Source organism: Rhodobacter sp. 4.3.4, assembly GCF_058724655.1.
The window spans coordinates 506333-731052 of the sequence record NZ_CM178967.1; the positions used below are offsets into that span (position 1 = coordinate 506333).

Sequence of the window (224720 nt, forward strand, 5' to 3'; positions counted from 1 at the left end):
CTGACAAACAGGTTGTAGCCGATGATCCCCCCCGCCACGATGACAAGGGCGACAATGGCGATGAGCAGACGTTTGGTCATGGGCGGCTCCGCAGTCGGGACGTGAACAGGCGCGACAGAAAGCCACGCTTCCCCGCTCGGACAGGTTCGGAGCGAGGGATTTCTGCGCGCAACATGTGGTGCGAAAAGCTGAAAGACAAGCGGCAGGATTCCTGCAATTCCGCACAGTGGCCCCGCGGCCCCGGTTTCGCCCGCCAAAGCGGCACAGCGCCCCGGCGCGGCGGCGCAGGCGCTGCCCCAACGGGTCATCTTAACGTCTGATTAACCAGGATGTGACAGGCTCGGGCCAAGCCATCCAGGGGGCGCCATGCTGTCCGACCCGATTGCCCGCCGTCTTCCCGCTCTTTCGCCGCTCTGCCTCGTGCCGGCGCTGGCGATTCTGCTGTCGGCCTGCGGCGCCTCGCCCGCGCCGCCGTTCTTTGGCGCTACCCGGCACGATGTGACGCTGCAGGGCATTCGTTTCGCGGTTCTGGTCAAGGGCGAGAACGCCGAGGTGATCCGGCTTGGTTTCCTGACGCGGGCCCAGCGCGAGGCGGTGCCCGGGCTGATGACCGCGGCGGCCGAGCAGGCCTCGGGCTGCAGGGTCACAGGACCTGCCGCCGGGATCTACCGCTCGCCCTCGCTGCCCGGCGATACCGGCGAGGCGCGGTTCCAGCTCGACTGCTCTTGAGGCAATGGTCACATCTGCGGCGTTTCGCCGCGTCCGGGCGTGACCCAGATCAAGGCGGGATCATCTGCAAACATATCTTCCTTTGCATGAAACGCGCTGCACCGGAGGAACCCATGACCCGCCTTTTCGGCATCATCTATGCGCTTGTCGGCCCGACCGTGGCCGGTGTCCTCATCGTCGTGGCGCTGACGATGAACATGTATGACATGAAAACGATGATCTATGCCGCCGTTCTCGGCTTTGTCGCGGCGCTGCCCGTCGCCTGGATCGTCGCGGGCAAGATCAACGACGCCTGACCCCGGGACATCGGGCGCGGCGTCGGGAAGGCACCGCGCCTGCGCTGATCTATCCGCTTGCGGGGCGGGAGGGGCTGTGCAAGCCTTTCCTGCCCCGTTTCATTTCCGGAAACCCGCCAGGAGGTCCCCATGCCCGTTTCCCAAGGCTATACCCGCGCCCAGATCCTGCTGCACTGGGCGGTTGCCGTTCTGATCATTCCGCAATTCCTGCTGGGCGAGAACATCGCCGAGGCCTTCGGCAAATGGATGTCGAGCGAGCCCACCCCCTTCAACCCGGCCGTGGTCTTTCACGTGATGACCGGCCTGACGATCTGTGCGCTGGTGATCTGGCGTCTGGTGCTGCGCCTGCGCCACGGCGCGCCCGCGGCGCTCGATTCGGGCAGCCCGGTGATGAACAAGGTTGCCTCGGGCGTGCAGCACACGATGTATCTGGTGCTGATCCTGATGGTGGTCAGCGGCGGCACCGCCTGGTTCGGCCTGATCGGTCCGGCGGCGGGCGTGCACAATGTGCTGAAACTCGTGCTGCTGCTGTTGATCCTGATCCATGTCGCCGGTGCGGTGAAGGGTCAGTTCGTGCTGAAGAACGGCATCATCCGCCGGATGATGAAGGCCGAATAAGGCTACCGGCTCAGGAAGGCTTCCACGGCCGTTTCCACCTCGCGCGGGCGTTCGGCATGCAGCCAATGGCCCGCGCCTGTCACAGATTGCAGATCCGCGTGCGGGAACAGCGCGCGGATTTTTTCATTGCTTTCCGGGCGGACATAGCTCGATGCCGCGCCATAAAGAAACAGCGCCGGGCCGGGGAAGGGCTTGGCCCCCGCGGGCAGCGGCTCGGGCCAGTCAAGGATCGCCGAAAGGTTCGCCGCCAGCGCCGAAAGGTTGAATTTCCAGCGCACCGGCCCCCCGCGCAGCTCCAGCGATTGCAGCAAAAAGGCCCGGGTGCCCGGGTCTTGCACCGTCTCGGCCAGCCGCCGGTCGGCCTCGGCGCGCGTCGTCAGATCCTCGAGCTTCATCGCCTGCATCGCCGCGATCAGCCCGCCATGCGCCGCGGCGTGGCCGTAAGCCACCGGGGCCATGTCGGCCACCACCAGCCGTTCGACCAGACCCGGCCGGGTCAGCGCAAGCATCATCGCCGCCTTGCCGCCCATCGAATGCCCCATCACGTCGCAGGCGCGGCCCTGCGCCTCGATCACCGCGGCCAGATCGGCGGCCAGATCGGGGTAGCTGTGGCTGTCGTCCCAGAAACTGTCGCCATGATTGCGCAGATCCAGCGCCAGCACGCGCCGCCCGGCCGACAGCCGCTTGGCGATCACGCCCCAGTTCCGGCCCGAGCCGAACAGACCCGGGGCAATCAGGAGCGGCGGCAGGGCGGTGTCGGGGCCATGGGCGGTGAAGTTCAGCATGGTCCGGATCTAGCGCGCAGGCGGCGCCCGGACAATGCAAAAGGCCCCCGAAACCGGGGGCCTTTCCGATCTGGTGATCCGCTCAGAGCGCCGGATAAAGCGGGAAGCGCGCGCAAAGCGCCGAGACTTCCGCGCGGACTTCCGCCTCGACGGCCTCGTTGCCCTCTTCGCCATTGGCGGCCAGCCCGTCGACGACCTTGATGATCATCCGCGCGATCTGACGGAACTCTTCTTCCTTGAAGCCGCGGGTGGTGCCCGCGGGCGTGCCCAGACGGATGCCCGAGGTCACCGTGGGCTTTTCCGGGTCGAACGGAATGCCGTTCTTGTTGCAGGTGATGTGCGCGCGGCCCAAGGCCTTGTCGGTGGCATTGCCCTTCACCCCTTTCGGGCGCAGGTCCACCAGCATCACATGCGTATCGGTGCCGCCGGTGACGATATCCAGACCGCCCTTCATCAGCTCGTCGGCCAGCGCCTGCGCGTTGGAGATGACTTGCTTGGCATAGACCTTGAACTCGGGGCGCAGCGCCTCGCCGAAGGCCACGGCCTTGGCGGCGATCACATGCATCAGCGGCCCGCCCTGAATCCCCGGGAAGATCGCCGAATTGACCTTTTTCGCGATTTCTTCGTTGTTGGTCAGGATCATGCCGCCGCGCGGACCGCGCAGCGTCTTGTGCGTGGTGGTGGTGGCGATATCGGCATGCGGGAAGGGCGAGGGATGCGCGCCCCCGGCCACCAGACCGGCAAAATGCGCCATGTCCACCATCAGATAGGCGCCGACGCTGTCGGCGATCTCGCGGAATTTCGCGAAATCGATCTGCCGCGGAATCGCCGAGCCGCCGGCGATGATCAGCTTCGGATTATGCTCTTTCGCCAGACGGGCGACCTCGTCATAGTCGATCCGGCAATCCTGCTGACGCACGCCATATTGCACGGCGTTGAACCATTTGCCCGACTGGTTCGGCGCCGCGCCATGGGTCAGGTGCCCGCCCGAGGCGAGGTTCATACCAAGAATGGTGTCACCCGGCTTCAGCAGCGCGGTGAACACGCCTTGGTTCGCCTGGCTGCCCGAATTCGGCTGCACGTTGGCGAAAGAACAGCCGAACAGCTCGCAGGCCCGCGCGATCGCCAGCTCTTCGGCCACATCGACGAACTGGCAGCCGCCGTAGTAGCGCTTGCCCGGATAGCCCTCGGCATATTTGTTCGTCATCACCGAACCCTGCGCTTCCATCACCGCGGCAGAGACGATGTTTTCCGAAGCGATCAGCTCGATCTCGTCGCGCTGGCGGCCAAGTTCGCCACGGATGGCGGCGAAAAGCGCGGGGTCACGGCTGGAAAGGGTCTCGGTAAAGAACCCGGCGTCGCGTTGATCGGTCATGGGCAACTCCAAAGGCAAATGTCGTGGTCCGTTTATCGCAGAATTCCCGGCCCCGAAAGCGCCCAAAGCGACAAACGGGCATTTTGGCGCGTCACCCGCGGCCTGCGCAAACCCGGGGGGGCCGGAAACGGGCTTGTCATTCCGGTCCCGGCTTGTCACACCAAGGGGAACCGGAGGCAGGCCGTGAACCGACCCAGCAAGATCCATTTCGCGGCCTCGCAGGCCGACAGCGCCCAGGAGGCGCTAGCAGATCTTTCCGCCCGCTACGGTCAGGCGCCGCTGGTCGAGGCCGATGTGATCGTGGCGCTGGGCGGTGACGGCATGATGCTGCACTGCCTGCATGCCGGATCGGGGCTGCCGGTTTACGGGATGAACCGCGGCTCGGTCGGCTTCCTGATGAATGATTACCGCGTCTTTGACCTGCCCGAGCGGCTTGCCGCGGCGGAAGAGGCGCTGATCAACCCGCTTGCCATGCGGGCGAAGACGGCTGACGGGGTGATCCGCGAGGAGCTGGCGATCAACGAGGTCTCGCTTTTGCGCGCCGGTCCGCAGGCGGCGAAGCTGCGGATCTCGGTCAATGGCCGGGTGCGGATGGAGGAGCTGATCTCGGATGGCGCCATCGTCGCGACGCCTGCGGGATCGACCGCCTACAATTATTCCGCGCATGGGCCGATCCTGCCCATCGGTTCGGACGTGCTGGCGCTGACGGCGATTGCGCCGTTCCGGCCGCGGCGCTGGCAGGGCGCGATCCTGCCCAGCTCGGCCACGGTGCGCTTTGACATTCTGGAGGCCGAGAAGCGCCCGGTGATGGCCGATGCCGACAGCCGCTCGTTCAAGCCGGTGCTCTGGGTCGAGATCCGCTCGGAGCCGACGATCACGCATCGCATCCTGTTCGATCCCGGCCACGGGCTGGAGGAACGGCTGATGCGCGAGCAATTCGCCTAATCGCTGCGCCAGCTTTCCAGTTTGCGATAAAGCGTCGAGGGCGCGACGCCCAGATCGGCGGCGGCCTTTTGCACGGCGCCGTCATTGCGCGCCAGCGCCGCCTCGATCGCGGCGCGTTCGACCTCGGCCAAGGTCAGCCCGGAGAGGTCGGGCAGGCTTGTTCCGCCCGCCCCCGGATGCGACCGGGCCGGACCGGCCAGCTCGGGGGGCAGCATCGCGGCGGTCAGCTCCTCGCCCTCGTGCAGCACCGTCACCGCGCGCAGCACATTCGACAATTCCCGCACGTTGCCGGGCCAGGAATGGCTGCGCAGCAGGCTCATCGCCTCGGGCGAGATCCGGGTGAAGCTGCGCCCCTCGATCGCGGCGAAGCGGGCCAGGAAGGTTTCGGCCAGCGGCACGATATCCTCGCCACGGCGGCGCAGCGGCGGCATCTGCAGCCCCACCACCTGCAGCCGGTAGAACAGATCCTCGCGCAGCTGCCCCCGCGTCACCGCCTCTGTCAGCGGCAGGGTCGAGGCCGAGAGGATGCGCAAATTCACCCGCCGCGCCGCCTCGGCGCCCGGGGGATGCACCTGCCCGGTCTGCAGGAAGCGCAGCAGACGCGGCTGCAAGGTCGGGTGCAGCTCGCCCACGCCGTCCAGAAACAGCGTGCCGCCATCGGCCAGTTCCGCCGCGCCGAGCCGGTCCGAGAGCGCGCCGACAAAGGCGCCGCGACGGTGGCCGAACAGTTCGGATTCCAGCCGGTCGGGCGGGATCGCGCCGCAATCCAGGGTGACGAAGGGCCCCTGCGCCCGCGCCGAGAGCCGGTGGATCGCCCGCGCCGCCAGCTCCTTGCCGGTGCCGCTTTCGCCGCAGATGCAGACTGGCGCCATCGAGCGGGCGGCGGCGCGGATCCCGTCATAGACCTCGTGCATGGCGGCGGACTGGCCGATGAAATCGGGCAGCGGCGCCCGGGCGGCGGCGGAATGCGGCGGATGCGCGAGGCTTGCCGCCCGCCGCGCCGCCTCGACCGCCTCCATCAACCGCGATTCCGTCACCGGCTTGACCAGATAATCCAGGGCGCCGCGCCGGATCGCCGTCACCGTCCGGTCGATCGAGCGCTCGGCCGCGACCACGACGACCGAGGCTTCGGGCCGCATCTGCAGCAGATCGACGAGCAGGTCGAGCCCGTCGCGGTCGGGCAGCATCAGATCGAGCAGCACCACCGAGATCGGATGCACCCGGAACATCTCCAGCCCCTCGGCGGCCGTGCCCGCCGAGACCGTGCGATAGCCCGCACGGCGCAGATGCAATTCATAGATCGTCCGCATCGAGGCGGTGTCCTCGACCAGCAGGATGTCGGGCCCCTCGGGCAACGGCAGCGACATGTTCATGCTCCGCCCCTTTCGAACTGGCGCTGGCGGCGCCCGGCATAGGCGATCAGCCGGTCGATCTGCGTCAGCACCGAGCGCCCGATCAGCTGCATCGCCACGCTGTCCTCGCGGCGGGCGGCGGCGCAAAGTTCCCGGGCCAGCTCCTGCAGTCGCCCCGCGCCCACCGCGCCCGCCACCGACAGAAGCACATGGCTTTCGGTCTGCACGGCGGCGAAGGTGGGCGCCGATAGCCCCGCCACCAGCCCGCGTTCGACCCGGCTCAGATCGGCGATCATCCGGCTCAGCAATTCCTGCGCCGCCTCCGGACCGGCAAGGCCCAGAAGCGCTTCGAACACCGCCGCGTCGACGACCGGCGGGCAGGGTCGGTGGCCCTCGCCATCACGCCGTTCCAGCGCCCGGGTGATCGCCTCGGCCAGCGGTTCGATCGCCGTCATCGGCTTCGAAACGATCGCATCCGCCCCGGCGGCGACGATCGCCTCGCGGTTGGTGCGCAGCACATAGGCGGTGCAGACCACGACCGGAATCGCGCTGTGCCGCCCGCCGCTGGCGCGCAGCGAACGGATCAGATCAAGCCCGGACAGCCGCGGCATCTCGGCGTCGATCACCGCCAGATCGTAGCTGCCGTTGTCGAGCATCTCGAGCGCCTCGATCCCGTCGGCGGCACTGTCGCAATGCGCCCCCATCGCCGAGAGCATGTGCCCCAGAACCGCCTGATTGAGCGCGCTGTCCTCGGCCACCAGAACCCGCATCCGGCGCAGATCGGGCAGGGGGGTGTCGATCGCCATCTCGGGCGGTATCAGCCCGGCAAGCGGCAGGGACAGCGCCACGCAGGCGCCGCCCGTGTCCCGGTTCGAGACCTCGATCCGGCCCTGAAGCCGTCGCGCCATGTCGCGCGAGATGAACAGACCGAGCCCGTGGCCCGCCTTGCCCGGAACCTCGCCCCGCGCGCCTTGCCGGAACAGCCGCCCGCGCAGATCCGGATCGAACCCCGGCCCGTCATCAAGCACGGAAAACAGCAGGCGGCTCTCGGCCTCGACCGTCAGCGCCAGCCGCACCGCGCCCTGATCGGTGTATTTCACCGCATTCGAGAGCATGTTCGACAGAACCCGTTCCAGCGCGATCCGGTCAAGCCGCACCAGCACCGGCACGTCGGGGGCCATGGCGACGTGAAAGCCGAGCCCCTTTTCCTGCGCCCGCCCGGTCCAGCGCATTTCCAGATCATAAAGCAGCCGCGCCAGCTGCACGGTCTGGCGCAAAGGCCCGACGGCCTGATCGGTGACGATCTCGAAGCCTTCCTCGATCAGCCGGGCCATGTCTTCGCCCGCCGCCCGCATCCGTTCGAATTGCAGCCGCATGCCGGGGCTCAGATCCTCGTCGGCCAGAAGATGCAGCCCGCCAAGAATGTCGGAAACAGCGGCGCGAAGATCATGCCCAAGCAGCATGATGCGCGCAATCTGAGCCCTGTTGTCCGAGGCGTCGCGGCGCGCGCCATCGGAGGGAAGACCAAGTTCATTCATAACGATACCCCGACAGGCCCATCTTCCCGTCCGGCTGTCGCAAATCAAGCCCCGAGACTGCGGGGCGCGCCAAAGAATCCTGAAAACACACGTCTTGCAAGAATTTCGGCGGGGCCCCGCACGCTGGGGGCCCCGCCGGGCGGATATCAGGCCGCCTTTTCGGGATAGCCGATCGCCTGCAGCGCCGCGGTGATCTCGTCGAGAATCGCCGGATCGTCGATCGTGGCGGGCATCTTGTAGTCGAGCCCGTCGGCGATCTTCGCCATCGTGGCGCGCAGGATCTTGCCCGAGCGCGTCTTCGGCAGACGGTCGACGACCACCGCCAGCTTGAAGGCCGCAACCGGGCCGATCTGGTCGCGCACCAGCCGCACGCATTCCTTGATCACCTCGGCATGCGGGCGGGTGCAGCCCTTGGTCAGGCACAAAAAGCCCATCGGCAGCTGACCCTTGAGCGCGTCGGCCACGCCGATCACGGCGCATTCGGCGACATCCTTGTGCGCGGCCAGAACCTCTTCCATCGCCCCGGTCGAAAGCCGGTGCCCGGCGACGTTGATCACGTCATCGGTCCGCGCCATGATGTAGACATAGCCGTCTTCGTCGATATAGCCGGCGTCGCCGGTTTCATAATAGCCGGGGAAATGCGACAGGTAGCTCTTCTTGAAGCGGTCGTCGGCATTCCACAGCGTCGGCAGCGTGCCGGGCGGCAGGGGCAGCTTGATCGCCAGCGCGCCCAGCGTGCCCGGGGCCACCGGATGGCCGCCCTCGTCCAGCACCTGCACGTCATAGCCCGGCATCGGCTTCGTCGGCGAACCGGCCTTGACCGGCAAAAGCTCGATGCCCAGCGGGTTGCCCGCGATCGCCCAGCCGGTTTCGGTCTGCCACCAGTGGTCGATCACCGGCACGCCCAGATGTTCCTGCGCCCATTTCACCGTTTCCGGGTCGGCGCGTTCGCCCGCCAGGAACAGCGCCTGCATCTCGTGCAGCTTGTAGCGCTTGATGTATTCGCCGTTCGGATCCTCGCGGCGGATGGCGCGCAGCGCCGTCGGTGCGGTGAAGAAGCTCTTGATGCGGTGGTTCTGGATGATCCGCCAGAACACGCCCGGATGCGGCGTGCCCACGGGCTTGCCCTCGAAGACGACGGTGGTCGCCCCCGCCAGCAGCGGCGCGTAGCAGATATAGCTGTGGCCGACGACCCAACCCACGTCCGAGGCGGCCCAGAACCGGTCCCCGGCCTCGATGTTGTAGATCGCCTTCATCGACCAGTTCAGCGCCACCAGATGGCCCGCGGTCGGCCGCACGACGCCCTTGGGCGCCCCGGTGGTGCCCGAGGTGTAAAGGATATAGGCCGGGTGGTTGCCCTCGACCGGCACGCATTCGGCCGGTTTCACGCCATACTGGAAGCCGTGCCAGCTGAAGTCGCGGCCCTCGACCAGCTTTGCAACCTCTTGTTCGCGCTGGAAGATGACGCAGAATTCGGGCTTGTGCGTGGCTTGATCGATGGCGGCATCAAGCAGCGGCTTGTAATGCACGACGCGACCGGGTTCGAGACCGCAAGACGCCGCGATGATCGCTTTCGGCGTGCAGTCGTCGATCCGCACCGCCAGCTCGTTTGCCGCGAAGCCGCCGAAGACGACCGAGTGGATGGCGCCCAGACGGGCACAGGCCAGCATCGCTTCCAGCGCTTCGGGGATCATCGGCATGTAGATGATGACGCGGTCGCCCTTTTCCACGCCGCGCATCCGCAGCGCGCCCGCCAGGCTCGAGACCCGGGCCTGCAGTTCCTTGTAGGTGATCCCCTTGGTCGCATGGGTGATCGGGCTTTCGTGCATGATCGCGATCTGATCGCCGCGACCGGCCAGAACGTGACGGTCCACCGCGTTGAAGCAGGTGTTCACCATCGCATCGGCGAACCATTCCCCGGCCGGACCCTGCTCGAAATAGGCCTTGGAGGGGCTTTGCACCCAGTCGATGCCCTTGGCCGCATCCATCCAGAACCCTTCCGGGTCCGCCTGCCACGCGGAATAGACTTCATTGTATCCCATGGTATTCCTCCTCCAGACTTGCAAGCTTGTTACGCAGGCGGAAAGGTTTGTGCAAGAATGTTACCGCTGCAGCTGCGCGCTTGGCCCGAAAATTTGCAGAATGCGGCGGGAATCCCGCCGCAAACTTTTGCAAATGGCTTGCGTTTTTGAAGGAGGCGGGGAAAGCGAAGCGCGTTTTGCAAACTCGCTTCACTTTGCAGCTTCAGCCGTAGGCGGCCACCGGGGTTCCGGCCAGCACGGCCACGTTCAAAAGGCCCCGCGTGGTGATCGAGGGGGTCACGATATGCGCCCGGTTCCCCATCCCCATCAGAATCGGCCCCACCTCCAGCCCGTTCGCCTTGGCTTTCAGGATGTTGCGCACCCCCGAGGCGGCATCGGTATTGGCAAAGACCAGCACATTCGCCGCGCCGTCGAGCCGCGATTCGGGCAGCAGCCGGGCGCGAATCTGCGGCTCGAGCGCGGCGTCGATATGCATTTCGCCCTCGTAGACGAAATCCGGTTCGCGGGCATCGAGCCGTTCCAGCGCCGCGCGCATCCGCCGCCCCGAGTCGGTGTCAAGGTTGCCGAACTGGCTGTGCGAACACAAAGCCACCTTCGGCGCGAGGCCAAAGCGGCGCACATGCCGCGCCGCCGCCATCACCGTTGCGGTGATCTCCTCGGGCGTCGGTTCGTGATGCACATGGGTATCGGCGATGAACAGCGGCCCGTCTTCGAGGATCATCAGGCTGAGCGCGCCGACAGGGTGCAGCCCGCCCCGCGCCAGCACCTGCCGGACATAGTTCAGGTGCCACAGATATTGCCCGAAGGTGCCGCAGATCAGGCTGTCGGCATCGCCCTGATGCACCATGATCGCGCCGATGGCGGTGGTGTTGGTGCGCAAGATCGCCCGCGCCAGATCGGGCGTCACGCCGCGCCGCGCCATCAGCCCGTAGTAGGTCTCCCAATAGCTGCGATAGCGCGGGTCGTGTTCGGGGTTCACCACCTCGAAATCGCGCCCGGGCACCAGCGACAGCCCCGCCCGTTCCGCCCGCCGCTCGATCACCTCGGGGCGACCGATCAGGATCGGCTTCACCGTGGTTTCCTCGATCATCGCCTGGGCCGCGCGCAACACCCGCTCATCCTCGCCCTCGGCAAAGACGACGCGACGGGCGGCGGTGGCGGCGGCCTCGAAGACCGGCCGCATCAAGAGCGACGAGCGCACGACCGAGGCTTCGAGATTGCGCCGGTAGCCGTCGAGATCCGCAAGCGGCCGGGTGGCGACGCCGGTTTCCATCGCCGCCTTGGCGACGGCGGTCGAGACGGTGGCGATCAGGCGCGGATCGAAGGGTTTCGGGATCAGATAGTCGGGACCGAAGGTCAGCTTCTCGCCGCGATAGGCGGCGGCGGCCTCGGCGGCGGTGGTGGCGCGGGCCAAGGCCGCGATCCCCTCGATGCAGGCGATCTGCATCTCGTCATTGATCGTCGTGGCCCCCACATCCAGCGCGCCGCGGAAGATGAAGGGGAAACACAGGACGTTGTTGACCTGATTGGGAAAATCGCTGCGGCCAGTGGCGATGATCGCCTCGGGCGCCACCGAGCGCACGGCATCGGGCAGGATTTCCGGCGTCGGATTGGCCAGCGCGAAGACGATCGGCCGGGCCGCCATCCGTGCCACATGATCGGGGGTCAGCACGCCCGGACCGGAGAGGCCCAGGAACATGTCCGCCCCCTCGATCACTTCCTCCAGCGTCCGCTTCGTCGTCGGCTGCGCGTAAGCGGCCTTGAGCGGGTTCATGTCGATCTCGCGGCCCTGATAAACGAGGCCGTGAATGTCGCACAGCCAGATGTTTTCGCGCCGCACCCCCAGTTTCACCAGCATGTTCAGACAGGCGATCCCCGCCGCGCCGCCGCCGGTCGAGACGATCTTGATCTCGTCAAACCGTTTGCCCGCGATGCGCAAAGCATTGGTTGCCGCCGCCCCGACGACAATGGCGGTGCCGTGCTGGTCGTCGTGAAAGACCGGGATCTTCATCCGCTCGCGGCAGATCCGCTCGACGATGAAACAATCGGGGGCCTTGATATCCTCAAGGTTGATGGCGCCGAAGCTGGGTTCCAGCGCGCAGACCAGATCGGCCAGTTTCTCCGGGTCGGGCTGGTTCACCTCGATGTCGAAAGCGTCGATATTGGCGAATTTCTTGAACAGGACCGCCTTGCCCTCCATCACCGGCTTGGCGGCGAGCGGTCCGATATTGCCCAGCCCCAGCACGGCGGTGCCGTTCGTCACCACCGCGACCAGATTGCCCCGCGCGGTGTAGCGCGCCGCGGTGCTGGCATCGGCCTTGATTTCAAGGCAGGCTTCGGCGACGCCCGGCGAATAGGCGCGGCTCAGGTCAAGCCCGTTCGCCAGGGGCTTGGTGGCGCGGATTTCGAGCTTTCCGGGCTTCGGATATTCGTGATAATCCAGCGCCGGGTGGCGCGCGGGCGGGTGACGTTCGTCGGTCATGAGCCTCTCCCTGAAGATGGTTCAGCCTTAAACCAATTCCAGATCGCCGGAAAGCGTTGATAGCGCAAGCAGCCCACCCCCTTGCGCTGCCGCCCGGCGCGGCGCAGGATCGGGCGGAAACCCATGCCGGAGGCGGACATGTCCCTGCTCGATGCCGCGCGCGAGGTGCGCGAGAATGCCTATGCGCCCTATTCGAAATTCAAGGTGGGGGCGGCGGTGCGCGGGGCATCGGGCACGATTTACCGCGGCGTGAACGTGGAAAACGTGGCTTACCCCGAGGGCACCTGTGCCGAGGCGGGGGCGATTGCCGCGATGGTGGCGGCGGGCGAGACCGAGCTGATCGAGGTCGCGGTGATCGCCGACAGCCCCGCGCCGGTGCCGCCCTGCGGTGGCTGTCGGCAGAAACTGGCCGAATTCGGGCGGGCGGAGGTGCCGGTGACGCTGGCCACCACGGCGGGGGCGCGGCTGGACACCACGATCGGCGATCTGCTGCCCGGTCGGTTCGATGCGCATCACATGGACAATGTCTGATGGATGCCCGCTCAATCATCATGGCGGTGCGCGACGGCGCCGGGCTTTCGCCCGAGGCTGCGGGATGGTTTGCGCGCGGCCTCGCCGATGGCACGGTGTCCGATGCGCAGGCCGGGGCTTTCGCGATGGCGGTCCTGTGCCGCGGCATCGGACCCGGCGGTCGGGTGGCGCTGACGCGGGCGATGCGGGATTCGGGGCAGGTCATCACCTGGGATCTGCCCGGCCCGGTCGTCGACAAGCATTCCACCGGCGGCATCGGCGATTCCGTGTCCTTGCTGCTGGCCCCGGCCTTGGCTTCCTGTGGCGTTTATGTGCCGATGATCTCGGGGCGGGGGCTGGGCCATACCGGCGGCACGCTGGACAAGATGGAGGCGATCCCGGGCTACAAGGCGCTGCCCGGCGTCGAGATGCTGCGCAAGGTCGTGGCCGAGGTCGGCTGCGCCATCGTCGGCGCGACCGGAGAAATCGCCCCCGCCGACAAGCGGCTTTACGGCATCCGCGACATCTCGGGCACCGTGGAAAGCATCGATCTGATCACCGCCTCGATCCTGTCGAAGAAGCTCGCCGTCGGGCTTGATGCGCTGGTGCTGGATGTGAAAGTCGGCTCGGGCGCCTTCATGGCGACGGTGGAAGACGCCCGCGCGCTCGCCGAAAGCCTGGTGAAGACGGCGAATGAGGCGGGGGTCCGAACCTCGGCCTTGATGACGGACATGAACCAGAGCCTGGGGCAATCGGCGGGCAATGCGCTGGAAGTCCTTGAAGTGATGGAGACTTTGACCGGCTCCTCGGTGAACGAGGCGCTGTGGGACGTGACGGCGGCGCTGGGCGGCGAGGTGCTGATGCTGGCGGGCAAGGCGGAAAGTCTGGATGATGGCGCGGCGCTGATCGATGCCGCGATCGAAAGCGGCCGGGCGGCCGAGACCTTCGGGCGGATGGTGGCGGCCTTGGGCGGGCCGGTCGATTTCGTCGAACGCTACCCCGACCGGCTTCCGGCGGCGCCGCTGATCGTGCCGGTGCCCGCGCCGCGGCCGGGTTTTGTCGCCCGGGTGAATGGCCGGGCTTTGGGCGAGGCGGTGGTGCGGCTGGGCGGCGGGCGGCTGCTTGGCACGGACCGGATCAACCCTTCGGTCGGGCTGACCGGGCTTGCGATGATCGGCGAAGAAATGGCCCGCGGCGAGGCCCTGGCACTGGTCCATGCCCCCGATCAGGCCCGCGCCGATCAGGCAGTGGCGGCGGTTCTGGCAGCCTATCAGATCGCGGATGATCCGCCCGAGGAACCGCCGCTGATCCATTGCCGGATCGGACCGGAGGATCTGGGATGACCCGCGCCTTTTTGATCGTGATGGATTCCGTCGGCATCGGCGGCGCCCCGGATGCGGGGTCGTTTTTCAACGAGGGGCGCCCGGACACCGGGGCGAACACGCTGGCCCATATCGCCGAGGCCTGCGCCGCGGGCCGGGCCGAGGCGGGGCGCTCCGGTCCGCTCCAGCTGCCGCATCTGGATGCGATGGGCCTTTCGGCGGCGGTGGAACTGGCCAGCGGCACGCGCCCGACCGGGCTTGGGGCGGCGCCGCAGGGGCTTTGGGGCGCTGCGACAGAGGTCTCGCGCGGCAAGGATACGCCTTCGGGGCACTGGGAACTGGCCGGCGTGCCGGTGCCCTGGGACTGGCATTATTTCCTTGAAACGAAAGACAGTTTTCCCCCCGATCTGGTGGAATTTGTCGCCAAGGCCGCGGGCACCGAAGGCATTCTGGGCAATTGCCATGCCCCCGGCACGGCGATCATCGAGGCGCTTGGGGCAGAGCATCTGCGCAGCGGCTGGCCGATCTGCTACACCTCGGCCGATTCCGTGTTCCAGATCGCCGCGCATGAAGAAAGCTTCGGGCTGGACCGGCTGTTGCAGCTGTGCCGCGATGTGGCGCCAAGGCTGCATGCGATGAAGGTGGGCCGCGTCATCGCGCGGCCCTTCACCGGCCCGCCCGGCGCCTTTCTTCGCACGCCGAACCGGCGCGATTTCGCCATTGCCCCGCCCGCGCCCACGCTGCTCGATTGGGTCGCGGGGGCGGGGCGCACCACCCATGCCATCGGCAAGATCGGCGACATCTTTTCCCATCGCGGCATCACCCATCTGCACAAGGGCAAGAATGACGCCGATCTGATGGAGCATCTGATCCGCCTTGGCGATCAGGCCGAGGAGGGCAGCCTGACCTTCGCCAATTTCGTCGAATTCGACAGTCTCTGGGGGCATCGGCGCGATGTTGCGGGCTATGCGCGGGCGCTGGAATGGTTCGACACCTGTCTGGGCCGCTTCCTGCCGACCCTGCGTCCGGGCGATCTGGCGATCTTCACCGCCGATCACGGCAATGACCCCAGCTGGTCGGGCACCGATCACACCCGCGAACGGGTGCCGGTGCTCGGTCACGGGCTTGGCTTGCGTCCGGTGGGGCAGCTCGCCTATGCCGACATCGGCGCGTCGGTCGCGACGCATCTGGGCGTGGCCCCGCAAGGGCCCGGCCGCAGTTTTCTTTGAAAGGACAGACCATGGATCAACAGGTCACCGTCGTCGATCACCCGCTGGTGCAGCACAAACTGACGCTGATGCGGGAAAAGGACACCTCCACCGCCTCTTTCCGTCAGCTTCTGCGCGAGATCAGCCTGCTTCTGGCCTATGAGGTCACCCGCGGCCTGGACCTGACGACGAAGCGGATCGACACGCCGCTGTGCGAGATGGAGGCGCCGATCCTCGAGGGCAAGAAACTGGCGCTGATCTCGATCCTGCGGGCGGGGAACGGGCTTCTCGATGGCATCCTTGAACTGGTTCCGGCGGCGCGGGTCGGTTTTGTCGGGCTTTACCGCGACCCGGACACGCTGCAGCCGGTGCAATATTACTGCAAGGTGCCCGCCGAACTGGAAGACCGGATGGTGATCGTTGTCGATCCGATGCTGGCGACGGGCAACAGCTCGGCCGCGGCGGTGCAGCTGATGAAGGACAAGGGCGCGAAGAACATCCGCTTCCTGTGCTTGCTGGCGGCACCCGAAGGGGTGGCGCGGATGCGCGCAGCGCACCCGGATGTGCCGATCGTCACCGCCTCCATCGACAGCCATCTGGACGATCACGGCTATATCGTGCCGGGTCTGGGGGATGCGGGCGACCGCATGTTCGGCACCAAATAGCGGCAGCGGAAACGGCGGATTTTCCTTTACTCTGCAACAATTGTGCTGCAGTTTTTCCGAAAGATCATCGGGGGATGATATGCGGCGGTATGGTTGGTGGGTGGCGGCGACGGCGGTCGCGGCCGCGGTGGGTGGTTCGGCCGCCCTGGCAGAGATGGAGATCAACGGTCCGGCCGATGTGCCGCCCCCCTCCTACAAGGGGCGGCAATATGTCGACAGCGCGGGCTGTGTTTTCGTGCGCGCGGGCTATGGCGGCACGGTGACCTGGGTGCCGCGGGTCGACCGGTCGAAAAAGCAGCTTTGCGGCTACCAGCCCAGCCTGCCGCAAGGCGCGGCGGCGGCAAAGGTCGCGACGGCCCCGGTCAAATCCGCGCCGCCGGTGGCGGTGGCCGCCACGCCTGCTCCGGCGCCTGCCACTCGGCCCGCCAGATCGCCCTTTGCGCCGACGCCCTTCGTCGGCAAGCCGATGGAGACCATCGCCACCACCGCGACGCCGCCGCGCATCGGTCTTGGCGCTGCCGCCCCGATGCAGCCCGTGCCCGCAGCGCCGGTCCGGGGGGCCGCCGCGCCGCAAAGCCCGGTGCTGCCGCCCGTCGCGGCCGCGGTGCCCGCGCGGTCGGATTATGTCTCGCCCTATGCGCTCAGCGGCGGCACGGCGGCTCCGGGCGGGGGCAGCCTGCGCTATCACAACACCCTGCCGGTTCCGGTGCGGATCACCGGCACCGAGACGGTGGCGGCGGCTGCAACCGCCTGCCCGGCGGGCATGGCCGCGGCGCAGCGCTACCTGCTGTCGGATGGCCGCTCTGTCGTGCGCTGCGGGGGCGCCGCGCAAAACCCGGTCGATTTCATCAATGCCGCCGCCGTGCCCGGTCTGGTCGTGACCCCCTCGGCGCCGATGCCGGGCGCCACCCCGCAACAGGTCTATGCCGCGGCAAGCCCCTATGCGCTGGGCGGCGGCGTCGCGCCGATGACCGCGCGGCCGGGGTCCGGCGGGCCCTCGGTCGGGCCGGTGCTGGTGCGCGCGCCCTCGGGGCACATCACGCTGGCGCCGATCACGGTGGAGACCTCGGTCGGGCCGACCGGCTATGCCCCTGCTTTCGACGACGGGCGGCTCAATCCCTTCCGCGGTCCGCGCACGGCGCAGGGCGATGCCGAACAGGGCGTGATGTGGACGAACCAGGTGCCGTCGCGGCGAGTGACCGAGCGCACCCCGGAGCGCCGGCGCATCGTTCCGGCCGAGCCGGTTCACGTTTCCGCCCCCGCGCTTTCGCCCGGGGCGAGCACCCCGATGCGGGTGTCGTCGAAATCCGCGCCCGAGGCCGCAGCCCCCGCCGCGCCGCGCTATGTGCAGGTGGGCAGCTTTGCCGTCGCCGGAAATGCCGCCGCCGCCAAAGCGCGTCTGGCCGCGGCCGGGTTGCCGGTGTCCTCGGCGCAGACCCGGCGCGGTCTGACCGTGGTTCTGGCCGGTCCCTTCGCCGATGCGCGCGCGGCGCTGGCCACGGTCCGAAATGCGGGCTTTGCCGAGGGCATCCTGCGCTGAGCCGGTCCCGCGCAGGCTTTGGGGGCGGTCCGCCGGGCCGCCCCTTTGCGTGTCAGGAACAGATATCCTTCAGCGCCAGCCATTGATCATCGGCCAGCACCGGCTCGGGCGCGGGGGCGCCGCGGAACGGATCCGCCTCGATCAGGCCGAGCGCCGCCTCTCCGGTCGGGTCGATCGCATAGGCATAGGGCGTCGAGGACACGCCCGTCGCCCGGAACGCCTCCAGCAGGGTCTCCGTCTGCGCCTCGCCATGGGCGATTGCGGGCGGATGCGACAGCACCACCTCGCCATAGCCGCGCAGCCGCTCTGCGGGCAGATCGCCGGTGGTCAGCAGCGTCAGCGCCGCGCCGCTGCCCGCCCAGGCAAGCGCCGCATGCAGCGGGTTTTCCGCCGCCTGCGCCTGCTGCGCCGACAGGATCGCCCCCGCCGCCACCTCGGGCGTGTCGGGGCCGGTCAGCGTGTCGGTGCCCAGCGCAACGACCCCGCCGGGCAGGATCCGTGCCCCGGTCAGCCCGCGCGGCAGCACGGCGATTTCGGAGATGCCCTGCAGCCGCGCCGCCAGCGCCTCCAGCGCGGCATCGCCCTCGGTCGAATGGCAGGCGACGCCGGTCGTGCGTTCCATGTCGCGCAGCACGATCCGGCCGATGTCGGTGCGCTTGGCAGTCGGCACCACCCGCGCCGCCTGATCGACCAGCGCGCCCGGCAGCCAGAAAAGCCCACCCAGCGCCAGCGCCACCAGCGACAGGCTCCAGCCGATCCGCCGCAGCCGCCCCGGATGCGGACGCCGGGAGTCGATCACCGCCTGCACCTTCTCGATCGCCTCGATCATCAGCTCGTCGCCGATTTCAAGCTCTTCGCCCGGTTCCTCCGAGGCGCCGTAAACCGCAGGCATCGCCCCCGGATTGCGTCGCACCAACGCCGCGAGCGACCAATGCGCCACTGCCCGGTCGGAAAGATTGTCGCGGATCACCAGCGTCGCATCGCCCAGCGACAGCAGCACCAGCCGCCGCTGCGCCTGCGGGGTGTCCCGCCACAGGCCCTGCGCGGTCAGCATCTCATATTGCGGCAGCGCGGTCATCTTCGCTTCGACTATGGCTGGGGGCCTTCGGACCCGGTTCCGCAAAGAATAGCGAAAGGGGAACCGGGGTCAATTGCGTGATTCGCACCCCGCGGCGATCTGCGCGGTCGTTTTCACGCCGAATGTCGTCCGCGATGTCGGGATTGGACGCGCCAGGCCGGAACCGCCCCGGCACACAGGGGCAGGGACAGGGAGCAGCCGCAATGACGGACAAGAACCACACCGCGCAGGCCGCGGCGGCGATATCGGCCTATGCGCTGATCATCGGTTTCACCGACAATTACGTGCGCGTCATCGCCGCGGATATCGGGCTGTGGCAGTTCCATCTGACGCGCTCGCTGATGGTGGCGGGGCTGTTGGCTTTGGCGGTGCCGCTGTTCCGGCTGGATCTGCGGCCGCGCAATTTTCCCGCCGTCGCCGCGCGCTCGGCGGTGCATGGGGTGGCGATGCTGTGCTATTTCGGCAGCCTTGGCTTTCTGCCGGTGCCGCAGGTGGCGGCGGGGCTGTTCACCGCGCCGATCTTCGTTTTGCTGATCACCCGCTTCGTCTATGGCGAGCGCATCGGTCTGGTCCGCATCCTGGCCGTCGCCGTGGGTTTTGCGGGCATCCTGCTGGTCCTTGGCCCCGAGGCGGCGCGGATCGGCCCGGCCGCGGCGATCCCGGTGCTGGGCGGCGCGCTTTACGCGCTGGGCAATATCGCCACCCAGCGCTGGTGCCCGGGCGAGGGGGCGGTGACGCTGACCGCCGGGTTCTTTGCCATGCTGGGGTTGCTGGGCGGGGCCGGGCTTTTGCTGCTCGCTCTGTTTCCGATGGCGGGCGAGGGGCCCCTCGCTTTCATCCTGCGCGGGCCCGCGCTGCCCTCGGGCACGGTGCTGTTCTGGGTCTTTGCCCAGGCTTTCGGCTCGCTTGTGGCGGTCAGCCTGATGGTGCGGGGCTATCAGCTGACCGATGCCACCCGCGCCGCCGTCTTCGAATATGTCGTGCTGCCCGCCGCGGCGCTTTGGGGCTTTCTGCTCTGGGGCGAGGTGCCTGGTCTGCGCGAATGGGCGGGGATGGGGCTGATCTGGCTGGCGGGACTCGCGATTGTGGCGCGCGGGCGCTAATCTCTCCGCATGATCGTTTCCCCGGGCCGCCGCTTCATCTTTGTCCATATCCCGAAGACCGGGGGCACGGCCCTGGCGCTGGCGCTGGAGGCCCGCGCCAGGGCCGATGACATTCTGGTGGGCGACACGCCGAAGGCGCGGCGGCGCAGGGCGCGGCTTGCAGGCGTGACGACGGCGGGGCGGCTTTGGAAACATGCGACGCTGGCGGACGGGATCGGGCTTTACACCGAAGCCCAGGCGCGGGAGTGGTTCACCTTTACCCTCGTGCGCAACCCCTGGGACCGGATGGTCAGCTATTACCACTGGCTGCGCGGGCAAAGCTTTGCCCATCCGGCGGTAAGCTTGGCGCAAGGGCTGGATTTCGCAGGCTTCGTGCGCCATCCGCAGACCGCCGCCTCGATCGCGGCGACGCCCTATGGCAGCTATCTGCGGCTCGCCGACGGGATCGAGGCCGCGACCGCCTTTTTGCGGCTGGAACATCTGGAAGAAGACGGCGCCGCGCTGGAAGCGCATCTGGGCTTTCGGCTGTTTCCGCTCGCCCGTGCCAATGCCTCGGACCGGCGGGCGGATTGGCGCTTTTATTACGACGACGACACCGCCGAGGCGGTGGCACGGATCGCCGCCGCCGATATCGCCCGCTTCGGCTATGCGTTCTGAAACGCTTAGTCGCGTCAGGTTCAGTCGCGTTCGGGGGCGCCGCGCTGCCGCAGATGCGCTTCAAGCTTGCGCAGCAGCAGCGACAGGGTGACGGTCATCGCCAGATAGATAAGCGCGACGACGTTATAGGTCTCGAAATAGCGGAAATTCCCCGCCGCGGTGACCTTGCCCAGCTGGGTGATATCGGCCACCCCCAGCACTGACACCAGCGAGCTGTCCTTCACCATCGCCACGAAATCATTGCCCAAAGGCGGCAGCACGGTGCGGAAGGCCTGCGGAAAGACGATCAGCCGGAACCGCAGCCAGCCGCCCAGACCCAGCGCCTTGGCCGCCTCGATCTGGCCGCGCTCGACCGAGAGCAGCCCGGCGCGGAACACCTCGGCCAGAAAGGCGGCATAGGCGAGGATCAGCGCCAGCACCGCCCGCGCCAAAAGCGGGAAATCCCGCACCGAGAGTTCCGGCAGCCCAAGCGCATTCCAGCCCGCGACCAGCGCGGGCACCAGCGCGAAGGCGACGTAAAGCAAAAGCACGATGATCGGCACGCCGCGGATCACCTCGGTGTAAAGCCGTGCCAGCTGCCGCCAGATCAGATGGCGCGAGAGCGAGGCGACGGCGAGCAACAACCCCAGCACCAGCGCGCCCGCAAAGGCCACCAGCGTCACGAAAACCGTGATGCCGATGCCCTTCGACAGGGTGGCGAAGATCTTCGCATGCAACGGATCGGCGGCGACCGCCCCGCCCACCCCAAGCGCGGCGACGCCCAGCGCCACCAGCCACCAGGGGAAATCGCGGTCAGGATGGGACCTCATTCCCCCATCTTGTAATCAAGGAACCATTTTCTGTTCAGCGCCGCGATCGTGCCATCGGCCTTCATCTCGGCAATCGCCGCATTGATCGGCGCCACGAGGTCGGAACCCTTGGGGAAGATGAAGCCGAAATCCTCGGCCCCCAGTTTCTCGCCGACAATCTTCAAGGCGCCGTCCGAGGCCTTGGCATAGCCCTCGCCCGCGGTGGAATCGGTCAGCACAAGATCGACATCGCCGCCGCGCAGCGCCTCGACCCCGGCGCCGAAGGTCTCGAACATCTTGATGCGGGGATTGGCCTCGTTGCCGTCCAGCAGCTCATAGACGCCGACATAGAACGGCGTCGTGCCAGGCTGCGCCGCCATCAGCAGATCGGGATTGGCGGCGAAACTCTTGCCATCGCTGAACCGGGTCTCGTCGCCGCGCACCAGCATGATCATTTCGGAGCGCATGTAGGGATCGGAGAAATCCACCGCGGTCTTGCGGTCGTCGCGGATGGTGATGCCGGTCATGCCGATGTCATATTGCCCGGCGGAAACCCCCGGGATCATCGCATCCCAGCTCGAATGCTCATAGCTCACCGTCATGTTGAGCCGCTTTGCCATCTCGGCCATGGCGTCATATTCCCAGCCGACATGGGCGCCCGTGGCATCGACGAATTGCAGCGGCGGATAGGCATCCTCGGTCACCACGGTGATGGCGCGGCCCGCCAGATCGGGCAATTGCGCAAGGGCAGGCGAGGCGGCCAGCAGGGCGGCGGCAACAAGGGGCAGTTTCATCGGAAGGCTCCGGTTGAGGGGTCGGCCAAAGCTATTCCCGGGGGCGGGGGCTGTCCAGTCTCAGCCGCCGCAGACCGGGCAGGCGGGATCGCGGCAAACCGCGATGGTGCGGTTTTCGCCATGCAGCGCGTCGATCAGCTGCAGCTTGCCGCGCAGGCTGGTGCCTGTCCCGGTGATCTCCTTGATCGCCTCGGCCGCCATCATCGTGCCAAGGATGCCGGGCAGGGCCGCCATCACACCGCCCTCGGCGCAGCTGGGCGCAAGGCCGGGGGCGGGGGCATGGGGGAAGAGGCAGGCCAGACAGGGGCCGCCGCTGGCGGGGTGATAGAGGCTGATCTGCCCCTCCCATTGCGAGATCGCGGCGGAAATCAGCGGCTTGGCGGCGGCGACACAGGCGCGGTTGACCAGCTGCCGGGTCTCGAAATCGTCGCAGCCATCCAGCACCAGATCATAGTCCGCGATCAGAGCCGCGGCGATATCTTCGGTCAGGCGGCGGTGATAGGGTTTGACGGTGAGGAAGGGGTTCAGCGCTTTCAGCGCCGCTTCGGCGGCGAAGACTTTCGGCGTGCCGATGTCATCGTCGCGAAACAGCACCTGCCGCTGCAGGTTCGAATTGGAGACCGTGTCAGGATCGATCACGCCCAGCGTGCCGACGCCCGCAGCACTCAGGTAAAGCAGCGCGGGCGATCCAAGCCCGCCCGCCCCCAGGATGAGCACCCGCGCCGATTTCAGCTGCCGCTGCCCGGTGCCGCCGATCTCGCGCAAAAGCAGATGGCGGGAATAGCGGTCCAGTTCGGCTTTTGAAAACGGCCCTTCGGCGGGGGCTTCGGGCACCACCGCCCGGGCGCGCAGCCGCGCCAGCGCCCCGCGATAGGCCTGCACCAGCGCGGCCACGACGCCAAGCCCGATCCAGCCGGGCAGGCTGCCGCCGATCAGCGCCGGAAGCGGATGGCCGGGATCGGGAAAGAGCCCATGCACCAGCACGAAGGCGCCCCAAAGCAGCGCCAGCGTGCCCCAGACCAGCCCGGCGGGGGCGCGCAGCTTCCAGCCCAGCGCCGCGATCACCGCCAGCAGGATCAGCCCGGTCATCGCTCAGCCCTTGCCGGTCGAGCCGAAACCGCCCGCGCCGCGCGCCGTCTCGCCCAGATCCGCGGCGACCTCGTAGCGCGCCTGCACAACGGGGGCGATGATCGCCTGCGCCACCCGCTCGCCGTGGCGGATCGTGTAAGCCTCGGCGCCGAAGTTGATCATCAACACGCCCAAAGGCCCGCGATAATCGCTGTCGATGGTGCCGGGCCCGTTCGGCATGCCCAGCCCGTGCTTGAAGGCCAGCCCGGACCGCGGCCGGATCTGCATCTCGAACCCCTCGGGGATGGCGACGCGCAGCCCGGTCGGCACGATCACCCGCCCCATCGGCGCCAGCACCAGCCCGGTTTCGCGGATCCCGGGCGGCAGGTTGGCGCGAATATCCGCCCCGGCGGCGCCATGGGTTTCATAAGCGGGCAGCGCCACCTCCGGATCGGCCCAGTCCTCGCGCAGCACCTTGATGATCGGCGTCATGCCTGCCCCTTCCGTTTTCTTTCGCGTATTTGGACCAAGAAAAAGACGGCTTGCTTTTTCTTGGCGCAAATACGCCCTTTCGCCCTGTCAGCTTGCGCCAAGCGCGGTGGCAATGCGTGCCGCCAGCCTGCGGGCGACCGCGTCCTTGCCCATCCGTGCCCAGGTCTCGGCGCCGCTTTCATCGAGGATCGTCACCGCGTTCTCGCTGCCGCCCATGATGCCGGTGGCCGGGCTGACATCATTCGCCACGATCCAGTCGCAGCCCTTGCGGGCGCGTTTCGCCGTGGCATGGGCCGTCACATTCTCGGTCTCTGCGGCAAAGCCCACGACCAGTTTCGGCCGCCCCGGCCCCATCTGGGCGACGGTCGCCAGAATATCCGGGTTCTCGGCAAAACTCAGCGCGGGCGCCTGACCCGTGCCGTCCTTCTTCATCTTCTGCAGGCTGGCATTCGCCACCCGCCAATCGGCGACGGCGGCGGCAAAGATCGCCGCCTCGGCGGGCAGGGCGGTCTGCACGGCCAAAAGCATCTCGCGCGCGGTTTCGACCCTGACCACCTTCACGCCTTCGGGCGGCGGCACGGTCGCAGGGCCGGTCACAAAGGTCACATCGGCGCCCAGATCGCGCAAGGCCGCCGCCAGCGCCGTGCCCTGCGCCCCCGAGGAGCGGTTGGCGATGTAGCGTACCGGGTCGATCGGCTCATGCGTCGGCCCCGAGGTCACCAGCACATGCCGCCCCTTGAGCGGCCCCTCCGCCAGAGCGGAGTGAATCGCGGCCAGAATTTCCGCCGGTTCCGCCATCCGGCCCATCCCGTATTCGCCGCAGGCCATGTCGCCTGCGTTCGGGCCGACGGTCAGCACGCCATCGGCTTGCAATTGCCGCAAGTTGCGCTGCGTCGCCGGGTGCTGCCACATCCGCACATTCATCGAGGGTGCGATCAGCACCCGCTTGTCCGTCGCCAGCAGCAGCGTCGAGGCCAGATCCCCCGCAAGACCCGCCGCCATCTTCGCCATCAGATCGGCGGTCGCAGGCGCCACCACCACCAGATCGGCGGCGCGGCTGAGCTGGATATGACCGATTTCGGCTTCCTGCGTCAGATCGAAAAGCGCGCTATGCGCGGCCTCGCCGGCGAGCGAAGAGACCGAGAGCGGCGTGACGAATTCCGCCCCGGCTTTCGTCAGAACCGGGGTCACGGCAAAGCCCGCGCCGCGCAGAAGCCGGATCAACTCCGGCGCTTTCACCGCCGCGATGCCGCCGCCGATGATCAGCAGAATCCGTTTTGTCATGCGCCCCTCCGGTTTTGCCAAGCTGTAGGGCGGCGGCGGGGCTCGCGCAAGTTATTGGAAGGCCTTGCAGGGGTCTTCGCGGGGCGCGGGATCGGTGACGATCCACAGATCGAAGGGCTGATCGCCCCCGGCCGGGCGTTCCAGCTGGCCAAGCGAGAGCAGTTTCACCCCCGGCGCGGCATGGGCAACCAGCGCAGGCACGGCGCGGTCCTTGCGGGCGTGTCCCGAGCCGGTGATTACCGCCACCGGGCCGCCGGTTTCCGAGAGCGCCCGCAGCGTCACCTGCGCAAAGGCGCCATCGCGCAACCGCTGCGCCGCCACCATCCCGGGCAGCAGCTCGGGCGGCAGGGCGTTGCAGTGATCGGCCTGGGTTTGGGCTTCGAGCTGCGCTTGCAGCGCGGCGGGATAGGGGCTGTCGATGCCGAACCGCGCCGCCTCGGGGAAGACCTGCGCCAGCGGCTCCTTCATCGCGCGGCGCACCTGGTCGCGGGGCAGCGCCGCACCATAGACCCGCGCCGTGGAGGCGGCGGCAAAGATCGGCGCATAGAGCGCGAAATCCGGCCAGCCCGCGGCTTCCCAGCCCAGAACCTCGGCCAGCGCGTCAGGCTTGCCGATCAGATCGGGTGTCACCATCGCCGCCTGCGCCTGGTCGAGCATCTCGAAGACCAGCGCTTTGGGTTTTAGCGCCGCCACCGCCGCGGCCTGCGCCAGGTGGTGATCGGCATTGTCATGCACCTCGCCCAGCACCGCAACCTGCGGTGCGGCGGCGATGATCCGGGCGGGCAGATCGGCGGCCGAAATCTCCTCGGCCGCGACCGGAGCCGCCAGCGACAGGGCAACAAGAACGCCAGCAATCCTCATGCGAAGAAGCCTATCACCTCTTCGCTGCGGCTTTCCAGCGACTTGCGCATTTTGCTGAAAGCCTGCGCCTCGAGCTGCCGGATCCGCTCTTTCGACAGGCCCAGTTCCTCGCCCAGGCTTTCCAGCGTCCGCGGCTCGTCGATCAGCCGACGCTGCGCCACGATATAGCGTTCGCGCGCCGACAGCTGCCCCATCGCCTGACCCAGCCAGTCGCGCATCTTCGCGCCGTCATGCGCCTCGGTCACCCGGGTCTCTGGGCTGCCGCCCTCGTCCTCCAGCGTGTCGACCCATTCGCGGCCGTCCTCGTCATTCGACTGCGGCGCGTTCAGCGACAGATCGGAGCCCGAGAGCCGCCCCTCCATCATCTCGACATCGGCCATCGAAACGCCAATCGAGATCGCCACCTTTTCGCGCAGCTGCGCGCTGTCCAGCACCACCCCCTCGGCCTCGGCCTCGCGCTGGATCTGCGCCTGCACGCGCTTGAGGTTGAAGAACAGCGCCTTTTGCGACGAGGTGGACCCGGTGCGCACCATCGACCAGTTGCGCATCACGAATTCCTGGATCGAAGCCTTGATCCACCAGACCGCATAGGTTGAAAACCGCACGCCGCGATCGGGGTCGAACTTGTCGGCGGCCTTCATCAGGCCGAGCGACGCCTCCTGGATCAGGTCGTTCATCGGCGCCCCGTAGCGGCGGAATTTCGAGGCCATCGAAATCGCCAGCCGCATATAGGCGCTGACAAGGCGGTGCAGGGCCGCCTCGTCGCGGTGATCGCGCCAGGCGCGGGCCAGCCGTGCCTCGGTCTCGGCGTCCAGATATTCCGCCCGCATAGCTTGCCGCGGAAGCGTGTCGTCGGTCATTCCATCGAGTGCCATGTCAGTCTCCCCGGGTCTCCCAACCCGCTGTTAGGCGTGCTCACTGCACCTACACTGACAGAAACGATCTGGAATGTCTCCAAGTTGCAGTGTGCATCACAAAAAAATCACTGTGCAGGATTAACCTTTGCACAGGGGCGGCCGCGGACTAGCATTCCGGCGAAAAAGGGAGGTCGGAATGGGGTATGAACTGGCGATCGGGGATCGGTCCTATTCCAGCTGGTCGTTGCGCGGCTGGCTGGTATTCGCGAAAGCAGGCGTGCCGGTGAAGACCGTCTCGGGGCGGCTTTACAGCGATGATTTCAAACGGCTTCTGGCGGAATTCGCGCCCGCGGTTCTGGCGCCTGCGCTGCGGCTGCCCTCGGGTCAGGTGATCGGCGAGACGCTGGCGATTGCCGAGACGATCGCCGAGCGCCACCCCGGGGCCGGGCTTTGGCCCGAGGATGCCGATGCCCGCGCGATGGCGCGCTGGCTCGCTTCGGAAATGCATGCGGGCTTTGGCGCGTTGCGCAGCCACTGTCCGATGAACCTGCGCGTCAGTTACGAGACCTGCGAGCCGACCGAAGCGGTTCTGGCCGATCTGGCGCGGATCGAGTCGCTCTGGTCGATGGCGCGGGCGGCTCACGGCGCCGGGGGGCCGTGGCTGTTCGGGCGCTGGTCGCTGGCCGATGCCTTCTTCGCACCGGTGGCGGCGCGGATCGCGGGCTACAACCTGCCCGTCGGCCCCGAGGCCGCGGCTTATGTGGCGACCTGGCTTGCCGATGCCGATTTCCGCGCCTGGCGCGCCGAGGGTCTGGCCGAAGGCCCCGATCAGCCGTTTTACCAGCGCGACTGGCCGACCCGGCCCTGGCCCGGGCCGCAATGACGGGCTCAATGATCCGTTAACCCATCCCGCCCGGTTCTGCGCTAGGCTGCAACCGGGCGGAGAGCGGGCATGGTGGCACGAACCTATACGGTGGCTTTCGAAGGCGTCGAAGCGCGGATCGTCGAGGTGCAATGCGCCCTTGCCGCCGGGATGCCGGCGTTTTCCATCGTCGGCCTGCCCGACAAGGCGGTCTCCGAGGCCCGCGACCGGGTGCGGGCGGCGCTGGCGGCGCTGTCGATCGCGCTGCCGATGCGGCGGATCACCGTCAATCTCTCGCCTGCCGATCTGCCCAAGGAGGGCTCGCATTTCGACCTGCCGATCGCGATTGCGCTTCTGGCCGCGATCGAGATCGTGCCGAAAGAAGAGGTGGAAACCCTTGTCTCGATCGGCGAACTGGCGCTGGATGGCCGGATTGTGTCGGTGGTCGGCGCGCTGCCCGCGGCGATGGCGGCGGCGGCCGAGGATTGCGCGCTGATGTGTCCCAAACCCTGCGGTGCCGAGGCCGCTTGGGTGGGGGCGACGCAGGTTTTCGCGCCTGCGACCCTGACCGAGGCTTTGCGGCATCTGACCGGGCAGCAGCCGCTCGCCCCCGCGCGTCCGGGCGAGGTGGAAACGCCGCCCGCCGCCCGCGATCTGCGCGACGTGAAGGGGCAGGAACGGGCGAAACGGGCGCTCGAGATCGCCGCCGCCGGGCGGCATCACCTGTTCATGGCGGGTCCGCCCGGCTCGGGCAAGTCGATGCTGGCGGCGCGGCTGCCGGGCATCCTGCCGCCCTTGTCGGCGCTGGAAGCCCTTGAAACCTCGATGGTGCATTCGCTCTCGGGGCTTCTCTCCGAAGGCGGGATTTCGCGCAACCGGCCGTTTCGCGAACCGCATCACACCGCCTCGATGGCGGCGATGATCGGCGGCGGGCGCGGCGCAAGGCCCGGAGAGGTCAGCCTTGCGCATAACGGCGTGCTGTTTCTGGACGAGTTTCCCGAATTCCCCCGCCCGGTGCTGGAAACCCTGCGCCAGCCGATCGAGACCGGCGAGGTCGTCGTGGCCCGCGCCAATGCGCATGTCCGCTACCCCTGCCGGTTCCTGTTGGTGGCGGCGGCGAACCCCTGTCGCTGCGGCTATCTGGGCGATCCGGCGCGCGCCTGTGCCCGGGTGCCGCAATGCGGCGAGGACTATCTGGGCCGGATTTCCGGGCCGCTGATGGACCGCTTCGATCTGCGCATCGAGGTGCCCGCCGTCGATTGGCGCGAGCTGGATCTGCCTGCGGCGGGGGACAGCTCCGCCACGGTGGCGGCGCGGGTGGCGGCGGCGCGCGAGATTCAAAGCCGCCGTTTCGCCGATCATCCGCAGATCCGGGTCAATGCCGAGGCCGAAGGCGTGGTGCTCGACGAGATCGCCGCCCCCGACGCCGAGGGGCGGGAGCTTCTGGGCAAGGTCGCGGCCCGTTTCGGTCTGACCGCGCGGGGCTATCATCGCGTCTTGCGCACGGCGCGGACGATTGCCGATCTGGACGGATCGGACCCGGTCCGCGCGCCGCATCTGGCCGAGGCGGTCAGTTACCGTCTGACCTTTGCGGCGGCACGGTAAGAACGCGGGTGACGAAACGGGCGGCATCGCGCAGGGCCTCGCGCGATTCGGGGAGCAGCCCATCCATCATCTGCCAGGCATGCGGCACCCCGGGCCAAAGTTGCAGCAGCACCTCGGCCCCGGCCCGGCGCAGTTTTTCTTCCATCCGCAGCGCATCATCGCTCAGGATCTCGGTCTCGGCGGTCTGCAGCAGCACCGGCGGACAGCCGGGGAAGTCGGCAAAGATTGGCGAAGCCTCGGGGTCGTCGGCGGGATGGCCCTGCAGGTAGAATTGCGCCGCTTCCGGCAGACGATGCCCGGCCAGCATCGGGTCGGAGGCGGCATTCGCCTGCACCGAGGGCGAGGCCCCCGTCAGATCGAACCAGGGCGAAAAGGCAAAGGCCCCCGCGGGCGGCGTGCCCCGCGCGCAGAGCCTGGACAGCAGCGCAAAGGCCAGCGCCGCCCCCGCGCTGTCGCCCGAAAGCACAATATTTTCAGACCTGTAGCCCTTTGCGATCAGTGCCTCCCAGACGGCTTCGGCATCCCGCAGCGCAGCCGGAAACGGGTGTTCCGGGGCAAGGCGGTAGCTGGGCGCAATCACCGTGACCTGCGCCAGTTTCGCCAGCCGCGACAGCATCGGCAGATGCGTCTGCGGGCTGCCTGCGATGAACACGCCGCCATGGAAATGCAGCACGGCCAGGCCCTCGCGCGGGCGGCCCGCGCGGATCGAGAGCGCCGACCGCCCGGCAAGATCGAGCGGCATCGCCACGCTGCCCGGCGCAGGACGCAGCGCGATCCGGGTGAAGCGCTCCATCGCTTCGCGCAACTCGGCCGGATCGGTCATCTTCGCCAGCCGCGGCTTGGTGAACAGCCGCAGCCCAAGGGTCACAATCCGCGCGCGCAGGCTCATCACCGACCCCGTTTCGCCTCGATCACCTGCCAGATCCGCGCGGCGACATTGGTGCCGTCGAACCGTTCCAGCTCCTGGATGCCGGTGGGCGAGGTCACGTTGATCTCGGTCAGCCAGTCGCCGATCACGTCGATGCCGACGAAGATCTGCCCCTTCTCGCGCAAGGTCGGGCCGATGGCGGCACAGATGTCCCGTTCGCGGTCCGTCAGCTGCGTCGGCTCGGGGCGGCCGCCCACATGCATGTTCGACCGCGTCTCGCCCGCGGCTGGCACGCGGTTGATCGCCCCCACGGGCTCGCCATCGACCAGAATGATGCGCTTGTCACCCTTGACCACGGCCGGAACGTATTTCTGCACGATCATCGGCTCGCGGTTGATCGAGGTGAACAGCTCGTGCAGCGAAGCCAGGTTGCGGTCGTTCGGATCGAGCCGGAACACCCCCGCGCCGCCATTGCCGTAAAGCGGTTTCAGGATGACATCGCCATGCTCGGCCTTGAAATCGCGAATCATCGCCAGATCGCGGGCAATCAGCGTCGGCGGCGTGAGGTCGGGGAAATCGAGGACGAGCAGCTTCTCGGGGCAGTTGCGCACCCAGAACGGATCGTTGACGACCAGCGTTTTCGGATGGATGCGGTCCAGCAGATGGGTGGTGGTAATATAGCCCATGTCAAAGGGCGGATCCTGCCGCAGCCAGACCACATCCATCTCGGCCAGATCGACCTCGGTCTCGGCGCCCAGGCTGAAATGGTTGCCCTGTTCGCGCCGCACGGTGAGCGGCCAGCCGCGGGCCAGCACCCGCCCCTGCCGATAGATCAGCCGGTCGGGCGTGTAATAGAACAACGCGTGGCCACGCGCCTGCGCTTCAAGCGCAATGCGAAACGTGCTGTCGCCGTCGATGTTGATGGCCGCAATCGGGTCCATCTGGAATGCAACTCTCAAGGCCATGACGCCCCCTTTCGTTGCCTCCTTGATGCCTTGCGGACCGCCGCGATGCAATCTCGCTAGTTGAACATGTAGGCGTTTTGCAGGATTTCGATCCGCCCGGCCGCATCGACCAAGGCAACGTCGAAACGCATGTCGAGATTGGCGCAATCAGCCCGGGTTGCAACAAATTCTTCGGCTGAAAGACAGATCCGCTCCAGCTGCTTGCGGCTGATGCGCTCGACCGCCCGGGCATGGGTGTCGGCTTTCTTCACCTCGATGAAGATGACCTTGTCCCTTTCGCGGGCGATCAGGTCGATCTCGCCACCATAGCGGCCACGCCAGCGCTGCGCCGCGATCCGGCCGCCGCCGCGTTGATAGTGGGCTGCCACCTGATGTTCGGCCGCAAGTCCCGCATGATAGGCCAATGCCCCGCCCATCAGTCCCTCTCCATCGCCAACGCGCGCTGATAGACCTCGCGCCGGGGCAGACCCAGCATCTCGGCCACTTCCGCCGCCGCGTCCTTCACGCTCAGGCGCTGCAGACGATCCCGCAGCGCGGCTTCGACATCTTCGGGGCCAAATCGCGGCGCCCGGGAGCGATCAACAAGAACGACGATCTCGCCCTTGATCGGCGTATCGGCGCAGCTTGCCGCCAGATCCGACAGGGTTCCGCGCCGGATCTCCTCGAATCGCTTGGTCAGTTCGCGGCACAGCACCGCCTCCCGATCAGCCCCCAATTCTGAGGCCAGATCGGTTAACATTTCCCTAACGCGCTTGGGCAATTCGTAAAAAACCAGCGTTGCGGGCACCTGTGCGAATTCCGACAGCCATTTCCGCCGCGCCTGGGCGGTATTGGGCGGGAACCCCGCGAACAGGAACCGATCCGACGGCAGGCCGGAAACGGTCAGTGCGGCCAGCACCGCCGAAGGTCCGGGGGCGGCAAAAACGCGATGACCCGCGGCGATCGCGGCGCGGCCGAGCTGAAAGCCCGGATCCGCCACCAGCGGCGTCCCGGCTTCGGAAGCGTAGGCCACCGCCTTGCCCTCGGCCAGCGCGGCGAGCAGACGGGGCCGCACCGCTTCGCCGTTGTGATCGTGATAGGCGACGAGCGGCCGACCGCCCAGCGGGATGCCGTGAATATCCATCAGATGACGCAGGGTCCGCGTGTCTTCGGCCGCCAGCACCTCGGCCTCGCGCAGGATGTCGAGCCCGCGCAGGGTGATGTCCCGCGCCGCGCCGATCGGGGTCGAGACGAAATGCAGCCCCGGCGCGGGCTTGCGGCCTGCGGGCCCGTATTCCTCGAGCGGTGTCACCGGCGGGCCGAAGTCGTCGTCAGGCTCTGTCATCGATCCGCCTACCGTTTCCGAGTCAAGTTTACTTCACGCGGCGAAACGCTTACGGTTCGCCCAATTTCCCCCGCCGCAACGGAGGCCGCTGTCATGTTCGCTGCTTTGCGCACCCCCCGCAACCCCCTGCTGATCTGCGTCACCCTGGTCGCGGCCCTGCTTGTCGCGGCCTGCCAGCCGGGTCCCGGCACCGGCAGCGGACCCGGCGTCGAGACCGGGACCGCCGTTCCGGTGGCGCTTCTGGTGCCTGCGGGCTCTGGCAATACCGGCGACGAGACCCTTGCCGCCTCGCTCAAGCAGGCGGCGCAGCTGGCGATTTCCGATCTCAATGGCGTGAAGATCGACCTGCGCGTCTACAACACCGGCGCCGGACCCGAGCAGGCGGCGGCGATGGCGACGAAGGCCGTCGACGAGGGCGCGAAGATCATCCTTGGTCCGGTCTTTGCCGAATCCGCCAATGCCGCGGGTCTGGCCGTCGCCAGCCGTGGCGTCAGCGTGCTTTCGTTCTCCAACAACACCGATATCGCGGGCGGCAACGTCTTCGTGCTCGGGCCGACCTTCCCCAATACCGCGAACCGGCTGGCGCAATTCGCCAGCGCCCAGGGCAAGCGCAACATCCTGATCGTGCATGACCAGACCCCGGCGGGCACGATCGGCGCGGGCGCGGTGCAATCGGCCGTCGCGCGCTCGGGCGCGGCGGTGGCGGGTATCGCCTCCTATCCGTTCTCGCAGCAGGGCATCATCGAGGCGATGCCGACGATCTCGGGCCGGGTCAAATCGGGCGGCGTCGATGCGATCTTCCTGACCGCCGATACCGCGGGCGCGCTGCCGCTGCTGGCGCAGATGCTGCCCGAAAACGGCGTCAACCCCGGTCAGGTCAAGTTCATCGGCCTGACGCGCTGGGACATTCCCTCGGCGACGCTGGCGCTGCCCGGGCTGCAGGGCGGCTGGTTCGCGATGCCCGATCCGAACCTGAACAGCCGCTTCAAGGAACGCTACGAGACCGCCTTCGGCACCGCGCCGCATCCGATCGCCGGGCTTGCCTATGACGGCATCGCCGCGATCGGTGCGCTGGTGAAATCGGGCCGTCCCGATGCGCTGGGCCGCGCCGCGCTGACCCAGCCCTCGGGCTTTGTCGGCGTCAACGGCATCTTCCGGCTGCGCCCCGATGGCAGCAACGAGCGCGGCCTTGCCGTCGCCGAAATCCGCAACGGCCAGGCCGTGGTGATCGACGCCGCGCCCCGCTCCTTCGGCATGGCCGGGTTCTGATCCCGGCCGTTCCCCGTCGCCGACACCCGCCGCCGAAAGGCCCCAAGGACCATGAGCCCGCCGTGACCGACCGTGCCGATCCCGCAGCGGCCCCCGCCGGGGCGCCGCTGCTTTTCGATCTCCCCGCCCTGACCGCGCGGCTCGATGCCAGCCTGCGCGACGCCGATGCCCGCAACATCCGCGCCGAGACGGTCCGCTTCCTTCTGGCCGAGCGCGAGGCCGCCCTGCCGCGCATCATCGCCGATTTCGGCACCCATCCGCGCAAGGCCGGAGAGACCGTCGCCGCCTATGCCGCGATGACCGACGGTCTGGTCCGGGCGGTCTTTCACGTCGCCACCACCCGGCTGCATCCGCTGCAGGCGCCGACCGCCGCCGAGGGGCTCTCGGTTCTTGCCGTCGGCGGCTATGGCCGCGCCGAGATGGCGCCCTTTTCCGATGTCGACCTGCTGTTCCTGACGCCCTGGAAGATCACCCCCTGGGCGGAAAGCGTGATCGAGAGCATGCTTTACATGCTGTGGGATCTGAAGCTGAAGGTCGGCCATTCCTCGCGCACGGTCGAGGACTGCATCCGCCTTGGCCGCGAAGACATCACCATCCGCACCGCGCTTTTGGAAAACCGCTATCTTGACGGCGATGCGGCGCTGGCCGAGCGGCTGAACCAGACCCTGCGCAACGATCTGTTCAAGGGCACCGGCCCTGAATTCATCGAGGCGAAACTGGCCGAGCGGTCGGAACGTCACCGCCGTCAGGGCGGGCAGCGCTATGTGCTGGAACCGAACGTCAAGGAGGGCAAGGGCGGCCTGCGCGATCTGCAGACGCTCTACTGGATCGCGAAATATCTGCACGGGGTCAATGACACCGCCGATCTGGTCGGGCTGGGGGTCTTCACCGCCGAGGAATATGCGGTCTTTCAGGAGGCCGAGGATTTCCTCTGGGCGGTGCGCTGCCATCTGCATCTGATCGCCAAACGCGCCTCGGATCAGCTGTCTTTCGACGCGCAGGTCGAGGTGGCGCGGCGCATGGGCTTTGCCGATGCCGCGGGCCGTCGCGGCGTCGAGGTCTTCATGCAGCATTATTTCCGCCATGCGACCCGGGTGGGCGAGCTGACGCGGATCTTCCTCACCGTGCTCGAGGCGCAGCATGCGAAACCGGCGCCGGTGCTCAAGCGGCTGTTCCGGCGCAAGAAACCGCTGAAAGCGCCGTTCTTCGACGATATTTCCCGCGTCAACGTCGCCGACACCCGGGCCTTTCTGGCCGATCCGCTGAACTTCCTGCGCATCTTCGAGGAAGCCCTGCGCACCAACATGCTGCTGCATCCCGATGCGATGCGGCTCATTGCGGCCAATCTGGACCGGATCGACGACCAGCTGCGCGAGAGCCGCGAGGCCGCGCATATCTTCCTCGACCTGCTGCTCAAGCATGGCAACCCGGAACGGGTGCTGCGGCGGATGAACGAGCTGGGTCTGCTGGCCGCCTATATCCCCGAATTCGAGCCGATCGTGGCGATGATGCAGTTCAACATGTATCACAGCTACACGGTGGACGAGCATACGATCCAGTGCATCTCGACGCTCGCGCAGATCGAGCGGCGCGAGTTGAACGAGGAATTGCCGCTGTCGTCGCATATCCTCGACGAGGGGGTGAACCGGCGCGTGCTTTATGTGGCGCTGCTTTTGCATGACATCGGCAAGGGCCGACCCGAGGATCACTCGATCCTCGGCGCGCAGATCGCCCGCAAGGTGGCGCCGCGGCTGGGGCTTTCGCCCGAGGATTGCGAGACGGTCGAATGGCTGATCCGCCACCATCTGCTGATGTCGGATGTGGCGCAGAAACGCGACCTGTCCGACCCGCGCACGATCCGCGATTTCGCCAAACAGGTGAAGACCTGCAGGCGGCTGGATCTTTTGACCGTGCTGACCGTCTGCGACATCCGCGGCGTCGGCCCGAATGTCTGGAACAACTGGAAGGCGACGTTGCTGCGCCGGCTTTATTCCGACACCACCCGGGCGCTGGAACACGGGCTGGAGGCGGTGAACCGCGAGCAGCGCTCGGATGCGGCGAAAAAGGCACTGCGCGAGGCGCTTTCGGGCTGGGACCCGCGCGAGATCCGCGCCGAACTGGCCCGGCATTACGACCCCTATTGGCAGGGGCTGACCACCGGCACCCATGCGATCTTCGCCGAGATGCTGCGCGGCCTTGGCGATGACGAGATCCGCATCGATCTTGACCCCGATCTGGATCACGATGCCACCCGGGCGGCCTTTGCGCTGTCCGATCACCCGGGGATCTTTTCGCGACTGGCGGGGGCGCTGGCGCTGGTGGGCGCGAATGTCGTCGATGCCCGCACCTATACCTCGAAGGACGGCTATGCGACCGCCGTCTTCTGGGTCCAGGACAGCGAGGGCCATCCCTACGAGGCCGCGAAACTGCCGCGTCTGCGCGGCATGATCGAAAAGACGCTGAAGGGCGAGGTGGTGGCCCGTGACGCGCTGAAGGATCGCGACAAGATCAAGAAACGCGAACGCGAATTCCGCTTCCCGACCCATATCACCTTCGACAACGAGGGCTCCGACATCTACACGATCGTCGAGGTCGACACCCGCGACCGGCCCGGGCTGCTTTACGATCTGACCCGCGCGCTGGCCTCGTCGAACATCTATATCGCCAGCGCGGTGATCGCGACCTATGGGGCGCAGGTGGTCGACACCTTCTATGTCAAGGACATGTTCGGGCTGAAGCTGCATTCGGGGCAGCGGCAGGAATCGCTGGAAAAACGGCTGCGCGATGCGATCATCCGCGGCGCGGAACGGGCAGGGCAGGCATGAAACCCATTCGACTGGTCCGCGGATTTCTGACCGTGGGCGGCTGGACCTTCGGGTCGCGGCTGCTGGGCTTTGTCCGCGACATGATGATGGCGGCCTATCTCGGCTCCGGCCCGGTGGCCGAGGCCTTTCTGGTCGCCTTTTCCCTGCCCAACATGTTCCGCCGCTTCTTTGCCGAGGGCGCCTTCAACATGGCCTTCGTGCCGATGTTCGCGAAAAAGCTGGAGGGCGGCGAGGATGCTTTGGGCTTCGCGAAGGACGCCTTCAAGGGGCTGACGGCGGTTTTGCTGCTCTTCACCCTTCTTGGCACGCTGGCGATGCCCTGGCTGGTCTGGGCGATGGCCTCGGGCTTTGCGGGCGATGCGCGCTTCGATCTGGCGGTGCTTTATGGCCAGATCGGCTTTTCCTACATCCTCTTCATCTCGCTGGTGGCGCTTATGTCGGGCGTTCTCAACGCCTTCGGCCGCTTCACCGAGGCCTCGCTGGTGCCGGTGCTGATGAACCTCATCTTCATCCTGGCGATGGCTTTGGCGGATTATGCGGGCTGGGACATGGGGCTGACGCTGGCCTGGACGGTGCCGATCACCGGCGTCGCGCAATTCGCCCTCACCTGGATCTCGGCGCATCGGCTGGGCTACACGCTGCTGCCGGGCATCCCGCGGTTTTCGCCCGATCTGAAACGGCTTCTGATCATCGCGGGCCCCGCGGTTCTGGCGGGCGGCGTGGTGCAGGTGAACCTGATCGTCGGGCGGCAGGTCGCGTCCTTCACCGAGGGCGCGGTGGCCTGGCTCTCCTATGCCGACCGGCTTTATCAGCTGCCCTTGGGGGTCGTCGGCATCGCCATCGGCACGGTGCTTCTGCCGGTGCTCTCGCGCCATCTGCGCGCGGGGGAACATGATCAGGCCCGCAACAGCTTTTCCCGCGGCGCCGAATTCGCGATCTTCCTGACCCTGCCCGCGGCGGTGGCGCTGGTGGTGATTTCCACCCCGCTCATTTCGGTGCTGTATGACCGCGGCGCCTGGGCCCCCGAGGACACCACGGCGACGGCCCTTGCGCTGGCCGCCTATGGCCTTGGCCTGCCCGCCTTCGTGCTGCACAAGGTCTTGCAACCGCTTTACTATGCGCGCGAGGACAGCCGCAGCCCGTTCCGTTTCGCGCTCGTCTCGATGGGGGTGAACGCGGCTTTCGCCATCGGCATGATGCCGGTGATGGGCTTTGTCGCCGCCGCTCTGGCCACCACGGTTTCGGGCTGGGTGATGGTCGGCCAGCTCTGGTGGGGGGCGCGCAAGATGGGCGATGCCGCCCGCCCGGATGCAAGGTTCTGGCGCAGGCTGTGGCGGATCGCGCTGATTTCGGGCGTGATGGGCGTGCAGCTTTGGGTCACCGCCGACTGGCTCGCCCCGCAGCTGGCACAGCCGGGCGGGGCGCGCTGGGGGGCGCTGGGCCTTCTCTGCGGTTCGGGCATCGCGCTTTACTTCGCGCTGGGCGCGGCGATCGGCGCCTATGGTTTTGGCGAGTTGAAGGGGATGCTGCGCCGCCGCCGCGGCTGATCAGCGCTTGCGCAGCTTGTGCAGCAGATGCCGCCAGCCGCCCGGGGCGACGAAGAAGCTGATCAGGAACCCGGCGCCGAAGCCGGAAAATTCCGCGATCCAGTCCGGCCCGATGCCGAACAGCGCCCCAAAGAGGAGCTGAATCCCCGCCAGCATCCCGATCAGCGAAAACGCCCGCATCCGCACCGGGTTGCCGGGGCCAAGCCGCATCCACAGGACCCAGGTGAAGGCGCCGATCAGCCCGTAGGCGCCCGGATAGCCGCCAATCAGCATCATCTGGGTGAAGGGCATCAGCGCATAGACCAGCGCGCCGGTCACGGTCGATCCCAGAAACACCGCCGCGACGGCCCAGCCAGGAAACACCTCGCCGACGAATTTGCCGATCGCCAGAATGAAGACCACCACCATCGCGGCATGGGTCAGGCTCAGATGGACAAAGGCATAGCTGACGAGCCGCGCCAGATCCGGCACCGACCAGAGCCCGATCTCGGCCATCTGGCGAAAGCCTGCGGGATCGAAGCCCAGCTGGCCCAGGATCGCCAGCCGCCAGCCCATCGCCTGCGGCCCCAAAGCTCCGGTGCCCCCCAGCGCGAACAGGATTTCGGTCACGATGATCGGCGCCGCCAACAGCCAGACCACGGTGGGAAGCGGGTTCAGCGGTTGCTCGTCATGGCCGTGGTGCATTGTCCCTCCTTTGGGGGTGTCATTGACGCCCCGCGCCCTTTAGCGATAAGCGCAAGGCATCCGAATTTCCAGCCCGGAGCGCCCGAGATGTCCGAACAGTCGCAACCTACCCCCGAAGAGATCAACGCCAAGTTCACGCCGCGGATCTTTTCCGGCATCCAGCCCTCGGGCAACCTGACGCTGGGCAATTATCTGGGCGCGCTCAAGCGCTTTGCCGAAAAGCAGAATGAGGGCATCGAGACGATCTATTGCCTGGTCGATCTGCATGCGATCACCGTCTGGCAAGACCCCGAGGCGCTGAAGAAACAGACCCGCGAGGCGGCGGCGGCCTTCATCGCCTCGGGCATCGACCCGGCGCGCTCGGTGCTGTTCAACCAAAGCCAGGTCTCGGGCCATGCGGAACTGGGCTGGCTTCTGAACTGTGTCGCGCGGATGGGCTGGATGAACCGCATGACGCAGTGGAAGGACAAGGCAGGCAAGAACGCCGAAAAGCAGTCGCTGGGGCTGTTCGCCTATCCGTCGCTGATGGCGGCCGACATCCTGCTTTATCACGCGACGATGGTGCCGGTGGGCGAGGATCAAAAGCAGCATGTGGAGCTGACCCGGGACATCGCGGCCAAGTTCAACCATGATTACGGCGTTGACTTCTTCCCGGCGCCCTTGCCGCTGATCGAGGGTGTGGCGACCCGGGTGATGAGCCTGCGCGACGGGTCGAAGAAGATGTCGAAATCCGACCCGTCCGATGCCAGCCGGATCAACCTGACCGACGACGCCGACACGATCGCGAAGAAGTTCCGCAAGGCGGTGACCGATCCCGAGCCGCTGCCCGAGAGCCTTGAAGGTCTTGAGGGCCGGGCCGAGGCGCGCAACCTGGTGAACATCTATGCCGCGCTGGCCGACAAGACCCCGGCCGAGGTGGTGGCCGAATATGCCGGGCAGGGCTTTGGGGTGTTCAAACCGGCGCTCGCCGATCTGGCGGTGTCGAAGCTCGAACCGATCTCGACCGAGATGAGCCGGCTGATGAACGACCCGGCCGAGATCGACCGGATCCTGGGGCAAGGCGCGGAAAAGGCCGATGCGATCGCCCAGCCGATCCTGCAAAAGACGCTCGAGATCATGGGGATGATCCGCTCGCGATAAGCGGCCAAGGCGGGGGCTCTGCCCCCGCACCCCCGGGATATTTGGGGCAAGATGAAAGGGCTGTGTTTCATCTTGCCCCAAATATCCCGGGGGGTGAATGAGCGCAGCTCAGAGGGGGGCAGCGCCCCCCTGCGCCGGTGCGGCTTTTGCCTCAGCCCGGGGGTAAAGCCGCGCCATGGTCACGCCGCGGGAAAGGTTCAGCACCATCAGTGCCGCCCAGAGCCCGTGATTGCCGAAGGCCGGGATCAGGACACAAAGCGCGGCGATGTAGAGGATGACCGAGACGAGCATCGCGTTGCGCATCTCGCGCGTCAGGGTCGCGCCGATGAAGATGCCGTCGAACATCCAGGCGGCAATGCCCAGAAGCGGCGCCAGCCCGATCCAGGGCAGATAGGCGCGGGCGGTGTCGCGCACCTCGGGGGCGGTGGTCATCATGTCGATGATCGCGCCGCCGAAGCTCAGGAACGCGATGGACAGCAGCGCCGCGCCGGCCAGACCCCAGTGCGACGCGACCACGGCAGCGCGGCGCAGGCTGCGGGGGGCGCGGGCGCCGACCGCCTGTCCGACCAGAGTTTCCGCGGCAAAGGCGAAACCGTCGAGCGCGTAAGCGGTGATTTGCAGAAACTGCAGCAGCACCTGATTGGCGGCGAGCTTCACATCGCCCTGCGCCGCGCCCAGAAACAGGAAGGCAGTGAAGCTGCCCTGCAGGATCACCGAGCGGATCATGATGTCGGTATTGACCCGCGCCATCTGTTTCAGGGGCGCGGCGGCGAGGATCACCGCCCGGCTCAGCCCCGGCACCAGCGCAGCGCGGGCCAGCCAGAGCGCCAGCACCAGCCCCGAGAGTTCCGCGATCAATGTAGCCGCCGCCACCCCCTTCACCCCCCAGCCAAGGCCAAGCACGAACCACAGATCCAGCCCGACATTCAGCCCGTTCATCACGAGTTGCAGCACCATCACGGCCCGGGTGCGTTCCAGCGCGATCAGCCAGCCGGTGAAGGCATAAAGCGAGATCGTTGCAGGCGCCCCCCAGATCCGGATCGCCAGATAGTCCTGCGCCAAAGTCTCGACTTCGGCCGAGGCGGGGGCGATCTGGAAGGCGGCCCAAAGCAACGGTGCCTGCAGCGCGATCAGGCAAAGCCCCGCGGCCAGCCCGATCCCGGCGGCGCGGATCAGCCCGGCCGAGACCTCGAGGCGGTCGCCCTCGCCCTTCGCCTGGGCGACAAGGCCGGTGGTGCCCATGCGCAGGAAGCCGAAGATCCAGTAGACCGAGGCCAGCACCACCGCGCCAAGGCCGACGGCGCCGATCGGCGCGGCCTGGCCGATCTGGCCCACCACCGCCGTATCGACCGCGCCCAGAAGCGGCACGGTCGCATTCGAAATCACGATCGGGGCGGCGATGCGCAGCACCCGGCCGTGGGTGACCTGGGTCATTCCTCCCGGTCCGGCATCAGGAAATGCCCGGTTGCCTGGGCGAAGAGCTTCGTGCGGTTGTCTTGCCAGGCCTCGACATGCACGCTGGCATAGCGCCGCCCGGAGCGGTTCACCCGCGCCCGCGCATAGGCGTCGCGCGGCAGGCCGGAGCGCAGGTAATCCACGGTAAAGTCGATTGTTTTCGGCAGTCGTGGCAGGGCCGGATCGGGGGCGGCAAGATCGATCCGCCCCGCCTCCATGTCTTCCCAAAGCAGCGTCCAGGACAGTTCCATGATCGCCGACACCTCAAGAAAGGCCGCCGTCACCCCGCCGTGAAGGGCCGGAATGAACGGGTTGCCGATCAGCTTGTCGGCATAGGGCAGGACCGCCGTCAGCTCGTCGCCGCGGCGGTCGAATTCGATGCCGAGAAAGCGGATATAGGGCACGCCCGAGACGAGCGCGCGCAGGGCGGCATCGCGGCGGCCCTTGACCAGATGCACGGGTTCGGGTTTCGGACGGCTCATTGCGCGCCCCCTTTCGGACGTTCGACGGTAAAGGCGCCGGTGGCCGAGGCGACGGGCAGGCCCGCTTCCTCGTCATGCGCCGTCGCGCGCAAGAACGCCACGGTGCGGGTGATGTGATAGACCTCGGCCCGGGCGGTGATGCGCTGGCGCGGCGTCGCGGCGCGCATGTAATCGATGCGCAGATCGATGGTGGCGGTGCCTGCGGGCGCCTCGGGGTGGCTCATCACCGCGGCGCCGCAGCAGGTGTCGAGCAGTGCCGAAACCGCGCCGCCGTGAATGACCCCGGTGCGCGGATCGCCCACCAGATCCTCGCGCCAGTCCATCGAGAGTTCCGCCGCGCCGCCGCCGATCGCGTCAAGCCGCATCCCCAGGGCGTGGGCATGCGGGATCGCCTCGATGAATTGCCGCGCCTGTTTCAGCTTTGCCTCGTCCATGTGCCCTCCGGTTTTTTTCCACGATGCCGTGACGTTGCGATCAAGGCAAGTCACAGGCCGCGCAAGAGAGGTTGATGCTGCGTCAACCGCGCGTTAGCTTCGCCGCGGAGGGGGAGCAAGACATGGCAGACGTGCTGAGCTTCAAGGAAATGTGCGCGCGTTTCGATGTCACGCCGCGGACGTTGCGCTATTACGAGTATATCGAACTGCTTTCGCCACAAAAGGAGGGGCGGGCGCGCTATTACGGCCCGCGCGAAGTGGCGCGGATGACGCTGATCCTGCGCGGGCGGCGGTTCGGCTTCAGCCTGGAAGAACTCCGGCAGTGGCTTCTGATCTATGACCATCAGGGCACCGAGGCGCAGAACCGCGCCTGGATCGCGCTGGCCGACCGGCAGCTGGGCGTGCTGGGCAAGCAGCTGGAGGAGCTGCAGGCCGCGGTCACCGACCTGCGGGCGCTGCGCGACGATGTGGCCCGCATCCTGACCGACTGAGCCTCGAATCGGCCCCCGCGCGGGGCCTTTTTCATCCGTGTGCGCGCTTTTCCCGCCCTTGGCGGGGACCGGGTTTTGCATTTTTCCGGGCTGTTCGGTCTGACATTACGTCAACGTAACCGTGACGCGACGTTACAGTGACGCAAGCGTCAAGCAAACTTGTAATGTGGTGGTGCAAGCTCGATCTGCCGCCTTACGTTACGCAAAGGGACAAAGGGGGCGGCAGGATGAGTGACGACATGATGACGATCCGCGAGATGTGCGATGCGTTCGAGGTGACGCCCCGCACCTTGCGGTTCTACGAGGCGAAGGAGCTGCTGTTTCCGCTGCGCGAGGGGCAGAAGCGGCTGTTCACCCGGCGCGACCGGGCGCGGCTGAAACTGATCCTGCGCGGCAAGCGCTTCGGCTTCAGCCTGGAGGATATTCGTCAGCTGCTGGACCTTTATGACATGGGGGACCAGCAGAAGACGCAGATGGCCGAGACGCTGAAACTGGCGCGTCAAAGGCTGCGGGAGATGGAGCGTCAGCGCGACGAACTGGATCTGGCGATCGGGGAGTTGGCGGCGCAGATCGCCTGGGGCGAGGAGAGGTTTGCCGGCATGGCCGAGTGATCCCCGCCCCCGGCCAAACCGACAAGGGAGAGGACCATGCCGACTTATACCGCAAACACCCGCGACATGCAGTTCGTGCTGCACGAGCTTCTGAAGATCTCCGGGCAGGATGTGCCCGGCTATGCCGAGCTGGAACGCGATTTCACCGAGGCCGTGCTGGATGCGGCGGGCAAGGTCGCTTCCGAGGTGCTGGCGCCGCTGAATGCGGTGGGCGACACTCAGGGCTGTCGGCTCGAAAACGGCGCCGTGCGCACGCCTGCGGGCTTTGACAAGGCGTTCGCCGCGATGAAGGAGGGCGGCTGGACCGCGCTTGATTGCAACCCCGAGTACGGCGGGCAGGGCATGCCCTATGTGATCAACTGCGCCGTGGGCGAGATGTTCGTCTCCGCCAACATGGCCTTCAACATGTATCAGGGCCTGACGCATGGCGCGGTCTCGGCGATCGAGGCGCATGGCACCGAGGCGCAGAAGGCGACCTATCTGCCGAAGATGGTGGCCTGCGACTGGACCGGCACGATGAACCTGACCGAGCCGCATTGCGGCACCGATCTGGGTTTGCTGCGCACCAGGGCCGAGCCGCAGCCGGACGGCAGCTACAAGATCACCGGCACGAAGATCTTCATCTCGGCGGGCGATCACGATCTGGCCGAGAACATCATCCATCTGGTGCTGGCGAAAGCGCCCGGCGGCGGCGAAGGGACGAAGGGGATTTCGCTCTTCATCGTGCCGAAATTCCTGGTGAATGCCGATGGGTCTTTGGGTGCGCGCAATGCGGTGAGCGTCGGCAAGGTCGAGCACAAGATGGGCATTCACGGCTCGTCGACCTGCGTGATGAATTATGACGGTGCCACGGGCTATCTCTTGGGCGATCTGCACAAGGGCATGCGCGCGATGTTCACGATGATGAACGAGGCGCGGCTGGGCGTGGGTCTGCAGGGCTATGCGGTGGCTGAAGCCGCCTATCAGGCGGCGCTCGCCTATGCTAAGGACCGGCTGCAGGGCCGGGCCGTGACCGGGGTGGCCAATCCTGCCGGTCCGGCCGATCCGCTGATCGTGCATCCCGACATCCGCCGCGCGCTGATGGATCAGAAAAGCTTCCTCGAGGGGGCGCGGGCTTTCACTTTCTGGGGGGCGACGCTGATCGACCGCGCGCATGGGTTGCAGGACCGCGAGGCCGAGGGGCTGATCTCGCTGATGACGCCGGTGATCAAGGGCTTCCTGACCGACAAGGGCTTCGAGTCCTGCGTTCAGGCGCAGCAGGTCTGGGGCGGGCATGGCTATATCGAGGAACAGGGCATGAGCCAGTTCGTCCGCGATGCCCGGATCGCGATGATCTACGAGGGCGCGAATGGCGTGCAGGCGCTGGACCTTGTCGGGCGCAAGCTGGCGGCCGAAGGCGGCAAGCCGCTGATGGGCTTCTTCGAGATGGTCAAGGCCGAGTGCAAGGCGCATGACGGTGACGTGCGGATGAAGCCTTTCACCGATGCGCTGAAGGTGGCGTCGAAACAGATGCAGGCGGCGGGGATGTTCTTCATGCAAAACGCCGCGAAGAACCCGGATGCGGCGCTCTCGGGCAGCTATGACTTCATGCATCTGATGGGGCATGTCTGTCTGGGCCTGATGTGGACGCGGATGGCGGCGGCGGCGCATGCGGCGCTGGACGGCGGGGCTTCCGACCGGGCCTTCTACGAGGCGAAGATCACCACCGGGCGCTATTACATGGCGCGGCAGCTGCCCGCCTGCGGGGTGCATCTGGCGCGGATCGAAAGCGGGTCCGAAGTGGTGATGGGGCTCCCGGCCGATCAGTTCTGAGCGGCGCAGGATTTCGCCCCGGGCTTGCGCCCGGGGCGACCCGCCGGGGGCTCCGCCCCCGGACCCCCGGGATATTTGCGGCAAGATGAAACACGCGCGGTTGCCGATTCAGGATTGAAAAAGGGCCCGTCCGTCGCCGGAGGGGCCCTTGGTTTTTCGCGTCGGAGCGATCAGCGGCGCGGATCGTGGCTGTCGTCTTCGTCCTCGTCGTCGTCGCCATGCGGCAGGTTGAAGAAGCTGTCGGCATCCGAGAAGTCTTTCGGATCCTCCGCCTCTTCCGTTTGCGCATCGAGGCCGAAGCCCTCGATGCCGCTGCCCGGCAGGCGCGGTTCGGTGGTCATGCCGAGGCTCTGCTCGGTCGAGACCAGTTTGCGGCGCTCGTCATCGCTCATCACGCCCTCGGCGGCGCGTTTCTTCGCAGCCTTCTGCACTTCGCTGTCGAGTTCCGACTGACGGCACAGGCCCAGCGCCACCGGGTCAATGGCGGTCATCGAGCCGATGTTCCAATGCGTGCGCTCGCGGATCGAGGCGATCGTCGGTTTCGTCGTGCCGACCAGACGGGCGATCTGCGCATCGGCGAGTTCCGGGTGGAACTTGACCAGCCAGAGGATCGCATTCGGCCGGTCCTGGCGTTTCGAGAGCGGCGTGTAGCGCGGGCCGCGACGCTTGTCCTCGCCCACGGCGGCAGCGTTGAATTTCAGCCGCAGCTTGTAAAGCGGGTCTTTCTCGCCCTTCTCGATCTCGCGCGGGTCAAGCTGGTTCGAGCCGACCGGATCGAAGCCCTTGACGCCAACCGCCACATCGCCATCGGCAATCCCCTGCACCTCAAGTTCATGCATGCCGCAGAAATCGGCGATCTGTTTGAAGGTCAGGGTCGTATTGTCCACGAGCCAAACGGCGGTGGCCTTCGCCATCAGGGGCTTGTTCGTCATCGGAGCGATCCTCTACACATATCTCTCCCGGGCCGAGAAACCGGCTGCGGCCCGGTTCCCCCCGGCCGCGGTCCATTTCTGGTGGGGAATTGCTGGTTTATATAGGGCCGAATGGCTGCGGAGGAAAGAGAAAATGAGGCTTTTCGCGATTTGTGCCGCAGTTCTGCTTGCGTCGGGCGCCTTTGCCGAAGACGAGCGGGCGGGGCGGTTCGACTATTACCTCCTGGCGCTGAGCTGGTCGCCCGGCTGGTGCGCAACCGAGGGCCGGGACCGGGACGCCCACCAATGCGATCCGGGCAGCGGTGCCAGTTTCGTTCTGCACGGGCTTTGGCCGCAGTTCGAGGCGGGCTGGCCGAGCTATTGTCGCAGCGCTTCGCGCGATCCTTCGCGGGCGCAAACGGCGGCGATGGCGGACATCATGGGCTCGGATGGCGCGGCCTGGCATCAATGGAAGAAACACGGCCGCTGTTCCGGCCTTGCCGCGGCGCAGTATTTCGCGACGGCGCGGCAGGCCTATGAGAGCATCGCCATTCCCGTTCCGTTTCAGGAGCTTGCACAAGATATGCGGCTGTCGGGCGCCGCTGTGGAGACGGCGTTTCTTGCGGCCAATCCTGGGCTTTCGCGCGAGATGGTGACGGTGACCTGCGCGGGCGAGCGGATCGACGAAGTGCGGATCTGTCTGACGAAGGATCTGCGGCCGCGGCCCTGCGGGGCGGATGTGCTGCGCGATTGCCGCAAGCCCGATGCGCTGATGGAGCGCGTGCGATAAGCGGGCGAAAGGGCGTATTTGAACCAGGAAAAGCCACAGGGTTTTCTTGGTGCAAATACGCCCTTTCAGGGGGCGTTCTCAGGACAGGCGCAGCACGATCTTGCCGATATGGGCGCTCGATTCCATCCGCGCATGGGCGCTTGCGGCCTCCTCCAGCGCGAAGCTGCTGTCATGCACCACCTGCAGCTTTCCCGTCTCGACCATCGGCCAGACATGGGCGCGCAGCTGCCTTGCGATCTCGGCCTTGGCGGTGTCAGACTGCGGGCGCAGCGTCGCCCCGGTGAGGGTCAGGCGGCGCAGCATCACCTGGGCGAAGTTGATCTCGGCTTTCGGGCCTTCAAGGAAGGCGATGAAGACCAGCCGCCCATCATCGGCCAGCGCCTTGATATTGCGGGCGATATAGCTGCCCCCCACCATGTCGAGGATGAGGTCCGCCCCGCCTTCGGCGCGCAGGATCTCGGCGAAATCGGCCTCGCGGTAGTTGATCGCGGTGGCGCCAAGGCTTTCGCAGGCGGCGCATTTTTCGGCGCTGCCCGCAGTCGCCCAGACCCGGGCGCCAAGCGCGCGGGCGATCTGGATCGCCGTCGTGCCGATGCCGGAGGAGCCGCCATGCACAAGGAAGCGCTCGCCCGCGGTCAGGCCGCCACGCATCACCACGGTCGACCAGACGGTGAAACAGGTCTCGGGCAGGCAGGCGGCGTCGCGCAGGCTGATCCCCGCGGGGACGGGCAGGGCATGGGCGGCGGGGCAGGTGGCATAATCGGCATAGCCGCCGCCCGGCAGCAGCGCGCAGACCGGATCGCCGACCGCCCAGCCCGAGACCCCGGGGCCAAGCGCCGCGACATGGCCCGCACATTCAAGCCCGGGCAGATCCGAGGCGCCCGGAGGGGCCTTGTAGGCGCCCGCGCGTTGCAGCGCATCGGGGCGGTTCACCCCGGCAAAGGCGATCTCGATCAGGATCTCGCCCGGACCCGGCACCGGCACGGCGCGGCTGGCCAGTTTCAGCATCTCGGGGCCGCCGGGGGCGGTGATCTCGATGCAGCGCATCGACTGCGGCAGGGCTTTCAAAGCATCTCTCCCCGGGCCGACAGGCTGCCCGGCGCAATCCTCGGCTCGGGCGCGCGAATCGTATCCAGGACACCGCGCAGACCGGGCAGGCGCAAAAGCCCGCCCTTGAGCTTTTCGAACTGCATCACGTTCTCGATCCGGTGATCGAGGAAGGCCCAGGTATCGGCCTGCCCGGGGCTTTCGTCGCCGATCCAGAACAGCACCGTCGCCGAGAACACGCCCGAAAGCGTCAGGCGCTTGGAATACCAGTTGTAATCGCGGCTTTCGTCGCCCAGGCCAAGCCAGATCGTATCGGCGGTTTCCCAGACAAGCCGTCCGCCCAGTGCCATGTTCTGCGGCAGGGCGAAGGCGGCGCTGGCGCGGCGGACAAGCTCGGCATCGACCAGACCGATGCGCAGCTTCACCGCGGCCGCCACCTTGTCGCGGAACCGCAAGCCCTGAAACTCCTGGGATTTCAGCGCCTCGGCCAAAGCCCGGTCGGCAGCGCGGTGATAGTCGGCGGCCAGATCGATGGCGCCGCGCGGGCAGACCAGACGCGCCAGCGTCGGATCGGCGCCGATATCGGTCAGTGCCGCGGCAAAGGCCGGATCGGACCAGCCGTCGAAAGGCACATGCGGGGTGATCGCCTCGAGCAGCTCGGCCCGCAGGCGCGATGCCTCCAAATGATCGTTTTTCATTGCTTTTCCCTTGCGCGGCAGCGGTGGACAAATGTCCGGACCTTTGCTATATGGCCGCTTCCTGCAAACTGATGCAACTCAAACTTAGGAAGGTGGTGACACCACATGCAGGTCAGCGTTCGCGACAACAACGTCGAACAAGCGCTTCGTGCCCTGAAGAAAAAACTTCAGCGCGAGGGGGTTTTTCGCGAAATGAAGCTCAAGCAGCATTTCGAAAAGCCGTCCGTGAAGAAAGCGCGCGAGAAAGCTGAAGCCGTTCGCCGTGCCCGTAAACTGGCGCGGAAGAAAGCTCAGCGCGAAGGCGCACTTTAAGAGGCGTTTGATAACGCTGGCGGGCTTGCCCGCACCGCGAACCCCCGTGGCCCAGCCAACGGGGGTTTCTGGTTTTTGGGGGGTGGCTCAGGCCGCCCGGTGCTGCGGCGCCGCCATCGCGTCGGTGCGAAACAGCACCATCGCCTCGCGCAGCTGCGCCGACATGCCCGAAAGCACCCGGCTTGCCGCCGTCGTCTCCTCGAACATCGCCACGTTCTGCTGCGTCACCGCGTCCAGCTGCTCGACCGAGCCGTTGATCTCGGTCAGCGCGCGCGCCTGTTCCTCGGCCGAGCGGGCGATTTCGGCCACCCGGGCCGAGATGTTTTCCACCGCCGACACGATGCTGTCGAGCGTGGTCACCATCTGATTGACCAGATCCACCCCGGTCTTCACCTGCCGTTCCGACGACTGGATCAGCGTCGAAATCTCGCGCGCCGAGGCCGAAGAGCGCTGCGCAAGGTCGCGCACCTCCGAGGCGACGACGGCAAAACCGCGCCCTGCCTCGCCCGCCCGCGCGGCCTCCACCCCGGCGTTCAGCGCCAGCAGATTGGTCTGGAAGGCGATGTCGTCGATGACCGAGGTGATCGAGGCGATCTGATGCGAGCTTTGTTCGATCTCGCCCATCGCCTGGATCGAAGCGTTGACGACATGGGTGCTGTCGCGCGCCATCTTTTCCGCCGCCTGCGCCGCCTGCGCGGCCGCAGTCGCCATTTGCGCGGCCGAGCCGACCGAACTGGACAATTCGTTCATCGCCGAAGCGGTCGTGGCCAGGGCATGCGCCTGCCGTTCGGTGCGGGAGGACAGGTTTTCCGACGCCGAGGTGATATCGGCAATCTGCGCGGTGATCTCTTCGGAACAGGAGAGCGCCACCCCGATCGCCTGCGCCAGCTGGGTCACGGCGGCGTTGAAATCTTCGCTGAGCGAGCCGTAATCGCCGCCCTCGATCCGCGCCAGCCGCACCGTCAGATCGCCGTTCGACAAGGCCCGCAGCACGTCGCGCAGGCGGGCGACGACCGCCTCCTGCCGCGCGGCATAAGCGGTGCGTTCGTCGGTCAGACGGGCCGAAGCCTCCATCGCGCGGGCATTGGCCTCGGCGGCGGCGCGGGCGGTTTCCTCGGCCTCGGCACGCAGCGCCTCGGCGTGTCGGGCGACCTTTTCCGACTCGCCGCGGCGGGTTTCGGCCTGCGCGGCGGCGTCTTCGGCGCGGCGTTGCGCGGCTTCGGCGCTGAGCGACATCTGCTGCAGGCTGTCGAGCTGCGCGGAGATCGAGGCCTCCATCTTCTGGCGATAGAGCACGCTGGCGATCAGAACCGCGGTTTCCGCCACCACCACCGCGCCGTGGAACAGGGTGCGCAGGATGTTTGGCCAAAGCTCCGTGCTGGGATAGACGAGGCCCGGCAGCAGCACGCTGAGCGCCAGGTGATGCAGCGCGATCGTCGCGGCCGAGATCAGCAGCACCCGCACATCGACCATTGCCGCCAGTCCGGCGAGCACGGCGAAAAAGATCATATGGCTGTCGAGCTGCCAGGGGTGCCCGGAGAGCGCGGCGGTAAAGGCGATCGCCTGCCCCACAAGCCCCTGCGCGACCAGGGCGCGGCCGCTGGCGGTGTCACCGCGCAAAGCGCCAAGCCCTGCCACCGCCACGAAAATCCAGGCGATCAGCGGGGCTGCGACGGTGGCAGTGCCGACCAGAACGGCGACGCCGGTGACGAGCACGGCAAAGGCAAGTGTCGCGATCAGAAACAGTCGCATCGGGATTCTCTTCTGCGCGGTCGTGGGGATCGACATGTCAGTAGGCTCCACAAAATTGCGCCACGGCGGTGGCATCGACGACGGCCCATGCCCCCGCCTCTGTCAGGCGCCGTGCGGCGCCCGGGTCCGTTGCGGCGACCATATGTCCGAGAGGCGCCTCTGTCGGGCCGATCAGGCGGGCGCCCGCCTGCGCCGCGACCAGATCGGCGCTGCGCCAGGGCGGCACGACCATGACCCAGGGGCCGACGCCCGATGCCTTGGCATCGAAGATCGCAGCTGTCGGGACGATCGAGATCGAGAGAGCCAGAACCAGAAATTCGAGTCGCATCGGAACCTCCGCCGCAAACCTTAGGCGGAAGCCCTTAACAACCGATGTTCGGGTTCAGATCGGCAGCGCCGTCGTCTTGAAGACGGTACGCAGCGCGAAGGAGCTTTGCATCCCCTGCACCCCGGGCAGCCGCGCCAGTTTCGAGCGGTGGATGCGGGCGAAATCCTCGGTATCCTCGGCCACGACCTTGAGCAGGTAATCGGCCGAGCCCGCCATCAGATGGCATTCGAGCACGTCGGGGATCTTTTTCACCTCGCGCTCGAAGGCTTCCAGCACTTCGTCGGCCTGACCCGAAAGCGTGATCTCGACGAAGACGGTGGTCGGACGGTCGAGGCGGCGGGCATCGAGCAGCGCGACATAGTCGCGGATGTAGCCCTCGTCCTCAAGCCGCTGCACCCGGCGGTGACAGGCCGAGGCCGAGAGGTTGACCCGCTCGGACAGTTCCGCATTCGAAATGCGGCCCTGTTTTTGCAACACGGTCAGGATGCGGCGATCTGTGGCGTCAAGGGTCATGGGCGCGCAAGTTTCTTCGAAGGTTTCGCGGAACGGTGGAAGATATGCGCGCGGAAACGGGGGTTTTGCAAGCATATTTGAACGCATTTTTCATCCCGGCAAGCGCAGAGTGGAGGCACAAATGGCAGGGAGGAACGCCATGAAGATCGGATGCGTGAAAGAAATCAAGGCGCAGGAATTCCGGGTCGGCATGACCCCGGCGGCGGCGCAGGAGGCGGTGGCGCAGGGACATGCGGTGTTGATCGAGACCGGGGCGGGGCTGGGCGCGGGCTTTTCCGATGCCGATTATGTCGCCGCCGGGGCGGAGATCGTGGCACAGGCCGCAGTGGTCTGGGCCGAGGCCGAGATGGTGGTGAAGGTGAAGGAGCCGCAGGCCGCCGAGCGGGCGCAGCTGCGCCCCGGCCAGGTGCTGTTCACCTATCTGCATTTGGCGCCCGATCCCGAGCAGACCGCGGATCTGCTGCGGTCCGGGGCCACCTGCATCGCCTATGAGACGGTGACCGACCGCATGGGCGGGCTGCCGCTTCTGGCGCCGATGTCCGAGGTGGCCGGGCGGCTGGCGCCGCAGGTCGGCGCGTGGGCGCTGCAAAAGGCCAATGGCGGGCGCGGTGTGCTGATGGGGGGCGTTCCCGGGGTGCGCCCGGCCAATGTGGTGATCATCGGCGGCGGCGTCGTTGGCACGGCCGCCGCGCGGGTGGCGACCGGGATGGGGGCGCATGTGACGGTGCTCGACCGCTCGATCCCGCGGCTGAGCTATCTGGACGATGTCTTCATGGGGCGGCTGACGACGCAATATTCCGACCGCGCCGCCACGGAGGAGCTGATCCGGGATGCCGACATGGTGATTGGCGCGGTGCTGGTGCCGGGGGCGGCGGCGCCGAAGCTGGTCAGCCGGGCGATGCTGAAGACGATGAAACCGGGCGCGGTGCTGGTCGATGTGGCGATCGATCAGGGCGGCTGTTTCGAGACCTCGCATGCCACGACGCATCAGGACCCGATCTACGAAGTCGATGGCATCCTTCACTATTGCGTCGCGAACATGCCCGGCGCCGTGGCCCGGACCTCGACGCTGGCGCTGGGCAATGCCACGCTGCCCTTCCTGCTCGCGCTGGCGAACAAGGGCTGGCGGCAGGCCTGCGGTGATGATCCGCATCTGCTGGCCGGGCTGAATGTCCATGCGGGGCAGATCACCTGTGCCCCGCTCGGTGCGGCGCAAGGGCTGACCGCGATCGACCCGGTGACGGCGCTGACGCTGTAAGATCGTCCCTGTTCCGGCCGCGTGTCGGAACAGGGGCTGTGCGTGGCGGCCCTTGCGCGCGGGCGGATTTCGGGCAGTCTGATCGGCAGGAGGCCCCCATGACCGATCTTTCGCTTTACCCGATCACCCGGCGCTGGCCCGCCACCCGTCCCGAGGTGATCCAGCTTTATTCCCTGCCCACGCCGAATGGCGTCAAGGTCTCGATCCTGCTCGAGGAGACCGGGCTGGCCTACGAGCCGCATCTGGTCAGCTTCGACAGCCAGGATCAGATGACGCCCGAGTTCCTCTCGCTCAACCCCAACAACAAGATCCCGGCGATCCTCGATCCGAACGGCCCGGGGGGCAAGCCGCTCGCGCTGTTCGAAAGCGGGGCGATCCTGACCTATCTGGCGGAAAAGGCGGGGCAATTCCTGCCCGAGGCGCAGCGCTACGAGGTGCTGCAATGGCTGATGTTCCAGATCGGCGGTGTCGGGCCGATGTTCGGGCAGCTGGGCTATTTCCACGCCTATGCCGGCAAGGAGATCGAGGATCCCCGCCCGAAAGAGCGCTACCGGGCCGAGGTGGCGCGGCTGCTTCGGGTGCTTGACGGTGTGATGGCGGGGCGCGACTGGATCGCGGGCGACTATTCCATCGCCGATATCGCGATCTGCCCCTGGTTGCGCGGGCTGAGCGTGCATTACAAGGTCACCGATCTGGTCGGCTGGGAGGATCTGCGCCACGTGCCCGCCTGGCTTGAGCGCTTCCTCGACCGCCCCGCCGTGCAGCGCGGTCTGCTGGTGCCCGCGCGCCCTCAGCCCTGAGTCGGGCTGTCCGTCATGCCGCGGCCAACCCGTTCGGCGATCCTTGCGGCAAGCCAGGCCATCCAGCCTTCGGGCTGGGTGAAATGGAAGGGCGAGCCCTCGGGCATCGGGATCGGGGCGCCGGACTGGCGAGCCTCGGCCTCGCGCCGGGCGGCGGCGATGATCTGTGCCGGGCTGCGTTCCAGCGCGGCCATGGCCAGTTCGACCGCCTCGTCGCGGGTCAGGGCCGGGTCGAACAGGTCGGGCTGCATCCCGGCGGCCTCGACAAAGCTGCGCAGCCGCGACTGCGCCGCTTTGATCCGCGCCACGGCATGGTCGCGCTGATCGGCGCGGAAGGCGCGTTCGAGCGGCAGGGTTTCCTCGAAGGACGACAGTTCCGCGCCCAGACCCTCGATTGCCGCAGCCAGTTCCAGCGCCACTTTCGGATCCTGGTTGCGGGTGATTTCGGCCCGGCAGGCCTCGATCATGTCGCGCAGCACGGTGATCCGGTGCAGCGCGATCACATCGGCGGTCTCGGCAAAGGCGATGTCACGGGCGGCGCGGCCAAGATCGTCCATCGCCGATTCGAGCGGGTAAAGCGCCCGGGCAGGGCGGGCGGCGCCGAAAATATCCTCGGCAAGTGTCCAGGCAGCATCGTGGAGCATGGTACATCCCCTTCTGGTGATGCAAGCACCCTGTCACAACGAGGTGAACAAGCGGTGAACGCGCAGCGCCATGTTCGCTTTGCGTTCCCGCTTCGGCCTGCTCAGTGCCCGTCGCGGATGATCTTGCACAGCGGCTCGAACAGCTCGCCGTTCGCCGCGATCACCGTGCCGCTTTCGAAAATGCCGCGGTCGGCGCGCACCGGGCCGACGAAGCCGCCCGCCTCTTTCACCAGGATCAGACCGGCGGCCATGTCCCAGGCGTTGATGCCGCGTTCCCAATAGCCGTCATAGCGGCCCGAGGCGACATAGGCGAGATCCAGCGCCGCCGAGCCGAAGCGGCGCACGCCTGCGCAGACCGGCATCAACCGGGCCAGATCCTGCAGCGTCGCGGGCAGGGTGGAGCGGCCGCCGAACGGCACGCCGGTCGCAAACAGCGCCTCGATCATGTGGCGCCGCCCCGACACGCGCAGCCGGCTTTCGTTCATGAAGGCGCCAAGGCCTTTTTCCGCATAGTAAAGTTCGTCCTTGGCGGCGTCGAAGACAACGCCCGCGACAACCTCGCCCTTGTGTTCCAGCGCGATCGACACCGCCCAATGCGGCAGGCCGTGCAGGAAGTTGGTGGTGCCATCGAGCGGATCGACGATCCAGCGCCGGGTCGGGTCTTCGCCCGCTTCCTCGCCGGTTTCCTCGCCCAGCCAGCCATAAGTCGGACGCGCGCCGCGCAGCTCTTCCTTGATGATCCGTTCGGCCTCGCGGTCGGCTTTCGACACGAAGTCCCCCGGCCCCTTGGCCGAGACCTGCAGGTTCTCGACCTCGCGGAAGTCCTTCACCAGAGCCCGCCCCGCCTTGCGCGCGGCCTTGATCATCAGGTTGAGGTTGGCACTGCCTTGCATCGGGGACTCCTTCGGTCACAAACGCCTGCCTTACACGGCAGAGGTGAAGATTCCAAGAGGTCAGCCGCGCATCAATTCGGCGCGTCTGGGCAGGAACAGGGTCAGCACGCCCATCACCGGCAGGGCGGAGCAGATCAGATAGACGGTGCGAATGCCCCAATGGTCGGCCATCAGCCCCAGACCCGCCGCGGCAATGCCGCCCATGCCGAAGCTCAGCCCGAAAAAGATCCCGGCGACCATGCCGACACGGCCGGGCAAAAGCTCTTGTGCCAGAACGACGATGGCGGAAAAGGCCGAGGCGAGGATCAGCCCGATGCAGACCGTCAGCACGCCAGAAGCGACAAGCCCCACATGCGGCAGCGCGAGGGTGAAGGGCAGCACGCCAAGGATCGAGATCCAGATCACCACCATCGGCCCGAAACGGTCGGCGACCGGCCCGCCCAGCACGGTTCCGGCGGCGACCGAGCCGAGGAACAGGAACAGCATCAGCTGCGCGGTGCGGGTGTCGACGCCGAAGCTCTCGATCAGGTAGAAGGTGTAATAGGAATGCAGAGACGCCATATAGGCGTTCTTCGAAAAGGTCAGGATCACCAGAACCGAGATCGCGGCGATGGTGCGGCCCTTCGACAGCGGCAGGGTCTTGTCCACCGCCCGTTTCGCCCGCGCGGCCAGATGGCCGGCATACCAGCGGCTGACCTGCACCAGCACGATCCCGGACAGCACGGCCAGCGCGGCAAAGATCGCGACCGAGGGGCGGCCAAAGGGCAGCACAACAAAAGCCGCCAAGAGCGGGCCGATCGAAGTGCCGAAATTGCCGCCGACCTGAAACACCGATTGCGCGAGGCCGAACCGCCCGCCCGAGGCGACGCGGGCGACGCGGCTCGATTCGGGGTGAAAGATCGCCGAGCCAAGTCCCACCAGCATCGCCGCCGCGATCAGCGCCGGATAGCTGGGCGCAAAGGCCAGCCCCATCACGCCCAGAAAGGTGCAGCAGGACGCCAGCGGCAGCGACCAGGGCTGCGGCTTCGCGTCGGTGTAAATCCCGATCGCCGGTTGCAACAGCGAGGCCGTGCCCTGAAACGCCAGCGTCAAAAGCCCGATCTGCCAATATTGCAGCGCGAAATCCGCCTTCAGGATCGGATAGATCGACGACAGCATCGACTGCATCACATCATTGAGCATGTGACAGGCGGATACGGCCAGAAGGATCGGGAACACGGTCGCTTGCGCGGCGCGCGGTTGGGGAATGGCGGTCATGGATGGTCCTCGGGCTGAGGCCGCGATCTAATCCCGGCCCCGATCCCGCGTCACGCGCAACTTTGTGACGGTTACATCACCCTTGCGTGACGGGGTTACGCCCGTTGCAGCTTCACCGGCTCGGTCCGCGCCAGCCGCAGGAAATGCGCCATATAGGGGGCGGTCACGTCTTCCTCGCGCGTGGCCGCATAAAGCCGCTTCGTCAGGCCCGCTTCCGTCACCCGCTTCGTCACGTAATCAGGCTGATATTTCACCTCGCGCAGCACCCAGTCGGGCAGCACCGCAACCCCGCGCCCCGAGGCGACCAGCATCAGGATGACGGTCGTCAGCTCCACCTGCCGATGCGCTTTCGGCTCCACCTTGGCAGGCGTCAGCAGCAGCGAGAACACATCCGACCGCGCCCGGTCAATCGGATAGGTCAAAAGCGTCTGATCGGCGAAATCCCTTGCCTCGACAAAGGGTTTGGCGGCCAGCGGGCTGTTGGCCGGTGCGATGAAGGTGGGCGAATAGTCGAAAAGCGGGTTGAAGGTGATGCCCTCGATCCGCTCGGGGTCGGAGGAGATCACCAGATCGACATCCTCGCGCGCCAGCGCCTGCAGCGCGGTGAAGGCGAGGCCGGGGCGAATGTCGATGTCGATATCTGGCCAGACGCGGCGAAAAGCTTCCAGAACCGGAAACAGCCATTCGAAACAGGCGTGGCATTCGATGGCAATATGCAGCCGCCCGGCGCGGCCCTGCCGGATCGCGGCGAATTCCGCCTCGGTCGCGTCGATCTCGGGCAGGATGCGCTCGGCCAGACGCAACAGCTTCAGCCCCGCCGCGGACAGGCGCAAGGGCTTGGAGCGACGTGCAAAAAGCTCAACGCCCGCCTGATCCTCCAGCCCCTTGACCTGATGCGACAGTGCCGATTGCGTGATGTGCAGGATCTCGGCCGCCTTCGCGAGGCCGCCTGCATCGTGAATCGCCTTGATCGTGCGCAGGTGCCGAAACTCGATGTGCATTATGAGACGGCCTCATCACCTTCTTGAAGATTATGAATTTGTCTCACATCGCGGAATCGGCGACAAGGGGACAACCAAAAAGGACGCCCCCGATGACCACGCCGCATGTCAGCTTTGAATTCTTCCCGCCGCAGACGCTTGATGCCTCGTTCCGGCTGTGGGAGACGGCGCAGGTTCTGGCGCCGCTGAAACCTGGTTTCGTCTCCGTGACCTATGGCGCGGGCGGCACCACCCGCAAGCTGACCCATGAAGCCGTGTCGGCGATCCACAAGAATTACGGCCTGAACGTCGCCGCGCATCTGACCTGCGTCGATGCGACGAAAGCCGAAACGCTAGAGATCATCGATGCCTATGCCGAGGCCGGCGTGACCGAGATCGTCGCGCTGCGCGGCGATCCGCCGAAAGGTGCAGCCCGCTTCACGGCCCACCCCGAGGGCTTTGCTTCCTCGGTCGATCTGATCGAATGGCTGGCCAGGGACGGCCGCTTCACGCTGCGCTGCGGCGCCTACCCCGAGCCGCATCCGGAAGCCGCCGACACGCTGGCCGATGTGCGCTGGCTGAAACGCAAATGCGCGGCGGGTGCCACCTCGGCGATCACGCAATTCTTCTTTGAAGCCGAGACCTTCTTCCGCTTCCGCGACGCCTGCGTGAAGGAAGGGATCACCGCGAAGATCATCCCGGGCATTCTGCCGATCCAGTCCTGGAAAGGCGCCAAGGGCTTCGCGCAGCGCTGCGGCACCTCGATCCCGGCCTGGGTCGAAGAGGCCTTCGAACATGCGATCCGCGACGACCGCGAGCAACTGCTGGCCACCGCGCTGTGCACGGAACTGTGCGACAATCTGATCGCGGGCGGGGTGGAGGATCTGCATTTCTACACGCTGAACCGGCCGCAGATGACCCGCGATGTCTGCCATGCGCTGGGCGTGACCCCGGACGTGGTGCTGGAAAACGTCGCCTGATCTGATCGGCGGATCTGACGCAACGGAACTTTTGCGGGGGGCTTCGGCCCCCTTTTCCGTTTCCTTCCCCTGCGTCACGCTGGCGCAAAGGGAGAGCGTGATGACCGAACCGAAATATGCCGCGGGGCCTGCGGATTTCCTGTCGCTGGCCGAGGTGCAGGCGATGACCGGCCTTGAGTATATGCGGGCGATGCTGGCAGGGCAGGTGCCGACGACGACCTTTGCGCGCGGCTGCAATTATCGCTTCACCCGGGTCGAGCCCGGGCTGGTCGAGGTGACGGGCACGCCGGGGCATGACCACACCAACGCCTTTGGCGGTGTGCATGGCGGCTGGTATGGGGTGCTTCTGGATACGGCGCTGACCTGCGCGGTGATCACCGGGCTGAAGCGCGGCCAGTATCAGACCACGACCGAATACAAGGTCAACATGCTGCGGGCGAGCCCCCCGGGGACCGAGGTCCGCGCCATCGGCCGGGTCGAGCATGTCGGGCGGTCAACGGGTGTCGCGCGGGGCGAGATTGTCGGCACCGCCGATGGCAAGACTTATGCCCTTGGCACCGCGACCTGTCTGATCATGGGGGCCTCGGGCTGAAACGGCGCCAGCGCCAGTTCGGGCCTCGTGCCGCGGCGCTTCAGCCCGGTGCCGATGCGGATCCACCATTCCAGCTTGCGCTTGCGCACCGACTCGTGCAGCCGCTCGGACCCGTCGACACCGACCCGGCGCGGCTGGCGCATGATGTAAAGCTTGCCCCAGCCGCCCCAGCTGCCGACCGAGGGCGCGGCGGGATCGCAGGGAAATTCCGCGCGCCAGCCCGCGGGCAGCGCCAGACCCAGGCTCTCGGCCTGTTCCAGCATCCAGACCAGCGGAATGTTCGACAAGGGCCGGGCCGCGTCATACTCGGCCAGCTGCCCGCCCACATCGGCATGGCAGCCGCGGAACCAGACCTGCTCGATCCGCGTGGCCCCGGTGCCGTCGCTGTGCCACAGCAGCGGCGAGAGGACAGGCCGCGTCTCATGCAGCGCCAGCGCCTGAAACCCGTGCCGGACCGAGGGGCCCAGCCGGTGATCGTGAAACCGCACCCGGTCCGCGCTGAGCGTCCAGAACAGCGGCAGCCGCAGCCCCAGCGCCGCCACCGTGTCAAAGACCCCCACCATCTCGATCGGCGCCGAGGGGTGGCAGAGCGCATCGCGAAAGGCCTTGGGCGAGACTTCGGCCCGGTAATGCCGCCAGGCCTGTCCGACATTGCGTTCGGTCGCGGCCTCCTTGCGCAACAGCCCGACCCGGTCGATCAGCCCGGCGAGCGAGCGCGCCGCAAAGGCCCCGCGCGAATAGCCGATCAGGAAGATCCGGTCGCCGGGGCGATAGCGCATCGCCAGCCAGCCATAGGCGCGCAGGATCTGCGCCTCGACCCCCCAGCCCAGCCAGATGTCCTTGAGATCGCGCCATTCCCGATATTGCAGGCCCTTGCCGTAATAGACCGAGGCCCGTGGCGAGGACCGGCGCAAAAAGCGGTAGATCATCCCGATCGAGGTCAGATGCGCCTGCGACAGCGAGCCGAGCGTGCCGTCGAGCAGCACCACATGGTCGACAGATCCGCGGGCGGGCCGCGGCGGCGGGCTTGGTTCAACGCGCGCCGAACTGGCCTTGCGTTGCCGCCAGATCCCGATCACGCGATGAAACAGCCTGACCATGACGTGCCCCCACCGTCTGCGGCCTGAATGTCAACGGCCTCGCCCGAGAGTAGGGCAAGGCCGTTAATCCTCAATTACACGCGCGCCAAAGTGTCGCGGATGTCGGCAACTGTTGCTTTCCGGTCAGCCTTTCAGCGCCAGCGCGGTGACGATTTCCATCTGCCCGAAGCCGTTGAAGCGGGTGTTGGTGGCCGAGGAATAGGCGCCCATGCCGTGAAACACCACATAATCCCCTTCGGCCAGTTCGCCGGGCAGGGCGACATCGCCCGGCAGGCGGTCGACCGAATCGCAGGTCGGGCCGAAGACGATACGCTCGACCATGTCGCCGCCGCGCTCGACGCCCTCGGGCGACCAGACCTCGATCCGCTCGATATTGCCCACCAGCGGCAGTTCCGTCAGACCGCCATAGACACCGTCGTTCAGGAACACATGCGTGTCGTCGCGCAGCGCCTTGACCTTGGTGATATGGGTGAAGGCATCGCCCACCAGACCGCGGCCCGGTTCGCAGACAAGGATCGGACGGTCAGAGCCGAAAGCTTCGGTGGTGGCGCGGTCGATCAGCGCGAAGATGTCTTCGAGCACCGGGGCCGGACCCATCTTGCGATGGTTCGGGAAGCCGCCGCCGACATTCAGCCGATGCGCCCGCACCCCCGCGGTGGCGCAGATTTCCGAGGCGACCAGGATATAGGCTTCCCAGGCGGCCGGATCGGTGCATTGCGTGCCCGGATGGAAGGTGAGCGAGGGGATGAACCCCGCTTCCGCGGCGCGGCGCAAAAGCTCTGCCGCCAGATCCGCGGTGGCGCCGAATTTGGCGCCGAAGTTGTAGGCCGCACCCTGCACCGGCAGTTTGAAGCGCACCGAGATTTCGCAGCCCTCGGCGGGCACCATCTCGATCAGCTTGTCCAGCTCCGACCGCGAATCGACCGACCAGGTCTTCACGCCTGCCCGCACCGCATGGGCGATTTCCTCGCGCCCACGGACCGGGTTGTGGTAGTGCAGCGCGGCCCCGGGGGCGAGACGACGGATGAGGTCGATCTCGAAGGGCGAGGCGACATCGAACCCCTTGATGCCCGCGGCGACAAGGTTCTGGATCACCATTTCATCCGGGTTCGACTTCACCGCATAGGTGACGACGCCCGGAAAGCCCTTCAGGAACCGCCGCGCGGTCGCTTGCAACACGGTGGGCGAGAACACCAGCACCGGATGATCGGGTTGTTTCGTACGGATGATTTCGGACGGTTGAGTCCAAATAGTTTTGGAAAGTCCCATCGGCTTCTCCTCGCCAATAGAACGCAGCCACCTCTTGCCCCGGCTATGTTACGGGTGGGGAGACGCTTACGACGCGTTTCGACCTAACCCAGGCCAGGTGCGTATGAGCCGCCCTTTTCCTGCTCTCTCATATTGCGCGATATGAGGCACATTTTCACCGATCAAAAGAGTAGAAATGCGGCGATCTATCGTTATAATGACGAAAGCATCGGTCAATCTGCAAGTGTTGCGTCATGGACGAACTGGATACGGCAATCGTCGGGTTTTTGTCGGGCGACGCCCGGATTTCGGTGGCGACGCTCTCGCGCCGGTTGAAGGTGGCGCGCTCGACGATTCAGGCGCGGCTGGAGCGGCTGGAGACCTCGGGCGTGATTGCGGGCTACACGGTCAAGCTGGGCGAAGCGGCCCGGGCGGGGCGGCTGCGGGCCACCGTTTTGCTGATGGTGGAACCCCGCGCGCAGGCGGGCATTCTGACCCGGTTGAAGTCGATCCCCGAGGTCGAGCGGATCTCGACCACCTCCGGCCGGATCGACCTTTTGCTGCAGGTGGCGGCGAATTCGACGGCGCAGCTGGATGTGGTTCTCGACCAGATCGGCGAGATGCAGGGGGTGCGCAGCTCCGAAAGCCTCATTCACCTCAGCACGAAGCTTGACCGGGCGGTGTGAGCGGCGGGCCGAAGAACCGGGGTTTCTTCCACCCCTCGTTCGGCGGGACAGCCGTGCACCGGAAGGCTTTTCGATCCCGTCTCACCCGCGCGGGATCTTTGCGCCAGGGTGAAAGCAGGACGCAGGGATGTCATGCGAATCGTGCTAGATTGCGGCTTCCCTTCAGAAGGAGGCTTCCATGTCCTTTCACGGTGTTCCCTGCTGGTTCGAACTTTCCGTAGCCGATCCCGAGGCCGCGCAGGACTTCTATGCCAGGGTTTTCGGTTGGGAATGGTGTGGCGCCGGGATGGAGGGCTTCGATTACCGCCTGGCCCGGTCGGGCGCCGACATGGTGGCCGGGCTGATGGCGCTGAAAGACTGCCCCGAGGGGACGCCGCCGAACTGGTTGCTCTATCTCGCCGCCAAGGACTGCGATGCGACCGTGGCGCAGGTGCGCGATCTGGGCGGGCGGGTCTGGAAGGACCCGACCGACATTCCCGGCACCGGGCGCTTTGCCGTGCTGGCCGATCCGCAGGGTGCCTGCTTTGGCATCCTCACGCCCCTGCCGATGGACCCGCCGTCGCCGGGCGGGGCGTGGAACCAGCGTGCGGTGGGGCATGGCAGCTGGATCGAGCTGATGACGCCCGATCCGAAGGCGGCGTTGGAGATCTATCGCAAGCTCTTCGACTGGCGGCCCGACATGTATTTCGACATGGGCCCGGTCGGGGGCTATCACGTCTTTGCCCATCGCGGCACGCAGATCGGCGGCATGATGGGCCTTGGCGCCGCCCCATGCCCGAACTGGCTGCCCTATTTCGGCGTCGCCGCGGTCTCGAAAACGCTGGAGGTCATCCTCAGCGCGGGCGGCGCGGTACTGCATGGCCCCACCGAAGTCCCCGGCCCGGCCTTTGTCGCCGCCTGCCGCGATCCGCAGGGCGCGCATTTCGCCGTGGTCGGCCCCAATCGCTAGGCCAGACCCGCGTCAAAGGCTTTTCCTTGCAAGGGCTGCGCGCTAAAGAGCGTCAAGCCCTGAAAGGACAGAACCGATGAGCATGGAAAAGACCTTCGACGCGCGCGAAGCCGAGCCGCGGCTTTATGCGAAATGGGAACAGGCGGGCGCCTTCAAGGCCGGGGCCAATGCCTCGCGCCCCGAGACCTTCTGCATCATGATCCCGCCGCCGAATGTCACCGGGGCGCTGCACGTCGGCCATGCCTTCAACAACACGGTGCAGGATATCCTGATCCGCTGGCACCGGATGCGCGGTTTCGACACGCTCTGGCAGCCGGGGCAGGATCATGCGGGCATCGCCACCCAGCTGATGGTGGAAAAGGAACTGGCGAAGACCGGCCAGCCCTCGCGCGCGGACCTCGGCCGCGACGAGTTTCTGAAAAAGGTCTGGGAGTGGAAGGGCAAATACGGCTCGACCATCATCAACCAGCTGAAACGGCTGGGCTCGAGCTGCGACTGGTCGCGCAATGCCTTCACCATGTCGGGGGCGCCGAATGCACCGGCGGGCGAGGAAGGCAACTTCCATGACGCGGTGATCAAGGTCTTTGTCGATCTTTACAACAAGGGCCTGATCTATCGCGGCAAGCGGCTGGTGAACTGGGACCCCCATTTCGAGACCGCGATTTCCGATCTGGAAGTCGAGAATATCGAAGTCGCCGGGCATATGTGGCACTTCAAATACCCGCTCGCGGGCGGGGAAACCTATGAATATGTGGAAAAGGACGCCGAGGGGAATGTGACCCTGCGCGAGACGCGCGATTACATTTCCATCGCCACGACGCGGCCGGAAACCATGCTGGGCGATGGCGCGGTGGCGGTGCACCCCAGTGACGAACGCTATGCGGCCATCGTCGGCAAGCTGTGCGAAATTCCGGTCGGGCCGAAGGAGCATCGTCGCCTCATTCCGATCATCACCGACGAATATCCCGATCCGAGCTTCGGCTCGGGCGCGGTGAAAATCACCGGCGCGCATGATTTCAACGACTATCAGGTGGCGAAACGCGCGGGCCTGCCGATGTATCGGCTGATGGACACCCGCGCGAAGATGCGCGCCGACGGGGCGGATTACGAAACCTGCGCCCGCCGGGCGATGGAGATTTCGCGCGGCGCCGCCTTCACCGAGGCCGAGGTCGACACGCTGAACCTGATCCCCGAGAACCTGCGCGGCCTGGATCGGCTGGAGGCCCGCAAGATCGTGGTCGAGGAGATCAACGCCGAGGGTCTGGCGGTGATGATCGCCAACCCGAAGGCGGGCGAGGAAGGCCAGCCCGATCTGCTCCCCTATGTCGAAGCCAAGCCGATCATGCAGCCCTTTGGCGACCGCTCGAAAGTGGTGATCGAGCCGATGCTGACCGATCAATGGTATGTGGATGCCGAAAAGGTCGTTGGCCCGGCGCTGGAAGCGGTGCGGACCGGCAAGACCAAGATCATGCCCGAGGCGGGCGAGAAGACCTATTACCACTGGCTGGAAAACATCGAGCCCTGGTGCATCTCGCGCCAGCTCTGGTGGGGGCATCAGATTCCGGTGTGGTATGGGCCTGCCAAGGCGAATGGTGTCAAGGATGCTTCTGGCTCTCTTCGTATAGAACAGTCTTTCCTGAATTCGGAGGATGTTCCTTTCTGTGCTGCCACCGAGGCGGAAGCACTCGAAATGGCCGAGAAGCATTATGGTCTGCCTGTGAAAATCGCTGGAACGGGTGGAAGCACTGACGCGGATGCCGTTTGGCTTTATCGCGACCCCGACGTGCTCGACACTTGGTTCTCCTCGGGTCTCTGGCCGATCGGGACGCTGGGCTGGCCGGAAGACACCGAGGAAATGCGCAAGTATTTCCCCACCGATGTTCTGGTGACGGGCTTTGACATCCTGTTCTTCTGGGTCGCCCGGATGATGATGATGCAACTGGCAGTGACCGGGGACATCCCCTTCCACACCGTCTACCTGCACCAGCTCGTCCGCGACGAGAAGGGCAAGAAAATGTCGAAGACCGCGGGCAACGTCATCGACCCGCTGGAAATCATCGACGAATTCGGCGCCGATGCGCTTCGCTTCACCAATGCCTCGATGGCCGCCCTCGGCGGGGTGCTGAAACTGTCGAAAGACCGCATCGCGGGCTATCGCAACTTCGGCACGAAACTGTGGAACGCCACCCGCTTTGCGGAAATGAACGGGGTGTTCGAGGCCGAGGTCGCGGGCATCCCTCAGCCCAGCCAGACCGTGAACCGCTGGATCATCGGCGAAACCGCCAAGGTCCGGGCCGAGGTCGATGCGGCCTTTGAAAGCTACCGCTTCAACGACGCCGCCAACGCGCTTTACGGCTTTGTCTGGGGCAAGGTCTGCGACTGGTATGTGGAATTCTCGAAACCGCTGTTCGATGGCGAACATGCCGCCGAAACGCGGGCGACGATGCGCTGGGTGCTCGATCAGTGCTACATCCTGCTGCATCCGATCATGCCCTTCATCACCGAGGAGCTTTGGGGCCTGACCGGTACCCGCGCGAAGATGCTGGTGCATGCCGACTGGCCGGGCTACGGCGCCGAGCTGATCGACGCCGAGGCGGATCGGGAAATGAACTGGGTGATCGCCCTGATCGAGGAAATCCGCTCCTCGCGGGCGCAGATGGGCGTTCCGGTTGCGCTGAAACTGCCGATGGTTCTGGCCGAAGCCGATGATCAGGCCCGCGCGGCGCTGGCGCGCAACGAGGCGCTGATCCTGCGCATGGCGCGGCTTGAAGCGATCACCGAAGGCACGGTCGCCAAGGGCTCGATCTCGATCCCGGCGGCGGGGGCGCTCTTTGGCCTGCCGCTCGAAGGGGTGATCGATGTGGCTGCCGAAAAGGCCCGGCTCGAAAAGGCGCTGGCCAAGGTCGAAAAGGAAGCGGCGGGGCTGAAAGCGCGGTTCGCGAACCCGAAATTCGTTGCGAATGCCGCCGAAGAGGTGATCGAGGAAGCCCGCGAAAACCTGACCGCGCGCGAGGAAGAGGCGGCGAAGATCGGCGCCGCGCTGAAACGTCTGGCCGAACTGGGATAAAAGAAGAAGGGGGGCTCTGCCCCCCTCTTGCCTTCGGCAATTCACCCCCCGGGATATTTGCCGCAAGGTGAAAGGGCAAAAGGCTCTGCTTTTTCTTGGGGCAAATACGCCACGGGGGTGCGGGGGTGTGAAACCCCCGCCGCTGCGGCCGGTTCAGCCGCCCATCCCGAACCATTGCGCCCACAGGCCCGCCGCCCAGAACATCAGGCTCAGCATCATCATCAGGATGCCGAGCCCGAACTTGTCGCGCAGCGCGAAGACGATCGGGTCGTAATCCTGCTTGCCGAACCAGCCAAGCGCCACCATGCGCACCAGCCATCCTCCCATCGGCAGCATGGCGAGCCACAAAAGCCAGGTGTCGGGGTAAAGCATCCGCCCCTGCTCCGAGACCGAATAGAGAAAGAAGATCACCAGCGCGCCGACGACGCCGATCGCCGCGACATTGAGCAGATCGCCGCGGTCCGGGCGGGCGTAGCCGCGGCCGGGCAGGGGCTCGTCTGCACTGGCAAGTGTCAGTTCCGTCAGCCGCTTCACGCAGCCGAGGCTGAGGAAAATCGGGAAGATGAAGATCAGCATGTAGATCGAGACATCGACCGCCCCCGCCGCGGCGCCGGCGACGACGCGCAGCGTGTAAAGCGTCGCCAGCGTGGTGATGTCGATCCAGCGCATCCGTTTGAGCTTCAGCGAATAGGCAAGCGATAGCCCCATATACAGCACCAGGATGCCGAGGAAGGCTGCGTTCAGCGCCGCCGCAAGGCCAAGGGCGGTCAGCATCAGAGCGGTGCAGGCGATCATCCCCACCTTGATCGGCACCGCGCCGCAGGCGAAGGGGCGGCGGCATTTCACCGGATGCAGCCGGTCGGCCTCGAGGTCGAGCAGGTCATTGATGATGTAGATCGCCGAGGCGGCCAGCGAAAACGCCACCATCCCGAGCAGGATCGGCAGCAGCGTGGCGGCGTCGAAACGATGCGCCGCGATCATCGGCAACAGCAGCAGCAGGTTCTTCACCCATTGATGCGGCCGCAGCGCCTTGAACAGCGCCGCCGCGCTCCAGCCGCCGGGCAGCGTTACCACGCCGATGCCGCGCGCGGGCAGGGCGGCGGTCTCGGGCACCCGGCCCACCACCACCGCGGTTTCCGCATGTTCCCAGACCGCCATGTCGGTGGCCTCGTTGCCCGCATAGACGAAGCCGCGCGGCCCGAAACTCCGCACCAGCGCCCCGGCCTTGGCCGCGCCCTGCAGATTGAGCTGCCCGTCCGAGGCGAAGATCCGCTCGGACAGACCATGATCGGCCGCCAGCTGCGCCACCAGCCGCTGATCCGAGGCCGAGGCCAGACAGACCTCGCGGCCCTCGTTCAGCGCGCCGATCACCACCTCGGCCACGGCGGGGGCGACGGGCATCAGATCGGTGCGCAAAGGCCCCAGCGCGGCCAGCTCCGCCTTCAGCCGGGCGCGGTCGCGAAACCGCGTCGCCGCGATCCGCAGCGTGTGCAGCGGCGCGCGGCCAAGACCGGCCCAGAAGCTTTCATAAAGCAGATCGGTGCGCAGAAAGGTGCCGTCAACATCCAGCACCAGAGGTTTGTCCTTGCTCATCGTCATCCCTTCGAGGCGAAGACGCAGCCGTCGGTGACCAGTTCGGGCGGGCTGAGGCAAAGCCCCCGCGCCACCTGCCAGGCCGCCAGCACCTTGGGCACATAATCGCGCGTTTCGGCATAGGGCGGCACGCCGCCATTCCCCTTCACCGCGTTTTCCCCGGCATTGTAGGCGGCAATCACCATCAGCGGATCGCGGTCGAATTCCTGCATCAGCCAGTTCAGATAGGCGACGCCGCCCTTGATGTTCTGGCTGGGGTCGCGGCTGTCGGAGACGGCAAAGCGGGTTGCCGTCGCGGGGATCAGCTGCATCAGCCCGACCGCCCCCGAGCGCGAGACGGCATCGGCCTGCCCGCCCGACTCCGTCGAGATCACGGCGAGCACCAGCGCGGGCGAGACCTCGGTGCCGATCGTCGCGGCAAGGATGTCGCGGCCATGCGTCTGCGCGATCGCCTGCAGGCTGGCCAGCCGCGGCGCCCGCACCGCCTGCCCGCCCGGACCCATGCTCAGCGCGTCGATCGCCTGCTGGAACCGCCCCGCCCGGTCGGCCAGCGTCGGCGAGACGACGTTCCAGAACCAGGCATAGGAGGCCGCGCCGCCATCCGCCGGACGACCCGTTCCTGCCCCGGGAGTGGGGGGCGGGGTCGCGGTCAGCGGTGCGAAGGGTTTGGCCGCCTGGGCGGCAAGGGCGGCTGCCTGTTCCTCGGGGTTGATCTGGATCGTCAGGAACCGCGTCTGCCCGGCTTTCGGCGGCAGCACGCGGCGGGGTTCGAAGTGATGCACGGTCGGCGATTTCGGGCCGATTTCGGCGCGGACGGGCACGACCGAAACGGTCGCGCTCAGGGCGAGACTGACGACGATTATCCGGCGCATATGCGCGATCCTGCTCTGGTGATCCGGTTTTGGACCTTTTGTCCGGCGGGGCCGTTTGCGGTCACTATTCCCGAAACCGCGCCGAAAACCAAGACAAACGCGAAAACCGCGCCGGGCCGGGGCAAGATTCCCCCGAGCTGTTGCACGAAGGCTTGCCAGGCGGGTGGTGCGGTCGCCAAAGCCCCCGCCGCCAAACCTGCGCTACCGGGTGTCGATTCGCCCTTTGTGCCGGGAAAAGCGGTCTTGATGCGGCGAAAATAGTTAAGATTGCATTTAAATCCGAGACTTTTCGGCTCTGCCGCGAAGAAATACCGACTCTGCCCCAATCAAGCCACGATTCACCGCCACAAAAAGCCCATACCGCGAGGCTGGATGCAACGAAGCCCGGAAGCTGCGCGGCGCAACCTGAACCGAAGGAGAAACCCGATGAAATTCTTCAAACTCGCCCGCAAGATCCGCACCGAAGAAGATGGCGCCGTGACCGTTGACTGGGTCGTGCTGACCGCCGCCGTCGTCGGCCTCGGCGCTGCCGCCCTGGCCGCGGTGAAAACCAGCACGAGTGGCGTGACCACGAAGATCGGCAACTACATGGGTAGCATCACGGTCGAGGCGCCGAAGACCTAATCCAGCATTGCTGGCAAGGATTTGGGGCTGCCTTCGGGCGGCCCTTTGTCCGTTAAGGGGGGGCGGCCTGCGCCGATGTGCTGTCCGGGCCGGTGCGGTTTGTCCAAAAAATGCGTCGATCCGCCCCAATTGCGCCGCCTTGCGCCCATAGTCTGGTTGGCAGGAACCCGAAGCGGGAGGAATCATCAAGATGGGCGAAAGACTGTTGCCGCTCCTTCGGAGCCGGATCCGTCAGGACGAGGACGGGGCCGTCACCGTCGACTGGGTGGTGCTGACGGCATTTCTGGTTTCGATGGGCGTGGTCGCGGGCGCGCTCGTCTGGAGCAAGTCCATCGACATCACGCAAAAGATCGCGGAATTTCTGGATGCCCGATCGGTGAACTAGATACCCGATCGGTGGCACCCCTGTTATGATCCCGGATCGGCGGGGGAGACGATCGCTTCCGGTGATGGTGCGGCAGCTGGCCGAGGGTTCGGTCTGGAAAGGATAAGGGGGCGCGCATGCGTATGGTTGTCGCTTTGGTGCTGGTGCTGGGTGTCGCCCTTGCCGGTCTTGCGGTCTACATGGCGCAGCAGCAGATTGCGCAGTTCCAGGTCGAGCGGGATTTCCTTGTGGCCGAGCGGCTCAATGCGCCGCAGCTGGTCGATGTGGTGGTGCTGCGCCGCCCGCTGGCCTATGGCGAACGCTTCACCGCCGCCGATCTGGGCGTGATCAAGATGCAGGAGGGCCATCTGCCCGCGGGCATCTTCCACAGCATCGCAACGCCCCAGGACGCCCCCGAGGAGGCGCAGGCCGTCTCGGTCTTCCCCGGTGGCGAGACCCGTCCGCGCGCGGCGCTGCGGGCCTATGACGCCTACGAGGCGGTCCTGGCGAACAAGATCACCGCCCCCGGCGTCGATGCCGGGATCACCGCCAGCCTGTCGCCGAACATGCGCGCCTTCACCATTTCGGTCGACACCATCACCGGGGTTTCGGGCTTCCTGCGGCCGGGCGACCGGGTCGATGTCTACTGGTCGGGCGAGGTGAACGGCGAACGGGTGACGAAGCTGATCGACACCAATCTGCGGCTGATCGCCATTGACCAGAGCGCCGATGCCGACCGCGTTCAGGAAACCCAGCTTGCCACCACCGTCACCGCCGAGGTGACGCCCGAACAGGTCGCCGCGCTGACGCTGGCGCAGGGCACCGGACAGCTGACGCTGTCGCTGGTGGGGATGCAGAACACCGCCGATCCGGGCGCGATCGAGGTCGACCGCAACAAGCTTCTGGGCATTCAGGCGCAGGAGGCCGTCAAGGTCGAGGCCGAGCGGGTCTGCACCGTCAAGATGCGCAAGGGCACCGAACTGGTCGAGGTGCCGATCCCCTGCAAGGACTGACGGCCCCGCCGCGGGCCCGGACGGGGGCGGGAGGCCGGAAAAGCGCCGCCAAACCGGTTGATTCTTGCAAAAAAATCAACACTCGGGCATTGTCTGCGCCAGACAGGTGAAAATCACCGCATACCGGGCGCAGATCCGGCGGCAGCAGCGTGATCGGAGAGGCAGGATCACCATGAAAATGAAGAGTTTCTTCGGGGCTTGCGCGCTGGGTGTCGCGTTGGCGACGGTCGTGTCCCTGCCGGTTGCCGCGGAGACGCTGCGCATCGTCTCGGGGACGGGCAGCACGCCGCTGGCGGTGCCGATGAACCGTGCCGTGGTGGTGGAAAGCGACCAGCCGTTCTCGGAACTGTCGATCGCCAATCCCGGCATCGCCGATGTCACCACGCTGTCCGACAAGACGATCTATGTTCTGGGCAAGGTGCCCGGCCGCACGACAATGACGATCCTTGGCGCTGATGGCTCGCTTTTGTCGAATGTCGAAGTGCAGGTCACCCCCGACATCGCGGAATTCAAGGAAAGGCTGCGGCAGATCCTGCCCGGCGAGAACATCGAGGTCCGCACCGCCAATGACGGCATCGTGCTGTCGGGTACGGTGTCGTCTTCGACGAAACTGGACCGCGCGCTGGATCTGGCGCGGCGCTATGCGGGCGAGCGTGTGTCGAACCTGATGAATGTCGGCGGCACGCAGCAGGTGATGCTGAAGGTCCGCTTCGCCGAGATGCAGCGCTCGGTGTCGAAAAACCTCGCCTCGTCGCTGGCGATGCGCGGCACGGTGGGCGGCGGCAGCGCCCAGACCGGGGTGATCACCGGCACCGGCAATTTCACCGCCACCGGCGCGGTGGGCAATGCTTTCGACAAGGGCACGATGCCGATTTCCTCCAAGACCCAGGGCGCGCTGGGCCTTGGTTTCACCGTCGGCAACATGGAATTCGGCGTGCTGCTGGAGGCGCTGGAAAGCAAGGGGATGGTGCGCACCCTGGCCGAGCCGAACCTGACCGCGCTCTCGGGTCAGCAGGCGAAGTTCCTGGCGGGCGGCGAATATCCGATTCCGGTGGTGGACGATGACGGGATCACCATCGAATACAAGCCCTTCGGCGTCGAGATGTCGTTCATCCCCCGCGTCGTCGAGGGCGATCTGATCAACCTTGAAATCGCCGCCGCGGTCTCGGCCATCGACACGTCGGTGACGATGACAAACAACGGTACCACGGTGAACGCCTTCAAACGCCGCGAGACCTCGACCACGGTCGAGATGCGCGACGGCGAAAGCTTTGCCATCGCCGGGCTGCTGCAGGACGATTTCAACGATCTGAACCGGCAGATCCCGTGGCTGGGCGATGTGCCGGTGCTGGGCTCGCTGTTCCGCTCGACCGCTTTCGAACGCAAGCAATCCGAGCTTGTCATCATCATCACGCCGCATCTGGTCACGCCGACGCATGGCGAGGCGCTGGCGCTGCCGACCGATCGCGTCAGGCTGCCCAGCGAATCCGAGCTGTTCCTGCGCGGCAAGACCGAGGGCGGCGCCGCGGGCGAAGTGGCGCGGCAGGATTTTTCCGGCTCCTACGGCTATGTGATGGAGTGACGCGATGCAGCTTGGGGGCCAGGGCATGCGCTATTGGGTGATTGTTGCGGGCGCGCTGGCGCTGGCCGGGTGCAGCGGCGCCGAAGTGGGCAGCCAGTATGTGACCGGCGGCTTTGGCAATGCCACGATGAACAACACGCTGATGATGACCGGCCAGCGCGATTTCGCCATCAGCCTGACGCGCAAATTCGCCCAGGACGTGCCCAACACGGTCAATTTCGCCTTCAACTCGGATCGGCTTGACGGTGCGGCGCAGGCGGCGCTGGCACAGCAGGCGAACTGGATCCGGCAATTCCCCGAGGTGAAATTCCGCGTCTATGGTCACACCGATCTTGTCGGCTCGGATGCCTACAACAAGGCGCTGGGCCTGCGCCGCGCCCGCGCCGTCGTCGCCTTCCTGACCGGGCAGGGGATCTCCCGCTCCCGGCTCGAAGCGGTCGTGTCCTATGGCAAGACCCAGCCGCTGGTCTATGACCCCGGTCCGAATGCGCAAAACCGTCGTACGGTCACCGAGGTTTCGGGGCTGGCCAAACGCAAGCCGCAATATCTGGATGGCAAATATGCGGAACTGGTGTTCCGCGAATATGTCACCTCGGCCTTGCCGGAGAGCACGGTCACGCTCTCGAGCAGCAAGAGCGACGGCGGCGGCAGTGGTGGCGCCGGCGGCGGCATGCCGCAGTAAGATCTGCAGATCGCCGATCCGGGCGGGTTTTGGCAACAGGGCCCGCCAGTTTCCCGGATCGTCGCTAAATACCCCACAATTGGAACAATGCGGCCCAAATGTTGCCCAGATTGGCCGCGACTCTTGGTAAGCAGGAAATGGCGCGTCCCCGAGTCGTGCCCCTTTCGTGGCTGTGCCGGGCGCAGATTTCCCCGGTCAGGTTGCGAAATGCGTAACAAAGGACCGAGGCAATGAGTGCAGCAGCAAGTCTTTCTCCGGAACCGGCGCCGATCCTGGCCTGCACGGTCTCGCGGGACGTGTCGAATTTCGACCTGCTGATCGAGGATATGGAAGCCGAGCTGGGCGAAGGCTGGGGCGATCTGACCTTCGATGAGGCGGTGGTCTTCCTCACCCAGCCGGAGTCCGACTTGCTCGAATTCATCGCCATCGCGGTGGACAATGAAGATGAAAGCAACCTAGCGCGGATCTCCGGCATTATCTGCACCGCCAAGGAAAAGGGCATCCGCGTCATCCTGATCGCCGAGGAAGTCAGCCCGATCGCCCTGCACCAGCTGTTGCGTCTGGGCGCCGATGATTTCGTGCCCTATCCGCTGCCCGAAGGCGCCCTGCACGAGGCGATCGAGCGGCTGGGCCAGTCCGATCTGCCGCCCGATCTGCCCGCCAGCGCCGCGCCGCCCGCCTTCAAGGCCTCGGGCGGGCGCGACGGGGTGGTGCTGCCGGTGCATGGCCTCTCCGGCGGGGTGGGGGCGACGACCTTTGCCGTCAATCTGGCCTGGGAACTCGCCACGCCCGAAACCTCGAAAAAGGCGCCGGTGCCGCCGCCGCGGGTCTGCCTGCTCGATTTCGACCTGCAATTCGGCTCGGCTTCGACCTATCTCGATCTGCCGCGCCGCGATCTGGTGTTCGAGATGCTGCAAGACACCGCCCATATGGATGACGAAAGCTTCAATCAGGCGCTTTTGACCTTCAACGACCGGCTGCATGTGCTGACCGCGCCCGCGGAAATGCTGCCGCTCGACATCGTCACCGCCGAGGATATTGCCCGCATCATCGAGGTGGCGCGGTCGAATTTCGATTTCGTGGTCATCGACATGCCGACCACCGTCGTCAGCTGGACCGAAACCGTGCTGAGCCGGGCGCATCTGTATTTCGCGCTGATGGAACTCGACATGCGTTCGGCGCAGAACACGCTGCGGATGATCCGGGCGCTGAAGGCGGAAAACCTGCCGCTTCAGAAGCTGCGCTTCGTGCTGAACCGGGCGCCGAAATTCACCGATCTGTCGGGCAAGTCGCGGGTGAAGCGGCTGGCCGAAAGCCTGGATATCAGCATCGAGCTTCTGCTCTCCGATTGCGGCCGGATCGTCACCCAGGCCAATGACCACGGTCTGCCACTGGCGCTGTCGGCGGCCAAGGCGCCGCTGCGCAAGGAAATCCAGAAACTCGCCCAGTCCATCGCCGAGTTGAACCGCGCCGCCGAAGCCGCCACGGCGTAAGCGGAGCCCGGAGATCGCCATGTTCTCGCGTTACAAGAAATCCGCCCCTGCCGCGCCCGGCGGACCCGCCCGGCCCGCCGCGCCGGTGCCGCCGGTGCCGATCGCTGCCCCGCCCGAGATTCCGAAACCCGGTGTGCAGCGCCGGGCGATGCCCGGTGCGCCGGTGCCGCCGCAGGTGGCGGCCGCCGACAAGGACCGCAAGCGCAAGGAACGGATGGGCGAGCTCAAGGTCGAGCTGCACAAGCGTCTGCTGGAAAACCTCAACCTCGCCGCGCTGGAACATGCCTCGGAAGCGGAGCTGAAAGCCGAGATCGCGGCGATTTCGGGCGAGGCGATGACCGAGATGTCGGTGGTGCTGAACGCCGCCGAACGGCAGAGCCTGCATCAGGAACTTTACGACGAGGTGATGGGCCTTGGCCCGCTCGAGCCGCTGCTGCAAGACGAGACCGTCTCCGACATCCTGGTGAACGGGCCCAATCAGATCTTTGTCGAACGCTTCGGCAAGCTGCAGCTGTCGGATGTCACCTTCAAGGATGAAAAGCACCTGCTGCGGATCATCGACAAGATCGTCTCGGCGGTCGGTCGGCGCGTCGATGAAAGCAACCCCTATGTCGACGCCCGTCTGGCCGATGGCTCGCGCTTCAACGCGATGGTGCCGCCGGTCGCGGTCGATGGCTCGCTGGTGTCGATCCGCAAATTCAAGAAGGACAAGCTGGGGATCGACGATCTGGTCCGCTTTGGCGCCTTCACCGAGGAGATGGCGGCCTATCTGCAGGCTGCGGTGGCGACGCGGCTCAATGTGATCGTGTCCGGGGGGACGGGCTCGGGGAAGACCACGACGCTGAATGCGCTCTCAAGCTTCATCGACAACTCCGAACGCATCCTGACGATCGAGGACACGGCCGAATTGCAGCTGCAGCAGACCCATGTCGGCCGGATGGAAAGCCGCCCGCCCAACGTCGAGGGCAAGGGCGCGGTGACCCAGCGCGACTGTCTGCGCAACGCTTTGCGGATGCGCCCCGACCGGATCATCGTCGGCGAAACCCGCGGCGAGGAAGTGATCGACATGCTGCAGGCGATGAACACCGGTCACGACGGCTCGATGACCACGATCCACGCCAACTCGGCGCGCGACGGCATCTCGCGGCTGGAAAACATGGTCGCCATGGCCGGCATCGAAATGCCGATCAAGGCCGTGCGCAGCCAGATCGCCAGCGCCGTCAACCTGATCGTGCAGGCCTCGCGCCTGCAGGACGGCTCGCGGCGGATGGTCTCGATCACCGAAATCACCGGGATGGAGGGCGACGTGATCTCGATGCAGGAAATCTTCCGCTACGAACGGCTGGGTCTTGCGCCCGATGGCAGGATCATCGGCCGCTTCACCGCAACCGGCGTGCGCAGCCATTATTCGGAGCGCTTCCGGCAATGGGGCTACGATCTGCCCGCGGTGATTTACGAACCGGTTCAGGACTGACGGAGGCCGAAGCCCATGATCATTTCCGCCACGCCGATCATCTATGGCCTGATCTTCGTTGCCGTGCTGCTTCTGGTCGAGGGCATCTATCTGCTGGTCTTCGGCAAGTCGATCTCGCTCAACAACCGGGTGAACCGGCGGCTGGAGATGCTCGAGAAGGGGCAGCGGCGCGAACAGGTGCTTGAACTGCTGCGCAAGGAGACGACGCAGCATGCGAAGGCACAGGGCATTCCGCTTTATTCCCTGCTCGCCTCCAAGGCGCAAAGGGCCAATATCGCCTTTTCGCCGATGGCGCTGATCGGTGTGATGGCGCTGGTCAGCTTCGTGGCCTTTCTGGGCCTGACGTTGGGCACCCAGGCCTCGACCCCGGTGCGGGCGGTGCTGGCGGTTCTGATGGGCGTCGGCGGGGTCTATTTCTGGGTCCATGGCAAGGCCGCCAAGCGGCTGAAACTGGCCGAGGATCAGCTGCCCGATGCGGTCGAGCTGATGGTGCGCAGCCTGCGCGTCGGCCATCCCCTCGCCTCGGCGATCCAGGCGGTGGCAAAGGAAATCCCCGATCCGCTCGGCACCGAATTCGGCATCATCGCCGACGAGGCCGCCTATGGCCGCAATGTGGTGGACAGCCTGCGCGATCTGGCCGAGCGGCTCGACATGCAGGATCTGCGCTTCCTCGCCGTCGCCGTCTCGATCCAGCAGACCTCGGGGGGCAACCTGGCCGAGGTGCTCGACGGGCTGTCCAAGGTGATCCGCTCGCGGTTCCGGCTGTTCCGCCGCGTCCGCGCCATCACCGCCGAGCCGAAATGGTCCGGCATTTTCCTGTCGGGCTTTCCGATCGCCGTGCTGGTGGTGATCCAGGTGGTGGCGCCCAATTTCTATGACAACGTCAAGGACGAGCCCGCCTTCGTTCCGACCGCTCTGCTCGTCTTCGCGCTTCTGGGGGCGAACATGCTGTTCATGAAGATCATGACCACGATCAAGGTCTGAGGAGACAGGGATGCCCGCAGGAGCGATCACCGAGATGCTGACTGCCTGGCTGGGTCCGATGGGCCCGGTCATCGCCCTGGCGGGGCTGGGCGCCGGTCTGGTGCTCGCGGCGCTGCCCGCGCTTGTGTCGCGCCGCGAAGACCCGTTCGAGAAGCTGCGCAAGAGCATCGCAGCCAGTGGCGGCACCGCCGGAGCGGCGCAGGAGGCGACGAAAAAGGCGCAAAGACTGCGCAACAGCGGCGGTCCCGACAAGCTGCAGAAATTCGCGGGCTTTCTGGAGCCGCAAAACAAGGAAGAAATGTCCGAAAGCCGGAAATGGCTGCACAAGGCGGGCTATCGCGGCCCGCATGCGGTGCGTCATTTCCATGCCGTGCAATTCGCCTTGGCGATTTCGTTGCTTGGCCTCGGCGTGCTTTACGTGCTGTCCTACAATGCCGGACATGAAATCCCGCTCGACTCGACCAATGCGATCCTGGCGATCCTTGGCCCGGCGGTCGGCGGCTATTACGCGCCGCGCCGCTGGGTGAACCAGCGCGTCGCCGCCCGCACCCAGGAAATCCAGGACGGCTTTCCCGATGCGCTCGACATGCTTCTGGTCTGTGTCGAGGCGGGGCAATCGCTCGATCAGGGCATCATCCGGGTGGCGAAGGAACTGGCCAATGCCTACCCCGCGCTGGCCGAGGAATTCGAAACCGTCGCCCATGAGATCAAGGCCGGTCTGGACAAGCCCACAGTGCTGCGCGCCTTTGCCGAACGCTCGGGCGTGCCCGATGTCGCCTCTTTCGTCACCGTGATGATCCAGAGCCAGCAATTCGGCACCTCGATCGCCGAGGCGCTTCGGCTTTATGCCGCCGACATGCGCGACAAGCGGATCATGCGCGCCGAGGAAGCGGCGAACAAGATCCCGACCAAGATGACGCTGGGCACGATGGTGTTCACCGTGCCACCGCTGCTCATCATCCTTGTCGGCCCCTCGGTGCATGATATGATGGCGAACTTCGCCGCCATCGGTGGCGGCCCCTGAGATCTGATCGATGCGCCTGACCCGTTTCGCGCCGCTTGCCGCGCTGTCGCTGTGCCTTCTGGCCGCCTGCATGCCGGGCGGCCTTGGCGCGTCGAAGGGCAGCCCCTTTGCCCCCGGCGCGGCCGAGGGCGAGGGTGTCGACGGGCTGATCGTCGGTCACCGGCTGATGGCGGCGGGCGAATACGAGCTGGCGCTGAAGGCCTATTACCGCGCCGCGGGCGAGCAGGGGGCGACCGTTGACGTGCTCTCGGCGATCGGCTCGGCCGATCTGAAGCTGGGCCGTCTGGGCCAGGCCGAACAGATCCTGCGCCGCGCCACCGAAAAGGACGAACGTTTCGTGCCCGCCTGGAACAATCTGGGCGTGGTGCTGATGGAGCAGGGCAAGGCCGCCGAGGCGGCGCGGGTGTTCCAGATCGCCTATGGGCTCGACAGTGGCGAATCCGACGCGATCCGGCAAAACCTGCGCCTGGCCCTCGCAAAGAAAGAGAAACCCGCCTATGATCCGCCGACGGACCGACCGTTCAAGCTGGTGCGGCGGGGGGTTGGAGAATACCTGCTGCTGACCGAGCAGTGAGGCACGAGCAAGAGGACGCAGCACCATGCGCCACCCGATCATCCTTGTGCTCCTTGCGGGCTGTTCCCTGGCGCTTTCCGGCTGCATGGGCCGCGACAAGGCCGAGGTCGACAAGGCGCTCGACTCGGTCAATGCGGTCGATGCGACGAACCTGTCGGATATCATGCTGACGGTAGGCGACCCGCGCGAGGCGGTGGCCTATTTCACCCGCGCGACGAACGAACACCCCGAGCGGATCGACCTGCAGCGCGGCCTGGGCAAGTCGATGGTGCGGGCCGGTCAGGCGGAAGCCGCGATCGGCGTCTGGACCCGGGTCATCGCCATGCCCGAAGGCGGCAATGACGACAGGGTGGCGCTCGCGGATGCGCAGATCCGGGCGGGCAAATGGGAAGCCGCCAAGGCGACGCTGAATGCCATTCCGCCGACGCACGAGACTTTTGAGCGCTACAAGCTCGAAGCGATGGTCGCCGACAGCGAGAAGAACTGGAAGAAGGCCGACAGTTTTTATGAAACCGCCGCGGGGCTGACCACCCGGCCCTCGGGGGTGTTGAACAACTGGGGCTTTTCCAAGCTGACGCGCGGCGATGCCAAGGGCGCCGAAACGCTGTTCGCCGAGGCGCTGAGCTATGATTCCACCTCGTTCACCACCAAGAACAATCTGGTGATGGCGCGGGCGGCGCAGCACAAATACGACCTGCCGGTGGTCGACATGACCCAGACCGAGCGGGCGAAGCTGCTGTATACGGCGGCGCTGTCGGCGATCAAGCAGGGCGATGTGACGATCGGCAAGGGCCTGTTGCAGGATGCGGTCGACACCTCGCCGGTCTATTTCGAGGAAGCGGCACGGGCGCTTGAAGCGCTGGATGCCGGCGGCAAGCGGGGCTGAGATGCTGGGACTGAGCGTGTCGCAATCGGCCTTGGCGCTGTTCGTCGCGGTGCTGCCGATCTGCGCCTGGGTCAGCTATACCGATCTGAAATACATGAAGATCCGCAATGCCGCGGTGCTTTCGCTGATCGCGGTCTTTGCCGTCGTCGGCTTTCTGGTGCTGCCGCCCGAGGTCTGGGCCTGGCGCTGGCTGCATCTGCCGGTGGTTCTGGTCATCGGCCTTGTGCTGAACATCGCGCTGGGCGTCGGCATGGGCGACGTGAAATTCGCCGCCGCGAGCGCGCCGTTCTTTTCCGCCGATCCGGGCCGGGTGATGCTGGCGCTGGTGCTTTTGCAGGCCTGCCTGATCCTGGCCTTCGCCCTGCATCGCATCGCCCGCGCCATTCCGGCCGTGCGCGCGGCGACGCCCGACTGGGCCAGCTGGGGGCATCGGAAATTCCCCTTCGGCCTGGTGCTGGTGAGCACGCTTCTTTGCTATCTCGGGCTGATCGCCGCGCTCACCTGAGCTGCGGCGCGGCTTTCTGCGCCTGATCGCCCAGCGCGCCATGCGCGCTCCACCAGCCCGGATGGCTTGCGGCAAGGGCCGCCTGCGCCGCTGCGGCCTCGGCATCGGAGCCGAACAGGCCGAAACAGGTCGCCCCCGATCCCGACATCCGCGCCAGTTGGCAGCCGGGCAGGGCGGCCAGCACCGCCAGCACCTCGGCGATCACCGGGGCCTGCGCCACCGCCGGGGCCTGCAGATCGTTGCGCTGGCTGGCCAGCCAGGCGATGCAGGCGCCCGCATCCGCAAAGGCCGGGATCTCGGGCAGGGGCGGATTGTCCTTGCAGCGCAGCGCCTTGAAGACCGAGGGCGTGGGCACTTCGACGCGCGGATTGACCAGAACCGCGGGCAGGGCGGGCAGGGTGACCGGGGTCAGATCCTCGCCGATGCCGCGGGTGCGGGCCGGGCGCGGGTCCAGACACATCGGCACATCGGCGCCCAGTTTGAGCACCGCGCCCGCCTCGGGCAGGGGCTGCCCGGTCAGCGCCGCCATGCCGCGCAGGGCCGCCGCCGCATCCGAGGAGCCGCCGCCGATCCCCGAAGCCGCGGGCAGGCATTTTTCCAGCACCACCGCCGCGCCCACGCCAAACAGCGCCGCTGCCTTCAGCACCAGGTTCTCCGGGCCCTCGGGCACGGCGGCGCCCTCGGGGCCGCCAACCTTCAGCCCCAGCGCCGCGGCCGGGGAAAGCGTCAGCCCGTCGCCCACCGGCGAAAAGGCGACCAGACTGTCAAGCAGATGATAGCCATCGGCGCGCTGGCCGGTGACATGCAGGGCCAGGTTGACCTTGGCCGGGGCGAAAACGTCAATTCTGCGCATGGTCCGGGTGCAGCGGCGCGGCACCTTCCTCCTTCAGCACGGCATCCAGCCCGACTTCAAGCTTGCGGCGGACGCGGTTGGGGTCGAGATCGGGCGAGGGCCCCAGATTGAGCGCCCGACGCCACTGGAATTCCGCCTCGCGCTGGCGCCCGACGGCCCAGTAGACATCGCCCAGATGGTCGTTGAGCAGCGGATCGGCGGGGGTCAGCTCGACCGCCTTTTCCATCTGCACCACCGCCTCGTCATAGCGGCCCAGCCGGTAATAGGCCCAGCCCAGACTGTCGGTGACATAGCCGTCATCAGGCCGCCCGGCGACGGCCTTTTTGATCATCTCGAGCGCTTCCTTCAGGTTCTGCCGCTTTTCGACATAGGAATAGCCCAGATAATTCAGCACCATCGGCTGATCGGGCGCAAGTTTCAGCGCCTGACGGAAGCCCTTTTCCGCCTTCTCCCACTGGCCCGAGCGCTCCTGCGCGATGGCGCGCGAATACCACAGCGGCCAATCCGCCGGACGCGGCTTGCCGGTCAGCGCGATCGCCTTGTCATAGGCCGTGGCGGCCTCGGCGTAGCGTTCCTCGCGGCGCAACGTGTCGCCCAGCGAGGACCAGGCATTGGGCAGGTCGGGATGGCTGCGGGAGAGGGCTTCGAGCACGCCGATCGCCGCGTCGGATTGCCCGGCCGAGACCATCGCCTGCGCCCGGCCCAGTTCGGCGGCATAGAAGGTGGGATTGTCCGGGCCGATCTCGGCATAGGCGGCGATCGCCAGATCATATTGTTCCTGCGATTCCAGGATGTCGGCGATCAGCAGCGCGGCATCGACATCATCGGGGCGCAGCCACAGCGCAAGCCGGGCATGGACCAGCGCGAAACCGGGCAGCGAATCCGCGCTCAAAGCCAGCGCGACCGACTGGAACACCTCCGCCACGCCATCGCGGGCCGAGCCGATCCGGGTGAAGGGCAGGGTCTCCCCCGCCGCCAGCTGCTTGCGGATCGCGGCGATCTCGGGGGGGGCGGCATCGCCATAGGCCTGATCGATCAGCGCCACCGCGTCACCATCGCGTTCCAGCTGCGAGAGCACCTGGGCATGGGCCAGAATCCCGCGCCGGGTGCCATTGAAGTAATCGGCATATTTGCCCGAAAAGATCTTCTCGGCGCCCTCGTGGTCGCCGACCAGCGCCGCGGCCAGCGCGCGGTGATAGGCGGCAAAGCCCTCGAGCCCGTCGATCTTGCCCAGCGCGGCAAAGCTCGCCATCGCCTCGGACATCTTGCCTTCGCCCGCCAAGGCCCAGGCCTTGTAAAGCCCGCCCACCAGCTGACCGGCGTCGCCGCCGCGGTCCAGAAGCGCCTGCCCGGCGGCGAAATCGCCCGAGCGCGCCGCCTCGGCCAGCATCACCAGCACCGCCACCTGCGAGGGCTGCTTGGCGGTGACCATTTGCGCCGCCAGATCGCGGGCCGCGGCCATGTCGCCCAGCGAGATCAGGCTGACCAGCAGCCCCTCCTGCACCCGCTCATCGCCGGGATCATCGGCCAGAAGGCGCTGATAATAGGTTGCCGCCGCGGCGTAATTGTTGTCCGTCGCCGCCGCCTGCGCGGCCAGATAGGCGCCCGCATCCTCGGACCGGACCGCGGTGGCGGGAAGCGCCAGACCAAGGGCCGCGGCGAGGCAGAGAGCAGGCGAAAGTCGGGAGAGGAAGGGCACGGAGGGGTCCTTTTGATCGGGCTTCCCAAAGGGTAGCGAGGCCCATCGCGCAAAGCAATCGGGGGCGGCACAAGCCCCCCCCGCAACACGCCGATGTGACGCGCAAGACTCACATGTTGGGGTAGTTCGGCCCGTCACCGCCCTGCGGCGTGGTCCAGGTGATGTTCTGCGACGGGTCCTTGATATCGCAGGTCTTGCAATGCACGCAGTTCTGGAAGTTGATCTGGAACTTCGCCTGATCGCCCTCGCCCAGCACTTCATAGACCCCCGCCGGGCAATAGCGCTGCGCCGGTTCGGCATAGTCGCGCAGGTTGACCGCGATCGGCACCGAGGGATCATTCAGCCGCAGGTGGCAGGGCTGGCTTTCCTCGTGGTTGGTGAAGGCGAAGCTGACATTGGTCAGCCGGTCGAAGCTGATCTTGCCATCGGGTTTCGGATAGTCGATCGGCGCGAAATCCTTGGCCAGCCCGGTATGGGCGGCATCGGTCTTCTGATGCTTGAGCGTGCCGAAGAAGGAGAAGCCCAGCAGCGAATTCGTCCACATGTCGAGCCCGCCCAGGAACATCGAGGCCCAGATCCCCCAGCGCGACCACATCGGCTTGACGTTGCGCACCGGGATCAGATCCTTGGCGATCACGCCCGTGCGGACATCGGCCTCGTATTCCACCAGCTCGTCGCCCGCGCGCCCGGCCTTGATCGCCCGTGCCGCGGCCTCGGCGGCGGCAATGCCCGAGAGCATCGCATTGTGGTTGCCCTTGATCCGCGGCACGTTGACGAAGCCTGCCGAGCAGCCCAGAAGCGCCGCCCCCGGCACGGTCAGTTTCGGGATCGACTGCCAGCCGCCCTCGGAAATCGCCCGCGCGCCGTAAGCCACGCGCTTGCCGCCCTCCAGCAGCTGCGCCACCATCGGGTGATGCTTGAAGCGCTGGAATTCCATATAGGGGTAAAGATGCGGGTTCTGGTAGTTCAGATGCACCACAAGCCCGATATACACCTGATTGTTTTCAATGTGATAGATGAACGAGCCGCCGCCCGCGTTATGGTCGAGCGGCCAGCCCATCGTATGGCTCACCGTGCCTTCGCGGTGCTTCTTGGGATCGATCTCCCAGATTTCCTTCATCCCGATGCCGAATTTCTGCGGGCATTTGCCATCGGAGAGGTTGTAGCGCTCGATCAGCTGCTTGGAGAGCGAGCCGCGCACCCCTTCGGCAAGGAAGACATATTTGCCGCGCAGCTCCATCCCGGGTTCGTAATTCGGGCCGGGCGTGCCATCGGACAAAAGCCCCATCTCCCCGGCGACGACCCCGGCGACGCGGGGGGTGCCCTGCGCGTCCTTGTCCCAGACCAGCTCGGAACAGGCCATGCCCGGGAAGATTTCGACCCCCAGCGCCTCGGCCTGTTCGGCCATCCAGCGGCAGACATTGGCCATCGACACGATGTAGTTGCCGTGATTCGACATCAGCTTCGGCATCGGCCAGTTCGGGATGCGGCTGTGCCCGGTGGCCGAGAGCAGGAAGAAATTGTCTTCCTTGACCGGGGTCTTGATCGGCGCGCCCTTTTCCTTCCAGTCCGGGATGAGAATGTTGAGCCCGCGCGGGTCCAGCACCGCGCCCGAAAGGATATGTGCGCCGACCTCGGAGCCCTTTTCCAGCACGACCACGTTCAGATCGGGATCGATCTGCTTGAGCCGGATCGCCGCAGACAACCCCGAAGGACCGGCCCCCACGATCACCACATCGTATTCCATCGACTCGCGTTCGATCTCGGCCATCTTGGGGCTCCTTCGTTCAGGCAGCAGCAGCGCGTTCCGGCGTCGTGGTAACGCGAATGGGAACATGAAGCAATTGTTACGCAGCGCCGCGACGCAACAATCTTTCGCATCTGCAGAGAAGACACGCCTGTCCGGATGCGGCACAGGGTCGGCGGAAAACGCCCCGCCACCCTTGACACCGGACCCGCTTGGCGGATTTACCTCACAGGGCTAAGAAGAAGAATTGGCAGCCAGCACAGGTCAAGACCGCCATGGAAAAGATACCGATGACGCGCGCCGGCTACGACGTGCTCGACGAGGAACTGAAAACGCTGAAGTCCGTCGAACGGCCCGCCGTGATCAAGGCGATTGCCGAGGCGCGCGAACATGGCGATCTGTCGGAAAACGCCGAGTATCACGCCGCCCGCGAAAAACAGAGTTTCGTCGAGGGCCGGATCAAGGAACTCGAATCGATCCTGGGCCGCGCCGAGGTGATCGACACGGTGAAGCTGTCGGGCTCGATCAAATTCGGGGCCACGGTGACGCTGGTCGACGAGGATACCGAGGAAGAGCGCACCTATCAGATCGTCGGCGAGCACGAGGCCGATCTGGAACGCGGTCTTCTGAACATCAAGTCGCCGCTGGCCCGCGCGCTGATCGGCAAGGACGAGGGCGACAGCGTCGAGGTCCGCACCCCGGGCGGGCAGCGCAGTTATGAAATCCTGTCGGTCCGTTTCCTGTAAGCGGGCCCCCGACCAAGGATGACGAGATGGGCGAGCCCCAGTCCGAGCGCAAGACCTCCGAAGGCGGTGCGGTGCCATGGTCGCCCGTGCCGGAACCGGACATGCCGTCGCGCCGCACCGAATGGGTGGCGGGCGGGCTGACCGCGCTTTGGCTGGCGCTGGTCGGTGCCGTCTGGCTGTTCCTGCCCGCGGACGGGGCGACGGGGCCGAATGCCGCCTCGCTGGTGATGGCGGTGGTGGGCGTCGTGCTGCCGGTGGTGATGATCTGGATCGCCGCCGTCACCGCCCGCACCGCGCAGGAGATGCGCGCCGAGGCGCAGGCGCTGAAGGTCGCGCTGGAGGCGATGCGCTCGGCCTGGATGAACCAGAGCCAGATCCGCGGCGGTCAGGCGCTGGAGAAAAAGCTCGACGAGGTGGCGATCGCGGCGCGGCAGGCGGAATCGGCGCTGGCGACCTTTTCGACCCGGCGCGACCATGCGGGGGCGCAGCCCCCGGCCGACCGCAAGGCGGCTCTGGCGGTGCCGAAAGCCGCGGCCCCGGTCGATGATCAGCCCCGGCTGGCGCTTGGCACGCCCGCCGAGGATCTCAAGCCGCCGGTCTCGGTGGCCGATTTCATCCGCGCCATGCAGTTCCCCGACAATGCCGAGGACAAGGAGGGCTTCCGCGCCCTGCGCCGGGCGCTGGAAGACCGGACGATGGCGAAATTGCTGCGCGCGGCGCAGGATGTGCTGAACCTGCTGGCGCAGGACGGCATCTACATGGACGATCTGAAACCCGACCGGGCGCGGCCCGAGTTGTGGCGCCGCTTCGCCAAGGGCGAGCGCGGCCGCGAGATCGCGGCTTTGGGTGGGGTGCGGGATCGCTCGTCCCTGGCGCTGACCGCGGGGCGGATGCGCGCCGACACGATCTTTCGCGACGCGGCGCATCATTTCCTGCGCCAGTTCGACCGCACCTTCACCGAATTCGAGCAAAACGCCAGCGATGAGGAAGTGGCGGAACTGGCCGAAACCCGCACCGCCCGCGCCTTCATGCTGCTGGGCCGCGTCACCGGCACCTTTGATTGAGGATCGGGGCCCGCAGGCCCCGACCGTTTTCGTCTGCGATTACAGGCTGTCGCCGAAATCGGCGCGGAACTTCGCCGCCAGTTTCTGCTGCCAGTCGCCCACCGGGTCCAGCCGCCCGTAGAAGAAGCGCAGGATTTCCGGTTCCTCGACAAAGACCAGCCCGCCGACCAGATCGCGGTTCTGATAGAGCCAGTCGATCCGGTCGATGGCATATTTGACCTGAGACAGCGTGAAGACGCGGCGCGGCATCGCGAGGCGCAACAGCTCCATGTTCGAATAGACTTCGGTGCCGTCGGGGTTGCGCTGTTCCGACAGCGAGCCGCGCTCCATGCCCCGGATGCCTGACGCGATGAACAGCGCCGAGGCCAGCGCCCCGGCCGGATATTGCGCCTGCGGGACATGCGGCAGGAAGCGCATCACGTCGATATGGCAGCCCAGCCCCCCGGGCGGGGTGATGACGGGCACGCCGCGGCGGTCGAGTTCTCGCACCATGTAGTCGATGAAGAGCGGCCCTTGCGAAATCATGTCCACGTCCATGGTTTCTTCAAGCCCGACGGTCAGCGCCTCGATTTCCCGCACCGACATGCCGCCATAGGTCAGGAAACCCTCGTAAAGCGGCACCAGCACCCGCATCTTGCGGTAAAGCGCCTCGGAGCGGATGCAGATGGCGCCGCCCCGCGCACAGCCCAGCTTGCGCGCCGAGAAATAGATCACGTCGCACAGATCGGCGATCTGGCGGGTGATCTCGGCGATGCTCAGATCCTTGCAGCTCTCCTCGCGGGTCTTGTTGAACCACAGGTTGTCGGCCAGAAGCGAGGCATCCAGAACGAAGGTCATCCCGTGCCTGTCGCAGGCGGCGCGGATCTCGCGCAGGTTGGCAAGCGAGATCGGCTGCCCGCCGATCAGGTTCGTGCCCGCCTCCATCCGCACGAAGGCGATCTTGTCGGCGCCATGGGTGGCGACGAGGGCCTCGAGCTTGGCAATATCCATGTCGCCCTTGAACGGATGGGTCGAGGTGACCTCAAGGCCGCGGTCATGGGGGATTTCTTCGACCGTGCCGCCGTTGAGCACGATATGCGCCTTGGTGGTGGTGAAATGGTAGTTCATCGGCACGATCGTGCCGGGCTTCACCAGCACCTGGGACAGGATGTTTTCGCAGGCGCGGCCCTGATGGGTGGGCAGGATGAATTCCATCCCGAACAGCTCGATGAGCTTCGCCGCGAATTTCTCGTAGGTGGCCGAACCCGCATAGCTGTCGTCGGCGACCATCATCGCCGCCATCTGCCGGTCGGACATCGCGTTGACGCCGCTGTCGGTCAGCATGTCCATGAAGATATCGCGGTTTTGCAACAGGAAGGTGTTGTTGCCCGCCGCGGTGATCGCCGCCAAGCGGTCTTCGATCGGCGCAAGGGTGAGCTTTTGCACCACCCGCACCTTGTGCATTTCCAGCGGCACGGTCTCGCCGCCAAAGAATTTCACGACCATCTCTTCCTCCCCGGGCCGGTGGCCCTGTTTCCCGCGGCGATTGAGCGCCAGGGCGCGGCTGCGATCAATCCGCGGCAGCTGCGGCACAAGATCACGGCTGCCATGGCCGGGCTCTGGCTTTCGGGGCGGCCTCGGCTTAGGTTGCGGGGGCAAGAAGGACCCGCCCATGCCCAAACGCCTGCGCCTGACGCGCCGCTTTCCGGTCTCGCTGACGAATGACGCCTATCGCGTGCTGCACCGCTTCGCCGCGGAAGCCGGGCTGAGCCCGGACGAGGCTTTGTGCTTTCTCTTCGAGCATTTCAACTCGGTGACGCATCCCGAAAATCTTGCGGTGCGGCTGCGGCTGTTCAAGGCGGAGCTTGAAGATCGCAAGGCCTGAGGGCGCGCTGGGGGCCGGTGTCGGCAAGGGCGTATTTGGACCGGGAAAAAGCCAGCGCGTAAGGTTTTGTTAGCCACGGCGCGGCAGTCTGGTTGCACGGTACAGGCTGGCGAGCCGATGACCGTCCAAGGAAAAGCCGCCCCGGCGCGGGGAATGATCTTCCCGAGAGGCTTGAGTGACCTCCGTCAGCCGGGGCGCACCTTGGCTTGGGCTTTTCCTGGCACAAATACGCCCTTTTCGCCGGTCGTGCCGTCGCTCCCTCGTGACGTTGCGCCACTTTGTCGCCAGGCTACTTACGCGCACGTCAATTCGTTGCAATATGTTTGCCGAAGCGGGGATCCCGCGACGGGAGCAGGCCCGGCCTCGTCCGGGCAGAGGAGGAACGATGACCGAAGCCTATATCTATGACGCCTGCCGCACGCCGCGGGGCAAGGGGCGCGCTGACGGCAGCCTGCATGAAGTCACCTCGGTCGCGCTGTCGGCGCGGCTTCTGGATGCGGTGGCCGAACGCAACGGCCTGACGGGGCATGCGGTCGAGGATGTGATCTGGGGCAATGTCACCCAGGTGGGCGAGCAGGGTGGCTGCCTTGCGCGGTCTGCCGTGCTGCTCTCGGGGCTGGATCAATCGATCCCCGGTTTGTCCATCAACCGCTTTTGCGCCAGCGGCATGGAGGCGGTGAACCTGGCCGCCAATCAGGTCAAGGCGGGGGCGGGCGCAGCCTATATCGCGGGCGGGGTCGAGATGATGAGCCGCGTTGCCATGGGCTCGGACGGGGCGGCGATCGCCGTTGATCCGTCCTTGGCGATGAAGACCTATTTCGTGCCGCAGGGGATTTCCGCCGATATCATCGCCACCGAATATGGGTTCAGCCGTGGCATGGCCGATGCGCTGGCGGTTGAAAGCCAGCGCCGCGCCGCCGAGGCCTGGGCCGAGAACCGTTTCGCAAAATCGATCGTTCCAGTGCGCGATCAGAACGGGCTGGTGATCCTGGAGCGGGACGAATATCTGCGCCCCGGCACGACGATGGAGGATCTGGCCAAGCTCAAGCCCGCCTTCAAGGACATGGGCGAGGTGATGCCGGGCTTCGACAAGGTGGCGATGCTGAAATATCCGCATCTGGAGCGGATCGAACATATCCACCATGCGGGCAACTCCAGCGGCATCGTCGATGGCGCGGCGGCCGTGCTGATCGGCTCGAAGGAGTTCGGGCAGGCGCATGGGCTGAAACCGCGCGCCCGCATTCGCGCCACTGCGAAGATCGGCACCGATCCGACGATCATGCTGACCGGCCCGGTGCCCGTCACCGAAAAGATCCTGCGCGACAGCGGCATGAGCATTGCCGACATCGACCTGTTCGAGGTGAACGAGGCCTTTGCCGCCGTCGTTTTGCGCTTCATGCAGGCCTTTGACGTGGGTCAGGATCGGGTCAACGTGAACGGCGGCGCGATGGCTTTGGGCCACCCGCTTGGCGCGACCGGCGCCATCATCATCGGCACGCTGCTCGATGAGCTGGAACGGCGTGACCTGTCCACCGGCCTTGCGACGCTCTGCATCGCCTCCGGTATGGGCGCGGCCACCATCATCGAACGGGTCTGAGGGAGGAAACCATGACCGATTTCACCTGTGATCTGGGCGCCGATGGCGTTGCCGTCATCACCTGGGACGTGCCCCACAAGTCGATGAACGTGATGAGCCTTGAGGGCTTTGCCCAGCTCAGCGCGCTGGTCGATGGCTGTCTGGCCGATCCGGCCTGCAAGGGCATCGTGCTGACCAGCGGCAAGAAGGATTTCGCCGGCGGCATGGATCTGAACGTCATCGCGAAAATGCGCGAAGGCGGAGCGGAGGCGATCTTTGCGGGCGTGATGCAGATGCATGCCGTGCTGCGCAAGATCGAGCGCGCGGGCATGGACCCGAAAACGCTGAAAGGGGGCAAGCCGATCGCCTGCGTGCTGCCGGGCACTGCGCTTGGCATCGGGCTCGAGCTGCCGCTGTCGTGCCACCGCATCTTTGCTGCCGAGAACCCGAAGGCGAAGATCGGCCTGCCGGAAATCATGGTCGGCATCTTCCCCGGCGCGGGCGGCACGACGCGGCTGGTGCGCAAGATGGGCGCGATGATGGCGGCGCCGTTCCTGCTGGAAGGCAAGCTGTCCGATCCCAAGGCCGCCAAGGCCGCGGGGATCATCGACGAGGTTTGCGCCGATCCGATGGCCGCCGCGCGGGAATGGGTGCTGAAAGCGACCGAGGCCGATCTGGTCAAGCCCTGGGATGCCAAGGGCTACAAGATGCCCGGCGGCGCCCCCTATCACCCGGCAGGCTTCATGACCTATGTCGGCGCCAGTGCCATGGTGCATGGCAAGACCATGGGGGTCTATCCGGCCGCCAAGGCACTGCTGAGCGCGGTCTATGAAGGGGCGCTGGTGCCCTTTGATCAGGCGCTCCGCATCGAGGCGCGCTGGTTCACCAAGGTGCTGATGAACCCGTCTTCGACGGCGATGATCCGCTCGCTTTTCATCAACAAGGAGGCGCTGGAAAAAGGCGCGAACCGGCCCAAGGTCGCCGATCAGTCGGTGAAGAAACTGGGCGTGCTGGGGGCGGGCATGATGGGGGCGGGTATCGCCTATGTCGCCGCCAATGCGGGCATCGAAGTGGTGCTGATCGACGCCAGCCAGGAGGCCGCCGAGCGTGGCAAGGCCTATTCGACCGGCATCCTCGACAAGGGCATCCAACGCCGCAAGGTGACGGAAGAGAAGAAGGCCGAGGTTCTGGGCCGCATCACCGCCACCACCGATTATGCGGCGCTGGCGGGCTGCGATCTGGTCGTGGAGGCGGTGTTTGAAGACCCCGCCGTCAAGGCCGAGGTGACGGCAAAAGCCGAAGCGGTGATCCCCGAGACGGCGATCTTTGCCACCAACACCTCGACCCTGCCGATCTCGGGCCTGGCCAAGGCCTCGAAACGACCGGAAAACTTCATCGGCATCCATTTCTTCAGCCCGGTCGACAAGATGATGCTGGTCGAGATCATCAAGGGCAAGGACACCGGCGAAGTGGCCGTGGCGAAGGCGCTCGATTTCGTGCGCGCCATCCGCAAGACGCCGATCGTCGTCAATGACGCCCGCTTCTTCTACGCCAACCGCTGCATCATCCCCTATATCAACGAGGGCATCCGCATGGTGGCCGAGGGGGTGAACCCGGTGCTGATCGAGAATGCCGCGAAGCTGGTCGGCATGCCGCTGGGGCCGCTGCAACTGGTCGATGAAACCTCGATCGATCTGGGGGTGAAGATCGCCAAGGCGACGAAGGCCGCGATGGGCGCGGCCTATCCCGACAGCGCGGTTGATGAGGTCGTGTTCTGGATGGCGGAGCAGGGGCGGCTGGGCAAGAAAGCCAATGCGGGTTTCTACAGCTACGATGCGGGCAAGCGCGGCGGCATCTGGGAGGGGCTTTCGGCGCAATATCCCCGCGCCGCGGCGCAACCCGAGCTGACCCATGTGCAGCACCGTCTGCTAATGGTGCAGGTGCTGGAGGCCGTGCGCGCCTTTGAGCAGGGCGTCCTGACCGATATCCGCGAAGGCGATGTCGGCGCGATCCTGGGCTGGGGCTTTGCGCCCTGGTCGGGCGGCCCCTTCGCCTGGCTTGACATCCTGGGCGCGGCGCGCGCGGTCGAGATCTGCGACGGGCTTTCGGCGCAGTATGGCGCCCGTTTCGAGACCCCGGCGCTTCTGCGCGACATCGCTTCCAAGGGCGACAGTTTCTACGCCCGTTTCGGTGCGGGCATGGCGGCGAAAGCCGCCTGAGCGCCCTGGTCACGCGAAAGGGGGCGGTGCCGCGGCATCGCCCCTTTTCCTTTGCGCGCGCGCAGCCTAGCTTTGGCGCAAAGGAGTGACCCCATGACCAACCCGCTTCTGGCCGAGGGCCTTGGCCCCTTCGCGCTGCCCGATTTCGCCGCGATCACCGACGCCGATTTCGGCCCCGCCTTCGATCAGGCCCTGACCGAGGCGCGCGCGAATATTTCCGCCATCGCAGCCAACCCGGAACCGCCGGGTTTTGCCAACACCATCGAGGCGCTGGAACTGGCCGAAGCCCTGCTCGACCGGGTGTCGGGGGTGTTCTACAATCTGGCGGGCGCTGACAGCACCCCGGCGCGCGAGGCGCTGATGCGCGATCTGGCGCCGAAGATGGCGGGCTTTGCCTCGGAAGTGACGATGAACCGGCCCTTGTTCGCGCGCATCGAGCAGCTGTGGCAGACGCGCGACACTCTGGATCTGACCCCGGAACAGGCCCGGGTGCTGGAGCTTTATCACCAGATGTTCGTGCGGTCTGGCGCGGCGCTTGCGGGCGCCGATGCCGAGCGGATGACCGAGATCAAGGAACGGCTGGCGGTGCTCTCGACCGCCTTTTCGCAAAACCTGCTGGCGGATGAACGCGACTGGTTCCGGCCGCTTTCCGAGGACGAGCTTGACGGCCTGCCCGATTTCGTCATCGCCGCGGCCAAGGCGGCGGGAGAGGAGCGCGGGCAGGCGGGGCCGGTGCTGACGCTCAACCGCTCGCTGATCGTGCCGTTTTTGCAGTTTTCCCCCCGCCGCGATCTGCGCGAATTGGCCTGTGAGGCCTGGGGGGCGCGCGGGGCCAATGGCGGGGCGACCGACAACCGGCTGATTGCGGCGGAAATCCTGAACCTGCGCGAGGAACGGGCGAAGCTTCTGGGCTATGACAGTTTCGCCGCCTATAAGCTTGATCCCGAAATGGCGAAGACGCCGGAAACTGTCCGCGATCTCCTGATGCGGGTCTGGGCGCCCGCCAAGGCCGCCGCCGAGGCCGATGCCGCGAAACTGACGGCGATGATGCATGAAGATGGCCTCAATGGCGATCTGGAGGCCTGGGACTGGCGCTATTATTCCGAAAAACGCCGCGTCGCCGAGCATGATTTCGACGAGGCGGCGCTGAAACCCTATCTCTCGCTCGAGGCCATGCTGGGCGCGATGTTCGACACCGCGCACCGGCTCTTCGGGCTCGATTTCCGCCCGATCGAGGGGCCGTTCTATCACCCGGACGTGCGCGGCTGGGAAGTGAGCCGCAAGGGCCGCCATATCGCGGTATTTCTGGGGGATTATTTCGCGCGGCCCTCGAAACGCTCGGGTGCCTGGTGTTCGGCGATGCGGTCGCAAAAGAAGCTGGGCGGCGAGACCCGGCCGATCGTGGTCAATGTCTGCAACTTCGCCAAGGGCGATCCCTGCCTGCTGTCCTATGACGACGCGCGCACGCTGTTTCACGAATTCGGCCATGCGCTGCATCAGATGCTCTCCGACGTGACCTATCAATTCGTCTCGGGCACCTCGGTCGCGCGGGATTTCGTGGAATTGCCAAGCCAGCTTTACGAACATTGGCTGGAAGTGCCCGAGGTGCTGGAGCGGCACGCCCGCCATTGGCAAACGGGCGAAGCGATGCCGAAGGCGCTGCGCGACAAGCTTCTGGCCGCCGCGACCTATGATCAGGGCTTCCTGACGGTGGAATTCGTCGCCTCGGCGCTGGTCGATCTTGCCTTCCACGAGGGCGCGGCGCCCGCCGATCCGATGGCGCTGCAGGCGCAGGTTCTGGCCGGGATCGGCATGCCCAAGGCGATCCGCATGCGCCATGCGACGCCGCATTTCGGCCATGTCTTCAGCGGCGACGGCTATTCGGCGGGCTATTACAGCTACATGTGGTCCGAGGTGATGGATGCCGACGCCTTCGCCGCCTTCGAGGAAACCGGCGACGCTTTCGACCCGGCGACAGCCGAGCGGCTGGAACGCTGCATCCTGTCGGTGGGCGGATCGGTGCCCGCCGATGCCGCCTGGCTGGCCTTCCGCGGCAAGACCCCGGGGGTCGAGGCGCTGCTGAAGGGCCGTGGCCTGGTGGAGGCCTGAGAAAAGGGCGTATTTGAACCAGGAAAAAACCCTGTGCTTTTTCTTGGGAAAAATACGCCGGGGGGCGCCTCCGCAGGAGGCCGGGGGGCAGCGCCCCCCGCCTTGGCTGCCGCCGCCGTCTCTAGCCTTGCCAGACATCCATGTGGATGATCACATCGGTCTGCGGATAGGCCTCGCGGATGGCGCGTTTCAGGCTGCGGGCGATCGCATGGGCGGCGTCGAGCGACTGTTCGCCATCCAGTTCGATATGCAGCTGCACGAAGATGCGCGCGCCCGCGGTGCGGGTGCGCAGGTCGTGAAAGCCGCGCACCCCGGGCCAGAGCGCCGCAATCTCGGCGATGCCCTGCACCACATCGGCGGGGGCGGCGCGGTCCATCAGCGCATGCCAGCTGGCAAGGCCGATCTGCAGCGCGCCGCGCAGCATCAGAAGCGCCGCAAGAATCGCGATCACGCTGTCGGCCTGTGACCAGCCGAACCGGGCCGAAAGACCCAGCGCCAGAATCGCCCCCAAAGTCGGCAGCAGGTCGCCCACGTAATGCAGCATGTCCGCCGCCACGACCTTGTTGCCGGTCAGCCGCGCCACGCGGCGCTGCCACAGCACCAGCGCCGCCGTCAGCCCGGCCGAAACCGCCATCACCGCGATCCCCGCCCCCTCGGCGGCCAGCGGCACCGCCGGCGCCATCAGACGCTCGACCGAGACCCAGAGGATCAGCCCGCCCGAGGCCGCGACAAAGATCGCCTGTCCGAGCGAGACCAGATCCTCGATCGAACTGTGCCCGAAGGTGTGATCGTCATCGGCGGGCCGCGCCGCATAGATGATCGCCGCCAGACCCGCGGCCGAGACGAAAAGATCCATCGCCGAATCAGCCAGCGAGGCAGCGATCGACAAGGCCCCGGTCGCCCAAAGCGCCCAGAGCTTCAGTGCAACCAGCACCGCGGCGACGCCGACCGAGGCGAAGCCCGCCGAGAGATTCAGTTTCTGCGAAGGGGCATCATAGGGCATGAACGACTCGGGGCTTTGTTGCGGGCCCTGTCCCTAGCCGATCTGCCCGCCTCAGTCACGGATTTCATCCGCGTCCACGCCCCAGATCGCCGATTTCGGCACCCAGCCGTCGGCCTCCTCGGCGCTGATCTCGCACCAGTCCGGGGTGCAGCTTTCCAGCTGCGCCACCGCCCCCATCTCGGCCAGCGCCACCACCGCCGATTTCGCATCGGCGCGGGCATGCAGTTCGGTCATGTCATCCTCGACGATCACCGTGCGCACGCCCGACAAAAGCGCGTAATGCACCCAGCCGCCCGCGCCGTCGCGGTCTTCGACCCGGCGCCAATGGCCGAATTCCGCGGTGACCCGCAAGGGCATGCCGGGATGGGTGAAGACCCAGTCGATGCGGTGCGACAGCGAGGGGCCGCGCCGCGCATTACCCTCGGAGCCCTTGAGCGAGACATAGCGCGGCAGGGGCAGGTTCGTCACCGGCCCGCGGCCGTTTTGTGCGGCCAGCGCCTGCGCCACCGCCTCGTCCGTGGGGGGCGGGCTGTCATCCAGCTCCTGCGCGGGCGCAGCCAAGGGGGCAAATCCCAGCACTGCGGCCAGGATCAGCCCCGCCAGCCGGTGCGACGGGCGTCTTCCGCGATCGCGCGCGCAACAAAATTTCGCCAAAACGCCAAAAGTCGTCATTTCTGCTCTCTCCGGGCTTGTAACTTGCCCCTTTGACGGTCAATTTGCATGCAAGCAGACATGTTTGGAAGAGAGGAGAGACAACCATGCCCGCACCGCGACTGAGTGTTGTCGTGACGCGACGGTTGCCCGAGGTGGTCGAGACGCGGATGAAGGAGCTCTTCGATGTCACCCTGCGGGAGACGGACGAGAAGATGACCCGCGAGGAGTTGGTGGCGGCGATGCAGCGGGCCGATGTGCTGGTGCCGACGCTGACCGACCACATCGATGCCAACATGCTGGCCGGGGCGGGGAACCGCTTGCGCCTGATCGCGAATTTCGGCGCCGGGGTGGATCACATCGACGTTGCCTCGGCGCGGTCGCGCAACGTGCTGGTGGCCAATACCCCCGGCGTGGTGACCGAGGATACCGCCGACATGGTGATGTCGCTGATCCTGGCCGTCACCCGGCGCATCCCCGAGGGGCTGGCCGGGATGGCGCGCGGCGACTGGCAGGGCTTTGCGCCGATGGCGAATCTGGGCGGGCGGATCGGCGGCAGGCGGCTGGGCATCATCGGCATGGGCCGGATCGGTCAGGCGGTCGCGCGCCGCGCCGCCGCCTTCGGGATGGAGATCCATTACCACAACCGGCGTCAGCTGCGCCCCGAGACCGAGGCCGATCTGAAGGCGACCTACTGGGACAGCCTGGATCAGATGGTGGCGCGGATGGACGTGATTTCGGTGAACTGTCCGCACACGCCCTCGACCTTCCATCTGCTCAATGCGCGGCGGCTGAAGCTGATGAAACCTTCGGTCGTCATCGTGAACACCTCGCGCGGGGAGGTGATCGACGAGAACGCGCTGGTGCGGGCGCTGAAGGCGGGCGAAGTGGCCGGGGCGGGGCTGGATGTCTATGAGCACCGCGCCAACATCAACCCGGCGCTGCGCGAGCTGCCCAATGTGGTGGCGCTGCCGCATATGGGCTCGGCCACGCGCGAGGGCCGGATCGAGATGGGCGAAAAGGTGATCCTGAACATCAAGACCTTTGCCGATGGCCATCGGCCGCCGGACCTGGTCGTGCCGGGGATGCTGTAAGCGAAAGGGCGGCCCGGGCCGCCCTTGTCACATCACGCGAGGGTCAGATTGCACCAGAGGCGCGCTCACATCGTCAGACGGACGGTGCGGCCATGCTGCCGGTCGGGGCTGACGGCGGTCAGCGACATCGTCGAATAGGCGCCCTCGCGGGCCTGCGCGGCCTTCTGCTGGCTTTGCATCTGTTCCTGCGCCGAGGGCTTGTCGGTCAGGCTGGTGCCGCGGCGGGCGCGTCCCTCGGCCAGCGCCTGCTCGCTCATCTGCCGCAGGGCGTCATCCTGCTTGCTGAGATCGGTGCGGGTCTGCGACAGATCGACCTTTTGCATCAGCGGCGAGGTCTGTTCGATCAGTGCGTTCAGCTCTTCGACATTGCCGCCGGGCTTGCCGCCCGCCTGTTGGTCCTTGAGCACCTCGACCGGGGTCGGCTCGCGGTCCTTCATTTCTCTGGCCGCTTCCGCCGCGATCTTTTTGACGGAATAAACCGCCCCCGCGGGCTGGGTCTCCGTGCTGGCGATTTCGCGCTTCATCCGGTCGGAGGCGGGGTTTTCGGGCATCTGCCGCGCCTCTTTCGACACATCGCGCAGCCCGCTTTGCGGCGTCGTGTCCTGGCTTTTCGCCCGTGTCAGCGGCCCGGCCAGCGAGGCCTCGATGACCTGGCCCATCAGCTTGCGGGACGGGGCGCTGCCGGGGCCGGTGGCTGCTGCCGCGCTGACGCCGCTGCTGCTGGCGGCAGGTTGCGCCGTGGCCGCGCGCGAGGACCCGCCCGAGACGGCAGTGACAGGAGAGACGGCAGAGACGGAAGCAACAAGCGACATGACAGCCTCGGACGACGGATTCCATGATATATTACACCCGCAGGTGTCGCGGATCATCGGAAAGCTCACCAAATGGTAAACTGGCGGCGGCGTGACCGGGGGATGTCGTTTTTCGCCCCTGAATGTCGGCGGCGCTGGCCCGAAGCTTCGCCAACCTGCGACAACGGGGGAAACGCTTCAGGAGTGCCCGATGAAGACCCATGTCAAAGCCCTTGTCGTCGGCGGCGGTGCCGTTGGCTGTTCGATCGCCTATCACCTGGCCAAGGCGGGTTGGGAGACGATGCTTGTCGAGCGCGACGAGCTGACCTCTGGCTCGACCTGGCATGCCGCCGGTCTCTTGCCGCTGTTCAACATGAGCTATGCGACCACCCATATCCACAAATACTCGGTCGATCTTTACAAGCAGCTGGAGGCCGAAACGGGTCTGAACGCGGGCTTTTCGGTCTGCGGCAACCTGCGCATGGCGCAGACGCAGGAGCGGATGGACGAATACATGCTCTATTCGAGCGTGGCGGAAACCGCGGGCGTCTATCACGAATTCCTGACGCCTGCGCAGATCAAGGAACGCTGGCCGCTGGTGCGCACCGATGACCTGAAAGGCGCGCTGTTCCACCCGCAGGACGGCTACATCAACCCCGCCGATGTGACCCAGGCGATGGCAAAGGGCGCCCGGCAGCGCGGCGTGGAGATCGTGCGCAAGCTGCAGGTGAACGGCTACAAATGGACTGGCGCCGAATGGATCGTGACGCTGGAAAAGATGGTCGAGAAGGGCGGCAACCTGGTGGGCTCGGGCGAGCTGATCGATGTGCATGCCGAACATGTGGTGACGGCAACGGGCAACCACGCGCAGCGCACGGCGCGGCTTCTGGGCATCAAGATCCCGGCGATTCCGGTAGAACATCAGTTCATCGTCACCGAGCCCGATCCGATGCTGCAAGAATGGCGCAAGTCGAACCCGGAACACCCGGTTCTGCGCGATGCCGATGCGAAATGGTATGTGCGCGAGGAACGCGGCGGCTGGATCCTTGGGCCCTATGAAAAGGGCGCCCCGGCCCGGTTCCTTTATGATGTGCCGGAAACCTTCCGCGCCGATCTTTTCCCGCTTGATCTGGAACGGATCGAGGCGGAATACATGTCGATGATTTACCGGCTTCCCTCCTCGGAAACCGTTGGTCTGAAAGACGATTTCAACGGCCCGATCTGCTACACGCCGGATGGCAACCCGCTGGTCGGCCCGGCGCCGGGGCTGCGCAACATGTGGCTGGCCGAGGGCTTCAGCTTCGGCATCACCGCCGCGGGCGGCACCGGCTATTACCTCGCGCAGATGATGGTCGAGGGCGAGGCCGAGATCGACATGGCCAGCCTTGATCCGAAGCGCTACGGCAACTGGATGACCACCGAATATGCCGCGCGCAAGAACGAGGAATGCTACGACCACGTCTTCATCCTGCACCACCCGGACGAAGAACGCGAAGCCTGCCGTCCGCTGCGCACCGCCCCCGCCTATGACCGGCAACTGGCCTTGGGCGCGCAGATGGGGCAGGTGAACGGCTGGGAGCGGCCGAACTACTACGGGCCCCTCGATGCGGCCCCCGATTTCGACCACAACAGCCGCAGCTTCCGCCGTGGCGCCTGGTGGCCCTATGCGGTGGAAGAGGCGAAGGCGATCCGCGACACGGCGGGGATTATCGATGCCTCGGCCTTCACCAAGCACCTCGTGCGCGGCCCCGGGGCCACGGCCTTCCTCGACCACTTCACCTGCAACAAGCTGCCCGCCGTGGGGCGGATCAACCTGACCTATGCGCTGACCGATGCGGGCACGACGCGGACGGAATACACCATCGTCCGTCTGGCCGAGAACGAATACTACCTGATCTCGGCCGGGGCATGGACGGCCTATGACTATGATTTCCTGCAGAAATCGGCCGATGATTTCATTGCTTCGGGCGGCGGCCACCTCGATATCCACGATGTCACCACGCAATGGGGCGTCTATGCGCTGGCAGGCCCCAATGCCCGCGCGATCCTCAATGAGATCGTCAAGGATGCCGCGCCCGAGACGGTTCTGGGCAACAAGCGCTTCCCCTGGCTCAGCTGCCGCACCATCGAACTGGGCATGTGCCCGGTGCGCGCGATCCGCGTGGCCTACACCGGGGAACTGGGCTGGGAGCTGCACTATCCGATCGAATTCGGCCGCTACCTCTGGGATCTGATCTGGTCGGTCGGGCCGAAACACGGGCTGAAGCCGGTCGGCGCCCGGGCGCAGAACTGGCTGCGGCAGGAGAAGAGCTATCGCGCTTTCGGCAGCGAGCTGGGCCGGGATGCGACGCCGATGGAGGCGGGGCTCGACCGCTTCATCGACCTGTCCAAGGACTTCCGCGGCAAGCAGGCGATGCTTTCGACCGGCATTCGCGCGAAATGCGTGACGCTGCTCATCGACGGGCCGTCGGACACAGATCCCTGGGGCAAGGAAGCGCTGATCCACAACGGCGAAAAGGTCGGGCGTCTGACCTCGGGCGGCTGGTCGGTGGCCTTCGGCAAGCAGATCGGCATGGGCTATGTCCGCCCCGATCTGGCCGAGGTCGGCACGAAGCTGAAGGTGAAGATCCAGCTGCAGGAATGGGATGCGGTTGTCACCGAAGACAGCCCGCATGATCCGACGAACGCGCGCATCCGCAAGGATGGCTGAGGCACGACGGGCCGGGGAAAACCTCGGCCCGTTCGCTTTCGGGCTGCGGTCGCGAGGGCGTATTTGGACCAAGAAAAAGCTGGCGTGTTTTTTTCTTGGTGAAAATACGCCGGGGGGTGAATTGGCCGCAGGCCAAGAGGGGGGCAGCGCCCCCCTTTTTTCCGTCTCAGCGCTGTGCGCGGGTGGCGAGCCAGGTGTCCCAGGCCCCGCGCGAGCCCGCAAAGGCGTTGATGTCGACGATGCCGCCGACCCCGGGCACGACGCCGGTGCCGGTATATTGCCAGAAGGTCCAGCGCTCGCCCGGGTAGCGCTCGGAGGGATGCGCCGTCACCGCGCGCAGCCAGAAATCGACGCCCGACAGGCTGCCCAGATCGTTGTCCTTGTAGAAATCCGGCGTGGTGTAGACGACGGGTTGCGTGCCGTAATGGCGCTCGAGCAGGCTCAGGAAGCTCCGCATTTCCGATCGCACCTTGGCGGCATCGGGGCGCGCCTTGCAGCTGGGCGAATCGGGGTTCCATTCGATGTCGAGCACCGGCGGCAAGTCGCCCGCCACTTTCGGCACGTTGCGAATGAACCAGGCCGCCTGTTCCGAGGCCGGACGGCAGAAATAGAAGAAGTGGTAGCCGCCGACCGGCACCCCCGCCGCCCGCGCCGCGGCCGCGTTCAGATCGAAGCCCGGATCGACGCGGTCGCCGCCCTCGGTCGCCTTGAGCCAGGCAAAGGACACCCCCGCCCGCCGCGCCGCGGCCCAGTCGATCGCGCCCTGATAACGCGCGGCGTCGATCCCGTGCACCGCATACTGCGCAGGTGTGATGCCCTGCCATTCATGCGGATCGGTGTCCCCGAAGGTCCGCGGCAGGCCCGGGGCGCGGTGATCGGCGGGATCAAGCCTGCCGGGTGTCTCGAGCCGCCCCTTCACCGGGCCGGAATCCGGTCGGCCGCCACAGCCAAGAACCAGCGCGCAAAGCGCCGTGGTGAAAAGGATCGTGGAAATCCGCATGCCTGCCTCTGCCCGTGCTGGTCTGATTGCGCCAAGGGTGACGCAAAACGCCCCCGCTGTCACGGGGGCGTCGCCGGGCTGGCGGAAATTTGCGCGGCTCAGGCGGTGGCGGCGCCCGCCTGCTCGGCGGCGAGTTCGTCCCAGCAGGCCAGCGCATGCGCCGCATACATCATCGCCGGGCCGCCGCCCATCTGGATCGCCACGGCGCAGATATCGGCCAGCTCTTCGCGCGTGCCACCTGCGCGCATCATCGCGCCGATGTGAAAGCCGATGCAGGGTTCGCAGCGCTGCGCGATGCCCATGGCCAGCGCGATCCATTCCTTTTGCCGCTTGTCCATCACCCCGTTCTCGGTGATGGCCTTTTCCATCTCGCCAAAGCCGCGCATCGCCTCGGGGATGATCTTGCGCATCACCCGCAGCTCGCCGCGCATCGTCTCGATCTTCGTCTTGTAGCTCATCTGGGCCTCCTTATTTGAGACCTAGATATATTCATAATTTGGAATGTCAACCGAAACGCGACGGAGCGAGGGCGGAGAGAAGCGCGCGGTCCAGCGCGGGGGCACGGCCCGCGATCAGATCGGCCACAAGGCCCGCCGCCGCAGGCGCCAGCTGGAAGCCATAGCCGCCCTGACCGGCCAACCAGAAGAACCCGGGGGCCGTGGCGTCAAAGCCGATCACCGGGCTGCGGTCGGGCGCAAAGGTGCGCAGCCCCGCCCAATTCGCCAGAAGCCGGGTCACCGGGGCGGTCACCGCCGCTTCATAGCGCGCCAGACCCTCGGCCAGAACCATGTCATCGGCCCAGGCGTCCTGCGGCGCCATCGGCTCCTCGTCGGCGGGCGAGACGATCAGCGCCCCGGCATCGGGCTTCATGTACCAGTCCTCGGACCCGCCGATCACCATCGGCCAGCGGCGGACATCCATTCCCTCGGGGGCGGGGATCCGCGCCATCGAGCGCCGCAGCGGCGTAAAGCCAAGCGGCCTCACCCCGGCGAGCGCGGCGAGCTGATCCACCCAGGCGCCCGCAGCATTGATCACGATCTTCGCGGTGAAGACGGCGCCCCCGGCCTCGACCTCCCAGCCCGCGGGCAGGCGGGTGATCCGGGTGACGCGGGACCGGGTGCGGATCGTCGCGCCTGCCGCCTTGGCCGCGCGGCTGTAGCGGGCCAAAAGCGCGTCGGTGTCGATATCCTGTGCCCGGTCGGCATAGCCGGCAAAGGCGACAGTTTCGGGGTTCAGGATCGGCCAGAGCGCCTGCGCCTCGGGGATTGTCAGCGCATCCAGTTGAAAATGCGCGAGATGGTCGCGAAACCGGGCCTCGTGCGTGGCGTCGTCGACCACCATCACCCCGCGCGGGGTCAGCAGCCCGGAGCTTTCGTAGAAATCCTGCGAGGCAAGCGAGAGCGCCACCACGACTGGATTGCCATAGTAGGGCTCATAAAGCGCGGCCGAGCGGCCGGAGGCGTGATAGGCCAGATCGGCCTCGGCTTCGAGCAGGGTCAGGCTGCCGAGGGGCGCAAGATGGGCGGCCGCGGAAAGCCCCGCGATACCGCCGCCAAGAATGAGGAAATCGGTTTGCATGGCGGCAGGTTAGTGGCGCGCGGGCCGGTTGAAAAGGGTGATTGCATCGCGGCTTGCCCCGGGCCTAGGCTGGGGCAATTCAAGGAGGGCGCGATGAAACAGGTACTGATTCTCGGACTTCTGCTGGCTCTGGCGGCCTGTGGCGACAGCGTGCCGCTGGTGCCGTTCCTGTAAAAGGAACGCCGCCGGGGGAGGCGAAGCCCCGAAGGGCTTCGCGGGTCTGCTTACGCCTGCAGCGGACGGACCGAGATTTCGCCCTCGGCGCGGCTCTTCATCGCGGCGACGGCGGCGATGGAGGCGGCGGCGGTGGTGAAATAGGGGATCTTGTCGTAAAGCGCGACGGCGCGGATCTCGCGGCTGTCCGACACCGACTGGTTGCCGTCGGTGGTGTTGAACACCAGCGCGATATCGCCGTTTTTCAGCCGGTCGACGATGTTCGGACGGCCCTCGTAGACCTTGTTCACCGCCTCGGCCTCGACGCCCTTTTCCTTCAGCCACGCCCCCGTGCCGCGGGTGGCGACGAGCGTGAAGCCCATCGCGATCAGATCGCGCGCGGCCGCGGCCAGGTCGTCCGACTTGTCGGCATCCTTGATCGAGAGGAACACCCGGCCGGTTTCCGGCAGATGCGTGCCCGCGCCCATCTGCGCCTTGAGGAAGGCGCGCGGGAAGTTGCGGTCCCAGCCCATCACTTCGCCGGTCGAGCGCATTTCCGGCCCCAGAAGCGTATCGACACCCGGGAAACGGGCGAAGGGCAGCACCGCTTCCTTGACCGAGAACCACGGCGTGTTCGGATCGGCCAAGGTCAGCGGATCGGCGAAGGGCAGGGGGGTCTCCGGGCCGACGCTTTCGGGATAGGCGGCGCGCAGCGGGAAATTCGCCATCGGCTCGCCCGCCATCAGCCGCGCCGCGATCGAGGCAATGGCCGAATCGGTCGCCTTCGCCACGAAAGGCACGGTGCGGCTGGCGCGCGGGTTCACCTCCAGCACATAGATCACCCCGTCCTTGATCGCGAATTGCACGTTCATCAGTCCGACGACGCCCAGCGCCAGCGCCATCTTTTCGGTCTGGGCCTTCAGCTCCGCCACGGTCTCGCGCGAGAGCGAATAGGGCGGCAGCGAACAGGCGCTGTCGCCCGAATGGACGCCCGCTTCCTCGATATGCTGCATGATCCCGGCGACATGGACGGTCTTGCCGTCCGACAGCGCGTCCACATCCACCTCGATCGCGCCGGACAGATAGCTGTCCAGAAGCACCGGGCTATCGCCCGAAACAGTGACGGCGGTGGTGATGTAGCGCTTCAGATGCTCGGTGTCGCGCACGATCTCCATGGCGCGCCCGCCCAGAACATAAGACGGGCGAATGACCAGCGGATAGCCGACACGGCCCGAAATTTCAAAGGCTTGCGCCTCGGTCGACGCAATGCCGTTGACCGGCTGCTTCAGCTCCAGATCGTTCAGAAGCTGCTGGAACCGCTCGCGGTCTTCGGCCAGGTCGATCGCGTCCGGCGTGGTGCCCAGGATCGGGATGCCCTCGGCTTCCAGCGCATTCGCCAGTTTCAGCGGCGTCTGGCCGCCGAATTGCACGATCACCCCATGCAGCGTGCCATTGTCCTGCTCGACGCGCAGAATCTCCAGCACATGTTCCAGCGTCAGCGGCTCGAAATAGAGCCGGTCCGAGGTGTCATAATCGGTCGACACCGTTTCCGGGTTGCAGTTGATCATGATGGTTTCATAGCCCGCCTTCGTCAGCGCGAAGCAGGCATGGCAGCAGCAGTAATCGAACTCGATCCCCTGACCGATCCGGTTCGGGCCGCCGCCCAGGATCACCACTTTCTTGCGGTCCGAGGGCCGGGCCTCGCATTCGACATCGCCCATCGCGGGCACTTCGTAGGTCGAATACATGTAGGGGGTCTGCGCCTCGAACTCGGCGGCGCAGGTGTCGATGCGCTTGAAGACGGCGGTGACGCCCAGATTGCGCCGCGCGCGGCGGACCTGACCCTCGTCGCGGCCGGTCAGCTTCGCCAGACGGGCATCGGTGAAGCCCATCATCTTCAGCTTGCGCAGGCCTTTTTCATCCAGCGGCAGGCCGTTCTTGCGGATCGCGGCCTCGGCCTCGACGATTTCGCGGATGCGGGCGAGGAACCACGGGTCAAAGGCGGTGGCGGTGACGATTTCGTCATCGCTCAGCCCGTGGCGCATCGCCTGCGCAATGAGCCGCATCCGGTCCGGGGTCTGGCGCGAGATCGCCTTGATCACCGCGGCCTTGTCGGGGGCGCCCTCGATGGCGATTTCGTCAAAGCCGGTCAGGCCGGTTTCCATGGACGCCAGCGCCTTTTGCACCGATTCGTGGAAGGTCCGGCCAATCGCCATCGCCTCGCCCACCGATTTCATCGCGGTGGTCAGCTCGGGCTTCGAGCCGGGAAATTTCTCGAACGCAAAGCGCGGGATCTTGGTCACGACATAGTCGATGGTCGGTTCGAACGAGGCGGGCGTGACCTTGGTGATATCGTTGTCGAGTTCATCGAGCGTGTAACCCACGGCCAGTTTCGCCGCGATCTTCGCAATCGGGAAGCCCGTCGCCTTCGACGCCAGCGCCGAGGACCGCGACACCCGCGGGTTCATCTCGATCACCACCATGCGGCCGTCTTTCGGGTTGATCGCCCATTGCACGTTCGAGCCGCCGGTCTCGACGCCGATCTCGCGCAGAACGGCAATCGAGCCGTTGCGCATGATCTGATATTCCTTGTCGGTCAGCGTCAGCGCCGGGGCGACGGTGATGGAATCGCCCGTATGCACGCCCATCGGATCGATGTTTTCGATGGAACAGACGATGATGGCGTTGTCGGCTTTGTCGCGCACCACCTCCATCTCGTATTCTTTCCAGCCCAGCAGCGATTCATCGATCAGCACCTGCGCGACGGGCGAAGCATCGAGGCCCGAGCGCACGATGGCCTCGTAATCGTCGCGGTTATAGGCGACGCCGCCGCCGGTGCCGCCCAGGGTGAAGGCCGGGCGGATGATCGCGGGCAGGCCGATATGTTCCAGGTCGATCAGCGCCTGACGCACGCCGGCGGAAATGTCGTATTTGCCGTTTTCCAGCTTCGGCGCGGAAATGATCGTGGCTTTCGGGTTTTCCAGCCCGATCCGGTCCATCGCCTCGCGGAAAAGCTTGCGGTCTTCGGCCATTTCGATGGCTTGACGGTTGGCGCCGATCAGCTCGACGCCGAATTTCTCCAGCACGCCCATGTCGGCGAGTGCGAGCGAGGTGTTGAGGCCGGTCTGCCCGCCCATCGTCGGCAAAAGCGCGTCGGGGCGTTCCTTTTCGATGATCTTCGCCACGACCTCGGGGGTGATCGGCTCGATATAGGTCGCATCGGCCATTTCCGGGTCGGTCATGATCGTCGCCGGGTTCGAGTTCACCAGGATGACCCGGTAGCCTTCTTCCCGCAGCGCCTTGCAGGCTTGTGCGCCGGAATAGTCGAATTCGCAGGCCTGCCCGATGATGATGGGGCCCGCGCCGATGATGAGGATGGACTGGATGTCGGTTCTCTTCGGCATGGGGGACCCCTTCATGGATGGCGCGGCAAGACGCACCGGGCCGTGGGGGTCCGGTGCGCAAATTGATGGGCGTTATAGTCTGGTCACGGCGCGGCGCAAGCGTCATTCCATGCGCGGCAGACGGATTTGACCGCGGCCGCGGGCGGGGTGGCTTGACTTTGTCCGGCCTTCGCGGTTGATCGGGCGTCGATACGACAAGCCCGGGAAAGGGGAGAGTGATGCACGCCTATCGCAGCCATACCTGCGCCGCCCTCAGCGCCGCGAATGCGGGTGAGGAAGTTCGTCTGTCCGGCTGGGTGCATCGGGTGCGAGATCACGGCGGTGTGCTGTTCCTTGACCTGCGCGACCATTACGGCATCACGCAGATCCTGTGTGACGGCGACAGCCCGGCCTTCTCGGCGCTGGAAAAGGTCCGCGCCGAATGGGTGATCCGCATCGACGGCAAGGTGAAGCTGCGCGATGCTTCGCTGGTGAACAGCAAGATCCCGACCGGCGAAATCGAAGTCTATGCGAAAGAGGTCGAGGTTCTGGGCCCGGTCGAGGGCGATCTGCCGGTGCAGGTCTTCGGCGAGCCGGAATATCCGGAAGAAACCCGGCTGACCTATCGCTTCCTCGATCTGCGCCGCGAGAGCCTGCATCAGAACATGATGCTGCGTTCGAATGTGGTGCGCAGCCTGCGCAACCGGATGTGGGACCGCGGCTTCACCGAGTTTCAGACGCCGATCATCACCGCGTCTTCGCCCGAAGGGGCGCGCGACTTCCTCGTGCCCTCGCGGCTGCATCCGGGCAAGTTCTACGCCCTGCCGCAGGCGCCGCAGCAGTTCAAGCAGCTGATCATGGTGGCGGGCTTTGACCGCTACTTCCAGATCGCGCCCTGCTTCCGCGACGAAGACCCCCGCGCCGACCGCAGCCCGACCGACTTCTATCAGCTCGACATCGAGATGAGCTTCGTGAAGCAGGAAGACGTGTTCGCCGCGGTGCAGCCGGTCATTCAGGGGCTTTTCGAGGAATTCGGAAAAGGCAAAAAGGTCGATCCGAACTGGCCGCTGATCGCCTATCGCGATGCGCTGCTGTGGTATGGCAGCGACAAGCCCGACCTGCGCAACCCGATCAAGATGGCGGATGTGTCGGAGCACTTTAAAGATTCCGGCTTTGCGATTTTTGCGAAACTTCTGGAAAACGAAGGCACCGAGGTTCGGGCGATCCCCGCCCCCACCGGCGGCTCGCGCAAGTTCTGTGACCGGATGAATGCTTTTGCCCAGGCGAACGGGCTGCCGGGCATGGGCTATATCTTCTGGCGCAAGGCCGAAGACGGGTCGATGGAAGCCGCCGGTCCGATCGCGAAAGCGCTGGGGGCCGAGCGCACCGAAGCGATCCGCATGCAGCTGTCGCTGAACGAAGGCGATGCCGTCTTCTTCCTTGGTGGCAAGGCGGAGCAATTCGAATCCGTCGCGGGCAAGGCCCGCAACGAGATCGGCCGCGAGCTGGGCCTGACCGAGACCGATACCTTCCGCTTTGCCTGGATCGTCGATTTCCCGATGTACGAGAAGACCGACGAGGGCAAGATCGACTTCTCCCACAACCCGTTCTCGATGCCGCAAGGCGGGCTCGAGGCGCTGATGGGCGATCCGCTCAAGGTCTATGCCTATCAATATGACCTCGCCTGCAACGGCTATGAGCTGGTCTCGGGCGGCATCCGCAACCACCGCCCCGACATCATGTTCAAGGCGTTTGAGCTGGCGGGCTACCCGAAGGAAGAGGTCGAGAAGCGCTTCGGCGGCATGGTCAAGGCCTTCCGCTATGGGGCCCCGCCCCACGGCGGTTGCGCGGCGGGCATCGACCGGATCGTGATGCTGCTGGCCGATACGGCGAACATCCGCGAAGTCATCATGTTCCCGATGAACCAGCGTGCCGAAGACCTGATGATGGGGGCGCCTTCGGAACCGCTGAACGAGCAGCTGCGCGAATTGCGGCTGCGGGTGCTGCCCAAGGACGCGTGATCTTCACGAAAGCGTGCGCAAAAGGATGCCGAAGGTGACGACGGCATCCTTTTTTGCGCGTATCCTCTTTCCCGGTCGTCTGGGCAGGAGGACGGGATGGAGTTTTCGCAACTGGCGCAGGTGCGCTTCGGTTTCGGCCCCGCGCCGGGCAGGCCCGGTCCTTCCGATGCCGAGACGATGCTGGCGGTGCTGGCCGGCCCCGATCATCTGGCCGCCCGCTGGCCGGGGATGACCACCGATCAGGCGCTGGCCGAAGGCCGGGCCTTTCGGGACGCGCGCAAGGCGACCCGAAACCCCGGCCCGGCCGGGGCCGAGGCGGCCGAAGCGGCGCTGACCGCGAAAAAGCGGCATATGGCGGGGCTGTTGCGCGACAATCTGCAGCTGTCGCTGGCGCGCGCGGTCGAGGCGTCGGACGGCTTTCGCGAAAGGCTCTGGGCGTTCTGGCGCGACCATTTCACCGTTCTGGCGAAGCGGCGGCAGGATGTCGGCCTGTCCTGCGCCCACGGCGAGGCGCTGCGCCCCCATATCACCGGCAATTTCAAGACCTTGCTGCGGGTGGCGGAAACCCATCCGATGATGCTGATCTATCTGGATCAGACCTTTTCGATCGGGCCGAATTCGCGGCGGGCGCAAAAGCGTCCCGGGCGGGGGCTGAACGAGAACCTGGCCCGCGAGGTGATGGAGTTGCACACTCTGGGCGTGGGCGGGCGTTACAGCCAGGCCGATGTGCGGCAGCTGGCCGAGCTGTTCACCGGGATGCAGGCGGATTCGGGCGAGGATTTCACCTTTGCGCCGAATCTGGCCGAGCCGGGGGCTGAAACGGTTCTGGGGAAAAGCTATGGCGGCGATCCGGCGCGGCTGGAAGACATTCATGCCGTGCTGGAGGCGCTGGCGCTGCACCCCGACACGGCGCGGCATCTGGCGTGGAAACTGGCGGTGCATTTCGTCGCCCCCGAGCCAGATCCGGCGCTGGTGACCGCGATGGCCGAGGCCTATGCGGCGGCCGGGGGTGAATTGATGCCGGTCTATCGGGTGCTGCTGACGCATCCGGCGGCGCTGCAGCCCCGCTTCGCCAAGGTCCGTCAGCCCTTTGACCATATCGCCACCGGCTTGCGGGCGCTGGGTCTGGACGGGGCGGCGGTGATGGCCTGGGACGAACGGGTGATCCGCGCAGCGGCGTTTGCGCCGATGCGGGCGATGGGGCAATCTTGGCTGGTCACCGACGGCCCCGATGGCTGGCCCGAGGAGGAGGCCGAATGGATCTCGGCGCAGCAGCTGGCGGCGCGGATCAACTGGGCGATGCAGGTTCCGCAGCTTCTGGGGAAGATGCCCGCGGATCCGAGGGCTTTTGCCGAAGCGGCGCTGGGGCCGCGGCTGTCGCCCGCGCTGGCGCAGGCGGTGCCGCGGGCGGAAACCCGGGCCGAAGCGGTGGCGCTGGTGCTGGCTTCCGTCGAATTCACAAGGAGATGAACCGATGCTGACACGGCGTTTCTTGCTGAAAGGCGCGCTCTTGGCCGGGTGTTCGGCGGCGGCGCATCCGTTGATGAACGCGGTCACCTGTGCTGCCGTGCCCGGCGATCGGCGGCTCGTTGTGATCCTCCTGCGCGGCGGCATGGACGGGCTGGATCTCGTGCAGCCCCATGGCGATCCGCAGCTGGCGCAGCTGCGCCCCGGTTTCGCCATCGGTCCAGCCGCGGGGGCGGCGGATCTGGACGGGTTCTTCGGGCTGCATCCGTTTCTGGTGCCGCAACTGATGCCGATGTGGGCGGCGGGCGAGCTTGGGTTTGCCCATGCCGTGTCCACCCCCTATCGTGACAAGCGCAGCCATTTCGACGGCCAGGACATGCTGGAAGCCGGGACCGGGATGGATGTGCCGGTGTCGCGGATCCGTGACGGCTGGTTGAACCGGCTGTTGCAGACCCTGCCCGGGGCCACGGCCGAGACCGCCTATTCGGTCGGCGAGGAGGAGTTGCGCATCCTCTCGGGGGCGGCGCCGACGATGTCCTGGACGCCCGAGGCCTGGCTGGGCCTGTCGTCGCAGGGGCGGCGGCTTCTGGAATCGATCTATCACGACGATCCGCTGTTTCGCGATGCCGCCGAGGATGCGCTGCGGATGACTGCGCCCGAGGCGGAGATGGGCGGGGACGATTCTGCCCCCGCGGCGCAGCGGCGCCCGGCGAAGCCCGAGGGGGGGAAGGTGCCCGGCCGCGATCCTCTGGCGGCATTTGCGGCGGAACGGCTGCGCGGGGCGGCGCGGATCGCGGCCTTTTCGCTGACCGGCTGGGACACGCATCGCAGTCAGGCCCAGGCGTTGCGCCGCCCGACCGAGCGGCTGGCGGCGGCGCTGACCACGCTGAAGACCGAGCTTGGCACGGTCTGGGGGGAAACGCTGGTGTTGGCGATGACGGAATTCGGCCGCACGGCGCGGCAAAATGGCAGCGGGGGGACTGATCACGGCACCGGCGGCGCGATGGTGATGGCGGGGGGCGTGCTGAAAGGCGGCAAGGTCTATGGTCGCTGGCCGGGTCTGGCCGAGGCCGATCTTTACGCCGGTCGCGATCTGACGCCCACGGCCGACAGCCGCGCCTATGCCGCCTGGGCCTTGGCGGGGCTGTTCGGCACGCCGCGCGACGCGCTCGAGCGCGCGATCTTTCCGGGGCTCGAGATGGGGACGGACCCGCGCTTTCTGGCGTAAGTCAGGCGAAGAAGGCCGCCCAGGCGGTGCCGCCCACGGCAACGGCCAAACTTGCCGCGCCAAGGCTGAAGCTGGCCCAATGCGCTGCCTCGATCAGGCGCTGGTCGGTCAGGTAACGCAGGGCTTTGGCTTTCATCGCGGACCTCTGGCAGGGGATCTTGCCGCACGATCCCGCGCGATTGCGGCGGGAATCGGGAAAGATTGGCGCCTTTGCGCGGCAATTGCGCCTTTGCGTCCGGGCGGTTAGCCTGATCCGAAACGGGAGGGTCAGATGAAACGATTTGGAGAGGCGGTGACCGGCTGGAAGGCGCCGCGGTTTCCCGATGCCGGGGTGATCGACGGCCGGGCCTGCCGGCTGGAACGGCTGGAGGAACGGCATGCCGATGCGCTGTTTCGGGCCAACAGCGAAGACGATACGATCTGGGATTACCTGCCCTACGGGCCCTTCCCTTCCGAGGCGGGCTATATCCGCTGGGTCGGCGACATGGCGGCGTCACGCGATCCGCTGTTCTATGCGGTGGTGGAGAAAGAGACGGAACTGGCTTCTGGCGTGATGGCCTATCTGCGAATCACCCCGGAGATAGGGGTGATCGAGCTGGGACACATCAATCTGTCGCGGCGGCTGTCGCGCTCGACTGCGGCGACCGAGGCGATGATCCTGATGATGTCCTGGGCCTTCCGGGCCGGGTATCGGCGGTTCGAATGGAAATGCGATGCGCTCAACATGCCCTCGCGCCGGGCTGCCGAGCGGCTGGGGCTGAGCTACGAGGGCACGTTCCGGCAGGCGGCGATCGTCAAGGGGCGCAACCGCGACACCGCCTGGTTTGCCGCCACCGACAAGGATTGGCCCGGCTTGCAGGAGGCCTATGAGGCCTGGCTGTCGCCGTCGAATTTCGATGCCAAGGGGCATCAGATCGAGCGCCTCTCGGACCTGACGCGACTGGTGCGCGTTGCCTCGGATCCGGTGCTGGCCGGGCAGTAAGGCTTTGCGTATTTGAGCCAAGAAAAGCTGCGGGTTTTTTCTTGGTCCAAATACGCTCTTGTCCCGATCCCCCCGGGGCGCGCGGTCTCAGAACCCGGAAGCCGCCGCCAGACGGGCCTGCACGATCCCGGTGAGGCGCGAGATCGCGGCCGGGCTGGGGGCGGTCTTGCCGCCCAAAGCGGTGGCCGCCGATTCAAGATCGCCGTCATGCGCCGAGCGCGCCACCCCGGCGAGGAATTGCGCCACATAGCCCAGCACCGCGCCATCGGGACCGGCGGCCAGAACCTCGGCCACATGGTTCAGATCGTCGCGCAGGGCGAGCGGATCGGGCGAGACCTTGTCATCCTCCATCGTCCGCACCCCGGCCGGGCGCACGTCGGGCGGCAGGACCGACAGCACCCGCGCCTGAAACGCCGCCAGCGAATCGAGCGGTTTTTCCATGAAGGCATCCGCCCCCGCCGCCATCGCCTCGTCCATCATCCCGGGATCGCCCGAAAGCCCGATCACCGCCGGGCAACCGGGGCCATTGGCCTTGATATGGCGGATCAGATCGGCGCCGGAGCCATCGGGCAGGCCCATGTCCACCACCACCACATTCGGCCGGTAGGTGGCCAGATGCCGATGCGCCGAGCGCAGGCAATCGGCGCGGCGGATCCGCGCCCCTGAACGCAGGCACAGAAGCCGCACCGCTTCGGAGGCGAAGCGGCTGTCTTCGACCAGAAGCACCGTCAGCCCCAGAAGCGGGCGGTCCGCGGTGGCGGGTCGGCAGGCAAGGAAAGAGGTCAGATCGTCGGTCATGGCGCCACCCTGGCAGAGGAATTGCGGTTCCATGAGTTAACGATGCCTTTGCCTAACGTGGGGTTAACGCCAACAGCGAAAGCCGCGCTTGCATCGCGGTTTTCTCCCCCCTATGCGAAGAAAAGCAAAGGGAGGCCCATCATGATCGGACGTCTGAACCATGTCGCCATCGCCGTGCCGGATCTTGCGGCAGCGTCGGCGCAATATGCCAACACGCTCGGCGCAAAGGTGAATCCGCCGCAGGACGAGCCCGACCACGGCGTGACCGTGGTTTTCATCGAGCTGCCCAACACGAAGATCGAGCTTCTTTACCCTCTGGGTGAAAACAGCCCGATTCGGGGCTTTCTGGAGAAGAATCCCTCGGGCGGGATTCATCACATGTGTTTCGAGGTCGAGGATATCCTGGCCGCGCGCGACAGGCTCAAGGCTGAAGGCGCCCGCGTGCTGGGTACCGGCGAGCCGAAGATCGGCGCGCATGGCAAGCCCGTGCTCTTCCTGCATCCGAAGGATTTCAACGGCTGCCTGATCGAGCTGGAACAGGTGTAAGGCGTTCGGCTGGCGCGGTTATCGCTGCGCCAGCCGGTGAAACAGGTGGGTGAAGGCCGCAGCCCCCACCACCGGCACCGCAAGGTTCAGCACCGGCACCGTCAGCGGCAAGGCCATCAGCGCGCCGGAGGCCCAGATCGTGCCCTTGTTGGCCGCATAAAGCGCCTTCGCCTCGGCCCGGCCCATCCGTCGCACCGCCGCCATCTGGAAATATTCGCGGCCAAGCAGATAGCCGTTCAGCGCGAAAAAGACGACCGGCGCCAAAGGCCCGACGAACAGATAGACGATCAGCGCCACAAGGTTCGCCGCGACCACCACGCCGAAAAAGCGCAGACTGTCGCCCAGCGTCTCCGACAGGCTCAGGCGGCGCACCGGCGGCAGGCCGGGATAGTGATGGCGCTCGACCAGTTCGGCCACCTCGTCAAGGAAGAAGCCGGTGAAGATCGAGGCCACCGGCACCATCAGGAAGATCGAGGCGATCAGCATCACGCCGATCGAGGCGATCGACAGCGCCGGATCGATCCAGCCGACCGCCCCGAAGAAGGGCAGGGTGATCGTGTCGGGGATGAACCAGCCGATCAGCTCGAACAGGCCGAACCAGACGACGAGCAGCAGAAGGATCGCAAGGCCGATGCCCTTGAGCAGAACTTTCAGCGCGCCGGGGCGGGCCAGATCGGCCCAGCCGCGCAGGAAGATGTCGAAGATCATGCGCTTACCCATGTGAGGAGAGTGTCCAGATCGGGGCGGGGCCGCTCGGGCGGCACCGCGGTCTCGGTGCCGATATGGATCAGCCCCGCGACCCATTCGCCGGGGGCGAGCCCCAGCGCCGGGGCGGCAAAGCGCAGATCATGCGCCACCCAGCCGGTCAGCCAGGATGCCCCCCAGCCCGCCGCCAGCGCGGCGTTCACCAGTTGCATGCCCGCGGCGCCGACCGAGAGCGTCTGCTCGATCGCGGGCACCTTTTCGGTCGGGCGGGGCACGGCGATCAGCGCGACGCAGAGCGGGCTTTGCGCGAATTGCGACACGCCCTTGGCGGCGATCTCTTCGGGCAGAAGATGGGTCGCGGCAAAATCCGCGGCCGCGTCGGCGAGACGGTCGAGCGCGGGCTTTTCAAGGACGATGAAGCGCCAGGGCTCAAGCTTGCCGTGATCGGGCACGCGCGCGGCGATGGTCAGGATCCCGCGCAGCGCGGCCCGGTCGGGCACCGGGGCGGAGAGCAGCTTTGGTGACCGCGAGCGGCGGGTTGCCAGAAAGCCGAGGGCCGCGGCGTCACGCCGGGCGGGGTTGACGGTGCCGGGGGGACTATCCATGGCGCATCTCCTGTCTGTGCAAGATATCGGCGGTGGCGGGGCGGATTGCAAGGACGGGACTTGCCCGGCGGGCCGGGCGCGGTAGAAGGGGGCATGAGTGATCTGAGCCATCTTGCGCAACCGGGCGCTGAAATCGCGCTGCGTGTGACCCCCAGGGCCTCGCGCAACGAGATCGTCCTGGCCGAGGACGGGTTGCGCGCCTATGTGACGGTCGTGCCCGAGGGCGGCAAGGCCAATGCGGCGGTGGTGAAACTGCTGGCCAAAAGCCTGGGCGTGGCGAAATCGCGGCTGACCCTGATCCGGGGCGAGACCGCGCGCGACAAGGTGTTCCGCCTCGGCTGAGGCGGCCCGGGCGGGGGGCATTCTCCTGCCGCCGTGTGGATCATGCAACTCGTGAGCAGATTTCCCCCCTGCGGCATCGCTGCATCTGGTCGCATCCGGATTTGTGAGTTTTCCTGACCAAAGGGTCGAAGCGGATCTCGGTTCGCATTTGGGCGCAGGCAGTGCGCATGCCGGACGGGTCGGGCTGTTCGGGAACGCGGTGTCTTGTCCGCGGTCCTGTGACATGTTCGGACTGGTCGGGGACGAAAAATGGTCGGATTTGGCAGATTGCTGGTGTTGCTCGCCGTGATGGCGATCTCTGGGTATTGGGTCTTGCGATTGTCGCTGGCGTCGCGCAAACGTGAAGCCCTCGAGGCGGCGTGGAATGAGGGCGCGGGTGATGCCCTGGATTTCGACGCTTATCTAAAGAGCGGAATGGCCGCGTGGGAAAACAGCCTGCCGCAGCGCATGTTGCGTCTGGTGATGCTGCTGCCCTTCGCGATCGTCGGATCACTCGTCTATTTCGCCAACTGAGAGGTGCGCATGGGATACGTCAAATGGATTTTCTGGCTGCTGATCGCGGTGATCTTCGGCAGCTTCCTGCACTATACCCTGCCCCGGCACGAAGTCGTGCGGGTGGTCAACATCTATCAGGAACGGAAGGATCTGAGCGGCTGGACCAGCATCTTCTGGTCGGGGCCGGAGGTGAAGGCCACCAATCAGAGCAGCTATGACGTGCAGTTCATCTCGGCGGTGACGCCCGAGGGCAAGCCGGTCGTTTATCGCAACCAGGATACGGGCTGGGGCTGGCCGCCCTATTTCAAATTCGACACCGCGAACCTGTCGACCCAGGCGGCTGACCTGCAATCGACGGGCGAGGCGCCGAAATGGGGGGTGATGACCTATTACGGCTGGCGCAGCGAGCTGTTCTCGATCTTCCCGAACGCGGTCTCGATCAAGCCGGTGGACGGGCCCGAGGTCTCGATCATTCCGTGGTTCAACATCATCTTCCTGACGCTGCTGACGATGGCGATCCTGACGGTGCGGGCGCTTTGGATCCAGTTCCGCCGCAATGCGATCGACCCGGTGCTGGGTGATGTCGCCGATGCGATCGAGGATGTGACCGACCGCGCCGAATCCGGCGTCGACAAGGCCCGGGGCATGTTCGACGATCTGACCGGGAAGAAGTGACGGCGGCCGGGGGCGCTGCCCCCGGGGCTGCCACGGGCCGCCCGTTCGATGGGGTCCCCTTTGACGGCAAGGGGGCTCGATCCCCTCTCTTCCCGCGGTGTTTCGGGCAAGATGAAAGCAACCGCGTCCGGGCCCGGGCGCGGTTTTTCCGTTCAGATGCCGTAGGGTACCCAGATCGTTTTCATCTGTGTCGCCTGGTCCAGGGTGTCGCGCAGCTCCTGTGCCGCCCAGTCGCGGCCGGTCGGGCACCAGATCGCCTTCAGGCTGGCGGCGCTTTCGCGTTCCACCATCGCGGCGCCCTCGGGCGTGCCCGCATACCAGAGCGCCGCCACATCGTCATGGCCCGCCAGCACCTTCGCCAGATCTTCGCGCGGGCCGCAGATCAGGTTCACCACACCGCCCGGCACGTCCGAGGTCTCCAGCACCTGCGCGAAATCGGCCGCGACAAGCGGCTGCGCCATCGCCGGGATCGCCACCACGCGGTTGCCCGCGGCGATCGCGGGCAGCACCAGCGCAGCGAAGCCCAGCAGCGGTTGGCAGTTGGCACAGGCGATGCCCAGAACGCCCCGGGGCTCGGGCCGGGTCAGGGTCAGCAGCTGCGGCTTCGTCTGGATCACCTCGCCCGTGATCTTGTCGGCCAGCGCGGCGGCGCGGAAGGCCAGCCGGATCGTCTGGCCGACTTCGGCGGGATCATGGCCGCTCCCGGCCAGCCGCGCCTCGAACTCCGCCGCCCGCAGCGACAGGTTCTCGGCAAGGAAATAAAGCACCTGGGCGCGGGCGTGCCCGGTCAGTTTCGACCAGCCTGCCGCCTTGTGCGCGGCCTCGACCGCGTTGCGGATGTCCTTGCGCCCGCCAAGCGGCGCAAGGCCGATCTCGCGTCCCTGATGCGTGACGCGCCAGCTTTGCCCGCCCTCGGGGCGTTTCTGCGCGCCGCCGATGTAAAGCTTCGCGGTGCGGTCGATCGGCTGCGGGGCGGCGGCTTCGGGACAGGGCGCGGCGTTGAAATCCGGGGCGGGGGCCTCGGGCCGCGTGGCGGTGACAGGGGGGCGGAGCTGGGCGCGCAGCCCCTCGCGCCCGCCCTCCCGGCCAAAGCCGCTGTCCCGCCTGCCACCAAAGGGGGCGGCGGCGTCGAAAAGGCTGTGGCTGTTGATCCAGACCGTCCCGGTCGCCAGTTGCGCCGCCACATCCTGCGCCAGCGTGATGCTCTCCGACCAGACCGAGGCGGCCAGTCCATGGCGGCTGGCATTGGCCAGTTCGATCGCCTCGCCGGGCGTGCGGAACGTTGCAAGCGTTGCAAGGGGGCCGAAGATTTCTTCGATCGAACAGGGGTTTGTCGGCTGTGCCAACAGCAGGCCGGGGGCGATGAAACAGCCCTGCGCGGGCAGGGGGGTGGGCGATTGCCGCAGTTGCCCCCCGGCTGCGACGCCGCGGGCGAGCAGGGCCAGACAGCGGTCGCGCCGCGCCGCCGAGACGACGGCGCCAATGTCGGTGCCCTTGTCGAGCGGATCGCCAAGACGCAGCTTCTCCATCCGCGCGGTCAGCTTCGCGGTGAAACGCTCGGCCACCGCTTCGGCGACGAAGATCCGCGCTCCGGCCGAACAGCTCTGGCCCTGACGGGTCCAGGTTGCCGTGACCACGCCCTCGACCGCCGCATCGAGATCGGCATCGGCAAAGACGAGGATGGCGGAGCTGCCCCCCAGCGCCAGGGTCAGTGCCTTGCCCGAGCCCGCCGTGGCGCTGCGCAGGGCGCGGCCGACCTCGGTCGTGCCGGTGAAGGCGATCTTGTCGACCGGGCTTGCCGCAAGGGCGGCGCCGGTCGCGCCGTCGCCGGTGACGATGTTCAAAACCCCCGCGGGCAGGCCGATTTCAAGGCAGATCTCGGCAAGGGCGAGCGCCGAGAGCGGCGTTTCCGCGGCCGGTTTCACCACCACCACATTGCCCGCCGCCAGCGCCGGGGCAACGTGCGCGGCGAGCATCTGCAGCGGGCTGCTGGACGGAAGGATCACCCCGACGACGCCCTGCGGCACCAGACCGGGGAAATCTTCGGCGCAAAGCTCGGCGCGGCCCGCGGCGTGATAGACCTGCCGGATCGTCAGCGGCAGATCGATGTCGCGGACCTCCCGGATTGTATTTCCGGTATCCAGAACTTCCAGAATTCTAAGAAATGCTTCGCGTTTTTGCAGGTTGCGGGCGATGGCATAAAGCCATTTCGCCCTTTCATGCCCCGACAGCGCGGCCCAGCCGGGGGCGGCGGCGCGGGCGGCGGCAACGGCGGCCCCCACGTCGGCCCCGCTTCCCCGTGTCACCTCGGCCAGCGTCTCGCCCGTGGCCGGGTTCAGCGTCGCAAAGACCGTGCCGGGTGCGGTCATCGCCCCGCCGATCAGATGGCCGAAACGGCCGCGCGCCTGCAACCAGCCCGTCACCTCGCCCACCGCCTCGGGGGCCGGGCCATAGTCCATCGTCGTCAGGATCTCTTTCACGGAAGGCATCTTTCCCTCAGGCAAGCGCGTGGCGGTGGCTGGCGGCATAGCGGCCGGTGACATGGGTCTCGAGCTGGCGTTCGATGTCGCCCAGCATCGAGGAGGCGCCCAGACGGAACAGGTCGGGCCGGAGCCAGTCGGTGCCCAGCTCCTCCTTCATCAGGATCTGCCAAGCCAGCGCGTCCTTGGCGGTCTTCATCCCGCCCGCGGGCTTGAAGCCGATCTTCACGCCGGTCCGCGCGCCAAAGTCGCGCAGCGCCCGCGCCATCACCAGCGACACCGGCAGGGTGGCGTTCACCCCCTCCTTGCCGGTCGAGGTCTTGATGAAATCCGCCCCCGCCTGCATCGCCACCATTGCGGCCTTGTAAACGTTCGACAGCGTCTGCAGATCGCCCGTCGCCAGAATCGCCTTCATATGCGCCGTGCCGCAGGCCGCACGCATCGCGGCTATCTCGTCATGAAGCTGCGCCCAGTCGCCCCGCAGCACCAGCGCGCGCGAAATCACGATGTCGATTTCCGCCGCGCCCTCCTCGACGGCATAGCGGATCTCGGCCAGCCGCAGGGGCAGCGGCATCAGCCCGGCCGGAAAGCCCGTCGCCACCGAGGCCACGGGAATATCCGTGCCTTGCAAGGCCCTGACCGCCGCGGCCACCATCGTCGGATAGACGCAGACGGCGCCGGTGGTCAGCCCCTCCAGCCCGAGCCCGGCCAGGATGTGATCTGCGAGCGGTGCCCGCGCCTTGGCGCAAAGCCGCGCCACCCGCGCCTCGGTATCATCGCCCGCAAGCGTCGTCAGATCCATGCAGCGGATCGCATTCACCAGCCAGGCCGCCTGCCATTGCCCCTTCAGCGACCGGCTGGTCCCCAGATGCGCGGCCCGTGCCCCGGCGGCGGGGGTGTTGATGGCGATCTCCTCGAACCAGCTGCGGTCAAGGGGGAAGCCGGGGTTGCGAAGCTGGGGAGCGGTCATGGCGGGCCTGTGGTTGCGTTCTTGCAGGCTAGCGGTTGCGGCCCCCGGCTTCAATCACCCGCAAAGGCGCAGAATTCGGCAGGGATTTACTCTGACGTGCCGAAACTTCGCCAAAACGGCGGGAAATCATTGCGACAAGAGCGGTTTTGCGCATGCTGGCGCCATTTGAGCTGACCATGTTGAGGCAATCATGACGATGCTGGCGTTGCGAATCGAGGAACGTGTGGCGTTTGCCATCGAACGGCTGCTGCGGGCGGACGACTCCTGGCGCAGCCTGGTGCGCGAGATGGTCGAACGCTGGCCCGAGGAGCCGCCTCTGGAACTGGGCTTCACGCTGGTCTCTGCGGCCTCGGCGATCGAAAGCTCTTTTGCGGAAGGCAGCCCCGCGCGCGAGGCGGCGATGCAGGGCTATCGGCTGGCGGCGCTGATCAGCATGGATGTGCATGCGATGCAGCTTCTGGGCATGGCCTGCGACCGGGCCGAGCATCTGCTGGCCTATTGGGATATCGACCCGTTTTTCGCAAGGCTCTGAATGTTCCGAAAAATGAAAAGCCCCGCCGGAGCGGGGCTTTCGGGATCGGGCCCTCAGGCGTTGGCGGCGCGGATCTGGTCGGCGCGGCCCTTGTCATAGGCGATGCCCTTGTCGTCGAAAAGCTTGTCCAGCTCACCCGAGAGCATCATTTCGGTGACGATATCGCAGCCGCCGACGAAATCGCCCTTGACGTAAAGCTGCGGGATCGTCGGCCAGTCGGAATAATCCTTGATGCCCTGACGCACGTCCGGATCGGCGAGCACGTTCACGTCCTTGTAGGTCACGCCAAGGTAGTTCAGCACGCCCGCGACGCGGCTGGAAAATCCGCATTGCGGCATTTCCTTCGTGCCCTTCATGTAAAGGATGACGTCGTTTCCGGCGATATCGGCCTTGATCTGGTCGAGTGCGGTCATGGGAGGGGTCCTTTCTGCGAAACGTGAACCGCGGCTCATTCGGCCTTGGTGGTCAGGGCAAGCGCATGCAGCGGCGCATTCGGCCCGTCCATAGCGCCTTTCAGCGTGGCAAAGACGGCGCGTTGCTGCTGCACCCGGTTCAGCCCCTTGAACGAGGCGTCGATCACCTCGGCCCCCCAGTGGTTGCCGTCCCCGGCAAGGTCGGTGATTGTGATCTTCGCATCGGGAAACCCGGCGCGGATCAGGGCTTCGATGTCACTGGCTTCCATCGGCATGGGCAACTCCTTGTTCTGGGATCAATCTAGGTTGCGGGCGCGGGGGCGGCAAGGGCCAAGCGCCGGGCCGCCGTGCCAAGAGACGCCGTGCGGCGCAGGCCGCTGCGATGGTCGGTTGTCAGGGGGGCGTCAGATGCCGCGGGGCTTCGGGGGCGTCGGCGACGGCCCCCGAAGCGCACCTGGTCAGCCTTCGATGGCGGCAGCGAAGGCGGTGCGGTAAAGCGTGCTGAGATCCGCCAGCGGCGCGGTGTCGGCGCCAAGGGCAACCGTCGTGCCGCCGAAGATGCCGACCCGGTCGAGCGGCACGCCGGCGGCCTTGGCGGCGGCTTCCAGCGCCTCGGCCCCGGCCTCGTCGCAGGCAACCAGATAGCGGGCCTGATCCTCGCCGAACAGCTGGGCGATGTCGTCGCTGTCCAGCTGCACGCCGATCCCGGCGGCCTCGGCCAGCTCAAACGCCGCCAGCGCCAGACCGCCATCGGTCAGATCGGCGGCGGCTTTCAGCACCCGGCCATTGGCGCGGATGAATTCGCCATGCTTGCGCTCATCGGCCAGATCGACCGGCGGCGCGTCGCCCGCTTCGATGCCGAAAGCCTCGGCTGCCAGCGCCGATTGGCCCAGATGGCCATGCGTCACGCCGATCACCAGCGCGATATCGCCCGCTTCCGGCAGCCCGCCGATCAGATCATCCAGCGATTTCAGCAGGCCCACGGCGCCGATCGTCGGCGTCGGCAGGATCCCCGAACCGTCGGTTTCGTTGTAAAGCGAGACGTTGCCCGAGACGATCGGGAAATCAAGCGCCTTGCAGGCTTCGCTGATGCCTTTGATCGCGCCGACGAACTGGCCCATGATCTCGGGCTTTTCCGGGTTGCCGAAGTTCATGTTGTCGGTCGTCGCCAGCGGCAGGGCACCGACGGCGGAAAGATTGCGATAGGCTTCCGCCACCGCCTGTTTGCCGCCCTCGAACGGGTTCGCCTTGACGTAACGCGGCGTCACATCGGAGGTGAAGGCCACGGCCTTGTTGCTGCCATGAATGCGCACCACCCCCGCGCCCAGACCCGGACGGCGCACGGTGTCGCCCATCACCTGGGTGTCATATTGCTCGAAGACCCAGTTTTTCGCGGCATAGTTCGGCGACCCGATCAGCGTTTTCAGCGCGGCAATCGGGGTGATTTCGGGCAGCTGACCCAGCGGTTCGGCGGGCGGCGTTTCCACCCAGGGGCGGTTGTATTCGGGCGCCGCCGAAGAAAGTTTCGACAGCGGCAGATCGGCTTTCACCTCGCCCTTGTGCTCGATCACGAAGCGGTCTTCGGCGATCGTTTCACCGACGATGGCGAAATCGAGATCCCATTTTTCAAAGATCGCCCGCGCCTCGGCCTCTTTCTCGGGCTTGAGCACCATGAGCATGCGTTCCTGGCTTTCGGACAGCATCATCTCATAGGCGGTCATGTTCTTTTCGCGCTGCGGCACGGCATCCAGCACCAGCCGGATGCCCAAGCCCCCCTTGTCGCCCATCTCCACCGCCGAACAGGTCAGGCCCGCGGCGCCCATGTCCTGGATCGAGATCACCGCATCGGTCTGCATCAGCTCCATGCAGGCTTCCATCAGGCATTTCTCGGTGAAGGGGTCGCCGACCTGCACGGTCGGGCGTTTTTCCTCGATCGTGTCGTCGAATTCGGCCGAGGCCATGGTGGCGCCGCCGACGCCGTCACGGCCGGTCTTGGCGCCGAGATAGACGACCGGCATGCCGACGCCCGAGGCGGCGCAGTAAAAGATGTTGTCGGTCTGCGCGAGACCCGCGGCAAAGGCATTCACCAGACAGTTGCCGTTGTAGCTTTTGTGAAAGCGCACTTCGCCGCCGACATTCGGCACGCCAAAGCAGTTGCCGTAAGAGCCCACGCCCTCGACCACGCCCTTGACCAGATGCGGGGTTTTCGGATGACTCGGCACGCCGAAGGACAAGCTGTCCATCGCCGCGATCGGCCGCGCGCCCATGGTGAAAACGTCGCGCAGGATGCCGCCGACGCCCGTCGCCGCGCCCTGATGCGGTTCGATGTAGCTGGGGTGGTTGTGGCTTTCCATCTTGAAGATGATCGCCTGCCCGTCGCCGATGTCGACGACGCCCGCGTTTTCCCCGGGGCCGCAGATCACCTGCGGGCCGGTGGTGTGCAGCGTGCGCAGCCAGACCTTGGACGATTTGTAGGAGCAATGCTCGTTCCACATCGCCGAGAAGATGCCCAGCTCGGTGAAGGTCGGCGCGCGGCCGATGATCTCGAGGATGCGCTCATACTCATCCGGTTTCAGCCCATGGGCGGCAATCAGGTCGGGGGTGATCTGCGGCTCGGTCATCGGCTCCTCCGGCATCGGCTTTGGCTTCCCTTAGAACATCGGCGCCGGTCGGGGAAGGGGCCTGCGTGCTGCGGGGGCGGATTTTGCCGCGGCCGTTGCAGGGCGACAGGGAGAGAAGATGCGCGCGGCGCAAGCGACGGATGCCGGTCGGGCGGGCCGGTTGGAGCGCGGCACTTTATCCGAAGATAAAAAAAGGGCCGAGACAAGCTCGGCCTTAGTCCAACAGGGAGGTAGAAGGTGATGCGCGTTTCCGCAAATCATCGCCTTCGAAGCCTGATTTATGGGCAGAATAAGAATGGTTCAAGGAGAATAATGCTGCGGGTGCAGCATGGCTGCTATGCGTTGCGCGAATGTCTGGGCGCTGCGGCGGCCTCGCCCCCGGGGTCAGTCGAGGGCGGCCTCGCCGGTCTGCGCGCGGCGATAGGCGAGGATCTCTTCCTGCACGAAATCGCGGAAGGCATTGACCCGGCGCGAGGAGCGCAATTCCTCGGGATAGGCGAGAAAGACCGGCACTTCGACCGACTCGACCCCGGGCAGGACGCGTTCAAGATGGGGGAAATCGGCGGTCAGGTAATCGGGCAGCACGCCGACGCCGATATTGTTCAAAACGCCCTGCAGCACGCCGAAGTAGTTGTTCACCATCAGCGTCGAGGGCACGCCCTGCGCCATCACGCTATGGGTCAGCTGCGCGCCCGCCTGCACCTGCGGCGTGGCGGGGTTCTGGCAGATCAGCCGGTGCTTCGCCATGTCCTCGATCCGCTCGGGGCGTCCGGCGCGGGCGATGTAGTCCGGCGCCGCGTAAAGCCGCATCCGGATGTTGATCAGCCGCTTGCGGATCAGATCGGCCTGCGCCGGTTCCTTCATCCGGATCGCCACATCGGCCTCGCGCATCGGCAGATCCAGCACGCGCTCTTCCAGCAAAAGGTCGATCTTCAGCTCGGGATAGCGGTCGTAAAGCTTCACCAGCCGCGGCGCCAGCCACATCGTGCCAAAGCCGACCGTGGTCGTCACCTTCAGCTCGCCAAAGACCTCTTCCTCGCTGTCGCGGATGCGCGCGGCGGCGGCATCGAGCTTTTTCGCCATCGTCGAGGTGGCGTCAAACAGCAATTCGCCCTGTTCGGTCAGGATCAGGCCGCGGGCGTGACGGTGAAAGAGGGTGGTGCCCAGCGATTCTTCCAGCGCCCGGATCTGTCGGCTGACGGCCGATTGCGACAGGTGCAGCGCATCGCCCGCATGGGTCAAAGACCCGGCATCCGCCACCGCGTGGAAGATGCGCAACTTGTCCCAGTCCATGCCCTGCACGACGCCACCTGTTCATACCTGTTCTGCACCGGCTGCATATCTAAATCGCCATCTTTTCACAAATGGCTTTCGGTCAAATTCACTGTTAGCGCGTAAACTTTGTCGTTACAGAGACTTTTGTGCATTTCTGCGGGGCATTCGGCGGTGGCCGCTCGCGCAATAGGCGTTTCTTTTCGCGACCGAGAGGCTTAGAACCGGGAAAAGGGCGTTGAAGACGCAAAGGGCGGAGAAGCAGGCATGGCAGTTGGGGTTTTCGACAGTGGGCTGGGCGGTCTGACGGTCTATGAGGCGGTCTCGAAACGGCTGCCCGAGGTGGCCTTCGTCTATTACGGCGACAATGCCCATGCGCCCTATGGGGTGCGCACCTCCGATGACATCTACAACCTGACCTGCAAGGGCGTTGAACGGCTGTGGGAGGAGGGTTGCGATCTGGTGATTCTCGCCTGCAACACGGCCTCTGCCGCGGCGCTGAAGAAGATGCAGGAGCACTGGATTCCGAAGGACAAGCGGGTGCTGGGCGTCTTCGTGCCCCTGATCGAGGCGCTGACGGAACGGCAATGGGGCGACAATTCCCCGCCGCGCGAAGTGGCGGTGAAACATGTGGCGCTGTTTGCGACGCCTGCCACCGTGGCGAGCCGGGCGTTTCAGCGCGAATTGGCCTATCGCGCGATCGGCGTCGATGTCGAGGCGCAGCCCTGCGGCGGTGTCGTCGATGCGATCGAGGCGGGGGACGAGATTCTGGCCGAGGCGCTGGTGCGCTCGCATGTCGAGGCGCTCAAGCGCCGGATGCCCCATCCCGAGGCGGCGATTTTGGGCTGCACCCATTACCCCTTGATGCAAAAGACCTTTCAGGAGGCTTTGGGGCCGCAGGTCAAGGTCTATTCCCAGGCCAATCTGGTGGCCGAAAGCCTGGCCGACTATCTGACGCGCCGGCCCGAATTCCTTGGGGCGGGCAAGGTGTCGAAATTCATCACCACCGGCGATGCGGCCTCGGTCTCGATGCATGCGACGCAATTCCTGCGCCACCAGATCAAGTTCGAGGCCGCCTGAGGCTCAGTCGAAACGGTTCGGCCCCGGCGTGCCGCGCGCGCACATGAAGACGAACATAGCGATCATGTAGGCGAGGCCCAGCAGCGACATCAGCCCGAAAACGGCAAGGGCGGCGGTTTCAGGCGTGCCGCCCGCGGCTTGCGTCGCGACGCCGAGCAGGCCGATCATCAGACCCGCCGGGATCAGCGCCAGATAGAAGCCGCCGACCCACCAGCCCGAGCGGTCGGTGTCATGCAGCCGTCGCACCGTCACCGAGAGCGAGGGCAGGAAGGTCGCCAGCGAGACAAGCCCGCTGAGCACCGCGCCGTCGCGGCCCATCGCCGCTTCCAGAAAGCCGCCGACGAAGCCCACAAGCATGCAGAACACGAAAAACCACCAGTATTCCGAACGGCTCGCCCGGCCCCGGAAGGTGATGTATTTCTGGAAGCAGACCTTCACCGCCTCGGGGAAGCTGCGCGCGGGCGCGGCGCCCGAAACGCCCGCGCCGTAGGAACCGGCCCCCGGGTAAGCTGCGCCCGGATAGGCTGCGCCCGGATAGCCCGGCCCGCCAAAGACGGCACCCGGTATCGCGGGCGGTCCGGCGGGCGGCGCAACGGGGGCGAGGGGCTGCGGCGCAAAGGCGAAATGCCGGTCTGCGCGCTCCCAATCGGCCATCCCCCCGGACCAGACCAGCGTGTCGGCCTTGATCCGTCCCGCCCGGATCAGATCGCGGATCACAAGTTCATCCACCGGGCCTTCGCTTTTGCCCGCCCATGCGTAATGCCACGCCTTCGCCATTGAAACCCTCGCGCAAACTTTGCTTGCGCGGCACCTTAGCCTGAGGCAGGACGGAGGGACAATTGCGGAGACGAAAATGACCCAGAAAATCGCCATCCTCGGGGCTTCGGGCTATACGGGCGCCGAGCTTGCCCGCATCATCGCGACCCATCCCGACATGGAGATCACGGCGCTGTCGGGCGACCGGAAGGCCGGGATGCAGATGGGCGAGGTGTTTCCGCATCTGCGTCACATGGGGCTGCCCGATCTGGTGAAGATCGAGGAGATCGATTTTTCCAAGGTCGATCTGGCCTTCTGCGCGCTGCCGCATGCGACCAGCCAAGCGGTCATTGCCGAATTGCCGCGGGATCTGAAAGTGGTGGACCTGTCCGCCGATTTCCGTCTGCGCGACGCGGCCGAATATGAAAAATGGTATGGCAAGCCGCATGCGGCGATGGATCTGCAGGCCGAGGCGGTCTATGGCCTGACCGAATTCTACCGCGAAGAGCTGAAAACGGCGCGGCTTTGCGCGGGCACCGGCTGCAATGCCGCGGCGGGGCAATATGCGATCCGCCCGCTGATCGAGGCGGGGGTGATCGACCTTGACGAAATCGTCATCGACCTGAAGGCGGGGGTGTCGGGGGCCGGGCGTTCGCTGAAGGAAAACCTTTTGCATGCGGAGCTGGCGGGCGGCACCATGCCCTATTCGGCGGGCGGCAAGCACCGGCATCTGGGCGAATTCGATCAGGAATTTTCTAAAGTGGCCGGGCGGCCGGTGTGGGTGCAGTTCACGCCGCATCTGATGCCCTTCAACCGCGGCATCCTGGGCACCGTCTATGTCCGCGGCACCCCCGAAGACATCCATGCCGCGCTGGCAAGTCGCTATGAACACGAGGTTTTCCTTGAGGTTCTGCCCTTTGGTCAGCTGGCCTCGACCCGCTCGGTCGCCGGGTCGAATTTCGTCCATCTGGGCGTGATCGGCGACCGGCTGCCGGGCCGCGCCGTCGTCACCGTCGCGCTTGACAACCTCACCAAGGGCTCTTCGGGGCAGGCGATCCAGAACGCCAACCTGATGCTGGGCCTGCCCGAAACCCTGGGGCTGATGCTGGCCCCGGTCTTCCCGTAACGCAGGGGCAGGACGATGAAAAACCTGAAGAAAACGCGGCGGATCCAGATTCTTCTGGTGGCGGCCGGGTCGCTGATGCTCTCGACCGCGCTGATCGGCTATGGTATGCGCGACGGCATCAACTTCTTCCGCGCGCCCAGCCAGATCATCGCCGAACCGCCCGCCGCGGGTGAGGTGTTCCGTCTGGGCGGTCTGGTCGAGGAAGGCACGCTCAAGCGCGGGCAGGGCGAGGCGATCACCTTCAAGGTTACTGATGGCGGCGCTTCGGTGCCGGTCACCTTCACCGGCGTGCTGCCCGACCTCTTTGGCGAGGGCAAGGGGATGGTCGGCACCGGCGAGATGGTCGATGGCACCTTTGTCGCCCGCGAAATCCTGGCCAAGCATGATGAAAACTACATGCCCAAGGAAGTGACCGAGGCGCTGAAGGAACAGGGCGTCTATCGCGATCCGGCCCAGCCCGAGGGCTGAGCGCGCCCGCTTGCGCCGTCGTTAACCTGATTTCGCGAGGCTTTCCCCGGCAACCAAGGGGAGAGCCATGAAATCGGTGACTGATATTGCCCGCGAAATCGTCGCCCGCGAGGGTGGCTATGTGAACGACCCTTCCGATCCCGGGGGGGCGACGAACTACGGGGTGACGCTGGGCACGCTGCAGCGGCTTGGCCTTGATCTGAACCGCGACGGGGGGGTGAGCACGCGCGATCTGCGGCTCATCTCCCCCGATCAGGCGGCCGAAATCTATGTCAGCCAATATTTCAGGGCGCCGAAGCTGGATCAGCTGCCCGCGGAACTGCAGCCCTCGGTCTTCGACATGCAGGTGAATGCGGGGGCGAATGCGATCCGCATCCTGCAGGAGTTGTTGGGCCGGATGGGCCATCCGGTCGCCGTCGATGGCGTGCTGGGGCCGCAGACGATCGCGGCGGCGCAGGCCGCCGCGGCGCGGGAGCCGCAGCTTTTCGTCGATGCCTACGGGATCGCGCGGCGGAATTACTACTACGATCTGGCCGACCGACGTCCCGCGAGCCGCAAATATGCGACGACGCGGGCGGGCACCAAGGGCGGCTGGATCCTGCGCGCCGAGGAATTCATCTCGCCCCGCTTTCATCTGAGCGCGGCGCAGCATCAGGCAAGGGTGGCGACATGGGGCTGATCGGGACGATTCTGGGCGCGCCCGCGGCGACGGGGGCGATCGGGACCGCGGTGACCGCGGTGGCCGAGGTCTTCACGCCGCATGCGACGAAGAAGATGGAGGCCGAAGCGGCGGCCTGGCAGGCGGCGCTTGCCCAACACGGGGCCGAGTTTCAATATGCCCGACAGGGGCTGTTCGACCGTTTTGTCAACGGGTTGAACCGGTTGCCGCGGCCGATGCTGGCCTTGGGCACGCTCGGTCTTTTCGTCTATGCGATGATCGATCCCACCGGGTTCGAGACGCGGATGGTCGCGCTGGCTGCGGTGCCAGAGCCGCTCTGGTGGCTGCTGGGCGCCATCGTCGGGTTCTATTTCGGCGCGCGGGAATTTCATTACAGCCGTGCCCGGATGGTCCCCGCCCCGGCGCTGCCCGGCCCCGCCGGGGACAATCCGGCGCTGAGCGAATACCTGTCGAAAGGCGCCGCCGGGGCCGCGCCCGCGGCATGATCGGCGCATCCGGGCGGAGGTGCAAAAGGGGCTGTCTGCCCCCTCTTCGGGCTTTGCCCGAATTCACCCCCGAGGATATTTCAACCAAGGTGAAAATGGCAGGGCTTTCATCTTGCCAAAAATATCCCGGGGGAGCCCCGAAGGGGCGGGGGCGGAGCCCCCCTTACTCCCGCCGACCGGCGAAGCGCTTCGCCCAGTCTTCGCGCTCCTCGTCGGTGATCTTGCGGAACAGGTTCTCCGGCACGGCGAAGGCATGGCCCGCGGGCAGAACCGTCAGCGCGGCATCCAGATCCTCGGGCCAGGACCAGTCGTCGCAGTTCAGCGCCGTCATGATCGCCTGTGCCGCATCCGGGATGAAGGGACGCGAGAGCACGGCGTAAAGGCGGATCAGATGCAGCGCGAAGGCGATGATGCCGCGCGCGGCGGCCTCGTCGGTCTTCACCACGCTCCAGGGCGCGGCGGCCTGCAGATATTCGTTGCCCAGCACCCAGAGCCCGCGCAGTTCCTCGGCGGCGCGGCGGACGTGGATCTCGTCCATCGCCTTTTCGTAAGCCGCCAGACCCTCGCGGAATTGCGCCATCAGCGCGGTTTCCCGCTCGGTCAGCACCACCGTCGCCGGAATCTCGGTGCCGAATTTCGAATTGCAGAACTTCGTCACCCGGCTGACGAGGTTGCCCAGCACATCCGCCAAGTCCTTGTTCACCGAGGCCTGGAAATTCTCCCAGGTGAATTCGGCATCGGCACTTTCGGGCGCATGGCTGAGCAGCCACCAGCGCCAGTAATCCGAGGGCAGGATGCCAAGCGCCTGATCCATGAACACGCCGCGGCCGCGCGAGGTGGAGAACTGGCCGCCGTCATAGTTCAGATAGTTGAAGGACTTGATGTAATCGACCAGTTTCCACGGCTCGGCCGAGCCAAGGATGGTCGAGGGGAAACTGAGGGTGTGGAACGGCACGTTGTCCTTGCCCATGAACTGGGTATAGGTCACGTCACCCGCGCCCTGATCGAGCCGCCACCAGCGCGCCCAGTCGCCGCCGGTCTTGTCGGCCCATTCCTGCGTGCCCGCGATATATTCGATCGGCGCGTCGAACCAGACATAGAAGACCTTGCCCTCCATGCCCGCCCAAGGCGCCCCTTCGAATTGCGCCGGAACGCCCCAGCTCAGATCGCGGGTGATGCCGCGGTCCTGCAGGCCCTCGCCATCGAACAGCCATTTCTTCGCGATCGAGGTCGAGAGCACCGGCCAGTCGGTCTTGCTGTCGATCCAGGCGGCCAGCTTGTCCTTCATCGCCGACTGGCGCAGGAACAGATGCTTCGTCTCGCGCATCTCCAGATCGGTCGAACCCGAGATCACCGAGCGCGGGTTGATCAGATCGACCGGGTCAAGCTGCTTGGTGCAATTGTCGCATTGATCGCCGCGGGCGCTTTCGAAGCCGCAATTCGGGCAGGTGCCTTCGATGTAGCGGTCGGGCAGGAAGCGGCCGTCGGTCACCGAATACATCTGTTTTTCGGTGACTTCGCGGATCAGCCCCTGATCGGCCAGCGCCTTGGCAAAATGCTGGGTCAGGGCGCGGTTCTGCGGGCTGGAGGAGCGGCCGAAATGATCGAAGCTCAGCCGGAAGCCGCCCGCGATCGCCGCCTGCACCTCATGCATTTCCGCGCAATACTCGGCCACGGGCTTGCCCGCCTTGGCCGCCGCCAGTTCCGCGGGCGTGCCGTGTTCGTCGGTCGCACAGATGAACATCACCTCGTGGCCGCGTCCGCGCAAATAGCGCGCGTAAAGATCGGCTGGCAGCTGGCTGCCCACAAGGTTGCCCAAGTGCTTGATGCCGTTGATATAGGGAATCGCCGAGGTGATGAGATGACGCGCCATGACCCTTGCCCGCTTGCCGCAACTGCAGCCCTTTAGCGTGGCAGGCCGTCGCTGGCCAGAGGGTTTCGCCCTTTTGATCGCGCGGCCTGCGACAGTCCGTCTTATCGAAAGACACAATCTCGTGCTTGCGGAACTGAACGAAGCAGTGCACATCTTGGGCGTGTGGCGGTCCCTCCCCGTCAGCATGCAGCGGACTCCAGAATGGACTATTCCTGGCCCAGCCGCGGGGCGCCGGAAGATGGCGTCGTCGCGATCGATGCGCAGGGACGCATCGATTATCTGAACGCTGCGGCTGCGGCGATGTTCGGCTATGGTGCGGAGGCGCTGCTGGGGCAGCTGCTGGAGGTGCTGATCCCTGAACCGCAGGCCGCTGTCCATGCGCGATTGCGTCGCGCCTTTGCCGCGGGCAAGGTGCCGCTGGCGATCGGGCGGATGCGCGCGGTGCGCGGACGGCGCCGCGACGGCAGCGAGATTGCGCTGCATGTCATGCTGAAACGCGATGCTGACAGCGGGCGGGTCTTCGCCTTCCTGCATCCGCTCGAGCGGCCGGGGCGCGGCGGGGGCGCGGGCCGCGAGGCGGGCCAGGATCCGCTGACCGGCCTGCCGGACCGGCGGGCGCTGCGCAGTGATCTGGATGCGGTGCTGACCCGGTCCGATCCGCCGCAGCCTCAGGTCTGCCTGCTGTTCGTCGAGATCGACCCTTTTGCCGGCAACCGGGCCGCCGTCGATCCCGCCCATCACGAGGCGCTGATACGGGCCTGCGCCGACCGGCTTTAAGGGCTCGAAACCGAGACCGTGCGGCTTTATCGCTCAGGCGAGGACGGGTTCGTGTTCCTGATGGTGCAGGAGGCGGGGGCGGCGATCCCCGGGCCGCAGCTGACGCGGGTGATGGCGGCGCTGCGGGCGCCGTTCGGGATCGGCGGTCAGCCGCTGCATCTGGAATTCGGCATCGGCCATGCCTGCGCGCCCGAGCATGGCGCCCATGCGGGCGAGCTGATCGCCAATGCGGCGCTGGCGCTGGCGGCGTCGAAGGCGGCGTTCAACCGCCCCACCGGCTATGACGAAAGCCTGCGCAACCGCGTCGAGCACCGGCACCGGCTGTTGCGCGATCTGCGGGCCGCGGTGGAGCGGCGCGAATTCGAGCTGTTCTACCAGCCGCAGGTCGATCTGGCGAGCGGGCAGATCGTGGCGCTGGAGGCGTTGTTGCGCTGGCGACACCCGGAATGGGGGCTGCTTCTGCCCGGTGCCTTCATGGAGGTGCTGAGCGCCTCAGAGCTGTCGCTGGCGGTGGGGGATTGGGTTCTGCGCGAGGCCTGTACCCAGGTGGCGATCTGGAACCGGCGTCGCAAGACGCCGCTGACGGTGGCGGTGAACGTCTTTCCGCGGCAATTCGACCGCGACATCCTGCCCGCGGCCGTCGCCCGCGCCCTGGCTGAAAGCGGCCTGCCGCCGCGGCTGCTCGACATCGAGATCACCGAAAACATCGTGATCGACCCCGCCGCGCAAAGCACCGAAGTGTTCGAGGCGCTGACCGCGACCGGGGTCGCGCTGGTGCTGGACGATTTCGGCACCGGCTATGCCTCGCTCACCTGTCTGGCCCGGCATCCGGTGCAGAAACTCAAGATCGACAAGAGCTTCGTGGCCGGGATCGACACCGGCCCCGGGTATCGCGCGATTCTGAAATCGCTGCAGGCGCTGGCCGGGACGCTGGGGCTTGGCACCGTGGTCGAGGGGGTGGAAACCGAGGAAACCGCGGCGCTGATGCGCGACTTCGGCTTCGAGGTCGGGCAGGGCTTTTTATGGAGCCGTCCGCTGGAGCGCGAAGACTGCGCCCGCGCGCTGGGGCTGATCGAACAGGGTGTCTCTGCCGATTGCTGATTATTTATTGATTGGCCGATCAAAAACGACTTCTTGAGAGGCAAAAGCGACAATCTTCTTGATGTTTGCCCGCCGCTGCAACAACGTGCGGGCGAAAGTGATTCGATCCACAGAGGTTCGGGGGGAAAGTCTCGGGATGCACACGGAAGCGATTGCCCGCAGCTACAAGCGCTGGGCGCCGATTTATGACAGAACCTTTGGCAAGATCACCCATGCCGGGCGTCATCATGCCGTGCGCCAGGTGAATGCCGCGGGCGGCGCCGTTCTGGAGGTGGGCATCGGCACCGGGCTGGCGCTGGATCTTTACGAGCCCTCCAAGGTCGCGGTGACCGGCATCGACCTGTCGCCCGACATGCTGGCCAAGGCGCAGGCCCGGGCCGAGGCGCAGGGGCTGCGCAATGTCGCCGGGCTGCATATCATGGATGCGCGCGAACTGGCCTTCGAGGACGAGAGCTTCGATCACGTCGTCGCGCTGCATATCATGTCGGTGGTGCCCGAGCCGCGCCGGGTGATGGCGGAAATGGCGCGGGTCTGCCGTGTCGGTGGGACGGTGCTGATCACCAACCATTTCGCCCGCCAAAAGGGCGGCTGGGGTGTCGCCGCGAAACTGGCGGCGCCGATGGCCGATGCGCTGGGCTGGCATTCCGATTTCGACCGCGCCGAGGTGATGTCCGAACCGCGGCTGAAACTGGTCGAGGAAACCCGCCTGCCGCCCTTCGGCCTGATGACCTATCTGCGCTTCCGCCGCGTCGCCTAAGCGCCGATCCTGCGCTCAGGGCAGGGCCAGGATTACATGGCTCGACTTGATCAGGGCCGTCGTCTCCGCGCCGGGATGCAGCTCCAGCATCTCGGCGCTGTCGCGGGTGATCGTCGCGGTGATCGTCTTGCCGCCGCCCAGATCCAGCGTCACCTCGCTTGACAGGGGGGCGTCGATCCGCTCGATCACCCGGCCCTGCAGCCGGTTGCGCACCGACAGCCGGTTCGGCACGCCCGCCCCCGCCAGCAGGACGAAATTCGATTTCACCAGCGCCAGCACCTCCGATCCCGGCGCCAGCCGCATCTCGGCCGCCGAGCGCGCGGTGATCACCGCCGTCAGATCCTGCCCCTCGCCCAGCCGCATCCGCACCTGCGCCGCCACGTCATCGGCCGCCACCGCCCAGACCTTGCAGGTCCAGGCATTGCGCGCCGAGGTCCGCAAGGACAGCCCCCGCAGCACCTCGGCCGGATCAAGGCTCAGGCTTTTCTCGAAACTGGCCAGAAGCCTGGCCACGCCCTCTTCGATCGCGCCATAGGCCGCGATCAGCTTTTCGCCGGCAGGCGTCAGCGCCGCGCCGCCCCCCGCCTTGCCGCCCGGCGCCGCGGTGACGACCGGCGCCGACAGCAGGTTGTTCATCGCCTGAACCCCGTCCCAGGCCGCCTTGTAGGACAGCCCGACCTCGCGCGCTGCCGCCGAAATCGAGCCGGTGCGCCCGATCGCCGCCAGCAGCGCCACCCGTTCCGCCCCCATCCGCGCGCCCGTCCGTTCCAGCACCAGCGCCCCGCGCATTCCGTCCGTCATCGCCGTCTCCTGCTCCGCTGCCGCCATTGTGGCGCAAACCGCCCCCGGGGGCCACTGCCGCAAGCGTGCCGCCGACTCATCGTGGCGTGCCGAAACCGGCCATCCGTTCATCAGGCGCCCAATTTGCGGGCAATGTTCCGAAGGCAGCTCATTTCAGCATCACTTGGCACGGGATATGAAGGCGCGGGTGATAACGACGCAGCGTGCGAAGGGCCTTGCTCTGCCGCTTCGGAAAATCCATCGCTATTACTTGAGGCTACATAACGCGCCATGTTTCGGACCCTGCCATGAACGAACAGCCCCTCATCGCCGCCCTGAGCCTGCAACGCGCGGGGGCCCCGCGGGTGGGCGGCGACCGGATCCGGCTGCTCGAAGCGATCGCCCGTCACGGCACCATCGCCGCCGCCGCCCGCGAGGTCGGCCTGTCCTACAAGACCGCCTGGGATGCGGTGGGCACGCTCAACAACCTGTTCGAACAGCCTCTGGTCGAGGCCGCGCCGGGGGGACGCACCGGCGGCAATGCCCGCGTGACCGAGGCGGGGCAGGCGCTGATTGCCGGCTTCGATCTGCTGGAAGGCGCGCTGACCAAGGCGCTGGGCGTGCTCGAAGGCGGCGTCAGCGCGCCGGAAAAAGCCCTCAACACGCTGTGGAGCCTGACGATGCGCACCTCGAACCGCAACACCCTGCGCTGCACCGTCACCCGCGTCACCCTTGGCGCGGTCAATGCCGAGGTGGAGCTGGCGCTGACCGATGGCCACCGCCTGACCGCCGTGATCACCGAACGTTCCGCCACCGACATGGGCCTTGCCCCGGGGGTCGAGGTCTTCGCGCTGATCAAGGCCAGTTTCGTGATGCTGGCCGCGGGGGGCGATCCGGGCCGGATCTCCGCCTGCAACCGGCTGACCGGCATCGTTGCCGCCCGCACCGACGGGCCGGTGAACACCGAGATCATCCTGGATCTGGGCAATTGCAAATCGATCACCGCCGTCATCACCCACACCAGCGCCGATGCGCTGGGGCTTGCCCCCGGCGTGCCTGCCACCGCGCTGTTCAAGGCCAGCCATGTCATCCTGGCGATGCCCTGACCTCTTTTTCTGACAGAAAGGATACCGACATGACCCGTTTCCCTCATCCTCTGCGCGCAGGTGCGACCGCGCTTGCCCTTGTGATGACCCTCGCCCTGCCCGCCGCCGCGGGCGAGGTGATCGCCGCCGTCGCCGCCAATTTCACCGAACCGGCGCAGGAGATCGCCACGCTCTTCACCGAAAAGACCGGCCATAGCGTCACCTATGCCTTTGGCCCCTCGGGGCAGTTCTACACCCAGATCACGCAAGGGGCGCCGTTCGAGGTCTTCCTTTCGGCCGATGCCGCGCGCCCGAAAAAGGCGATCGAGGAGGGTTACGCCGTCGCGGGCACCGATTTCACCTATGCGGTGGGCAAGCTGGTGCTGTGGTCGGCCGATCCGGCCCGGGTCGATGACAAGGGCGCGGTGCTGAAAACCGATCTCGAACATGTTGCGATCGCCGATCCGAAATCCGCCCCCTATGGCGCCGCGGCGATCGAGGCGATGCAGAAGCTTGGCGTCTACGAGACGCTGGAGCCGAAGCTGGTCACCGGCAAAAGCATCACCCAGGCTTACGAATTCGTCGCGACGGGCAATGCCCCGGTGGGCTTCGTCGCCTATTCGCAGGTGATCGGCAAGACTGTCGGCTCCAGCTGGATGGTGCCCGCCGACCTTTACCAGCCGATCCGGCAAGATGCCGTACTGCTGAAGACCGGTGCCGAGGATGCCGCGGCGAAAGCCTATCTCGACTTTCTGAAAACCCCGGAAGTCTTGGAAATCATCAGGAAATACGGTTACGTCACCGAATAAGCAGATGACGGAGGGGACCCTGTTCGACGCGGAGATGCTGACGACGCTCGTGCTGACGCTGAAACTGGCGACGGTGACGACGGTGCTGCTGCTGGTTCTGGGAACCCCCCTTGCCTGGTGGCTTTCGCGTGGCGGCGGTCTTTGCAAGGAGATCGTCGCCACGCTGGTCTCGCTGCCGATCGTGCTGCCGCCGACGGTGCTGGGCTTTTATCTGTTGATCGCGATGGGGCCGCATTCACCGCTGACCGATCTTCTGGGCTTCAAGCTTTCCTTCACCTTCGCGGGGCTGGTCGTCGGCTCGGTCTTCTATTCGCTGCCCTTCGTGGTGAATCCGATCCGCAACGCCTTTGCCGCAATGGGGCCGCGGCCGATGGAGGTGGCGGCCACCCTGCGCGCCTCTCCGCTGAACGCGTTCTTCACCGTCGCCCTGCCGCAGGCGACGCCCGGGCTGATCACCGGCGCCATCCTCGGCTTTGCCCATACGGTCGGCGAATTCGGCGTCGTGCTGATGATCGGCGGCGGCATTCCGGGGCAGACCAAGGTGCTCTCCGTCACCATCTTCGACTATGTCGAGACGCTGGAATGGGACAAGGCGCATGTGCTGGCGGGGGGCATGCTGGCGATGTCCTTCGTGGTGATCCTTGCCATGATGCTGATCGAGCGCCGCTTCGGCACCGGGGCGCGGCGATGATCTCGGCGCGGTTCACCGGGCGGCTGGGCGATTTCAGCCTCGATGCGGCCTTTGACGTGCCGGGGCAGGGGGTGACGGCGCTGTTCGGTCCCTCGGGCTGCGGCAAGACGACGGTGCTGCGCTGCATGGCCGGGCTGACGCGGCTGCCGGGCGGGCGGCTGACGGTGAATGGCGTGACCTGGCAAGAGGGGCGCCAGATCACCCCGCCGCATCGCCGCGCGGTCGGCTATGTGTTTCAGGAGGCGAGCCTTTTCACCCATCTGTCGGTGCGTGAAAACCTGATCTACGGGCTCAAGCGCGCCCGCGGCCCGCTGCGCATCACCGAAGCCGAGGTGACGCAGCTTCTGGGTATCGGGCCGCTTCTGAGCCGCCCCACCGCGGCGCTTTCGGGGGGCGAGCGGCAGCGCGTCGCCATCGGCCGGGCGCTCTTGTCGCAGCCGGAACTGCTTTTGATGGACGAGCCGCTTTCCGCGCTCGACCGGATTTCCCGTGACGAGATCCTGCCCTGGCTCGAACGGCTGCATGCGGCCTTGCAGATGCCGGTGATCCTGGTCAGCCATGATCTGTCCGAGGTCGAACGTCTGGCCGATACGCTGGTCTTGATGGAGGCGGGCCGGGTTCGGGCCGCAGGCCCCATCGCCGCGATGCAGGCCGATCCGAGCTTGCCGCTGATCCACCGCCCCGATCTGGCGGCGGTGATCGAGGGGGTGGTGGTGGCGCTCGACCCCGCCTATGGGCTGAGCACCCTGCAGGTGCCGGGCGGGCGGATCGTCGTGCCGGGCAATCTTGGCCCGATCGGCACGCGGCGGCGGCTGCGCGTGCCCGCGACCGATGTCAGCCTTGGCCGCCACGCGCCTTCGGATACGACGATTCTGAACGCCCTGCCTGCGCTGATCCTTGGCGCCGAGGCCGCCGAGAGCTATCAGGTCACCGTGCGACTGGCGCTGGGCGCATCGGGCGAGGGCGCGAGCCTTCTTGCCCGCGTCTCGCGCAAGTCCTTTGACTTGCTCGGGTTTCAGCCCGGGGAAAAGGTGGTGGCGCGGCTCAAGGCGATGGCGTTGAGCGGGCCTGCGCAAACCGGAGGGTAAGGGATGTTCCTGATCGACGACACTGCGCTGATGGCGCTCATTCGCGAAGATGTGCCTGCGGGCGATCTGACGACGCGCAGTCTGGGGCTGGCCGCCGAGGCGGGCGAGCTGACGATGCGGGCACGGGGGCCGATGACCGTCGCCTGTTCCGAGGAAGCGGTGCGGATATTGCAGCTTCTGGGCGCCGAGGCCTGGATCGCCACCGCCTCGGGGCGGCAGGTCGAGGGTGGCGAGATGCTGCTGTTCGCCCGCGGGCAGGTCGAGGCGCTGCTGGCGGGCTGGAAAGTGGCGCAAAACCTGATTGAATGGGGCTCGGGGCTGGCTTCTTGTGCGACCGAAATCGTCGCGGCGGCGCGGGCGGTGAACCCGGCGGTGACGGTGGCCTGCACCCGGAAATCAGTGCCGGGCACGCGGGCGCTGTCCTTGCGGGCGGTGACTGTGGGCGGTGCAACGGTGCACCGGACCGGGCTTTCGGATTCGGTTCTGCTTTTTGCCGAACATCGCGCTTTCGGGGGCGCGGATGCCTTGGCGGCGCAGATCGCCCGGCTGCGCGCGACGTGCCCCGAGCGCAAGGTGGTGGTGGAAGTGGCCGATGTCGCCGAGGCTCTGGCGGCCGCACAGGCCGGAGCCGAGGTGCTGCAGCTGGAAAAATTCCCGCCCGAACAGGTGGCGGAAGTCGTGGCCGGGCTGCCCGCCGACTGGCGTGGGCATATCGCGGCGGCGGGCGGCATCACGGCCACGAATGCCGCGGCCTATGCGGCGGCGGGGGCGCAGGTTCTGGTGACCTCGGCCCCCTTCACCGCGCCGCCGCGCGATGTCGCCGTCTGGATCGGCCCGGCCTGATCCTTATGCGGTAATGGCTTGTTTTGGGGTCATTCTTTCGCGGTAAAGCGCAAGGATGGCGGGTTCGATGTAATCCTGCGCCCAGGTGTCGCGGGCGGTGATGCCGGCCGCGGCGAGGCCTTCGCGCGGGCAGTCGCCGATCTTGGCCACCAGAACCGTGTCGATGCCGTCAAGCGCCGCGATCACCCGGTCAAGCCGGTCGTCCGCGCCGCCACCATCGACGCAATAGTTGTCGCAGCGGCGGTGGAAGGCGAAGCGCACCCCCGTGGCGTCGACCTCGAAGACCTGGAACTCGGTCGCATGGCCGAAATGCTGGTTGATCCGGCCGCCGCCCTGCGTCGTCACCGCGACCAGAAGTTTCGGCGAGCTGGCCGCTACCGCGGCCCCGGTCGCGTCCTGCGCCGCCTTTGCCGCGGCGCGGCGATCCTCGCGCTCGGCGGCGACCCAGTCGCGATAGGTTTCGCGCGCGGCGGGATCATAGACCGGCGCCTCGGGCACGAGGTCCAGGGTGAATTCCTGACCGCGATCCTCGCCGAGTAACCCCACCGCATCGGCGCGGCATTGACGGCAATGCTTCATCAGATTGGCGCCGCCCGCGCAGGCCTCCTGCACCGCCAGAAGCTCGGCCGCCGTCGGCCCGCGCTGCCCGGTCAGGCCGAAATGCGTGCCATGTTCGGGCGCCGAAATCAGCGGCATGATGTTGTGCAGGAACGCGCCGCGGCGTTTGACTTCCTTGTTCACCTCCAGCAGGTGTTCGTCATTGATCCCGGGGATCAGCACCGAATTCACCTTGACCAGAATCCCCCGCGCAACGAGCCCATCCAGCGCTTCCATCTGCCGGTCGTGCAGGATGCGGCTGGCCTCGACGCCGTAGATCCGTTTGCGATCGTGGAAGATCCAGGGGTAGATCTTTGCCCCCACCTCGGGGTCGATCATGTTGATGGTGATGGTGACGTGATCGACATTCATCTCGACCAGCTCATCCAGATGATCGGGCAGCGCGAGGCCATTCGAGGACAGACACAGCTTGATATCGGGGATCTGCGCCGTCACCAGCCGGAAAGTTTCTTTCGTCTTCCGCCAGTCATAGGCGCTGTCGCCCGGCCCGGCGATGCCCAGAACCGAGAGCTGCGGCACCTCATTGGCCACCGCAATCACCTTGCGCGCGGCCTCCTCGGGCGTCAGGCGCTCCGACACCACCCCGGGGCGGCTTTCGTTCGAACAATCGTATTTGCGGTTGCAGTAATTGCACTGGATGTTGCAGGCGGGCGCCACCGAGACATGCATGCGGGCGAAATAATGATGCGCCTCTTCGGAATAGCAGGGGTGATCCTTGACCCTGGCCCAGGTCGCCGGGTCCATGTCTTCGGGTTTTTCCTTGCTGCCACAGCCGGTTGCCGATCCGGTCGCGGAACAGCCGCCCGCGGCCAGCGCGGCGGAAAGGCTCTGTTTCGAGCCGATCGCCAGGGTGCCAAGGGTCACGACAGTCTCCGACATGCTGCTCTCCATGCTCTGCCCGTGTGGGGGTCATCGGGGATGCAGCAAGACCCGTGCCAACTGCCGGGCGGCGGGATTGGCCAAAACCTGCGCTTTTGTCGGGAATGCGACAGCGGCGGCAAACGACAGCGGGGCAACAAAGACCCCGGCCAGAGCCGGGGCCTGTCCTCGGCGCTGCCGCCCTCAGATCCTGCGCAGCTCGATCTCGAATTTCTGCAGCGCATAGGCGATCTGCCGCGGCGTCATCCCCAGAAGCCGCGCCGCCTTGGCCTGCACCCAGCCTGCGCTTTCCAAGGCCCGCAGCAGCTCCTCGCGGCTCAGCTGCGCGGTCTTGATGCGCAGCGGCGCCTCCTCGCGCGGCGGCGCCTCTGGCGCGGGCGCAGGCGCGGGGTCGGGCGCAGGCTCGGGTGGCGGCGACGCGCTGACCCGGACCGTCGGCGTGATCACCCGCCCGACCGCCAGCCCGCCGATCGGCGAGGCCCCGTCCTGCAGCCGGAACAGCTCGGCGGACAGGCAGGCGCCTTGCCGACAGGCCAGCTCCTCGGCCAGCACGATCACGCCATCCGAGAGCGCCGCGGCCCGGTTCACGCAGTTTTCCAGCTCGCGCACATTGCCCGGAAACTGGCAGCGGCAGATCTGCTCAAAAGCCTCGGCGGCGAATTTGACATTGGTGCCGTTCTGCTTGTTGAAGCGATCCAGGAACAGCTGCGCCAAGGGCTTGATATCGCTTTTGCGGTTGCGCAGCGGCGGCAGGACGATCGGCACGACGCAGATGCGGAAGTAAAGATCGGCGCGGAATTGCCCCCGCGCGACGGCATCCTCCAGATCGCGGTTCGTCGCCGCGACGATGCGGGTATCGACCTTGATCGTCTTCGCGCCGCCCACCCGTTCGAACTCGCCCTCCTGCAGCACGCGCAGCAGCTTCGACTGAAAGGCCGGGCTGATCTCGCCGATCTCGTCCAGAAACAGCGTGCCGCCATCGGCCAGTTCGAACCGGCCCTTTTTCAGCGCATTGGCGCCGGTGAAGGCGCCTTTCTCATGGCCGAAAAGTTCCGATTCCAGAAGGGTTTCCGAGAGCGCCGCGCAGTTGACGCGGATGAACGGGCCTTTCGCGCGGGGCGACTGGGCATGCACCGCGCGGGCGAACAATTCCTTGCCGGTGCCGCTTTCGCCGCGCAGCAAAACCGGCATCCGGGTGGAGGCGACGCGCCTGATCTGCGCCACCACCTCGGCGATGGCGGGGCTCGATCCGACGATGCCATCCAGGCTGACCGGCGCCGCCGGGCCGCGGTGCTCGGTCACCGTTTGCAGCATGCGGCGGGTGTCTTCCAGCGCGCGTTCGCGGTCGCGCGCGATGCGGCGGCGAAAGCGCAGCGCCTGTTCCAGAAGCGAGGCGACCATGGTCAGCACCCGGACATCGGCATCGGAAAATCCCGACCGGTTGTGGTCATGGCTGCGATAGGCGGCAAGGACGCCCAGCACGAAATGGCTGCGTTCGGGGTCGCGCAGCGGCACGGCGATCAGGGTCTGGCCCGCGTCGCGCAGCCGCTTCGGCACCGCGTCTTCGCCGAATTCGGCGGCCAGATCAAAGGAGACGAAGGGCACGCCGGAGCGAAAGACGATCCGCGCCACGGCATCGGGGATCACCTCCGCGGCGGGGGCATCGGGGCTGCGCCGAAACGCCGTCGCGGCGATGACGTAAGGATTGACGCCCACGCCTTCGCCCGGCTCGGCGAGCAGGGCGAGCACGCCATGGCGCAGATCGAGGAAAGACGACAGCACGTTGAAGATCTGCGGCACCTCCGCCACCGGATCCGGCGCCGCCGCAAAGGTCTTGGCAATCTCGTAAAGCGCATCCAGCGCCAAACGGTCGGCCGTGGCCCGTGCCGAACGCGGTCTTGCCTGCGGTTTGGGGACAAGTCGTTCCCGGATGTCGATCATCACTGTTCTCCCTCGCTGGCCGGGCGCCGGGGCGGATCACACGAAAGCCACCCCCTCCCGCGGGGTGTCGCAGTCTGCGCTGCGGGATCGTCTGGCGCGCAATCGGGTGCCGTGGCGGACATGTCGAGACTTGGGCAAGCTTGCGCCCGGATGCACGGCGCAAACAGGCCAAAGTGCCAATATGTCGCAACTTGGGGGTGATTGATGGACTGTTAAGATCAACTTTGGGGCAACAATAGCCGGAGCGCCGAAAAAAATGGCGCTTCCGGTCTGGCAAGGGTCGGTTTTCGCAGACTCAGCGCGCGGCTGCGGCGCGGCGGCGCTCGTAAGACGAGGCAAGGCCCAGCGTCGAGCGGTATTTCGCCACCGTCCGCCGCGCGATCCGCAGCCCGGCGTGTTCGGCCAGCGTCACGATCGCATCATCCGAAAGCGGGTTTCGCGGATCTTCGCCGCCCACCATGCGCTGCACGAAATCAAGCGCAGAGTCGCGCGAGACCGCCTCGCCGCCGCCTTGGGTCGAGACCGCGCGGGAAAAGAATGCCCGCAGCGGCAGCGCCCGGGTCTGGGTCTGGATCATCCGCCCCGAGACCGCGCGCGAGATCGTCGAGGCATGCAGGCCCAGTTCCGAGGCCACATCGTCGAGGGTCAGCGGCACCAGATGCGCCGGCCCCTTGTCAAGGAAGGCCGATTGCCGCGCCACCAGCACGGCCGCCGTGCGCAGCAGCGTATCGCCGCGCCGTTCCAGCGCCTGCGCCAGCGCCCGCGCCTCGGCCAGGGCCTTGCGCCGTTCCGCGCGCGCGGTCGCATCGGCGCTGCCATCGGCCAGACGATCCTCGCGCACGGTGATCGTGGGCGAGGTGGCGCGGTTGAGTTCCACCGTCCAGCCCTCGGGTCCGCGCAAGGCGATCAGATCGGGCGGAAAGACCGGCACCGGCTGATGGTCGAAGGCAAGCCCCGGCTTCGGGTTCAAGTGCCTGATCTGCTTGATGATATCCGGGATATCGGCAATGTCGCAATCGCACCGCTCCGCCAGATCGGCAAGCCGGTTCTCTGCGATCAGCGGAATGTTGCGGATCAGGGTTTCGACTTCCCAGGTCAGGATGTCGGCCTCGCGCGCCTGCAGGATCAGGCAATCCGACAGGTCGCGGGCGAAGAGGCCGGTGGGCTCGAAGCCTTGCAGCACGGAAAGCACCGCCTCGGCCCGGGAAAGCGACACGCCTGCCGCCAGCGCGATGCTGTCGAGGCTCTGGCCCAGCCAGCCGCTTGGTTCCAGCGCCTCGGCAAAGCGCAGCGCCAAAAGCCGGTCGGGGGTCTCGGTGAAGGCCATCTCGATCTGATCGACGACATGGGCCATCAGGCTGGGCTTGTGCGCGGCCACCGCGGCGACGGCGTCGAAATCCTCGCCGCCGCGGGCGATGAAAGCGGGCGGGGCGCGGTAGGTCAGGAACGGGTTCGACGTGGCCTGTTCGGTCAGATGTTCGGACAAATCCTGCGATGACATGCCCAGGATGGCGAGGGACTGGAGCATCTGCCCCGCCATCTGCATCGTCTGTCTTTGGGAAAGCGTCTGCGCGAGTTCCATGGGGACAACCTATCTCAAACTCGGGTCATTGCGTGGGGCGGCAGGGCGCCGCAGGGGTGAAAAAGGGTCGGTGCCGAAATTCGCATCGCGCCACCTTGGGTTGTGCCGTGTTTTTGGGCGGGGCGGCGGGCGTTCATCTCAGGGCCGGATCTCGGGGACGACCCGGACCGGGCGGCCCAGGGTTTCGATCAGCTGATGCTGCACCGTGGACAGCGTGCGCGCCGACATCATGCAGCCCGCGCAGCTGCCCGAAAGCCGCACCTGAACGGTGGCGCCGGTGAGGCCGATCAGTTCGATGTCGCCGCCGTCGCGCTGAAACATCGGGCGCATCCCGGCGATCAGCCCGGCGACGACCGCGGCTTCTTCCCCGGGCAGGAACAGCGGCTGGGCCGGGGTTTTCGGGGCGGCGATCTCTCCGATCCTGACGAAATTCGCAAGGAAGGCGGCGGTGTCGGGCGCCTTGCCGCCCGCGGCCTGCCGGGCGGCCAGAGCCGCGGCGGCGGGCGGTGCCTGGGGCCGCGGCGGCGCGGTGTCCAGCGCCAGGCTTGCGTCGCAGAGATCCTTCATCGCATCCCCCTTTTTTGATCGGTTGAGGCTTCAGAAGGGGTCCAGCAAGAAGCGTGCCAACCGTATCGGGCGCCACAAGCAAGCTTCAGGCCGACATTGGGGGATTTGCGACAGACATTGTTGTAAATGCGGAAAATCGGGCCGGGCGGCGGTGTCTTTGCCAGTCGCCGGGCCGAAAAAGCGAAAAAAGCCGGCAGTCGGAACTGCCGGCCCAGGTCGAGAGAAAGCGTGCTCAGCGGGTCAGATCGAAGCTGATGTCGGTCTTGCCCCAGTCACCGGCGCGGGCATCGGCCTTGACGAAGATCGCGTCGAGGATCTTCACCAGAACCGTCAGGCCGCCCTGATAGCCCCAGGTCGGGAAGCGGTGGTGGTGGTGACGGTCGAAGATCGGGAAGGTCAGACGGATCAGCGGAATGCCGGTGTCGCGTTCCAGATATTTGCCGTAGGAGGAGCCGATCAGGAAATCGGTCGGTTCGGTCATCAGGAAGCTGCGCATGTGCCACAGATCCTTGCCCGCCCAGACCTGACCCTGTTTGCCAAAGGGCGAGGCGGCCAGAACGTCCTTCATCTGCTCGGCCCATTTCTTCGAGCCGTTGGTGGCGAGGCAATGCACCGGCTCGCCGCCCATCTCCATGATGAACTTCGCCATGCCCAGAACGAAATCCGGGTCGCCGAAAATCGAGAAGGTCTTGCCGTGCAGATAGGCCTGGCTGTCGGCGATCGCATCGACCAGACGGCCACGTTCCAGCTTGATGCTGTCGGGGATCGCCTTGCCGGTCAGTTCGGACACTTTCATCAGGAAGCTGTCGGTGGCCGAAACCCCCATCGGATAGTTGAAGGTGGCGGTCTCCTGCCCGGTGCTGGCGACATATTCCAGCGTCTTCGGCGTGCAGTATTCCTGCATCGACAGCGTGGCTTTCGCGTTCAGCGCGGCTTTCGCGTCTTCCAGCTTGGTGCCGCCCGCATACATCCGGTAATGGCCGTCCGAGGGGGTGTCATAGACTTCCGACACATCGCTGAGGAAGGTGAAATCGACGCCCATCGTGTCGAGCAGGCGCTTGATTTCGCGGTTGTTCGCCACGGCATAGCCGTCGAAGCCCGGGATGATGTTCAGGCTGTCATTCGCCACGCGCTCGGCGTCGGTCCAGAACATCGACAGGATGCCTTTCTGGGTGTTGTCGTAGCCGTCCACATGGCTGCCGACAAAGGCCGGGGTATGGGCGAAGGGCACCGGGAAATCGGCCGGAACGCTTTCGGCCTCTTTCGCCTTCAGGATGAAGGAGTTGAGGTCGTCGCCGATGACTTCGGCCATGCAGGTGGTGGAGACGGCGATCATCTTCGGCTTGTAAAGCGCATAGGCGTTGGCCAGGCCCTCGACCATGTTGGTCAGGCCGCCGAACACTGCCGCATCCTCGGTCATCGACGACGACACCGCCGCCGAGGGTTCCTTGAAGTGGCGCGACAGATGCGAGCGGTAGTAAGCCACGCAGCCTTGCGAGCCATGCACGAAGGGCAGGGTGCCTTCATAGCCCTGCGCGGCAAAGACGGCGCCGACCGGCTGACAGGCTTTCGCCGGGTTGATGGTCAGGGCTTCGCGGGCGAGGTTCTTTTCGCGATACTCCCACGAAGCCGTCCAGTCGCCGATCTGGGCGAGGGTTTCGGCGGAATGGCCGCATTCGAAGGTCGCCTTCTTGTTGGCGAGCATCTCTTTGTATTCAGGCTCGAAGAACAGTTTCGAGTGGTCGAGCACCTTGTCAGCTGACTGGGGCATGGGTCAATTCCTTGTCAAAGGCCGTCCGCATTCCGGGACGCACCGACGGGGGGAAGGGGAGGTGGGGGCGGCAGCGCACCGCCCCCCTTGGGCTCACTCGGCGGCGATGGGGGCTTTGTCCCAGGGCGCGTCGAACAGGCCCCAGACCGGGTTGTTGATCGCCATGTCCATGTCGCGCGCGAAGATCGCGAAGCCATCGTAGCCGTGATAGGGGCCCGAATAGTCCCAGCTGTGCATCTGACGGAACGGAATGCCCATCTTCTGCACCGGATACTTCTCCTTGATGCCCGAGCCGACGAGGTCGGGGCGGATCTTCTCGATGAACTTCTCCAGCTCGTAGCCGGTCACGTCATCATAGATCAGCGTGCCTTCCTTGACGTAATGGCCGGTGCGTTTGTAGTCGTCGTTATGGGCGAATTCATAGCCCGTCCCGGCGATCACCATGCCCAGGTCGTCATAGGCGGTGACGACGTGGCGCGGACGCAGACCGCCGACGTAAAGCATCACCGACTTGCCTTCGAGCCGCGGCTTGTATTTCGCCAGAATGCCGTCGACCAGCGGCCGGTATTTGGCGATGACCTTTTCGACATTGGCCTGAATGGTCTCGTCGAACTTGGCGCCGATGGCGCGCAGGCTGGCTTCGATCTGGGTCGGGCCGAAGAAGTTGTATTCCATCCAGCCGATCGAATACTTTTCTTCCATGTAGCGGCAGATGTAATTCATCGACCGGTAGCAGTGGATCAGGTTCAGTTTCGCCTTCGGCGCCCGTTCCATTTCCGCCAGCGTCGCATCGCCCGACCAGCAGCCGATCACGTTCAGACCGATTTCCTCGAGCAGGATGCGCGAGGCCCAGGCGTCACCGCCGATGTTGTAGTCGCCGATGATGTTGACATCATAGGGGCCGGGCTCAAACGCCTTGGTGTTTTCGCTTTCCGGCTGCTCGAAGATCCAGTCGCGCACGGCGTCATTGGCGATGTGGTGACCCAGCGACTGCGACACGCCACGGAAACCTTCGCACCGCACCGGAACGATGGTCTTGTTGATTTCCTTGTTCTTCTTCTTCGAGACCGCCTCGATGTCGTCGCCGATCAGGCCGATCGGGCATTCCGACTGGATGGTGATGCCATTGGCGAGCGGAAACAGGGTGTTGATCTCGTCGATCGTCTTTTCCAGCTTCTTGTCGCCGCCGAAGACGATGTCCTTTTCCTGGAAATCGGTGGTGAACTGCATCGTCACGAAACTGTCCACGCCGGTCTTGCCGGTGTAGTAGTTGCGGCGCTGGCTCCAGGAATAATGGCCGCAGCCGACCGGGCCGTGGCTGATGTGGACCATGTCCTTGATCGGACCCCAGACCACGCCTTTCGACCCGGCATAGGCGCAACCACGAATGGTCATCACGCCCGGGACCGATTTGATGTTCGATTTGACCGTGTCGCATTTCGACGCGATGCCGGTGACCGGATCGGCGTCGTCCTGGGTCGCACCGGCCACCGAGAGGTGTTTGGCGCGTTTCTTCTGGGCCTTCGCCGGATAGGCTTCGAGAACTTCCGCAATCAGGTTCTCAAGCTCTTCCGGGCCGCCCGCGTGATCTTTGGCCATTCTTTTGGCTCCCTCACTTCAGGTTTCGAAAAGGTGGGCAGGCTGCCCACCTGAACTGTCAGGCCTCAGGCCTTCATCGCGGCTTCCATCTCGGCGATCTGCTTTTCGCGATCTTCTTCCGATTGCATGATGCCGAAATCCATCAGCATCTCTTCCAGCTCTTCCATGGTGATCGGGGTCGGGATCACGCCCTTGCCCGAGTTTTCGTGGATCTTGCGGGCCAGCTCGCGGTATTCCTGCGCCTGGCTGCTTTCCGGCGCATACTGGATCACGGTTTCGCGGCGCAGCTCGGCATGTTGCACGATGTTGTTGCGCGGCACGAAATGGATCATCTTGCAGCCCAGCTTGGCGGCCAGCGCCTCGGCCAGTTCCAGCTCGCGGTCGGTCTTGCGTTCGTTGCAGATCAGCCCGCCCAGACGCACCCCGCCCGAGTTCGCATATTTCAGGATGCCCTTGGCGATGTTGTTGGCGGCGTAAAGCGCCATCATCTCGCCCGACATGACGATGTAGATTTCCTGCGCCTTGTTTTCGCGGATCGGCATGGCGAAGCCGCCGCAGACCACGTCGCCCAGAACGTCGTAGGACACATAGTCCACATCGTCATAGGCGCCGTTTTCCTCAAGGAAGTTGATCGCGGTGATGACGCCGCGGCCGGCGCAGCCCACCCCCGGCTCCGGGCCGCCGGCTTCGGTGCATTTGATGCCCTTGTAGCCGATCTTCACCACGTCCTCGACTTCCAGATCCTCGACCGAGCCCGCTTCGGCGGCCAGATGCAGCACGGTGTCCTGCAGCTTGGTGTTCAGGATCAGACGGGTGCTGTCCGCCTTGGGGTCGCAGCCGACGATGAGGATCTTCTGACCCATCTCGACCAGCGCGGCGAGGGTGTTCTGCGAGGTGGTGGATTTGCCGATACCACCTTTGCCGTAGAAGGCGATCTGACGAAGTTTGCCCATGTGTGGCTCCCTTGGGGGTTGGTGCTTCACGAATATCGAGACGGTTCCTGACCGGGCTCACAGCTTCTCCAGCAGCCATCGTGCCAACCGGGATTTTTCGAAATAATCATTCAAAAACATGAGCGTGCAGGTTTTGTCCGAAATGGGACAGGGCTTACAAATTGTAGGGCCTGCGGGATCTGGCGGGGTTTTGTCGGTATCGCCGGGCGGCCGCCCGTGGGTCGGCGATGAAAAACCCCGCCAGTGCGGCGGGGGTTTCCGGTCTTTTGCGGCGGTTTCAGACCGAGCCGCCGGGGGTGCCGGTGAAATGCACCATCACGTCCTCGTCGCGCGGGATGAACTGGCAGGCCAGCCGGAAGCGCGGCGGCAGGTCGCTGACTTCGGCCGCCTCGATCTCCTCGGCGGTGATCATCTGCAGCTCTTTCAGCCGGGCCTTTTCCTTTTCGGTCAGCATCATCGCCATCGCGGGCTTGTTCTGAAGATGGGTGACCTCGATCAGGCACGAGGCGCAATCGCCGTCGCCGCATTCGAACGGGATCGGGATCGCATGCTCCTTGGCCAGCGCCAGGATCGTCGCGGTATTGCCTGCCACCGCGTAGATGGTCTTGTCTTTCTTCATGATGGGGGAGGTGAAGGTGATGTTCGGCATCGCAGTCCTCTTTTCTGTCGTTGCGGGAAAGATCCCGAAAGCCGCGCAGCAAGGGCCATGCCAGCGCCCCGAAACGGGCTTGCCGGGGGGCGGGGCCGGGCTTAGCCTTGGCCCGGTTCCCCCTTGCGCCAAAGCCCGATGCCCCCGCCCGCCCCCTCCTCCGACTGGATTTCCCGCCTGGAAGGCGGTCTGCGCCGCCGCTACGCCGCGGGCGAGACGATCGCGCGCCCCGATGCCCCCTCGGACCGGCTGATCCTGGTGGAAAGCGGTGCGGTGCGGCTCAGCCTGACCGGCGCCGGGCGCGAGGTGACGCTGGCGCAGCTGCGCCCGGGCGGGCTTTTCGTCACCCATACGCGGGTCTGGGTCACCGCGGCCGAGGCGGCGCAGGTGCGCAGCTGGCCGGTGGCCGAGATGCTCGATCTGGTGTCGCGGCATCCGGAGCTGGGGGTGGCGGCCTTTCGCGAGGTCGGGCAGATCCTGCGCGGGGCGCTTGACCTGATCGAGGATCTGGCCTTCCGCCCGGTCGAGGCGCGGCTGGCGCGGTATCTTCTGTCCGAGCGCGCGGCGCAGGGGGGCGAGACGATCCGGCTGATCGGCCCGACCGAGGCGCTGGCCACCGCGCTGGGCACGACGCGGCAGACGCTCTCGACGCTGCTCAACCGGCTGATCCGCGCGGGCGTGCTGTCGCGACCGGGGCGGCATCAGCTGTGCCTGCACGATCCGGGCCATCTGGCGCGTCTGGCCGAAGTGTCATCCGGCTGACAGAAATTGCCCCGCCCGGCGCTTATGAAACGAGCAAGCCAGCACGGGAGAGCCGCGATGAACGACCAGACCCCCGACCGTTACGTGACCTTCATGGGCCTTGCCTGCGACACCAATGCCGACCGCCTGTGCGCGATGCTGGCGGCGCGGATGGCGGGCAATGACTCGCGCTGGGTGGCCTATTTCGAGACCAAACTAGCCGAAAACGCGCGCATGGGCCATGACCGGCTGCGTTTCATCGGCGCGCAGGTCAATGCGCTGATGGCCTTCTTCGAAGAGGAAGACGACGCCGAGGCGCTGGCGCTGCTCTGGCACATCGAGCACCACTGCCTCTGACCGGACCGGGGATTTTTCCCCGGCGTGAGGGTCCGCGGCGGCCTCAGCGGGCCAGCCCGGCGTAAAGCCGGGGCAGACGCTCGGGCAGGCGCTCGACGCGGTCCAGAATCTGGTAGCCGCGCGGCCCGAAGATCTGCGCCACATAGCCATCCGCCTCGGGGTCAAGGCTGAGGCAGAAGGGCTGCACGCCCTGCCGCGCCACCTCGGCCACCGCGGCGCGGGCGTCATGGCGCAGATGCGCGGGGGCGCGCTCGTCGATATCGGCCGGCGCCCCGTCGGTCAGCACCAGAAGCAGCTTGCGCGCCGCGCGTTGCTGGCCCAGATGCCAGCCCGCATGCCGGATCGCCGCCCCCATCCGGGTCGAGAGCTGCCCCTCCATCCCCGCCAGCCGGGCCTTGGGGGTCGGCCCCCACTCCTCGGTAAAATCCTTGAACCGCTGATAAAACACATTGTGCCGCCCGTCCGAGCAAAAGCCATGCAGCGCGAAAGGATCGCCGACGCGGTGCACCGCCTCGGCCATCAGCACGGTGGCGGCGCGGGTGACATCCAAAAGCCGCGTGCCCTCCGTCCCCGCCGGATCATTGGTCGAGGCGGAAAGGTCGAGCAACAGCAGCACCGCCACATCGCGCTGGTTGCGGCGCTGGCGCATCATCACCCGCGGGTCCGGCTGATGGCCCAGCCGCCGGTCGACCGCCGCGTCGATCGCGGCGTTCAGATCCAGCTCGTCACCGTCTTCCAGCCGCCGCAGCCGCTGCACGCCCTGCGGCTGCAACGCCTCCAGCACCCGGCGCATCCGCGCCAGAACCGGGCGGTGCTCCTGCAAGATCGCCTCGGTCAGGGCCGGATCGCCGGGGCGGGGGCGCTTGTCATGCACCGTCACCCAGTCGGGCCGGTCAAGCCCGGTGCGATGGTCGAATTCCGGGTAGCGGCGCGGCGGCGCCACGGGCGGGCGGCCCTCCCGCGCGTTGAAACTGCTGCCGTCATCGTCGAAAAGCTCGGTGGCGCAGACAAGGATTTCCTGCGCGTCGTCCCCCGCGGTTTCGACCTCGACCTCGTTCACCAGCTCGGAGACCGAAACATACCGGCGGATCTGCGCGGGCGGCGCGGCGGCCTCGGACCAGTCGCTCTCGTCCCCCTCCCAAAGCGCGCGGTTGTCGTCGCGATAGGGCAGGGCGGGCGCGGGCAGGCGCGGATCGAGCCGTTCGGCCAGCGCAAGACCGATGCGCAGCGCCGCGGTCTCGTCGGCAAGAGCGGCCCCGGCCAGCGCCTTGCGGGCCCATTGCGCGTCGGCGTCGGTTTCCGGCGCCTCTGGCAAAAGCAGGGCACGGGCGATCCGGTCCAGCGGCCCGGTGCCGGTGTGAAACCGCGCCCAAAGCGCCCCCAGCCCGGGAAAGCGGGCGATCGCCAGCGCCTCGGCCCGTGCATCCTCGATCAGCCCGATGCAGGCGCGCTGATGCAGGCTCAGCCCCTCCATCGGCAAAGGGCCGCGCCGCGCCGCCAGATGGGCGGCGGCATGGGCGGCGGCGGCGCGATACAGATCAAGTCCCGTCGCGCCGTTCCCGTCGTCCCAAGCGTCGGGCAGATGGATCACCCCGGCTTCCAGATAGGGCCGCAGCCCCTCGCGCGTTTCGAAATCGCCCGAGGTCGGGCGCATCGGAAAGTCCCGCCCCCACAGCGCGCGCAGATAGGCGCCGATGCGGCGGTGGATATCGACAAAGAGCACGCCCTTGCGCTCGCGCTGCAGCACCGCCTGCGCCTCGGCGCTTTCCAGCGCGAAATAGCGCGCCTGCTCGGGGTAGTTCGTGCGGTGCATCTCGGCGCCCCACAGCGCCCAGCGGCGCAGGCCGCCCAGCGTCAGCACGCCCAGAAGCGTGTCAAGCTGATCGAGCATCGGCCGCAGACCCCGCGGCGCCTGTGCCAGCAGCAGGTCGAGAAAGCCCAGATAGGCGCGGAACAGATCGGCATCGCCCAGCCGCCGCGCCGCCAGAGGCGCGCTGGCCAGCATCCGCGCGATCACCGCCCCCGAGGTGCGCGCGGCCATCGCCAGACAGGCGCGCAGCAGATCGGGCAGCACATCCTCGCCCAGATCGCGCGCAACGGGCAGGGCGGCCTCGACCCAGGCCTGCACCGCCTCGACGCCCTTGCCGCTGCGTGCCAGCGCCGCCGCCCCCTCGTGCCAGACCGCCCGGCCCTGCGCCGAAAGCTGCCGTGCCGCCTCGGGGGAGAGGCGCGTCAGGGCCACCTGCGCCGCATCGGGCAGGGTCTCGGGAGCGGGCGGGGCCTCGGGGGCAAGCAGGGCGGACATGGCAGGCCTCAGAAATAGGTGGTGACGGCGGCATCAAGCGCGTCGCGCATGTCGGGATCGTCGGTGATCGGGCGCACCAGCGCCATCCGGCAGGCGGCCAGCGGCGCCACGCCCTGGGCGATCAGCCCGCCCGCATGCACCAGCATCCGCGTCGAGATCCCCTCGTCGAGCCCATGGCCCTTGAGGTTGCGCGCCCGTTCCGCGATCGCCACCAGCTTTTGCGCCAGCGCCGGGTCGATGCCGGTCTCATGCGCGACGATCTCGACCTCGATGCCGTGCTCGGGCCAGGTGAAATCCAGCGCGCCGAAGCGTTGCTTCGTCGATTGCTTGAGATCCTTCATCAGCGCCTGATAGCCGGGGTTGTAGCTGATCACGAGCTGGAAATCGGGATGGGCGCGCAGCAATTCTCCTTTCTTTTCAAGCGGAAGAACGCGGCGATTGTCGGTGAGCGGGTGAATGGCGATGGTGGTGTCCTGCCGTGCCTCGACCACCTCGTCCAGATAGCAGATGGCGCCGTGCCGCGCGGCAAAGGTCAGCGGCCCGTCCTGCCAGCGCGTGCCCGTGGCCTCCAGCAGGAACCGCCCGACCAGATCCGAGGCGGTCATGTCCTCGTTGCAGGCGACGGTGACGAGCGGCTTGCCGAGCCGCCAGGCCATATGTTCGACAAAGCGGGTCTTGCCGCAGCCGGTCGGGCCCTTGAGCATGACCGGCATCCGCGCCGCATGGGCGGCCTCGAACAGCGCGATTTCATCGGCGACGGGGCGATACCAGGGTTCGGATGCGATGCGGAAAGGCTGGGTAAGAGCGTTCAGGGTCTCGTTCATGACAGCCTCATGGGGTGGGGGGCCCGCCGCAAGGAGGATACGGCGGGCCATTCTCCCGCCGCCGGGAGGGGAGGGGCGGCGGGCAGGCTTTCAGCTCAGAGGGTGGCGCCGCGATAAACGATCATGTTGGCGCCCTGGCTTTGGGTGAAGTTGTTGTAGCCGATCAGCCGGACATGATGGCCGGGGTTGGCCTCGTGACAGGCCTTCAGCTCGGCGAGGATCGCATCGACATCGGTCTCACCGAACATCGGCAGTTTCCACATGTACCAGTAGATCTGGGCGGCGAAGTCGGGCTCGGTATGTTCGATGCCCGGGTTCCAGCCATTCTGCACGATCCACTCGACCTGACGGCGGATTTCGGCCTCGCTCATCGGCGGCAGATAGGAAAAGGTGCCCATCTTGCGGCTTTCCGGGCGCGAGAGGCGGGAGGGGTAGTCCTGAACGGTGCTCATCTTCGTGTCCTTTCGGGCCGGGTCTCAGCGGTGTTGCACGTCGAGCTTGTCGACGGTGTCGAATTCGAACTTGATCTCTTTCCAGGTTTCCATCGCCATGCGCAGCTCGGGGCTCGACTGCGCGGCCTTGGTCAGGATCTCCTTGCCTTCCTTTTCCAGATGGCGGCCTTCGTTGCGGGCCTGCACGCAGGCCTCGAGCGCCACCCGGTTCGCACAGGCCCCCGCGGCATTGCCCCAGGGGTGGCCGAGCGTGCCGCCGCCGAATTGCAGCACCGAGTCATTGCCGAAGATCGACACCAGCGCCGGCATGTGCCAGACATGGATGCCCCCCGAGGCGACCGGGAACACCCCCGGCTGCGGCCCCCAGTCCTGATCGAAAAAGATCCCGCGCGACCGGTCGGCCTTGATGAAGCGCTCCCGCATCAGGTTGATCCAGCCGATCGTCGCCTCGCGGTCGCCCTCGAGCTTGCCGACGACGGTGCCCGAATGCAGGTGATCACCGCCCATCAGCCGCAGGATTTTCGCCAGCACCCGGAAGTTGATGCCGTGATTGGGGTTGCGGTCCATCACCGCATGCATGGCGCGGTGGACATGCAGCAGCATCCCGTTCTTGCGGCACCAGCGCGACAGGCTCGTATGCGCGGCCCAGCCGATGGTGAGATAATCCGACATGATGATCGGCGTGCCGATTTCCTTGGCGAATTCGGCGCGTTCGTAGATTTCCTCCATCGTCCCGGCGGTGACGTTCATGTAATGGCCCTTGCGCTCGCCGGTTTCGGCCTCGGCCTTGCGGATCGCCTCCTGACAGAACAGGAAGCGGTCGCGCCAGCGCAGGAAGGGCTGGCTGTTGACGTTCTCGTCGTCCTTGGTGAAATCCAGCCCGCCGCGCAGGCATTCATAAACCGCCCGGCCGTAGTTCTTGGCCGACAGACCAAGCTTCGGCTTGATCGTGCAGCCCAGAAGCGGGCGGCCGTATTTGTCCAGCAGGTCGCGTTCGACCATCATCCCGTGCGGGGCGCCGGGGCAGGTCATCACGAACCACAGCGGAAACCGCACATCCTCCAGCCGCAGCGCCCGTACCGCCTTGAAACCGAAGACGTTTCCGACAAGCGAGGTGAAGACGTTGACGACCGAGCCCTCCTCGAACAGGTCCATCGGATAGGCGATGAAGGCGTAAAACGCCTCGTCGCTGCCGGGCACGTCCTCGATCGCATAGGCGCGGCCCTTGTAGTAATCGAGATCGGTCAGAAGGTCTGTCCAGACCGTGGTCCAGGTCGCGGTGGAGCTTTCGGCGGCAACGGCGGCGGCGGCCTCTTCGCGGCTGACGCCCGGCTGCGGCACGACCTTGAAGACGGCCAGGATGTCGCTGTCCTTCACCTGATATTGCGGTTCCCAATAGATTGAGCGGTAGTCTTTGACACCTGCGTCATAGGTCTTTGCTGCCATGGTTCCCTCGTTGGCTGGCCCGTTTGGTGGGGCGTGCCGGGACTATGCGATCTTGCGTTAATTTATAAAACTGAATAGTTTTTAGTAACAGAATAGGGAAAAGGTTATCATGCGCTACACCCTGCGCCAGTTGCAGGTCTTCGCCTCGGTGGCGCGGCACGCCAGCTACACCCGCGCCGCCGAGGAATTGCACCTGACCCAGCCTGCGGTCTTCACCCAGGTCAAGCAGCTGGAAGAGGCGCTGGGCGCGGTGCTGCTCGACCGGATCGGCAAGCGGCTGTTCCTGACCGAGGCGGGGCAGGCGGTTCTGGCCACCGCGCGCGAGGCGCTGGAGGGGATCGAGCGGCTGGAGATGCAGCTGGCCGATCTGCAGGGGCTGCGGCGGGGGCGGCTGCGGCTGGCGATCGTGTCGACGGCGCAATATTTCCTGCCGCGGCTGCTGGGCGCGTTCTGCACCGAAAACCCCGGGATCGAGGTGGCGCTGACCGTCACCAACCGGCAGACGGTGATCGCGCGTCTGGCCGCGAACGAGGATGATCTGTGCATCCTTGGCCAGCCGCCCGAGGGGCTCGACGTGGTGGCCCGTCCGATCGCGCGCAACCCGATTCTGGTGCTGGCGCCGCCGGGCCATCCGCTGGCGGGGGCGACCGCGGTGCCCTTTGCGGCGCTGGCCGAGGCGCCGTTCATTCTGCGCGAGCCGGGGTCAGGCACCCGGGCTGCGGCAGAAAAGTTCTTTGCCGACAACGGCATCCGGCCGCAGGTGCGGATGGAGCTTGGCTCGAACGAAGCGATCAAGGCGGCGGTGGCGGCGGGGCTGGGCCTGGCGATCCTGTCGCAGGACACGATCACGCTGGAAGCCGAGACCGGGCGGCTGGTGGTGCTGGATGTGCAGGGCTTTCCGCTGCAGCGGGTCTGGAACGTCGCCCATCCGCGCGGCAAGCATCTGTCGGTGGCGGCCAAGGCCTTTCTGGCGCATCTGACGGGCGGGGGGACGGGAGGCGGTTGTCCTTGAACCACCGCCGCCCGCCTATCCCCTTGTCATCGAAAGATTATCGGTTGCTGCCCCGGCCCGGTGCCGACAAGGATGATGCCTCCCGGCACCTGTCCGCAGCGATTTTTCAGAGCCCGCGCAGGCTATTCCTTTATCTGTCGGCGTTTTTGCAGAACGCCGAGGGCCCGTTGGTCGTTTCCGCCCATTTCATGCCGTTTTCCGGCAAATGGGTAATTTATCTGAACCGCGAGAGAAAAGCCAAAGAAGCGGGAAAAAGGTCAGAGCGATGACAACTGTAAATGATGTGGGCCATTGATTTAAAAGCTTTTTTCAAGGAAAGTGTCACCCCAAAAGAAAACCCGCCGACGTTTCAGTCGGCGGGATAGGGCTTGCTCAGTGGACATGAGTGGTCAATTTATCTGAGCATCGAGAACTATCCCAAAGCGCTTCAACCCGAACATTTGGAATGGCCGCAGTCGGCGCAGGTCAGGCAGCCCTCTACCTTGCGCAGCGCGTAGCTGCCGCAGGACGGGCAGGCCTCTCCTCTCGGCGGCTCGCCCAGCTCCATCACCTCGGCGCGGGGATCGCTTTTCAGGCCCATCCCCTCGCCTGCGATGAAGCCCGTCGCCACCAGATGCCGCTCGATCACGCCGCCGATCGCCGCCAGGATCGAGGGGATGTATTGCCCCGCCATCCAGGCGCCGCCGCGCGGATCGAAGACCGCCTTGAGCTCGCCCACCACGAAACTCACATCGCCACCGCGCCGGAACACCGCCGAGATCATCCGCGTCAGCGCCACCGTCCAGGCATAATGTTCCATATTCTTGGAATTTATGAAAACCTCGAAAGGACGGCGATGCCCACCCTGCACGATGTCGTTCACCGTGATGTAGATCGCATGTTCCGAACCCGGCCATTTCAGCTTGTAGGTTGCCCCCTCCAGCGACGGGGGCCGGTCCAGCGGTTCGGTCAGATAGACGACTTCGGCGCCCTTGTCGGTCTCGGGGGTCTTTTCCGAAGTTTCGGAAACCGTCAAAACCGATCCCGTCACCTCGTTCGGGCGGTAGGTGGTGCAGCCCTTGCAGCCGCTTTCAAAGGCCGCCATGTAGACATCCTTGAAATCGTCAAAGCTGATGTCCACCGGGCAGTTGATCGTTTTCGAGATGCTCGAGTCGATCCATTTCTGCGCCGCCGCCTGCATCTTGACGTGATCCATCGGCGCCAGCGTCTGGGCGTTGACGAAATAATCGGGCAGGGCAACGTCGCCCTTCATGTCGCGCCACAGCTTGACCGCGTAATCGACCACCTCTTCCTCGGTCCGGCTCCCGTCCTTTTGCAGCACCTTGCGGGTATAGGCATAGGCAAAGACCGGCTCGATGCCCGAAGACACGTTGCCCGCATAAAGCGAAATCGTCCCCGTCGGCGCGATCGAGGTGAGCAGCGCATTGCGGATCCCATGCGTGGCAATCGCTTGCCGCACATCCTCGTCCATCTGCAGCATGTTGCCGCTGCTCAGATATTTCTCGGCATCGAAGAGCGGGAAGGCGCCCTTTTCGCGGGCCAGATCGACCGAGGCGAGATAGGCCGCCCGGGCAATCGCCTTCATCCAGGCCTCGGTCTGCGCCGCGGCCTTGTCGTCGCCATAGCGCAGCCCTAGCATCAGAAGCGCATCGGCCAGACCCGTCACCCCAAGCCCGATCCGGCGCTTGTTCGCGGCCTCTGCCTGTTGTTGCGGCAGCGGGAAGCGGCTGGCATCGACGACATTGTCCATCATCCGCACCGAGGTGCGCACCAGCTCGTCCAGTTTCGCCAGATCCAGCGCCGCCTGATCGGTGAAGGGCGCCGAAACCAGCCGCGCCAGGTTGACCGAGCCGAGCAGACAGGCGCCATAGGGTGGCAGCGGCTGCTCGCCGCAGGGGTTCGTCGCCGCGATCTGCTCAAGATAAGCGAGGTTGTTCATCGCATTGATCCGGTCGATGAAGATCACGCCCGGTTCCGCGAAATCATAGGTCGCGCGCATGATCTTGTTCCACAGATCGCGGGCGTTCAGCGTGTGATAGACCTTGCCGTCAAAGACCAGCTCCCACGGACCGTCGGCCTTCACCGCTGCCATGAAAGCATCGGTGATCAGCACCGAGAGGTTGAACATCCGCAGCCGGGCCGAATCCTGCTTTGCGGTGATGAAGGCCTCGATATCGGGGTGATCGCAGCGCATCGTCGCCATCATCGCGCCACGGCGCGAGCCCGCCGACATGATGGTGCGGCACATCGCATCCCAGACATCCATGAACGACAGCGGCCCCGAGGCATCGGCCGCCACCCCCTTCACCGCCGCGCCGCGCGGCCGGATCGTCGAGAAATCATAGCCGATGCCGCCGCCCTGCTGCATCGTCAGCGCCGCTTCCTTCAGCATGTCGAAAATGCCCGCCATCGAATCGGGGATTGTGCCCATGACGAAGCAGTTGAACAAGGTCACCGCCCGGCCGGTGCCCGCGCCCGCCAGAATCCGCCCCGCGGGCAGGAATTTGAAATCTTCCAGCGCGGCGTAGAATTTCGGCTCCCAATGCGCCGGATCGGCCTCGACTGAGGCCAGATCGCGGGCCACCCGGCGCCAGCTGTCTTCGACCGAAGCATCCAGTGGCAGGCCATCGGCATCCTTCAGCCGGTATTTCATGTCCCAGATCTGTTCAGCGATGGGGGCGGCAAAACGGGTCATGAGGCATCCTTTGGCAGCGACCGGCGGGCGGAAAGAGGGTTAAAGATACGTTGACGGGGGCAGGGGGTCAACGTCGGGGTGAACCGCGTTGCCCTCGGGCGACGCACTCTATATTGTGGTGAAACGGGAAACGGAAGACCACTTGTAGCGTTTTTGACCGAATGGTCTGGGCGCTTGGGACAGGAAAGAAGGCAATGACACAACCGCTGCATATCCTCAAGCTTTGTGTTGGCGCAGAGGGCGTCGAGGATCTGATCGACTGGCAGCGCGCGCATTTCGGCACCGGCCCGGCGCGGCATGTGACGCGGATGTGGCCCAAGCGCGCCGAGGAGGTTCTGGCGGGCGGATCGCTTTACTGGGTGATCAAGGGGCAGATCCTGGCGCGGCAGAAGATTCTGGATCTGCAGCCGGTGACCGGCGCCGATGGCATCGCCCGCTGCGCGATGGTGCTCGACCCGGCGGTGATCCGCACCGATGCCGTGCCGCGGCGGCCGTTTCAGGGCTGGCGCTACTTTTCCGCGACCGAGGCGCCGCGCGATCTTGCGGCCGGGCGCGGCCATGAAGACCCCCTGCCCGGCGATCTGCAGGCGGCTTTGGCCGAGATCGGGCTGCGCTGATGCGGACGCGGCTGAGCCATGCCGATGTGATCGCGCTGACCGCCTTCCGCCAGGCGCTGCACCGCGCCCCCGAGGTCTCGGGCGAGGAGGCCGGGACCGCGCGGGCGGTGGTGGCGGAGCTGAGGAACTCCCGGCCCGACCGGCTTCTGACCGGGCTTGGCGGCCATGGCGTCGCGGCGATCTGGGAGGGGGCGGAGCCCGGGCCGACGGTGCTGATCCGCTGCGAGCTGGATGCCTTGCCTATCCTTGAAACCGGGGCGGTGGCGCATCGGTCGCAGGTGCCGGGCAAGGCGCATCTGTGCGGGCATGATGGCCATATGGCGATTGTCGCGGGCGTGGCCCGGGGGCTGGCGCGGCAAAAACCCCGGCGCGGCCGGGCGGTGCTGCTGTTCCAGCCCGCCGAGGAGGACGGATCGGGCGCGGCGGCGGTGATCGCCGATCCGGCTTTCGCGCAGATCCGCCCCGATCTGGCGCTGTCCTTGCACAATTACCCCGGGCTGGCGCTGGGGCAGGGCGTCGTGCGTCCCGGGCCTGCCAATTGCGCCTCGCGCGGGGTGAAGATCCGGCTCACTGGCCGCACCGCCCATGCGGCGCAACCCGAGACGGGGCTTTCGCCGGGTCCGGCGCTGGCGCAGCTGATCGCGCGGCTGCCCGCGCTGGGCAAGGGCGGCCCGGTCACCGATCCGGCGTTTTCGCTGGTCACCGTCACCCATGCCCGGCTGGGCGAGCCCGCCTTCGGCATCGCCCCCGCCGAGGCCGAACTTTGGGCGACGCTGCGCAGCCAGACCGATGCGGGGATGGCGGCGCTTGTGGCCGCGACCGAGGCCGAGGTGGCCGGGGCCGCAGGCTCTTTGGGCCTGGCCATCAGCTATCATGACATTTTCACCGCCTGCACCAATGCGCCCGAGGCGGTGGCCGTTCTGCGCGCGGCACTGGCGGCCGAGGCGATCCCCGAGGGCGAGACCGAAGTGCCGATGCGCGCCTCCGAGGATTTTGGCCGTTTCGGCGCGCTGGCCCCCGCGGCGATGCTGCTTCTGGGCGCGGGCGAGGCCAGCCCCAGCCTGCACAATTCCGATTACGATTTCCCCGACAGTCTCATTCCGGTGGGCGCCGCGCTGTTCCTGCGCTGCCTGGCCGATCAGCTGGGCTGAGCGCCCCGCCGCCGCCCCTCGCGCAGCCAGGCGGCAGTGATGGCCGCCGCGACAAGGGCCAGCCAGACCCAGCCCGGCAAAAGCGCCGTCAGCCGGATGTCGGTCGTGGCCGTGACCTCGCGCGGGGTGACGCCGATCCAGCCGCGCCCGGCAGCGACGCGGCCCGGCCGCACCTGCCGCAGATCGGGGATACCCTCTTCCAGCGCCGTCTCGGATCCGCCCGAGGCGGCGATCAGGGGCGCCAGCGCTTCGCCAGAGGCGACCGGGGTTTCATATTCGCGCGCAGTTGCCGGACCCAGCGCCACGACGCGCTCCAGATCCTCCTGTTTCAGCCGGTAAAGCCCCTCGGCGGGCGCGGTCCAGACGGTGGCGAACCGCCCCGGCTCGACCTGCGACAGGGGCAGGCTTTCGATCGTGCCATCGGGCCGGGTGATCCGCACCGGGTCGGCCCTGTCCTGCATCGTGCGGCGGGTGATCGTGACCGACAGGCTGCCCGGCTCGACCTCGGCCTGCAGCGCTTCTTCTTCAAGGTCGGGTTCCTTCATCGCCCAATGGGCGATGCGGCGCAAAAGTTCCAGCTGTGGCCCGCCGCCCTCATAGCCGCGATCCCAAAGCCAGGCGTGATCGGAGGCCAGAAGCGCCACCCGCCCCTTGCCCGCCCGGTCCAGCACCAGCAAAGGCGCATCGCCGATCCCTTTCATCACCACCTCGCCGCGCGCGCCGGTCAGCTCGATCTGCCGCAGCCAGCGGCCCCAATGGGCGAGGCCCGGATCGCCCGCAGGCGGTGGCGCCCCCGTCAGCCCCGCTGTCACCGGATGGCGCAGGCCCAGTTCGGTCGGGCGCGGCAGAAAGGCCTGCGCCAGCACCCGCCCGGTCGGCCGCGCGGGCAGGATATCGCCCAGGGGCGTCTGCCACAGGCTTTCCACGGTCGCGAATTCCGGCCCGGCCGAGACCAGCACCGCGCCGCCGCGTTCGACATAGGCGCGGATATTCTCGAAATAGGCGGCGGGCAGGATGCCGCGCTCGGCATAGCGGTCGAAGATGATCAGGTCGAATTCGTCGATCTTGTCGAGAAACAGCTCCTGCGTCGGAAAGGCGATCAGCGAGAGTTCCGACACCGGCGTGCCATCCTGCTTTTCCGGCGGGCGCAGGATGGTGAAATGCACCAGATCCACCCCGGCATCGGATTTCAGCAGGTTCCGCCAGGTCCGCTCGCCCGCATGCGGCTGGCCCGAGACCAGAAGCACCCGCAGCCGGTCGCGCACGCCGTTGATGCTGACCACGGCGCTGTCGTTGCGCGCAGTCAGCTGTCCCGGCGCGGGGGCAAGACTGAACTGCACCACGTTCTGCCCGGCGTGCTCCAGCTTCAAGGGCAGTTCCAGATCCTGCCCGACCATCACCGGATAGTCCTGCGGCGCGGCGCCATCGATCGAGATCGTCAGCCGTGTCATCCTTCCCGCCGCTTGCGGCACGGCGCCGCTATCTTCGACCTTCAGGCGGATCACCGTCTCCTCGCCCAGGATGCCGAAGGCGGGCGCGGTCTCGATCACCAGCCGCCGGTCCCAGTCGCTGGCGTGCCCGCTGCGCAGCAAATGCAGCGGCGCGGTCAGATCGGGCAGCGCCTCGGGGTCATGCAGCCGCCCGTCGGACAGCACGATCACCCCCGCCACCCGCCCGCGCGGCTCGGCCGCCAAGGCTTCGGAAAGCGCCGCGCCAAGCTGCGTGCCCGTGTTCTGCGCGCCGTCCCGCACGGTGGCGCGGCGCAGCTCGGTATTCGGCAGCGCGGTGATCGCGGTCGAAAGCTGCGCCAGCGCCGCATCGGTCTGCGCGCCGCGGTCGGACAGCCGCTGCGAGGCAGAGCGGTCATCGACGAGCAGCACGATGTCGGACAGCGCGGTCTTTTCCTCGTGCTGGACCGAGGGCTGCGCGAGCCCGCCGAAAAGCGCCAGCGCCGCGAAGCCCCGCAGGGCCCAGCCCTTCAGCCCGCGCCAGAGCGCGACGGCAATCAGCAGCCCGGCCAGACCCGCAAGCCCGGCCAGCACCGGCCAGGGGAGAAGCGGCGCGAAGACGATCGAAACCCCGTTCATTGCCCGAGCCTTTCCAGCAGCGCAGGCACATGCACCTGATCGGATTTGTAATTCCCGGTCAGCACATGCATGACCAGATTGACGCCAAACCGCGCGGCGATCTCGCGCTGGCGCTCGCCGCCCGCGCCGCGCCCGACCGGGAACATCGGCTGGCCGACCTCATCGACCGCCCAGGCCGAGGCCCAGTCATTGCCGCCGATCACCACCGGCGTCACCCCGTCATTCAGATTGCGAAACGGCATCCCCTCGGCCTGTGCGGCATCCGCGGGGGCGGCCTCGACCCAGATCGGGCCGTCATGGCGGCCGGGCATCGTCTGCAGCAGGTAAAAGCTGCGCGTCAGCACATGATCGGCGGGCAGCGGTTCGAGCGGCGGAATGTCAAGCGGCGCGGCCAAAGCCTGCAGCCGCCGCCCGGCCCCGGTCGCCGCCCCCATCCCCGCCAGATCGGCGTCGCGGGTGTCAAACAGGATCATCCCGCCGCCGCGCAGATAGCGGTTGAGCTTGACGTAAGCTGCGGGCGAGGGCGTCGGCGCGGTCTCGGTCACCGGCCAGTAGATCAGCGTGAACAGCGCCAGATCGTCGGTTTCAAGCGCAAGCTGCATCGGCGCCGAAGGCTCGACGGTGGTGCGCCGCGTCAGGGTCTGACCCAGCCCGCGCAGCCCGGCCATTGAGACCGCATCGAGGCTGGCATCCCCCGTCGGCACAAAGGCGAACACCACGTTCGACGCGGCTTCGATGGCGCGCGACTCGGGCATGGTCTGCGCCTGCGGCGGGCTGGGCAGCAGCGTCACGGCCAGCGCGATCACCGCCGCCGCGCGCGGGCCGCGCAGCCGCCCCGACAGCGCCAGCGTCGCCAGAATGTCGAGCAAAAGCGCCACCAGCGCGATGGCCAGCGCCAGCCCGGCCAGCGGCCGCTGTTTCGGCGCAGCCTCGCCCTCGAGCGTCACGCCGGCAGGCCAGAGCGCAGGCGCCAGCTGGCGCCCGCGCGGCAGGGCGTTGAGCGCCAGAACCTGATCCGTGGTCGCGTAAAGCCCGGGCGGCAGGGCGGGGCCGGGGGGGCCTTCGGCCAGATCCTCGCCCTTGACCCCCGCCGCGGCCTCGGTCGCGGTCAGAAGCCCGAACCCGTCCAGCTGCTGGCGCAGGGTGAAGTTTTGACCGGCCAGATCCTCGGCGGTGGGGGCCGCGGGCCGGGTGGAGACGGAAAGCCGCTCCAGCATCTGCGGAAACAGCCCCGACAGCGGCAGGTTCGACCATTCCGCATTCGCCGTGACGTGAAACAGCACCACCGCCCCCTGACCCAGCGCCTTGCGAGTGACGAGCGGCGTGCCATCGGCCAGCGCGGCAATGCTGCGCGCGCCCAGATCCGGGTCGGGTTCGGCCAGAACCTGTTCGCGCACGGTGACATCTTCGGGCAGGATCAGCCCGGCAAAGGGAGAGGTCTCGGCAAAGGGGGCAAGCTTGCGCGGTGCGCCCCAGCTCATCGTGCCGCCGACCGACCGGCCGCCTTGCCGCAGCCGCACCGGCAAAAGCGGATCCTCTCCGGTCGCGGTTGCGGCCAGCCGCGGCCCGGCAAAGCGGATCAGCATGCCGCCCGCTTCGACCCAAGCCTGCAGCTCCGCCGTTTCCGCAACCTCGCCGACATCGGCCAGAATGATCACATCGGGCTTGACCATCAGGGCATCGGCCAGCGTCGCCTCGATCAGATCGGCCGAGGGGGCGAGCGCCTGATGCAGATAATGGGTGGGCGACAGCAGTTCGAGCCCCTCGCGCGCCGAGCCGGGCGCGATCAGCGCCACCTTGCGCCGCTTTTGCGCATCATCGGTCAGGCTGACGGCCCCGGCCGAGCGCAGGCCGGAAATCTCGAAGCGGGTGATGCGGTTGCGCAATTCGGGCGGCAGATCGAACACCGCCTCGGCCTGCGCCTGATCGCGCAGCCTCACCGGCTGGCGGGCCAGTTCCCGGTCAAGGCCGGAGGGATCGGCCCCCAGTGCCGCCACCTCGACCACGCGATTGACCGGGGCCGAGGCATGGACCGGCAGGTTCAGCCTGGCGCCATCGACCGTCGCCGCGCCAAGCGCCAGCACCGGGCCTGCGGGCTGCCAGACCTTCAGCCTGCCATGCGCCTGCACCGCCTGCACAAGCGGCGCGCGGCTGGCGCGGTCCAGCCCGTCCGACAGCCAGAGCGTGTCATAGCGTCCATCGGGCAGGAGCCGTGCCGGATCAAGGTCGATCGAGGGTTCCCAGGCGCGCGGTTGCAGCCCGGGCAGCGAGGCCAGCAGATCGCGGGCCTCGGTGAAGGGCGGCGGGGCAGGGGGCGGATCGGCGAGCGAGATCAGCGCCACCGGACGGCCCGCGGCGGCGGCTTCGCTTAATGCCCGGTCAAGCCGCTCGGCCCGGCGCGGCCAGCTGGCGGCCGAGGCCCAGCTGCCGTCTTCCAGGATCAACAGCGGCCCGCGGGCGGGATCAGGCTTTTCGGGATGCAGCACCGGCCCGGCAAAGCCGATGATCGCAGCGGCCAGCGCCAGCATCCGCAGCGCCAGAAGCCACCAGGGTGTGCGCTCGGCCTGCACCGTTGCATCGGTCAGACCCAGCAGCAGCGCCACGCCCGGAAAGCGACGCCGGATCGGCGCGGGCGGCGTGGCGCGCAGAAGCCACCACAGCAGCGGCAGCGCGACAAGGCCCGCCAGAAGCCAGGGCGCGGTGAAGCCAAGCGGACCGAGCAGCGTCATCGCCAGCCCCCCGCAAGGGCGCCATGCAGCCACAAAAGCGCCGCCTGCGCCGGGGCGCCGGTGTGATGGCTGGAAAAGGCGAAGCCCGCCTGCCGGGCGATGCGGGCCAGGTGATCGCGCCGCTCGGCCAGCCGGGCGCGGTAGCGCGCGCGCAGATCGCCCGCCTCGCGGGTTTCAAACCGCAGCCCGCCCGCCATCGAGGTGAAGATCGTGCGGCCGTCATAGGGAAATTCTTCCTCGGCCGGGTCCAGCACCTGCAACAGAACGCCACTGACGCCGCGCCCGGCCGCGCCCAAAAGCGCGGTTTCCAGCCCCGCCGGATCGGCGAAGAAATCCGACAGTAGCACAAGCCGCGCCTGCGGGGCCACGGCGGAAAGATCGGGGACGACATGGTCCTGCGCCGAGCTTTCGGCCAGAAGCGCCTGGGCCAGGGTCAGCAACTGCGCCTTGCCCGGACGCGGCGGGGCGAGCGGGCTGGTCAGCCCCACCCGTTCCCCCGCCCGCAGCGCGGAAATCGCCAGCGCCAGCGCCAGCAGCCGGGCGCGGGACAGTTTCTCGGGCCGGGCGGTCCGGCCGGTCCCGGCGCCGGTAAAGCGCATCGAGGCCCCGGGATCGACCCAAAGGCACAAGGATTGCGCCAGTTGCGCCTCGCGGTCGCGGACGAACTGGCTGTCGGAGCGGGCCGAGCGGCGCCAGTCGATGAAGCGGGCGGCATCGCCCGCATGCGCCGGGCGGTATTGCCAGAAATCCTCGCCTGCGCCGGCCCGGCGGCGGCCATGCCCCCCCATCTGCACGGTATTGGCCAGATGTTCGGCGGAAATCAAAAGCGCGGGCAGGGCTGCGGCTTCCGCCTCGGCCGCACGGCGCAGATCGCGGGCGGCCGCCTCGGGAAGGGGGTCGCTCACGCGGCGGCCTCGGCTTCGGTGCCAAGGATTTCGGTCACGGCGCGGGCGATGATGGCGGGCAGCGTCTCGCCGCGGGCGCGGGCGGCGAAGGTCAGCGCCATGCGGTGGCTGAGCACCGGACGGGCGAGCGCCGCCACATCGTCAAGCCCGGGCGCGAGGCGGCCATGGAGCAGCGCCCGCGCCCGCACCGTCAGCATCAGCGCCTGCGCGGCGCGCGGGCCGGGGCCCCAGGCAAGGCTGTCGCGGATGACGGGCAGCGCCTCGGGCTCGCCGGGGCGGCAGGCGCGGACCAGATCGAGGATCGCCTCGACGACGGTATCGCCCACCGGCATGCGGCGGACGAGTTGCTGTGCCGCGATCAGCTCGGCGGGGGTGAAGACGGCGATGGCGGTTGCAGCCTCGACCCCGGTCGTTGCCAGAAGAATGTCGCGTTCGGTGGCGCGGGTCGGATAGTCGACATCGACCTGCACCAAGAAACGGTCCAGCTGCGCCTCGGGCAGGGGATAGGTGCCCTCCTGCTCGATCGGGTTTTGCGTCGCAAGCACATGAAAGGGCGGCCCGAGCGGCCGATGCACGCCCGCCACCGTCACCTCGCGCTCCTGCATCGCCTGCAAAAGCGCCGATTGCGTGCGGGGGCTGGCGCGGTTGATCTCATCGGCCATCAGAAGCTGGCAGAAAATCGGCCCCTCAAGAAAGCGAAACGCCCGCGTGCCATCGGCGGCGGTTTCCAGCACCTCGGAGCCTAGGATATCGGCGGGCATCAGATCGGGGGTGAACTGAATGCGCGCAGGCGCAAGGCCCATCACCGTGGCCAGCGTGTCAACCAGCATCGTCTTGCCCAGACCCGGCAGGCCCACCAAAAGCGCATGCCCGCCCGAGAGCAGCGCCGCCAAGGTCAGTTCCACCACCCGTTCCTGACCGATGAAGCGGCGGTTCACCGAGGCACGGGCGGCGCCCAGTTTGCTGCCCAGAAGCTCGATCTCGGCCAGAAGGGTATCGGTCTTGGTCATGACAGGGCTCCGGTTGCGCGTTATATCGTCAGAGAAACAGATAAACCGCCGTAGCCCAACCGCAAAGAGAAGATGACCGAGACAGCCGCGCCACAATTCGCCGTGAAGCCGCCCGATGCCGAGGGGATCGCCGCGGCCGTGCGACAGGCCGGGGCCAAGGGGCCGCCGCCGGTGCATCTGTGGAACCCGCCCTATTGCGGCGATCTGGACATCGAGATCCGCCGCGACGGGACCTGGTTCTATCTGGGCACGCCGATCGGCCGCGAGGCTTTGGTGCGGCTTTTCGCATCGGTGCTGAAGCTGGAAGACGGCAGGTTCTATCTGGTGACCCCGGTCGAAAAGGTGGGCATCCGGGTGCAGGACGCGCCCTTCCTTGCCGTCGATTGCACCGCCGAGGCGGGGGATCTGCGCTTCGTGACCAATGTCGGCGACGAGGTGCTGGCGGGGCCGGAGCATCCGATCCGGGTGGAGATCGCGGCGGATGGCGAGCCGCGGCCCTATCTGCATGTGCGCCGGGGCCTTGAGGCGCGGATCGACCGCAAGACCTTTTACCGGCTGGTCGATCTGGCCGCGCCCGGCCCGCATGCGGGCGAGGACTGGCTTGGGCTGACCTCGGGCGGGGTGTTCTTTCCGATCCAGCGGATGGCGGAGATGTGAGGGTGAAACTGGCCGCCGATCTGACCACGCTGTTTCAGGAACTGCCCTTGGCGGCGCGGTTTCCGGCGGCGCAGGCGGCGGGTTTTGCGGGGGTGAGCCTGGCCTCGCCCTATGACGGGCCGGTGCAGGAGCTGCGCGACCTGCTGGTGCTGTCGGGGCTGATGTTTGCGGCGATGGTGGCGCCGCCGCCCAATTACACCGGCGCCCCTCCGGGCTTTGCCGCGACGCCCGGGGGTGAAGAGCGGTTTCAGCGCGATTTCAAGCGGATGCTGCGCTATGCCGAGGTGCTCAAACCCGGGGCCATCGAGATCCTGCCCGGCCCCGAGGGCGACACCGGGACGCTTTTGCGCAATCTGCGCTGGGCAACGGAAGTGGCGCCCAAGCGCGTCTTCACCCTGGCGCCGCGACCCGGGGGCAGCTTTCTGCACAGCTTTGATCAGCTGGCCGAGGTGCTGGAGGCGGTCGGCGCGGACAATCTCGGCCTCTGTCTGGACACGGCAACCGCGGTGGCGCTCGGCGCGGCGCCCGAGGCTTTGGCGGAACGGTTCGGCGCCGCTCTGCGCCATGTTTCGCTCGCCTCGGCGCCGGACCGGGCCGAGCCGGGATCGGATGGCTGGGACGTGACCGCCTTCCTGAGCCAGCTTGCGGCGGCGGGCTACAAGGGCTGGGTGAGCGCGGATTACACGCCGAAGGTGACGACCGCGGCGGGGCTGGGCTGGATGCCGCCCGCGCCGGTGGCGGCACCGAAGAAGCGCAGGAAATAGGCCGGGTGAGGGCGCCGCCCCCCGGGACCTTGAGCCAAGCTGAAAGCGGTCAGGACAGGAAGGGCATCTCGATGCCGAAGGCGCCCAGCAGCAGGACCATGTTGAGCGAGAGCACGAGGCAGGCACCCAAGGCCGCCGCCGCCTGAACCTTGCGTGCGGGGACGAAGGCGCCCATCACCTCGGGTTTGCGGATCAGCCACAGCAGAGCGAGCATCGGCACCGGCAGGGCGATCGACAGCACGACCTGGCTCATCACCAGCGCATCGGTGGCATTGGCGCCCGAGGCGACGACGAGGAAGGCGGGCACCATCGTCACCGCACGGCGCAGCCAGAGCGGCAGGTTCACCCGCAGGAAGCCCTGCATGATCATCTGCCCCGCCATCGTGCCGACGACCGAGGATGAAATCCCCGAGGCGATCAGCGAGAGCAGGAAGGCCGAGGCCGCAAAGCCGCCCAGAAGCGGGGTCAGCGTGTGATAGGCGGTCTCGATTTCCGCCACCTCGGCATGGCCGTTGTGGAAGGCCGAGGCCGCCATCATCACCATCGCCATGTTGATCAGCCCCGCCCCCGCCAGCGCCACGACCACCTCGATATTCGAGATCCGCACCATCCGGCGCCGGTCGCTGTCATTGCCCAGAATGGCGCGGTTCTGCGTCAGGCCGGAATGCAGGAAGATCGCATGCGGCATGACCGTGGCGCCGATGATGCCCACTGCAATCGTCAGCGCGCCCGCATCGGGCAGGCTCGGTGTGGTCAGGCCGCCCACCGCCTGACCCCAGTCGATCGGCGCGATCAGCACCTCGGCCAGATAGCACAGCCCGATCACGCCCACCATGGCACCGATCGCCAGTTCCATCGGCCGGAAGCCCTGCGCCTCGAAGAGCAGGATCGCATAGGTGATCACCGCGGTCAGCGCCATGCCCCACAGAAGCGGAATCCCCAGCAGTAGCGAAAAGCCGATGGCGCCGCCCAGGAATTCGGCCAGATCGGTGGCCATCGCGGCGACCTCGCTGACCGCCCACATGCACAGAACCAGCGGGCGGGGCAGGTGATCGCGGCTGAGTTCTGCAAGGTTGCGCCCGGTGACGATGCCCAGCCGCGCCGAGAGCGCCTGAAACAGCATCGCGATCAGATTCGCCATCAGCACCACCCAAAGCAGCGCATAGCCGTAGCCCGCCCCCGCCTGGATGTTCGTCGCGTAATTGCCCGGGTCCATATAGGCGACCGAGGCGATCACCGCCGGGCCGACAAAGGCGAGCATCGCCAGCGGGCCGCGCCTTTCGCCGCCGATCACCGCCGACATCGTCGCCCGGGCCCGCCCGGACAGGGAGTTTTCCTGGATCATTCTGCGCCTCTGGAAGCTGTTGCTGCAAAATGAAGCCTCGGCTACACTTCTGTCAAGTGGCTTCCCGGAGCGGGCGGGCAAAAACCCGGTGCGGCTCCGGGGGGCGTTTCCAATCCCGGGGCAAGGCGATAAAATGGCGCAAAAAGGACCCCAGATGCCCGAAGAGACCGCCCCTGCCGATCTGACGACGATGCGTTTTTCCCGCGCCCGGGAGGCGCAGGCGATGGCGGTGCTGGAAGATTACGCCGAGATGATCGACGATCTGGCGCAGCAGATGGGCGAGGCGCGGATCACCGATATCGCGGCGCGGATGGGGGTGACGCATCCGACGGCGACAAAGGCGGTGGCGCGGCTCAAGCGCGAGGGGCTGGCGGTGTCGCGGCCCTATCGCGGCGTGTTCCTGACCGAGCTGGGCGCCGAGCTGGCGGCGCGGGTGCGGATGCGGCATCGGGTCGTGGTCGATCTGCTGATCGCGGTGGGGGTGCCCGCCGAGACCGCCGAGATCGATGCCGAGGGGCTGGAGCATCATGTCTCCGAGGCGACGCTGCGCGCCTTCGAGGCCTATCTGGCGCAGCGGGGCTGAGCCTTACGGGCTGAACAGCGGGAAGCAGACCCCCAGCACCCAGGCCAGACACAGGCCCAGCCCCAGCCCGGCGACGGTGGCGCCGGAGCGCCGCGCGATCCAGCGCCCCATCAGCCCGTGCACGCAGAAGAACAGCAGCAAAAGCGGCAGCGCGATCAGAAGGAACATCAGCCGGTCGAAATCGAGCGCCGCGGCGAGGGCGAACGAGCCGAACAGGAACACCCGCCCGACGATCCGGCGCCAGAGCGCCGCATGCCCGGCCTCGGTCAGCTGCGCATCGGCAATCAGCGCGGGCACGGTGCCGAAGGCCAGGACGGCGATCAGCAGAAGACGCTCGGGCGAGGGCCAATAGCTGGCGGCATAGCGATCGAGCGCAAGGCCAAAGGCGCCAAGTCCCCAGATCAGGAACAGCCCCACCGGCAGCAGCGACAGCCCGGTGCGCAGGCCCTGCCAGCCGCGCAGCAGCGTGATCTGCAACAGCCCGTAACAGGCCAGATGCACCATCAGGTAATCGGCGACCAGAACCGGCAGAAAGTCGATGTGAAACCGCGTCAGCACGGCCGGAACGATCAGCGCGGGCAGGATCGCGGCGAGCAGGAACCGCCGCACCGGCACCGGCGCGGGATCGGCGCGTTTGGGCTGCAGCACCGCCAGCGGATGCACCGCCAGCACGAGGCCGATCAGCAGCACGACAATCCAGACCCCCATCGCGGACACGTCACCCGTCGAAACGCGTTTGTAGGTGTCATCGAGCCAGTCGCGTGCGGCGATGACCGCGGTCGGGCTGTACAGCACGCCGACATGTTCCACATGCGGCGCCACGACGGCCATGCGCGCGACCGGACCGGCGCTGGCCAGCTCGCCCTCGCCCTTGCCCGGGTCGACCTGATGCAGATAGTCGAGGGCAAAGCCGCGCAAGCCCCCCTCCCATTCGCCCGAAATCACCAGAAGCCGCGGCGGTTCGCTGGCCGTGACCGCCTGCGAGAACATCGAGATCGCCACCACGGCATCGACCGGCTGCCCGGCCTCGGCCTCCTGTTCGGCGGCGCGGACCAGAATGTCGGTCGCCATCGAATGCCCCAGCAGCGAGACGCCTGGGGCGCCGGGCAGGGCGCGGGCGGCGGCGATCACCCGGCGCAGCTCGGCCACCAGAAACACCGTCGTGCCGTCGATCTTTGTCACGTCGCCGCGCATCGGCTGCGGGTTGCGGCCGTGCCCCTCGCTGTCGAAGGCCAGCACGCGATAGCCCGCCTGCGCCAGCCGCAGCGAATAGGCCTGCATGATCTGCCGCGATCCGGCGAAACCATGCGCGATCACCACGGCGGGGCCGGTTGCGCCGGGCTGCTGGAACAGCGTCACCGGGGTCGTGCCGACCTTAAAATCGGTGATGGCAAGCCCGGCCCGGTCACGCTCGAGCATGAAGACCGAGGTCAGGATCAGGACAAGGGCAAGGGCGAAGGTGGCCAGATGGCGGAGGGGGTGACGCAACGGGAACCTCGGGAAAACGGATGTCTCTCTATCTGCGGCAAAGCCCCGACCGATCAAGGCGACGGATGGCCCCGAAAGTGCGATGCCCCGACCGGAGGATCGGGGCACCGCGTTCTCAGTTTTGGAGGATTGACGGGGATGTCTTCATTCCGCCGGATGAGCCGGCTCTCTCGCTGCGCCCGTCTTCCACAGCGAGAAAAGGATGCCTGCGGCAAGGATGGCGAAGGTGATGCCAAGCGACCAGGCCGGAGGGAATTTTTCCCAACCCATCGCCTCGGCCACGAAGACCTTGGAGCCGATGAACACCAGAAGCACCGAGAGCGCGTATTTCAGATAGGCGAAGCGGGCGAGGATCGCGGAGAGCGCGAAGTAAAGCGCCCGCAGGCCGAGGATCGCGAAGATGTTCGAGGTGTAGACGATGTAGGGATCGGTGGTGATGGTGAAGACCGCGGGCACCGAGTCGACCGCGAAGACGAGGTCGGCCAGCTCGATCATCACCAGGGCAAGGAACAGCGGCGTCGCATGGCGGACAAGGCGGCCGGTCTTGCTGTCGGGTTCGGTGACGAAGAAGGCATGGCCGCGCGGGCCGTCGGTGACATGCAGGTGGCGGCGCAGGAAGCGGATCAGGCCGTTTTCGGTGATCTCGTGCTCCTTGTCGGCCGAAAACAGCATCTTGATGCCGGTCAGGATCAGGAAGGCGGCGAAGATATAAAGCACCCAGTGGTATTGGGCGACCAGCGTCGCGCCAAGGCCGATCATCAGCCCGCGCAGCACGATCACGCCCAGGATACCCCAGAACAGCACCCGGCGCTGATATTGCCGCGGCACGGCGAAGAAGCCGAAGATCAGCGCGATGACGAAGATGTTGTCGATCGAGAGCGATTTCTCGACCACGAAGGCGGTCAGATATTGCGCCGAGGCGGTGGCGCCCAACTGCCAGAAGACGAAGCCAGCAAAGCCAAGGCCAAGCGCGATATACATCGCCGAAAGCCTCAGGCTTTCCGCGATGCCGATTTCGTGATCGTCCTTGTTCAGCACGCCCAGATCAAGCGCGAGAAGGGTCAGCACAAGGCTGACAAAAAGCAGCCACATCCAGAGCGGCTGGCCAAGAAAAGACAGAAAAATGAGTTCCACGTGGGCGACCTCTTGCGGTTTGCCGCCGTCTGGTCGCCCGGCTGATGACAGACCATCTGCCGGGCGCGACCATCGAGCGGGTGTCGATGCGGTCCGACATCACGTGGAAGCTTGGAGGAACTTCCGACGCCAGAGGGGCCCGGCCCGCTCCTCCTATTTTGGGCAGGGCAAGCGGGAGTTCAACCCCCCGGGTGCGACATTTTTTCCATTTTTTCGTCGGGCGGTTTTCGGGCATTTCCGGGGCGGATACGAATCCGGTGGCGCATGCCGCCGCACATCGTTAAGAAGCCAAGGCCGGAAATCACGTTCCGGTGACCCGAGTCACACCTGCATGACCAAAAACGAATCCGAGATCCCCGAGCAGGGAGATCGCAGCCAGAGCCACGCCAAGACGGGACTCGCGCTGACCTCCCTCGCCGCGATCGGTGTCGTCTATGGCGATATCGGCACTTCTCCGCTTTACGCCTATCGCGAAGCGATGGTGGCGTCGGGCGCCCATGGCGGCGGCGTCGACCCCGAACATGTTCTGGGCGTCCTTTCCGTCATCACCTGGGCGCTGATCATCGTCGTCACGATCAAATATGTCATCATCCTGATGATGGCCGACAATGACGGCGAGGGCGGGACCTTCTCGCTGCTGGCGCTGGTGCAGCGCGCGATGGGGCGGCCGACGCCGATCGTGCTGGCGCTGGGCATGCTGGGCGCGGGGCTGTTTTACGGCGATGCCGCGGTGACGCCCGCGGTCTCGGTTCTGGGCGCGATCGAGGGGCTGAAGCTGGTCACCCCCGCCTTCGAGCCCTTCATCGTGCCCTTGGCCGTCGTCATCATCGTGCTTTTGTTCGTGTTTCAGAGCAAGGGCACCTCGGCGGTGGCGAAATTCTTCGGCCCGGTGATGATGGTCTGGTTCACCGCGCTGGCGGTGGGCGGCTTCATGAACCTCATCCAGGCGCCGGTGGTGCTCGGGGCGCTCAACCCGCTCCGCGCGGCGGAGCTGGTGACCTCGAACGGTCCGCTGGGCCTTGCCATTCTGGGCGCGGCCTTCCTGGCGGTGACCGGGGCCGAGGCGCTTTATGCCGACCTTGGCCATTTCGGCCGCCGCCCGATCCAGGTGTCCTGGCTGTTCGTCGTCATGCCCGCGCTGCTTCTGAACTACTACGGTCAGGGCGCGCTTTTGCTGACCAACCCCGGCGCGATCGAAAACCCGTTCTTCCGGCTTTACCCGGACTGGGCGTTGTTGCCGATGATCGTTCTGGCGGCGATGGCCACCGTCATCGCCAGCCAGGCGGTGATTTCGGGCGCCTATTCGCTGACCCAGCAGGGGGTGCAGCTGAAGCTGATCCCGCGGCTGCGGATCCGGCAGACCTCGGACACCCAGCAGGGGCAGATCTACATGCCCGAGGTGAACTTCTGGCTGATGCTGGGCGTTCTGATGCTGATCGTGGTCTTCGGCTCGTCCTCGGCGCTGGCGGCGGCCTACGGGATTTCCGTCACCGGCGAGATGTGCATCACCTCGATCCTGGTGATGATCGTGGCGCACAAGCTGTGGAAGCTGCCGCTGCTGCTGGCGGTGGCGATGATCCTGCCCTTCCTTGCGCTCGATCTGGTGTTCTTCGGCGCCAACTCGATGAAGATCTTCTCGGGGGGCTATGTCTCGCTGGCGATCGCCGGGGGGATGATCCTTTTGATGTGGACCTGGCGGCGCGGCGCGGCGATCATCCTCAAGCTGGAACGCGAAAACGACGTGCCGCTCGACATGATCTTCCGGCAGATGGATTCGAAGTCGATCTCGGCCGTGCCGGGCACGGCGATCTATCTGACCGGCACGCCTGACATGGTGCCCGCGGCGATGCTGCACAGCCTCAAGCACTTCAAGGCGCTGCACGAGCATATCGTGATCCTGACCATCGTCACCGAGGATGTGCCGCGCGTCGCCCCGGAAGACCGGGTGAACATGGAAGAGCTGAACGAGCGCTTCCGCCGCGTGCAGCTGCGCTTCGGCTATGCCGAGGAACCCGATGTGCCGAAAGCGCTTTTGCAGTGCCGCAAGCTGGGCTGGAAGTTCGACATCATGGCGACCTCGTTCATCCTGTCGCAACGCTCGCTGAAACTGTCGGGGCAACGCCGGATGCCGGCCTGGCAAAGCCTGTTCTTCTTCTACCTTGCGCGCAACGCGACGCGGTCGTCGGATTACTTCCGCATCCCGGCCTCGCGCGTGGTGGAACTGGGTACGCTCGTGAACGTGTGATGTGACCGCCCCCCGGCCCGGCAGATCGCGGGTTGACGGGGGCGGCCAAATCCTTTCTAACCCCTGCGGTCGATGGCGCCCCCGCCATTGCGACCCTGCCCGGTGCACCGCCTCTGGAGAGATTCCCGTGACCTCGCGTCTTGCGCTTGCCCTGATCACCGTCACCGCGCTGTCCGCTTGCGGCGCGAACAGCTCGTTCCGGCTTTACCCGCTGAGCGGACCGATCGCCGAGCAGAACCCCTCGACGGCGATTCCGATCTCGATCACCGAGGACAGCGAAACCTCGGGGCAGATCTGGTTCAAGCTGCCGAAGCCGAACAAGACCAAATGCAGCGGCACCTGGTCGAGCGTGCAGCCGCGGGTGAAGACGCATGAACGCGGCCTGTCGCTGAAGCTCAAGGATCTGGGCGGCAGCTACAAGAATTCGACCGAGGATGTCGGCGGCGTCAACACCGGCGAGGTCTATGCCGTGTGCAAGGACGGCACCCGGCTGCAGGGCACCTTCATCATGGGATCGGGCACTCAAAGCGGCACCGGCACCGTGACCGACACGCGCGGCAACAGCTACAAGCTGCTGTTCTGAGCCGCGCGCCCGGGGGAAAACCGCCGTCTTGCCGTCGCCGCAGGATTGTTTTGAAAACCCGAAACGAATCGGTGCAAAACCTGCAAACTCTGCTATGCAGGGTGCAGCGAAGTTCTTCTGACCGCACCCTGTCTCCTTCATCGGCTTCAGTCTGCTTTTAGTCCCGACCAAGCCGAGCTGTCGCATTCCGCGGGCAGCATCCTCATGAAGGAGTGATCACGATGGCCAATGGCACCGTGAAGTTTTTCAATCAGAACAAAGGTTTCGGCTTCATCGAGCCGGAAGGTGGCGCGCAGGACGTGTTCGTGCATATCTCGGCCGTCGAGCGTGCCGGGATCTCGCGTCTCGTCGATGGCGCCAAGGTGACCTTCCAGATCGAATCCGGCCGCGATGGCCGCAAGTCGGCCTGCGACCTGGCTCTGGTCTGATCCGCAGCGATTGCGGACGACAGCCATGTCCCCCCCACGCAAGTCTCCGTCTCCCGGCCTGTTCCGGGAGATGCCCCTTGCGCCGCAAACGCCGCATGACAAGACGGCGGCCGCGGCGAAACTGATCATCGAGACGGAAGCCACGAAGCGCGCGGATCGCTCCGCCGCGCTCAAGGCGGCCCGTCTTGCGCGCGATGCGGCGGCCCTGCCGGACGCGAAGCCCGCAAGATGACCCCTCCGTCCCGATGCCCCCTTGCCGCCCCGGAAAGCCCCGGCGCGGCGGAAAGACCTGAATGACGCATACCCAACCTGCCCTGGGCCCCGCGCCCATGGCCTCTTTCCCGCGCAGCCACCCGGCCCAGTCCGGTCTGGGCTGGCGGGACTTTTTCGAACGCCTGGGTCAGGGCACGCTGCCGCAAGGCCCGCGACGGTCCGACCGTCCGGCGCATGATCCGATCCGGTCCTTCAACGGACAGGCGATCCGACCCGTTTCCCGGTGACGGTATCGAGGCGGGGGCGGCGCAGCCGCATCCTGCTTCTGCCGGGTTTCTCACCGGGAGGGGAAGCGGCGCAGTCCCTGCGCCGCTTCCGCCCTTTCATCGCAAGGAGTTTGACCATGGGCTATTCCACCCCGAAGAAGCAACTGGATCTGAAGGAATTTCTGGCGCAGCCGGCGACGAAGCCGGCCTATCGCAACGGCATGTCCTTCCGCCGCGCCGGAACGCAGGCGCGCGGCAGCACCGTGCCCGCCGCGACGCCGCCGAAGACCGCTGACGGCGCGCAGGACAGCTGACGCCCCCGGTCCCCGGTGACGCGGCGGGGTGCTTGTGCCCGCGGCCCGGCCATGCAAGGCTTGCCGCAGGAGGGCCCCATGCAGCGCATCACCATCACCATCGAAGACGATCTTCTGGCCGCGCTTGACGGGTTCATGGCGCGGTCGGGGGCCTCGAACCGGTCCGAGGCGCTGCGCGATCTGGTCCGCCGCGGCCTTGCCGAGGATACCCCCGAGACCGCCGAATGCGTCGGCGTGATCACCTATGCGCTCGATCCCTCGCAGCGAGATCTGGGCCGCGCGGTGCCCGAAAGCCGCCAGCGCCATCACGACACCACGATCGCCGCGCTGTCGGTGCCGCTTGACCATCACGCCGCGGTCGAGGTGGCGGTGATGCGCGGCACGGTCGGCTCGGTGCAGGCCTATGCCAATTCGCTGTTCCTGCAACGCGGCGTGCTGCATGGGCAGACCGCGCTGATCCCGGTCAAGACCGAGATCGAGTTCCATCTGCACGGCACCCGCGCCCATACGCATGAACATCTGCGCGTGCAGGAGCGCTGGAAGCCCTGAACCTCAGCGGCCGATCTTGCGCAAGACCCGTTCGAGCGCGTCCAGAAACCGCGTCCGGTCCGCCTTGGTGAAGCCGCCGCCGCGGCCCTGCAGGAACGGATCGGCGGCGCGCAGATCGGCCATCAGATCGCGGGTGGCCAGCACATTGCCGATATTGTCCGCCGTCAGCGGCTCGCCGGTCGGGCGCAGCACCTGCGCCCCCGCCGCCACGCATTTCGCCGCCAGCGGAATGTCCGAGGTCACCACGACATCGCCCGGCCCGGCCCGTTCGGCGATCCATTTGTCAGCCTCGTCCGGGCCTTGCGCCACGATCACCGTCTCGATCAGCGGATGGGCCGAGGGCCGGAGGCCGCCATTCGACACCACCACCATCCGGGTGCCGTGCCGGGTGCCTACCCGTTCGATCTCGGCCTTCACCGGGCAGGCGTCGGCATCCACATAAATCGTCATGCCTTGGTCCTTTCGGGGGCGGGCGTTTCGGGCTCGGGCCTGCGCCGCATCGAGCCGATCAGATGCCGCAGCAGCTTCGTGCCGGTCTTGTGCAGCGAAAACGCCTGACCCGAGCGGTGCCATTCGCCGATCAGCCCGTTCATGAACACCATCTGCGCGATCGCCGCCTCCTGCGGGGTCAGCGCATCGTTCAGCGAACCCTCGGCATGGGCGCGTTCCATTAGCCGCAACAGCAGCCGGTAGATGTCGGCATTCTTCGATTCGCGCCAGTGCGCGGTGCCGTCGTTCGGTGTGCCGGAGATCAGAATCAGATGCAGCCGCTGCTGCACCGGATTGGATTCGATCGTCTGCAGATAGTCCGATCCGGTGAGTTCCAGCACGTCCAGTGGATCATCGGGCAATTCGCCCGCCGCGGCGGTCTCGATCCGGCACAGCTGCGGGTCTTCGTAGCGTTCGTAAATGGCGCTCAGGACATCGGTCTTGTCCTTGAAATGCCAATAGATTGCGCCCCGCGTCGCGCCCGCCTCGCGGGCGATCTGCTCAAGCGTCGTCTGCGCGATGCCGCGCGTGCAGAACAACCGTTCCGCCGCGTCGAGAATGTTCCGTCGCGTCTGTTCCGCATCCGCCTTGCTGCGCCGCATTCCGCCATCCCCCCGATGGGCCCGCCCACCGCTCCTGTCGCCTTCTTTCGCCTTGGGCGATCCCGGTCAAGCCTTGCATCTGCCTCTTTACAAACATACGCGCATGTATGTAAACCCGCCGCAAGCGGTCCGGTCGGTCGGGCCGGAACGGGAAGGACGTGGCATGGTGCGGATCGGGCGGCGAGGGTTTCTTCTGGGGGCGACGGCGGCGCTGGCGGGCTGCGCGCAGGTCGACTATGCGGCCCCCGCGGCCAAGGCTCCGGCCCGTTTCGAGGCGGCCGCGCCGGGGCGGGCGGCCGCGGGGCCGTGGTGGTCGGCCTTCCGCGATCCGACGCTCGATCAGCTGATCGCGGCGGGGCAGGCGCGCAACCTCGATGTGCTGCAGGCCATCGCCGCGATCGAGGCGGCGCGGGCGAATGTCTCGGGCGCGGATGCCGCCGATCTGCCGCAGCTGTCGGGCACGGTGAAGGGTACGCGCGGCAACACCAGCGGCGCGGGCGTGACGGAGGCCCGCTCGGGCGCGCTTGCGGTGGGCTGGACGGCGGATCTGTTCGGGGCGAACCGCGCGGATCGTGCGGCGGCCTCGGCGCGGCTGGATGCGGCCTATGCCTCGGCCGATGTGGCGCGGCTGGTGATGGAGGGCGCCATCGCCCAGGCCTATGCCGAGCTGCGCTATCAGCAGGCCTCGATCGCGCTGACGCGCAAGTCTTTGGAAAGCCGTCGCAAAAGTCTGGAATTGACGCGCGCGCAGGTCGACAGCGGCGCTGCGGGGCGGTTGGAGCTGTTGCAGGCCGAACAGCTGGTGGCCGAGGGCGAGGCGCAATTGCCGGGCTATGAGACCGGCTTCGATCAGGCGCTGGTGCGCCTTGCCACGCTGACGGCGCAGCCGGTCTCGGTGCTGCGGCCGCAGCTGAGCCGGGGCGCAGGCCAGCCGCGGCCGCGCTTCAAGGCCAGCGTCGGCGTGCCCGCCGATGTGCTGCGCGCCCGTCCCGATGTGCGTCTGGCCGAGCGCAACTATGCCGCCGCGGTCTATGATATCGGTGTCGCCAAGGCGGCCTTCTACCCTTCGGTCACGCTCTCGGGGTCGGTCTCGCCGACGCATCTGCGCGGCTCCGGCGCGATCCGCTACTGGGCGGTCGGTCCCGCGCTCGATCTGCCGATCTTCACCGGCGGTGCCAACCGCGCGAAGCTGCGCGGCGCCGAGGCGCGGGCGGTGCAGGCGAAACTGGCCTGGGAAAAGGCCGTGCTGACCGCCATCGACGAGGTCGAAAGCGCGCTTGCCGCCTATAACCGCGATGGCCGCAACATTGCCGCGCAGAGGCATCTGGTCGCGACCAGCGCCGAGACACTGGATCTGTCGCGCACCAATTACGCCTTGGGCGAAGGCGATTTCATGACCGTTCTTGACGCGGAGCGCAGCTATCTGGCAGCACAACAGAGCCAGGCCACGGCCGAGCGGCAGCGCGCTGTCGATTTCATCACCCTCAGCATCGCCGCCGCTGGCGGGATCCGCTGACCTTCCTTTTTTCGCACAGGTATCCCATGTCGCTTTCGAAAACTCTGGGGTTGATCGCCCTGCTCTTGCCACTGCCCGCCGTTGCGCAGCAAGGCCCGCAGGGCCCGGCCCCCGTCACCACCGTCATCGCCCATGCGCAGGATCTGACGCTGAACGCGCGTCTGCCCGGCCGGATCAAGGCCTCGACCGAGGCGGAGGTGCGCCCGCAGGTCTCGGGCATCCTGCGCGGGCGGCTGTTCGAGGAGGGCTCGGTCGTGACCGAGGGCCAGCCGCTCTACAAGATCGAGGATGACAGCTATCAGGCCGCCGTGGCCGCGGCGAAAGCCGCGGTGGCGCAGGCGAAAGCCTCGCGCGATCTGGCGGTGCTGGAAGAAAAACGCGCGGTCGAGCTTTTCGCCACGCGCGCGGGCTCGGCGCAGAACCGCGATACCGCGGTGGCGAAGCGGGCGGCGGCCGATGCCGAGGTGCAGGCGGCCGAGGCGAAGCTGCAAAGCGCCACGATCGAGCTTGACCGGACCACGATCCGCGCGCCCATCGCCGGGGTGATCGGGCTGACGCAGGCCACGCCCGGCGCGCTGGTGGCCGCCCAGCAGGCGACCGCCCTGACGACGATCCGGGCGCTTGACCCGGTCTATGTCGACGTGACGCAATCGGCGACCGACATCCTGCGCCTGACCTCGACCGTCGAGGGCCGGGCGATGCGGGCGCTTGGCGAGGCCGGGCTGATCCTGGCCGATGGCTCCGCCTATCCGATCCAGGGCAAGCTTGAAGCCGCCGAGCCGCGGGTCGAGCCGACGACCGGCATGGTGACCTTGCGGATGAGCTTCCCGAACCCCGATCATATCCTTCTGCCCGGGATGTATGTCGAGGTGGACCTGCCGCAGGCGCTGGCCCGGGGCGCCTTTGCGCTGCCGCAAAATGTGGTGATGCGCGAGCCTTCGGGCGGGGCCTATGTCTGGGTCGTCGAGGAGGGCAAGGTGGCGCAAAAGCCGGTGACGGTGGCGACCGCCCGCGGCTCGGACTGGATCGTGACCGGAGGGCTGTCCGAGGGCGATCAGGTGATTTCCTCGGGCTTCCAGAAGACCGGCCCCGGGGCGCCGGTGACCGTCGTTCCGGCCGAGGGGCAGTGACATGGCGCGTTTCTTCATCGACCGGCCGATCTTCGCCTGGGTCATCGCGCTGGTGATCATGGGGGTGGGGGCGCTTGCGATCCTGCGCCTGCCGGTGTCGCAATATCCCTCGATCGCCTCGCCCGCCGTCGTCATTTCCGCCGCCTATCCGGGCGCTTCGGCGGAGACCGTCACCGATACCGTGGTGCAGGTGATCGAAAAGCAGATGACCGGCCTCGACGGGCTGCGCTACATCAAATCCAGCACCACCGCGACGGGCCGGGCGACGATCACGCTCACCTTCGCTTTGGGCACCGATCCCGACATCGCGCAGGTGCAGGTGCAAAACAAGCTGGCGCAGGCCGAGGCGAGCCTGCCCGAAGCCGTCACCCGGCAGGGCGTGACGGTGAAGAAATCGACCACCGGCTTCCTGATGGTGGCGGCGCTGATCTCGCCCGACAAGTCGCGGTCTTCGGTCGAGCTGTCCGATTACATGAACGCCTCGATGGTCGAAAGCTTCTCGCGGCTCAAGGGCGTCGGTGCGGTGCAGGTCTTCGGCTCGGAACATGCGATGCGGATCTGGCTCGATCCGCGCAAGCTCAAGGCCTATGACATGGCGCCCGCTGCGGTGATTGCCGCGGTGAAGGGGCAGAATGCGCAGATCTCGGCCGGGTCGTTCGGGGCGCTGCCCGCGCCCGAGGGGCAGATGCTGAACGCCACGATCACCGCGCAATCGCTGCTCAAGACGCCTGAGGATTTCGAGCGCATCGTCTTGCGCGCCGATACCGATGGCGGGCTGGTGTTGCTGCGCGATGTCGCCCGGGTCGAGCTTGGCGCGGAAACCTATGACATCAACGCATTTTACAACGGCACCCCCTCGGCCGGGATGGCGATTCAGCTGGCCTCGGGGGCCAATGCGCTCGATACGGCGAAGCTGGTCAAGGAGCGGCTGGCGGAACTGGCGCCCTATTTCCCCCCGGGGATGGACTATGTCATCCCCTATGACACGACGCCCTTTGTCACGCTGTCGATCGAGGAGGTGATCAAGACCCTGTTCGAGGCGATCGTGCTGGTCGTGCTGGTCATGCTGGTCTTCCTGCACAATCTGCGCGCGACGCTGATCCCGACGCTTGCGGTGCCGGTGGTGCTTCTGGGCACCTTTGGCGTCATGGCGGCCTTCGGCTTCTCGATCAACACCTTGACCATGCTGGCCATGGTTCTCGCCATCGGGCTTCTGGTCGATGACGCCATCGTCGTCGTCGAGAACGTCGAGCGGATCATGGCCGAGGAGCACCTTTCCCCGCGCGAGGCGACGCGGAAATCGATGGGGGAAATCTCCGGCGCGCTGGTCGGCATCGCGCTGGTGCTGTCTGCCGTCTTCGTGCCGATGGCCTTCTTTGGCGGCTCGACGGGCGAGATCTACAAACAGTTCTCGGTCACCATCGTTTCGGCCATGGTGCTTTCGGTGCTGGTGGCGCTGGTCTTCACCCCCGCGCTTTGCGCCACGATCCTGAAACCCCATTCCGAAGCCAAGGGCGGTTTCGCGAACTGGTTCGGCGGCCATTTCGAGACCCGCTTCGGGCGGCTGACGAATGGCTATGGCGGCTTGACTCGCTGGGTCGTCGCCAATCCGCTCAAGGGGCTGATCGTCTATGCCTGTCTGGTGGCGGCGATGGGGGCGCTTTATCTGCGCACCCCCACCGCCTTCCTGCCCGACGAGGATCAGGGCGTGTTGATGACGCTCATTCAGACCCCCTCGGGCACCACCGCGGCCCAGACGAAAAAGGTCGTCGAGCAGGTCGAGGGCTATTGGCGCAAGGCCGAGGCGGAGAATATCGACGCGCTGTTTTCGGTCGTCGGCTTCTCTTTCGCCGGTCAGGGCCAGAACATGGCGATGATGTTCATCAAGCTGAAGGACTGGAAGGACCGGCCGGGGCCGCAAAACGGGGCGCAGGCGATTGCGGGCCGGGCTTTCGGGCCGCTGATGGGCGGCATCAAGGAGGCGATCGTGATTCCGATCGTGCCGCCGCCGGTCTTGGAACTGGGCAACTCGAACGGCTTCACCGCTTTCCTGCAGGCCCGGTCTGGTCAGACGCATGAAGAGCTTCTGGCCGCCCGCAACCAGCTTCTGGGCATGGCGAAGCAAAGCCCGAAGCTGATGGCGGTGCGCCCGAACGGGGTCGAGGATGCGGCGCAGTTCCGTCTCGATATCGACTGGGCCAAGGCGGGGGCGGTGGGGCTGACCGCGGCGGATGTGGGCAGTTTCCTGACCACGATCTGGTCCTCGGCCTATGTGAACGACTTCCTGCACGAAGGCCGGGTGAAGCGCGTCTATGTGCAGGGCGAGCCCTGGGCGCGCTCCACCCCCGCCGATTTCGCGCTCTGGCGGGTGCCGAATGCGCATGGCGATTTCGTCTCGCTCTCGACCTTTGCCACCGAGAAATGGGTCTACGGGCCGCAACAGATCGTCCGTTACGACGCGCTGCCGGCGATGGAGATTCAGGGCTCGCCGGTGCCGGGCCTGTCCTCGGGCGCGGCGATGACGGAAATGGAGACGTTGGCCAAGCAATTGCCGCCCGGCTTCGCGCTGCAATGGTCGGGCCTGTCGCTGGAGGAGAAGGAGGCGGGCAACGGCGCGATGGCGCTTTATGCGCTCTCGCTCGCCGCGGTCTTCCTGTGCCTTGCGGCGCTTTACGAAAGCTGGGTGATCCCGGTGGCGGTGATCCTGGCGATGCCTGTCGGCATCATCGGGGCGCTGATCGGCTCGTGGCTGGGCGGTCAGGCGAACGGGGTCTATTTCCAGGTCGGTCTGCTGACCGTTGTCGGTCTGACCGGCAAGAACGGCATCATGATCGTGGAATTCGCCCGCGAGCGGATGCGCAGCCTTGGCGAAGATGCGCTGACCGCCGCGGTCGAGGCCGCCCGGCTGCGCTTCCGTCCGATCCTGATGACCTCGCTGGCGTTCACGCTCGGCGTCGTGCCGCTGATCCTCTCGACCGGCGCCGGGGCGGGCGCGCGCGAGGCGATCGGTTACACCACGTTCTTCGGCACGCTGACGGGCACGGTGCTGGCGATCTTCTTCGTGCCGCTGTTCTTCCGGCTGACGAACGCGGCCTTTACCCGCCGCAACCGGGCGCAGAGGGCCTGAAAGACCGGGGCGGGGCGGAAACGTCCCGCCCGCCTGTTTCACGCGCTTGCGATGCCATCGCGGCTTGACGCGGGCGCCTGTTGGGTGAACCATCCAGTTCAGACCCGGGCCGGTTCAGACCCGGGATTGCCACGGAGGCTCTGATGTCCTTGCGCAGTGTCACTGCCGTTTCTCTTGCGACCGTGCTGGCGCTTGGCCTGCCGGTGCAGGCGCAATCGCCCTTTGCCGGGCTTTTGTCGCGGATCGAGGGGGCGGGGGAGCAGACCGGCGTCACCGCCTCGAACGGGCGGCTGGAGACGCAAAGCGTCGATGTGGCCGGGAAATATGCCGGGCGGCTGATCGAGGTCACCGCGTCAGAGGGGCAGATGGTCGAGGCGGGGGCGGTGTTGGCGCGGATTGACGACCGCGATGCCCAGGCGAAACTGCTGGCGGCCGAGGCCTCGGTGCTGCAGGCCGAGGCGGCCAAGGCGGGCGCCGAAGCGGCGGTGATGCAGGCGCAAAGCGCGCTGGACGTGGCGCTGACGAACCGCGCCCGGGTCACGAAGCTGACCGCCGAGGGCCATGCCGCGCAGGCGCAGCTTGATGATGCGTCGAATGCGGCAACGGCGGCGACGGCCTCGCTGGCCTCGGCGCGGGCGCAGGTGCAAAACGCCACCGCGCTGATCGCGGCCGCGGAAGCCAGCCGCGAACAGGCGAAGATCGCGCTCGAGGATCTGGTGATCCGCGCGCCGATCCGCGGCCGGGTGCTGTATCGGCTGCACGAGCCGGGCGAGGTGATCGCGGCGGGCACGCCCGTGGTGACGCTGCTCGATCTGACCGATGTCTACATGGTGCTTTATCTGCCTGCTTCGGTCGTGGGGACTTTGGCGCTGAATGACGAGGCGCGGCTGGTTCTGGACCCGGTGCCGCAATATGTGGTGCCCGCGCGGGTGAGTTTTGTCGCGCCCCAAGCGCAATTCACCCCGAAATCGGTCGAAACCAGCACCGAGCGCGCCGATCTTGTGTTCCGCGTCAAGCTGGCGATCCCGCGCGATCTGCTGTTGCGCTTTGCCGACAGCGTCAAGGTCGGCGTGCGCGGCATCGGCTTCGTGCGCGCGACCCCCGACACGCCCTGGCCCGCCGATCTGGCGGTGAAGCTGCCCGAGTAGGCCGATGCAGCCCGTTGCCCGGCTGAGCGGCGTTTCCCATCGCTATGGCGCGGTGACCGCGCTTGACGCGGTGACGCTGGATATTCCCGCCGGCGTGATGGCCGGGCTGATCGGCCCCGATGGCGTCGGCAAATCGACGCTGATGGCGCTGGTGGCCGGGGTGCGGCGCGGCCAGACCGGCCTTGTCGAAAGCCTGGGCGGGTCGATGGAGAGCCGCGCCCATCGCGCCGCCGTCGCACCGCGCATCGCCTATATGCCGCAAGGCCTGGGGCGGAACCTGTATCCGACGCTGAGCGTGACCGAGAACCTGCAGTTCTTCGGGCGGCTTTTCGGTCAGGGCGCGGCCGAACGGGCCGAGCGCATCGCGATGCTTCTGGACGCCACCGGCCTTGCGCCCTTTCCCGACCGTCCGGCGGGCAAGCTTTCGGGCGGGATGAAGCAGAAGCTGGGTCTTTGCGCCGCGCTGATCCATGACCCGGACCTTTTGATCCTTGACGAGCCCACGACCGGCGTCGATCCCTTGTCGCGGCGGCAGTTCTGGGAGCTGATCGCCCGCGTCCGTGCCACCCGGCCCGGCATGAGCGTACTGACCGCAACGGCTTACATGGAAGAGGCCGACCGCTTCGACTGGATCGCCGCGATGGAGGCGGGCCGGGTCATCGCCACCGGCACACCCGCCGATCTGCTGGCCCGCACCGGGGCGCAAAGTCTGGAAGGGGCTTTCGTCGCGCTTCTGCCCGCCGAGATCCGCGCCCGTCATGCCCCGGTGCCGGTGCTGCCGCGCCCTGAAAATCAGGGCCGCACCGCCATCGAGGCCGAGGGGCTGGTGAAACGCTTCGGCGGCTTCACCGCGGTCGATCACGTCGGCTTTTCGATCCCCGAGGGCGAGATTTTCGGCTTTCTCGGCTCGAACGGCTGCGGCAAGACCACGACGATGAAGATGCTGACCGGGCTTCTGGACCCGACCGAGGGCACGACGAAGCTCTTCGGCCGGGAACTTGGCCGCTCTGACATGACGGCGCGGCTGGGCATCGGCTACATGTCGCAGGCCTTCTCGCTTTATGGCGAGCTGACAGTGCGGCAAAACCTGATCCTGCATGCGCGGCTTTACGGCGTCGCCCCCGAGCGGCGCGAGGCCCGGGTGGCCGAGGTGATGGCCGAATTTGATCTGGCCGAGGTCGCCGGGGCGATGCCCGAAAGCCTGCCGCTGGGCATCCGGCAGCGGCTGCAACTGGCCGTCGCCATGATCCATGAACCGCCGATCCTGATCCTCGACGAGCCCACCTCGGGCGTCGATCCGGTGGCGCGCGACGGGTTCTGGACGGTGCTGATGCGGCTCTCGCGCGAAAAGGGCGTCACCATCTTCATCTCGACCCATTTCATGAACGAGGCGGCGCGCTGCGACCGGATCTCGCTCATGCATGCGGGCCGGGTGCTGGAGGTGGGCACCCCCGCCGAGATCGTCGCCCGCCATGGCGCCGACACGCTGGAGGCCGCCTTCATCGCCGTGCTGGAGGCCGAGGGGGACGGCGACGATGCCCCGCCCGAGGCCCGGATGCCCGCCCCCGTCGCGGCGCCGAAGGGCAGGGGGCTTGCGGCCCTCACCCGGGCCTACGCCTATTCCTGGCGCGAGACGCTGGAACTGGCCCGCGATCCGATCCGGCTCTTCTTCGCGCTTCTGGGCCCGGTGATCCTGATGCTGGCGATGGGGTTCGGGATTTCCTTCGACGTCGACCGGCTGTCTTTCGCGGTGATGGATCAGGATCAAAGCACCGAAAGCCGCCGCCTGACCGAGGGCTTCACCGCGATCCCGCAATTTGCCGAAGCCCCGCCCTTTGCCAGCCCGGACGAGCTGCAGGGCCGGATGGGGCTGGGGGGCGTGACGCTCGCGCTGGATATCCCCGAGGGCTTCGGGCGCGATCTGCACCGCGGCGCGGTGCCCGAAATCGGCCTGACCTTTGACGGGGCGATGCCGTTCCGCGCCCAGACCGCGCAGGGCTATGCCCTTGGCGTATTGCAGGATTTCAGCGACAAGATCGCCGCCGAGGAGGGGATCGGACAGACGAGCAAGGTCGGCTTCGAAACCCGCTATCTCTTCAATCAGGCGTTTGAAAGCGCCAATGCCATGGTGCCCTCGGTGCTGATGCTGATCCTGATGCTGGTGCCTGCGGTGATGGCGGCGGTCAGCGTCGTGCGGGAAAAGGAAACCGGCACGATCGCGAATTTCCAATCCACCCCTGTCAGCCGGATCGAGTTTCTGGTCGGCAAGCAGCTGCCCTATCTGGTGCTGGCCTGGGTCAGTTTCTGGGTGCTGGTGACGCTTGGGGTGACGGTCTTTGGCGTGCCGCTTTCGGGCAGCCTGCCCGCGCTGGGCTTTGCGGCGCTGGCTTATGTCACCGCGACCACGGGTTTCGGCCAGCTGATCTCGGCCTTCACCCGGACGCAGGTGGCGGCGGTCTTTGCCACCGCGGTCGTGTCGATCATCCCCACGGTGAACTTTTCCGGGCTGATCGTGCCGGTCTCCTCGCTGGGCGAGGGCGGACGGATCTTCGGTCTGGCCTTCCCCGGCGCCTGGTTCCAGCCGGTCTCGGTGGGCGCCTTCCTCAAGGGCTTCGGCTGGCCCGAGGCGCTTGCCGCCGCATCCGTCCTTGGCCTTTTCGCGGCGGTCTATCTGGCGCTGGCGATCCTTTCCCTTCCCAAGCAGGAGCGGTGAATGCGCAGCCTTCGCAACATCCTTTGGCTGACCGGCAAGGAACTGCGGGCGATCCGGGGCGACCGGGTGATGCTGGTGCTGATCGCCTATGTCTTCACCCTGGCGGTCTGGCTGGTGTCGGACGCCGCCAGCACCGAGGTCGATCATCTGGCCACCGCCATCGTGGATGAAGACCGCAGCCCGCTGTCCGCCCGGCTGACCGATGCGATCCGCCCGCCGCTTTTCGCCGAGCCGGTGCCGATGACCGCCGCCGAGGCCGCCGCCGCCCAACGCGCGGGCGAGGCGATCCTGGTGCTGACGATCCCGCCCGATTTCGAACGTGACCTGCGTGCGGGCCGCGCGGCGACGCTGCAGATCCTTGTCGATGCGACGGCGGTGGCGCAGGCGGGCAATGGCGCCAGTTTCCTGCGCCAGACGCTGACACAGGAGCTTTCCGCCGCGCTGACGCCCGGCGCCGCCAGCGCCGATCCGGTCCGGGTGGTGTTTCGCAACGCCTTCAACCCGAACCTGACCTCCAGCTGGTTCAGCGCGGTGATGCAGCTGATGAACAATGTCACCATCCTGATGCTGATCCTGTCCGGGGCCTCGATGATCCGCGAGCGCGAACATGGCACGATCGAACATGTGCTGGTGATGCCCGTCCGCCCGCATGAGATCGTCGCGGCGAAGATCCTCGCCTCGGGGGCGGTGATCCTTCTGGCCTCGCTGTTCAGTCTGGTCGTGGTGGTCGAGGGGGCGATGGGCGTGCCGGTGGCGGGGTCGCTTTGGCTTTATGCCAGCGGCGCGGCGATCTATGTGGTGGCGGTGGCCAGCCTGGGTCTGCTGCTGGCGTCGTTCACCCGGACGATGGGGCAATTCGGGCTTCTGGTCATTCCGGTGATCGTGCTGATGATCCTTTTGTCGGGGGGGATGACGCCGCTGGAATCGATGCCGGACTGGCTGCAGGGCACGATGCGCACGATCTCCCCCGCGACGCATTTCGTCATCTTCGCCCAGGCGGTGCTTTATCGCGGCGCGGGGCTTTCGCTCGTCTGGCCGGAAATGGCGGTGATGGCGGGCATGGCGGCGGTCGCGGTGACGATCGTTCTGGCGCGGTTTCGCAAGGTTCTGGCGGGCTGAGCGTCGTCCTTGACCGGGCACACCGATCCTTAACAGGCCGCTGAAATAGTCGGCCTCGACCGCGGATGCAGAACATGATTCACCCCTTCCCATAGCGAAGGGGGATCACGATGCGGGGCACGGACGAGACGAGCGGGTCGCTTTTCAGCTATGTCGACCTCGAGGATCGCATCCCGGCCAGGCATCCGCTGCGCAAGATCCGGCAGGTGGTCAATGATGCGCTGGCCAGCCTCGATGCTGATTTCGAAGGGCTTTACATCCGCTTCGGCCGCCCCTCGATCGCGCCGGAACGGCTGATCCGGGCGAGCCTTCTGCAGATCCTGTTTTCGATCCGCTCCGAGCGCCAGCTGATGGAGCAGATGGATTACAACCTGTTGTTTCGCTGGTTCGTCGGGCTGGGGATCGACGATCAGGTTTGGGTGCCGACGGTTTTCACGAAGAACCGCGACCGGCTGATGAATACCGAGATGTCGCGCAAGATAATGGCCGCGATCCTGGCGCATCGCGAGGTGGCGCCGCTCCTGTCGGACGAGCATTTCTCGGTCGATGGCACGCTGGTGAAGGCTTGGGCGTCGATGAAAAGCTTTCAGCCGAAGGCGCCGCCGCCCGAGGCCGAGGATCCCGATGATGATCCGGGTGACGAGGATCCCGGCGCGCCGCCGCCGCCAAGCCCCGCCCCCGACGCGACCGAAGCAAAGCCCGATCCGATGCCCCGCAGCCGCCGCCAGAACCGCAATGCCGAGGTCGACTTCCGGGGCGAGAAACGCTCGAATGCGACGCATGCCTCGACCACCGATCCCGAGGCGCGGCTTTACAAGAAATCCCCCGGCACCGGCGCGATGCTGTGCTTCATCGGCCATGCGCTGATGGAGAACCGCTCCGGCCTGATCGTGCAGGGCGAGCTGACCCGCGCCGATGGCCACGCCGAACGGCAAGCCGCGCTCGACATGATCCACCGACATTCGCCGGGGTCAACCCGGCGCCTGACGCTGGGCGCCGACAAAGGTTATGACGCCGCCGAATTCATCCGAGATCTGCGCAGGGCCTGCGTCACGCCCCATGTCGCGCAAAAGGCCCGACATTCCGCCATCGACCGCCGCACCACCCGCCACGACGGCTACGCCCTTTCCCTCAAGCATCGAAAGCGGATCGAAGAGGCTTTCGGCTGGGCCAAGACGGTCGGAGGGATGGCGCAGACGATGTATCGCGGCATCGAACGGGTGCAGTCGCGGTTCATCCTGACGATGGCCGCCAACAATCTGGCAAGACTGCCCAGGCTGCTCGCCGCCTGAGGACGAAGAGCAGTGGACCGGCGGGCGCTCAAGCCCAGAACTCGTACGAAAACGGGAAGTCCTTCTCGTCTGCCGACTATTTCAGCGGCCTGTTAACGACTTGCGGCTAGGCTCGGCGCAAATCTCCGGGAGGGCCGCATGTCCATTCTCGTCATTGATGACGAAGCCGCCGTTCGCGACGCCTATCGGCTGCTGTTTTCCGGCCCCGTGATCGCCCGTCCCGTGTCGCGCGCCGATGCGCTGGCCGCGGATCTGTTCGGTGCCGCGCTGCCGCCGCCGCCGTCCCGCGAGGCCCCGGCTTTCGAGGTCAGCTTTGCCGCGCAGGGGCTGGAAGGGGTCGAACTGGCGGCGCGGGCGTTGCAGGAGGGCACGCCCTTCAAGGTCGCTTTCGTCGATGTGCGGATGCCGCCGGGGATCGACGGCAAGGAAACCGCGCGCCGGTTGCGCGCGATCGATCCCGATCTGCAGATCGTCATCGTCTCGGCCTGGTCGGACCATTCGGTGACCGACATCACCGCCGTGGCCGGTCCGGCCGACAGGATCTTTTACATCTGCAAGCCCTTCGAGCCCGACGAGGTGCGGCAGATGGCCCGGGCGCTCAGCGAAAGATGGGACAATGACACCCGCCAGCTGATGGTCCTGCGCGCCAAGATCGCCGAACTGGCCGCCAGCGAGGCCCGCGCCCAGCACATCGCCAGCCATGATTTCCTGACCGGCGCGGCGAACCGGATGGCGTTCCAGAACCGGCTGATCGAACGGCTTGAAGCCGGGGCGACGGATCTTTTCGTCGCCTTCCTCGATCTCGACAATTTCAAGCATGTGAACGACACGTTCGGTCATGATGCCGGCGACGAGGTCATCCGCATGGCCTGTGCCGCCTTTTGCGCCCGCGCCCCCAAGGGGGCGATGGTGGCGCGTCTGGGGGGGGACGAGTTCGGCGTGTTGCTGACCGGGATGGACCGGGAGACGGCGGTGGCCACCTGTCAGGCACTTCTGGAAACCTGTTCGGGGGATTTCTCGGTTTTCGGCAATTCGGTGTTCATCGGCGCCTCCTGCGGGCTGGTCGATGGCTCCTGCCATCCCGATTGCGACGCCGCCGATCTGATGCGCTTTGCCGATCTGGCGCTGTTTGCGGCGAAACAGGACGGCGGCCAGACGGTGCGGGTCTTCGACAAGCAGCTCGACGCCAGCCAGCAGTTCCGCCAGCGCATCGAGGCGGGGCTGTTCTACGCGCTTGCCAGCGACGAGCTGTCGATCCATTACCAGCCCATCGTCGCCTCGGACACGCTGGAGGTGGTGGGCTACGAGGCGCTGTTGCGCTGGAACAGCCGTGATTACGGCACCGTGCCGCCCGGTGTCTTCATGCCGATCGCCGAGGAAAGCCCGGTGACGCTGCTTCTGGGCGACTGGGTGATGGAACGGGCGCTGCGCGATGCCCGCAGCTGGCCTGGAAAGGTCACCGCGATCAATTTCTCGCCGCGGCAGTTCCAGCGCCAGGATTTCGTGACCCGGCTGGCGGCCGAGGCGCGGCAGAACGGTGTTTCCTCCGCGCTGATCCAGATCGAGGTCACCGAAACCACGCTGCGCGCCCATGCCCGGCAAAGCCGCAAGATCGTCGGCGAGCTGCGCGCCCAGGGCTTCCGGGTGGCGATCGACGATTTCGGCACCGGCGCCTCCAGCATCGCCAGCCTGCAGGATCTGGCCGTCGATGCGATCAAGATCGACCGCAGTTTCATCGCGGGAATGGACCGCGACCGCCCCTCGGCCGCGATCGTCACCGCGCTGTCGCATCTGGCCGCCGGTCTGGGCCTTGAAATCGTTGCCGAAGGGGTGGAACGGATCAGCCAGCGCGACGTGCTGCGCCAGCTTGGCTGCACCCATCTGCAGGGTTTCCTGTTCGGCCAGGGTCAGGCGGTGGAGCGGGTTCTCTCCGCCTCCGGGGCAGAGCCGGGCCGCAGCGCCGCCGGGTGAGATGGCGGATGCGCCTGCCCGCCCCGCCCGCCAAAAGCCTGCGCGCCGCCCTGATCGTCGAGCTGACGGCCATCGGCATCTGCGCTGCGGCGCTGTTTGCGGCGGTGCTCGGCATGATGATCCAGAGCAGCTTCGGCGCGCTGGAAAGCGTCGAGATCGGCCGCGATGTCGACCGCGCCCGGGCGGCGCTCCGGGCCGATCTTGTCGCCAACGAGGCACAGGTGCTCGACTGGGGGCTTTGGGACGAGACCTTCTTCTATCTGCGCGCTTTCGATCGCGCCTATGAAGACCGCAACATCAACGCGCTTTCTTTCGTCAATGCCGAAATCTCCTGTGCCGCCTTCCTGCGGCTGGATCGCTCGGCGCAACGCGCCTTTTGTTTCGATCCCGGGACCGCGGCGCCCGACCCCGATCTGGCCGCTGCCGTTCTGACCGATATCGACAGCATGGCGCTGCAGCCCTCTCGCGATGGCAAGACCGCCTTTGCGGGGTATTGGCAGCAGGGCGGGCGCCTTTTCGCCGTTGCCAGCGCCCAGGTGCGGCGCAGCGACGGGTCGGGCACGCCCGAGGGGGTTCTGATCTTCCTGCGTCCGATCGAGGCGGCAAGCCTGTCGCAAACCCTGCAGGTTCCGGTGCGGTTCGACTTTTCGGAGGTTTCGACCGAGCCGGTGGTGGTCGGCGCGGGCGATCTTGTGGAGGTCGCGGTGCCGGTGGCGATGGGCGCGGGGCCGCCGGTGGCGATGCTGCGCTTTCAGCTGCCGCGGCTGGTGCTGGCGGCGGGCGAGCGGCTGCGCGATCTGACCGTGGTGGCGCTGCTGGGCCTGCTGGCGGCGCTGATGGCGCTGCTCGGGCGGCGGCTGTCGACGCGGGTTCTGGCGCCGATCCTCGCCTTTCGGCAGCATGTGGTGCAGATCCGGCAGGCGGGCGAGCTGGTGCCGTTCGAAGGCCCGCCGCGGGCCGATGAAATCGGTGCCCTGCATAGGGATTTCAACGCGATGGCGGCGGAACTCGAGGCCCTGCGGCTGTCCCATGCCGAGCAATCCTTCGCGCTGGGCCGCGCGCAGAATGCGACCGGGCTTTTGCACAATCTGCGCAACAGTCTCAGCCCGGTGCGGGTGATCCTTGCCGATCTGAACCGCCATCTGCTGCCGGACCTGCCGCCCGAGGCGGGCCGGGCGCGGCAGGAACTGGCCGATCCGCAGACCGCCCCGGACCGCCGCCGACGCCTTGTCGCCTATCTCGAGGCGCTTGACGCCGAGCGGGACCAGCGCGGGGCCGAGGCGCGGGCGCTGCTGCAGGAGGCGGGGCGCTGCCTGACCGAGGCGCTCGAAGCGATGCGGGCGCCGTGCGATCCCGCCCGGGTGCCCCGCGACGAGGCCTGCGATCTGACCCGGGCGCTGGGCCGCGCCGCAACGGCGGCACGCTTCATCGAGGGGCCGAAGATCGACCTGTCGATCGACTGTCCGCCGGGGCTGCAGGTGCGCGGCAACCGGGTTCTGCTGGCGCAGATCCTGGAAAATCTGGTCGTCAACGCCACCGAGGCGATCGCCGCCAGTGGCCGGGGGCAGGGCCGCATCGCGATCGGCGTGACGCTTTCCGAAGACGGCCAGCGCTGCCGCGTCACGCTGGCCGATGATGGCGACGGCTTCGATGCCGCCACCGGGGCGCGGCTGTTCGAGCGCGGCTTTTCCACCCGCACTGACAAGCACGGCGGGCTGGGGCTGCATTGGTGCGCCAACACGCTTTCGGTGCTGGGGGGCAGCCTGTCGCTGAGCAGCCCCGGCAGGGGACTGGGCGCGGTGGCCTGTCTCGATCTGCCGCGGACCGGGGCCTCGGCCGGGCGGTTGCGCCCGGCAGGCTGAAGGATCAGCGGGTTCCGGCCTCGAAAGGTTGCCAGGAGATCGGCGTGCCGACGCTGACCCGGGTGGTTTCCGCCGACACGAAGCCCAGACCATCGGCTTCGGCGAGCGGGAAAAGCGTGGCCGAGGCGCCCTCGCCCAGACGCTGCACCACCGGCAGGCCGTCGATTTCCCGGTTGCCCAGCCGGATCGGGAAGACCTCGGCCCGGCCCGGTTTGCGCGTCCAGTCGAACCCGGCCCGTCCGGCGCAATGGAACAGCGGCGCCGGAACCGCCCCCTTCAGCCGGGCGATCTGCGCCGAAACGAACAGCGTGAAGCCGACCAGGGCCGAGAACGGATTGCCCGGCAGGCCGGTCACCGCGGCAGCGCCCAGACGGCCGAACATCACCGGCTTGCCGGGTTTGAGCGCCACTTTCCAGCCGTCGATCTGCCCGCCCGCCGCGATCAGCGCCGGGCGCAGGTGATCGCGCCCGCCCATCGACACCGCGCCCGTGGTCACGATCAGATCATAGCGCCCCTGCAGGCTGGCGAATTTCGCTACGGTCGCCCCGGCCTCGTCGGGCAGGATGCCGTGATCCTCGACCTCGGCGCCCGCGCCCTGCGCCAGCGCGATCAGCATCGGCCGGTTCACATCGGGCATCATGTCCCGCGCCGATCCCTCGGCCTCGGGGCGGTGCAGCTCGTCGCCGGTCGACAGGATCGCCAGCCGCGGACGGCGCACGACCTCGACCCGGGTCACGCCATTCGAAGCCAGAAGACCGATGTGATGCGCCCGCAGACGGGTGCCGCGGCGCAGCAAAAGCCCGCCCGCGGGCTGTTCCGAGCCCACGGCGCGGATATGCGATCCCGGCGCGGGGGCGGCGGTCAGCTGCACGGCGGTCCCGGTCTCTGTCACCTCTTCGACCGGCACGACGGCATCGGCCCCGGCGGGGATCTGCGCCCCGGTGAAGATCCGCAGCGCGGCGCCCGCGGGCAGGGGGGGCGCCTGCATCCCGGCCGCGACCGTGCCCGCGACGGGCAGCGTCAGAGCGGCGGCCAGATCGGCGGTGCGCAGGGCAAAACCGTCCATTGCTGCGCGGGCAGCGCCGGGCAGGGCGATCTCGGCGCGCAGGCTGCTGGCCGCGGTCCGTCCCGCCGCCTGCGCCAGATCGAGGCTTTCGCTTTCGCCGATCGGCGCGACCAGACCGCAGGCCAGACGGCGGGCGGAATCGAGGTCGAGCATCGCGGATGCCGGGTGATCGCTTGCGGGCATCTGCCGTTCCTTTCGTGTCGGACCGGCCGCCGCCTGCGGGCGGCGGGCCGGAAAAAGCGGGGTGGAAACCATCCCGGTCGGGGTCCGCGGCGGGATCGGAAGCGGGGGCTTCGCGCCGCGGCCCGGCGCGAGCATCGGACCCGCGCGGCGGAAGGTCAACCGGCTCCGCTTGCGATATTTCCGTCTCCTCGCTTTGGCAACCGGGCCTCGCGGCCGAGGCCCGGTTGCGCGTCACCGCCGCCATCGCGGCACGGGCCGTGCCGCAGGGGTCGCGACAATTTTCTGGCGCCGGGGCCGCTGTTCAAAGCGACAGGGCCGCGATCTGCGCCGCCGTCATCGCGTCGCGCTGCGTCTCGGTGAAGGCGGCCACCTGCGCTCCGGTCAGCGCCCGGATGTCGGCGGTTTCCAGCGCGGCGATCTGATCGAGGGTGAAGGCCGCGATCTGCGCCGTGCGCAAGCCGCCCATCTGTGTCGTGCGCAGGCCGCGGATCGCCGCCGTCGACAGCGCCGCGATGGCGCCGGTGCTCAGCGCCTGGATCTGCGCCGTGGTCAGGCTGGCGACCTGCGCGGTCATCAGCGCCGCCGCCTGGGCGCTGGCCAGGCTGCCGATCTGTGCCGTGCCAAGCCCGACGATCGCCGCGGCGCTGATCCGGGCAAGATCCTGCGCCTCCAGTGCCCGCACCTGCGCCGTGGTCAGCGACGCCACCTGGCTCAGCGTCAGGCTTGCAGCCTGTGCCGTGGTCAGTGCGCGCACATCCTCGGTGCCAAGCCCGCGCAGCGCCGTGGTCGACAGACCCGCCAGCGCCGCGGTGCCGATCGCGGCGATCTGGTCGCTCGAGAGCGCGGCGATCTGCGTCGAGCCAAGCGCGCGGATCGCCGTGGCCGAGATCCCGCGCACCTGATCGGTCGAGAGCGCTGCCGCCTGCGCCGTGGTCAGGCCGGTGAGCGCCGTGGCGGTCAGCCGGGCGATCTGCGTCGCGGAAAGCGCGGCGATCTGGGCGGTGCGCAGGCTGGCGAGCTGCGCCGAGCCAAGACCGCCAACGGTCGTCGCCGAGAGCCGCGCCAGATCCTGGGTCTCGAAGGCCGCGATCTGTGCCGTGGTCAGCGCGGCGATCTGCGTCGAGCTGAGCCCCGGCGTCTGCGCCGTGGTCAGGGCCGCGATCTGCGCCGTCGACAGGCCGCGCAGCGCCGCCGTGGTCAGGCCCGCCACCGCGCCAGTGCCCAGCGCCGCGATCTGCCCTGTCCCGAAGGCCGCAAGCTGCGCCGAGCCGAAAGCGGCGGCCGCGGCGGCGGTGATGGCGCCGATCTGCGCCGTCGTCAGCGCCCCGATCTGCGGCACGCCAAGCCCCGCGATCGCCGCCGATCCCAGCCGCGCCACCTGCGTTTCGGTCAGCGCCGCGATCTGCCCGCTGCCAAAGGCCGCCATCTGCACCGCGCCGATCCCCGCCATCGCCGCGGGGGCCAGCTGCGCCACATCCGCGGCGTCAAGGGCGGCGATCTGCGCCGCCGAAAGCGCCTGGATCTGCGCCGAGCCGAGTCGCGCCACCTGCGCCCCGGTCAGGGCGGCGACATCGGCGGTTTCCATCCCGCGCAGTGCCGCCGTGCTCAGCATCGGAATGACCGTGCTGCTCAGCGCTTCGATCTGTGCGGTGCCGAAAGCCGCCAGCTGCGCCGATCCCAGCGCCGCGACCGCCGCGCCCGACAGCGCCGCGACCTGCGCCGTGCTCAGCGCTGCGATCTGCCGCGTCGTCAGCCCCGCAATCGCCGCGCTCGACAGCGCCGCGATCTGCGCCGTGCTCAGGGCGCGGATCTGCGCCGTGCCAAGGCTTGGCATCAGCGCAGTCCCGAACCCCGCCATGGCCGAGACCGAAAGCTGTGCAATATCAGCGGTTTCCAGCGCCGCAATCTGGGCTGTGCCCAGCGCCGCAATCTGTGCCGCGCTCAGCCGCGCCGCCTGTGCCGTGGTCAGGGCGACGATATCCTCCGTACCAAGACCCTTCAGCGCGGTCGGGCTCAGCGCGCTGATCGCCCCGGTCGACAGCGCCGCCACCTGCCGCGTCGAGAGCGCGGCCAGCTGCGCCGAGCCCAGCGCCTGCAGCGACGAGGGGGCGATCTGCGCCAGATCCTCGGTCTCGAAGGCGGCGAGCTGCCGCGTGGTGAGCGCGCCGATCTGCGCCGAGGTCAGCCGTGCCGCCTGCGCCGTGGTCAGCGCCACGATATCCTCGGACGCCAGACCTGCCAGCGCCGCCGTGCCCAGCGCCGCCACCGCCGCCGTGCTCAGCGCCGCGATTTGCCCGGTGGTGAAAGCGGCCACCTGCGCGGCGCTGAAGCCGCGGGCTGCACCGCCGGAAATTGCCCCCGCCTGAGCGGTCGAGAGCGCCGCGATCTGCCCGGTGGAAAGGGCCGCGATCGCCGCCGTGCCCAGCTGCCCGATCCGCGCCGCCCCCAGCGCGACGATCTGCGCCGTGCTCAGCCCCGCCACCTGCGTCGCGCCAAAACCCGCCATCGCCGCGGTGGAAAGCCGGCCGAGATCATCGATCTCGAGCGCGCCGATCTGGCCTGAGGTCAGGGCCGCCAGCTGCCCCGAGGTCAAGGCCGCCACCGCCGCATCGTTCAGCGCCGCGATATCCGCCGTGCCCAGCCCCGCGAGCGCCGCCGTTGACAGCGCCGCCACCGCCGCCGTGCCCAGCGCCGCGATCTGCGCCGTGTCGAAGCCCGCCACCTGCGTCGCGCTCAGCGTCCGGGCCGCGGTGGCCGAAAACGCGCCGATCTGCTCGACCGAGAACCCCGCCAGCTGCGCCGTGCTCAGGCCAAGAACCGCCGCCGTGCTCAGCCGCGCCACCTGCGCAAGGCTCAGCGCCGCGATCTGCGCCGTGCTCAGCCCGACGATCTGATCCGAGCCGAGCCCCTGCAACGCCAGCGTGCCAAGCTGGCTCAGATCCGCGGTTTCGATGGCGCGGATCTGCGCCGTGCTCAGCGCCGCGATCTGGCCCGAGGTCAGCGCCGCCACCGCCTCGCCGCCCAGCGCGGCGATGTCGTTGGTGCCCAGCCCGGCCAGCGCGGCGGTGCTCAGCCCGCCGATCGCCGCCGTGCCCAGCGCCGCCACCTGCGCCGTGCCCAGCGCCGTCAGCTGCGCCGCGCTCAGGCCCCGCGCAGCCGTGGCCGAGAGTGCCCCCAGTTGTTCCAGCGAGAGGCTGGCGATCTGCGCCGTGCTCAGCCCCGACAGCGCGTCACTGCTGAGCGCGGTGACCTGATCGGTCGAAAGGCAGGCCAGTTGCGCCGTCGACAGCGCGCGCGCCTGTGCCGAGGTCAGGCCCCGGATCGCGGTGGTGCTCAGCTGCGCCAGATCCTCGGTCTGGAAGGCGGCGATCTGCGTCGTCGTCAGGGCGGCGATCTGGCGCGACACCAGCGCCGCCGCCGCCTCGGCGGTCAGCGCGACGATGTCATTCGTGCCAAGGCCCGCCAGCGCCGAGCTGCTCAGCGCCGCCAGCGCCGCCGTCGACAGCGCGGCGATCTGCGCGGTGGAAAGCGCGGCGATCTGCGCCGAGCTCAGCCCGGCCCCGCCACCCGCCGAAAGCGCCGCCAGCTGATCGCCCGCCAGCGCCGCCACCTGCGCCGTCGAGAGCGCGCCCAGCGCCGTGCTGCTCAGGCAGGCCACCTGTTCGGTGCCCAGCGCCGCCATCTGCGTCAGGCTCAGGCCCTTGACCTGACTGGAGCCCAGCCCGGTCATCGCGGTGGTGCTCAGCCGCGCCAGATCGCCCGTCTCCAGCGCCGCGATCTGCTGCGAACTCAGCGCTGCGACCTGCGTCGCGGTCATCGCGCCGACCTGAGCGCCGCTGAGCGCCGCCACCGCCGCGCCGCTCAGCCCCCTGAGCGCCGCCGTGCCCAGCGTCGCAATCGCCGCCGTGCCGAAAGCCGCGATCTGCGTCGTGTTCAGCGCCGCGATCTGCGCCGAACTCAGCGCCCCGGCGACAGCGCTCGACAGCGCCGCGATCTGATCGACGCTCAGCCCGGCGATCTGGCCGGTGGTCAGCCCGGCAATCGCCGCGCCGGACAGGCTGGCGATCAGATCGGGGCCCAGCACGCCGATCTGCGCGCCGCTCAGGCATTTGATCTGCGCCGAGCCGAGCCCGGCCAGCGCCGCCGTCGAAAGCCGGGTCAGATCCTCGACCTCGATCGCCGCCAGCTGCTCGGTGCTCAGCGCCGCCAGCTGTTGCGAGGTCATCGCCGCCATCTGATCGCCGGTCAGCGCGACGATGTCGCCGGTCGCAAGCCCCTTCAGCGCGGCACTGGCCAGCGCGGCGAAACTGTCGGTGGCGATCGCCGCGATCTGCGCCGTGTTCAGCGCCGCGATCTGCGCCGAGCCAAGCCCGCCGACCGCGCCACTGGCCAGCGCCGCGACCTGATCGGTGCCAAGGCCGGCCAGCTGCGTCGTGCTCAGCGCGGTCACCGCCTCCTGCGACAGGGCGGCGACCTGATCGGCCTGCAGGGCCGCGATCTGCCGCGTCGACAGCCCCTTGATCTGGGTCGCGCCGAAGCCCGCCAGCGCCTCGGCGCCCAGGCGCATCAGATCGGCGGTTTCGAGCGCCGCCACCTGCGTGCTCGACAGCGCCAGAAGCTGCGTCGAGCCCAGCGCCGCCGCCTGCGCCGTGGTCAGCGCCACGATGTCATCGGTGCCAAGGCCCTTGATCGCATTGGCACTGAGCGCCGTCAGGCCGGCCGTGTTCAGCGCCGCGATCTGCTGCGTGCTCAGCGCCGCCATCTGTTCGGAGGTGAGGCCGCGCATCGCCGTGCTGGAAAGCGCGCGGATCTGCGCCGTGCTGAGGGTGCCGATCTGCGTCGCGCTCAGGCCCGGGAGGGCGGTGCTGCCCAGCCCGGCAATCTGCTGCGTCGAGAGCCCGGCGATTTGCGCGGTGGACAGCCCGGCAATCGTGGCCGACCCCAGCCCGGATAGCGCCGTCGCGCTGATCTGCGCCAGATCGGCCGCCTCAAGGGCTGCGATCTGCGTGCTGCTGAGCGCGCCGAGCTGCGCCGAGCCCAGACGCGCCGCCTGCGCCGTGGTCAGTGCCACGATGTCATCGGTGCCCAGACCGCGGATCGCCGCCGTGCCCAGCGCCGCCACCGTCGTCGGGGCCAGCGCCGCGATCTGCGCCGTGCCCAGCGCCGCCGCCTGCGCCGAGCTGAGCCCGGCCACCGCAAGGCTGGAGAGCGCGCCGATCTGCGCCGTGCTCAGCTTGCCGATCTGTGCCGTGCTCAGCCCCGAAACCGCCGCGCTGCCCAGCCCCGCGATCTGCGCCGTGCCCAGCGTCGCGATCTGCGCCGTGCTCAGCGCCCGCGCCTGCGCCGAGCCCAGCCCGGCCAGCGCGGCCGAGCCAAGCGCCGCAATGTCCGCGGTTTCAAAGGCGGCGATCTGTGCCGTCGTCAGCGCCGCGAGCTGCGTCGCTTTCAGCGCCCGCGCCTGCGCCGTGGTCAGCGCCGCGATATCCTCGGCCGCAAGCCCGCGCAGCCCCGCCGTCGACAGTCCCGCCACCGCCGCCGTGGCCAGAGCCGCGATCTGCCCGGTTTCAAGCGCCGCCAGCTGCGCCGAACTCAAACCCGCCGCGCCGGTGCCGCTGATCGCCGCCAGCTGCGCCGTGCCGAGCGCGGCAAGCTGCGCCGTGCCGAAGCCCGCAACCGCGGCACTGCCCAGCCCCGCCATGATCGCCGTGCCCATCGCCGCCAGATGCGCCTCGTGCAGCGCCGCGATCTGCGCCGCGCCAAGCCCGGCCGCCGCCTCGCCCGAGAGCCGGGCGAAATCCGCGACCTCCAGCGCCGCGATCTGTTCGGTGCTCAGCGCCGCCACCTGCATCTCGGTCATCGCGGCCAGCTGCGGCCCGGTCAGCGCCACGATGTCCTCGGGGGTCAGCGCCTGCAACGCCGCCGTGCCCAGCGCCGCAAAGGCGTCACTGCCCAAAGCCGCGATCTGCGCGGTGGACAAGGCGTCGATCTGCGCCGAGCTGAGCGCCCCGGCAGCGTCTTCGGACAGCGCGGCGATCTGCGCCGTGCCCAGCGTCGCCAGCTGCGCGGTGCTCAGCGCCGTCATCTGCGCCCCGGTCAGCGCCGCCAGTTCGATCGTGCTCAGGCTCGCCATGTCCTCGGTCGACAGCCCCTTCAGCGCGGCGGTGCCGATCGCCGCAAAGGCCGCGCCGGAAAAGGCGCCGATCTGCTCGGGGGAGAGGGCTGCCAGCTGCGCCGAGGTCAGAGCCGTCGCCGCCCGGCTGCCCAGCGCCCGGAGCTGCGCCGTCGAGAAAGCGCCGATCTGATCGGTGCCCAAAGCCTGGATCATGCCGCCGGTGAGCCCGGCCATCTGTTCGCTCGTCAGCGCCGCCAGCTTGTCGGTGGACAGGCTGCGGATCTGCGCCGAGCCAAGCCCGGCCAGCGCCGCGGTGCTCAGATGCGCGAAATCGACGGTTTCGAAAGCGGCCAGCTGCTCGGGGCTCAGCGCCGCGATCTGCGCCGCGGTCAAGGCCGCCGCGGCATTGACGCTCAGCGCCGCCACATCCTCCGGCGCCAGCCCGCGCAGCGCCGCCGTGCCCAGCGCGGCCACCGCCGCCTCGCTCAGTGCGGCGACCTGCGCCGTGCCCAACGCCGAAAGCTGCGCCGAGCTGATCGCCGCCGCCGCCGTCGCGGTCAGCACATTGAGCTGATCAAGGGTCAGCGCCGCGACCTGCTGCGTGCTCAGCGCCCGCATCTGCGTCGCGCTCAGCCCCCGCAGCGCCTCCGCGCCAAGCATCGCCAGATCGGCGGTTTCAAAGGCGCTGATCTGCTGCGTCGAGAGCGCCGCGATCTGCGCCGAGGTCAGCGCCGCTGCCTGTTCGGTGGTCAGCGCGACGATCGCCTCGGTCGAAAGGCCGCGCAAGGCGACAGTGTTCAGCACCGCGATCTGCGGAAACAGCAGCGCGGCGACCTGGTCGGTGGTCAGCATCTGCAGCTGCAGCGGCGTCAGCCCCGAGACGAAGCCGGTCGAGAGGGCCTGGATCTGCTCCGCGCCAAGGGCGCGCATCTGTTCCGGGCTGATGCCAATGATATCGCCCGTCGTCAGACCGGACATGACCGAGGTCGACAGCGCTGCGATTTCGGCCGTCGTCATCGTGCTGAGAAGGGACATTCTGCCACTCACCCTAAAGGGGCCCCTGCAGGCCCGGATCTGTTTTTGGCACCGCCGTTCTGGGATGCCGCGCACCGATCATCGGGCAGGGGGGTGAAAGAATCCTTAAATTCGATGCGCTTACGTTGACGCCCGGGCGGAAAACGCGGCCCGGCCGATCGTCGCGCCGCGACCGGCGGGGCGCGGCAGACCCCCGCGACCTCCTGAACCCGCAGGCCGAAACCGGCCTTTGCGCAGCGGCGCGCGGCGCCTGCCCGCCGTGGTCAGGGCTGCGCCTGCGGCGCCTGGCCGCAGCCGAAGAACCGCGCCTCGAAGGCGGATTGCGACAGCGGCCGTTCGAACAGATAGCCCTGGCCGTAATCGCAGCCCAGCGCGATCAGCGTCTGCAGCGCGGCCTCGGATTCGATCCCCTCGGCCAGAGCGACAAAGCCGAATTTCTTCGCCAGACCGATGATCGCCTCGACGATCTGGCGGGCGTCGCCATCGGCTTCGATGCCGCGCACGAAACTGGCGTCGATCTTCAGCGTCGTCACCGGCATCCGGCGCAGATAGGTCAGGCTGGAATAGCCGGTGCCGAAATCGTCGATCGCCAGCGCGATCCCCATCCGGCGCAGCCGTTGCAACGCCTCCATCGCGCCGGGAATGTCGACGGCCAGCTGATCCTCGGTCAGTTCGATCTGCAGCCCGAAGGGCGGGGCAACATCGTCCGAGGTCTTCCAGCCCACCCGCACCAGCGCCGCCTCGAGCACCTCGGCCCAGTCCTGCGCCGCAAGGCTGGAGGCGGTCTGGTTGATCGACAGCGTCCAGTCGGCATGGACCAGCCCCGCCCGGCGCCAGCGCGCCTGCACCGCCACCGCCCGGCGCAGCACCATGCGGTCGATCGCGGGCATCAGCCCGGCCTTGGCGGCCACCGGCAGGAACGCCCCCGGCATCACCAGCCCATGCCCGGGCCGGTTCCAGCGCACCAGCGCCTCACAGCCGCGCGGGCGCCGGTCATCGAGCGCGAAGATCGGCTGGAAATGCAGTTCGAATTCGTCGTTTTCCAGCGCGCTGACCAGCGCCACCCGGGTTTCCAGCTCGCGCAGCGCCTCGGCCCCCATCGAGGGCTCGTAGACCATCACCGCCCGGCGGTCCGATTTCGCCGCATACATCGCCAGATCGGAATTACGCAACAGCGCGTCGCGGCTGTCGCCATGGCGGCCGTAGCAGGCGATCCCCGCCGAGGCCGAGGGGCGGTAATTGTGCAGCCCCGGCAGATCGAGCGGCCGCGCCAGATGCTCAAGCAAGGCGCCCGCGCGGCGCTGCGCCGCCGCCTCGTCGGCATTGCCGATCAGCACCACGAATTCGTCGCCGCCGATCCGCGCCGCCAGCTCGCCCTCGGTCAGCGCCGCGCGCAGCCGGTCGGCGATCACCGTCAAAAGCAGATCGCCGGTCTCGTGGCCAAGCGAGTCGTTCACCGACTTGAACTTGTTCAGATCCAGATACATCAGCGCGAAACTTTGCCCCGCGCGCGAGGCGAAGCCGATCCAGTCGTCGATCCGCTCGGCCAGCAGGCGGCGGTTGGCAAGGCCGGTCAGCTGGTCGAACTGCGCCATGCGCTGGTTGTCGGCCTGGGTCTGGCGCAAAAGCGTCAGATCGGCCAGCATCGCCACATGGCCCAGATTGGTGCCCGCCGCATCGGTCAGCCGGGTGATCCGCGCCCAGCAGGTCAGCTGGCGGTCATCCTGGCTGTGCAGCGCCACCTCGCCCTGCCAGGAGCCCTCGGCGCGCGCAAGAACCTGGCGCAGCCAGGTGTCGGTCTCGGACATCCCGGCGATGATCCAGCGCGAGCCGGTGCGCGGCGTCACCAGCGCATCCAGCCGCAGCCCGGCATTCGTCCCAAGGGCGATGCCGCTCATCCGTTCGAACGCCGGATTGACCCGCAGCACCCGCAGCTCCGGATCGGTGATCACGATCGCATCCGAGGATTGCTCGAACACCCGGTCCGCCAGCCGTTCCACCTCGCGGGTGCGCAATTCCTCGGTGATGTCGCGGGCGCGGGTAAAGACGCCGATCACCGCGCCGTCGTCGTCGAAGATCGGGCGGCGCTCGGTCAGCAGATGCGCCGGGCGCGGCGTGCCGGGCTGGCCATCCTGGGCCCGGGTCGGGCGCAGCACCGAGTCTTCGATGATCAGCGCCGTGCGCCGCGCGATCACCCCGGCCTCCAGCGTGTTCAGATGCCGGGCCAGCTTCTCGTCCATGAACTGCGACCGCCGCCGCCCCTCGATCTCGGCGGGAATGCGGCCAAAGGGTTGGGCATAGGCCTTGTTGGCGATCACCACCCGGCCCTCGGTATCGGTCAGCGCCACCGGGTCGATCGTGCTCTCGATCAGCAGGCGCAGCAATTCGGGATTGCCAGCCGAAGTCCCGGTATCGATCGGCAGCAACACCAGCCACCAGGTCGCAGGCTCGCCCCCGAGCGCGTCGGGCGCGGCGACGACATGGGCGTGAAAGCTGTGCCGCGGCCCCTCGGCCCGTCCGATCCGCAGCCGCAGCGTCACCGGGGGCGCCGCCGTGGGGGGCACCGCCGTGGCAGTGTCGGGCGGCAGGAAGGCCGCATCCAGCGCCTGGGTCAGGGCCCGCGCCTGACTGCGCGACAGCACCGCCCGCAACACGCCCGAACGCTCGACAGTGCCGCCATCGCCCAGCAGCGCCCGCGCCGCCGCATTCGCATCGACGACGCGCAGCGCATGGGTCAGCTGCAGCACCGGCACCGGCAGCCGGCGCAGCAATTGCCCCGGCCTTTGCATCTGCCCGGCCGGGTGGTGCAGCGCAAGCTCCAGCGCCGCCGCCTGTTCCGCGCAGCTTACCCGCAGCCGGTCGAGCGCCGCGCGCAGCTCGGCCTGCGCCGCCGCAGGGTCCTCCGCCGCGGGCTGCGCCAGCGCCGCTTCCAGCGCGCTCAGGCGCATCTCGATCTCGGCCATGGGGTTGTTGACCGTCTCCGGGATCTTCGGACGCGACCCGACGACAGGCGACCAGGGGGGCGCCGGATCCGCTGCGGGGGATGAAGGGGGCTGCCAATGCATGGAGGGACGCTCCTCGGGCGTCGTGAAAAGCGAGTCGGATCGATACCTTTGTTCCGACATGAATCGGGAACCGCGACCATCTGTCAACTTGCCAGTTTGCGACGGGGGCGGTGATCGCGCAAAAGATGTGCGGAAAAACTTCTGGACATGCCCCTTCCGGCCGCTGTGTGTCGCATTTTAACAAAGAAAGGCTGCTTTTTCGGCCTTGCGGGGCGATGCGGCGGGGCAGGTTTCGCGAAACGTTAGCAAACGCCCCGCATACTCGCCAAGGTTGCAAGTGGATGCGTTCAGATGTCGGAAAAAACTCTGCCCCGGACCTCGCTGCCCCGGAACTCCCTGCGGCGCGTGATGGTGATGACGCTGGGCCTGCCTGCCGTTCTGGCGCTGCTCTTCGGGGGCTTCCTGATCGTGGAACGCTGGGCGGCGCTTGAGGATGCCCGGCAGGTGCAGCGGCTGATGCTGGTGGCCGAGACGGCGGCGTCGGTGGCGCATGACCAGCAGCTCGAACGCGATTTGACGAGCCTGTATCTGAACGGCCAGGAAACGGCGGTGCCCGACAAGCTGACCGCCCAGCGGGCGCAGACCGACGCCGCGCGGGCGGCGCTGATCGCCCGGTCAGATGCGATCGGACTGGACCGGCTGCCGCCGCAGGTGGCGGCGCTGATCGAGGAGCTGCGCGGCGATTTCGAAAAAAGCGCCGATTTGCGCAGTGCGGTCGATGCCCGCACGATCCCCGCGCCGGAGGCGAACGAGTATTACTCTGAAATGAATGACGATGTGCTGCAGCTGGTCGAGGTGGTGGCCGGTGCCAGCGCCGATGCGCAGGTCAATGCCCGGATCACCTCCTATGCCGCCTTCATGATGGCGAAGGAACGTGCGGGACAGGAACGCGCGCAGGGCGCTGTGGCATTCCGGGAGGGCGTCTTCGACACGGCGGCGCTGCTGAAGATGCGTGCGCTGGTGGCGCAGCAGGATCAGGCGCTGCAGTTCTTCGTCGCTTTCGCCACCGAGGAGGACCGGACGGCGGTGACACGGCTGAACGAGCTGCCCGCTTCGGTCGAGCTTGCGCGGATGCGCGAGATCGCCTTCCGCTTCCCCCAGACGCAGGATGCCGGTGGCGTCACCGCGGAGGCCTTTTTCGCCAGCGCGACGGCGCGGATCGAGGCGATGAAACGGCTCGAGACCGAGATCGGCACGCATATTGCGGCGGCGGCAGCGGCCCGGGCGCAGCGGGCGCTGATCGGCTTTCTCGGCTTTGGCGCGATCATCGCCGGTGCGCTGCTGGTGTCGATGCTGACCGGGGCGCGGTCGGTGCTGCGGACCGAGGCGGATGTGGGCGCGCTGGTGCGGGCCGCCGATACGATGGCGGGGGGGCAGCTGGAGGTGCGCCTGCCGGAGCCGCGCCTGCGCGAGACCGCGCAGATGGGGCGCGCGCTCGACGGTTTCCGCGTCAGCATCCTCGATGGCCGGGAGATCGCCCGCAAGGCCGAGGAAGACCGTGAAGCGCATCGCCAGGCGGAGGCACAACGCGAGGCCGCCGCGCGGGCTGGCAAGGAGGCGTTGCAGGCGCGCGAGGCCGAGGCGGCGCGGCTTGCGGCCGAGCGCGACCGGCAGATCGCCGCCGAGATTTCCGCGGTGGTGACGGCCTGTGCCGAGGGCGATTTCTCGCGCCGGATCCCGCTTGACGACAAGGAGGGCAGCCTGGCCCAAATCTGCGCCGGGCTGAACCGGATCGGCGAGATCACCGATGCCGGGATCGCCGAGGTCAATACCGCGCTGCGTCACCTGGCCGAGGGGGATCTGACCTATCGGATCCGCGACGGCTTTGTCGGCGTCTTCGGCGAGATGGCGCAGTCAGTGCGGGCGGCGAAGGACAGCATCGCCCGGACGGTGCTGGCGATCGAGGCGGCCACGGTGACGATCGACGGGTCGAGCAGCGAGCTCAGCTCTGCGGCCAATGATCTGGCGCGGCGCAGCGAACAGAATGCGGCGATGCTGGAACAGACCGCCTCGGCGCTGGAGGAGATGTCGGGGTCGATCGGCTCGATGGCGGGGATCGCCAATGACGCCAAGGACCGCATGCGCGAGATTTCGCGCCGCGCCGAGGCCGGCAATGGCATCGCCACCCAGGCGATGGCGGCGATGGACAGCATCCGCCAGTCCTCCGAACGCATCGCGGGGGTGTTGCAGGTGATCGACGACATCGCCTTCCAGACCAATCTTCTGGCGCTGAACGCGGGTGTCGAGGCGGCACGGGCGGGCGAAAGCGGGCGCGGCTTTGCCGTTGTCGCCTCCGAGGTACGGGCGCTGGCGCAGCGCTCCTCCGAGGCCTCGCGCGAGATTGCGCAGATCATCGGCGCGGCGACGCAGGATGTCGGCCTCGGCGTCGAGATGGTCGATCAGACCGCGGGGGCGCTGGGGCAGATCGTCGGCACGATCCGCGAGGCGCTGGACCGGATCGAGCATATCGCCGGGGCCGTGGGCGAGACCGAGGTCGGCATTGCCGAGATTTCCAAGGCGACGACGGAACTTGACCGGGTGACGCAGCAGAATGCCGCGATGTTCGAGCAGACCAATGCCGCGCTTGGTGCGCTGCGGATCGAGACCGATGCGCTGATGGCCAATGTGGCGCAGTTCCGCACCGACAAGGAAGACCCGCCGGAGCTGCGCGGTCGCGCCGCCTGACGCCGCGGTCGCGCCGCCGTTAAACCAGACCGCCGAGGGCGGGGGCAAGTTGCCGGGCCAGATAGTCGCGAAAGGCCGGCTCCTCCAGCGGCGGTGCGAACAGATAGCCCTGCAGGATGTCGCAGCCCATCAGCCGCAACGTCTCGGCCTGGGCCATGGTTTCCACCCCCTCGGCGACGGTGGCGACCCCAAGCGTGCGGGCGATCTGCACGATCTGCCGCACCAGATCGGCCTCATGCGTGTCGCGGCGCAGCGCCGCCACGATGCGCCGGTCGATCTTCAGCGCCGCGGGCCGGATCTCCATCAGCCCGAGGATCGAGGTCTGCCCGGAGCCGAAATCGTCGATCTCGATCTCGATCCCCTCGGCGCGCAGCTGTGTCAGTGTGTCCCGCAGGTTGCGCCCCTCCTCCTGCCAGTCGCCGGTTTCGAGCAGCTCCAGCGCCACCCGGGTCCGGCCGCGCCCGACCCGGCGCACCGCCGCGGGCAGGGCCGGATCGCGCAGCCGCCCGGTGCAGATGTTGAAGCTGATCCGCGGCAGCACGATCCCCGTCGCCTCGAGCCGCTCCAGCACCGCCGCGGTCTTCTCCATCATCACCCGGTCGATCTCTGCGACGATGCGCAGATCGCGTGCCACCCGCAAAAAGCCGTCCGGCGTCAGCAGGCCGCGCTCGGGGTTGCGCCAGCGCACCAGAACCTCGACCCCGGCCAGGGACAGATCCTGCGCCCGGACCTGCGGCTGAAACCAGGGTTCGAATTCGTCGCGCTCGAAGGCGGCGCTGAATTGTGCCGCCATCAGCCGGTCGAGATGCACCTGCTCGGCCATCGCATGATCGAAGATCTCGACCCGGTTGCGCCCCGCCGCCTTCGCCCGATAAAGCGCCGCATCGGCGTAAAGCTGCAATTCCTCGGCCAGATCGGTGATGTTCTTCGCGATCACCACGCCAAAGGAGGCGCTGATCCGGCAGGGATGACCGCGGTAGCGCAACGGCTCGTCCAGCCCCTTGCGCAGCCGCTCAAGCACCTTGCGGGCCCGCACCTCGGTGCTGCCGGGGGCCAGCAGCAGGCAGAATTCGTCGCCGCCAAGCCGGGCGGCGAAATCATCCGCCTGCAGGTTGCAGCGCATCAGATCGGCGACCCGCAGCAGCACCCGGTCGCCCGCCTCGTGGCCCAGCGTGTCGTTGATCTGCTTGAAATGATCGAGATCGATCTGGATCAGCACGCAATCGCGCGGCCCGCCCGCCGCCGCCGCGCGCAGCCGGGTCTCGATGTGGCGGTCGAAATAGCGCCGGTTCGGCAGCCGCGTCAGCCCGTCATGCAGCGCCAGATGCTCGTTTTCGCCGCGCATCCGTTCCGCCAGCGCATAGGCGCTTTCCAGCTCGGCCTCGCGCAGCACATCGGGGGTGGCGTCGTAAAGCGCGCCGGTCCAGACCACCGTGCCGTCAGGCTTCGCCTCGGGCAGCGAGGCCGCCATCAGCCAGATCTGCCCGCGCTCGGGATGCAGGAAGCGGAACCGCATCCGCCAGGGCGTCAGGTTCTCGGCGCTGCGTCGCGTCATCTCCTCCATCGCCACGCGGTCCTCGGGCATGATCCGCACCAGCAGGCCGCCGCGGAGCCGGTCGATCGCGGCGCGGCCGAGGCCCACAAGCTCGCTGAACCGCCCGCTTGTATAGGGGAAATCGGCCCGCCCGTCGGGGTGGCGGCGATACTCGAACAGCCCCACCGGCACGATGTCGAGGATCGAGGCGATGCGCGCATGCGCCTGGCGGATCTCCTCGGCGTCGGCGCTGGCCCGGGCTTCCATCGTCAACCTCTCGGTGATGTCGAGCGCCTTGCCGAACCAGCGCACCCGGCCATCGGCCTGCACCGAGGGCGAGGCCCAGAGATTGATCCAGCGCGTGCTGCCGTCGGGCAAAAGCACCCGGTGCCGCGCCTCGACCTGCGCCAGCGTCTCGCGCGCGCGCCGGAAGGCGTCGAAGACCGCGTCGATTTCCGCGGGCGGGATGTTGCGGAACACCGCCGGGCCGCCCGCCTGCATCTCCTCGGTGCTGACGCCCAGAAGCTCGGCGAATTTGTTGGTGAAATAGGGAAACGTGACGCGATCGCCGAGGCGCTGCATCTCGAACAGCGCCCCCGGCACGTTCTGCGCGATCGTGTCGAGCCGTGCATGCGCCAGCCGCAGCTCCTCCAGCGTTTCGGCCAGCCGCGCCTGCATCGCGCTTTGCTCGGTCACGTCCAGCACCGAGCCATACCAGATCACCGCGCCATCGCTCTGGCGCACCGGCATCGAGGACAGCTGCAGCCGCCGCAGGCCCTTTTGCGGATGCACGAGCCGGTAGAGGAAGACAAGCGGCGTCAGGCTGTCGCGTGAGCTGCGCAGCGCCGCGGTCAGGATCGGCGCATCCTCGGGGTGGATATTGGCGGCAGCGGCGGCGCCATCGGCCTCGATCGCGGCGCGGGGCACGCCCAGCAGATCGGGCAGCCGGGCGCTGAAATAGGGCAGGTCGATCCGGCCCGAGGGGTCTTCGCGGTGTTCGAACAGCGCCCCGGGGGCCTTGTCGGCCAGCGTGTTCAGCCGGTCGCGTGCGATCCGTGCCGCCTCGGCCGCCTCGGCCAGCCGTTTTTCCGTTTCCTTGCGGGCGGTGATATCCTGGAAGGCGCCGCAGATGCGCACCGGCTGGCCGTCTTCGCACTGCGCCTCGCCCAGCGACAGCACCCAGATCCGGGTGCCGTCGGCGCGGATCAGCGGCAGCTCGAACTGCCAGGAGGTGCCGTCGCGCATCGCCGCCGCCACCGCGGCGGTGACCACCGGGCGCGCCTCGGGGGCGTAGAAGTCGATCGCGCTGTCGAGCGGCGGCACCGTGCCGGGGGGCATGCCATGGATCCGGCAGGTCTCGTCGGACCAGTAGATTTCCTCGCTGCGCAGGTCGAGTTCCCAGCAGCCAAAGCCCGCCAGCGTCCCGGCCTTTTCCAGAAGTCCCTGCACCCGGCCCAGCTGGCCCTCGCGCGCCTTGGTCGCGTCGATGTCGCGGCGCACGCCATAGATCCATTCCGGCCGCCCCTGCGCGTCGCGCAGCTGCAGCCGCCCGACATCGCGCACCCAGATCCAGCGGCCGTCGCGGTGGCGCATCCGCGCCTCGAGGTCATACCAGGGGGTCTCGCCGGCCAGGTGACGCTGCACTTCCTGTTGCGCCCGGGACAGATCATCGGGATGGCAAAGCCGCCGCCAGGTGTCGATGCTGGTCTCGAGATTGGTGTCGGGACCGGCGGCGGCCAGATCGGTCGGCCGATAGCCGAGGATCGCGGCCCATCGCTCGTTGACCCGGATGGCGCCGCTTTGCAGGTTCCAGGCCCAGGTGCCAAGCTGGGTCTGGTCCAGATAGCGGGCGATCTCGTCGCGTTCGGCCCGGCTGCGGGCGAGCGCCTCGGCGCTTGCCGCCTCGGTCAGCACGGCGCGGCCGGGCTGGGCCGGACCCGGGCGCAGCAGGGTGACATGGCTGGGCAGGGCGGGCTTGCTTTTGCGCGCAACCTCAAGGCGCAGCGTCGTCACCGTCGCCTCCGAGGCGAGCCAGGCCGCAAGGCGCCTGCGGTCGGAGGGCGCGAAAAGATCGGTCAGCGCCGCGCCCGTAATCGGGCCGGCAAGGTCCAGCATCCCGGCGGGATCGGCCAGCGCGACGATCCGGCCCGCGGCGTCGAAATCGACCGTCACCGGCGGCGGTGGGCCGTCGCAGGTCTCGGTTGCGGCTTCTCCGGCGGCATTTCCGAAATCCGGTGCAGTGAGCATAGATGACCCCCAGTGCCCTGTTCGGCCGAGGCGGGGACGTTTCCCCTCGCTGGAAAGGGACCATAATTTGGTTAACGAAAAATTAACGATTTATTAACGCGGCAGCGCGGCAGAGGGTCGGCCGGAACCCGGGACGGCCTCGGGGCTGACACAGGCTCCGGCCGTGTCCCGGCTCTTGCCAGCCGCGACGGCGGGTTGTAAGAGGCACAAAGCGCGGGTGTTGTGTAATGGTAAGACCCTAGCCTTCCAAGCTAGAGACACGGGTTCGATTCCCGTCACCCGCTCCACTCCTTCGACAGTGCGAGATAATCGATCCCCCGGAAGGCCGCGATGGGCCGGTCAGACCCGGCTTTGCCAAAGCGTCGCGCAGCGGAAAACCTGTCCCAGGAAGTGATCCGCAGGACCGCGAATCCGCGAACCGGCGCGCGCGGGGGATCGGAACAGAACAAGACCGGCCCCCTGCAAAGCGCTCCGATCTGTAGGTGAAACCGCGAAATACCCCTTGCGAAACAAATGGTTTTGGAGGCGTGGCGATCCCGGGAGGACTCGAACCCCCGACCCGCTGCTTAGAAGGTCACTGTTCTACGACCCCAACCGCTTGTAAAATCAGCGGCTTTCGTCGCCTGTTTTGACACTATGCAATTGCGATGCAATTGGCGACCCCTGCACGACTCGAACGTGCGACATTCTGCTTAGAAGGCAGATGCTCTATCCAGCTGAGCTAAGGGGCCACACCGTCCACGTTTAAACGACGGGCCGCTTTCGGGCAAGCCGATAGAGCCTTGTTTCCGATCATCTATCGACCTCCCGCGCAACCCATGGCAGAGTTGCGGAGCGGAGGGACGACATGGCGAGGAATCGACATACCGAGGAAGAAGACTGGTGGCCTGACGCGCTCACCTTGTTCGATCAGCTTGCCGCCGAAGGTTTGTCCCGTGACGCCGCCTGCCAAGAGGTGGCGAGTCAGTTCCCGATAACGCGTCACGCCCTTGCCGTTGTGGCCGTGCGCGGTTCGATCCCGGCCTATCCCGCGAGGGATGAGGCGCGGGCGAAGGCGTGGCAGGCGGGTGAACCGCGATATGATGGCAAGCTCTGCCGAAAGCATCAGACGCGGGTTCGCTACTCGAACGATGGCGTCTGCGTCGAGTGTCAACGCGAGTACCGCGCCGCGCTGGTCGCGCGTCGGCAGAACAAGGCAATCGTGCCGCCAGTGTCGATTGAATAGCTGGTGGGGCCGTGGCCTGCTGTTCTGGCCTTCCGCCAAGCCACCAAGGCAGATAGCATCCCCTTAGATTCGTAAGAGGGGCGCGCGATGGCAAAAGATGTTCAATTCAAGGGTAAAGGGCAAGCGCTCCGCTTGGGAGTCCAGCAAGAACTTGGTGGCGGTCCCCTTACTATATTCGGCGCAGCAGCGCAGAAGCATGACCTTTCAATTCGCGAAGTGACGGCGGGCGTATTGGCTGAATTGGCTGTCGAGTATCCGAACCTTGAGTTTCGGCAGCGCAACTCGCTCAGCAAATCAGAAATCCACGCAAAGCTCCAAGCCATTGATCCGCGCCTTGGGCAGGCGTTGTTTGTCGATAGCTCCAGTATCAAGCCCGATGGGGCAATTACCGAAGTCCTCGACAAGAACGGCAAATGGCGCGTGATTCTCGTCGGGGAGTCGAAGCATCAGGGCAATGACGTTGAAAAGATCGTCGCGGGCGTTAAGCAGGGGAAAGCCAAAGATCAAGACTTCATGGTGGCCGGAAACGCGATTGAACGCGTCCACAAGAACATCGTCGAGTTTCGGAACTTCATGCTCGACGAGCGGCATTTCCCTTATGTCGTGTTCCTCCAAGGCTCCAACTTCGCGACTGAGACATTCACCATCGCCACCCCTGATGGCCGTGAAATCGTTATCTCCCACAAGGCCGGGATGCTGAACCGGATCGACCGGGTGACGGCAAGCAGCCTCGGGCGCGAGATCAACCAGAACTACTGTGAGAACATCTTCGTCAATGCGGGAGGTATTCCGCAGATGCTTCAAGTTGCGTCGCTCTACTTTCAGGCGAATCCTTGGTCTGACAAGGCCATGGCCGAAGTCTTGCTCGACGTTGCGAAGACTTCGATCAACGTGCTGTTGGCAGACTTGCAAACCTGATAACGTGCGGGGACACCGGCGGCGCGGGTGTTCGGCGCTTGCCATGGACGTTCGCCCCGCTGCGACAAGAACACAGCGATGAACGGAACAACAGGCAATGGCGAACAGATCACACAGGAACTCGGGTCACAGGGCGATGAACGCCTTGAAGAAGGCAGGCGAAAAGCACTCGTCTGAGGCGGCAGTCACTTTCGACGTACCAAGCAAGACCCGCCATGTCGTCGGTGTGAGCGACTGCCTCGACACGCTTGCGGCGATCCCCGACAACTCTATTCAACTCATCGTCTGCGATCCGCCCTATAACATTCAGTTGGCCGATTGGGATAGCCATGCGAACTATCTCGACTGGGCCAAGAATTGGCTCGCTGAGGCAGAACGCGTCTTGGCACCGAGCGGCAGCATCGCAATTTTCGGCGGGTTGCAGTATCAGAACGAAGCTGGTTCGGGCGATTTGCTTTCGCTGATCTCGCATCTTCGGCAGAGTAGCAAAATGCTTCTCGCGAACCTCATCATCTGGAATTACCCGAACGGAATGAGCGCGCATCGCTTCTTCGCGAATAGGCATGAGGAAGTCGCTTGGTTCGCAAAGTCGAGCAAGTATTTCTTTGACCTCGACGCTGTTCGCGAACCTTACGACGAGGAAACGAAGAAAGCCTACATGAAGGACAAGCGGCTCAATCCTGAATCTGTGGAGAAGGGACGCAACCCGACAAATGTCTGGCGGATGCCTCGCCTGAATGGGAACTCGAAAGAGCGTGTCGGGCACCCGACGCAGAAACCCGCTGTCGTGATCGAGAGGCTTGTTCGCGCGCTGTCCTATCCCGGTTCAACCGTTCTTGACTTCTTCGCTGGCAGCGGCGTCACGACGCGCGTTGCCATTCAGGAAGGCCGCAACAGCATTTCATTCGACGCTGCACCGATCTTCGACGAGTATCTTGCGAAGCAACTGGAAATGGTTGCCCCCTCGGACCTGCTCAAGACCGTTCCTGAGTATGAGATAGTGCGCGGGCTTGAGAACATCGTGATCCGCGATGTTGAAGTGCCGCTCGTGGTGAGCGCGGCTGAATAGCAGGGGTCAGCAGGCAAAAAGTCCTCTGTTTCCAGTATCTTACCGCACAACCCCGGTTGAGCAGAACGAAAGAAGAACTGAATGTCGTGTCACCGGGCGTGCTGTGCGCCCTATCAACGGAGTGACACGACATGACCACCGACAACACCTGCTCACCCACCCTCCGCGAAGTCGTCCAGAAGATGACCCCGCTCGAAAAGGCCGTGACCGTCGCGCACCTCGACGCCGGGATGGAATGCAACGGCGCGGAAACCCTCGACGCCATGCTGAGCGACAACATGACCTTTGCAGACGTAGCAGAGGTCGCCCAGCGCACCGGCCTGACGAAGAAGCAGGTTCAGGGCGTGATCGCCTCGCTCTCGTCGAAAGGCATCTTGTCCGTGGGCAATGAGAAGCCGAACGGGCAACCCGGCGTGGATCAAGTTCTGACGGATTGGGGCGTGACCATCGCCTTCGACCTGCTGGCCGAAGGCGTCGGGACGAAAGCCCCGATCAAGGGCAAGCAAGCGAAGCCCGCCCCGAAGCCCAAGAAGCCCGCTCGTGCGCCCCGTGGGCTGGATGACCGGGTTCTTGTCGAACCGGGCAGCGCGGAAGACGTGAAACCGACGAAAGAGGGATCGAAACGCGCCCTGCTGGTGACAGCACTGTCACGCGGGACGACGGTTGAGCACCTCATGGACCTTCTCGGCTGGAATCGTCCGACCGTCACCTCGGCCATCTACAGCGACGTGAAGGCCATCGGCCTTGGCGTCGAGCGGCGAGAGGGGAAATACACCCTGCTCCTGCCCGAAGGCATAAAGGCGCTGCCGCTGCGCGAGGCGGCGAAGCGGCGGGCGAAGGCGCACGAGGTCAGCAAGTGATACCGCTCACCGTGATCGAACCCGGCTGGCTCTACCTTCTGACAAACCCAGCCATGCCGGGTTTGGTCAAGATCGGCATGACAACCCGGTCGCCAGAGGAACGCGCGCAGGAATTGGCTTCGACCGGCGTTCCGATGCCGTTCCATGTTGCCGCCGCTTGGGCCGTTGACAACGTGCGGGCGGCAGAGCGCGACGCTCACGCGGCCCTTGCCCGTTACCGCGTCAACGATGCCCGTGAATGGTTCCGCCTGTCTGTGCCCGCAGCCATCAAGGCGCTTGGTCGGGGGACGGCTGCTAGGCCGTCCCTTGGCCGTCGTGCCTTCCGCGTCGTGCGCGGCATCGTCGAAGGCCTCGGCTGGTTCGGCATCGTCATGACCTTGGCCGCGCTCACCTTCGGCCCCGGTTGATTCTGGGTCCGACACTCGCCGCATCAATGAAACAGGCCCGCCCACTCGGCGGGCCTTTCGATTCCATCAACGGAGATTTCTATGCACGGCCCCGGCGATCAACTCACCGTCCGCGATGCCTCCGAACTCGGGGAGGTATAGACCGGATGAAGCACGAGACCTTTTCCGACGCTACCGAAGCCGCCCGCTGGGCGGCTTCTTCCGTTCCAGAGCACCTATCTGCGCGTTCGATCAGGGAGCCGTGGGTTGGTACCGCCGTCGTCCTCGTCGCGCTGCTGCCGTTGATCTGGCCGCCGCTGGCATGGCTGCTTGTGCCCTGCTTCCTCGCTGTCCTGACACTCAGGGCGGCCGCGCTGATCAGGTGGAGGGATCATCACGACCCAGAGCCTGCAAGATGGCCGCGCCTGACCGTCCTCTTGCCCGTCTATCGCGAGCCAACAGTGATCCCGGACCTTGCCGCCGCGATGCGTGCCCTCGACTACCCTTCTCTAGAAATCGTGCTGCTGGTCGAAGACGACGACCATGAGACGCGGGCCGCACTCGACTTCTGGCCGTTTCAGGTCTTGGTCGTGCCTGATGGCAGGCCGCGGACAAAGCCTCGTGCTGTGAACTACGGCCTGTTGCACACTCGCGGCGAGATCGTCGTGGTGTTCGATGCAGAAGACAGGCCTGCGCGTGATCAACCCAAGCGCGCCGTCGCCCGCTTGATCGAATCCGGCGCGGCAGTCGCGCAAGGCGTCCTGGCCTGTGATCATGACGGGCCGCTTGTGACGCGGCTTTGGGCGCTCGAGTATGCCGTGCTGTTCCGGGGTGTGCTGCCGTTCCTGAACTGGTTCGGCTTGCCGTTCCTCCTAGGGGGCACAACCCAGTATCTCCGCCGCGATGCCCTGCTGTCTGTCGGCGCGTTCGATGCCCACAACGTCACCGAGGATGCAGACCTTGCCGTGCGCCTCGCGCGGGCTGGCTACACCTCGTCCGTCGTGCTGTCGGTCACAGGCGAGGAAGCCCCGGTTTCCGTGACGGCTTGGGTCCATCAGCGCGTCAGGTGGCTGAAAGGGTTCATCCAGACGACCCTTGTCCACGGCCTGTTGCCGCGTTCTGCTGATCGCTGGACCCCGCCCGTGCGCCTGCGCGACCGCATCGCACTCGCCGTTCAACTCCCTGTGCAACTGCTTTGCATCGCCTCCCATCCTGTGGGCATGGCGGTTGCCGTCAGTGATCCGCAAGGCCCGCTGGCTGTCCTACTCGTGTCAGGCTACCTGCTGACCATCGCGACTTTCGCCGTCGCCGCGCGCCGGATTGGCCGCCCGATGCGCGATGCGCTGGCCCTGCCGCTTTACTCCTTCCTTCACACAGCGGCCCTCGCGATTGCCGTCGTCGAGTTGATCACGGCCCCAAGCCATTGGAGAAAGTCAGCGCATGGCTTTGTCGCCTCGCAGCAGCGCGTCGCTGAGGCGGCATGAGGCGCAGCGGGCACGTCGGCAGGGCGCGACGTTTACACGCCCAGCGCTGACGCAGCGCTGAGGCGCTTTCAATAGTAGCCGCGCAGATGGCCGACTTCCAAGCGCTGCGGCTTGAGGTATTGGGAGGCGAAGGCGCAGATTGCAAGGCTGACCCCCAAGTCCCCGTGGCCTGATGCGTTCCGGGACTGCGTGATGATCTGGTTTCCAGCCGCCGTTGTCGTCAGTTGGAACGACGCAAGGTCTGCTTCGATCTCCTGCCGCAATGGCAGGTCTTTCGCGAAGGTGAGTTCGCCTGATGCGAACATGACCGAAAGCGCTTCGATGATCAGCGACTTCGCCGCGTTCACATACTTGCCCTTCCGCACCCAGTTCTGACCCGCCACCATCTGGATTGCGAGGTGGGGGCAGTTCTGCTCGGTCAACTGGTCTGACACGACACGCCCCAAGGATGAGGCGTCGATGCAAAGGTCTGCCCTGCCAGAAAACGGCTGAGCGTTCTTGAGGCGGATCAAATGATCGACCACATCCACATAGGACACGCCCCGGAAGCGATCTGCATAGACGATAGTGCGCTCGCGCGGCCCAAGGACGACGCGCCCGCCGTCAACGGTAGGGAATTGCTTGTCACGGATTCCGACGATTGCCGTGAAGTCATTCGCTTGGCCCAAGTCTGCCGAAAGCCAGAAGCGGTCAAAGCCTGTCACGCGCGGAATTGCGGGATCGTGGTTTGTCTCGTTGACGACACGGCCATCTGGCAAGTGGACGAGATTTAGAGTTTGGGCCATACTGCCGCCTCCTCAGAATTTGCTTTCTCGATCATGTCGAGGTCGAAGTAGCTGACCCCGTCGCTGAGCATTTCCACGAGCACCTCTTGTCGAAACTTCGTCGGGGAAAGCTGCTGTCGAAGCCGTTCGACTTTGGCGGCCATGCGCGGAATGTCTGTGCCGCGAACCACGATCCGGTGAATACCGTCGTCAGGCTTGGCGTTGAGGAACAGGCCCGCGAAGAAGTTCTTCTTGCCCGCAGGCGTGGACGCGTAGAACACTTGCCCGTCGTCCGTCAGCATCGGCAAGATGGCCGTGATCACGTCTTCGCCGCCGTTGTCACCCGGCAAGAAAGCGGCCTCGTCTACTTGCAGCAAAGTTGCCGTGTAGCCCCGGATGGTCGCGCCGGAAGCTGGAACCGCGATGAACCGCCCGCCCGTGTTGACCTCAATCTCCGTCTGCGTCGCCCGTTCGATCACCATGTCTGTGCCGCGCAGATAGAGACCGACTTTGCGCGTGATCTCGCGCGTCTGGCGCTCTGCGGGAGCCAGACAAATCGTCGTGCCTCCTCGCTGCAACTCCATGACTCCGCGTGCCGCCAGAACGCAACTCTTGCCCGACTGCCGCGCGATGCGCAGGGCGACCGTCGATGCTGTGCTTGTGATCGCTTCAACTTGAAACGGGTCGGGCATTGCCTCCCGGCCAAGTTCAAGGGACAGGAAGTGCGCCATAAGTGCCGATGGGTCTAGGCGACGTTCGAGGTCGCGGCACCAGTCTTGAAGGGAATCAAACACCGGCATCCCCCAGCGAGAGAACGCGCTTGCGCATCCTCCGCAGCAGCGGTTCGCGGGCGGCTGGAACCTCCTCGCAAACTTCCTGCAAGATGGCGCGCATCGTGATCCATTCCGGCGACTGCGCGAGGGTCACTTGCACGTTGACCTGAGTTGCGAGTTTGCCCTGCATCGTCGCAATGTCGCGCAGCACCTTCCGCAAGCCTTCCATAGCGGCCAGCGCGAAGGCATCGTCATTCGCCGCCTCGGCCTTCGTGATCAGCTTTTCGACCCGACGAGCCAAGGACTCGTAGGTGTTCGCAATGTCCATCCGGTCTTCATTGACGACGGCTGCATCCGCCTCGATTCCCTCGACCCGGTTCTTCGCCAAGATGCGCAGCCGTTCTTCTTCCGGCATTTTGCGCATCCAGCGTGCGACCGAGGTATCTGCGATGCCGACTTGCTTCGCCACCTCGAACATCGACCGGCGGCCGAGTATGATGTCTTCCTTGATCTTCTGCTGCGATGCCGCAGGCAGTTCATCCAGCTTGAAGCGCGGTGCCATCAGGAAAGACCCCCGAGTGTGGTTGAGCGCCCGTCACGGCGGGCCTTATCGTCCCGGTAGAATTGAACGCGCTGGCGCAGGTCAGCCATCTCGACAACGGAGACATCAGCCAAATGGTCATGGACAAAGTTTGCCGCTTCTTCCCGCACACCAGCCGCGAGGAGGTTGCGGCGCTGCTCGCCCGGCTTCATCCCAGCCAGGTGACATTCAACCGCCTGCGCGAGCAGAGCGATCCAGCCATGAAAGCTGCTGTTGGGGTCTAGGAAAAACTGCTCCCCGCGCGCCCAGACCTGCCCATTCTCTGACACGAAGACGAGCTTGCCGAAGGCGTCAGTCGCGGAACGATAGGCCCATTCGAGGCAGGCTTGTTCCTCAGGCGTCAGAGTCTGCATTGTTCGCGGCCTTCTCCATCAGCGTGAACTTGCGCGCCGCATGTTCCGGCAGGTCGTCGAGGGTGCGGAAAGTGCGGATCGTGAAACCCTCCTTCTCGGCCTGCAACCGACGATGCACGATGCCCGTGCCCGTCTGCATGTCGGCCCGCACATACCGGACGCGTTCATGCTCATCGTCGAACGTGAAGACGGTCGATTTCAGAATGTCCGACTGACCCGTGTTGCGCCGCGTCGGGTCTTCGGCGGTATCCGTCACGCGCAGCGGCACGCCGCGCTTTTCAGCTTCCAGCTTCGCCTCACGGTATTTGACGGGGTTGCGGGCATCTTCGCGGGACAGATAAACGCCCGCCTCCTGCTGCGACCCGGCCAAGATCAGCTTGCCCGTGGCATCGCGCGTGAAGTTCGCGGCCTTCAAGGCGCGTTCGCGCTGATCGGCCTCAAGTTGGGCGAGCAGTTTGTCCACGGAAGAAAGCGCCGTTTCCTTTTCGCGGGCCGCTTCTTTCTTCTCGTCCAGCACTTTGCCGTTGAAGGCGTGCAGGTCGTCGAGCCGCTTCTGTTGGGCCGTCACGGTTTGGGTCAGGCTGGTGACTTGGGCGATGAGCGCTTGCAGCGCGGCTGTCGTATCGTCAGGCATCTTCGGTCCTCTCTCAAATGCGAACGGCGGGCAGTTCCGAGCTTGCCCGCCGCTCTCATTTCACCAGAGAGAAACGCGAAGCACCGCTCGCCAGTAGATGAACGATAAGTCCTTGAGGGGGCTTCCAAAACACGAGAACAAGGTGGAGGACGGGAAGAAAAAGGTGGCAGTCAGGCCGCGCGAGAAATGCGCCGTCGTCTGACAAAGACCTTTGTTTCCGCGTCGATGATGCCTTCGACCTCGTGGCCTTCGTGTCGATAGATGACTTCCAAGTCGAGGCGGCGGCACAACTCCACCGCGACCTGCTCCCACTTCGCATAGGCTTTGCGGAGGCTGTTGATCGTGCCCCCTCGTTGCATGGTCAGGGCTTTCAAGACGCGCCCTTGCTGGGAGTTTTCGCGCGGCAAGTTCGGCCCCGCCAGTGGGCGGGCGTTCGGGCAGACGAGCGTTCCATCGTCCCGAACGTCGAAGACCCCGTAGGTCTCGACGATGGACGGGAGCGGGATCGCTCCTGCGTCGGGTGCAGGTTGTTCCGCGTCCTTCTCGGTCGGCTTTGGCCTCTCACGCGGCGCATTGATCGACGCCCAAAGGTCGCGCGACGCCTGCACAACCTTCGGGTCGCCGTAAATCGTCTTTCCGTCCATCACCGACAAAGCCCATGCGTGCAGACGGTCTGCTTCTGCACCAGCACATGAGCAGACTTCCTCCCGCGACCTTGCCCAAGCCCCACGAGGCGAGAGCAAAAAACGCAAGGCCTCTGCGCGGTCGAGTTCCGTCCGGTCCCACATGTCACCGAACGCGTCGTTGACGGCCATCAGCACGACAGCCGCCCACATGTGCTGTTGCGCGTGGTCGCTCCTGTTGCCCGTGTAGTGTTTCACTGACATGAGATCACCACGGGCAACCTTTCGGGCGTTCCCAGATATCCAGATGACGGATCGTCGGGGCGAAGATGAACTTCTCGGCTTCTGCGCGTTCGGCTGCTGTCGTCGTCTTCTGCCAGCGGCAGTAAACCGTCTGAGGGGTCAGGCCTTCGTCAGGCGTCCACACTGCGACCACGTCGAGACCCCGCTCGCGCAGAAGGTTGGCCGTGAGGTCAAGGGAGCGCCACGTCATTTAAACGGTCTGGCTCCGGTGATGCGGTATGCGCCCGGTGCGCTTTCGTCACGATCACCGGGCCAAGAGTGGCCGATGCGCTTACCGTTCGACGGGTTCGCGTCCTCGGCCTTCTTGCGCTCGAAACCAGTCGGCTGGTCAGACCAAAAGAAGATGACCGTCCGGTCAGTGCGCCGAACCTCAAGGAGCGTTGCGGCCTCACGCATCGTGCAGCGCTCCGGGAAGCAGGAGGTTGGCTTGCGCGCGTTCGGCCTCGGTGGGCGGGCGGTGCCACATGATCAGGGGCGCACCGTCGCGGTCAGTGACACCAGCAACGTCGAGGCCTTGGGCGCGGAGGGTGGTCAGGCGGTCGTCGGCAATGGGTGCAGGCTTGGGCTTCTTCATGCCAGCACCAGCGGGAACAGGTGGGGATAGGGAATGTCGAATTGCGCACCAGCGCGCGGAGAGACGATGATCCCGTCTTTCTTGCGGAACAGCAGGACGTTGCCCGCCATGCCTTCTTTCGCCTCAGGGTCGATCAGGATGGCACGCAGGCCTTCGATGAGGGTCGCCTTGGTGATAGAAACGCGGAAGACGTTGCTCGTGGCGCAGTCCTTGGCCGTGAGCGAGCAGTGTTCACCCTCGTCGATGATTGAGTATTCCATGGGGTCTCCTGTGTGATGCGCGCGCCTTGGGGCGAAGGGACAGTCGGGTCTCCCAAGGCGCGCAAAGGTGGCCAGCCGACCCGTGCCATTGTCATAGCCACCAGCGCAGGGGAGTTGTTCTGCGCTTTCAGGTGGCGAATGGGGATCACCTAATTCTTTCAGGTTGGCCCGTGGCATCGCAGCGCTGCGGCGCTGACGCGGTGGACGGCTGCGATGGTGGATCACAGGGGCTGACCTCAGAAAGCCCAGCGCTGACCAAGCTGGCTGGGGCGCTGGCGGTGTTGTCGGTGTGATCGTGCAGACGACTGCGCCATGCGTCCCGCATCGACACCTTTTCACGCAGAGGCGGCAGGGGCGCGCTGGCTGACCCGGCGATGTCGGGACTAATGCTATATTCGCTGGTCTAGGCGGTTAACGTGTTGATTTCTATGTGGTGCGCGGTGCTATGCAATCAGCCTCCGTGCAATTGGCCGCGCTCAATGGCATCATTTGCGCACAGATGAACGGGCGAAACAGGAGAACTGTTCAGAAATGTTGAGGGGACGTGGCGCTGCGAGGAATGTGGCTCCCGCCGGCCCGGTATCGACCATGATCGTGTCGCCATGTGACGCAACCCAAGGATAGCGACACACCGTAACGCTTTGATTTCAAAGGCTGCGTGTCGCTTGTGTCGCTTGTGTCAGTATATAAAAGTAGTATAGCGCAAAGCGCGCAGCGACGCCCTGTCCACGGGCCGCGCATGTGTGTAGCAGCTACAAAGTTAACCGGGTCAAAAGCGACACAAGCGACACAACCGCCCCCAACCGCTTGATCTGAAAACAGAAAAGGCGTGACGCTCACCGTCACGCCTCCCCATCGTTTGTGACGCCATAGCGACACGCCCCTAGAACGTCGGATCGTTCACGTCCTCAGGTTCGCACCAAGCGTGCCAGCGCTCCTTGCCGTCCGAGTAATCAGTCTGGGTGATCTGGCCAATTGCCGCCCGGTACTGTTCGAGTGTGCCAAGCTGACGCCCGCGCTGCCGCGATTCCGCAACGGCTTTCACCGTGACCATGCCATCATCGACACGCTGGGCAAAGCCTGTCACGAAGCGCGCGCTGCGAACCGTCGTTGCGAACGGAATGAAAGCCTCGACCCGAGCCGCGACTTCCTCCGAACCGATCTGACGCCCACCTGGCTTGCGCTGCACCTCACGGGCCAAGGTCTTGAGCGACACGATGCCTTCCGCCTTCACGTCATCCGGGCAGAAGCCGTCGATGGCAATGTCATGCAGCACAGACAGCACAGGGTCCGACAACACCTTATCGCGCGCCTTCGCCGCCGTGCCATAGGCGAACGTCAATGCCTTCTGGTCAACCTTGTAGTCCCGCAGGTAGCGCAACACGATGCCGGGGCCGTCCTCCGACTTCGTGAAGGCGTGATATGGCTCCCAGAAGGCATAGGCCTGCTCCCGCCCCTCATCCGTGGTGAGGTCGAACGGCTGCTTGACTTCGATCACAGTCCAGCGCCG

General features: G+C 66.7%; 201 protein-coding genes, 2 tRNA genes and 1 pseudogene (2 of these 204 running past the window's edge). 105 read left to right on the top strand and 99 right to left on the bottom strand.

Translation table 11 applies throughout. The features are described 5' to 3' along the window. Positions 1-80, bottom strand: the 5' portion of a protein-coding gene (locus AC4PTB_RS02525; protein WP_492191529.1) for an efflux RND transporter periplasmic adaptor subunit. Its footprint begins 1033 nt before the window's first position; only the first 80 of its 1113 coding nucleotides appear in the window; its start codon is at positions 78-80; its stop codon lies beyond the left edge, outside the window. Between the two features lie 286 nt (positions 81-366). On the opposite strand from AC4PTB_RS02525, the gene AC4PTB_RS02530 reads away from it, so the two are divergent. The 3 genes from AC4PTB_RS02530 to AC4PTB_RS02540 all read left to right on the top strand — a co-directional run bounded on the left by AC4PTB_RS02530 (position 367) and on the right by AC4PTB_RS02540 (position 1643). Continuing rightward, entirely contained in the window at positions 367-729 is a 363-nt protein-coding gene (locus AC4PTB_RS02530; RefSeq protein WP_492191530.1) for a hypothetical protein, read from the top strand. A 113-nt stretch (positions 730-842) separates the two neighbouring features. Further along, a complete protein-coding gene (locus AC4PTB_RS02535; RefSeq protein WP_492191531.1) occupies positions 843-1025 on the top strand; it encodes a CTP synthetase in 183 nt (60 codons plus the stop codon). A gap of 129 nt (positions 1026-1154) precedes the next feature. Beyond that, entirely contained in the window at positions 1155-1643 is a 489-nt protein-coding gene (locus AC4PTB_RS02540; protein WP_492191532.1) for a cytochrome b, read from the top strand. Between the two features lie 2 nt (positions 1644-1645). On the opposite strand, the gene AC4PTB_RS02545 is transcribed toward AC4PTB_RS02540, so the two are convergent. After that, the gene (locus AC4PTB_RS02545) at positions 1646-2428 is read right to left on the bottom strand and encodes an alpha/beta fold hydrolase (RefSeq protein WP_492191533.1); all 783 of its coding nucleotides are present in this window, start codon (positions 2426-2428) and stop codon (positions 1646-1648) included. Positions 2429-2510: 82 nt separating this feature from the next. Next, positions 2511-3803: a serine hydroxymethyltransferase gene (glyA, locus tag AC4PTB_RS02550; RefSeq protein ID WP_492191534.1), complete on the bottom strand. Its 1293-nt coding sequence runs from the start codon at positions 3801-3803 to the stop codon at positions 2511-2513. 183 nt (positions 3804-3986) lie between these two features. On the opposite strand from glyA, the gene AC4PTB_RS02555 reads away from it, so the two are divergent. Then, entirely contained in the window at positions 3987-4748 is a 762-nt protein-coding gene (locus AC4PTB_RS02555) for an NAD kinase (protein WP_492191535.1), read from the top strand. Here AC4PTB_RS02555 and AC4PTB_RS02560 read toward each other — a convergent pair. From AC4PTB_RS02560 to AC4PTB_RS02575, 4 genes are all read right to left on the bottom strand, one after another. After that, on the bottom strand, positions 4745-6115 hold the full coding sequence (locus AC4PTB_RS02560; RefSeq protein WP_492191536.1) for a sigma-54-dependent transcriptional regulator: 1371 nt from the start codon (positions 6113-6115) through the stop codon (positions 4745-4747). The genes AC4PTB_RS02555 and AC4PTB_RS02560 overlap by 4 nt on opposite strands. A gap of 2 nt (positions 6116-6117) precedes the next feature. Further along, positions 6118-7563 (bottom strand): ATP-binding protein, encoded by a 1446-nt coding sequence (locus AC4PTB_RS02565; RefSeq protein WP_492191537.1) that lies wholly within the window; start codon positions 7561-7563, stop codon positions 6118-6120. Positions 7564-7784: 221 nt separating this feature from the next. After that, entirely contained in the window at positions 7785-9680 is a 1896-nt protein-coding gene (locus AC4PTB_RS02570) for a propionyl-CoA synthetase (RefSeq protein WP_492191538.1), read from the bottom strand. A 202-nt stretch (positions 9681-9882) separates the two neighbouring features. Continuing rightward, complete coding sequence (locus AC4PTB_RS02575; protein WP_492191539.1) at positions 9883-12162, bottom strand: NADP-dependent malic enzyme; 2280 nt, start codon at positions 12160-12162, stop codon at positions 9883-9885. A 138-nt stretch (positions 12163-12300) separates the two neighbouring features. On the opposite strand from AC4PTB_RS02575, the gene AC4PTB_RS02580 reads away from it, so the two are divergent. From AC4PTB_RS02580 to AC4PTB_RS02600, 5 genes are all read left to right on the top strand, one after another. Next, a complete protein-coding gene (locus AC4PTB_RS02580; protein WP_492191540.1) occupies positions 12301-12693 on the top strand; it encodes a cytidine deaminase in 393 nt (130 codons plus the stop codon). Then, positions 12693-14015, top strand: a complete 1323-nt coding sequence (locus tag AC4PTB_RS02585) for a thymidine phosphorylase (RefSeq protein ID WP_492191541.1) — start codon at positions 12693-12695, stop codon at positions 14013-14015. Before AC4PTB_RS02580 ends, AC4PTB_RS02585 begins: the two co-directional genes overlap by 1 nt. Continuing rightward, positions 14012-15223 carry a phosphopentomutase gene (locus AC4PTB_RS02590; RefSeq protein WP_492191542.1) on the top strand — a complete coding sequence of 404 codons (1212 nt, stop codon included), beginning with the start codon at positions 14012-14014 and terminating at the stop codon, positions 15221-15223. The genes AC4PTB_RS02585 and AC4PTB_RS02590 overlap by 4 nt, the downstream gene beginning before the upstream one ends. An 11-nt stretch (positions 15224-15234) precedes the next feature. Next, entirely contained in the window at positions 15235-15867 is a 633-nt protein-coding gene (gene upp / locus AC4PTB_RS02595; RefSeq protein ID WP_492191543.1) for a uracil phosphoribosyltransferase, read from the top strand. A 79-nt stretch (positions 15868-15946) separates the two neighbouring features. Continuing rightward, complete coding sequence (locus tag AC4PTB_RS02600; protein ID WP_492191544.1) at positions 15947-17407, top strand: SPOR domain-containing protein; 1461 nt, start codon at positions 15947-15949, stop codon at positions 17405-17407. 52 nt (positions 17408-17459) lie between these two features. Here AC4PTB_RS02600 and AC4PTB_RS02605 read toward each other — a convergent pair whose 3' ends face one another. After that, positions 17460-18485 carry a hypothetical protein gene (locus AC4PTB_RS02605; RefSeq protein ID WP_492191545.1) on the bottom strand — a complete coding sequence of 342 codons (1026 nt, stop codon included), beginning with the start codon at positions 18483-18485 and terminating at the stop codon, positions 17460-17462. Between the two features lie 203 nt (positions 18486-18688). Here AC4PTB_RS02605 and AC4PTB_RS02610 point away from each other — a divergent pair, with 203 nt between their 5' ends. Beyond that, complete coding sequence (locus AC4PTB_RS02610) at positions 18689-19588, top strand: DMT family transporter (RefSeq protein WP_492191546.1); 900 nt, start codon at positions 18689-18691, stop codon at positions 19586-19588. A 9-nt stretch (positions 19589-19597) separates the two neighbouring features. Then, positions 19598-20245, top strand: a complete 648-nt coding sequence (locus tag AC4PTB_RS02615) for a sulfotransferase family 2 domain-containing protein (protein WP_492191547.1) — start codon at positions 19598-19600, stop codon at positions 20243-20245. A 20-nt stretch (positions 20246-20265) separates the two neighbouring features. Here AC4PTB_RS02615 and AC4PTB_RS02620 read toward each other — a convergent pair whose 3' ends face one another. The 7 genes from AC4PTB_RS02620 to AC4PTB_RS02650 form a co-directional block, all read right to left on the bottom strand. Beyond that, positions 20266-21054 carry an amino acid ABC transporter permease gene (locus AC4PTB_RS02620; protein WP_492191548.1) on the bottom strand — a complete coding sequence of 263 codons (789 nt, stop codon included), beginning with the start codon at positions 21052-21054 and terminating at the stop codon, positions 20266-20268. Next, positions 21051-21827: a transporter substrate-binding domain-containing protein gene (locus AC4PTB_RS02625; RefSeq protein ID WP_492191549.1), complete on the bottom strand. Its 777-nt coding sequence runs from the start codon at positions 21825-21827 to the stop codon at positions 21051-21053. Before AC4PTB_RS02625 ends, AC4PTB_RS02620 begins: the two co-directional genes overlap by 4 nt. Positions 21828-21887: 60 nt before the next feature. Next, complete coding sequence (locus AC4PTB_RS02630) at positions 21888-22916, bottom strand: HesA/MoeB/ThiF family protein (RefSeq protein WP_492191550.1); 1029 nt, start codon at positions 22914-22916, stop codon at positions 21888-21890. 3 nt (positions 22917-22919) lie between these two features. Then, positions 22920-23387, bottom strand: a complete 468-nt coding sequence (gene dut, locus AC4PTB_RS02635) for a dUTP diphosphatase (protein WP_492191551.1) — start codon at positions 23385-23387, stop codon at positions 22920-22922. A gap of 87 nt (positions 23388-23474) precedes the next feature. Then, positions 23475-24671, bottom strand: coding sequence for a bifunctional phosphopantothenoylcysteine decarboxylase/phosphopantothenate--cysteine ligase CoaBC (coaBC, locus tag AC4PTB_RS02640; RefSeq protein ID WP_492191552.1), 1197 nt, complete (start codon positions 24669-24671; stop codon positions 23475-23477). 51 nt (positions 24672-24722) lie between these two features. Beyond that, entirely contained in the window at positions 24723-25532 is an 810-nt protein-coding gene (locus tag AC4PTB_RS02645; RefSeq protein ID WP_492191553.1) for a ChaN family lipoprotein, read from the bottom strand. Next, the gene (locus AC4PTB_RS02650; protein WP_492191554.1) at positions 25529-26407 is read right to left on the bottom strand and encodes an RNA polymerase factor sigma-32; all 879 of its coding nucleotides are present in this window, start codon (positions 26405-26407) and stop codon (positions 25529-25531) included. Before AC4PTB_RS02650 ends, AC4PTB_RS02645 begins: the two co-directional genes overlap by 4 nt. A 178-nt stretch (positions 26408-26585) precedes the next feature. On the opposite strand from AC4PTB_RS02650, the gene AC4PTB_RS02655 reads away from it, so the two are divergent. Further along, positions 26586-27272, top strand: coding sequence for a glutathione S-transferase (locus tag AC4PTB_RS02655; RefSeq protein WP_492191555.1), 687 nt, complete (start codon positions 26586-26588; stop codon positions 27270-27272). 69 nt (positions 27273-27341) lie between these two features. Further along, entirely contained in the window at positions 27342-28856 is a 1515-nt protein-coding gene (locus tag AC4PTB_RS02660; protein ID WP_492191556.1) for a YifB family Mg chelatase-like AAA ATPase, read from the top strand. Here AC4PTB_RS02660 and AC4PTB_RS02665 read toward each other — a convergent pair. The 4 genes from AC4PTB_RS02665 to rsmI are packed head-to-tail and all read right to left on the bottom strand — an operon-like array spanning position 28822 to position 32013. Then, complete coding sequence (locus AC4PTB_RS02665) at positions 28822-29745, bottom strand: alpha/beta hydrolase (RefSeq protein ID WP_492191557.1); 924 nt, start codon at positions 29743-29745, stop codon at positions 28822-28824. The genes AC4PTB_RS02660 and AC4PTB_RS02665 overlap by 35 nt on opposite strands. Further along, a complete protein-coding gene (gshB, locus tag AC4PTB_RS02670) occupies positions 29745-30689 on the bottom strand; it encodes a glutathione synthase (protein ID WP_492191558.1) in 945 nt (314 codons plus the stop codon). The genes AC4PTB_RS02665 and gshB overlap by 1 nt, the downstream gene beginning before the upstream one ends. A gap of 56 nt (positions 30690-30745) precedes the next feature. After that, entirely contained in the window at positions 30746-31105 is a 360-nt protein-coding gene (locus AC4PTB_RS02675; protein WP_492191559.1) for a YraN family protein, read from the bottom strand. Next, positions 31105-32013, bottom strand: a complete 909-nt coding sequence (gene rsmI, locus AC4PTB_RS02680; RefSeq protein WP_492191560.1) for a 16S rRNA (cytidine(1402)-2'-O)-methyltransferase — start codon at positions 32011-32013, stop codon at positions 31105-31107. Before rsmI ends, AC4PTB_RS02675 begins: the two co-directional genes overlap by 1 nt. Before the next feature lie 93 nt (positions 32014-32106). Between rsmI and AC4PTB_RS02685 the strand changes: the two genes are divergently transcribed. The 3 genes from AC4PTB_RS02685 (at position 32107) to murJ (ending at position 37654) form a co-directional block, all read left to right on the top strand. After that, on the top strand, positions 32107-33282 hold the full coding sequence (locus AC4PTB_RS02685; protein ID WP_492191561.1) for a penicillin-binding protein activator: 1176 nt from the start codon (positions 32107-32109) through the stop codon (positions 33280-33282). A gap of 62 nt (positions 33283-33344) precedes the next feature. Beyond that, positions 33345-36107, top strand: a complete 2763-nt coding sequence (locus AC4PTB_RS02690) for a [protein-PII] uridylyltransferase (RefSeq protein WP_492191562.1) — start codon at positions 33345-33347, stop codon at positions 36105-36107. Then, complete coding sequence (gene murJ / locus AC4PTB_RS02695; RefSeq protein WP_492191563.1) at positions 36104-37654, top strand: murein biosynthesis integral membrane protein MurJ; 1551 nt, start codon at positions 36104-36106, stop codon at positions 37652-37654. Before AC4PTB_RS02690 ends, murJ begins: the two co-directional genes overlap by 4 nt. Here murJ and AC4PTB_RS02700 read toward each other — a convergent pair whose 3' ends face one another. Beyond that, on the bottom strand, positions 37655-38338 hold the full coding sequence (locus tag AC4PTB_RS02700) for a rhomboid family intramembrane serine protease (RefSeq protein WP_492191564.1): 684 nt from the start codon (positions 38336-38338) through the stop codon (positions 37655-37657). It abuts the gene before it with no gap. A gap of 87 nt (positions 38339-38425) precedes the next feature. On the opposite strand from AC4PTB_RS02700, the gene trpS reads away from it, so the two are divergent. Further along, positions 38426-39478 carry a tryptophan--tRNA ligase gene (gene trpS / locus AC4PTB_RS02705; protein WP_492191565.1) on the top strand — a complete coding sequence of 351 codons (1053 nt, stop codon included), beginning with the start codon at positions 38426-38428 and terminating at the stop codon, positions 39476-39478. Positions 39479-39586: 108 nt separating this feature from the next. Here the strand turns inward: trpS and AC4PTB_RS02710 are convergent, their stop codons facing one another. Genes AC4PTB_RS02710 through AC4PTB_RS02720 form a run of 3 tightly spaced genes read right to left on the bottom strand, consistent with a single transcriptional unit; the run spans position 39587 to position 41849 of the window. Beyond that, entirely contained in the window at positions 39587-40912 is a 1326-nt protein-coding gene (locus AC4PTB_RS02710; protein WP_492191566.1) for an MATE family efflux transporter, read from the bottom strand. Then, a complete protein-coding gene (locus tag AC4PTB_RS02715) occupies positions 40909-41415 on the bottom strand; it encodes a PaaI family thioesterase (protein ID WP_492191567.1) in 507 nt (168 codons plus the stop codon). The genes AC4PTB_RS02710 and AC4PTB_RS02715 overlap by 4 nt, the downstream gene beginning before the upstream one ends. Beyond that, a complete protein-coding gene (locus tag AC4PTB_RS02720; protein ID WP_492191568.1) occupies positions 41412-41849 on the bottom strand; it encodes a PaaI family thioesterase in 438 nt (145 codons plus the stop codon). Before AC4PTB_RS02720 ends, AC4PTB_RS02715 begins: the two co-directional genes overlap by 4 nt. 122 nt (positions 41850-41971) lie before the next feature. Here AC4PTB_RS02720 and AC4PTB_RS02725 point away from each other — a divergent pair, with 122 nt between their 5' ends. The 3 genes from AC4PTB_RS02725 to AC4PTB_RS02735 all read left to right on the top strand — a co-directional run bounded on the left by AC4PTB_RS02725 (position 41972) and on the right by AC4PTB_RS02735 (position 44763). Further along, positions 41972-42340, top strand: a complete 369-nt coding sequence (locus AC4PTB_RS02725; RefSeq protein ID WP_492191569.1) for a MerR family transcriptional regulator — start codon at positions 41972-41974, stop codon at positions 42338-42340. A 227-nt stretch (positions 42341-42567) separates the two neighbouring features. After that, positions 42568-42951 carry a MerR family transcriptional regulator gene (locus tag AC4PTB_RS02730; RefSeq protein ID WP_055211689.1) on the top strand — a complete coding sequence of 128 codons (384 nt, stop codon included), beginning with the start codon at positions 42568-42570 and terminating at the stop codon, positions 42949-42951. A gap of 36 nt (positions 42952-42987) precedes the next feature. Next, positions 42988-44763: an acyl-CoA dehydrogenase C-terminal domain-containing protein gene (locus tag AC4PTB_RS02735; RefSeq protein ID WP_492191570.1), complete on the top strand. Its 1776-nt coding sequence runs from the start codon at positions 42988-42990 to the stop codon at positions 44761-44763. A gap of 170 nt (positions 44764-44933) precedes the next feature. Here AC4PTB_RS02735 and AC4PTB_RS02740 read toward each other — a convergent pair whose 3' ends face one another. Continuing rightward, positions 44934-45695, bottom strand: coding sequence for a DUF1013 domain-containing protein (locus tag AC4PTB_RS02740; protein ID WP_492191571.1), 762 nt, complete (start codon positions 45693-45695; stop codon positions 44934-44936). A 133-nt stretch (positions 45696-45828) separates the two neighbouring features. Between AC4PTB_RS02740 and AC4PTB_RS02745 the strand changes: the two genes are divergently transcribed. Then, complete coding sequence (locus AC4PTB_RS02745) at positions 45829-46464, top strand: ribonuclease T2 family protein (RefSeq protein ID WP_492191572.1); 636 nt, start codon at positions 45829-45831, stop codon at positions 46462-46464. Positions 46465-46542: 78 nt separating this feature from the next. On the opposite strand, the gene AC4PTB_RS02750 is transcribed toward AC4PTB_RS02745, so the two are convergent. Together AC4PTB_RS02750 and AC4PTB_RS02755 are read right to left on the bottom strand one after the other, a co-directional pair. Then, entirely contained in the window at positions 46543-47511 is a 969-nt protein-coding gene (locus tag AC4PTB_RS02750; protein ID WP_492192577.1) for an NAD(P)H-quinone oxidoreductase, read from the bottom strand. 17 nt (positions 47512-47528) lie between these two features. Further along, a complete protein-coding gene (locus AC4PTB_RS02755; RefSeq protein WP_492191573.1) occupies positions 47529-48209 on the bottom strand; it encodes a COQ9 family protein in 681 nt (226 codons plus the stop codon). A gap of 105 nt (positions 48210-48314) precedes the next feature. Between AC4PTB_RS02755 and rpsU the strand changes: the two genes are divergently transcribed. Beyond that, positions 48315-48521 (top strand): 30S ribosomal protein S21, encoded by a 207-nt coding sequence (rpsU, locus tag AC4PTB_RS02760; protein WP_011748553.1) that lies wholly within the window; start codon positions 48315-48317, stop codon positions 48519-48521. An 87-nt stretch (positions 48522-48608) separates the two neighbouring features. Here the strand turns inward: rpsU and AC4PTB_RS02765 are convergent, their stop codons facing one another. The 3 genes from AC4PTB_RS02765 to AC4PTB_RS02775 are packed head-to-tail and all read right to left on the bottom strand — an operon-like array spanning position 48609 to position 51114. After that, a complete protein-coding gene (locus AC4PTB_RS02765; protein WP_492191574.1) occupies positions 48609-50273 on the bottom strand; it encodes a methyl-accepting chemotaxis protein in 1665 nt (554 codons plus the stop codon). A gap of 37 nt (positions 50274-50310) precedes the next feature. Continuing rightward, entirely contained in the window at positions 50311-50601 is a 291-nt protein-coding gene (locus AC4PTB_RS02770) for a hypothetical protein (RefSeq protein WP_492191575.1), read from the bottom strand. Positions 50602-50655: 54 nt separating this feature from the next. After that, positions 50656-51114, bottom strand: a complete 459-nt coding sequence (locus AC4PTB_RS02775) for an Lrp/AsnC family transcriptional regulator (protein ID WP_492191576.1) — start codon at positions 51112-51114, stop codon at positions 50656-50658. Between the two features lie 139 nt (positions 51115-51253). On the opposite strand from AC4PTB_RS02775, the gene ald reads away from it, so the two are divergent. Together ald and AC4PTB_RS02785 are read left to right on the top strand one after the other, a co-directional pair. Next, positions 51254-52372: an alanine dehydrogenase gene (ald, locus tag AC4PTB_RS02780; protein ID WP_492191577.1), complete on the top strand. Its 1119-nt coding sequence runs from the start codon at positions 51254-51256 to the stop codon at positions 52370-52372. A gap of 98 nt (positions 52373-52470) precedes the next feature. Then, positions 52471-53172 (top strand): glutathione S-transferase N-terminal domain-containing protein, encoded by a 702-nt coding sequence (locus AC4PTB_RS02785; protein WP_492191578.1) that lies wholly within the window; start codon positions 52471-52473, stop codon positions 53170-53172. On the opposite strand, the gene AC4PTB_RS02790 is transcribed toward AC4PTB_RS02785, so the two are convergent. From AC4PTB_RS02790 to AC4PTB_RS02805, 4 genes are all read right to left on the bottom strand, one after another. Next, positions 53163-53816 carry a hypothetical protein gene (locus tag AC4PTB_RS02790; protein WP_492191579.1) on the bottom strand — a complete coding sequence of 218 codons (654 nt, stop codon included), beginning with the start codon at positions 53814-53816 and terminating at the stop codon, positions 53163-53165. The genes AC4PTB_RS02785 and AC4PTB_RS02790 overlap by 10 nt on opposite strands. Positions 53817-53917: 101 nt before the next feature. Then, the gene (locus AC4PTB_RS02795; protein ID WP_492191580.1) at positions 53918-54709 is read right to left on the bottom strand and encodes an inositol monophosphatase family protein; all 792 of its coding nucleotides are present in this window, start codon (positions 54707-54709) and stop codon (positions 53918-53920) included. A 60-nt stretch (positions 54710-54769) separates the two neighbouring features. Next, a complete protein-coding gene (locus AC4PTB_RS02800) occupies positions 54770-55966 on the bottom strand; it encodes an MFS transporter (protein WP_492191581.1) in 1197 nt (398 codons plus the stop codon). 95 nt (positions 55967-56061) lie between these two features. Beyond that, a complete protein-coding gene (locus tag AC4PTB_RS02805; protein ID WP_492191582.1) occupies positions 56062-56967 on the bottom strand; it encodes a LysR family transcriptional regulator in 906 nt (301 codons plus the stop codon). Positions 56968-57059: 92 nt separating this feature from the next. Between AC4PTB_RS02805 and metF the strand changes: the two genes are divergently transcribed. Together metF and AC4PTB_RS02815 are read left to right on the top strand one after the other, a co-directional pair. Next, positions 57060-57926 (top strand): methylenetetrahydrofolate reductase [NAD(P)H], encoded by an 867-nt coding sequence (metF, locus tag AC4PTB_RS02810; protein ID WP_492191583.1) that lies wholly within the window; start codon positions 57060-57062, stop codon positions 57924-57926. A gap of 100 nt (positions 57927-58026) precedes the next feature. After that, positions 58027-58518, top strand: coding sequence for a PaaI family thioesterase (locus tag AC4PTB_RS02815; protein ID WP_492191584.1), 492 nt, complete (start codon positions 58027-58029; stop codon positions 58516-58518). Here the strand turns inward: AC4PTB_RS02815 and AC4PTB_RS02820 are convergent. After that, positions 58470-59618, bottom strand: coding sequence for a T6SS phospholipase effector Tle1-like catalytic domain-containing protein (locus AC4PTB_RS02820; protein ID WP_492191585.1), 1149 nt, complete (start codon positions 59616-59618; stop codon positions 58470-58472). The two genes, AC4PTB_RS02815 and AC4PTB_RS02820, sit on opposite strands and share 49 nt — an antisense overlap. A gap of 123 nt (positions 59619-59741) precedes the next feature. Next, complete coding sequence (locus AC4PTB_RS02825; protein ID WP_492191586.1) at positions 59742-60887, bottom strand: type III PLP-dependent enzyme; 1146 nt, start codon at positions 60885-60887, stop codon at positions 59742-59744. 233 nt (positions 60888-61120) lie between these two features. Here AC4PTB_RS02825 and AC4PTB_RS02830 point away from each other — a divergent pair, with 233 nt between their 5' ends. The 3 genes from AC4PTB_RS02830 (at position 61121) to AC4PTB_RS02840 (ending at position 65568) form a co-directional block, all read left to right on the top strand. After that, the gene (locus AC4PTB_RS02830; RefSeq protein ID WP_492191587.1) at positions 61121-61552 is read left to right on the top strand and encodes an Lrp/AsnC family transcriptional regulator; all 432 of its coding nucleotides are present in this window, start codon (positions 61121-61123) and stop codon (positions 61550-61552) included. Between the two features lie 178 nt (positions 61553-61730). Further along, entirely contained in the window at positions 61731-62501 is a 771-nt protein-coding gene (locus tag AC4PTB_RS02835) for a VOC family protein (protein WP_492191588.1), read from the top strand. Between the two features lie 76 nt (positions 62502-62577). Further along, on the top strand, positions 62578-65568 hold the full coding sequence (locus AC4PTB_RS02840; protein ID WP_492191589.1) for a valine--tRNA ligase: 2991 nt from the start codon (positions 62578-62580) through the stop codon (positions 65566-65568). 153 nt (positions 65569-65721) lie between these two features. Here AC4PTB_RS02840 and AC4PTB_RS02845 read toward each other — a convergent pair whose 3' ends face one another. Then, positions 65722-67161 carry a UbiA family prenyltransferase gene (locus AC4PTB_RS02845; RefSeq protein WP_492191590.1) on the bottom strand — a complete coding sequence of 480 codons (1440 nt, stop codon included), beginning with the start codon at positions 67159-67161 and terminating at the stop codon, positions 65722-65724. A 2-nt stretch (positions 67162-67163) separates the two neighbouring features. After that, positions 67164-68033 carry a lytic transglycosylase domain-containing protein gene (locus AC4PTB_RS02850; protein ID WP_492191591.1) on the bottom strand — a complete coding sequence of 290 codons (870 nt, stop codon included), beginning with the start codon at positions 68031-68033 and terminating at the stop codon, positions 67164-67166. Between the two features lie 426 nt (positions 68034-68459). On the opposite strand from AC4PTB_RS02850, the gene AC4PTB_RS02855 reads away from it, so the two are divergent. From AC4PTB_RS02855 to AC4PTB_RS02910, 12 genes are all read left to right on the top strand, one after another. Then, the gene (locus tag AC4PTB_RS02855; protein ID WP_492191592.1) at positions 68460-68657 is read left to right on the top strand and encodes a hypothetical protein; all 198 of its coding nucleotides are present in this window, start codon (positions 68460-68462) and stop codon (positions 68655-68657) included. 205 nt (positions 68658-68862) lie between these two features. Next, positions 68863-69042, top strand: a complete 180-nt coding sequence (locus tag AC4PTB_RS02860) for a hypothetical protein (protein ID WP_492191593.1) — start codon at positions 68863-68865, stop codon at positions 69040-69042. A 116-nt stretch (positions 69043-69158) separates the two neighbouring features. Then, entirely contained in the window at positions 69159-70034 is an 876-nt protein-coding gene (cpaB, locus tag AC4PTB_RS02865; protein ID WP_492191594.1) for a Flp pilus assembly protein CpaB, read from the top strand. Between the two features lie 172 nt (positions 70035-70206). Further along, complete coding sequence (locus tag AC4PTB_RS02870; RefSeq protein ID WP_492191595.1) at positions 70207-71616, top strand: type II and III secretion system protein family protein; 1410 nt, start codon at positions 70207-70209, stop codon at positions 71614-71616. 4 nt (positions 71617-71620) lie between these two features. Then, entirely contained in the window at positions 71621-72298 is a 678-nt protein-coding gene (locus tag AC4PTB_RS02875; protein ID WP_492191596.1) for an OmpA family protein, read from the top strand. Positions 72299-72528: 230 nt separating this feature from the next. Next, positions 72529-73791: a CpaE/TadZ family protein gene (locus AC4PTB_RS02880; protein WP_492191597.1), complete on the top strand. Its 1263-nt coding sequence runs from the start codon at positions 72529-72531 to the stop codon at positions 73789-73791. Positions 73792-73810: 19 nt separating this feature from the next. Next, the gene (locus AC4PTB_RS02885; RefSeq protein ID WP_492191598.1) at positions 73811-75265 is read left to right on the top strand and encodes a TadA family conjugal transfer-associated ATPase; all 1455 of its coding nucleotides are present in this window, start codon (positions 73811-73813) and stop codon (positions 75263-75265) included. A gap of 15 nt (positions 75266-75280) precedes the next feature. Next, complete coding sequence (locus AC4PTB_RS02890; protein ID WP_492191599.1) at positions 75281-76249, top strand: type II secretion system F family protein; 969 nt, start codon at positions 75281-75283, stop codon at positions 76247-76249. A 10-nt stretch (positions 76250-76259) separates the two neighbouring features. After that, entirely contained in the window at positions 76260-77273 is a 1014-nt protein-coding gene (locus AC4PTB_RS02895) for a type II secretion system F family protein (RefSeq protein WP_492191600.1), read from the top strand. Positions 77274-77283: 10 nt separating this feature from the next. Further along, complete coding sequence (locus AC4PTB_RS02900; protein WP_136908505.1) at positions 77284-77847, top strand: tetratricopeptide repeat protein; 564 nt, start codon at positions 77284-77286, stop codon at positions 77845-77847. Between the two features lie 25 nt (positions 77848-77872). Beyond that, positions 77873-78733, top strand: coding sequence for a tetratricopeptide repeat protein (locus tag AC4PTB_RS02905; RefSeq protein WP_492191601.1), 861 nt, complete (start codon positions 77873-77875; stop codon positions 78731-78733). Position 78734: 1 nt separating this feature from the next. Continuing rightward, positions 78735-79238 carry a prepilin peptidase gene (locus tag AC4PTB_RS02910; RefSeq protein WP_492191602.1) on the top strand — a complete coding sequence of 168 codons (504 nt, stop codon included), beginning with the start codon at positions 78735-78737 and terminating at the stop codon, positions 79236-79238. On the opposite strand, the gene AC4PTB_RS02915 is transcribed toward AC4PTB_RS02910, so the two are convergent. The 3 genes from AC4PTB_RS02915 to AC4PTB_RS02925 all read right to left on the bottom strand — a co-directional run bounded on the left by AC4PTB_RS02915 (position 79231) and on the right by AC4PTB_RS02925 (position 83561). Continuing rightward, on the bottom strand, positions 79231-80091 hold the full coding sequence (locus AC4PTB_RS02915) for a 4-(cytidine 5'-diphospho)-2-C-methyl-D-erythritol kinase (RefSeq protein WP_492191603.1): 861 nt from the start codon (positions 80089-80091) through the stop codon (positions 79231-79233). The genes AC4PTB_RS02910 and AC4PTB_RS02915 overlap by 8 nt on opposite strands. After that, on the bottom strand, positions 80078-81790 hold the full coding sequence (locus AC4PTB_RS02920; protein WP_492191604.1) for a tetratricopeptide repeat protein: 1713 nt from the start codon (positions 81788-81790) through the stop codon (positions 80078-80080). The genes AC4PTB_RS02915 and AC4PTB_RS02920 overlap by 14 nt, the downstream gene beginning before the upstream one ends. 109 nt (positions 81791-81899) lie before the next feature. Next, complete coding sequence (locus tag AC4PTB_RS02925; RefSeq protein ID WP_492191605.1) at positions 81900-83561, bottom strand: electron transfer flavoprotein-ubiquinone oxidoreductase; 1662 nt, start codon at positions 83559-83561, stop codon at positions 81900-81902. A 251-nt stretch (positions 83562-83812) separates the two neighbouring features. Between AC4PTB_RS02925 and greA the strand changes: the two genes are divergently transcribed. Further along, on the top strand, positions 83813-84283 hold the full coding sequence (gene greA, locus AC4PTB_RS02930) for a transcription elongation factor GreA (RefSeq protein ID WP_013066258.1): 471 nt from the start codon (positions 83813-83815) through the stop codon (positions 84281-84283). Positions 84284-84309: 26 nt separating this feature from the next. Further along, complete coding sequence (locus tag AC4PTB_RS02935) at positions 84310-85347, top strand: hypothetical protein (protein WP_492191606.1); 1038 nt, start codon at positions 84310-84312, stop codon at positions 85345-85347. Positions 85348-85386: 39 nt separating this feature from the next. Here the strand turns inward: AC4PTB_RS02935 and AC4PTB_RS02940 are convergent, their stop codons facing one another. Further along, entirely contained in the window at positions 85387-86832 is a 1446-nt protein-coding gene (locus AC4PTB_RS02940; RefSeq protein WP_492191607.1) for a tryptophanase, read from the bottom strand. Positions 86833-86998: 166 nt separating this feature from the next. Here AC4PTB_RS02940 and AC4PTB_RS02945 point away from each other — a divergent pair, with 166 nt between their 5' ends. The 4 genes from AC4PTB_RS02945 to AC4PTB_RS02960 all read left to right on the top strand — a co-directional run bounded on the left by AC4PTB_RS02945 (position 86999) and on the right by AC4PTB_RS02960 (position 93115). Beyond that, positions 86999-87211, top strand: coding sequence for a hypothetical protein (locus AC4PTB_RS02945; RefSeq protein WP_492191608.1), 213 nt, complete (start codon positions 86999-87001; stop codon positions 87209-87211). Between the two features lie 385 nt (positions 87212-87596). Then, positions 87597-88808, top strand: a complete 1212-nt coding sequence (locus AC4PTB_RS02950; RefSeq protein ID WP_492191609.1) for an acetyl-CoA C-acetyltransferase — start codon at positions 87597-87599, stop codon at positions 88806-88808. Between the two features lie 11 nt (positions 88809-88819). Next, positions 88820-91006: a 3-hydroxyacyl-CoA dehydrogenase NAD-binding domain-containing protein gene (locus AC4PTB_RS02955; RefSeq protein ID WP_492191610.1), complete on the top strand. Its 2187-nt coding sequence runs from the start codon at positions 88820-88822 to the stop codon at positions 91004-91006. Positions 91007-91099: 93 nt separating this feature from the next. Continuing rightward, positions 91100-93115, top strand: a complete 2016-nt coding sequence (locus AC4PTB_RS02960) for a M3 family metallopeptidase (protein ID WP_492191611.1) — start codon at positions 91100-91102, stop codon at positions 93113-93115. A 121-nt stretch (positions 93116-93236) separates the two neighbouring features. Here AC4PTB_RS02960 and AC4PTB_RS02965 read toward each other — a convergent pair whose 3' ends face one another. Further along, complete coding sequence (locus AC4PTB_RS02965; RefSeq protein WP_492191612.1) at positions 93237-94118, bottom strand: cation diffusion facilitator family transporter; 882 nt, start codon at positions 94116-94118, stop codon at positions 93237-93239. A gap of 51 nt (positions 94119-94169) precedes the next feature. Further along, the gene (locus AC4PTB_RS02970; protein ID WP_492191613.1) at positions 94170-94790 is read right to left on the bottom strand and encodes an SH3 domain-containing protein; all 621 of its coding nucleotides are present in this window, start codon (positions 94788-94790) and stop codon (positions 94170-94172) included. An 86-nt stretch (positions 94791-94876) separates the two neighbouring features. Here AC4PTB_RS02970 and AC4PTB_RS02975 point away from each other — a divergent pair, with 86 nt between their 5' ends. After that, positions 94877-95863 carry a 2-hydroxyacid dehydrogenase gene (locus AC4PTB_RS02975; protein WP_492191614.1) on the top strand — a complete coding sequence of 329 codons (987 nt, stop codon included), beginning with the start codon at positions 94877-94879 and terminating at the stop codon, positions 95861-95863. A 65-nt stretch (positions 95864-95928) separates the two neighbouring features. On the opposite strand, the gene AC4PTB_RS02980 is transcribed toward AC4PTB_RS02975, so the two are convergent. Then, positions 95929-96522, bottom strand: a complete 594-nt coding sequence (locus AC4PTB_RS02980; protein ID WP_492191615.1) for a hypothetical protein — start codon at positions 96520-96522, stop codon at positions 95929-95931. Here AC4PTB_RS02980 and AC4PTB_RS02985 point away from each other — a divergent pair. Next, on the top strand, positions 96509-96754 hold the full coding sequence (locus AC4PTB_RS02985) for a hypothetical protein (protein WP_492191616.1): 246 nt from the start codon (positions 96509-96511) through the stop codon (positions 96752-96754). The genes AC4PTB_RS02980 and AC4PTB_RS02985 overlap by 14 nt on opposite strands. 111 nt (positions 96755-96865) lie before the next feature. Further along, positions 96866-99364 (top strand): GcvT family protein, encoded by a 2499-nt coding sequence (locus tag AC4PTB_RS02990; RefSeq protein ID WP_492191617.1) that lies wholly within the window; start codon positions 96866-96868, stop codon positions 99362-99364. 166 nt (positions 99365-99530) lie between these two features. Here AC4PTB_RS02990 and AC4PTB_RS02995 read toward each other — a convergent pair whose 3' ends face one another. The 4 genes from AC4PTB_RS02995 to carB form a co-directional block, all read right to left on the bottom strand. Then, on the bottom strand, positions 99531-100364 hold the full coding sequence (locus AC4PTB_RS02995) for a GH25 family lysozyme (protein WP_492191618.1): 834 nt from the start codon (positions 100362-100364) through the stop codon (positions 99531-99533). Between the two features lie 98 nt (positions 100365-100462). Continuing rightward, positions 100463-100822, bottom strand: coding sequence for a carboxymuconolactone decarboxylase family protein (locus tag AC4PTB_RS03000; RefSeq protein WP_492191619.1), 360 nt, complete (start codon positions 100820-100822; stop codon positions 100463-100465). Positions 100823-100868: 46 nt separating this feature from the next. Next, positions 100869-101942 (bottom strand): NAD(P)/FAD-dependent oxidoreductase, encoded by a 1074-nt coding sequence (locus AC4PTB_RS03005; protein ID WP_492191620.1) that lies wholly within the window; start codon positions 101940-101942, stop codon positions 100869-100871. Between the two features lie 224 nt (positions 101943-102166). Beyond that, positions 102167-105499 carry a carbamoyl-phosphate synthase large subunit gene (gene carB / locus AC4PTB_RS03010; RefSeq protein WP_492191621.1) on the bottom strand — a complete coding sequence of 1111 codons (3333 nt, stop codon included), beginning with the start codon at positions 105497-105499 and terminating at the stop codon, positions 102167-102169. A 218-nt stretch (positions 105500-105717) separates the two neighbouring features. Between carB and aspS the strand changes: the two genes are divergently transcribed. From aspS to AC4PTB_RS03025, 3 genes are all read left to right on the top strand, one after another. Beyond that, positions 105718-107499 carry an aspartate--tRNA ligase gene (aspS, locus tag AC4PTB_RS03015; protein WP_492191622.1) on the top strand — a complete coding sequence of 594 codons (1782 nt, stop codon included), beginning with the start codon at positions 105718-105720 and terminating at the stop codon, positions 107497-107499. A gap of 96 nt (positions 107500-107595) precedes the next feature. Beyond that, a complete protein-coding gene (locus AC4PTB_RS03020; RefSeq protein WP_492191623.1) occupies positions 107596-108969 on the top strand; it encodes a DUF1800 domain-containing protein in 1374 nt (457 codons plus the stop codon). 4 nt (positions 108970-108973) lie between these two features. Continuing rightward, entirely contained in the window at positions 108974-110194 is a 1221-nt protein-coding gene (locus tag AC4PTB_RS03025) for a DUF1501 domain-containing protein (RefSeq protein ID WP_492191624.1), read from the top strand. A gap of 1 nt (position 110195) precedes the next feature. Here the strand turns inward: AC4PTB_RS03025 and AC4PTB_RS03030 are convergent, their stop codons facing one another. Next, positions 110196-110330, bottom strand: coding sequence for a hypothetical protein (locus tag AC4PTB_RS03030; protein ID WP_492191625.1), 135 nt, complete (start codon positions 110328-110330; stop codon positions 110196-110198). Positions 110331-110465: 135 nt separating this feature from the next. On the opposite strand from AC4PTB_RS03030, the gene AC4PTB_RS03035 reads away from it, so the two are divergent. Beyond that, positions 110466-111176, top strand: coding sequence for a GNAT family N-acetyltransferase (locus AC4PTB_RS03035; RefSeq protein ID WP_492191626.1), 711 nt, complete (start codon positions 110466-110468; stop codon positions 111174-111176). A gap of 87 nt (positions 111177-111263) precedes the next feature. On the opposite strand, the gene AC4PTB_RS03040 is transcribed toward AC4PTB_RS03035, so the two are convergent. After that, complete coding sequence (locus AC4PTB_RS03040) at positions 111264-111974, bottom strand: response regulator (protein WP_492191627.1); 711 nt, start codon at positions 111972-111974, stop codon at positions 111264-111266. Between the two features lie 141 nt (positions 111975-112115). Between AC4PTB_RS03040 and mce the strand changes: the two genes are divergently transcribed. After that, the gene (gene mce / locus AC4PTB_RS03045) at positions 112116-112520 is read left to right on the top strand and encodes a methylmalonyl-CoA epimerase (RefSeq protein ID WP_492191628.1); all 405 of its coding nucleotides are present in this window, start codon (positions 112116-112118) and stop codon (positions 112518-112520) included. Positions 112521-112538: 18 nt separating this feature from the next. On the opposite strand, the gene AC4PTB_RS03050 is transcribed toward mce, so the two are convergent. Then, a complete protein-coding gene (locus AC4PTB_RS03050; protein WP_492191629.1) occupies positions 112539-113228 on the bottom strand; it encodes an EI24 domain-containing protein in 690 nt (229 codons plus the stop codon). Continuing rightward, positions 113225-113830, bottom strand: a complete 606-nt coding sequence (locus AC4PTB_RS03055; protein WP_492191630.1) for a nitroreductase family protein — start codon at positions 113828-113830, stop codon at positions 113225-113227. The genes AC4PTB_RS03050 and AC4PTB_RS03055 overlap by 4 nt, the downstream gene beginning before the upstream one ends. Before the next feature lie 93 nt (positions 113831-113923). On the opposite strand from AC4PTB_RS03055, the gene AC4PTB_RS03060 reads away from it, so the two are divergent. The 3 genes from AC4PTB_RS03060 to AC4PTB_RS03070 all read left to right on the top strand — a co-directional run bounded on the left by AC4PTB_RS03060 (position 113924) and on the right by AC4PTB_RS03070 (position 115342). Beyond that, positions 113924-114172, top strand: a complete 249-nt coding sequence (locus AC4PTB_RS03060; protein WP_492191631.1) for a DUF167 domain-containing protein — start codon at positions 113924-113926, stop codon at positions 114170-114172. Between the two features lie 249 nt (positions 114173-114421). After that, entirely contained in the window at positions 114422-114685 is a 264-nt protein-coding gene (locus AC4PTB_RS03065) for a hypothetical protein (RefSeq protein WP_492191632.1), read from the top strand. Between the two features lie 9 nt (positions 114686-114694). After that, on the top strand, positions 114695-115342 hold the full coding sequence (locus AC4PTB_RS03070) for a DUF1523 family protein (protein ID WP_492191633.1): 648 nt from the start codon (positions 114695-114697) through the stop codon (positions 115340-115342). 152 nt (positions 115343-115494) lie between these two features. Here the strand turns inward: AC4PTB_RS03070 and AC4PTB_RS03075 are convergent, their stop codons facing one another. Further along, on the bottom strand, positions 115495-117831 hold the full coding sequence (locus AC4PTB_RS03075; RefSeq protein ID WP_492191634.1) for an aldehyde dehydrogenase family protein: 2337 nt from the start codon (positions 117829-117831) through the stop codon (positions 115495-115497). A gap of 7 nt (positions 117832-117838) precedes the next feature. Further along, positions 117839-118792, bottom strand: coding sequence for a deoxyribose-phosphate aldolase (deoC, locus tag AC4PTB_RS03080; protein WP_492191635.1), 954 nt, complete (start codon positions 118790-118792; stop codon positions 117839-117841). A 190-nt stretch (positions 118793-118982) separates the two neighbouring features. Between deoC and AC4PTB_RS03085 the strand changes: the two genes are divergently transcribed. Next, positions 118983-119324 (top strand): hypothetical protein, encoded by a 342-nt coding sequence (locus AC4PTB_RS03085; RefSeq protein WP_492191636.1) that lies wholly within the window; start codon positions 118983-118985, stop codon positions 119322-119324. Between the two features lie 53 nt (positions 119325-119377). Here the strand turns inward: AC4PTB_RS03085 and grxD are convergent, their stop codons facing one another. The 4 genes from grxD to AC4PTB_RS03105 all read right to left on the bottom strand — a co-directional run bounded on the left by grxD (position 119378) and on the right by AC4PTB_RS03105 (position 123651). Further along, positions 119378-119737 carry a Grx4 family monothiol glutaredoxin gene (grxD, locus tag AC4PTB_RS03090; protein WP_492191637.1) on the bottom strand — a complete coding sequence of 120 codons (360 nt, stop codon included), beginning with the start codon at positions 119735-119737 and terminating at the stop codon, positions 119378-119380. A 35-nt stretch (positions 119738-119772) separates the two neighbouring features. Next, a complete protein-coding gene (locus AC4PTB_RS03095) occupies positions 119773-120012 on the bottom strand; it encodes a BolA/IbaG family iron-sulfur metabolism protein (RefSeq protein ID WP_013066292.1) in 240 nt (79 codons plus the stop codon). A gap of 183 nt (positions 120013-120195) precedes the next feature. Continuing rightward, positions 120196-122358, bottom strand: a complete 2163-nt coding sequence (gene purL / locus AC4PTB_RS03100) for a phosphoribosylformylglycinamidine synthase subunit PurL (protein WP_492191638.1) — start codon at positions 122356-122358, stop codon at positions 120196-120198. Between the two features lie 384 nt (positions 122359-122742). Continuing rightward, positions 122743-123651 (bottom strand): LysR family transcriptional regulator, encoded by a 909-nt coding sequence (locus AC4PTB_RS03105; protein WP_492191639.1) that lies wholly within the window; start codon positions 123649-123651, stop codon positions 122743-122745. A 246-nt stretch (positions 123652-123897) separates the two neighbouring features. Between AC4PTB_RS03105 and AC4PTB_RS03110 the strand changes: the two genes are divergently transcribed. Continuing rightward, complete coding sequence (locus AC4PTB_RS03110; protein ID WP_492191640.1) at positions 123898-124710, top strand: glutamate racemase; 813 nt, start codon at positions 123898-123900, stop codon at positions 124708-124710. 3 nt (positions 124711-124713) lie between these two features. Here the strand turns inward: AC4PTB_RS03110 and AC4PTB_RS03115 are convergent, their stop codons facing one another. Then, on the bottom strand, positions 124714-125487 hold the full coding sequence (locus tag AC4PTB_RS03115) for a DUF805 domain-containing protein (RefSeq protein WP_492191641.1): 774 nt from the start codon (positions 125485-125487) through the stop codon (positions 124714-124716). Positions 125488-125563: 76 nt separating this feature from the next. On the opposite strand from AC4PTB_RS03115, the gene argC reads away from it, so the two are divergent. From argC to AC4PTB_RS03135, 4 genes are all read left to right on the top strand, one after another. Further along, positions 125564-126592 (top strand): N-acetyl-gamma-glutamyl-phosphate reductase, encoded by a 1029-nt coding sequence (argC, locus tag AC4PTB_RS03120; protein ID WP_492191642.1) that lies wholly within the window; start codon positions 125564-125566, stop codon positions 126590-126592. A gap of 15 nt (positions 126593-126607) precedes the next feature. Further along, the gene (gene ccmE, locus AC4PTB_RS03125; RefSeq protein WP_492191643.1) at positions 126608-127060 is read left to right on the top strand and encodes a cytochrome c maturation protein CcmE; all 453 of its coding nucleotides are present in this window, start codon (positions 126608-126610) and stop codon (positions 127058-127060) included. 67 nt (positions 127061-127127) lie between these two features. Beyond that, positions 127128-127739, top strand: a complete 612-nt coding sequence (locus tag AC4PTB_RS03130) for a holin-associated N-acetylmuramidase (protein WP_492191644.1) — start codon at positions 127128-127130, stop codon at positions 127737-127739. Continuing rightward, complete coding sequence (locus AC4PTB_RS03135; protein ID WP_492191645.1) at positions 127730-128224, top strand: holin family protein; 495 nt, start codon at positions 127730-127732, stop codon at positions 128222-128224. The genes AC4PTB_RS03130 and AC4PTB_RS03135 overlap by 10 nt, the downstream gene beginning before the upstream one ends. A 163-nt stretch (positions 128225-128387) precedes the next feature. On the opposite strand, the gene metG is transcribed toward AC4PTB_RS03135, so the two are convergent. Continuing rightward, a complete protein-coding gene (metG, locus tag AC4PTB_RS03140; protein ID WP_492191646.1) occupies positions 128388-130097 on the bottom strand; it encodes a methionine--tRNA ligase in 1710 nt (569 codons plus the stop codon). 201 nt (positions 130098-130298) lie between these two features. On the opposite strand from metG, the gene AC4PTB_RS03145 reads away from it, so the two are divergent. The 3 genes from AC4PTB_RS03145 to AC4PTB_RS03155 all read left to right on the top strand — a co-directional run bounded on the left by AC4PTB_RS03145 (position 130299) and on the right by AC4PTB_RS03155 (position 132732). After that, positions 130299-130874, top strand: coding sequence for a PAS domain-containing protein (locus tag AC4PTB_RS03145; protein WP_492191647.1), 576 nt, complete (start codon positions 130299-130301; stop codon positions 130872-130874). An 18-nt stretch (positions 130875-130892) separates the two neighbouring features. After that, the gene (locus AC4PTB_RS03150; protein WP_492191648.1) at positions 130893-131975 is read left to right on the top strand and encodes a putative bifunctional diguanylate cyclase/phosphodiesterase; all 1083 of its coding nucleotides are present in this window, start codon (positions 130893-130895) and stop codon (positions 131973-131975) included. 136 nt (positions 131976-132111) lie between these two features. Beyond that, positions 132112-132732 carry a class I SAM-dependent methyltransferase gene (locus tag AC4PTB_RS03155; RefSeq protein WP_492191649.1) on the top strand — a complete coding sequence of 207 codons (621 nt, stop codon included), beginning with the start codon at positions 132112-132114 and terminating at the stop codon, positions 132730-132732. 15 nt (positions 132733-132747) lie between these two features. On the opposite strand, the pseudogene mopB reads toward AC4PTB_RS03155, so the two are convergent. Next, positions 132748-133570: pseudogene (gene mopB, locus AC4PTB_RS03160) on the bottom strand (molybdenum-pterin-binding protein MopB). 250 nt (positions 133571-133820) lie between these two features. On the opposite strand from mopB, the gene mopA reads away from it, so the two are divergent. Genes mopA through modD form a run of 5 tightly spaced genes read left to right on the top strand, consistent with a single transcriptional unit; the run spans position 133821 to position 138028 of the window. Then, positions 133821-134618 carry a molybdenum-pterin-binding protein MopA gene (gene mopA / locus AC4PTB_RS03165; protein ID WP_492191650.1) on the top strand — a complete coding sequence of 266 codons (798 nt, stop codon included), beginning with the start codon at positions 133821-133823 and terminating at the stop codon, positions 134616-134618. 29 nt (positions 134619-134647) lie between these two features. Beyond that, a complete protein-coding gene (gene modA, locus AC4PTB_RS03170) occupies positions 134648-135406 on the top strand; it encodes a molybdate ABC transporter substrate-binding protein (RefSeq protein WP_492191651.1) in 759 nt (252 codons plus the stop codon). A 4-nt stretch (positions 135407-135410) separates the two neighbouring features. Continuing rightward, positions 135411-136097 (top strand): molybdate ABC transporter permease subunit, encoded by a 687-nt coding sequence (gene modB / locus AC4PTB_RS03175; RefSeq protein ID WP_492191652.1) that lies wholly within the window; start codon positions 135411-135413, stop codon positions 136095-136097. After that, a complete protein-coding gene (gene modC / locus AC4PTB_RS03180) occupies positions 136094-137185 on the top strand; it encodes a molybdenum ABC transporter ATP-binding protein (protein ID WP_492191653.1) in 1092 nt (363 codons plus the stop codon). Before modB ends, modC begins: the two co-directional genes overlap by 4 nt. Before the next feature lie 3 nt (positions 137186-137188). Further along, a complete protein-coding gene (modD, locus tag AC4PTB_RS03185; protein ID WP_492191654.1) occupies positions 137189-138028 on the top strand; it encodes a ModD protein in 840 nt (279 codons plus the stop codon). A gap of 3 nt (positions 138029-138031) precedes the next feature. Here modD and nifB read toward each other — a convergent pair whose 3' ends face one another. The 8 genes from nifB to fdxD all read right to left on the bottom strand — a co-directional run bounded on the left by nifB (position 138032) and on the right by fdxD (position 148587). Then, positions 138032-139525, bottom strand: coding sequence for a nitrogenase cofactor biosynthesis protein NifB (gene nifB, locus AC4PTB_RS03190; protein WP_492191655.1), 1494 nt, complete (start codon positions 139523-139525; stop codon positions 138032-138034). A 183-nt stretch (positions 139526-139708) separates the two neighbouring features. Further along, a complete protein-coding gene (gene nifA / locus AC4PTB_RS03195) occupies positions 139709-141466 on the bottom strand; it encodes a nif-specific transcriptional activator NifA (protein ID WP_492191656.1) in 1758 nt (585 codons plus the stop codon). 295 nt (positions 141467-141761) lie between these two features. Then, positions 141762-143048, bottom strand: coding sequence for an RNA polymerase factor sigma-54 (gene rpoN, locus AC4PTB_RS03200; RefSeq protein WP_492191657.1), 1287 nt, complete (start codon positions 143046-143048; stop codon positions 141762-141764). Positions 143049-143186: 138 nt separating this feature from the next. Beyond that, positions 143187-143615, bottom strand: a complete 429-nt coding sequence (locus tag AC4PTB_RS03205; RefSeq protein ID WP_492191658.1) for a NifU family protein — start codon at positions 143613-143615, stop codon at positions 143187-143189. A gap of 232 nt (positions 143616-143847) precedes the next feature. Continuing rightward, a complete protein-coding gene (gene nifK, locus AC4PTB_RS03210; RefSeq protein WP_492191659.1) occupies positions 143848-145386 on the bottom strand; it encodes a nitrogenase molybdenum-iron protein subunit beta in 1539 nt (512 codons plus the stop codon). Between the two features lie 93 nt (positions 145387-145479). Continuing rightward, positions 145480-146985, bottom strand: coding sequence for a nitrogenase molybdenum-iron protein alpha chain (gene nifD / locus AC4PTB_RS03215; RefSeq protein WP_492191660.1), 1506 nt, complete (start codon positions 146983-146985; stop codon positions 145480-145482). A 65-nt stretch (positions 146986-147050) separates the two neighbouring features. After that, the gene (gene nifH / locus AC4PTB_RS03220) at positions 147051-147938 is read right to left on the bottom strand and encodes a nitrogenase iron protein (protein WP_492191661.1); all 888 of its coding nucleotides are present in this window, start codon (positions 147936-147938) and stop codon (positions 147051-147053) included. Positions 147939-148215: 277 nt separating this feature from the next. Then, positions 148216-148587 carry a ferredoxin FdxD gene (fdxD, locus tag AC4PTB_RS03225; protein WP_492191662.1) on the bottom strand — a complete coding sequence of 124 codons (372 nt, stop codon included), beginning with the start codon at positions 148585-148587 and terminating at the stop codon, positions 148216-148218. 138 nt (positions 148588-148725) lie between these two features. Between fdxD and AC4PTB_RS03230 the strand changes: the two genes are divergently transcribed. Together AC4PTB_RS03230 and cowN are read left to right on the top strand one after the other, a co-directional pair. Further along, a complete protein-coding gene (locus AC4PTB_RS03230; protein ID WP_492191663.1) occupies positions 148726-149349 on the top strand; it encodes a Crp/Fnr family transcriptional regulator in 624 nt (207 codons plus the stop codon). Positions 149350-149406: 57 nt separating this feature from the next. Further along, a complete protein-coding gene (cowN, locus tag AC4PTB_RS03235) occupies positions 149407-149685 on the top strand; it encodes a N(2)-fixation sustaining protein CowN (protein WP_492191664.1) in 279 nt (92 codons plus the stop codon). Between the two features lie 43 nt (positions 149686-149728). Here cowN and AC4PTB_RS03240 read toward each other — a convergent pair whose 3' ends face one another. The 4 genes from AC4PTB_RS03240 to AC4PTB_RS03255 form a co-directional block, all read right to left on the bottom strand. Then, entirely contained in the window at positions 149729-151990 is a 2262-nt protein-coding gene (locus tag AC4PTB_RS03240) for a nitric oxide reductase activation protein NorD (RefSeq protein WP_492191665.1), read from the bottom strand. A gap of 8 nt (positions 151991-151998) precedes the next feature. Then, on the bottom strand, positions 151999-152814 hold the full coding sequence (locus AC4PTB_RS03245; RefSeq protein WP_492191666.1) for a CbbQ/NirQ/NorQ/GpvN family protein: 816 nt from the start codon (positions 152812-152814) through the stop codon (positions 151999-152001). Between the two features lie 95 nt (positions 152815-152909). Further along, entirely contained in the window at positions 152910-153266 is a 357-nt protein-coding gene (locus tag AC4PTB_RS03250; protein WP_492191667.1) for a ribulose bisphosphate carboxylase small subunit, read from the bottom strand. Between the two features lie 24 nt (positions 153267-153290). Then, on the bottom strand, positions 153291-154712 hold the full coding sequence (locus AC4PTB_RS03255) for a form I ribulose bisphosphate carboxylase large subunit (RefSeq protein WP_492191668.1): 1422 nt from the start codon (positions 154710-154712) through the stop codon (positions 153291-153293). A gap of 109 nt (positions 154713-154821) precedes the next feature. Here AC4PTB_RS03255 and AC4PTB_RS03260 point away from each other — a divergent pair, with 109 nt between their 5' ends. Next, positions 154822-155724 (top strand): LysR family transcriptional regulator, encoded by a 903-nt coding sequence (locus tag AC4PTB_RS03260; RefSeq protein ID WP_492191669.1) that lies wholly within the window; start codon positions 154822-154824, stop codon positions 155722-155724. Positions 155725-155747: 23 nt separating this feature from the next. Next, positions 155748-155993, top strand: a complete 246-nt coding sequence (locus tag AC4PTB_RS03265; protein ID WP_492191670.1) for a hypothetical protein — start codon at positions 155748-155750, stop codon at positions 155991-155993. A 158-nt stretch (positions 155994-156151) separates the two neighbouring features. Here AC4PTB_RS03265 and AC4PTB_RS03270 read toward each other — a convergent pair whose 3' ends face one another. After that, positions 156152-158419, bottom strand: coding sequence for an adenosylcobalamin-dependent ribonucleoside-diphosphate reductase (locus AC4PTB_RS03270; protein ID WP_492191671.1), 2268 nt, complete (start codon positions 158417-158419; stop codon positions 156152-156154). Between the two features lie 194 nt (positions 158420-158613). Here AC4PTB_RS03270 and AC4PTB_RS03275 point away from each other — a divergent pair, with 194 nt between their 5' ends. Then, complete coding sequence (locus AC4PTB_RS03275) at positions 158614-159036, top strand: DUF1489 family protein (protein ID WP_492191672.1); 423 nt, start codon at positions 158614-158616, stop codon at positions 159034-159036. Continuing rightward, positions 159036-160187 (top strand): amidohydrolase, encoded by a 1152-nt coding sequence (locus AC4PTB_RS03280; RefSeq protein WP_492191673.1) that lies wholly within the window; start codon positions 159036-159038, stop codon positions 160185-160187. Before AC4PTB_RS03275 ends, AC4PTB_RS03280 begins: the two co-directional genes overlap by 1 nt. Here AC4PTB_RS03280 and AC4PTB_RS03285 read toward each other — a convergent pair. The 4 genes from AC4PTB_RS03285 to AC4PTB_RS03300 are packed head-to-tail and all read right to left on the bottom strand — an operon-like array spanning position 160175 to position 166918. Further along, on the bottom strand, positions 160175-162274 hold the full coding sequence (locus AC4PTB_RS03285) for a hypothetical protein (RefSeq protein ID WP_492191674.1): 2100 nt from the start codon (positions 162272-162274) through the stop codon (positions 160175-160177). The genes AC4PTB_RS03280 and AC4PTB_RS03285 overlap by 13 nt on opposite strands. Next, positions 162271-165003, bottom strand: coding sequence for a DUF4159 domain-containing protein (locus AC4PTB_RS03290; RefSeq protein WP_492191675.1), 2733 nt, complete (start codon positions 165001-165003; stop codon positions 162271-162273). The genes AC4PTB_RS03285 and AC4PTB_RS03290 overlap by 4 nt, the downstream gene beginning before the upstream one ends. Continuing rightward, positions 165000-165908: a DUF58 domain-containing protein gene (locus tag AC4PTB_RS03295; protein ID WP_492191676.1), complete on the bottom strand. Its 909-nt coding sequence runs from the start codon at positions 165906-165908 to the stop codon at positions 165000-165002. Before AC4PTB_RS03295 ends, AC4PTB_RS03290 begins: the two co-directional genes overlap by 4 nt. Beyond that, a complete protein-coding gene (locus AC4PTB_RS03300) occupies positions 165905-166918 on the bottom strand; it encodes an AAA family ATPase (protein WP_492191677.1) in 1014 nt (337 codons plus the stop codon). The genes AC4PTB_RS03295 and AC4PTB_RS03300 overlap by 4 nt, the downstream gene beginning before the upstream one ends. Before the next feature lie 72 nt (positions 166919-166990). On the opposite strand from AC4PTB_RS03300, the gene AC4PTB_RS03305 reads away from it, so the two are divergent. Beyond that, complete coding sequence (locus AC4PTB_RS03305; protein WP_492191678.1) at positions 166991-167575, top strand: DUF1285 domain-containing protein; 585 nt, start codon at positions 166991-166993, stop codon at positions 167573-167575. Between the two features lie 2 nt (positions 167576-167577). Further along, the gene (locus AC4PTB_RS03310) at positions 167578-168339 is read left to right on the top strand and encodes a TIM barrel protein (protein ID WP_492191679.1); all 762 of its coding nucleotides are present in this window, start codon (positions 167578-167580) and stop codon (positions 168337-168339) included. A gap of 49 nt (positions 168340-168388) precedes the next feature. Here the strand turns inward: AC4PTB_RS03310 and AC4PTB_RS03315 are convergent, their stop codons facing one another. Then, on the bottom strand, positions 168389-169684 hold the full coding sequence (locus AC4PTB_RS03315; protein WP_492191680.1) for an Nramp family divalent metal transporter: 1296 nt from the start codon (positions 169682-169684) through the stop codon (positions 168389-168391). Positions 169685-169838: 154 nt separating this feature from the next. Between AC4PTB_RS03315 and mntR the strand changes: the two genes are divergently transcribed. After that, on the top strand, positions 169839-170267 hold the full coding sequence (gene mntR, locus AC4PTB_RS03320; RefSeq protein WP_492191681.1) for a manganese-binding transcriptional regulator MntR: 429 nt from the start codon (positions 169839-169841) through the stop codon (positions 170265-170267). A gap of 3 nt (positions 170268-170270) precedes the next feature. On the opposite strand, the gene AC4PTB_RS03325 is transcribed toward mntR, so the two are convergent. After that, positions 170271-171755: an alpha/beta hydrolase gene (locus AC4PTB_RS03325; RefSeq protein ID WP_492191682.1), complete on the bottom strand. Its 1485-nt coding sequence runs from the start codon at positions 171753-171755 to the stop codon at positions 170271-170273. Between the two features lie 144 nt (positions 171756-171899). Next, a complete protein-coding gene (locus tag AC4PTB_RS03330) occupies positions 171900-172889 on the bottom strand; it encodes a TerC family protein (RefSeq protein ID WP_492191683.1) in 990 nt (329 codons plus the stop codon). A 331-nt stretch (positions 172890-173220) separates the two neighbouring features. Here AC4PTB_RS03330 and AC4PTB_RS03335 point away from each other — a divergent pair, with 331 nt between their 5' ends. The 7 genes from AC4PTB_RS03335 to nikR all read left to right on the top strand — a co-directional run bounded on the left by AC4PTB_RS03335 (position 173221) and on the right by nikR (position 177487). Beyond that, the gene (locus tag AC4PTB_RS03335; RefSeq protein ID WP_492191684.1) at positions 173221-175134 is read left to right on the top strand and encodes a potassium transporter Kup; all 1914 of its coding nucleotides are present in this window, start codon (positions 173221-173223) and stop codon (positions 175132-175134) included. Positions 175135-175261: 127 nt separating this feature from the next. Next, on the top strand, positions 175262-175717 hold the full coding sequence (locus AC4PTB_RS03340; protein ID WP_492191685.1) for a hypothetical protein: 456 nt from the start codon (positions 175262-175264) through the stop codon (positions 175715-175717). 221 nt (positions 175718-175938) lie between these two features. Then, positions 175939-176145, top strand: a complete 207-nt coding sequence (locus AC4PTB_RS03345) for a cold-shock protein (protein WP_013066351.1) — start codon at positions 175939-175941, stop codon at positions 176143-176145. A 70-nt stretch (positions 176146-176215) separates the two neighbouring features. Continuing rightward, on the top strand, positions 176216-176377 hold the full coding sequence (locus AC4PTB_RS03350; RefSeq protein ID WP_492191686.1) for a hypothetical protein: 162 nt from the start codon (positions 176216-176218) through the stop codon (positions 176375-176377). Positions 176378-176438: 61 nt separating this feature from the next. Then, complete coding sequence (locus AC4PTB_RS03355) at positions 176439-176645, top strand: hypothetical protein (RefSeq protein WP_492191687.1); 207 nt, start codon at positions 176439-176441, stop codon at positions 176643-176645. 116 nt (positions 176646-176761) lie between these two features. Continuing rightward, a complete protein-coding gene (locus AC4PTB_RS03360) occupies positions 176762-176938 on the top strand; it encodes a hypothetical protein (RefSeq protein ID WP_492191688.1) in 177 nt (58 codons plus the stop codon). 78 nt (positions 176939-177016) lie between these two features. Next, positions 177017-177487 carry a nickel-responsive transcriptional regulator NikR gene (gene nikR / locus AC4PTB_RS03365; protein WP_492191689.1) on the top strand — a complete coding sequence of 157 codons (471 nt, stop codon included), beginning with the start codon at positions 177017-177019 and terminating at the stop codon, positions 177485-177487. Between the two features lie 3 nt (positions 177488-177490). On the opposite strand, the gene AC4PTB_RS03370 is transcribed toward nikR, so the two are convergent. Together AC4PTB_RS03370 and AC4PTB_RS03375 are read right to left on the bottom strand one after the other, a co-directional pair. Further along, positions 177491-177937 carry a YaiI/YqxD family protein gene (locus tag AC4PTB_RS03370; RefSeq protein WP_492191690.1) on the bottom strand — a complete coding sequence of 149 codons (447 nt, stop codon included), beginning with the start codon at positions 177935-177937 and terminating at the stop codon, positions 177491-177493. Further along, positions 177934-178578: a TetR family transcriptional regulator gene (locus tag AC4PTB_RS03375; protein ID WP_492191691.1), complete on the bottom strand. Its 645-nt coding sequence runs from the start codon at positions 178576-178578 to the stop codon at positions 177934-177936. Before AC4PTB_RS03375 ends, AC4PTB_RS03370 begins: the two co-directional genes overlap by 4 nt. A 103-nt stretch (positions 178579-178681) precedes the next feature. On the opposite strand from AC4PTB_RS03375, the gene AC4PTB_RS03380 reads away from it, so the two are divergent. From AC4PTB_RS03380 to AC4PTB_RS03420, 9 genes are all read left to right on the top strand, one after another. Further along, positions 178682-180094: an efflux transporter outer membrane subunit gene (locus AC4PTB_RS03380; protein WP_492191692.1), complete on the top strand. Its 1413-nt coding sequence runs from the start codon at positions 178682-178684 to the stop codon at positions 180092-180094. 26 nt (positions 180095-180120) lie between these two features. After that, positions 180121-181224, top strand: coding sequence for an efflux RND transporter periplasmic adaptor subunit (locus AC4PTB_RS03385; protein WP_492191693.1), 1104 nt, complete (start codon positions 180121-180123; stop codon positions 181222-181224). Between the two features lies 1 nt (position 181225). Further along, the gene (locus AC4PTB_RS03390; RefSeq protein WP_492191694.1) at positions 181226-184351 is read left to right on the top strand and encodes an efflux RND transporter permease subunit; all 3126 of its coding nucleotides are present in this window, start codon (positions 181226-181228) and stop codon (positions 184349-184351) included. A gap of 143 nt (positions 184352-184494) precedes the next feature. Continuing rightward, on the top strand, positions 184495-185499 hold the full coding sequence (locus AC4PTB_RS03395) for an HlyD family secretion protein (RefSeq protein ID WP_492191695.1): 1005 nt from the start codon (positions 184495-184497) through the stop codon (positions 185497-185499). A gap of 4 nt (positions 185500-185503) precedes the next feature. Then, positions 185504-188212 (top strand): ribosome-associated ATPase/putative transporter RbbA, encoded by a 2709-nt coding sequence (gene rbbA / locus AC4PTB_RS03400; protein ID WP_492191696.1) that lies wholly within the window; start codon positions 185504-185506, stop codon positions 188210-188212. Beyond that, positions 188213-189331 carry an ABC transporter permease gene (locus AC4PTB_RS03405; protein WP_492191697.1) on the top strand — a complete coding sequence of 373 codons (1119 nt, stop codon included), beginning with the start codon at positions 188213-188215 and terminating at the stop codon, positions 189329-189331. 110 nt (positions 189332-189441) lie between these two features. Further along, the gene (locus AC4PTB_RS03410) at positions 189442-190623 is read left to right on the top strand and encodes an IS5 family transposase (RefSeq protein WP_492190214.1); all 1182 of its coding nucleotides are present in this window, start codon (positions 189442-189444) and stop codon (positions 190621-190623) included. Between the two features lie 138 nt (positions 190624-190761). Next, the gene (locus tag AC4PTB_RS03415; protein ID WP_492191698.1) at positions 190762-192594 is read left to right on the top strand and encodes a putative bifunctional diguanylate cyclase/phosphodiesterase; all 1833 of its coding nucleotides are present in this window, start codon (positions 190762-190764) and stop codon (positions 192592-192594) included. Positions 192595-192602: 8 nt separating this feature from the next. Beyond that, positions 192603-194456, top strand: coding sequence for a CHASE4 domain-containing protein (locus AC4PTB_RS03420; protein ID WP_492191699.1), 1854 nt, complete (start codon positions 192603-192605; stop codon positions 194454-194456). Between the two features lie 4 nt (positions 194457-194460). On the opposite strand, the gene AC4PTB_RS03425 is transcribed toward AC4PTB_RS03420, so the two are convergent. The 3 genes from AC4PTB_RS03425 to AC4PTB_RS03435 form a co-directional block, all read right to left on the bottom strand. Continuing rightward, on the bottom strand, positions 194461-195705 hold the full coding sequence (locus AC4PTB_RS03425; protein ID WP_492191700.1) for a molybdopterin molybdotransferase MoeA: 1245 nt from the start codon (positions 195703-195705) through the stop codon (positions 194461-194463). A 301-nt stretch (positions 195706-196006) separates the two neighbouring features. Then, positions 196007-202852, bottom strand: coding sequence for a hypothetical protein (locus AC4PTB_RS03430; protein ID WP_492191701.1), 6846 nt, complete (start codon positions 202850-202852; stop codon positions 196007-196009). 263 nt (positions 202853-203115) lie between these two features. Further along, positions 203116-205815 (bottom strand): putative bifunctional diguanylate cyclase/phosphodiesterase, encoded by a 2700-nt coding sequence (locus tag AC4PTB_RS03435; RefSeq protein WP_492191702.1) that lies wholly within the window; start codon positions 205813-205815, stop codon positions 203116-203118. A 393-nt stretch (positions 205816-206208) separates the two neighbouring features. Here AC4PTB_RS03435 and AC4PTB_RS03440 point away from each other — a divergent pair, with 393 nt between their 5' ends. Continuing rightward, a complete protein-coding gene (locus tag AC4PTB_RS03440; RefSeq protein WP_492191703.1) occupies positions 206209-208602 on the top strand; it encodes a methyl-accepting chemotaxis protein in 2394 nt (797 codons plus the stop codon). A 19-nt stretch (positions 208603-208621) separates the two neighbouring features. On the opposite strand, the gene AC4PTB_RS03445 is transcribed toward AC4PTB_RS03440, so the two are convergent. Next, complete coding sequence (locus AC4PTB_RS03445; protein ID WP_492191704.1) at positions 208622-212383, bottom strand: sensor domain-containing protein; 3762 nt, start codon at positions 212381-212383, stop codon at positions 208622-208624. A 213-nt stretch (positions 212384-212596) separates the two neighbouring features. Between AC4PTB_RS03445 and AC4PTB_RS03450 the strand changes: the two genes are divergently transcribed. Next, a tRNA-Gly gene (locus tag AC4PTB_RS03450) sits at positions 212597-212670 on the top strand. 367 nt (positions 212671-213037) lie between these two features. Here the strand turns inward: AC4PTB_RS03450 and AC4PTB_RS03455 are convergent. Beyond that, positions 213038-213114: transfer RNA gene (locus tag AC4PTB_RS03455), tRNA-Arg, on the bottom strand. Between the two features lie 116 nt (positions 213115-213230). Between AC4PTB_RS03455 and AC4PTB_RS03460 the strand changes: the two genes are divergently transcribed. From AC4PTB_RS03460 to AC4PTB_RS03485, 6 genes are all read left to right on the top strand, one after another. Then, positions 213231-213608, top strand: coding sequence for a hypothetical protein (locus AC4PTB_RS03460; RefSeq protein WP_492191705.1), 378 nt, complete (start codon positions 213231-213233; stop codon positions 213606-213608). An 87-nt stretch (positions 213609-213695) separates the two neighbouring features. Continuing rightward, on the top strand, positions 213696-214526 hold the full coding sequence (locus AC4PTB_RS03465; RefSeq protein ID WP_492191706.1) for an EcoRI family type II restriction endonuclease: 831 nt from the start codon (positions 213696-213698) through the stop codon (positions 214524-214526). Positions 214527-214662: 136 nt separating this feature from the next. Then, on the top strand, positions 214663-215595 hold the full coding sequence (locus tag AC4PTB_RS03470; RefSeq protein WP_492191707.1) for a DNA-methyltransferase: 933 nt from the start codon (positions 214663-214665) through the stop codon (positions 215593-215595). A 131-nt stretch (positions 215596-215726) separates the two neighbouring features. Continuing rightward, on the top strand, positions 215727-216455 hold the full coding sequence (locus tag AC4PTB_RS03475; RefSeq protein WP_492191708.1) for a hypothetical protein: 729 nt from the start codon (positions 215727-215729) through the stop codon (positions 216453-216455). Further along, complete coding sequence (locus tag AC4PTB_RS03480) at positions 216452-216862, top strand: GIY-YIG nuclease family protein (RefSeq protein ID WP_492191709.1); 411 nt, start codon at positions 216452-216454, stop codon at positions 216860-216862. The genes AC4PTB_RS03475 and AC4PTB_RS03480 overlap by 4 nt, the downstream gene beginning before the upstream one ends. Before the next feature lie 146 nt (positions 216863-217008). Further along, positions 217009-218325: a glycosyltransferase gene (locus AC4PTB_RS03485; RefSeq protein WP_492191710.1), complete on the top strand. Its 1317-nt coding sequence runs from the start codon at positions 217009-217011 to the stop codon at positions 218323-218325. A 68-nt stretch (positions 218326-218393) separates the two neighbouring features. Here the strand turns inward: AC4PTB_RS03485 and AC4PTB_RS03490 are convergent, their stop codons facing one another. The 11 genes from AC4PTB_RS03490 to AC4PTB_RS03540 all read right to left on the bottom strand — a co-directional run. After that, positions 218394-219110 carry a hypothetical protein gene (locus tag AC4PTB_RS03490; protein ID WP_492191711.1) on the bottom strand — a complete coding sequence of 239 codons (717 nt, stop codon included), beginning with the start codon at positions 219108-219110 and terminating at the stop codon, positions 218394-218396. Continuing rightward, positions 219095-219889: a terminase large subunit domain-containing protein gene (locus AC4PTB_RS03495; RefSeq protein WP_492191712.1), complete on the bottom strand. Its 795-nt coding sequence runs from the start codon at positions 219887-219889 to the stop codon at positions 219095-219097. Before AC4PTB_RS03495 ends, AC4PTB_RS03490 begins: the two co-directional genes overlap by 16 nt. Next, positions 219876-220424 (bottom strand): hypothetical protein, encoded by a 549-nt coding sequence (locus tag AC4PTB_RS03500; protein ID WP_492191713.1) that lies wholly within the window; start codon positions 220422-220424, stop codon positions 219876-219878. The genes AC4PTB_RS03495 and AC4PTB_RS03500 overlap by 14 nt, the downstream gene beginning before the upstream one ends. Beyond that, positions 220424-220816, bottom strand: coding sequence for a hypothetical protein (locus AC4PTB_RS03505; RefSeq protein ID WP_492191714.1), 393 nt, complete (start codon positions 220814-220816; stop codon positions 220424-220426). Before AC4PTB_RS03505 ends, AC4PTB_RS03500 begins: the two co-directional genes overlap by 1 nt. Continuing rightward, positions 220797-221450: a hypothetical protein gene (locus AC4PTB_RS03510; protein ID WP_492191715.1), complete on the bottom strand. Its 654-nt coding sequence runs from the start codon at positions 221448-221450 to the stop codon at positions 220797-220799. The genes AC4PTB_RS03505 and AC4PTB_RS03510 overlap by 20 nt, the downstream gene beginning before the upstream one ends. Positions 221451-221620: 170 nt before the next feature. Beyond that, on the bottom strand, positions 221621-222337 hold the full coding sequence (locus AC4PTB_RS03515; RefSeq protein WP_492191716.1) for a hypothetical protein: 717 nt from the start codon (positions 222335-222337) through the stop codon (positions 221621-221623). 4 nt (positions 222338-222341) lie between these two features. Then, positions 222342-222566 (bottom strand): hypothetical protein, encoded by a 225-nt coding sequence (locus AC4PTB_RS03520; RefSeq protein ID WP_492191717.1) that lies wholly within the window; start codon positions 222564-222566, stop codon positions 222342-222344. Further along, on the bottom strand, positions 222563-222772 hold the full coding sequence (locus AC4PTB_RS03525; RefSeq protein ID WP_492191718.1) for a hypothetical protein: 210 nt from the start codon (positions 222770-222772) through the stop codon (positions 222563-222565). Before AC4PTB_RS03525 ends, AC4PTB_RS03520 begins: the two co-directional genes overlap by 4 nt. Beyond that, complete coding sequence (locus tag AC4PTB_RS03530) at positions 222765-222950, bottom strand: hypothetical protein (protein WP_492191719.1); 186 nt, start codon at positions 222948-222950, stop codon at positions 222765-222767. The genes AC4PTB_RS03525 and AC4PTB_RS03530 overlap by 8 nt, the downstream gene beginning before the upstream one ends. Then, positions 222947-223210: a hypothetical protein gene (locus AC4PTB_RS03535; RefSeq protein ID WP_492191720.1), complete on the bottom strand. Its 264-nt coding sequence runs from the start codon at positions 223208-223210 to the stop codon at positions 222947-222949. The genes AC4PTB_RS03530 and AC4PTB_RS03535 overlap by 4 nt, the downstream gene beginning before the upstream one ends. An 883-nt stretch (positions 223211-224093) precedes the next feature. Beyond that, positions 224094-224720: the final stretch of a DUF5906 domain-containing protein gene (locus AC4PTB_RS03540; RefSeq protein ID WP_492191721.1), read on the bottom strand. Its footprint extends 1671 nt past the window's final position; the window shows 627 of its 2298 coding nt (coding positions 1672-2298); its start codon lies beyond the right edge, outside the window — the gene reads right to left on this strand; its stop codon occupies positions 224094-224096.

Coding starts and splice junctions, on each gene's coding strand:
- modA (WP_492191651.1), top strand. CDS start 134,648: ATGACCCGTTTCCCTCATCCTCTGCGCGCAGGTGCGACCGCGCTTGCC.
- AC4PTB_RS02955 (WP_492191610.1), top strand. CDS start 88,820: ATGACCGATTTCACCTGTGATCTGGGCGCCGATGGCGTTGCCGTCATC.
- AC4PTB_RS02740 (WP_492191571.1), bottom strand. CDS start 45,695: ATGACGAACAAGCCCCTGATGGCGAAGGCCACCGCCGTTTGGCTCGTG.
- murJ (WP_492191563.1), top strand. CDS start 36,104: ATGAAACCCATTCGACTGGTCCGCGGATTTCTGACCGTGGGCGGCTGG.
- AC4PTB_RS02605 (WP_492191545.1), bottom strand. CDS start 18,485: ATGACCGCGCTGCCGCAATATGAGATGCTGACCGCGCAGGGCCTGTGG.
- AC4PTB_RS03530 (WP_492191719.1), bottom strand. CDS start 222,950: ATGAAGAAGCCCAAGCCTGCACCCATTGCCGACGACCGCCTGACCACC.
- AC4PTB_RS02750 (WP_492192577.1), bottom strand. CDS start 47,511: ATGCGCTGCATCGAGATCACCGCCCCCGGCGGCCCCGAGATGCTGAAA.
- AC4PTB_RS02935 (WP_492191606.1), top strand. CDS start 84,310: ATGGGCGAGCCCCAGTCCGAGCGCAAGACCTCCGAAGGCGGTGCGGTG.
- AC4PTB_RS03230 (WP_492191663.1), top strand. CDS start 148,726: ATGCCCCCGCCCGCCCCCTCCTCCGACTGGATTTCCCGCCTGGAAGGC.
- AC4PTB_RS03405 (WP_492191697.1), top strand. CDS start 188,213: ATGCGCAGCCTTCGCAACATCCTTTGGCTGACCGGCAAGGAACTGCGG.
- rsmI (WP_492191560.1), bottom strand. CDS start 32,013: ATGACAGAGCCTGACGACGACTTCGGCCCGCCGGTGACACCGCTCGAG.
- AC4PTB_RS02625 (WP_492191549.1), bottom strand. CDS start 21,827: ATGAAACTGCCCCTTGTTGCCGCCGCCCTGCTGGCCGCCTCGCCTGCC.
- AC4PTB_RS03305 (WP_492191678.1), top strand. CDS start 166,991: ATGACCGAGACAGCCGCGCCACAATTCGCCGTGAAGCCGCCCGATGCC.
- AC4PTB_RS03020 (WP_492191623.1), top strand. CDS start 107,596: ATGGAGTTTTCGCAACTGGCGCAGGTGCGCTTCGGTTTCGGCCCCGCG.
- AC4PTB_RS02975 (WP_492191614.1), top strand. CDS start 94,877: ATGCCCGCACCGCGACTGAGTGTTGTCGTGACGCGACGGTTGCCCGAG.
- AC4PTB_RS03515 (WP_492191716.1), bottom strand. CDS start 222,337: ATGTCAGTGAAACACTACACGGGCAACAGGAGCGACCACGCGCAACAG.
- AC4PTB_RS02845 (WP_492191590.1), bottom strand. CDS start 67,161: ATGAGCAAGGACAAACCTCTGGTGCTGGATGTTGACGGCACCTTTCTG.
- AC4PTB_RS03495 (WP_492191712.1), bottom strand. CDS start 219,889: ATGCCGGTGTTTGATTCCCTTCAAGACTGGTGCCGCGACCTCGAACGT.
- AC4PTB_RS02910 (WP_492191602.1), top strand. CDS start 78,735: ATGCTGGGACTGAGCGTGTCGCAATCGGCCTTGGCGCTGTTCGTCGCG.
- nifK (WP_492191659.1), bottom strand. CDS start 145,386: ATGCCCCAGTCAGCTGACAAGGTGCTCGACCACTCGAAACTGTTCTTC.
- AC4PTB_RS03040 (WP_492191627.1), bottom strand. CDS start 111,974: ATGACCGACGATCTGACCTCTTTCCTTGCCTGCCGACCCGCCACCGCG.
- AC4PTB_RS02895 (WP_492191600.1), top strand. CDS start 76,260: ATGCCCGCAGGAGCGATCACCGAGATGCTGACTGCCTGGCTGGGTCCG.
- AC4PTB_RS02745 (WP_492191572.1), top strand. CDS start 45,829: ATGAGGCTTTTCGCGATTTGTGCCGCAGTTCTGCTTGCGTCGGGCGCC.
- modB (WP_492191652.1), top strand. CDS start 135,411: ATGACGGAGGGGACCCTGTTCGACGCGGAGATGCTGACGACGCTCGTG.
- AC4PTB_RS02855 (WP_492191592.1), top strand. CDS start 68,460: ATGAAATTCTTCAAACTCGCCCGCAAGATCCGCACCGAAGAAGATGGC.
- AC4PTB_RS02880 (WP_492191597.1), top strand. CDS start 72,529: ATGAGTGCAGCAGCAAGTCTTTCTCCGGAACCGGCGCCGATCCTGGCC.
- AC4PTB_RS03345 (WP_013066351.1), top strand. CDS start 175,939: ATGGCCAATGGCACCGTGAAGTTTTTCAATCAGAACAAAGGTTTCGGC.
- AC4PTB_RS02885 (WP_492191598.1), top strand. CDS start 73,811: ATGTTCTCGCGTTACAAGAAATCCGCCCCTGCCGCGCCCGGCGGACCC.
- AC4PTB_RS02535 (WP_492191531.1), top strand. CDS start 843: ATGACCCGCCTTTTCGGCATCATCTATGCGCTTGTCGGCCCGACCGTG.
- AC4PTB_RS02655 (WP_492191555.1), top strand. CDS start 26,586: ATGGGGTATGAACTGGCGATCGGGGATCGGTCCTATTCCAGCTGGTCG.
- AC4PTB_RS02990 (WP_492191617.1), top strand. CDS start 96,866: ATGAAGACCCATGTCAAAGCCCTTGTCGTCGGCGGCGGTGCCGTTGGC.
- AC4PTB_RS03385 (WP_492191693.1), top strand. CDS start 180,121: ATGTCGCTTTCGAAAACTCTGGGGTTGATCGCCCTGCTCTTGCCACTG.
- mce (WP_492191628.1), top strand. CDS start 112,116: ATGATCGGACGTCTGAACCATGTCGCCATCGCCGTGCCGGATCTTGCG.
- rpsU (WP_011748553.1), top strand. CDS start 48,315: ATGCAGGTCAGCGTTCGCGACAACAACGTCGAACAAGCGCTTCGTGCC.
- AC4PTB_RS02715 (WP_492191567.1), bottom strand. CDS start 41,415: ATGAGCCGTCCGAAACCCGAACCCGTGCATCTGGTCAAGGGCCGCCGC.
- AC4PTB_RS02795 (WP_492191580.1), bottom strand. CDS start 54,709: ATGCAAGGCAGTGCCAACCTCAACCTGATGATCAAGGCCGCGCGCAAG.
- grxD (WP_492191637.1), bottom strand. CDS start 119,737: ATGACCGCACTCGACCAGATCAAGGCCGATATCGCCGGAAACGACGTC.
- fdxD (WP_492191662.1), bottom strand. CDS start 148,587: ATGCCGAACATCACCTTCACCTCCCCCATCATGAAGAAAGACAAGACC.
- AC4PTB_RS02800 (WP_492191581.1), bottom strand. CDS start 55,966: ATGACCGCCATTCCCCAACCGCGCGCCGCGCAAGCGACCGTGTTCCCG.
- AC4PTB_RS02725 (WP_492191569.1), top strand. CDS start 41,972: ATGGCAGACGTGCTGAGCTTCAAGGAAATGTGCGCGCGTTTCGATGTC.
- modC (WP_492191653.1), top strand. CDS start 136,094: ATGATCTCGGCGCGGTTCACCGGGCGGCTGGGCGATTTCAGCCTCGAT.
- AC4PTB_RS03275 (WP_492191672.1), top strand. CDS start 158,614: ATGACACAACCGCTGCATATCCTCAAGCTTTGTGTTGGCGCAGAGGGC.
- cpaB (WP_492191594.1), top strand. CDS start 69,159: ATGCGTATGGTTGTCGCTTTGGTGCTGGTGCTGGGTGTCGCCCTTGCC.
- AC4PTB_RS03445 (WP_492191704.1), bottom strand. CDS start 212,383: ATGCTCACTGCACCGGATTTCGGAAATGCCGCCGGAGAAGCCGCAACC.
- AC4PTB_RS03315 (WP_492191680.1), bottom strand. CDS start 169,684: ATGATCCAGGAAAACTCCCTGTCCGGGCGGGCCCGGGCGACGATGTCG.
- AC4PTB_RS03095 (WP_013066292.1), bottom strand. CDS start 120,012: ATGCCGATGGAAGCCAGTGACATCGAAGCCCTGATCCGCGCCGGGTTT.
- greA (WP_013066258.1), top strand. CDS start 83,813: ATGGAAAAGATACCGATGACGCGCGCCGGCTACGACGTGCTCGACGAG.
- argC (WP_492191642.1), top strand. CDS start 125,564: ATGACCCAGAAAATCGCCATCCTCGGGGCTTCGGGCTATACGGGCGCC.
- AC4PTB_RS03290 (WP_492191675.1), bottom strand. CDS start 165,003: ATGACGCTGCTCGGTCCGCTTGGCTTCACCGCGCCCTGGCTTCTGGCG.
- AC4PTB_RS02565 (WP_492191537.1), bottom strand. CDS start 7,563: ATGCTGCTTGGGCATGATCTTCGCGCCGCTGTTTCCGACATTCTTGGC.
- AC4PTB_RS03395 (WP_492191695.1), top strand. CDS start 184,495: ATGTCCTTGCGCAGTGTCACTGCCGTTTCTCTTGCGACCGTGCTGGCG.
- AC4PTB_RS03130 (WP_492191644.1), top strand. CDS start 127,128: ATGAAATCGGTGACTGATATTGCCCGCGAAATCGTCGCCCGCGAGGGT.
- upp (WP_492191543.1), top strand. CDS start 15,235: ATGGATCAACAGGTCACCGTCGTCGATCACCCGCTGGTGCAGCACAAA.
- AC4PTB_RS02545 (WP_492191533.1), bottom strand. CDS start 2,428: ATGCTGAACTTCACCGCCCATGGCCCCGACACCGCCCTGCCGCCGCTC.
- metG (WP_492191646.1), bottom strand. CDS start 130,097: ATGGCGCGTCATCTCATCACCTCGGCGATTCCCTATATCAACGGCATC.
- AC4PTB_RS03205 (WP_492191658.1), bottom strand. CDS start 143,615: ATGAAGGATCTCTGCGACGCAAGCCTGGCGCTGGACACCGCGCCGCCG.
- AC4PTB_RS03110 (WP_492191640.1), top strand. CDS start 123,898: ATGGCAGTTGGGGTTTTCGACAGTGGGCTGGGCGGTCTGACGGTCTAT.
- AC4PTB_RS02720 (WP_492191568.1), bottom strand. CDS start 41,849: ATGGACGAGGCAAAGCTGAAACAGGCGCGGCAATTCATCGAGGCGATC.
- AC4PTB_RS03135 (WP_492191645.1), top strand. CDS start 127,730: ATGGGGCTGATCGGGACGATTCTGGGCGCGCCCGCGGCGACGGGGGCG.
- AC4PTB_RS02900 (WP_136908505.1), top strand. CDS start 77,284: ATGCGCCTGACCCGTTTCGCGCCGCTTGCCGCGCTGTCGCTGTGCCTT.
- AC4PTB_RS02710 (WP_492191566.1), bottom strand. CDS start 40,912: ATGACCCAGGTCACCCACGGCCGGGTGCTGCGCATCGCCGCCCCGATC.
- AC4PTB_RS03000 (WP_492191619.1), bottom strand. CDS start 100,822: ATGAGCTACAAGACGAAGATCGAGACGATGCGCGGCGAGCTGCGGGTG.
- AC4PTB_RS03355 (WP_492191687.1), top strand. CDS start 176,439: ATGACGCATACCCAACCTGCCCTGGGCCCCGCGCCCATGGCCTCTTTC.
- AC4PTB_RS02685 (WP_492191561.1), top strand. CDS start 32,107: ATGTTCGCTGCTTTGCGCACCCCCCGCAACCCCCTGCTGATCTGCGTC.
- AC4PTB_RS02940 (WP_492191607.1), bottom strand. CDS start 86,832: ATGGTCGTGAAATTCTTTGGCGGCGAGACCGTGCCGCTGGAAATGCAC.
- nikR (WP_492191689.1), top strand. CDS start 177,017: ATGCAGCGCATCACCATCACCATCGAAGACGATCTTCTGGCCGCGCTT.
- AC4PTB_RS02805 (WP_492191582.1), bottom strand. CDS start 56,967: ATGCACATCGAGTTTCGGCACCTGCGCACGATCAAGGCGATTCACGAT.
- AC4PTB_RS03260 (WP_492191669.1), top strand. CDS start 154,822: ATGCGCTACACCCTGCGCCAGTTGCAGGTCTTCGCCTCGGTGGCGCGG.
- AC4PTB_RS02840 (WP_492191589.1), top strand. CDS start 62,578: ATGAGCATGGAAAAGACCTTCGACGCGCGCGAAGCCGAGCCGCGGCTT.
- AC4PTB_RS03025 (WP_492191624.1), top strand. CDS start 108,974: ATGCTGACACGGCGTTTCTTGCTGAAAGGCGCGCTCTTGGCCGGGTGT.
- AC4PTB_RS02890 (WP_492191599.1), top strand. CDS start 75,281: ATGATCATTTCCGCCACGCCGATCATCTATGGCCTGATCTTCGTTGCC.
- AC4PTB_RS02850 (WP_492191591.1), bottom strand. CDS start 68,033: ATGCGCCGGATAATCGTCGTCAGTCTCGCCCTGAGCGCGACCGTTTCG.
- AC4PTB_RS02730 (WP_055211689.1), top strand. CDS start 42,568: ATGAGTGACGACATGATGACGATCCGCGAGATGTGCGATGCGTTCGAG.
- AC4PTB_RS03485 (WP_492191710.1), top strand. CDS start 217,009: ATGAAGCACGAGACCTTTTCCGACGCTACCGAAGCCGCCCGCTGGGCG.
- AC4PTB_RS03085 (WP_492191636.1), top strand. CDS start 118,983: ATGACGATGCTGGCGTTGCGAATCGAGGAACGTGTGGCGTTTGCCATC.
- trpS (WP_492191565.1), top strand. CDS start 38,426: ATGTCCGAACAGTCGCAACCTACCCCCGAAGAGATCAACGCCAAGTTC.
- AC4PTB_RS03335 (WP_492191684.1), top strand. CDS start 173,221: ATGACCAAAAACGAATCCGAGATCCCCGAGCAGGGAGATCGCAGCCAG.
- AC4PTB_RS02820 (WP_492191585.1), bottom strand. CDS start 59,618: ATGGTCAGGCTGTTTCATCGCGTGATCGGGATCTGGCGGCAACGCAAG.
- AC4PTB_RS03435 (WP_492191702.1), bottom strand. CDS start 205,815: ATGGCCGAGATCGAGATGCGCCTGAGCGCGCTGGAAGCGGCGCTGGCG.
- AC4PTB_RS03490 (WP_492191711.1), bottom strand. CDS start 219,110: ATGGCCCAAACTCTAAATCTCGTCCACTTGCCAGATGGCCGTGTCGTC.
- AC4PTB_RS03115 (WP_492191641.1), bottom strand. CDS start 125,487: ATGGCGAAGGCGTGGCATTACGCATGGGCGGGCAAAAGCGAAGGCCCG.
- AC4PTB_RS02570 (WP_492191538.1), bottom strand. CDS start 9,680: ATGGGATACAATGAAGTCTATTCCGCGTGGCAGGCGGACCCGGAAGGG.
- AC4PTB_RS02735 (WP_492191570.1), top strand. CDS start 42,988: ATGCCGACTTATACCGCAAACACCCGCGACATGCAGTTCGTGCTGCAC.
- AC4PTB_RS02815 (WP_492191584.1), top strand. CDS start 58,027: ATGACCGAACCGAAATATGCCGCGGGGCCTGCGGATTTCCTGTCGCTG.
- AC4PTB_RS02665 (WP_492191557.1), bottom strand. CDS start 29,745: ATGAGCCTGCGCGCGCGGATTGTGACCCTTGGGCTGCGGCTGTTCACC.
- AC4PTB_RS02835 (WP_492191588.1), top strand. CDS start 61,731: ATGTCCTTTCACGGTGTTCCCTGCTGGTTCGAACTTTCCGTAGCCGAT.
- AC4PTB_RS02580 (WP_492191540.1), top strand. CDS start 12,301: ATGTCCCTGCTCGATGCCGCGCGCGAGGTGCGCGAGAATGCCTATGCG.
- AC4PTB_RS03440 (WP_492191703.1), top strand. CDS start 206,209: ATGTCGGAAAAAACTCTGCCCCGGACCTCGCTGCCCCGGAACTCCCTG.
- AC4PTB_RS02675 (WP_492191559.1), bottom strand. CDS start 31,105: ATGGGCGGGGCATTGGCCTATCATGCGGGACTTGCGGCCGAACATCAG.
- AC4PTB_RS03375 (WP_492191691.1), bottom strand. CDS start 178,578: ATGCGGCGCAGCAAGGCGGATGCGGAACAGACGCGACGGAACATTCTC.
- AC4PTB_RS02985 (WP_492191616.1), top strand. CDS start 96,509: ATGACCTGGCCCATCAGCTTGCGGGACGGGGCGCTGCCGGGGCCGGTG.
- AC4PTB_RS02600 (WP_492191544.1), top strand. CDS start 15,947: ATGCGGCGGTATGGTTGGTGGGTGGCGGCGACGGCGGTCGCGGCCGCG.
- AC4PTB_RS02575 (WP_492191539.1), bottom strand. CDS start 12,162: ATGACCGACGAACGTCACCCGCCCGCGCGCCACCCGGCGCTGGATTAT.
- AC4PTB_RS03390 (WP_492191694.1), top strand. CDS start 181,226: ATGGCGCGTTTCTTCATCGACCGGCCGATCTTCGCCTGGGTCATCGCG.
- AC4PTB_RS03030 (WP_492191625.1), bottom strand. CDS start 110,330: ATGAAAGCCAAAGCCCTGCGTTACCTGACCGACCAGCGCCTGATCGAG.
- AC4PTB_RS03105 (WP_492191639.1), bottom strand. CDS start 123,651: ATGGACTGGGACAAGTTGCGCATCTTCCACGCGGTGGCGGATGCCGGG.
- AC4PTB_RS03075 (WP_492191634.1), bottom strand. CDS start 117,831: ATGCCTTCCGTGAAAGAGATCCTGACGACGATGGACTATGGCCCGGCC.
- AC4PTB_RS03145 (WP_492191647.1), top strand. CDS start 130,299: ATGGACTATTCCTGGCCCAGCCGCGGGGCGCCGGAAGATGGCGTCGTC.
- AC4PTB_RS02645 (WP_492191553.1), bottom strand. CDS start 25,532: ATGAGGATTGCTGGCGTTCTTGTTGCCCTGTCGCTGGCGGCTCCGGTC.
- AC4PTB_RS03005 (WP_492191620.1), bottom strand. CDS start 101,942: ATGCAAACCGATTTCCTCATTCTTGGCGGCGGTATCGCGGGGCTTTCC.
- ccmE (WP_492191643.1), top strand. CDS start 126,608: ATGAAAAACCTGAAGAAAACGCGGCGGATCCAGATTCTTCTGGTGGCG.
- AC4PTB_RS02700 (WP_492191564.1), bottom strand. CDS start 38,338: ATGCACCACGGCCATGACGAGCAACCGCTGAACCCGCTTCCCACCGTG.
- AC4PTB_RS03500 (WP_492191713.1), bottom strand. CDS start 220,424: ATGGCACCGCGCTTCAAGCTGGATGAACTGCCTGCGGCATCGCAGCAG.
- AC4PTB_RS03465 (WP_492191706.1), top strand. CDS start 213,696: ATGGCAAAAGATGTTCAATTCAAGGGTAAAGGGCAAGCGCTCCGCTTG.
- AC4PTB_RS03535 (WP_492191720.1), bottom strand. CDS start 223,210: ATGGAATACTCAATCATCGACGAGGGTGAACACTGCTCGCTCACGGCC.
- AC4PTB_RS02965 (WP_492191612.1), bottom strand. CDS start 94,118: ATGCCCTATGATGCCCCTTCGCAGAAACTGAATCTCTCGGCGGGCTTC.
- AC4PTB_RS02530 (WP_492191530.1), top strand. CDS start 367: ATGCTGTCCGACCCGATTGCCCGCCGTCTTCCCGCTCTTTCGCCGCTC.
- purL (WP_492191638.1), bottom strand. CDS start 122,358: ATGACCGAGCCGCAGATCACCCCCGACCTGATTGCCGCCCATGGGCTG.
- AC4PTB_RS03255 (WP_492191668.1), bottom strand. CDS start 154,712: ATGGCAGCAAAGACCTATGACGCAGGTGTCAAAGACTACCGCTCAATC.
- AC4PTB_RS03350 (WP_492191686.1), top strand. CDS start 176,216: ATGCCCCTTGCGCCGCAAACGCCGCATGACAAGACGGCGGCCGCGGCG.
- glyA (WP_492191534.1), bottom strand. CDS start 3,803: ATGACCGATCAACGCGACGCCGGGTTCTTTACCGAGACCCTTTCCAGC.
- ald (WP_492191577.1), top strand. CDS start 51,254: ATGAAGATCGGATGCGTGAAAGAAATCAAGGCGCAGGAATTCCGGGTC.
- AC4PTB_RS02560 (WP_492191536.1), bottom strand. CDS start 6,115: ATGTCGCTGCCGTTGCCCGAGGGGCCCGACATCCTGCTGGTCGAGGAC.
- dut (WP_492191551.1), bottom strand. CDS start 23,387: ATGACGCCGATCATCAAGGTGCTGCGCGAGGACTGGGCCGATCCGGAG.
- AC4PTB_RS02650 (WP_492191554.1), bottom strand. CDS start 26,407: ATGGCACTCGATGGAATGACCGACGACACGCTTCCGCGGCAAGCTATG.
- AC4PTB_RS03460 (WP_492191705.1), top strand. CDS start 213,231: ATGGCGAGGAATCGACATACCGAGGAAGAAGACTGGTGGCCTGACGCG.
- AC4PTB_RS02980 (WP_492191615.1), bottom strand. CDS start 96,522: ATGGGCCAGGTCATCGAGGCCTCGCTGGCCGGGCCGCTGACACGGGCG.
- AC4PTB_RS02660 (WP_492191556.1), top strand. CDS start 27,342: ATGGTGGCACGAACCTATACGGTGGCTTTCGAAGGCGTCGAAGCGCGG.
- AC4PTB_RS03520 (WP_492191717.1), bottom strand. CDS start 222,566: ATGACGTGGCGCTCCCTTGACCTCACGGCCAACCTTCTGCGCGAGCGG.
- AC4PTB_RS03410 (WP_492190214.1), top strand. CDS start 189,442: ATGCGGGGCACGGACGAGACGAGCGGGTCGCTTTTCAGCTATGTCGAC.
- AC4PTB_RS03065 (WP_492191632.1), top strand. CDS start 114,422: ATGGTCGGATTTGGCAGATTGCTGGTGTTGCTCGCCGTGATGGCGATC.
- AC4PTB_RS02830 (WP_492191587.1), top strand. CDS start 61,121: ATGGACGAACTGGATACGGCAATCGTCGGGTTTTTGTCGGGCGACGCC.
- AC4PTB_RS02540 (WP_492191532.1), top strand. CDS start 1,155: ATGCCCGTTTCCCAAGGCTATACCCGCGCCCAGATCCTGCTGCACTGG.
- coaBC (WP_492191552.1), bottom strand. CDS start 24,671: ATGACAAAACGGATTCTGCTGATCATCGGCGGCGGCATCGCGGCGGTG.
- AC4PTB_RS02755 (WP_492191573.1), bottom strand. CDS start 48,209: ATGAAAAACGATCATTTGGAGGCATCGCGCCTGCGGGCCGAGCTGCTC.
- AC4PTB_RS02790 (WP_492191579.1), bottom strand. CDS start 53,816: ATGCTCCACGATGCTGCCTGGACACTTGCCGAGGATATTTTCGGCGCC.
- AC4PTB_RS03245 (WP_492191666.1), bottom strand. CDS start 152,814: ATGAACGAGACCCTGAACGCTCTTACCCAGCCTTTCCGCATCGCATCC.
- AC4PTB_RS03505 (WP_492191714.1), bottom strand. CDS start 220,816: ATGCAGACTCTGACGCCTGAGGAACAAGCCTGCCTCGAATGGGCCTAT.
- gshB (WP_492191558.1), bottom strand. CDS start 30,689: ATGGCCTTGAGAGTTGCATTCCAGATGGACCCGATTGCGGCCATCAAC.
- AC4PTB_RS02775 (WP_492191576.1), bottom strand. CDS start 51,114: ATGACCCTTGACGCCACAGATCGCCGCATCCTGACCGTGTTGCAAAAA.
- AC4PTB_RS02950 (WP_492191609.1), top strand. CDS start 87,597: ATGACCGAAGCCTATATCTATGACGCCTGCCGCACGCCGCGGGGCAAG.
- AC4PTB_RS03060 (WP_492191631.1), top strand. CDS start 113,924: ATGAGTGATCTGAGCCATCTTGCGCAACCGGGCGCTGAAATCGCGCTG.
- AC4PTB_RS03070 (WP_492191633.1), top strand. CDS start 114,695: ATGGGATACGTCAAATGGATTTTCTGGCTGCTGATCGCGGTGATCTTC.
- AC4PTB_RS02590 (WP_492191542.1), top strand. CDS start 14,012: ATGACCCGCGCCTTTTTGATCGTGATGGATTCCGTCGGCATCGGCGGC.
- AC4PTB_RS03155 (WP_492191649.1), top strand. CDS start 132,112: ATGCACACGGAAGCGATTGCCCGCAGCTACAAGCGCTGGGCGCCGATT.
- AC4PTB_RS03035 (WP_492191626.1), top strand. CDS start 110,466: ATGAAACGATTTGGAGAGGCGGTGACCGGCTGGAAGGCGCCGCGGTTT.
- AC4PTB_RS03050 (WP_492191629.1), bottom strand. CDS start 113,228: ATGATCTTCGACATCTTCCTGCGCGGCTGGGCCGATCTGGCCCGCCCC.
- AC4PTB_RS02585 (WP_492191541.1), top strand. CDS start 12,693: ATGGATGCCCGCTCAATCATCATGGCGGTGCGCGACGGCGCCGGGCTT.
- AC4PTB_RS02785 (WP_492191578.1), top strand. CDS start 52,471: ATGACCGATCTTTCGCTTTACCCGATCACCCGGCGCTGGCCCGCCACC.
- AC4PTB_RS02870 (WP_492191595.1), top strand. CDS start 70,207: ATGAAAATGAAGAGTTTCTTCGGGGCTTGCGCGCTGGGTGTCGCGTTG.
- AC4PTB_RS02610 (WP_492191546.1), top strand. CDS start 18,689: ATGACGGACAAGAACCACACCGCGCAGGCCGCGGCGGCGATATCGGCC.
- rpoN (WP_492191657.1), bottom strand. CDS start 143,048: ATGGAACTCGCGCAGACGCTTTCCCAAAGACAGACGATGCAGATGGCG.
- AC4PTB_RS02825 (WP_492191586.1), bottom strand. CDS start 60,887: ATGGGACTTTCCAAAACTATTTGGACTCAACCGTCCGAAATCATCCGT.
- AC4PTB_RS02995 (WP_492191618.1), bottom strand. CDS start 100,364: ATGCGGATTTCCACGATCCTTTTCACCACGGCGCTTTGCGCGCTGGTT.
- AC4PTB_RS03055 (WP_492191630.1), bottom strand. CDS start 113,830: ATGGATAGTCCCCCCGGCACCGTCAACCCCGCCCGGCGTGACGCCGCG.
- AC4PTB_RS02925 (WP_492191605.1), bottom strand. CDS start 83,561: ATGGCCGAGATCGAACGCGAGTCGATGGAATACGATGTGGTGATCGTG.
- AC4PTB_RS02875 (WP_492191596.1), top strand. CDS start 71,621: ATGCAGCTTGGGGGCCAGGGCATGCGCTATTGGGTGATTGTTGCGGGC.
- AC4PTB_RS03430 (WP_492191701.1), bottom strand. CDS start 202,852: ATGTCCCTTCTCAGCACGATGACGACGGCCGAAATCGCAGCGCTGTCG.
- AC4PTB_RS03285 (WP_492191674.1), bottom strand. CDS start 162,274: ATGAACGGGGTTTCGATCGTCTTCGCGCCGCTTCTCCCCTGGCCGGTG.
- modD (WP_492191654.1), top strand. CDS start 137,189: ATGTTCCTGATCGACGACACTGCGCTGATGGCGCTCATTCGCGAAGAT.
- AC4PTB_RS03300 (WP_492191677.1), bottom strand. CDS start 166,918: ATGACCAAGACCGATACCCTTCTGGCCGAGATCGAGCTTCTGGGCAGC.
- AC4PTB_RS03425 (WP_492191700.1), bottom strand. CDS start 195,705: ATGCCCGCAAGCGATCACCCGGCATCCGCGATGCTCGACCTCGATTCC.
- mntR (WP_492191681.1), top strand. CDS start 169,839: ATGCCCGAAGAGACCGCCCCTGCCGATCTGACGACGATGCGTTTTTCC.
- AC4PTB_RS03420 (WP_492191699.1), top strand. CDS start 192,603: ATGCGCCTGCCCGCCCCGCCCGCCAAAAGCCTGCGCGCCGCCCTGATC.
- AC4PTB_RS02945 (WP_492191608.1), top strand. CDS start 86,999: ATGCCCAAACGCCTGCGCCTGACGCGCCGCTTTCCGGTCTCGCTGACG.
- metF (WP_492191583.1), top strand. CDS start 57,060: ATGACCACGCCGCATGTCAGCTTTGAATTCTTCCCGCCGCAGACGCTT.
- AC4PTB_RS03240 (WP_492191665.1), bottom strand. CDS start 151,990: ATGTCCGCCCTGCTTGCCCCCGAGGCCCCGCCCGCTCCCGAGACCCTG.
- cowN (WP_492191664.1), top strand. CDS start 149,407: ATGAACGACCAGACCCCCGACCGTTACGTGACCTTCATGGGCCTTGCC.
- AC4PTB_RS03510 (WP_492191715.1), bottom strand. CDS start 221,450: ATGCCTGACGATACGACAGCCGCGCTGCAAGCGCTCATCGCCCAAGTC.
- AC4PTB_RS03280 (WP_492191673.1), top strand. CDS start 159,036: ATGCGGACGCGGCTGAGCCATGCCGATGTGATCGCGCTGACCGCCTTC.
- AC4PTB_RS02765 (WP_492191574.1), bottom strand. CDS start 50,273: ATGCGACTGTTTCTGATCGCGACACTTGCCTTTGCCGTGCTCGTCACC.
- AC4PTB_RS03250 (WP_492191667.1), bottom strand. CDS start 153,266: ATGAGCACCGTTCAGGACTACCCCTCCCGCCTCTCGCGCCCGGAAAGC.
- AC4PTB_RS02960 (WP_492191611.1), top strand. CDS start 91,100: ATGACCAACCCGCTTCTGGCCGAGGGCCTTGGCCCCTTCGCGCTGCCC.
- AC4PTB_RS02615 (WP_492191547.1), top strand. CDS start 19,598: ATGATCGTTTCCCCGGGCCGCCGCTTCATCTTTGTCCATATCCCGAAG.
- AC4PTB_RS02620 (WP_492191548.1), bottom strand. CDS start 21,054: ATGAGGTCCCATCCTGACCGCGATTTCCCCTGGTGGCTGGTGGCGCTG.
- AC4PTB_RS03370 (WP_492191690.1), bottom strand. CDS start 177,937: ATGACGATTTATGTGGATGCCGACGCCTGCCCGGTGAAGGCCGAGATC.
- mopA (WP_492191650.1), top strand. CDS start 133,821: ATGAACGAACAGCCCCTCATCGCCGCCCTGAGCCTGCAACGCGCGGGG.
- AC4PTB_RS03475 (WP_492191708.1), top strand. CDS start 215,727: ATGACCACCGACAACACCTGCTCACCCACCCTCCGCGAAGTCGTCCAG.
- AC4PTB_RS03415 (WP_492191698.1), top strand. CDS start 190,762: ATGTCCATTCTCGTCATTGATGACGAAGCCGCCGTTCGCGACGCCTAT.
- AC4PTB_RS02770 (WP_492191575.1), bottom strand. CDS start 50,601: ATGCGACTCGAATTTCTGGTTCTGGCTCTCTCGATCTCGATCGTCCCG.
- nifD (WP_492191660.1), bottom strand. CDS start 146,985: ATGGCCAAAGATCACGCGGGCGGCCCGGAAGAGCTTGAGAACCTGATT.
- AC4PTB_RS03360 (WP_492191688.1), top strand. CDS start 176,762: ATGGGCTATTCCACCCCGAAGAAGCAACTGGATCTGAAGGAATTTCTG.
- AC4PTB_RS03470 (WP_492191707.1), top strand. CDS start 214,663: ATGAACGCCTTGAAGAAGGCAGGCGAAAAGCACTCGTCTGAGGCGGCA.
- AC4PTB_RS02905 (WP_492191601.1), top strand. CDS start 77,873: ATGCGCCACCCGATCATCCTTGTGCTCCTTGCGGGCTGTTCCCTGGCG.
- deoC (WP_492191635.1), bottom strand. CDS start 118,792: ATGACCGCTCCCCAGCTTCGCAACCCCGGCTTCCCCCTTGACCGCAGC.
- rbbA (WP_492191696.1), top strand. CDS start 185,504: ATGCAGCCCGTTGCCCGGCTGAGCGGCGTTTCCCATCGCTATGGCGCG.
- AC4PTB_RS03270 (WP_492191671.1), bottom strand. CDS start 158,419: ATGACCCGTTTTGCCGCCCCCATCGCTGAACAGATCTGGGACATGAAA.
- nifB (WP_492191655.1), bottom strand. CDS start 139,525: ATGTCGGAGACTGTCGTGACCCTTGGCACCCTGGCGATCGGCTCGAAA.
- AC4PTB_RS03525 (WP_492191718.1), bottom strand. CDS start 222,772: ATGCGTGAGGCCGCAACGCTCCTTGAGGTTCGGCGCACTGACCGGACG.
- AC4PTB_RS02970 (WP_492191613.1), bottom strand. CDS start 94,790: ATGACGACTTTTGGCGTTTTGGCGAAATTTTGTTGCGCGCGCGATCGC.
- nifH (WP_492191661.1), bottom strand. CDS start 147,938: ATGGGCAAACTTCGTCAGATCGCCTTCTACGGCAAAGGTGGTATCGGC.
- AC4PTB_RS03380 (WP_492191692.1), top strand. CDS start 178,682: ATGTATGTAAACCCGCCGCAAGCGGTCCGGTCGGTCGGGCCGGAACGG.
- AC4PTB_RS02915 (WP_492191603.1), bottom strand. CDS start 80,091: ATGCGCAGAATTGACGTTTTCGCCCCGGCCAAGGTCAACCTGGCCCTG.
- nifA (WP_492191656.1), bottom strand. CDS start 141,466: ATGATCGACATCCGGGAACGACTTGTCCCCAAACCGCAGGCAAGACCG.
- carB (WP_492191621.1), bottom strand. CDS start 105,499: ATGCCGAAGAGAACCGACATCCAGTCCATCCTCATCATCGGCGCGGGC.
- AC4PTB_RS02630 (WP_492191550.1), bottom strand. CDS start 22,916: ATGACCGGGCTGATCCTGCTGGCGGTGATCGCGGCGCTGGGCTGGAAG.
- aspS (WP_492191622.1), top strand. CDS start 105,718: ATGCACGCCTATCGCAGCCATACCTGCGCCGCCCTCAGCGCCGCGAAT.